The 164375-nt window shown below is 40.3% G+C and carries 149 protein-coding genes, 1 riboswitch and 1 other annotated feature; of the genes, 63 read left to right on the top strand and 86 right to left on the bottom strand.

The annotated features are described in order from the left end of the window. Both PR808_RS04245 and lrp read right to left on the bottom strand, forming a co-directional pair. On the bottom strand, positions 1 to 1956 hold a 1956-nt coding region (locus tag PR808_RS04245), incomplete at its 3' end, for a DNA translocase FtsK 4TM domain-containing protein (RefSeq protein ID WP_272538771.1). Between the two features lie 413 nt (positions 1957 to 2369). Next, positions 2370 to 2864, bottom strand: a complete 495-nt coding sequence (lrp, locus tag PR808_RS04250; protein ID WP_004918089.1) for a leucine-responsive transcriptional regulator Lrp — start codon at positions 2862 to 2864, stop codon at positions 2370 to 2372. A 538-nt stretch (positions 2865 to 3402) separates the two neighbouring features. Between lrp and trxB the strand changes: the two genes are divergently transcribed. The 6 genes from trxB to infA all read left to right on the top strand — a co-directional run bounded on the left by trxB (position 3403) and on the right by infA (position 11190). Continuing rightward, the gene (gene trxB, locus PR808_RS04255) at positions 3403 to 4362 is read left to right on the top strand and encodes a thioredoxin-disulfide reductase (protein WP_206085445.1); all 960 of its coding nucleotides are present in this window, start codon (positions 3403 to 3405) and stop codon (positions 4360 to 4362) included. Between the two features lie 169 nt (positions 4363 to 4531). Continuing rightward, positions 4532 to 6211 carry a DUF7057 domain-containing protein gene (locus PR808_RS04260; protein ID WP_272538772.1) on the top strand — a complete coding sequence of 560 codons (1680 nt, stop codon included), beginning with the start codon at positions 4532 to 4534 and terminating at the stop codon, positions 6209 to 6211. 397 nt (positions 6212 to 6608) lie between these two features. After that, a complete protein-coding gene (gene cydD / locus PR808_RS04265; RefSeq protein ID WP_272538773.1) occupies positions 6609 to 8375 on the top strand; it encodes a heme ABC transporter permease/ATP-binding protein CydD in 1767 nt (588 codons plus the stop codon). A gap of 2 nt (positions 8376 to 8377) precedes the next feature. After that, the gene (gene cydC, locus PR808_RS04270) at positions 8378 to 10120 is read left to right on the top strand and encodes a heme ABC transporter ATP-binding protein/permease CydC (protein WP_272538774.1); all 1743 of its coding nucleotides are present in this window, start codon (positions 8378 to 8380) and stop codon (positions 10118 to 10120) included. An 8-nt stretch (positions 10121 to 10128) separates the two neighbouring features. Continuing rightward, positions 10129 to 10830, top strand: coding sequence for a leucyl/phenylalanyl-tRNA--protein transferase (gene aat, locus PR808_RS04275; RefSeq protein WP_272538775.1), 702 nt, complete (start codon positions 10129 to 10131; stop codon positions 10828 to 10830). A 141-nt stretch (positions 10831 to 10971) separates the two neighbouring features. Continuing rightward, positions 10972 to 11190: a translation initiation factor IF-1 gene (gene infA / locus PR808_RS04280; protein WP_004244560.1), complete on the top strand. Its 219-nt coding sequence runs from the start codon at positions 10972 to 10974 to the stop codon at positions 11188 to 11190. A 62-nt stretch (positions 11191 to 11252) separates the two neighbouring features. Here the strand turns inward: infA and clpA are convergent, their stop codons facing one another. Next, positions 11253 to 13538 (bottom strand): ATP-dependent Clp protease ATP-binding subunit ClpA, encoded by a 2286-nt coding sequence (gene clpA, locus PR808_RS04285; RefSeq protein WP_272538776.1) that lies wholly within the window; start codon positions 13536 to 13538, stop codon positions 11253 to 11255. A gap of 31 nt (positions 13539 to 13569) precedes the next feature. Beyond that, positions 13570 to 13890, bottom strand: a complete 321-nt coding sequence (gene clpS, locus PR808_RS04290; protein WP_206085439.1) for an ATP-dependent Clp protease adapter ClpS — start codon at positions 13888 to 13890, stop codon at positions 13570 to 13572. 391 nt (positions 13891 to 14281) lie between these two features. On the opposite strand from clpS, the gene cspD reads away from it, so the two are divergent. After that, positions 14282 to 14530, top strand: a complete 249-nt coding sequence (cspD, locus tag PR808_RS04295; protein ID WP_206085438.1) for a cold shock domain-containing protein CspD — start codon at positions 14282 to 14284, stop codon at positions 14528 to 14530. A 76-nt stretch (positions 14531 to 14606) separates the two neighbouring features. On the opposite strand, the gene PR808_RS04300 is transcribed toward cspD, so the two are convergent. The 4 genes from PR808_RS04300 to PR808_RS04315 all read right to left on the bottom strand — a co-directional run bounded on the left by PR808_RS04300 (position 14607) and on the right by PR808_RS04315 (position 18734). Next, positions 14607 to 15539 carry a DUF1177 domain-containing protein gene (locus PR808_RS04300; RefSeq protein ID WP_206085437.1) on the bottom strand — a complete coding sequence of 311 codons (933 nt, stop codon included), beginning with the start codon at positions 15537 to 15539 and terminating at the stop codon, positions 14607 to 14609. Between the two features lie 258 nt (positions 15540 to 15797). Continuing rightward, positions 15798 to 16547: an IclR family transcriptional regulator gene (locus tag PR808_RS04305; RefSeq protein ID WP_206085436.1), complete on the bottom strand. Its 750-nt coding sequence runs from the start codon at positions 16545 to 16547 to the stop codon at positions 15798 to 15800. Next, positions 16544 to 17377: a nitrilase-related carbon-nitrogen hydrolase gene (locus PR808_RS04310; protein ID WP_206085435.1), complete on the bottom strand. Its 834-nt coding sequence runs from the start codon at positions 17375 to 17377 to the stop codon at positions 16544 to 16546. The genes PR808_RS04305 and PR808_RS04310 overlap by 4 nt, the downstream gene beginning before the upstream one ends. Before the next feature lie 10 nt (positions 17378 to 17387). Beyond that, positions 17388 to 18734 (bottom strand): purine-cytosine permease family protein, encoded by a 1347-nt coding sequence (locus tag PR808_RS04315; RefSeq protein ID WP_272538777.1) that lies wholly within the window; start codon positions 18732 to 18734, stop codon positions 17388 to 17390. Between the two features lie 465 nt (positions 18735 to 19199). Between PR808_RS04315 and PR808_RS04320 the strand changes: the two genes are divergently transcribed. Both PR808_RS04320 and PR808_RS04325 read left to right on the top strand, forming a co-directional pair. Further along, positions 19200 to 20156: a hypothetical protein gene (locus PR808_RS04320; RefSeq protein WP_272538778.1), complete on the top strand. Its 957-nt coding sequence runs from the start codon at positions 19200 to 19202 to the stop codon at positions 20154 to 20156. Positions 20157 to 20327: 171 nt separating this feature from the next. Further along, positions 20328 to 20633, top strand: a complete 306-nt coding sequence (locus PR808_RS04325) for a hypothetical protein (protein ID WP_272538779.1) — start codon at positions 20328 to 20330, stop codon at positions 20631 to 20633. Between the two features lie 58 nt (positions 20634 to 20691). Here the strand turns inward: PR808_RS04325 and macB are convergent, their stop codons facing one another. The 3 genes from macB to PR808_RS04340 form a co-directional block, all read right to left on the bottom strand. Next, a complete protein-coding gene (gene macB, locus PR808_RS04330) occupies positions 20692 to 22635 on the bottom strand; it encodes a macrolide ABC transporter ATP-binding protein/permease MacB (protein WP_272538780.1) in 1944 nt (647 codons plus the stop codon). Between the two features lies 1 nt (position 22636). Further along, positions 22637 to 23743 (bottom strand): macrolide transporter subunit MacA, encoded by a 1107-nt coding sequence (gene macA, locus PR808_RS04335; RefSeq protein ID WP_206085480.1) that lies wholly within the window; start codon positions 23741 to 23743, stop codon positions 22637 to 22639. 148 nt (positions 23744 to 23891) lie between these two features. Further along, the gene (locus PR808_RS04340) at positions 23892 to 25556 is read right to left on the bottom strand and encodes an ATP-dependent nuclease (RefSeq protein ID WP_206085430.1); all 1665 of its coding nucleotides are present in this window, start codon (positions 25554 to 25556) and stop codon (positions 23892 to 23894) included. 375 nt (positions 25557 to 25931) lie between these two features. On the opposite strand from PR808_RS04340, the gene PR808_RS04345 reads away from it, so the two are divergent. The 6 genes from PR808_RS04345 (at position 25932) to artM (ending at position 31371) form a co-directional block, all read left to right on the top strand. Then, a complete protein-coding gene (locus PR808_RS04345; protein ID WP_206085429.1) occupies positions 25932 to 26831 on the top strand; it encodes a lysine exporter LysO family protein in 900 nt (299 codons plus the stop codon). 51 nt (positions 26832 to 26882) lie between these two features. Beyond that, a complete protein-coding gene (locus PR808_RS04350; protein WP_272538781.1) occupies positions 26883 to 28364 on the top strand; it encodes a DUF2867 domain-containing protein in 1482 nt (493 codons plus the stop codon). A gap of 98 nt (positions 28365 to 28462) precedes the next feature. Beyond that, positions 28463 to 29191: an arginine ABC transporter ATP-binding protein ArtP gene (artP, locus tag PR808_RS04355; protein ID WP_206085427.1), complete on the top strand. Its 729-nt coding sequence runs from the start codon at positions 28463 to 28465 to the stop codon at positions 29189 to 29191. Positions 29192 to 29209: 18 nt separating this feature from the next. Continuing rightward, positions 29210 to 29953 carry an arginine ABC transporter substrate-binding protein gene (artJ, locus tag PR808_RS04360; RefSeq protein WP_206085426.1) on the top strand — a complete coding sequence of 248 codons (744 nt, stop codon included), beginning with the start codon at positions 29210 to 29212 and terminating at the stop codon, positions 29951 to 29953. Positions 29954 to 29965: 12 nt separating this feature from the next. Further along, the gene (gene artQ / locus PR808_RS04365; protein WP_047756239.1) at positions 29966 to 30706 is read left to right on the top strand and encodes an arginine ABC transporter permease ArtQ; all 741 of its coding nucleotides are present in this window, start codon (positions 29966 to 29968) and stop codon (positions 30704 to 30706) included. Further along, positions 30703 to 31371 carry an arginine ABC transporter permease ArtM gene (gene artM, locus PR808_RS04370; RefSeq protein ID WP_206085425.1) on the top strand — a complete coding sequence of 223 codons (669 nt, stop codon included), beginning with the start codon at positions 30703 to 30705 and terminating at the stop codon, positions 31369 to 31371. Before artQ ends, artM begins: the two co-directional genes overlap by 4 nt. 67 nt (positions 31372 to 31438) lie before the next feature. Here artM and rlmC read toward each other — a convergent pair whose 3' ends face one another. The 3 genes from rlmC to PR808_RS04385 form a co-directional block, all read right to left on the bottom strand. Next, on the bottom strand, positions 31439 to 32572 hold the full coding sequence (gene rlmC, locus PR808_RS04375) for a 23S rRNA (uracil(747)-C(5))-methyltransferase RlmC (RefSeq protein WP_272538782.1): 1134 nt from the start codon (positions 32570 to 32572) through the stop codon (positions 31439 to 31441). 9 nt (positions 32573 to 32581) lie between these two features. Beyond that, positions 32582 to 33097 (bottom strand): YbjN domain-containing protein, encoded by a 516-nt coding sequence (locus tag PR808_RS04380; RefSeq protein ID WP_206085423.1) that lies wholly within the window; start codon positions 33095 to 33097, stop codon positions 32582 to 32584. Positions 33098 to 33219: 122 nt separating this feature from the next. Then, a complete protein-coding gene (locus tag PR808_RS04385; protein ID WP_206085422.1) occupies positions 33220 to 33555 on the bottom strand; it encodes a YbjC family protein in 336 nt (111 codons plus the stop codon). Positions 33556 to 33713: 158 nt separating this feature from the next. Between PR808_RS04385 and PR808_RS04390 the strand changes: the two genes are divergently transcribed. Further along, a complete protein-coding gene (locus PR808_RS04390) occupies positions 33714 to 33977 on the top strand; it encodes a GrxA family glutaredoxin (protein ID WP_047756603.1) in 264 nt (87 codons plus the stop codon). Positions 33978 to 34230: 253 nt separating this feature from the next. Here PR808_RS04390 and PR808_RS04395 read toward each other — a convergent pair whose 3' ends face one another. Next, complete coding sequence (locus PR808_RS04395; protein ID WP_206085421.1) at positions 34231 to 34659, bottom strand: secondary thiamine-phosphate synthase enzyme YjbQ; 429 nt, start codon at positions 34657 to 34659, stop codon at positions 34231 to 34233. A gap of 193 nt (positions 34660 to 34852) precedes the next feature. Between PR808_RS04395 and ybjG the strand changes: the two genes are divergently transcribed. The 3 genes from ybjG (at position 34853) to PR808_RS04410 (ending at position 39072) form a co-directional block, all read left to right on the top strand. After that, a complete protein-coding gene (ybjG, locus tag PR808_RS04400) occupies positions 34853 to 35461 on the top strand; it encodes an undecaprenyl-diphosphate phosphatase (RefSeq protein WP_206085420.1) in 609 nt (202 codons plus the stop codon). A gap of 852 nt (positions 35462 to 36313) precedes the next feature. Then, complete coding sequence (locus tag PR808_RS04405) at positions 36314 to 37630, top strand: serine/threonine transporter (protein ID WP_272538783.1); 1317 nt, start codon at positions 36314 to 36316, stop codon at positions 37628 to 37630. 74 nt (positions 37631 to 37704) lie between these two features. Beyond that, positions 37705 to 39072, top strand: coding sequence for an L-serine ammonia-lyase (locus PR808_RS04410; protein ID WP_206085418.1), 1368 nt, complete (start codon positions 37705 to 37707; stop codon positions 39070 to 39072). A gap of 90 nt (positions 39073 to 39162) precedes the next feature. Here the strand turns inward: PR808_RS04410 and PR808_RS04415 are convergent, their stop codons facing one another. Then, entirely contained in the window at positions 39163 to 39966 is an 804-nt protein-coding gene (locus PR808_RS04415) for a hypothetical protein (protein ID WP_272538784.1), read from the bottom strand. A 223-nt stretch (positions 39967 to 40189) separates the two neighbouring features. Continuing rightward, the gene (locus tag PR808_RS04420) at positions 40190 to 41395 is read right to left on the bottom strand and encodes a serine hydrolase (RefSeq protein WP_272538785.1); all 1206 of its coding nucleotides are present in this window, start codon (positions 41393 to 41395) and stop codon (positions 40190 to 40192) included. 230 nt (positions 41396 to 41625) lie between these two features. Here PR808_RS04420 and PR808_RS04425 point away from each other — a divergent pair, with 230 nt between their 5' ends. After that, the gene (locus PR808_RS04425) at positions 41626 to 42249 is read left to right on the top strand and encodes a glutathione S-transferase family protein (protein WP_272538786.1); all 624 of its coding nucleotides are present in this window, start codon (positions 41626 to 41628) and stop codon (positions 42247 to 42249) included. Here the strand turns inward: PR808_RS04425 and PR808_RS04430 are convergent. Further along, positions 42242 to 43069, bottom strand: coding sequence for an SDR family oxidoreductase (locus PR808_RS04430; RefSeq protein ID WP_272538787.1), 828 nt, complete (start codon positions 43067 to 43069; stop codon positions 42242 to 42244). The two genes, PR808_RS04425 and PR808_RS04430, sit on opposite strands and share 8 nt — an antisense overlap. A gap of 267 nt (positions 43070 to 43336) precedes the next feature. Then, positions 43337 to 43463, top strand: a sequence feature (His leader region). Between the two features lie 39 nt (positions 43464 to 43502). Here PR808_RS04430 and hisG point away from each other — a divergent pair. From hisG to hisIE, 8 genes are read left to right on the top strand one after another with little or no spacing between them, the layout of a single operon-like run. Continuing rightward, positions 43503 to 44402 carry an ATP phosphoribosyltransferase gene (hisG, locus tag PR808_RS04435; RefSeq protein ID WP_272538788.1) on the top strand — a complete coding sequence of 300 codons (900 nt, stop codon included), beginning with the start codon at positions 43503 to 43505 and terminating at the stop codon, positions 44400 to 44402. A 6-nt stretch (positions 44403 to 44408) separates the two neighbouring features. Further along, on the top strand, positions 44409 to 45725 hold the full coding sequence (gene hisD, locus PR808_RS04440; RefSeq protein ID WP_272538789.1) for a histidinol dehydrogenase: 1317 nt from the start codon (positions 44409 to 44411) through the stop codon (positions 45723 to 45725). 3 nt (positions 45726 to 45728) lie between these two features. Next, positions 45729 to 46799, top strand: coding sequence for a histidinol-phosphate transaminase (gene hisC, locus PR808_RS04445; protein WP_272538790.1), 1071 nt, complete (start codon positions 45729 to 45731; stop codon positions 46797 to 46799). 13 nt (positions 46800 to 46812) lie between these two features. Continuing rightward, the gene (gene hisB, locus PR808_RS04450) at positions 46813 to 47880 is read left to right on the top strand and encodes a bifunctional histidinol-phosphatase/imidazoleglycerol-phosphate dehydratase HisB (RefSeq protein WP_206085411.1); all 1068 of its coding nucleotides are present in this window, start codon (positions 46813 to 46815) and stop codon (positions 47878 to 47880) included. Beyond that, entirely contained in the window at positions 47880 to 48473 is a 594-nt protein-coding gene (gene hisH, locus PR808_RS04455; protein ID WP_272538791.1) for an imidazole glycerol phosphate synthase subunit HisH, read from the top strand. Before hisB ends, hisH begins: the two co-directional genes overlap by 1 nt. A 5-nt stretch (positions 48474 to 48478) precedes the next feature. Further along, positions 48479 to 49216 (top strand): 1-(5-phosphoribosyl)-5-[(5-phosphoribosylamino)methylideneamino]imidazole-4-carboxamide isomerase, encoded by a 738-nt coding sequence (gene hisA / locus PR808_RS04460; RefSeq protein WP_206085409.1) that lies wholly within the window; start codon positions 48479 to 48481, stop codon positions 49214 to 49216. After that, positions 49198 to 49974, top strand: coding sequence for an imidazole glycerol phosphate synthase subunit HisF (gene hisF / locus PR808_RS04465; protein ID WP_206085408.1), 777 nt, complete (start codon positions 49198 to 49200; stop codon positions 49972 to 49974). The genes hisA and hisF overlap by 19 nt, the downstream gene beginning before the upstream one ends. Beyond that, a complete protein-coding gene (hisIE, locus tag PR808_RS04470; RefSeq protein ID WP_206085407.1) occupies positions 49968 to 50579 on the top strand; it encodes a bifunctional phosphoribosyl-AMP cyclohydrolase/phosphoribosyl-ATP diphosphatase HisIE in 612 nt (203 codons plus the stop codon). The genes hisF and hisIE overlap by 7 nt, the downstream gene beginning before the upstream one ends. A gap of 34 nt (positions 50580 to 50613) precedes the next feature. Here the strand turns inward: hisIE and PR808_RS04475 are convergent, their stop codons facing one another. Together PR808_RS04475 and PR808_RS04480 are read right to left on the bottom strand one after the other, a co-directional pair. Then, the gene (locus PR808_RS04475; RefSeq protein ID WP_272538792.1) at positions 50614 to 51600 is read right to left on the bottom strand and encodes an ABC transporter substrate-binding protein; all 987 of its coding nucleotides are present in this window, start codon (positions 51598 to 51600) and stop codon (positions 50614 to 50616) included. 55 nt (positions 51601 to 51655) lie between these two features. Beyond that, positions 51656 to 53833: a TonB-dependent receptor gene (locus PR808_RS04480; protein ID WP_442960047.1), complete on the bottom strand. Its 2178-nt coding sequence runs from the start codon at positions 53831 to 53833 to the stop codon at positions 51656 to 51658. Between the two features lie 333 nt (positions 53834 to 54166). Here PR808_RS04480 and PR808_RS04485 point away from each other — a divergent pair, with 333 nt between their 5' ends. After that, positions 54167 to 54664 carry a YbaK/prolyl-tRNA synthetase associated domain-containing protein gene (locus PR808_RS04485; RefSeq protein WP_206085404.1) on the top strand — a complete coding sequence of 166 codons (498 nt, stop codon included), beginning with the start codon at positions 54167 to 54169 and terminating at the stop codon, positions 54662 to 54664. Positions 54665 to 54710: 46 nt separating this feature from the next. Here PR808_RS04485 and PR808_RS04490 read toward each other — a convergent pair whose 3' ends face one another. After that, the gene (locus PR808_RS04490; protein ID WP_272538793.1) at positions 54711 to 55352 is read right to left on the bottom strand and encodes a CatB-related O-acetyltransferase; all 642 of its coding nucleotides are present in this window, start codon (positions 55350 to 55352) and stop codon (positions 54711 to 54713) included. Positions 55353 to 55692: 340 nt separating this feature from the next. Here PR808_RS04490 and PR808_RS04495 point away from each other — a divergent pair, with 340 nt between their 5' ends. Both PR808_RS04495 and PR808_RS04500 read left to right on the top strand, forming a co-directional pair. Continuing rightward, positions 55693 to 57831 carry a M66 family metalloprotease gene (locus PR808_RS04495; RefSeq protein ID WP_272538794.1) on the top strand — a complete coding sequence of 713 codons (2139 nt, stop codon included), beginning with the start codon at positions 55693 to 55695 and terminating at the stop codon, positions 57829 to 57831. 30 nt (positions 57832 to 57861) lie between these two features. Beyond that, the gene (locus PR808_RS04500; protein ID WP_272538795.1) at positions 57862 to 58563 is read left to right on the top strand and encodes a TagA domain-containing protein; all 702 of its coding nucleotides are present in this window, start codon (positions 57862 to 57864) and stop codon (positions 58561 to 58563) included. 56 nt (positions 58564 to 58619) lie between these two features. Here PR808_RS04500 and PR808_RS04505 read toward each other — a convergent pair whose 3' ends face one another. Together PR808_RS04505 and gndA are read right to left on the bottom strand one after the other, a co-directional pair. After that, entirely contained in the window at positions 58620 to 59813 is a 1194-nt protein-coding gene (locus PR808_RS04505) for a multidrug effflux MFS transporter (protein WP_272538796.1), read from the bottom strand. A gap of 367 nt (positions 59814 to 60180) precedes the next feature. Continuing rightward, positions 60181 to 61587 (bottom strand): NADP-dependent phosphogluconate dehydrogenase, encoded by a 1407-nt coding sequence (gndA, locus tag PR808_RS04510; RefSeq protein ID WP_206085400.1) that lies wholly within the window; start codon positions 61585 to 61587, stop codon positions 60181 to 60183. Between the two features lie 366 nt (positions 61588 to 61953). On the opposite strand from gndA, the gene PR808_RS04515 reads away from it, so the two are divergent. Then, on the top strand, positions 61954 to 63537 hold the full coding sequence (locus PR808_RS04515) for a TerC family protein (protein WP_206085399.1): 1584 nt from the start codon (positions 61954 to 61956) through the stop codon (positions 63535 to 63537). Between the two features lie 183 nt (positions 63538 to 63720). Then, positions 63721 to 64272 (top strand): hypothetical protein, encoded by a 552-nt coding sequence (locus tag PR808_RS04520; protein WP_272538797.1) that lies wholly within the window; start codon positions 63721 to 63723, stop codon positions 64270 to 64272. Between the two features lie 47 nt (positions 64273 to 64319). Here the strand turns inward: PR808_RS04520 and asmA are convergent, their stop codons facing one another. From asmA to apbC, 6 genes are all read right to left on the bottom strand, one after another. Then, complete coding sequence (asmA, locus tag PR808_RS04525) at positions 64320 to 66158, bottom strand: outer membrane assembly protein AsmA (RefSeq protein ID WP_272538798.1); 1839 nt, start codon at positions 66156 to 66158, stop codon at positions 64320 to 64322. A 131-nt stretch (positions 66159 to 66289) separates the two neighbouring features. Then, positions 66290 to 66871, bottom strand: coding sequence for a dCTP deaminase (dcd, locus tag PR808_RS04530; protein WP_206085396.1), 582 nt, complete (start codon positions 66869 to 66871; stop codon positions 66290 to 66292). Positions 66872 to 66909: 38 nt separating this feature from the next. Then, entirely contained in the window at positions 66910 to 67554 is a 645-nt protein-coding gene (gene udk / locus PR808_RS04535) for a uridine kinase (protein ID WP_206085395.1), read from the bottom strand. 181 nt (positions 67555 to 67735) lie between these two features. Beyond that, positions 67736 to 68692 (bottom strand): zinc metalloprotease HtpX, encoded by a 957-nt coding sequence (gene htpX / locus PR808_RS04540; protein ID WP_272538799.1) that lies wholly within the window; start codon positions 68690 to 68692, stop codon positions 67736 to 67738. 85 nt (positions 68693 to 68777) lie between these two features. Then, positions 68778 to 69338 carry a LemA family protein gene (locus tag PR808_RS04545; RefSeq protein ID WP_206085393.1) on the bottom strand — a complete coding sequence of 187 codons (561 nt, stop codon included), beginning with the start codon at positions 69336 to 69338 and terminating at the stop codon, positions 68778 to 68780. 197 nt (positions 69339 to 69535) lie between these two features. Further along, entirely contained in the window at positions 69536 to 70648 is a 1113-nt protein-coding gene (apbC, locus tag PR808_RS04550; protein WP_206085392.1) for an iron-sulfur cluster carrier protein ApbC, read from the bottom strand. 268 nt (positions 70649 to 70916) lie between these two features. Between apbC and metG the strand changes: the two genes are divergently transcribed. Then, on the top strand, positions 70917 to 72944 hold the full coding sequence (gene metG / locus PR808_RS04555) for a methionine--tRNA ligase (RefSeq protein WP_272538800.1): 2028 nt from the start codon (positions 70917 to 70919) through the stop codon (positions 72942 to 72944). 88 nt (positions 72945 to 73032) lie between these two features. On the opposite strand, the gene PR808_RS04560 is transcribed toward metG, so the two are convergent. Genes PR808_RS04560 through PR808_RS04575 form a run of 4 tightly spaced genes read right to left on the bottom strand, consistent with a single transcriptional unit; the run spans position 73033 to position 76472 of the window. Next, positions 73033 to 74244 carry an ATP-grasp domain-containing protein gene (locus PR808_RS04560; protein ID WP_272538801.1) on the bottom strand — a complete coding sequence of 404 codons (1212 nt, stop codon included), beginning with the start codon at positions 74242 to 74244 and terminating at the stop codon, positions 73033 to 73035. Next, positions 74222 to 74878, bottom strand: a complete 657-nt coding sequence (locus tag PR808_RS04565; RefSeq protein ID WP_272538802.1) for an MFS transporter — start codon at positions 74876 to 74878, stop codon at positions 74222 to 74224. The genes PR808_RS04560 and PR808_RS04565 overlap by 23 nt, the downstream gene beginning before the upstream one ends. After that, positions 74869 to 75390 carry an MFS transporter gene (locus PR808_RS04570; protein WP_272538803.1) on the bottom strand — a complete coding sequence of 174 codons (522 nt, stop codon included), beginning with the start codon at positions 75388 to 75390 and terminating at the stop codon, positions 74869 to 74871. The genes PR808_RS04565 and PR808_RS04570 overlap by 10 nt, the downstream gene beginning before the upstream one ends. Positions 75391 to 75443: 53 nt before the next feature. Beyond that, positions 75444 to 76472, bottom strand: a complete 1029-nt coding sequence (locus PR808_RS04575) for a threonine aldolase family protein (RefSeq protein ID WP_272538804.1) — start codon at positions 76470 to 76472, stop codon at positions 75444 to 75446. A 305-nt stretch (positions 76473 to 76777) separates the two neighbouring features. On the opposite strand from PR808_RS04575, the gene PR808_RS04580 reads away from it, so the two are divergent. From PR808_RS04580 to cdd, 3 genes are all read left to right on the top strand, one after another. After that, the gene (locus PR808_RS04580; protein WP_272538805.1) at positions 76778 to 77245 is read left to right on the top strand and encodes a CidA/LrgA family protein; all 468 of its coding nucleotides are present in this window, start codon (positions 76778 to 76780) and stop codon (positions 77243 to 77245) included. After that, positions 77245 to 77940 carry a CidB/LrgB family autolysis modulator gene (locus PR808_RS04585; protein WP_206085389.1) on the top strand — a complete coding sequence of 232 codons (696 nt, stop codon included), beginning with the start codon at positions 77245 to 77247 and terminating at the stop codon, positions 77938 to 77940. Before PR808_RS04580 ends, PR808_RS04585 begins: the two co-directional genes overlap by 1 nt. Positions 77941 to 78144: 204 nt before the next feature. Next, entirely contained in the window at positions 78145 to 79032 is an 888-nt protein-coding gene (cdd, locus tag PR808_RS04590) for a cytidine deaminase (RefSeq protein ID WP_272538806.1), read from the top strand. A 157-nt stretch (positions 79033 to 79189) separates the two neighbouring features. Here the strand turns inward: cdd and PR808_RS04595 are convergent, their stop codons facing one another. The 7 genes from PR808_RS04595 to PR808_RS04625 all read right to left on the bottom strand — a co-directional run bounded on the left by PR808_RS04595 (position 79190) and on the right by PR808_RS04625 (position 85643). Beyond that, positions 79190 to 79579 carry a hypothetical protein gene (locus tag PR808_RS04595; RefSeq protein WP_206085387.1) on the bottom strand — a complete coding sequence of 130 codons (390 nt, stop codon included), beginning with the start codon at positions 79577 to 79579 and terminating at the stop codon, positions 79190 to 79192. A 254-nt stretch (positions 79580 to 79833) separates the two neighbouring features. Further along, positions 79834 to 80358, bottom strand: coding sequence for a hypothetical protein (locus PR808_RS04600; protein ID WP_206085386.1), 525 nt, complete (start codon positions 80356 to 80358; stop codon positions 79834 to 79836). 297 nt (positions 80359 to 80655) lie between these two features. After that, on the bottom strand, positions 80656 to 82776 hold the full coding sequence (locus PR808_RS04605) for a spore coat protein (RefSeq protein WP_272538807.1): 2121 nt from the start codon (positions 82774 to 82776) through the stop codon (positions 80656 to 80658). Between the two features lie 13 nt (positions 82777 to 82789). Continuing rightward, the gene (locus PR808_RS04610; protein ID WP_206085384.1) at positions 82790 to 83506 is read right to left on the bottom strand and encodes a hypothetical protein; all 717 of its coding nucleotides are present in this window, start codon (positions 83504 to 83506) and stop codon (positions 82790 to 82792) included. Between the two features lie 295 nt (positions 83507 to 83801). Continuing rightward, positions 83802 to 84347, bottom strand: coding sequence for a hypothetical protein (locus tag PR808_RS04615; RefSeq protein ID WP_272538808.1), 546 nt, complete (start codon positions 84345 to 84347; stop codon positions 83802 to 83804). Positions 84348 to 84379: 32 nt separating this feature from the next. Then, a complete protein-coding gene (locus PR808_RS04620) occupies positions 84380 to 85015 on the bottom strand; it encodes a hypothetical protein (protein WP_272538809.1) in 636 nt (211 codons plus the stop codon). Beyond that, positions 85008 to 85643, bottom strand: a complete 636-nt coding sequence (locus PR808_RS04625; protein WP_272538810.1) for a hypothetical protein — start codon at positions 85641 to 85643, stop codon at positions 85008 to 85010. Before PR808_RS04625 ends, PR808_RS04620 begins: the two co-directional genes overlap by 8 nt. A gap of 403 nt (positions 85644 to 86046) precedes the next feature. Here PR808_RS04625 and PR808_RS04630 point away from each other — a divergent pair, with 403 nt between their 5' ends. Beyond that, complete coding sequence (locus PR808_RS04630) at positions 86047 to 87744, top strand: NAD-dependent malic enzyme (RefSeq protein WP_206085380.1); 1698 nt, start codon at positions 86047 to 86049, stop codon at positions 87742 to 87744. A gap of 161 nt (positions 87745 to 87905) precedes the next feature. Further along, positions 87906 to 88805 carry a rhomboid family intramembrane serine protease gene (locus tag PR808_RS04635; protein ID WP_272538811.1) on the top strand — a complete coding sequence of 300 codons (900 nt, stop codon included), beginning with the start codon at positions 87906 to 87908 and terminating at the stop codon, positions 88803 to 88805. Positions 88806 to 88850: 45 nt separating this feature from the next. Here the strand turns inward: PR808_RS04635 and PR808_RS04640 are convergent, their stop codons facing one another. From PR808_RS04640 to PR808_RS04660, 5 genes are all read right to left on the bottom strand, one after another. Continuing rightward, entirely contained in the window at positions 88851 to 89633 is a 783-nt protein-coding gene (locus PR808_RS04640; RefSeq protein WP_206085378.1) for a sulfite exporter TauE/SafE family protein, read from the bottom strand. Further along, positions 89633 to 90478, bottom strand: a complete 846-nt coding sequence (locus PR808_RS04645) for a MurR/RpiR family transcriptional regulator (protein ID WP_272538812.1) — start codon at positions 90476 to 90478, stop codon at positions 89633 to 89635. The genes PR808_RS04640 and PR808_RS04645 overlap by 1 nt, the downstream gene beginning before the upstream one ends. 17 nt (positions 90479 to 90495) lie before the next feature. After that, positions 90496 to 91857 carry a PTS transporter subunit EIIC gene (locus tag PR808_RS04650; RefSeq protein ID WP_206085376.1) on the bottom strand — a complete coding sequence of 454 codons (1362 nt, stop codon included), beginning with the start codon at positions 91855 to 91857 and terminating at the stop codon, positions 90496 to 90498. A gap of 58 nt (positions 91858 to 91915) precedes the next feature. Next, entirely contained in the window at positions 91916 to 92833 is a 918-nt protein-coding gene (gene murQ / locus PR808_RS04655; protein WP_206085375.1) for an N-acetylmuramic acid 6-phosphate etherase, read from the bottom strand. 170 nt (positions 92834 to 93003) lie between these two features. Further along, positions 93004 to 93696: a carbohydrate-binding family 9-like protein gene (locus PR808_RS04660; RefSeq protein ID WP_206085374.1), complete on the bottom strand. Its 693-nt coding sequence runs from the start codon at positions 93694 to 93696 to the stop codon at positions 93004 to 93006. A 375-nt stretch (positions 93697 to 94071) separates the two neighbouring features. Here PR808_RS04660 and sanA point away from each other — a divergent pair, with 375 nt between their 5' ends. Beyond that, positions 94072 to 94776, top strand: a complete 705-nt coding sequence (gene sanA, locus PR808_RS04665) for an outer membrane permeability protein SanA (RefSeq protein ID WP_206085373.1) — start codon at positions 94072 to 94074, stop codon at positions 94774 to 94776. A gap of 1 nt (position 94777) precedes the next feature. Here sanA and yeiB read toward each other — a convergent pair whose 3' ends face one another. From yeiB to PR808_RS04680, 3 genes are all read right to left on the bottom strand, one after another. After that, positions 94778 to 95929 (bottom strand): DUF418 domain-containing protein YeiB, encoded by a 1152-nt coding sequence (yeiB, locus tag PR808_RS04670; RefSeq protein ID WP_206085372.1) that lies wholly within the window; start codon positions 95927 to 95929, stop codon positions 94778 to 94780. Between the two features lie 3 nt (positions 95930 to 95932). Then, positions 95933 to 96592, bottom strand: a complete 660-nt coding sequence (folE, locus tag PR808_RS04675; protein ID WP_206085371.1) for a GTP cyclohydrolase I FolE — start codon at positions 96590 to 96592, stop codon at positions 95933 to 95935. A gap of 201 nt (positions 96593 to 96793) precedes the next feature. After that, positions 96794 to 97975 carry a YbfB/YjiJ family MFS transporter gene (locus tag PR808_RS04680; RefSeq protein ID WP_272516337.1) on the bottom strand — a complete coding sequence of 394 codons (1182 nt, stop codon included), beginning with the start codon at positions 97973 to 97975 and terminating at the stop codon, positions 96794 to 96796. A 250-nt stretch (positions 97976 to 98225) separates the two neighbouring features. On the opposite strand from PR808_RS04680, the gene moeA reads away from it, so the two are divergent. The 3 genes from moeA (at position 98226) to PR808_RS04695 (ending at position 100744) form a co-directional block, all read left to right on the top strand. Next, a complete protein-coding gene (moeA, locus tag PR808_RS04685; RefSeq protein WP_272538813.1) occupies positions 98226 to 99467 on the top strand; it encodes a molybdopterin molybdotransferase MoeA in 1242 nt (413 codons plus the stop codon). A gap of 5 nt (positions 99468 to 99472) precedes the next feature. Next, positions 99473 to 100225 (top strand): molybdopterin-synthase adenylyltransferase MoeB, encoded by a 753-nt coding sequence (gene moeB / locus PR808_RS04690; RefSeq protein ID WP_272538814.1) that lies wholly within the window; start codon positions 99473 to 99475, stop codon positions 100223 to 100225. Between the two features lie 183 nt (positions 100226 to 100408). Then, positions 100409 to 100744: a zinc ribbon domain-containing protein YjdM gene (locus PR808_RS04695; protein ID WP_206085368.1), complete on the top strand. Its 336-nt coding sequence runs from the start codon at positions 100409 to 100411 to the stop codon at positions 100742 to 100744. 80 nt (positions 100745 to 100824) lie between these two features. Here PR808_RS04695 and PR808_RS04700 read toward each other — a convergent pair whose 3' ends face one another. The 4 genes from PR808_RS04700 to PR808_RS04715 all read right to left on the bottom strand — a co-directional run bounded on the left by PR808_RS04700 (position 100825) and on the right by PR808_RS04715 (position 104714). Then, entirely contained in the window at positions 100825 to 102423 is a 1599-nt protein-coding gene (locus PR808_RS04700) for an ABC-F family ATPase (protein ID WP_272538815.1), read from the bottom strand. Between the two features lie 205 nt (positions 102424 to 102628). After that, a complete protein-coding gene (gene tauD / locus PR808_RS04705; RefSeq protein ID WP_206085366.1) occupies positions 102629 to 103468 on the bottom strand; it encodes a taurine dioxygenase in 840 nt (279 codons plus the stop codon). Positions 103469 to 103654: 186 nt separating this feature from the next. Next, the gene (locus PR808_RS04710; RefSeq protein WP_206085365.1) at positions 103655 to 104113 is read right to left on the bottom strand and encodes a GNAT family N-acetyltransferase; all 459 of its coding nucleotides are present in this window, start codon (positions 104111 to 104113) and stop codon (positions 103655 to 103657) included. 25 nt (positions 104114 to 104138) lie between these two features. Continuing rightward, positions 104139 to 104714 carry a TIGR00730 family Rossman fold protein gene (locus PR808_RS04715; protein WP_206085364.1) on the bottom strand — a complete coding sequence of 192 codons (576 nt, stop codon included), beginning with the start codon at positions 104712 to 104714 and terminating at the stop codon, positions 104139 to 104141. Positions 104715 to 105053: 339 nt separating this feature from the next. On the opposite strand from PR808_RS04715, the gene rhtA reads away from it, so the two are divergent. Then, positions 105054 to 105941, top strand: coding sequence for a threonine/homoserine exporter RhtA (rhtA, locus tag PR808_RS04720; RefSeq protein WP_206085363.1), 888 nt, complete (start codon positions 105054 to 105056; stop codon positions 105939 to 105941). A 334-nt stretch (positions 105942 to 106275) separates the two neighbouring features. Next, entirely contained in the window at positions 106276 to 106779 is a 504-nt protein-coding gene (gene dps, locus PR808_RS04725; RefSeq protein WP_206085362.1) for a DNA starvation/stationary phase protection protein Dps, read from the top strand. 90 nt (positions 106780 to 106869) lie between these two features. Here the strand turns inward: dps and dinG are convergent, their stop codons facing one another. Next, positions 106870 to 108987 (bottom strand): ATP-dependent DNA helicase DinG, encoded by a 2118-nt coding sequence (dinG, locus tag PR808_RS04730; protein WP_272538816.1) that lies wholly within the window; start codon positions 108985 to 108987, stop codon positions 106870 to 106872. Between the two features lie 240 nt (positions 108988 to 109227). On the opposite strand from dinG, the gene PR808_RS04735 reads away from it, so the two are divergent. Together PR808_RS04735 and sseA are read left to right on the top strand one after the other, a co-directional pair. Further along, on the top strand, positions 109228 to 109389 hold the full coding sequence (locus PR808_RS04735; protein WP_206085360.1) for a hypothetical protein: 162 nt from the start codon (positions 109228 to 109230) through the stop codon (positions 109387 to 109389). A 37-nt stretch (positions 109390 to 109426) separates the two neighbouring features. After that, on the top strand, positions 109427 to 110266 hold the full coding sequence (gene sseA, locus PR808_RS04740) for a 3-mercaptopyruvate sulfurtransferase (protein WP_206085359.1): 840 nt from the start codon (positions 109427 to 109429) through the stop codon (positions 110264 to 110266). Positions 110267 to 110341: 75 nt separating this feature from the next. Here the strand turns inward: sseA and PR808_RS04745 are convergent, their stop codons facing one another. The 10 genes from PR808_RS04745 to rhlE all read right to left on the bottom strand — a co-directional run bounded on the left by PR808_RS04745 (position 110342) and on the right by rhlE (position 120854). Beyond that, complete coding sequence (locus PR808_RS04745) at positions 110342 to 110590, bottom strand: GlsB/YeaQ/YmgE family stress response membrane protein (protein ID WP_004256598.1); 249 nt, start codon at positions 110588 to 110590, stop codon at positions 110342 to 110344. 149 nt (positions 110591 to 110739) lie between these two features. Beyond that, entirely contained in the window at positions 110740 to 111681 is a 942-nt protein-coding gene (dusC, locus tag PR808_RS04750; RefSeq protein ID WP_206085358.1) for a tRNA dihydrouridine(16) synthase DusC, read from the bottom strand. Positions 111682 to 111905: 224 nt separating this feature from the next. Continuing rightward, positions 111906 to 112670 carry an SDR family oxidoreductase gene (locus PR808_RS04755; protein ID WP_272538817.1) on the bottom strand — a complete coding sequence of 255 codons (765 nt, stop codon included), beginning with the start codon at positions 112668 to 112670 and terminating at the stop codon, positions 111906 to 111908. Positions 112671 to 112754: 84 nt separating this feature from the next. Then, positions 112755 to 113633: an ABC transporter permease gene (locus tag PR808_RS04760; protein ID WP_375084316.1), complete on the bottom strand. Its 879-nt coding sequence runs from the start codon at positions 113631 to 113633 to the stop codon at positions 112755 to 112757. A gap of 179 nt (positions 113634 to 113812) precedes the next feature. Continuing rightward, complete coding sequence (locus tag PR808_RS04765; RefSeq protein WP_206085355.1) at positions 113813 to 115327, bottom strand: sugar ABC transporter ATP-binding protein; 1515 nt, start codon at positions 115325 to 115327, stop codon at positions 113813 to 113815. A 78-nt stretch (positions 115328 to 115405) separates the two neighbouring features. Then, a complete protein-coding gene (locus PR808_RS04770; RefSeq protein WP_206085354.1) occupies positions 115406 to 116374 on the bottom strand; it encodes a substrate-binding domain-containing protein in 969 nt (322 codons plus the stop codon). 94 nt (positions 116375 to 116468) lie between these two features. Then, a complete protein-coding gene (locus tag PR808_RS04775) occupies positions 116469 to 117401 on the bottom strand; it encodes a ribokinase (RefSeq protein WP_206085353.1) in 933 nt (310 codons plus the stop codon). 15 nt (positions 117402 to 117416) lie between these two features. Beyond that, a complete protein-coding gene (alsE, locus tag PR808_RS04780; protein ID WP_272538819.1) occupies positions 117417 to 118097 on the bottom strand; it encodes a D-allulose 6-phosphate 3-epimerase in 681 nt (226 codons plus the stop codon). An 84-nt stretch (positions 118098 to 118181) separates the two neighbouring features. Beyond that, entirely contained in the window at positions 118182 to 118991 is an 810-nt protein-coding gene (locus PR808_RS04785; RefSeq protein ID WP_206085351.1) for a DeoR/GlpR family DNA-binding transcription regulator, read from the bottom strand. Between the two features lie 522 nt (positions 118992 to 119513). After that, complete coding sequence (rhlE, locus tag PR808_RS04790; protein WP_272538820.1) at positions 119514 to 120854, bottom strand: ATP-dependent RNA helicase RhlE; 1341 nt, start codon at positions 120852 to 120854, stop codon at positions 119514 to 119516. A gap of 281 nt (positions 120855 to 121135) precedes the next feature. On the opposite strand from rhlE, the gene cecR reads away from it, so the two are divergent. The 5 genes from cecR to PR808_RS04815 are packed head-to-tail and all read left to right on the top strand — an operon-like array spanning position 121136 to position 126884. Then, positions 121136 to 121834: a transcriptional regulator CecR gene (gene cecR / locus PR808_RS04795; RefSeq protein WP_206085349.1), complete on the top strand. Its 699-nt coding sequence runs from the start codon at positions 121136 to 121138 to the stop codon at positions 121832 to 121834. A 54-nt stretch (positions 121835 to 121888) separates the two neighbouring features. Then, positions 121889 to 122884, top strand: a complete 996-nt coding sequence (gene hlyD / locus PR808_RS04800; protein ID WP_272538821.1) for a secretion protein HlyD — start codon at positions 121889 to 121891, stop codon at positions 122882 to 122884. Between the two features lie 9 nt (positions 122885 to 122893). Continuing rightward, positions 122894 to 124633 (top strand): ATP-binding cassette domain-containing protein, encoded by a 1740-nt coding sequence (locus PR808_RS04805; RefSeq protein ID WP_272538822.1) that lies wholly within the window; start codon positions 122894 to 122896, stop codon positions 124631 to 124633. Further along, entirely contained in the window at positions 124630 to 125769 is a 1140-nt protein-coding gene (locus tag PR808_RS04810; RefSeq protein ID WP_272538823.1) for an ABC transporter permease, read from the top strand. Before PR808_RS04805 ends, PR808_RS04810 begins: the two co-directional genes overlap by 4 nt. An 8-nt stretch (positions 125770 to 125777) precedes the next feature. Beyond that, positions 125778 to 126884 (top strand): ABC transporter permease, encoded by a 1107-nt coding sequence (locus PR808_RS04815; RefSeq protein WP_272538824.1) that lies wholly within the window; start codon positions 125778 to 125780, stop codon positions 126882 to 126884. 177 nt (positions 126885 to 127061) lie between these two features. On the opposite strand, the gene PR808_RS04820 is transcribed toward PR808_RS04815, so the two are convergent. The 8 genes from PR808_RS04820 to PR808_RS04855 form a co-directional block, all read right to left on the bottom strand. Further along, positions 127062 to 127769, bottom strand: a complete 708-nt coding sequence (locus tag PR808_RS04820; protein ID WP_206085344.1) for a Bax inhibitor-1/YccA family protein — start codon at positions 127767 to 127769, stop codon at positions 127062 to 127064. Positions 127770 to 127903: 134 nt separating this feature from the next. Further along, positions 127904 to 128356: a molybdopterin synthase catalytic subunit MoaE gene (moaE, locus tag PR808_RS04825; protein ID WP_206085343.1), complete on the bottom strand. Its 453-nt coding sequence runs from the start codon at positions 128354 to 128356 to the stop codon at positions 127904 to 127906. A gap of 2 nt (positions 128357 to 128358) precedes the next feature. Beyond that, positions 128359 to 128604, bottom strand: a complete 246-nt coding sequence (gene moaD / locus PR808_RS04830; RefSeq protein WP_206085342.1) for a molybdopterin synthase sulfur carrier subunit — start codon at positions 128602 to 128604, stop codon at positions 128359 to 128361. Beyond that, entirely contained in the window at positions 128604 to 129080 is a 477-nt protein-coding gene (moaC, locus tag PR808_RS04835; RefSeq protein ID WP_206085341.1) for a cyclic pyranopterin monophosphate synthase MoaC, read from the bottom strand. The genes moaD and moaC overlap by 1 nt, the downstream gene beginning before the upstream one ends. Before the next feature lie 26 nt (positions 129081 to 129106). Then, on the bottom strand, positions 129107 to 130087 hold the full coding sequence (gene moaA / locus PR808_RS04840; RefSeq protein ID WP_206085340.1) for a GTP 3',8-cyclase MoaA: 981 nt from the start codon (positions 130085 to 130087) through the stop codon (positions 129107 to 129109). Next, a riboswitch (molybdenum cofactor riboswitch) is annotated at positions 130077 to 130217 on the bottom strand. Its footprint overlaps the gene before it by 11 nt. Before the next feature lie 401 nt (positions 130218 to 130618). Continuing rightward, on the bottom strand, positions 130619 to 133288 hold the full coding sequence (locus tag PR808_RS04845; RefSeq protein WP_272538825.1) for a TonB-dependent hemoglobin/transferrin/lactoferrin family receptor: 2670 nt from the start codon (positions 133286 to 133288) through the stop codon (positions 130619 to 130621). 121 nt (positions 133289 to 133409) lie between these two features. Then, positions 133410 to 134339: a FecR family protein gene (locus PR808_RS04850; RefSeq protein ID WP_272538826.1), complete on the bottom strand. Its 930-nt coding sequence runs from the start codon at positions 134337 to 134339 to the stop codon at positions 133410 to 133412. Between the two features lie 2 nt (positions 134340 to 134341). Beyond that, positions 134342 to 134839, bottom strand: a complete 498-nt coding sequence (locus PR808_RS04855; RefSeq protein ID WP_206085336.1) for an RNA polymerase sigma factor — start codon at positions 134837 to 134839, stop codon at positions 134342 to 134344. Positions 134840 to 135142: 303 nt separating this feature from the next. Between PR808_RS04855 and PR808_RS04860 the strand changes: the two genes are divergently transcribed. Then, positions 135143 to 136051, top strand: coding sequence for a gluconeogenesis factor YvcK family protein (locus tag PR808_RS04860; RefSeq protein WP_206085335.1), 909 nt, complete (start codon positions 135143 to 135145; stop codon positions 136049 to 136051). Positions 136052 to 136598: 547 nt separating this feature from the next. Here PR808_RS04860 and uvrB read toward each other — a convergent pair. From uvrB to bioB, 5 genes are all read right to left on the bottom strand, one after another. Beyond that, positions 136599 to 138617, bottom strand: a complete 2019-nt coding sequence (gene uvrB / locus PR808_RS04865) for an excinuclease ABC subunit UvrB (protein ID WP_206085334.1) — start codon at positions 138615 to 138617, stop codon at positions 136599 to 136601. A gap of 630 nt (positions 138618 to 139247) precedes the next feature. Then, complete coding sequence (bioD, locus tag PR808_RS04870; RefSeq protein ID WP_272538827.1) at positions 139248 to 139922, bottom strand: dethiobiotin synthase; 675 nt, start codon at positions 139920 to 139922, stop codon at positions 139248 to 139250. After that, positions 139915 to 140700: a malonyl-ACP O-methyltransferase BioC gene (bioC, locus tag PR808_RS04875; RefSeq protein ID WP_206085332.1), complete on the bottom strand. Its 786-nt coding sequence runs from the start codon at positions 140698 to 140700 to the stop codon at positions 139915 to 139917. The genes bioD and bioC overlap by 8 nt, the downstream gene beginning before the upstream one ends. Then, positions 140678 to 141835: an 8-amino-7-oxononanoate synthase gene (gene bioF, locus PR808_RS04880; RefSeq protein WP_272538841.1), complete on the bottom strand. Its 1158-nt coding sequence runs from the start codon at positions 141833 to 141835 to the stop codon at positions 140678 to 140680. Before bioF ends, bioC begins: the two co-directional genes overlap by 23 nt. Further along, positions 141835 to 142872: a biotin synthase BioB gene (bioB, locus tag PR808_RS04885; RefSeq protein ID WP_206085330.1), complete on the bottom strand. Its 1038-nt coding sequence runs from the start codon at positions 142870 to 142872 to the stop codon at positions 141835 to 141837. The genes bioF and bioB overlap by 1 nt, the downstream gene beginning before the upstream one ends. Before the next feature lie 93 nt (positions 142873 to 142965). On the opposite strand from bioB, the gene bioA reads away from it, so the two are divergent. Continuing rightward, positions 142966 to 144234, top strand: a complete 1269-nt coding sequence (gene bioA / locus PR808_RS04890) for an adenosylmethionine--8-amino-7-oxononanoate transaminase (RefSeq protein WP_272538828.1) — start codon at positions 142966 to 142968, stop codon at positions 144232 to 144234. Positions 144235 to 144445: 211 nt separating this feature from the next. Here bioA and pgl read toward each other — a convergent pair whose 3' ends face one another. Beyond that, on the bottom strand, positions 144446 to 145432 hold the full coding sequence (gene pgl / locus PR808_RS04895; RefSeq protein ID WP_206085328.1) for a 6-phosphogluconolactonase: 987 nt from the start codon (positions 145430 to 145432) through the stop codon (positions 144446 to 144448). A gap of 241 nt (positions 145433 to 145673) precedes the next feature. Between pgl and PR808_RS04900 the strand changes: the two genes are divergently transcribed. The 3 genes from PR808_RS04900 (at position 145674) to PR808_RS04910 (ending at position 148395) form a co-directional block, all read left to right on the top strand. Further along, the gene (locus PR808_RS04900) at positions 145674 to 146492 is read left to right on the top strand and encodes a pyridoxal phosphatase (protein WP_206085327.1); all 819 of its coding nucleotides are present in this window, start codon (positions 145674 to 145676) and stop codon (positions 146490 to 146492) included. Between the two features lie 606 nt (positions 146493 to 147098). Continuing rightward, a complete protein-coding gene (locus PR808_RS04905; RefSeq protein ID WP_272538829.1) occupies positions 147099 to 147803 on the top strand; it encodes a hypothetical protein in 705 nt (234 codons plus the stop codon). Between the two features lie 16 nt (positions 147804 to 147819). Next, the gene (locus PR808_RS04910; RefSeq protein ID WP_272538830.1) at positions 147820 to 148395 is read left to right on the top strand and encodes a LemA family protein; all 576 of its coding nucleotides are present in this window, start codon (positions 147820 to 147822) and stop codon (positions 148393 to 148395) included. 102 nt (positions 148396 to 148497) lie between these two features. Here PR808_RS04910 and modC read toward each other — a convergent pair whose 3' ends face one another. The 3 genes from modC to modA are packed head-to-tail and all read right to left on the bottom strand — an operon-like array spanning position 148498 to position 151064. Further along, positions 148498 to 149565, bottom strand: coding sequence for a molybdenum ABC transporter ATP-binding protein ModC (gene modC, locus PR808_RS04915; protein ID WP_206085324.1), 1068 nt, complete (start codon positions 149563 to 149565; stop codon positions 148498 to 148500). 1 nt (position 149566) lies between these two features. Beyond that, a complete protein-coding gene (gene modB / locus PR808_RS04920; RefSeq protein WP_272538831.1) occupies positions 149567 to 150256 on the bottom strand; it encodes a molybdate ABC transporter permease subunit in 690 nt (229 codons plus the stop codon). Positions 150257 to 150281: 25 nt separating this feature from the next. Further along, complete coding sequence (gene modA / locus PR808_RS04925; RefSeq protein WP_272538842.1) at positions 150282 to 151064, bottom strand: molybdate ABC transporter substrate-binding protein; 783 nt, start codon at positions 151062 to 151064, stop codon at positions 150282 to 150284. Positions 151065 to 151337: 273 nt separating this feature from the next. Here modA and PR808_RS04930 point away from each other — a divergent pair, with 273 nt between their 5' ends. Then, the gene (locus tag PR808_RS04930; RefSeq protein WP_206085322.1) at positions 151338 to 152408 is read left to right on the top strand and encodes an ElaD/SseL family deubiquitinase; all 1071 of its coding nucleotides are present in this window, start codon (positions 151338 to 151340) and stop codon (positions 152406 to 152408) included. Positions 152409 to 152473: 65 nt separating this feature from the next. Here PR808_RS04930 and PR808_RS04935 read toward each other — a convergent pair whose 3' ends face one another. After that, positions 152474 to 152623, bottom strand: a complete 150-nt coding sequence (locus PR808_RS04935; protein WP_206085321.1) for an AcrZ family multidrug efflux pump-associated protein — start codon at positions 152621 to 152623, stop codon at positions 152474 to 152476. Between the two features lie 231 nt (positions 152624 to 152854). On the opposite strand from PR808_RS04935, the gene modE reads away from it, so the two are divergent. The 4 genes from modE (at position 152855) to PR808_RS04955 (ending at position 157242) form a co-directional block, all read left to right on the top strand. After that, a complete protein-coding gene (gene modE, locus PR808_RS04940; protein ID WP_206085320.1) occupies positions 152855 to 153643 on the top strand; it encodes a molybdenum-dependent transcriptional regulator in 789 nt (262 codons plus the stop codon). 140 nt (positions 153644 to 153783) lie between these two features. After that, positions 153784 to 155262 (top strand): molybdate ABC transporter ATP-binding protein ModF, encoded by a 1479-nt coding sequence (gene modF / locus PR808_RS04945; protein WP_272538832.1) that lies wholly within the window; start codon positions 153784 to 153786, stop codon positions 155260 to 155262. A gap of 319 nt (positions 155263 to 155581) precedes the next feature. Continuing rightward, a complete protein-coding gene (gene gpmA, locus PR808_RS04950; RefSeq protein WP_206085318.1) occupies positions 155582 to 156334 on the top strand; it encodes a 2,3-diphosphoglycerate-dependent phosphoglycerate mutase in 753 nt (250 codons plus the stop codon). Positions 156335 to 156495: 161 nt separating this feature from the next. Further along, a complete protein-coding gene (locus tag PR808_RS04955) occupies positions 156496 to 157242 on the top strand; it encodes a hypothetical protein (protein ID WP_272538833.1) in 747 nt (248 codons plus the stop codon). Between the two features lie 44 nt (positions 157243 to 157286). Here the strand turns inward: PR808_RS04955 and PR808_RS04960 are convergent, their stop codons facing one another. From PR808_RS04960 to PR808_RS04980, 5 genes are all read right to left on the bottom strand, one after another. After that, positions 157287 to 158249: a hypothetical protein gene (locus PR808_RS04960; RefSeq protein WP_272538834.1), complete on the bottom strand. Its 963-nt coding sequence runs from the start codon at positions 158247 to 158249 to the stop codon at positions 157287 to 157289. A 216-nt stretch (positions 158250 to 158465) separates the two neighbouring features. Next, on the bottom strand, positions 158466 to 159521 hold the full coding sequence (gene aroG / locus PR808_RS04965) for a 3-deoxy-7-phosphoheptulonate synthase AroG (RefSeq protein ID WP_272538835.1): 1056 nt from the start codon (positions 159519 to 159521) through the stop codon (positions 158466 to 158468). Between the two features lie 352 nt (positions 159522 to 159873). After that, positions 159874 to 160596 carry a nicotinamide riboside transporter PnuC gene (pnuC, locus tag PR808_RS04970; RefSeq protein ID WP_272538836.1) on the bottom strand — a complete coding sequence of 241 codons (723 nt, stop codon included), beginning with the start codon at positions 160594 to 160596 and terminating at the stop codon, positions 159874 to 159876. A 64-nt stretch (positions 160597 to 160660) separates the two neighbouring features. Continuing rightward, the gene (nadA, locus tag PR808_RS04975; RefSeq protein ID WP_272538837.1) at positions 160661 to 161701 is read right to left on the bottom strand and encodes a quinolinate synthase NadA; all 1041 of its coding nucleotides are present in this window, start codon (positions 161699 to 161701) and stop codon (positions 160661 to 160663) included. A gap of 332 nt (positions 161702 to 162033) precedes the next feature. Further along, the gene (locus PR808_RS04980) at positions 162034 to 162879 is read right to left on the bottom strand and encodes a hypothetical protein (protein WP_272538838.1); all 846 of its coding nucleotides are present in this window, start codon (positions 162877 to 162879) and stop codon (positions 162034 to 162036) included. 276 nt (positions 162880 to 163155) lie between these two features. Between PR808_RS04980 and PR808_RS04985 the strand changes: the two genes are divergently transcribed. Next, positions 163156 to 164103, top strand: a complete 948-nt coding sequence (locus PR808_RS04985) for an aminoglycoside 6-adenylyltransferase (RefSeq protein WP_272538839.1) — start codon at positions 163156 to 163158, stop codon at positions 164101 to 164103. The last annotated feature ends 272 nt before the right edge of the window (positions 164104 to 164375 follow it).

Genomic DNA, 164375 nt, shown 5'->3' on the forward strand with positions numbered 1-164375 from the left:
TGCAAAAGTGTGTGTTGCAGATTGGCTATTGCCAAGCCCTGAATGCGAATTATTTGGTGGAACTATTGGCGATTCAACAGCGGTAAATGTTGGCATAAAGAGTGGATCAGCAGGCTCGTCATCCACTAAATCATCTACAGGAGAAAAGCTATCCAATACCGAGAATTCTCTTCGTAAATCAATCTTCGGTTCGACGTCTTTTTGCTCATCATCAAATTGGCTTTCAAAAGCATCACTAGGAATAATAGATGCCACTTCAGGTTCAGCAAATTTATGCGTATTGGCGGATAAATCAGATGAAGATGGCCAACGATGCTCAATGGTTGGCTGCGTCCATGTGTTGGCTGGCGATTGTTCTGCTTGCTCCACATGCTGCACGTCGGGGAACTCTGTTGGCGCGGTTTGCGTAACAGGCGGCTCATAGTCCGTGCTATCCACTTCACCATAGCGCTCACGTTGCTGCTCTAAGAATTGAGCGCGTAGTAATTCATCTTGTTGCGAATCGTCACTATTTTGTGCATCTTCAACGTCATTTGTTGACCACTGCTGATAAATTTCTTCGCGTTTAGAGGCTTCTTCTTGGCGACGTTGTAACTCTGCATCACGCTGGGATGGGATCCGAATTCCATATAACTCGCGGCGTGTCGGTAAACGAACAGGATTAGGCCTTGGCAGTTCAGGCTCCATATTTTGCTTAACTTGTGCGTGGCGCTCAAGCGCAGCAATAGAAATACCCGCTGCAGCTAAAGCACTCGCATCAGCAACCCGCTCAGTAACGGAAGAACTAACAGGGACATCGGTAACAACTGGCGCAGGTGTAAATAATTCTGAGGGGACTTGAGCTGCGAATGTATTTTGTGATGCGGGTTCTACAGGCATCGCTGACGTGTTGAATTCATTATCAATTATTTGTTTTTCTTGATATTTTAACTCATGATCATTGACAGAACTAAATGCAGATGGCGCTGCAGGAACATGATCTGATTGAGAAACAACAGGCTCCGCTAAGTTATCAAAACGCCCACTGGCTTGTGGCTGGTAATCATCAGGAACCTCAAAGTGGTATGTATTTGGTTCATCTACCGCTGAGAAAGAGGGTAAAGCATCTGACTCAACTACCGTAGAGGTTTCTGGCTGAGCCTCAATATGACTTTGCACCTCAATGGACTCTGGCTGCGGCGTATTTTCAGTAACTAACTCAGCAACAGTTGGCGCTGAAAACAGCACATCATCGGAATCGAGTAATTGTTCATTATCATTCGCTAAGTGCTCAGCCTCTTGCGCTCGTTGTAGCGCATCTTCAGTTTCCTCTACTTCATAATCATCCAGGTCATCGCCTCTCGCACGGTTGGTTAATAACGTAATTGGAAGCAGGACAGCCGCTCCAATTTTTTCTGCAATTGTCAACCATGACCAACCTGTAAACAACGTGAAGCTAATCGCCCATAAGAACAACAGTGCCAATGTGGCACCTAATGAATTAAACCAAGGCATAATGGCACTGCTAAATACACTACCAATCACGCCACCAGAAGCAAAGTTGGGTAAATCATCAAAATTCAAGGCGGCTAATCCACAGGAAGAAAGGATCAATGCAAGGCCACCGATAAGGCGTAAAGAAAGCGAGAAAAAATCTATGTAGCGACGCTGGCTTTCATAATGATAGATAGCCCAACAACCCAATAACAACAGTGGTGGAATAGCAAAAGCCAAAATGCCAAAGGCAGAAAACAAAATATCAGCGCTCCACGACCCCACACTTCCCCCCAAGTTTTTCACAGGGGCGTTCCACGTTGTTTGTGACCAACTCGGGTCTGAAGGACTAAAACTTAATAACGCGACCATAAGAAAAACGGCACTTAAGCAAATCGCGAGCAAAATCACCTCTAATAGCCGTCTTCCGCTACTGAGTTTTTTAAATTTGATGTATTTATCTTCTGTGTATTCTTGGCTCATTATTGTTTCTTTACTGACTGATGTTCTTCACTGACTCTGATTATTCTAACATTAATCGCCCTAAAATGCCTGTTTTGCTGGCTCTAAGACAAATAAATGCCCGATTAATATATAGTAACTCAGTATTTCATCTAATGTATTTGGATTCAATTTCTATTTATCGTCAAAACTCCTAATTATTTATAGCTTTAAAATCAATAAATTGATAATAAAACTTATCGATAAACAAGGGAATTTCGTAAAAGAACGTAAGAAAGGCACTAGTAGCTGTTAACTTACCGATTTAAAAAGAAAAATTGAAGAAATTATTAGGGTGCTAAAACGGAACAACGCTGAGTAAACTCAGCGTTGAAACTGCAGTGCGACAACAAAGCCAATAATGCTGTGCTGAAGTGAGGTCAAAAAAGCCTTGATTAGCGAGTTTTAATCACTAAACGGTTGCTTTGTTTAACTTCTTCCATCACTACGTAGGTACGTGTGTCGTTTACACCTGGTAAACGTAACAGCGTTTCCCCTAGTAGCTTACGATATGCGGACATATCAGGCACACGCGTTTTCAACAAGTAGTCAAAGTCACCTGAAACTAAGTGACATTCTTGAATTTCTTCAAGCTTTTGAACTGCAGTATTAAACTGTTCGAACACGTCTGGCGCACCACGGTTTAATGTAATTTCAACAAACACTAATAGGGATGCATCTAAGTAATGCGGGTTCAACAAGGCTGTATAGCCTGAAATAAAACCTTGTCTTTCAAGACGGCGTACACGCTCTAAACAAGGTGTTGGGGATAAACCAACACGCTTGGATAATTCTACGTTAGAAATACGCCCGTCTTTTTGTAGTTCGTTTAATATATTCCTGTCGATACGGTCAAGGTCTTTGCCAGGACGCTTTTTATTGTCAATCATCTCTTTATCTCTCTTTCTCTAATTGTTATTTTCTACATCTATAAAATGAGCCCCTTGCCAACTACCTTTTTTATTAGGAATTCGTGTTCAGGGCAAATTCTATTTATAGTGCTGAAGTTCGTGTGAATGTAATGATCATTCACAATCGTGACTCATTTTTTAAGTTTGTAAGTAGTGTAAAGCTAATTTTCCAGCAAGAACAAAAATGCGCCATTTCCATTGACCTGCTAGATAATTAACTCTTACATAGATGTTTTCGCAAATGCGCAGCCGATTGTCAAAGCAAATGAATAAAAATCAGTACAAGATTTCGCTTTTTTTTCCAGTAAAACGTTTCGCAGCGCTAATTCAAGATAATTCCTAAAAATCATGAAGCGTGACTCCCCTACCTTTTTGTCACATTTTTTTACATTTGGCGAGTCTTGCCTATCAGAGAAATAAGTGGCATAAAACTAAGTCGCACTTAAATCACTTTTGTTACCTTCCTATTTCTCCTACAATCCTAAGCATGCTTTTTTTGAGATTAAAAGAGGAATTCATGAGCACAACCACACATCGCAAGTTAATCATTTTAGGTTCAGGCCCCGCAGGTTATACAGCAGCTGTATATGCAGCTCGCGCAAATTTAAGTCCTGCACTGATTACTGGGGTGGAAAAAGGCGGTCAATTGACGACCACAACGGAAGTCGAAAACTGGCCTGGTGACCCTGAAGGCCTAACGGGTCCAGGCCTCATGGACCGTATGCATGAACACGCTGCTAAATTTGAAACCGAAATTATCTCTGATCACATCAATAAAGTGGATTTAAAACAACGTCCATTCCGCTTATTTGGTGATGAAAACGAATATACCTGTGATGCGCTAATCATCGCAACGGGGGCATCTGCACGTTATATTGGTTTACCTTCTGAAGAAGCGTTTAAAGGTCGCGGTGTTTCTGCATGTGCAACATGTGATGGTTTTTTCTATCGCAATCAAAAAGTTGCTGTCGTTGGGGGTGGTAATACAGCGGTTGAAGAAGCCCTGTATTTATCCAATATCGCCTCCGAGGTACATTTAATTCACCGCCGTGATAGCTTTCGCGCAGAAAAAATTCTGATCAACCGTTTAATGGATAAAGTCGAAAACGGCAATATCGTACTGCATACGGATCGCACCTTAAATGAAGTGTTAGGTGATGATATGGGTGTGACAGGTGTGCGCCTTGAATGTACGAAAACGCATACCACTGAAGATATCCCAGTAATGGGCGCCTTTATCGCGATTGGCCATAGCCCAAATACCGCTATTTTTGATGGTCAGCTCGATTTAGATAATGGCTATATCAAAGTACAATCAGGTACCCAAGGTAATGCCACACAAACCTCTGTAGAAGGCGTATTCGCCGCAGGTGATGTGATGGATCATATATACCGCCAAGCGATTACCTCTGCTGGTACTGGCTGTATGGCGGCACTAGATGCCGAGCGCTATCTTGACGGTTTAGCGTCTAAATAATCGCCATATGCTTTTGGTTTAGGCAGTGACCGTAATCGGTGACTGCCTTTTTTATTGTTTACCGTTCAATACTTCACATCGCGACATATTTTTAAGAGCAAGTTTATATTGCCCTTCTCCTGCACTGCCTATACTGTTTTTACATGATCTTAACTTTATAGGTATTGATATGGAGCAACCATCAGGGCGTGATATCGTTCGTGGCTATTCGTATTTTATTGTTATCATACTCGCCATCATTCAGGGCATCGTCATTGCCGCAACAACGGATTACTCTATTCGCTCTGACAGCCAGTTAGATGCAACTACGGTATTCCTACCCATGTTACTGGCGATATTCGTGCCATCAGTGGTTAGCTACTTAATCACTAACGCCAAATCTGTGGTTTTCTATCTTAGTATCGCTTTAACTATTGCTTTAACTTGTTGGGTTAACTATTGGCATGCCCAAGACTTTAAACAACCCGCGGATGCAGACCCATTCTTTGCCTTTGCCACGCTAACTATTCTGCTGTTTTTTATGCTTCCATGGATGCAACTATGGCAAACCACAAAAACCTGGAAAATTAATTACGGTTGCTTAATGGGGCTATATATTAAAAATACCTTCTTAGGTGTATTAGCCTCGGCAATTGGTGGGCTCTTGACCTTAATTGTGAAATTAGCCAGCTTTTTGTTTGGCATTGTTAATTTGCACTTTTTAAGTGACATTCTTGATAATGAAGTCATTTATTGGGTCTGTTTTACCCTTGGTTTTAATATTGGCTTAACATTTTTACGTGCAACTGTTGATATTCAACTCAGTAACTTCGTGAGCTTTATTGCCCGTTTCTTCCTGCCATTATTAAACGTCGTTGCGGTCATTTTCTTAGGTGGCTTTGTTATTTCCTATTTTTCTGGGTTGGACTCCGCAGGCTTAGGCTCTGCCGTAATGCTGTGGTTTGTGATCCTTAATCTCATTTTTATTAATTTTGTCTATGGGGATGGCAGTACACAATACCAATTCCGTAAAGGGCTGAATGCCTTTGTTTTAATAAATATTATCTTGCTCAACGCTTTTTCTGGGCTTTCACTGTACGGCATTCTTGTGCGGGTGAATCAATACAGTTGGAGCATCGAGCGGTTATATGCTTTTACCGTCGCGCTATTTTTAGCTTTGGTTGTTTTAGCCTATAGCCTTGCAATCATTCGCAAAAAAACATTGTGGATGACCTCACTCGGCACGATTAATAAAGTCAGTATTCTCTCCCTTATCGCCATTATTTTCGTGATCAATAGCCCTATCGCCAATTTCAAAACCATAACCATCAATAGCATTGTAGCGGGCGTGAATAACGGCAAAATCAAAGTGAATAGCTCGCTCGCTTATGACTTAAAGCAATTAGGTGCTGAAGGTAAGCTCGCGTTTGAACAACTAAATAGCAATCCTGAGTACCAGAAACAATTCCAAACCAGCCCTTATGCTGAAGAGCAACAAAAACCACTCAAAGAGGTACTCATACAAGCGAAAAACAGCCCTACGTTGCCAGATAACTGGTTTGATTTGGGTGATAACCTCAGCAGTGCGTGGTATTGCACATCAAAACATGAACCTTATTCATGCTTAGGTTTTATGGCAGATGTGAATCAAGATGGGAAAGATGATGTGGTTATGTGTTATTCCTACCCGACTAGCTCAACTATTGATTGCAATATTTGGCAGGAAATAGAACAAAGCTGGGAAGTTGTCGATACACAAAGCCATTCATTCAATACCGTGCAGAAAAAAGATAAAGCTTGGGATAATTTGCTTAACGGACAATTTACCTTAAAACCGAAAGAGTGGCTAAATATAACTCCCACACCTTAAATTTCCATAAAAATGCCAACGGCTTAACAATTTTGTGTTAAGCCGTCTTCTCATTACGTAAAAATACAGTAGCATTCCATCACTTTTATGCTTTTTTAAGTTGAAATATTCAGTTTACCTTTACAGAACAATTTGATAACAAAGCACTTTCCACATTAAATAACCGACTTTTATTATGCAACATCTGCCACTTAAGCTGTTATGATGTAGCGTAAATAATCGAATTACAGGTCGAGATCAAAAACACCGCTCTCACTATTTTTATTAAATGCGTTGTTTGATCATTATTTTCCGCCCTGATGTTATTTGACTCACAGTGAACGACAAAACGCTGTTAGGTTTTCATAACCTAACTATACTCAATGACATTAAAACGACACCTGCTAACTAAATCATTATGGATAAATCAAGACAGACTGAATTGGTACGTTGGTTAAAACAACACAGTGCACCTGCTAAGCGCTGGTTGCGGATCTCCATGCTGTTAGGCATGGTCAGTGGATTGTTGATCATAGCTCAAGCTTGGTTCTTAGCCGTCATCCTACAAGCACTGATTATGGATGGCACCCCGCGAGAACAGCTATTGACCCCATTTTGCCTTCTGATTGGCGTATTTGTTTTACGTGCCATTGTGACTTACATTCGAGAACGGGTTGGTTTTCGTTGTGGCCAAGTTGTGCGCCAAGAAATTCGCACTCGCGTATTAGATAAACTCCAAGAACTCGGCCCTGTTTGGGTTAAAGGTAAACCCGCAGGAAGCTGGGCAACCATTATCCTTGAGCAAATTGAAGATATGCAAGATTACTATTCACGCTATCTTCCTCAAATGTATTTAGCAGGGATTGTGCCCATCATGATCCTTATCGCCATTTTCCCATTCAATTGGGCAGCCGCGATGATCCTGTTTGTCACTGCCCCCTTAATCCCTATTTTTATGGCGTTAGTTGGCTTAGGCGCCGCTGATGCGAACCGCCGCAATTTTATCGCACTTGGCCGTTTAAGTGGCAGCTTTTTAGACAGACTCCGAGGGCTCGATACCCTTCGCCTGTTCTTCCGTGAAAAAGCAGAAGTTCAGCAAATTCGTGAATCCACTGAAGATTTCCGTTCCAGAACGATGGAAGTGTTGCGTATGGCATTTTTATCTTCTGGCGTATTAGAGTTTTTCGCCTCAATTTCTATTGCTGTGGTTGCCGTGTACTTCGGTTTTTCGTATTTGGGTGAAATGAACTTTGGTAGCTATGGCTTACCTGTCACGTTGTTTGCAGGCTTCCTTGCTCTGATCCTTTCCCCCGAATTTTTCCAACCACTGCGTGACTTAGGCACTTATTACCATGCTAAAGCTCAAGCAGTAGGTGCTGCTGAAACCTTAGAGACACTGCTAAATAGTGAAGGGGAAGAAAAGCCGCAACAAGGTATAAAAACGTTATCTGATGGCCCTATTCGCATTCAAGCCAGCCAGCTCGAAATTTTATCCCACGACGGTGTACGCCTTGCTGGCCCGTTAAATTTCACCATCGAGCCACAACAGCGTATCGCACTGGTTGGGCAAAGTGGTGCAGGTAAAAGCTCATTACTCAACTTATTACTTGGCTTTTTGCCTTACCACGGTTCAGTGACAGTTAATGATATTGAACTGCGTGAGTTGTGCCCTGAAAAATGGCGTGAATTGCTCGGCTGGGTTGGGCAAAACCCACATTTACCCGAACAAACACTCATTGAAAATATTTGTTTAGGTAAACCAAATGCATCTGAGGCAGAAATTCAACACGCTATTGATAAAGCATATGTTTCCGAGTTTTTACCTCACTTACCCAATGGCTTAAATACTCGCCTTGGTGATTACGCCGCGCGGCTTTCAGTGGGCCAAGCACAACGTGTTGCTGTCGCTCGGATTTTATTAAAACCCTCACGATTACTACTGCTTGATGAACCTGCAGCAAGCCTTGATTCGCACAGTGAGCAACGTGTCATGCACACACTGAACCAGCTATCTGAGCAGCAAACCACTTTGCTTGTCACTCATTTACTGGAAGAAACCTTGGATTACGACCAAATTTGGGTGATGGCAAACGGCCAAATCATTCAGCAAGGGAATTACTCTCAACTTAGTCAGTCTGAAGGCGCTTTTGCCCAGTTATTAGCCCATCGCAGTGAGGAGCTCTGATAATGAAAATTTTATATCCTTTCTTAGCCCTCTACCGCCGCCATTGGTTTTTAATAACGCTTGGGATCATACTCGCCATCGTGACATTGCTTGCCAGTATTGGGCTATTAACCCTCTCAGGTTGGTTCTTAGCTGGCACCGCGATTGCGGGCTTCCCTGGCTTATATTATTTCAACTATATGCTGCCCGCAGCTGGCGTACGTGGTGCGGCAATATTCCGTACTGCAGGACGCTATGGCGAGCGCTTAGTCAGCCATGATGCAACATTCAAAGTCCTTGCTCACTTACGTGTTTTTGCCTTTAGTAAAGTGTTACCCCTTTCTCCGGGGGGCATTAGCCGTTTTCGCCAAGGGGAGCTATTAAACCGCTTAGTGGCTGATGTCGAAACCCTTGATCACCTCTATTTACGTGTATTATCGCCGATTATCACGGCATTTTTTGTCACATTTGTCTTGATTTTCGGTTTAAGCTACCTTGACCCACGCCTTGCTTGGACACTAGGTGGCGTCATGTTGTTCTTATTGTTCACAATGCCATTTGTTTTTTACCGTGCAGGTAAGCCTATTGGTCGCGAACTCACAGAGCTACGCGGTGACTATCGCACTATCTTAACTTCAGCCCTGCAAGGGCAAGCGGAGTTAACCTTATTTGGTGCAACCACACGTTTTCGCCAAAACCTTTGGGCAATTGAAAACTGCTGGCAAGCTCGCCAGCAGCAGCAAGCTGCACTAACAGGGTTATCCCAAGCTATTATTTTATTCGCATCGGGGATCACTGCTACCTTACTGCTGTGGATGGCCGCTGAGCACGTCGGTGGAGATACTAAACCTGGTGCATTGATTGCGCTATTTGTGTTCTGTGCGTTAGCCGCCTTCGAAGCCTTAGGGCCTGTCGCCGTCGCCTTTCAGCATATGGGGCAAGTAATTGCTTCTGCAACACGGGTTTCCCAATTAATGACAGCAAAACCTGAAGTGACGTTCCCAAGCGAAAGCCCTTCAATCACAACACTAGAAAGCCTGACTGTCGATAATATCTCGTTCACCTACCCTGAACAGCCATTTGCCGTCCTCGATAACGTGTCATTGCGCTTAGCTAAAGGCCAACACCTCGCCCTACTTGGGAAAACAGGCTGTGGTAAATCAACACTCTTACAATTATTAACCCGTGCATGGGATGTCGATAGCGGTACAATTACATTAAATGGTCAGCCAATTAATGCATTTAGTGAAAAATCACTCCGTAGCATCATGTCGGTTGTACCGCAACGTGTGCATGTGTTTAGTGATACTCTGCGTAATAATTTATTATTAGCGAATGAGCAAGCTACCGATGCTGAATTGAATGCAGTTTTACAACAAGTCGGCTTAGGCAATTTGCTCGAAAATGAGTTGAAACTCAATGCGTGGATGGGGGAAGGTGGTCGCCAATTATCTGGTGGTGAACAGCGCCGCTTAGGCATTGCCCGTGCATTGTTGCACAACACACCGCTAGTGTTGATGGATGAACCAACAGAAGGCTTAGACGCACAAACTGAACAGCAAATCTTAGCGTTACTAAAAGAAAAATGTGCTGACAAAACCTTGATTGTGATCACCCACCGCATGCAAGGCTTAGAAGAAATGGATAACATCTGCGTAATGGATAGTGGTAAAATTGTCGAGCAAGGCACCCATCAAGCGTTGTTAGATAGGCAAGGTCAATACTACCAATTCCGCCAGCGCCATTGGGCTCAGAAAACACACTGAGGCGCAATATGTACCAACTCGATGATGACTCATATTTGTTCCCTCCCGTCTCGGAAGCGATGCGGGAACCCAATGGTTTATTAGCTATTGGAGGCGATCTTTCATCAAAAAGGCTGCAAGCAGCGTATTATGATGGTATCTTCCCATGGTTCAATCCAAGTGAGATGCCTTTATGGTGGTCACCAGACCCAAGAGCGGTATTATTGATGGGCGATTTACACATCAGCCGCTCAATGAAAAAAGTGTTAAAAAAGCAGATTTATCGTATTACGGTTAACCACGCTTTCAAGGATGTTATTGAAGCGTGTTCTGTGCGTGAAGAAGGAACGTGGATCTTACCTGAAGTGCAAGCAGGTTACCTTGAGTTACACCACGAAGGGATGGCTCATTCTATTGAAGCTTGGTATGACGACAAACTGGTTGGCGGCCTATACGGTGTGAATATGGGCAATCTATTTTGTGGGGAATCCATGTTCAGTAGAATGAATGATGCATCCAAATTTGCTTTTATTACATTCTATTTTCATTTTTTGCGCTATAATGGGCAGCTTTTTGATTGTCAGGTACTTAACCACCACACCGCCTCACTTGGCGCAAAAGAAATATCCCGTAGGGATTTTTTACATATTCTTTATCGGTGGCGTGACAAAGGGATAGACCCCGCCTGCTGGATACCGCAATCGATTGAATTACCGCCAATTTTCAATTAGTGAACGTTGGTTTATTATTAATTTTATTCCTTCACATAAGCATAAAGATCGCGTTAAAATGCGACACTTCTTTACTTAGTGCGGGTTTTTGGGCATTATCTTGCCCGTTAAAAATCACGGTTATTAAACTTAGAGGATTAGATGGCCAAAGAAGACAATATTGAAATGCAGGGCACAGTTTTAGATACCCTGCCAAATACAATGTTCCGTGTTGAACTGGAAAACGGTCACGTGGTGACTGCTCATATTTCTGGTAAAATGCGTAAAAACTATATCCGCATCCTGACAGGCGACAAGGTAACTGTAGAGTTAACCCCTTATGACCTGAGCAAAGGCCGAATCATTTTCCGTAGCCGTTGATTACCTCTTCAGGCAAGGCCTGACATTACCACAGGTGCATGAGACACCTGTGGTTAATTATGTCAGAATACCGCATCCTCCGGAGAGGCCTTGTGCACGCTACTGAAGCTGTATGTCAGTGTGTTACTTTTTTCATCAAGCCCGATACTCACAGAGCCGCCGTTGGTTAGTGAACCAAATAGCAATTCATTTGCTAATGGTTTCTTCAGGTTCTCCTGAATTGCGCGCGCCATAGGTCGGGCACCCATTGCTTTATCATAGCCTTTCTCACACAACCAGCGACGTGCTGCTGCACTCACTTCGATAGATACGCCCTTCTCATCCAACTGTGCTTGCAACTCAACAATAAATTTATCAACAACTTGAGTGATAATTTCTGGCGTCAGTGAATTGAACCAGATAATACCATCAAGACGGTTACGGAACTCAGGCGAGAAAGCACGCTTGATTTCCGACATCGCATCCGTGCTGTTATCCTGCTCTGCGAAACCAATCGAGCGGCGCTGCGTTTCTTGAACCCCTGCGTTTGTGGTCATGACGACAATCACGTTACGGAAATCCGCTTTACGGCCGTTGTTATCGGTAAGTGTGCCGTGGTCCATCACTTGCAATAAAATGTTGAATACATCTGGATGCGCTTTTTCAATCTCATCCAATAACACCACAGAGTGTGGATGCTTGATCACCGCATCAGTCAGTAAGCCACCTTGATCAAAGCCTACATAGCCTGGAGGCGCACCAATTAAACGGCTGACGGTATGACGTTCCATGTATTCAGACATATCAAAACGCAATAATTTAATATCCAGCGCTTTGGCTAATTGAACCGTGACTTCCGTTTTACCTACCCCTGTAGGCCCTGCAAACAAGAAGGAGCCGACAGGTTTATTTTCTAACCCTAACCCTGCGCGATTCATTTTGATCGCTTCAGACAACGCCTCAATCGCTTTATCTTGCCCAAATACTAACATCTTCAAGCGTGAATCAAGGGTTTTGAGTTTGTCTTTATCGCTCGATGAAACTGTTTTTTCTGGAATTCGCGCAATACGTGCAACGACAGTTTCGATCTCAGGAACACCAATCGTTTTTTTGCGTTTGCTTGGTGCAACTAAACGTGTACGCGCGCCAGCTTCATCAATCACGTCTATGGCTTTATCTGGTAAATGCCTGTCGGTGATATATTTAATCGATAAATCTACCGCTGCCTGGATGGCTTTCGCAGTGTAACGCACATCGTGATGTGCTTCGTATTTCGGTTTTAACCCATTAATAATACGAATGGTTTCTTCTGGTGTCGGTTCAACAATATCAATTTTTTGGAAACGACGAGCTAGCGCCCTGTCTTTTTCAAACACACTACCAAATTCTTGATAGGTGGTTGAACCAATCACGCGAATACGCCCACCCGAAAGTAGTGGCTTAATTAAGTTAGCAGCATCCACTTGCCCACCTGATGCAGCCCCAGCACCAATAATAGTGTGGATCTCATCGATAAACAGTATGCTTTTGGGGTCTTTTTCCAACATTTTGAGCAAGGCTTTGAAGCGTTTTTCAAAATCCCCACGGTATTTCGTTCCCGCTAACAATGAACCGATATCTAAGGAGTAAATCGTGCAACCTTTCATGACATCAGGCACATCGTCCTGTTCGATACGCCATGCAAGGCCTTCCGCTATCGCCGTTTTCCCAACACCAGACTCCCCCACTAACAACGGGTTGTTTTTGCGGCGGCGACACAACACTTGGATCGTTCGCTCTAATTCAGCCTGACGGCCCACCAGCGGGTCGATATTCCCTTTTTTGGCCTGTTGGTTCAGATTGGTCGTAAAGTTGTCCATGTGGTCTTCTGAGACCGGTGGCTCTTCATTCGGTGCACTATTATTGGACATATCGTTATCTGACGATGACGATTCTTCACCTTTTACCGTACCATGAGAAATATAGTTGACCACATCTAAGCGGCTAACATCGTGCTTACGCAATAAGTACGCAGCTTGAGATTCTTGCTCACTGAAAATCGCGACAAGCACATTTGCCCCGCTAACTTCGCTACGACCCGATGACTGCACATGAAATACCGCCCTTTGTAACACACGCTGAAAACTGAGCGTCGGTTGGGTGTCTCTGTTATCATTTTCGGGTAACAAGGGTGTAGTTTGCGCGATGAAGTGTTCCAGTTCTTGACGTAAAGCGACAAGATCAACCTTACAAGCTTCTAAAGCTTCGCGTGCCGAGATATTACTCAGTAACGCCAGCAATAGGTGCTCAACAGTCATAAATTCGTGGCGACTGTCTTTCGCTTTCGTAAAAGCTACGTTTAAACTAAGCTCCAGTTCTTGATTGAGCATAAGCACCTCCCAAAATTGATATTAAACCAGATCAGACTTTCTCTATAGTACAAAGCAAAGGATACTCATGTTCACGGGCAAATGTATTGACCTGCGCCGCTTTTGTTTCTGCAACCTCTGCGGTAAAAACCCCACAAATTCCCTTTCCCTGAATATGCACATCTAACATTATCTGTGTAGCGCGTTCTTCATCAAAAGAAAAGTATTTTTGTAACACTTCGACAACAAAATCCATCGGAGTGTAATCATCATTATTTAATAATACCTTATACATCGACGGTGGCTGTAAGGTTTGTTCCACTTCGTCTTTGAATATGACGTCTGTTTTAAATGTGCCCAGAAAATCGCTCATTACTTTCTTGCTCAGTGTTTAACTTCAAATTAAGCATAGTCTTTATTATCAACGATTTCTATCAATCCACATGATAGCGTTATAAAACTATACCATTACATTCTTTCATGGCTTTTCTTAAACAAGCCTTTCATTTGCAGTGTATCATGCCACTAACCTCATCGCTTATCTTTAGCAATCTGTGAGCTATATCAAATATCACAGAAAATAACATTTGGCGCTTATCGAATTTTTACCACTTTACCATAATTCCTGAAACTCCCCTCTTGACCTTAGAATGCAATCCACTACAGTATGTTTTACGAACAGTTTTTAGCGTATATTTACTTAGTTTCTGTGTGTATTTTATACATATCTGCAAAACACAACTAGCAAACCGAAAGGATAAAATATGGAGACGGGTATCGTTAAGTGGTTCAATAACGCAAAAGGCTTTGGTTTTATTTGCCCGGCTGATGGCGGAGAGGATATTTTTGCTCATTATTCCTGCATCAGAATGGACGGTTACAGGACACTAAAAGCAGGTCAAAAAGTGCAATTTAGCGTGACAATTGGACCAAAAGGTAATCATGCGGATGTTATCATCCCCATTGAAATAGAAGAAACCACAGAAGGCACATCAGAATCAATTTTGCCCTGACGCATATAGAGCACAGTTAATTATTTCAATTATATTATTGATGCTATTAATAATTAACTGTGACTATTTTATAAGCTCAACGGCCCGAAGTTTGTAAATGTGACATATCACCATACAGCGACATCAATAATGCATACTGTTCTGCATCATAAAAATCACACTGTTTTTGCGTAAAGGCTTTCGCCACCTCAATCATAAATTTCACCGCAGCAGCAATATCAATCTCATGACTTGCTCCCGTAGAGCAACCAGGTACCACGGTTTCAGAACAGATCGCCACACCAACAACAGGGGCTGAGGTAGATACCGCGGGTTGCATAATACTATTGATATGATGAAGGCCATTACCATACGGTGTAATATCCTGAATGGATAAAGGAAATGTCACCGCACGCTGCCCACTGCTCCACTCCATTAAGCGGAGTAAATCATTAGAAACAGGTAAAATGTACCCATTTTTAACCGTTGGTGATAATGCATAACCTTTATGATTCAACAGGTTATTACCTTTGGTGGTATCTACCGACAAAATAGCATCCGCTTCAGGGATCGCTTCATGTTGGTTCATCGTGACATCTTCTAAAGGAGAGTCCATAAAATCAACTGGGGTATGAGGGCGAGTCGGCGCATTAGGGCAAATATGAGTTGTAATCACCACATCACCTACCAATTTATCGCCTTTTTCATGCATTTTTGCTAATTTCAATGCTGTTGCAATGGCCGCAATCGCCCCATCGGCATCTGAAACTACCCCAATACGTGACGGCCTTGCACCAATCCCCCCTAAACGGCCAATAATGCCTAATGTAGGTGCTTGATGACCTTGAGATTTACCTTGGGTGCCTGGAATAAGAATACGGACAAAATCACTTTGACCTTTCAGGTCTTTGACCGTTTTAGAAGAAACTTCAATTGCTGGGAAAGTCTTGAACAATGCAACAACATCTTCCCCCTTAACGTTCGCGCAATCGATTAGCTCATACGCACAAAGGGTTTGCTTTAGACTCATTGTACTTCCTTGAATTTTAATAATTTTTATTTGATTGTAGGGCTACTTTGAAATTAACTCACACAAAATATGACTTAATTTCATTTCACCCAAGTTAAGGCTTAACTGTTAAAAAAGCCTTATTTTTCCTGATGAAGGCGTATTCACGCACTTAAAATAAAATACTAATAATATAAACTACTTATGGTGTGCTACTTACTTTTACTACTTACTTTTACTACTTACCTTTACTACTTACTTTTACTACATGACATAACGCTATTTGCTGGTACTTCTTTGTAACCAATAAGGATCTCCAACCATACAACCAAGGTAAGAGGCCTTACGGCATAGGTTAGTTGAAAGTTGCGCCATAACCTGTTCATTCATTTGGGTTTCTGGCAAACTTAGACATAATGCATATAACGTGTTCAGCGATGGATCAAACACGGTACTCGAAACCGAGGCAACACCTGCAACAGACTCGTTAATTGAAAATTCCCAACCACGTTCATTGATCAGATTCATCTGTTCTGTTAACTTCACTTGTAATTCTTTATCTTCTCGGCCGATAATGTTTGCTCTTTCCTGCAACGGTAAGCGCGCTAACAGAGCCCGTCCCGTTGAAGTTCCAAGAATTGGCAAACGTGTACCAGGCTGTGTAATCACCTGCAACATGCTATTACCGAAGCGTGCATGGACAACCCTTACCATTTCATCATCGAGCGCCGAAACATAGCTGGTAAACCCAGTATCTTTCGTCAACTCATCAAGGGCTTCTAACGTCATATCTATCAATGGGTTCATCCCACGCGCACGGTGAGCCAACTCCATGATTAATAACCCTGGCCGATAAATGGGAGCATTATTCTTCTTTTCTAACAGCCCCAGTTCTGACATTTGCTTTAGTAAGCGAGAAGCAGAACTTTTCGGCATGCCTAATTCATTGACTAACGTCGTAACGGTAAGCTCATTACCTGAGCGTAGAAATAATTGATAAACATCAACGACGCTATTTAAAATGCTCATGAATCAAAACCTTGAGTAAGAATGCCATAATCTTGAGGCTTTCTATCACGTAAATATGGAATGGTTAAACGTGTATGGGCTTGTAAAACAAAATCAATTTCGCCAATTAACAACGCTTCACCATCACATGTGGCTTCACAAAGCACTTGCCCACGAGGGCCTAACACTTTGCTACCACCAAATAAGTGTAAATCCCCTTCATGACCCCAACGGTTAACGGCCAGTAAATGTGCACCATTTTCCAAAGAACGGGATGCCGTATTAATGTCCCACATGTCTTTATCTTGTACACACCAAGCAGAAGGTGCGATTAGCAGCTCTGCGCCATGAAGGGTCAAAATACGCGCAACCTCAGGAAACCCCATGTCATAGCAAATCATGATGCCAATTTTGCCAATTGGCGTATCAAATACAGGGAAGCTATCACCACGACTAAACCATTGTTTCTCAATACCAAAAGCATGTACTTTACGAAACACACCGCTGATACCTTCACACCCTGGGTTCCACACGCCAACCGCGTTATAGATATCCCCAAGGTAGTCACCTCGTTCCACAAAACCACTCACGATAGTGATATTCAAGCGTGTCGCAAGCTCGCTAAATAAACGATATGTTTCGCTTCCAGTAGAATCGCTGAGATCCCACAGCTTCGTATTTAACAAATCACCGCGATAACCTGTTGTGGCAAGCTCTGGAAAACAAATCAGTTTCGCCCCAGACTCTGCCGCTTGTTCACATAACAGCGCCATACGCTGCAAGTTACCTTGTTTATTCCCCAGTTCAGAATCAAACTGAGCAAGGGCAACTTTGACCTTGCTACCTGACATCGCACTTTCCTTAATCTAAGTGAGCCACTTTGCGAAAATGCACCGTATCGACACCTTTTGTTTTCGCTTGCCAGCGCATGCCAATCCAATAAGCCAGCGCACCTGTAATTAAAGAGTTAAGTGCAGGAATGCCATAATCGGCATGGAATGGACCTAATTCTGACGTTCCCCACCCCACAATAACAGCTAACAACCACACAACGAGTGTCACAGGGTTATAAGCTTCACAGCTAGATGGCAGCACACCTTGTTCGCGGGTGATATCAAGCTCTTTGCGATCGCGTTTTAAGATGTAATAGTCAACAACCATGATCCCAGCGACTGGTGGGATAGCAATGCCTAAGTAAATCAAGAAACTAATAAAATTGTCTAAAATACCTAACATGGAGGCAATCGTACCGAAAACACCAATTACCCATGTTAAATAGCGACGGTCAAAACGCTTATTAAAGATAGCGTTAAGCAGCGTTGAAAACCCGAGTGATGATGAATACAGGTTGATGTCATTCATTTTTATAGTGGCAAAGATAACAATCGATGCACCTAATAAGCCCGTTAATGCCATCATCAAGTCAAATACTTGGCTGGTACGTAATGCCAGAGCCATCAGCACCGCTATCATATTAACTAAAAGTTCACCAAAAAATGTACCGATTAACGTCATCCAAAATACATCCTTCGGTTTTTTCATAAAGCGGCTAATATCTGGTGTGGTAACCGCTGAAATAATAAAACCACCTGCAACCATAGTAATTGCCGCAGGCATTGTCATTAAAGGCCCAGCAGGGGCAGTATCATTGATAAGCACACCAAGATCCTGACCTGATAATAAATTATACGTTGCCCAGCCTAACGCGAATAAAAAGAGCGGCGTTGAAATATTGGCGGTAATAGATAAAAATCGATACCCATATACCGTAATAATCGTCACCGCAATACCTGTAATAAGTGACCAAGTCCCTGGTGTTAGCACATTAGTCGCTTTATACATTCCATCCGCAAAGAAACCATTTTGGACGCCAAACCAGCCCATCAAGGAGATGGCAATCGCGCCACCAATAAGAGCTGAACCTAACTTTCCAAAACCAGACCACCTTGACAGTAGACTGATTGACATTCCTTCGCGGCATGCAGCTGCTCCAAGCCCCCAACTGACTACCTGTAAAATTACAGAGCCAAGGATGGTCGCCCAAAACGCCTGCCAAAAAGTTAACCCGTAACCGAGGGCTGCACCTAACATCACTTGTGAAACACAAGCGAGTGCGCCAATTCGTAGAATTAACACTTCATAGAACGGTCTACGAGCACTTTGGGGTACTCGAGCCAAAGAATAATCTTCACCTGCTTTATTCGCCATTTTGCACCTGCTGTGTGGTTGTCTTTGCTTAGTTTTTACTGGCTTTAATTGTTTGTTCCATTATATGGAACTAGGTTTCATTTATTCTACATGCAAATAATATCCATGATCGATATCGAATCGCAAGCAGAATTTATCTTTTCAGATAACTTTTTTATTATGGAATATTTCACGGAGCGAGGAAATACCACACTAATAAAAAATTTTATCGATAAATGAATAGGTTAAAAATTACGTGTTTAATTAGCAGAATTGGAGTGAGGAACTCAGTTCCATAAAATAGGACTATTCTTTAGCAGTAATTTCCCTCTAGCTAGCAGCAATCACTCCAATTTGGAGTGTCCTAGTCCGAAGTTATACGATTAGAAAAAAAATTTAGCTTTAGTAGGAATAAATGATTTATGAAAGAAATGGGGATAGTTGAGTTGGTAGGCTGCTATAAATAGTTAACATCGGAAACATAACATGCCAGCTGAAATAAACTACCCTATTAAATTTTGTCAGAATGACCTATTGAACTATGTATTTAAGAATGACCCCTTAATAAGCAAACTTGCCCAACAACTCAAAAGCATCTCCAATATTACATATGCATGTAAAAATGGTGCTTGCCAAGGTTTATCACACATATTCGCGGCTTATGAGATGGACGGACTGGGGGCTGAATCTCTACACCAGCTCAAAAATTGCTTAAATCCCTTTATACCATCAACATCCGCTTATAAAGAAGTCAACAAATGTGTAGAAAAAGCTTACTTAAAATGCATTTCAAATTTGTTAGCTGAACGTTGTACTGATATTTTTGATGTACAGATAAATCAATACCAATATAACGGCTATAATGACCTATATAATAATTATTATACCATTAACACAGTACCAAAACCTAAAGGAATAACAAACATTGAATATATCATTCAATGCTTAGAAGAAAATAACAAAAATATATATTCTAAGAATATAGAACCCTGTTTTAATCCTAATATTAAAATAGAAAAAGACATCACCTATGACCTATATAACAAAATAAGATTTGGTAATGAAACACCTACTCCAAGAAAATATAAAGCAGAACAAAGCCTATATGATAAGATTAAAAAAGATAAAGATATCACTCTAAATGAAATGCAGTCCTTTATTAAAGAGATATATGCATATTGCATGTTACATTATGCAAGTGAGACAGCACTATTTAACTTAAATTCAGGATTGACAATTGATAATCGTTGTTCTCCTTTGTCCTCTATTAATGTAGAACCTAGTTGGGAGAGTATCTCCTTTAAACAATTAGAGAAACTAATTACTGAAAAAAGCATTAAAAAACAAGATGTTGCTATAATTTACAGTTCAAATAATCACGCAATGGCAATTTGCGGGAAATATTACCCACAAAAACAAAAATACCTTTTTAGTTTTTTTTAACCAAATTATGGGTTAATACAATCATCTAATACAAATGAATTTATTGATTTTTTAAAACAAATTATAAGCCTAAAAAATACACTTCCTATTGCTTTTACACAAAAAAAAGAGACTGATGTAACTATTGGTTATATACGGAAACTACAAAAAACACGAACACACTCAAAAAAAATGAAATTACCGAAAATCAACAATGCAGAGCTACAATCTGAAATCAAAAAACAGCTTACTGAGAGTAAAGTAAGCATCGATTTAGATAAAAGTACCAAACTCACTTTTGATGAGTATTCTCAAGGTAATAATAAATTGACAATGAAACTAAAAAAGGAGGGGGATACTTTTACCATTTATTCGACCTTGTGTGACATTCATTCAACTATAGCGTTAATCACTAACTCGATAAATAAAGTTCCTTTATTAACATCAGCAAAAATTTGTATAAATTCTTTAGGGAAAATATTTTATCGGCTTCGTTAACCTTACTTTATTCTCCTTTGTAGTCACTGAGCTACACAGGAGAATATATATTAACAAATCACTCTCTTGCTAATGCATCAATTGGGTTTAAACGTGCGGCGCTGCGTGCGGGCAAGAAGCCGAAAATAACCCCAATCGCGGTTGAGCAGACAAACGCACTAATAAGCGCGACAGGATCAAACGCGAATGTCCAACCAGGTAGCGCCATTTGCGCCAGTAAGCTGATCCCATAAGAAAGTGCAATTCCCATCAAGCCCCCCATTAAACACACCAATACCGCCTCAATGAGGAACTGCTGCATTACATCACTGGTTCTCGCACCAACTGCCATACGAATACCAATTTCGCGAGTTCTTTCTGTCACCGACACCAACATGATATTCATCACACCAATCCCCCCGACCACCAGCGAAATCACCGCCACTAAGGTTAAAAACAGTTGCATGGTTTGGGTGGTTTTTTCCGCTGTTTTTACAAAAGTATCAAGGTTATAGGTGAAAACATCTTTTTTACCGTGGCGTAACGTTAATAAACGCGTCAGTTGCTGCTCGACGTTTTTGGCGTCATACCCATCCTTAACGCGCACCGTAATGCTGTCATAATAAGGTCGATTTAAAATCTTGCTGTTCATCGTGGTATCAGGGAGCCAAACAGACAACGATTTACTGGAGCCAAATACTGATTTCTGGTCTTCCAACACCCCAATTACTGTCGCTGGCATATTACCGATGAGCAAGGTTTCCCCTACTACATTAGCTTGTTTTGGGAAAAAACGCCGTTTCGTGTTCTCATCAATAATGACCACTTGAGCACGCCTATTCGCCATGTCTTGCGTAAAATTCATGCCCTCTGAAAATTTTGAAGCATACACATTAAAATAATCGCGGCCAATTCCTGTTAACTGTGCAGATGCATCTAAATTCCCTTTCCTTAAACGTGCGGAACCATTTAGCTGGCCTGAAATCGCGTGAACATAAGGCTGCTTAGCAAGAGCATCAATATCCGAGGCTTTTAAAGATTGTCGATTTTGTGCATCATCACTTCCAAAATCAGTGCCAGGGTAAATCGAAATCGTATTGGTACCAATCGACTTGATATCATTAAGTACCATACCTTGGGCAGCATCGCCGATGACCATAATAGAAACCACTGAAGCAATCCCGATAATAATCCCTAGCATGGTCAACAAGGTACGCATTTTATTGACCACCATGGCACGCCAAGCCATCAACAATGCTTCGCTAAATCGACCATAAATCTGCCCAAGGGATAGTTTCCTTGTAGGGGCTTTTGATAACGGTTTGGCTAATTTACTGTTTTTTGAACCTGAATCTCGAATAATTTCGCCATCTTTGATTTCGACAATACGTTCAGCTTGTTGTGCAACGGATGGATCGTGAGTAACGATAATCACCGTATGGCCTTGAGCACAAAGGTCTTTGAGGATCTTCATCACCTCTTCACCTGAATGGCTATCTAAGGCCCCCGTAGGCTCATCGGCAAGAATAACTTGCCCTCCATTCATTAATGCACGCGCAATACTGACTCGTTGCTGTTGCCCACCAGACAATTGGCTCGGCCGGTAATTAACCCGCTCGCCAAGCCCTAAGCGCTGAAGTAATTGCGTCGCACGTTCGCGCCGCTCCGCTTTTCCAGAACCTGCATATACTGCGGGGATTTCAACGTTTTGCTCAGCACTAAGGTGGTTTAATAAGTGGTAGCGTTGGAAAATAAAACCAAAGTGTTCACGGCGAAGCTCTGCGAGTTGGTCGTTGTCTAGCAACGCCATATTTTGCCCATCAATATGGTACTCTCCAGATGATGGCTTATCGAGGCAACCAATGATATTCATCAGGGTGGATTTACCTGAACCTGAAGCACCGATAATCGCAACCATTTCACCTGCATTTATTTGCAAAGAAACGTTTTTTAAGACAGTAACCTCATTTTCACCTTCACCATAACGGCGAGTGATCCCCTGGAGCTCAATGAGTGTGGCCATCTTAACTCTCCGAACCACTGTGCCCAATAATCACTTTATCACCTTCATTCAGTCCTTTAACCACTTCGACTGACACATCATTGCGACTACCAATTTCAATCTGTTTTTTCTCTGCTTTTTGCCCTTCTAGCACTTCCACATCATAAACCTGCGGTGAAACTTCATCCCCTAACGCAGAAAGGGGTAATATCAGCACATCTTTACGTGAATCGAGATCGATTTTGACCTGTGCAGTCATCTGTAATTTTAGGAGATGCTGAGGATTAGGGACTTCAAAGCGCGCATAATAGAAAATAGCATCATTGATTTTCTCAGGGGTTGGCAAGATATCTTTCAATTGACCTGAGAATTTTTTGTCTGGCGCACCGAGTACCGTAAATGAAGCCTCTTGGCCTGGTTCTAAATAAATCACATCCGCTTCAGACACTTCCGCTTTAACCAACATAGTGTCTAAATCTGCTAATGTTAAAATCGTTGGTGCTTCTTGCGCTGCAATCACGGTTTGCCCTTGTAACGTTTTGATAAACGTGACAATGCCGTCCATCGGCGCGGTGATTTGCGTATATTTTAAGTTGGTTTTTGCCGTATCTAGTGTGGCCTGGTTGCGTTTAATTTGAGCTTGATAAGTCGCTACCTGTGCTTTTTTCACATCCACATCAGTTCTGGCTTTGTCCAGTTCTTGTTGCGCGACAGCCTGCAATTTGGCTAAGCTCAAGTGGCGTTGGTAAGTCAGTTGCGCCAGTTTCAATTCTGCTTGTGCTAACGATAAATTAGCCTCAAGTTCACGTGTGGTCGCTTCAGACTCAGTGACATCATTTTGTGCTTTTTTCGGGTCGATAACCGCCAGTAAATCGCCTTTTTTAACGTAGTCACCCTCTTTAACATATAAGGTTTGTAACTGCCCGCTAACCTGAGCACCCACATCAACTTTACGTACAGCATCTAACTTGCCCGTCGCGAGAACTTGTTTATCTAAGTCACCACGCGTCACGTCAACGGTTTGGAAAACCTCTTCTTTCTCACCTTTAAAGAGAAAGGCAGCAGCGCCAACGACAACAATCAGGATCACCAAATAAATCGGCCACTTTTTTTTCGGTTTTACCTTCATCACTCTTCACTTCCTATCATTAAAAAGAGGGCGACGCCCCCTTCTAAATACTATGCTATATCACTTAAGTTATCGTTTAATTAAACGTACTATAGATAAACACCCGCTATCTATAAATATTCAATCAACAATATATTCACTTTCGTTATCAATACGCTTTCCCCCTCGCTAACCATGCTACCCGAGAAAACATACTTTTTAGCTGTAATGGAATGCTATCAGGGCCCAGTTCTGCAGAACGGTTCACCGTAGCCAACGCTAAGTCAGGCTTTGACGTTCGGGAAATCGCTTTAATAATCACACGGCGTGTCGACACCCGTGCATTTTCTGGTATGTCAGCAATTTCATGATAAAGGCTTTTAAACCCCTCACGATATAGGAAATGTTCCATATCTGGCGCAGTGAGCATGGTTAAGCGATCCCTATCGGGTGAATTGATCTTATTCGCATAGTGGGTCGCAGTTGCAGCATATTTACGCCCTGCCTCGTCGCCATCGGTTAAAACATGCCATTCAATTCCCATTTTATTGGCAAATTTTAATAGTGGTTTCAAGCCACTTTGTGCAAACGCAATAACTTTAATTCCTTCGGTTTCAAAATAGTAGTGACATTGGCGAGCAAATTCACTCATTAGCCAAATCTCTGTTTCGCCTTCAACTAATAACCAACAACGTGCAAATAATGATGATGGTCGATTAAAACGAATATGAAACGAAATTTTTCGCAATTCTTCTGTACTGAGATCATTTGGCGTTAAACGATAAGCAGAAACTTTATTAGTATCACGTACTAAACGACATAAGTCTTCAAGAGGAGCTTGAGAAAGTAACTCCCCTGAATTTGTCGTGGTAATCCGTTGCAGCGCAAACAAGCTTAGTAATCCCCATGCAATCGACAGCATAATCGGATGCAGGCGAGTTTCGGGGTCTTCAACAATAATGAGCGGGCGGGCGTGTTTATCTAAATGAATATTGCCTTTGGATTGTAATAAAGAAGAAAACATCCCCAAGATAATCAAACGAATATTTCGTTGATTAGGTTTTGCAATCAAACGGCTGATGTTATCCAACGCTTTCCAGCCTTGCTTGCGCGGCTCAATATTCACCATATTGTCATTAAGCTTGATCATATGGGCACTTTGCCCTGAAAAATAGTGACTTAATAACTGCTGCATGGCGTCTACACCGTCACTTAATTCATCATCACTTAAACGTTCTGGATTATTCACTAGAGCACTGGTTAATTCTTTGATACGTATATTAAATGCATCACGAAACTCTTTTTCACCAACGACGATGGTTTCAGGGTTGAGGGTTTGTAAAAAACGCGCATCACGCAGGCGAATAACAGGGTATAATCGAATAATCTCTTTGATATACTTACCCACATTGTCCAGAGAAAGCTTATTTCCCCCTGAATTTAAAAAGCTTTTATCCACCGCAATCGTATTGTCATCTCGCAGCTCAGCACTCACTCGATAAAAAATATGTTTTAGATCATCACCATTATCAACCCAAACTGAGCTAAGATTATGAAAACGATAAGATTGGTGGCGGCCTTTATGCCTTTCACAAAATTTTAAAACAATTTGCAATGACCGATAACGGGAAGCGTTGTCCCCTGTGGGGTGATGAAAATCGTGCAGATTAAATTGGTAATCTTGATGTTCTGGTGAGAGAAGCAAATCGAGCGCATCAAGAAGACTGGATTTACCCCATGAGTTTTCCCCGATCAAAACAGTACTGTTATTGAGTTCTAAGGAAAGGCGGTTGATCCCTCTAAATCCGTATATCTCAACACGTTCCAGATACATATCTCACTCCTTGTCATATTTTCTTTAATATACTCTGAACTCGTCAATTTGCATTCAGATCATCAATAATTGTGCTGACAAAACGCACATTTAGAGCTTATCGATTAACCCATGGTTTTACTATAAGTATGTCTGCAAAATAAAAAATCTTTGTGACAAAATTGCCAACTGAGTTGAGCTAGCAATAGCAGTGTTATAAAATAGTAAAACTTTCTTTTTTAGTATTTTTGACCTATTTTTCACTCAGTCACCAATAATAAAATTTTATCGAAAAAAAATGCATTAGCACGGCGAGTTAAATTTCACATAACGAAAATAAAAAAACAAATATAACTCATTGATTATATTGATGGGATAACCACTAAGGATGCGGCGATGTATTCAGGACTCTTAATTATTCTTCTACCGTTAACTCTCGGTTATCTTATTCCTATTAAAAACAAACAAATTCTTCACCGTGTGCATCAATCATTAAATTCAATGGTGTATGTGATTTTATTTTTAATGGGGATCACCCTCGCACTGCTTGAAAACTTAAGTGAACACCTCTTTTCTATTCTCATTTACGCCATTACCTTCTTTGCTTGTATTTTTTCACTTAATATTATCTCACTGTTATTACTCGATAAGTTAGATCCGTGGAAAATTCCACAACATAAGCAAGAAAAACCGCCGTCACGCATTAAAATGGTGCTTGAATCTCTACAATTGTGTGGCGTCCTGCTTTTAGGCTTTATAGTGGGCTTAACAGGTTTTGATTTTCTGCATTATGCGGATAAGGGTAGCCAAATTGCTCTAATGCTCCTGCTATTATTAGTCGGCATTCAATTACGCAACAGCGGAATGAGCATTAAACAAATTTTAATTAATCGCCGCGGGACAACCATTGCCTTTGTGATGGGAATCAGTGCATTAGCGGGAGGAGCGCTGGCGGCATTATTACTGGGCTTACCCGTTAAAATGGGGCTAGCTCTCGCATCGGGCTTTGGTTGGTATTCACTCACAGGGATCGTGTTAACTGATGCCTATGGCCCTGTGATGGGGAGCGCCGCCTTTTTTAATGACCTAGCCCGCGAGCTAGCCGCGATCATGTTGATCCCTATCATTATCAATCGCTACCGTTCAACGGCATTGGGCATTTGTGGCTCAACATCCATGGACTTCACCCTTCCTGTTTTGCAACGCAGTGGCGGTGTTTCGATTGTGCCTGCCGCGATTGTTCATGGCTTCGTACTGAGTCTTATTACGCCAATTCTTATGGCCTTCTTTACATAGGTAAAATTTCAGTCACAATAGCCGTTAATTTGCGTGAAACAGGAAATTAACATGACAGAAAAACAACGTGTTTTAGTGTTGGGCGCTAGCGGCTATATTGGGCAGAATCTTATCCCCCAACTGATTGAACAAGGTTATGACGTTACTGCGGCTGCACGTCGTGTTGATTGGATGCTTTCTCAAGGCTGGGAAGATACTCGCTGTATCTTTGTTGACTTACATGATCCTGAGACTTTAAAAGATGTCATGAAGGAAATCGATATTGTCTATTTCCTTGTGCACAGCATGGCTGACCAAGCTAATCTTATTGAGCGTGAGCGTAGCGCTGCGCGTAATGTTCAACAAGCTCTCGAAGGTTCAGATGTTAAACACGTTATTTATCTCAGCGCATTACAACATGGCCACACCTATTCCCCGCACCTGATAGCCAGGCGCTTAACGGGGGACATCCTGCGTGAAAGCAATATTCCTGTTACTGAGATTCGCTCTTCAATTATTGTTGGGTCTGGTTCTGCAGCCTTCGAAATTATGCGGGATATGGTGTACAACTTAGCGATTCTAACGCCTCCGCGCTGGGTACGCTCTAAATCATCACCTATTGCATTGTCGAATATCCTATATTACTTAACTCAGCTCGCCAAAACACCAACAAATGAAAACCGCATATTTGATGCAGGCGGTCCTGAGTTTATTAGCTATCAAGAACTATTCAAACGATTTATCAAAGTTAGTGGTAAACGCCGCTTGCTGATCCCTATTCCTATTCCTATTAGCATGATTTCGGTGCATTTTATTAGCTTGATTACCTCGGTGCCACCGACTATTGCAAAAGAGCTGATTCAAGGACTACAACACGACCTTCCCGCTAACGATAAAGCACTACGAGAGCTTATTCCACAAACGCTAATTTCCTTTGATGATGCAGTAAGAACCACATTAGCTGAGGAAGCAGATGCGATAGACAATGCTGATTGGGGTTATGACCCTGAAGTAAGAAAACGCTGGCGCCCAGGCTATGGCTATTATCCCAAACAAGCGGGGTCAACCCTTGGCACAACAGCGAGCTCAGAATCGCTATGGCATACCATACAACAAATTGGGGGCAAAGATGGTTATTTCTACGCCAATGGCCTATGGAAAACCCGTGCCATCATGGATGACATGATGTTGAATAAAGTCAAATATGGTCGCCCCGACAGAGAATACTTGCAACTTGGCGATGAAGTTGATGGCTGGCGAGTGATTAACCTTGAGCCGAACAAACAACTCAGTTTACTGTTTGGTATGAAAGCCCCTGGGCTGGGGCGTTTAACCTTTACTATCCACGATAGCGGCAGTCGACGCTCTATAGATGTGCGCGCTTGGTGGCACCCTGCGGGTTTTTGCGGTCTACTCTATTGGTTTGCTATGATGCCAGCCCATCTTTTTATCTTTAAAGGAATGGCAAAACGCATTAGCGACCTCGCGTTTGAACGAGATAAACAACTCGCCAAACAACAGCAAACAGATCATCCAACCGAAAAATCTGACTAATTTCAGTGTAAAAACCAATTTTTTATGCAGAAATTATTGCATAAATATGCTTACAGGATTAATATCGCTGGTAGTTAAAAAGGATATTATTGGTAAGCATGAGCATTCAATTAAAAAACATCAACTGTTTCTATGGTTCCCATCAGGCACTCTTTGATATCAATCTAGAGTGCTCTGCTGGTGAGACTATGGTATTACTCGGGCCAAGTGGTGCAGGTAAAAGTTCGCTATTACGTGTTCTCAATTTATTAGAGATGCCACGTTCAGGTCATTTGAATATTGCTGGGCAGCAATTTGATTTTTCATCGACACCAGATGCAAAGTCTATTCGTGACTTACGCCAAAATGTTGGCATGGTATTCCAACAATATAATTTATGGCCGCATCTTAGTGTGATGGACAACTTAATTGAAGCCCCATGCCGTGTATTAAAATTATCGAAGCAAGAAGCACATGCAAAAGCCGCTAAGCTTTTAGACCGTTTACGTTTATCTCAATTTGCAGACCGTTATCCACTGCATTTATCAGGTGGTCAACAACAACGTGTGGCGATTGCACGGGCACTCATGATGGAACCTAAGGTTCTATTATTTGATGAACCAACCGCAGCGCTTGACCCAGAAATTACGGCTCAAGTTGTCGATATTATTCGTGAATTGTCTGCGACAGGTATTACGCAAGTGATCGTCACTCACGAAGTGGAGATTGCTCGCAAAACCGCTAGCCGTGTGGTGTATATGGAAAACGGCCATATCGTAGAACAGGGAGATGCTAGTCGTTTCTCAGCACCTCAAACTGACGCCTTTGCAAATTATCTGTCACATTAATAGATATAGGATTAAGCAATGAAAAAAATTATATTAGCTGCGCTGCTGGGCGCTGTAGCCCTATCGGCAACTGCTGCGGAAAAAGAAACCATTCGTTTTGCAACTGAAGCAACTTACGCGCCGTTTGAAATGTTTGATAAAAACAATCAAATCGTCGGTTTTGACGTTGATTTAGCTAATGCGATGTGTGAAAAAATGAATGCGACCTGTACATTTACTCACCAATCTTTCGATAGCTTAATTCCCAGCCTGAAATTTCGTCGTTTTGAAGCATTAATGGCAGGTATCGACATTACCCCTGAGCGTCAACAACAAGTAGACTTCACCGAAACTTATTACCCTAACTCTGCAGAATTTATTGCAGTGAAAGAAAAAATTAGCTCCGTTGACCAGCTGAAAGACAAAAGAATCGGCGTCCAAAACGGAACCACACACCAAAAATATATCATGGAACAACATAAAGGCATGACCACTGTGCCTTATGATAACTACCAATCTGCGGTTTTAGACCTGCAAAATGGCCGTATTGATGCTGTATTCGGTGACACTGCCGTTGCTGACGAATGGTTAAAAACCAAAGGCAACGAAAACTTAGCCGCTGTGGGTGAGAAAGTTACCGATCCACAATACTTCGGTATCGGTTTAGGTATCGCAGTGCGTAAAGGAAATAAAGAGTTGTTGGATAAAATGAATAAAGCCTTAGCAGAAGTTAAAGCTGACGGCACTTATGATGCTATCCACAAAAAATGGTTTCAACAGTAATCGATATAATTAATGAACAACCTTCTATTTTTAACAAGTGCCGCCGGTATCACCGTCGGCCTTGCTGTTTCTGCCCTAATCTTGGGTTTAATTCTTGCCATGCTATTTACCGCATGGGAGTCTGTCCGCTTTAAGCCAATTGCCTTTTTAGGCACGTGCTGGGTGACGCTAATCCGTGGGTTACCTGAACTGCTGGTCGTCCTATTCGTCTATTTTGGGACATTACAGCTTATCAACCTACTCGGGGATGGGTTTGATATTAACCTCGGTTTTTGGCAAACCACAGTGCAAATTGATCCTAGCATCTTCTTTGCCGATAGCGGCGAATTTGACTACACGCCGTTCGTTTGTGGTGTCATTGCCCTCGCCCTATTGTATGCCTCTTATGCTTCACAAACGTTAAGAGGCGCACTCAAAGCAGTGCCTTATGGCCAGTGGGAAGCAGGTTTTGCACTCGGCCTCAAAAAACGCACGATTTTCTTTCGTTTTATTATGCCGCAAATGTGGCGCCATGCCCTGCCAGGGTTAGGGAACCAATGGTTAGTTCTGCTAAAAGATACCGCGTTAGTGTCTTTAATCAGCGTGAACGATTTGATGTTACAGACAAAAACTATTGTTAACCGTACTGGCGAACCTTTTACTTGGTACGTTATCGTCGGTCTGATTTACCTTGTCATTACATTGATTAGCCAACAGGTATTAAAGCGTATTGAATTGCGAACTACGCGCTTTGAACGAGGTGAATCCAAATGATTGACATGATCCTAAAAATTCTACCAGGGCTACCAACCAGTTTATCACTGACGTTCAGTGCGTTACTTGTGGCTTTTCTGTTAGCGGGATTATTTACGTTAATTTTATCCCTGAAAACCAAAGTCATTTCGCAAATTGTGAAGGTGTATATCACCATCTTTACAGGAACGCCATTATTAGTGCAGTTTTTCCTAATCTATAATGGCCCGAGCCAGTTTAAATCGTTGCAAAACTATCCTCTATTTTGGGAGCTAATTTCAACACCTTGGTTCTGTGCAATGATTGCATTAGCGTTAAACAGTGCCGCTTATTCAACTTTACTGTTCCACGGTGCCGTAAAAGCGATTCCATCAGGGCAATGGCAGTCATGCCAAGCATTGGGGATGAGTAAAGTGCAAACTATGCGCATTATCCTGCCTTACGCCTTTAAACGCTCTTTATCCTCTTATTCCAATGAAGTGGTGTTAGTGTTTAAAAGTACCTCTCTGGCCAGTACGATCACCATGTTAGACATCATGGGTTACAGTAGCCAAGTATTTGGTCAGACATGGGATGTGATGGCATTTGTTGCAGCTGGGATTATTTATTTAGTGGTTAATGCCATCTTAACCATTCTAATGCGTTTAATCGAACGCAAAGCACTTGCTTTCGAACACCGAAATTAATACTTAATTCAATACGTTAAAGAAAAAGCTTGGCTAAACACCAAGCTTTTTTTTCATAAATTCGTTTTTAATTATTCTTTCGCTTTAGCAATGTCAGTACTTCAAAATGAGCCGTGTGTGGAAATAAATCAAACAGCTGCACCCTACACACTTGATAACCCGACAGCAATTGTAAATCTTGCGCCATAGTCTGTGCATTGCAGCTTGAATAAAGGATATATTTGGGCTGCATATGAGAAAGGTAATCACATAATGCCTTACCAATTCCTCTTCGTGGCGGATTAACTAAAATAAGCTGAGGGATATCTTGATGTGCGGTGGCAAAATGCGTTGAATCAAGGGCTTTAAACTCAACATTTTTTAATCCAATTTCATCTGCTGATTGTTGTGCGCTAGCAATGGCAGGGGCGCTGATTTCAATGCCTGTTAAACGCGTATCTTTTTCAGCGCAGTGCAATCCAAAGCCACCTACACCACAAAACAGATCCCACATACTATGAATATCTAATGCGTTAACCCACGCCCTTGCTGTTTGGTATAATTTAGCTGCGACAACAGGATTCGTTTGGAAAAAACTTTGTGGGCGAATAAATAAAGGCACTTGGTTAAACTCTTCACGCAGCGTATGTTGCTCCGTTAAGAAAATCTCCTCATCGCCTTCAAGTATTGCCATATGCACTGGCTGAATATTTGCTGTGATCACCCCAAGTTGTGGTAATTGCGCTTGCAACCAAGGTAAAGCATTCTTGAGCTGTTCCAGTTTTTTCTCTGAGCGTAGCACAAAACGCAGCATAAACTGCCCTGTGTGCCAACTTTGTGTTAGCAACACGTGCTTAAGCTCACCACGCCTGCGTTCAATGTTATAAGGTGTGAGCCCTGCCTTTGCAATAAACGGTGTGAGTACGCTGAAAACTTCAGAAAATGCAGTGGGATATAATGGGCAGCCAGTTAAGTCGACACCTGCGCCATCTTTCCCAATAATACCAAAAATCGGCCTTTCTACACTTCCACTCACCACCATTTTGGCTTTATTACGAAAACCTATTTGAGGCCCTGTCACGGGTGGGGCAAAAATAGCAGGGTCGATTGTCGGCAATAGCGCGGAAAGTTGCTGCTGCTTTTGGGTGATTTGTTGCTCAGGTGAGAATTCTAACCATTGGCAAGAACGGCATTCACCCGCAATATATTTTTCACAATGCATAATTAAAACTTAATGAATAATAATAGCGGGTTTATCATCTGGGGTAAGTTCGGATTCATCCTCGCCATTATCCTCTTCTTCACTAAACTCATCTTGAGCTGCATACAGTAAATTATTACTAAAGATCTCAAAGACAATCGCTGAAATTTGGTCTTCTGCTTGCTGAAGGAAATGGCAGAATTGGCGATAGGTCATCCCAGCCTCTAATGAAAATGACTGGCTAACCACTAACTTTGGCAGGTTTTCATCATTTATTTCGAGAAAAACTTTTGCCGTCAATGAACTCGCGTTAATTTGGCTAATATTAGCAACTAATGTAATTATCGCGGTGGGTTTTAGCTCCGCTAATGCGGACAATACCAACACATTATTGACGATATCGAGTTTTGCATCAAAAATTCCCTCAATATTTTGCATATGAGGTAAATGCAGCGCAGCACAAGAGTCGCACTCGAAATAAGACGTTTTGAGTTGTTCTAACCATTCACGTAATTGTGCAATGTCAGGGTAACGAATAGAATCCATGGGCAGTAACCTTCTTCAACTCAAAAATAATAATGCAAAAACAGTTTGCTAGAGAATGACATCCCCAGCGCAAAGCGGGTAATTTTCACACATCACCAAGAAAAATGCCAGCAAAACCACGGCTATTCGGGCTTTTCATCCTGTTTATCATTTTGAATATTATTTTTTTTATTCCTCGGGTTTTCTGACTGCTTATTATCTATACCTAAAAAAGTTAACCCATGAATAGCTCGCCACACAATATTAATCATTGCAGGGACCAAACACCCAATCGCAACCATAATAATGGTCACTATCGCCCCTTGGTGCATAAGTGGCTCAGGCAAAACAATATAATCATTCAGCGTGAGTAAGATTAAAATCAAGAGGATTATCCCAACACCTTCTAAGACTAAGATAGGTTTTGGCATGTCTGCCAATGAACGCATGGTTCTCTTTGATTGTGGTTTATTGTTCATTCAACCCCCATTTCACTGTGATTTGGCATTTTACTTCACGAATTATATGACATACCTATAGCTATAAAAGGAAAATTCGACTTTTATTTCATAATTTATATAGGCATAGTATTGAGCATTGTGACTCGAATCTGAGTTTGAGATAAAAAGGAGATACTATGTATACTGTTATTTTTGGTCGCCCTGGCTGCCCATACTGTGTTCGTGCGAAAGAACTGGCAGAAAAACTGAAAAACGAACGTGAAGATTTTGACTACCGCTATGTCGATATCCAAGCAGAAGGTATTTCAAAAGAAGATTTGTCTAAAACTGTTGGTAAACCTGTGGAAACTGTCCCACAAATTTTCATTGATGAGAAGCACATCGGTGGTTGCACTGATTTTGAAGCTTACGCAAAAGAAAATTTAAATCTTTACAAATAGTTACCCCCTCTAATTTTCGATTATTAACAAGCAAAACATCTCAATACTTAGGCTGAAATATGTTTTGCTTGTTCTTTTTGTGCTATTTAAGTCAAATCCCACCCTAAATTGCATTTTTTTTCATCAACAAGAGAACTTTCCTTTTTAGATGGAGTCTTAATTTATGCCACTGCTTTTCTTTGATGTCCCCATATTGAGGAGCCCGATAGCCAACTCTCTGTTTTAATGCTATCGGGTTTTTTATTGCCTATTTCTAGCCATCGACCTCACCTTGCAATGTAATGATTACTTTGCGCTTTGTGCCAAAATTTCGATGTTCACATAAATAAATCCCTTGCCACGTCCCCATATTTAAACGACCGTTTGTCACTGGGATTGTTAAACTCGCACCCAGTAAGCTACTTTTCAGGTGCGCTGGCATATCATCACTGCCCTCATAGTCATGCTTATAATAAGGTTCATTTTCAGGAACTGCCTTATTGAAGAAGCTCTCAAAGTCTTCTCGCACGGTATAATCCGCATTTTCATTAATCGTTAATGAGGCAGAGGTATGTTGAATGAATATATTCATCATCCCAATACGAAGCGAACTGAGCTCAGGAACTTGCCTTAAAATCTCCTCAGTGACTAAATGAAATCCTCTTTCCCGCGCATTCAGCTGTATCTGTTTTTGCCACCACATTTTTTTTCCCTTCTTTCGCCAAATCGAACTTTAGATGAGTGAAATAATTATTGAGTAATTCTTAAACCACACGTAAATTTGTCGCGTAATAGTATCAATAATAAGACAAAGGGACTTTACCTGTGAAGCTTGAGACTTTAAGCTCTGTTTTTCTTTGTCTTACTGACCCACTCTCTGTCTGAGGTACGAAACTGTGCTGGAACAACTCAATCTTGATCTGTTTAACTTGATCAATGCCGCACCTGAAACTGCAAGCGGAACGATTGCGATGGCGAATGTAATTGCTAAGCGCTTAGTTCTTATTTTCCCAATATTTACAGTTGCTTGTTGGTTTTGGGGTGCCCAGCCAAACATGACTCGCCAACGCGCTTTTGCCTGTAAAGCGGCGATTGCCATTGTGTTAGGGCTTACTATTTCATGGCTAATTGGCTATTTTGCCCCCCATGACCGCCCATTTGTGATGGGGATCGGCACTAATTTTTCTGATCACGACGCAACACCATCATTCCCAAGTAACCACGGCACTATCGTATTTACCTTTGCATTTGCTTTCTTATTCTGGCTACGGACTTGGGTTGGCCTTGTGATGATGATCCCTGCCATTGTGATTGCTTGGTCACGAATTTACCTTGGTGTTCACTGGCCTTTAGATATGGCAGGCGCATTTATCCTTGCTATCGTTGCCTGTGGTTTAGCTCAAATTTTGTGGTCACTTGGCATTAGTAAAATCCAAGCACCAATCACCCAACTCTATCATCTCATCTTTGGTTCATTCATTCGCAAAGGTTGGTTCCAACCTTAATCATTTCTTTTTAAGTACTGGTGACAATAAACACCAGTACTTTTCCACTTTTAAAAAGTTGCGCCAAATCAAACTTTCTCTTTATTTTTTTATCGTTATATAAAATTAATTTTAAATTATCAAATTAATTAATAAACAACTCTGTAACAAATATTTTGTTACCTTTTTTAATTATTTTTTTCGACGCAAAAAAAGTGCACTAAATACTATCTAAAAAAACAAAAATTAATTAATATGTGCCCCTAAAATCAGGGCGAAATGGTCTAATTAATCACTCACTAAATCATTATTGAAATTTAAAATTAACAGTTAATTATCAACAAGTTAAACAAAATCATTCATACATCCTATGTAGCAGTATCACAGTACAGCTCAATAATTAGATTAATATAGATTACAAATCAAACAACACAAAAATATTCATTAATATAATAATATTTTTCTCACAGAATATTATTCTACCCTTGTTTATTTTAATGAATTGAATTTTCCAAACAGGAAAAACATGACAATAAATAATCTTAAGTTAAATTTCATTAACAATTTTATAAAATCTGATGTTTCTACGCAATCTCAGGGGATATTTCTCTTTTGAGATAATGATCACGGCATTTTGTTCTGGTAAAATATAAATTCACACCCTCAAAAACCAGATTTAAAAATAACTGATAAAATTACAAAACTGATTGAAAATGAATTTAGTCCAAATTTTAGTTTTATTTCCAATCAGATTGTTACGTAAAAGAAAGCCCTTTTTATTAAGAGATTATTCGTACCAAAAGATTAAAACCCAGTAACGCCTTTGGCTGTTACTTAAAATGAATTTTTTGACTTTTATTTTTGGAGACTATTATGGATGCAACTAAAGTTGGTTCCATCGACAAAACAGCCTCGCAAACAGGGAGCAGTAAAGCTTGGCGTAAAACTGACACAGTATGGATGCTGGGTTTATATGGTACAGCTATCGGTGCTGGTGTTCTGTTTTTGCCTATTAATGCGGGTATGAGCGGATTACTTCCTGTTCTATTGATGCTTGTTCTAGCCTACCCAATGACATTTTTTGCTCATCGTGGCTTAACACGTTTCGTTCTTTCTGGTTCTAAAAAAGATGGCGATATCACTGAAGTTGTTGAAGAACACTTTGGGCGTACCGCGGGTAACTGGATCACTCTACTGTATTTCTTTGCTATTTATCCTATTCTGCTCGTTTATGGTGTTTCTATCACCAATAACGTCAATAAATTCTTAACCGAATTATTAGGTGTTGGTGCACCACCACGTTGGTTACTGGCCTTAATTCTGGTCGGGGGCGTTATGGCTATCGTTGCTTTCGGTGAAAAATACATCGTTAAAGTCATGAGTATGCTGGTGTTCCCATTCATTGCAGTGCTGGTTGCATTCTCTTTATATATGATCCCGCACTGGTCTGGTGATGTACTGAATACCTTAACCTTCGAAGGCATCGCAGAAGCTACCAAAAATACTGGAGGTCAAAGCATTTGGATCACCATTTGGTTAACCATCCCCGTCATGGTATTCGCCTTTAACCACTCACCAATTATCTCGGCATTCTCTGTCGCAAAACGTGAAGAATACGGTGATGAAGCAGAACAAAAATGTTCACGTATTTTAGCATCAGCACACATCCTGATGGTTCTGACAGTCATGTTCTTTGTGATTAGCTGTGTGTTTACGTTATCTTCAGCTGACCTTGCGCAAGCAAAAGCACAAAACATCAGTATCCTTGACTATCTGTCTGGCTATTTTGATCAGCCATTCATCAAATATGCAGCAGCAATCATCGCATTTATTGCTATTATCAAATCATTCTTAGGCCACTATTTAGGTGCTCGTGAAGGTTTCAATGGTTTAGTTGAACGTGCATACCGTGCAAAAGGCAAAACTGTCGATATTCGCAAATTAAACCGCGGCACCGCTATCTTTATGTTAGTGACCACTTGGATTGTTGCGACATTAAACCCAGGTGTTCTGGATATCATCGAAAGTCTTGGTGGCCCTGTTATTGCTATCTTACTGTTCTTGATGCCAATGTATGCCATCAGTAAAGTCCCTGCAATGCGTAAATACTCAGGCAAAATCAGCAATGTATTTATCGTAATTATGGGCCTGGTCGCTATCTCTGCGGCGACATATAAGTTATTCTTCTAATTGAAGCCCCAGGTAGCTATTAATAATGATAGCTACCTGATTTCAATGACTTTCTACAAAAGGAAGCACTGAATATGATTAGTGTATTTGATATCTTCAAAATCGGTATCGGCCCTTCAAGTTCTCACACCGTCGGCCCAATGAAAGCGGGCAAACAATTCGTTGATGACCTTATCGCGCAAAATTTACTGGCTAACACAACGCGCATAGCCGTTGACGTTTACGGCTCGCTGTCCCTGACAGGTAAAGGCCATGCTACCGATATGGCTATCATCATGGGTCTTGCGGGTAACTTACCCGATACCATTGATATTGACGCTATTCCTGCATTTATGCGCAACGTCGAACAAACAGGTAAACTTTTACTTGCTCAAGGGCAACATGAAGTCGATTTCCCTGTCGATGGCGGCATGAATTTTCACAGCACAAATTTACCACTCCATGAAAATGGCATGACAATCACCGCATTTGCGGGTGATAACGTTCTGTATACCAAAAATTATTACTCGATTGGCGGCGGATTTATTGTTGATGAAGAACATTTCGGTAAAATCGACGAAAATGCCGTTCAAGTCCCTTATCCTTTTAAATATGCAGCTGATTTACAAAAGCATTGCAAAGAAACGGGGTTATCACTTTCTGCGCTCGTCATGCAAAATGAATTAGCATTACGCAGCAAAGATGAAATCCAACAATATCTTTCCTCCGTTTGGGATGTGATGAAAGCAGGCATTGAACGTGGGGTCACTACGGAAGGCCTATTACCTGGTCCACTACGTGTTCCGCGTCGTGCAGCCGCGTTACGCCGCCAACTTGTCACCACGGATAGCACCAACATGGATCCAATGGCAGTTATTGATTGGATCAATATGTACGCCCTTGCGGTCAATGAAGAGAACGCTGCGGGTGGACGTGTAGTGACAGCGCCAACAAATGGGGCTTGTGGTATCGTTCCTGCGGTACTCGCCTATTACGATAAATTCATTCGCCCTGTGAATGAGAACTCCTATACCCGCTATTTCCTAGTTTCTGGTGTGATTGGTGCATTATACAAAATGAATGCCTCCATTTCAGGGGCGGAAGTCGGTTGTCAAGGTGAAGTGGGCGTTGCCTGTTCAATGGCGGCCGCTGGGCTTGCTGAATTAATGGGTGGTAGCCCTGAGCAAGTGTGCATCGCCGCGGAGATTGCGATGGAGCATAACCTCGGCCTTACTTGCGACCCTGTTGGCGGCCAAGTTCAAGTGCCTTGTATTGAACGTAACGCAATTGCCTCTGTTAAAGCCGTTAACGCCGCACGTATGGCATTACGCCGCGTCAGTGATCCACGTGTTTGTCTCGATAAAGTCATTGAGACGATGTATGAAACGGGTAAAGACATTAACGCTAAATATCGCGAAACCTCCCAAGGCGGTTTAGCAATTAAATTGGCACATTGTGAATAGTTGAATAGCTTATCTAAACATAAAAAATGCCTGCTATATGCAGGCATTTTTTATACTAAACTTAAAATCTAACTCTTAATTATAAGGTTGTCATAGCGTTATTGAAAAAGGGATTTCCTGTTTAACCATTGCCAATGATTTTGAAACATCATCGACTACAGCGTCTGATGATTGTGTTATCCCACCAGCATACTCAGATATTTTACTGACCATATTTTCAGGGTACATCTCATTTTTATTTTCTATATTAACATACGGGTTTTCATCGTGCATATTACCCATGTTAATTTCTTTATTCATTACCTGGTCAGAGCCAGCCTCTACGTTTCTATCTATTTTTAAATGTTTTTTCTTTCGCGTTTCTTTTAAATTTAATTTACTCTCTTTATTATCTGCGTATTTAGCACGTAGTTTCCCAATTTGTCCAACTGCACCTAGTAACTCTTTTTTATCTTCATCGGATATCTGATATACAGTTTGATAATCAATAAACTCACTTTTTATTTTTTCAAATTTCAACTCGGTTTCTTCTAATTTTTTTTTAACCAAATCATTCTCTGAAGATAAACTAACTATAATCTTATCTGCTTCAGCTGATAAATGCTCTAGAGCCCCAATGTATTGCTCCGAATTTCTCAATTTTACCTCTAGAACATTTACTTTTTTAGTTAAAATTTCCATCCCTTTTTCTAACGCTTCTTTTTCTTTTTTTATCGTTTCATATTTCTTTTCAACGAATTCAGTTTTATTTTTTTCCTCACCTAATTGTTGCTTTAAGTTAGTTATCTCTAATTCTAATTTAGAAATAGGGTAATTTAACTCTTGATTATTTACATCATCTTTATTTAATAATGCATCCATTCTATTTTTTAACCTTTTGTTTTCTAGACTCACAGATATATCTCCATATATATTCATTATTTGAATTTAAGTAACTTTTAAATCATTAAAAGGAAAATGTTCACCTTGATTATTAAATTTAAATAAAAATATTGCAATTGAAGTTTATCTGTAAAAAAATTAAAAACAGATAATTCAGAATAAAATAATTGCCATAAGCAATAAAAAAGATCTCAATTAGAGATCTTTTTTATTTGTTAAAATTATCAGTTATTCATTAACCAAAAATTGCACTCCACCAGCCACTAATGGTTTTCATAATATAATCCCAAATACGCCCAAAGAATCCCGCTTCTTCAACCGCTGATTTTGCCACAAGTGGGTGCTGCTCAATCACTTCATCATTAAGAATAAAGTTAATCGTCCCAACGACTTGATTTTTCGCTAATGGTGCTTCTAACGAATCATTGGTCATCTGAATATCGACTTTCAGATTTTTCAACTGACCTTTAGGGATAGTCACAGACACATCATCCGCCACGCCTAATGCCACTTCAGAGCTATCTCCAAACCAGACACGCTGCTTTTTCAATGTCGCATCTGCTTTAATTGGTGTGACTGTTTCGAAAAAACGGAAACCCCAAGTCAGTAACTTTTCACTTTCGGTAAAACGTACACGGTCACTTGGCGCGCCAAGCACAACCGAAATCAAACGCATATCCCCTTCAGTTGCTGACGCCACTAAATTATGGCCAGCACCGCTCGTGTGCCCCGTTTTCACGCCATCCACTTTTAAATTTTGATTCCATAACAAACGGTTACGGTTAGGCTGGCGAATTTTGTTGAAGGTAAATTCTTTTTCTTTATGCAGCGCATATTCATCAGGTACATCGCGGATCATCGCTTGTGTTAATAACGCCATGTCGCGAGCCGTACTAAATTGCCCTTCAGAATCGAGCCCATGGACGGTTTTAAAATGTGTGTTCTTCAAACCAATTTGTTGAACATATTGGTTCATCAAACTCACAAACGAATCTTGGCTCCCTGCAACGTAGTCCGCAAGAGCAATACTGGCATCATTACCTGATTGAATAACAATCCCTTTGTTCAAATCCAATACCGAAACACGGTCTTTTGGCTTCAAAAACATCAACGAAGAGCCTTTCAGGACAGGATTCCCTGTCGCCCATGCATCCTCCCCGACTGTTACCATATCTTGCGTGGTTATTTTCCCCGCCTTCACTGCCTGCCCCACCACATAACTTGTCATGATCTTGGTTAAACTGGCTGGGTCTAAACGCTCATCAGGGTTTCCTGATGCTAAAATCTTCCCGCTGTTGTAGTCCATCAGGACATATGCTTTGGCATCGATTTGAGGAGCAACCGGTGTCTCGGCCGCATAACCACTGGTGCTAACGGCCATCAAAAGACTCAACCCAATACCAGCGCGGCGGGTTTTTAGGGACAACATTTTTTTACTCATCGGTTATTCCTTCACTTAATGCTAAATATTTAAAATGACTATCTTCTTACTCACCATCACTAAACGATGAACCCTTCGCCGTGATAAAAATTGCTAACTCATCATAATATAAGGCTTTATTTCCACTAAGACCACCTATAGGAAATAAAGATTTGCCTGAAAGCGAATTTAATCTATCTTAACTATGGTTAATGATATGGCTAATGACAAAAATCAATTAGGAGACTGCAATGTTAACTGTCTGGGGACGTGCCAATTCTTCCAATGTCAAAAAAGTACTTTGGTGCTTAGAAGAATTAAATGTGGCTTATAATCAAAAAGATGTGGGTGGCCCATTTGGTGGGCTTGATACACCTGAATACAAAAAAATGAATCCAAACAGCACAATCCCAACTCTACAGGATGATGACTTTGCTCTGTGGGAATCAAATGCAATTTTACGTTACCTTACGGAAAAGTTTGATCACTCTCACTTATTACTGGCTAAGGATGTACAAGAAAGAGCAGCAGCCGATAAATGGATGGATTGGAGCAACGCGAATTTGTTTGATCACATTAAACAGATGATGAACAAAATCGTCCGTGTCCCAGAAGCCGATAGAGACCCAGAGCAAGCAAAAATCATTTATGCCAATATCAACAAATTACTGCAAATTGCTGATGATGCCTTAGCCCATCAGGCGTATTTTAGCGGTGATAAATTCGGTATTGCCGATATTGCCATTGCGCCATTATTTTACCCATGGCACGAAATTGTCACCGAACGCCCTGAGTTTAAAAACTTAGAGCGCTGGTACCAACAGCTCACCACACGCCCTGCGTTCAAAAAAATTGTGATGATCCCAATTAAATAGTCATCAACATGCTATTCGGGTTTGGATATTGGTATTCGAACCCGATTTCTTGGCAAATTCGATTGCCGTTAATCCACTTTCCTTCCGCTTCATTCACTGAGTCAATAAATTCAGGAGGAACGAGCCCCAATGATTTCGCCGCTTGGGTATAAAACGCTCGTCGCGTTGGGTGAATAGGTGCGCACAAATTATAAAGATGTCCGCCCTCTAATTGGTTAAGTAATGCAAGAATCGCTTCAATAACATCATCTTGATGCACCATATTCACAGGCTGCATGGCACCTTTAACCCCTGTTTTGCCGGCTAAAAAACGCCCTGCATGACGTTTTTCCCCCACTAACCCCGCTAAACGCAGTATATCCACCGAGATATTTGGCAATTGATGTAACCAGTTTTCGGTATCAATCAACGCCTGTGCGGAAGCCGTTACACCTTCTAACGGAGAATCTTCCGTCATTTCACCATTTTGCTCACCATACACCGCCGTCGAAGAGGTAAAAATCACTTTGGGCACCTTAAAGGTAATCGCACTATTTACCAGCGTTTCAATCGCTGACACATAATGTTCCACATTCACTTTAGAGGGTGGCAACAAAATGGCTAGCGCATCACTACCTTCCATCAATTGCGTTAAATCATCAGCGTCACATTCTAGCCCAGGCGTCAGTTTTAATGAGTAACACTCAATCCCCACACTTCGAGCGGCCTCAATACCATCTGGCGTTGTTTTGGTTCCCACCACTTGGATACCTTTGGAAAGTAAAGCCTGTGCTAATGGTAACCCCAGCCAACCCAATCCAATAATTGTGACTTTTTTCATGCTTCGACTCCAAATCTGCTAAGGCACTAAGTTTTTTCTTAGATTAGCTGAAAACCATAAAACTTCCGAATGGATTTTCGGGGGGATTAATCACTATAAAACCTGCCCAACGAATTATTATTGGTTATTTTTTAAAAAAAGGTTGCATTCATAGGGGGAAATCGGATAGGTTGGATACCAATGAGTATTTAGTTAGCACAGTGAATGTTTAGTCATTCAGTTAAATAAGAGAACGGAAGACATTATGAATCGTATTTCACGCAACCATCATCATCACCATCATCCTGATTAGTCTTTCGGGCGATGTGTGCTGGAAGACGATCAACGAATCTTCCGGTGGCTGAAATGCAAATGAGAGAACCCTCGGAAGATAATCTTCCGAGGGTTTTTTATATTAAAACAAAAAGTTACTAAAGGAATATGGGGTAAGGTTATGTTGGATAAATCACGTTTACGTATTGCTATTCAAAAGTCAGGTCGTTTAAGCGAAGAATCAAGAGAGTTATTGGCTCGCTGCGGGATCAAAATCAATTTACAACAACAACGTTTGATTGCTTATGCAGAAAATATGCCTATTGATTTACTTCGTGTGCGTGATGACGATATTCCAGGGCTGGTTATGGACGGTGTAGTGGACTTAGGCATTATCGGTGAAAACGTCCTTGAAGAAGAGTTATTAAATCGCCGCGCACAAGGGGAAGACCCTCAGTACAAAACATTGCGCCGCTTGGATTTCGGTGGGTGCCGCCTCTCTTTAGCTGCACCAATAGATTTTAACTATACAGGGGCAGAATGCTTAAATGGCTCACGCGTTGCCACCTCTTACCCACACTTGCTAAAACGCTATTTCGACCAAAAAGGCATTCAGTTTAAATCTTGCTTACTGAATGGTTCTGTCGAAGTCGCCCCTCGTGCTGGCTTAGCCGATGCCATCTGTGACCTCGTTTCTACGGGTGCAACCTTAGAAGCCAATGGCCTGAAAGAAGTGGAAGTGATTTATCGCTCTAAAGCGTGTTTAATTCAACGTGATGGCGAAATGTCTGCGGACAAACAACAACTTATTGACCGTATGATGACCCGTATTCAAGGCGTTATCCAAGCTCGCGAATCTAAATACATCATGCTGCACGCACCAAGTGAAACGTTGGATGACATCATCGCGCTACTGCCAGGGGCTGAGCGTCCAACTATTCTGCCGCTAGCAGGTGACCACAGCCGCGTTGCTATGCACATGGTCAGCTCAGAAACCTTATTCTGGGAAACCATGGAAAAACTAAAAGCATTAGGTGCAAGTTCAATTCTTGTTCTGCCAATCGAAAAAATGATGGAGTAAGTCATCATGGAAATGGGATTCAACCAGCCAATTCGCTGGGCAGATTGCAACGAACAACAACAAAGTGCATTACTGATGCGCCCTGCTATTGCTGCCTCTGGTAGCATTAGCACCGCAGTCAGTGAGATTATCAATCAAGTTCGTCGAGAGGGCGATAGCGCCCTCCAAGCCTTAAGCCGCCGTTTTGATAAAACCGAAATTGATACCGTACGTGTTGCACCAAATGCAGTTGATGAAGCTGAAGCACGCCTCGGTGATGAGATTAAAACAGCAATGAAAACGGCCATTAGTAATATTCGCCGTTTTCACGAAGCGCAGATCCCCCCCCCCATAACGGTAGAAACCCAAGCGGGTGTTGTTTGCCAGCAAGTCACACGCCCGATTGATGCAGTTGGTTTGTATATTCCAGGTGGCTCAGCGCCGTTATTATCAACGGTCATGATGTTAGGCACACCCGCTAATATCGCGGGTTGCCGCAAAATTATTTTATGTTCCCCACCCCCTATTGCCGATGAAATTCTGTATGCGGCAAAACTGTGTGGCATTACAGAGATTTTCCAAGTCGGTGGTGCGCAAGCGATTGCTGCGATGGCCTTTGGGACACAGAGCATCCCTGCAGTCGATAAAATTTTTGGCCCAGGCAATGCTTATGTGACTGAAGCAAAACGCCAAGTCAGCCAAAGCCACGAAGGTGCAGCGATTGATATGCCAGCGGGCCCATCTGAAGTGTTAGTGATTGCTGATAGCCAAGCGAACCCAGCGTTTACCGCCTCTGATTTGTTATCCCAAGCGGAGCATGGCCCAGATTCTCAAGTCATTTTATTAACCGATGATGAAAACTTCGCCCAGCGCGTGATAGCAGAAACAGAAAAACAGCTCGCCCAGCTTTCACGTGCTGCGATTGCGCGAGAAGCCCTGAACGCCAGCCGCGTCATTATTGCTGACTCTATCAAACAATGTGTGGAAATCAGTAACCGTTACGGGCCAGAACACTTGATTTTACAAACTCGTGATGCCGATGATTTAGTGGCGAACATCACCAGTGCAGGGTCTGTTTTTGTTGGTGATTGGTCACCAGAGTCTGCTGGGGATTACGCTTCAGGCACCAACCACGTTTTACCGACCTATGGTTACACAACAACCTATTCAAGCCTCGGCCTTGCAGATTTTATGAAGCGCATGACCGTGCAAAAACTGTCTAAACAGGGTTTATTAGGCTTAGCCAACACCATTGAAACGTTAGCGCAGGCGGAACAACTGACTGCCCACAAAAATGCGGTGACTTTACGTGTCACAGAACTAAAAAAACAAAATCAGGAGTAAGTCATGAGCCAAAAATTTAATGCTGCCAGCCTTGCGCGTGAAAATGTCAAAACCATGACCCCGTATATGTCTGCGCGCCGTTTAGGGGGAAATGGGGACGTTTGGCTCAACGCTAACGAATATCCTATCGCACCAGATTACCAATTTAGTGAGCGCAACCTAAACCGTTACCCTGAATGCCAACCTGTGGCTGTAATCAATAACTATGCGGCCTACGCAGGCATTACCCCTGAGCAAGTTTTAGTGTGCCGTGGTGCGGATGAATCCATTGAATTGCTGATCCGCGCATTTTGCGAACCCGGCAAAGATGCTGTGATGTTCTGTCCTCCGACATACGGCATGTACAGCGTCAGTGCAGAAACCTTTGGCGTCGAGCAGAAAAGAATTATGGCTCTGCCAGATTGGTCATTAAATGTGGCTTCTATTCGCGAAAACCTCACAAATACTAAACTTATTTATATTTGTAGCCCAAATAACCCAACCGGCAATATCATCGATAATAAAGATTTGCAGGAAGTGTTAGAGATGGCGGCAGGCCGTGCGCTGGTAGTGGTTGATGAAGCCTATATTGAGTTTTGTCCGCAGTACAGCGTCGCAAGCTGGTTAGCAAAATACCCTAATTTGGTTATTTTAAGAACGTTATCAAAAGCCTTTGCATTAGCAGGATTGCGCTGTGGTTTCACGTTAGCATCAGCTGAAGTGATTGAGATATTATTAAAAGTTATCGCCCCTTACCCATTATCGACCCCAGTTGCGATGATTGCAGCGCAAGCCCTTGATGCACAAGGCATCGCCACCATGAAAAGCCGTGTAGCAACCGTAACTGAAAACCGTATTGCCCTGTCTGAAGCTCTGCGTGATTTATCAGTTGTCGAAAAAGTTTACCCAAGCGAAACCAATTATATTTTGGTGCGCTTTACTGACGGCAATAAAGTGTTTAAAGCCCTGTGGGATCAAGGCATTATCTTACGTGACCAAAGCAAGCAGCCAGGACTGGAAAATTGCCTGCGCATTACTATCGGGACAGAAATTGAAAATGTCCGTGTTATTGAAGCTATTGAAGCACTTTGCTAATTAGGAATGACTCATGAGCCAGAAAATTTTATTTATCGACCGTGATGGAACATTAATTACCGAGCCACCGACTGATTTCCAAGTGGATAGCTTAAGTAAACTTGCCTTTGAAAAGGCCGTCATTCCAAGTTTACTTGCTCTGCAAAAAGCCAATTACCGTTTAGTGATGATAACCAACCAAGATGGCTTAGGTACCGATAGCTTCCCAACCGCAGACTTTGAGCCACCACACAACTTGATGATGCAAGTTTTTGAATCGCAAGGTGTAAAATTTGATGAAGTCCTGATTTGCCCGCACAAACCCGAAGATAACTGCGCTTGTCGCAAACCTAAACTTCAATTAGTTGAGCGTTATTTAGACAGCAATGTGCTCGACAGCGACAATAGCTATGTCATCGGCGACCGTGAAACTGATCTTCAACTAGCTAAAAACATGGGGATCAAAGGGTTACGCTATAGTGCGACCGACCTCGATTGGGAAACCATCACTGCCCAATTAACCAAACGCGACCGCCATGCACGTGTTGAGCGCGTCACCAAAGAAACTAATATTCTGGTGGAGGTTTGGTTAGACCAAGAAGGTGGCAGCAAAATTAACACTGGTGTTGGCTTCTTTGACCACATGCTAGACCAAATCGCAACCCACGGTGGTTTCCGCTTAAATGTTGAAGTCAAAGGGGATTTATTTATCGATGACCACCACACCGTCGAAGACACGGGCCTTGCTTTAGGCGAGGCATTGAAAGTGGCGCTGGGTGACAAACGCGGCATCGCACGCTTTGGCTTTGTGCTACCGATGGATGAGTGCCAAGCACGCTGTGCGCTAGATATTTCAGGGCGCCCTCACCTTGAATATAAAGCCGAATTTAAATACCAGCGCGTGGGGGATTTAAGCACCGAAATGATTGAGCACTTCTTTAGTTCGTTATCTTACGCTATGGGTTGTACGTTGCACTTGAAAACTAAAGGGAAAAACGATCACCACAAAGCTGAAAGCTTATTTAAAGTGTTTGGTCGTACATTGCGCCAAGCTATCCGTGTTGAAGGGGATACTTTACCAAGCTCAAAAGGGGTTCTTTGATGAACGTTGTCATCCTAGATACTGGCTGTGCAAATTTAGCGTCGGTAACCTATGCGGTGCAACGCCTAGGTTACTGCCCTGTGGTTAGCCGTGATACCAACACTATCTTACAAGCCGATAAGGTGTTTTTACCCGGTGTAGGTACTGCAAGCGCAGCGATGGAAAAACTCGTAGAGCGTGAATTAGTGCCCTTAATCAGAGCATTAACTCAACCTGTTTTAGGGATTTGTTTGGGCATGCAATTACTCGGCAGCATCAGCGAAGAAGGTCAAACGGAAATTCCGTTACTTGGTCTGATTGATAGTCCTGTGCGCAAAATGGATGCCAATGGCTTACCCGTTCCCCACAGCGGCTGGAACCAAGTGAAAGCCCTCGCGGGGAACCCGTTATTCAAAGGGATTGCTGATGATGCTTATTTCTATTTTGTGCACAGCTATTCGATGCCAATTTCAGAAAATACCATCGCGCAAACCCAATATGGCAACCCATTTAGCAGTGCAGTAAATCGCGACAACTTTTTCGGTGTGCAATTTCACCCTGAACGTTCAGGTGCCGCTGGCGCTCGCTTGATTCAAAACTTTTTGGAGATGTAAGAACCATGATCATTCCTGCATTAGATTTAATTGATGGCACCGTGGTGCGGTTACATCAGGGGGATTACGCCAAGCAAACGGATTACGGCACTGACCCACTCCCGCGTTTACAACAATATGAAAAAGAAGGCGCGAAACTCCTACATCTTGTGGATTTAACGGGGGCAAAAGACCCACAAAAACGCCAAATTCCGCTACTGAAAAAACTGTTAGCGGGTGTGAGTGTCCCAGTACAAGTAGGCGGTGGTATTCGTACCGAAGACGATGTCAAAGCGTTATTAGATGCGGGTGCAACTCGCGTGGTGATTGGTTCAACGGCTGTCACCAAGCCTGAACTGGTGAAAACCTGGTTTGAAACCTACGGCGGTGAAGCAATTGTGTTGGCGTTAGATGTGCGGATCAATGCCGAAGGTGTGAAAGAAATCGCCATTAGCGGCTGGCAAGAAAACTCTAATTTAACCTTAGAGCAAGCTATTGAAATTTATCGCCCTTATGGCTTAAAACACGTTCTTTGTACCGATATTTCAAAAGATGGCACGCTGGCTGGCTCAAACGTCAATCTGTACCAAGAAATCAGCCAGAAATTCCCTGATATTGCCTTTCAAGCCTCTGGTGGCATTGGCAATTTAGCGGATATCGCGGCTATTCCAGCGTCTGGTGCTGCTGGGGTTATTGTGGGCAGAGCATTACTCGAAGGTAAATTTACCGTTGCGGAGGCAATCGAATGTTGGCAAAACGCATAATTCCGTGTTTGGATGTTCGCGACGGACAAGTCGTTAAAGGTGTGCAATTTCGTAACCACGAAATTATCGGCGACATCGTGCCATTAGCGCAGCGCTATGCACAAGAAGGTGCCGATGAGCTGGTTTTTTATGATATTACTGCATCATCTGATGGCCGCGTTGTCGATAAAAGCTGGGTTGCTAAAGTTGCAGAAGTGATTGATATTCCGTTCTGTGTGGCAGGCGGTATTAAGAGTGTGGAAGATGCAGCGCAGATTTTATCTTTTGGCGCAGACAAAATTTCGATTAACTCCCCCGCACTGTCTGACCCAACGTTAATCACCCGTTTAGCCGACCGCTTTGGTGTTCAGTGTATCGTGGTGGGCATTGATACTTGGTTTGATGACAGTACCAATGAATATCAAGTTTACCAATTTACAGGGGATGAAAAACGTACCACACAAACCCGCTGGAAAACCTTGGATTGGGTCAAAGAAGCCCAGCAACGCGGCGCGGGCGAAATCGTCTTAAATATGATGAACCAAGATGGTGTACGCCAAGGGTATGATTTGGTACAACTGAAAAAAGTGCGTGAGGTTTGCCAAGTGCCGTTAATTGCTTCAGGGGGCGCAGGTGAAAAAGCTCACTTCCTTGATGCCTTTGCTGATGCTGGTGTTGATGGTGCCTTAGCCGCTTCCGTCTTTCACAAACAAATTATTAATATCGGTGAATTAAAACAATACCTAGCCGAAAATGGAGTTCAAATTAGAGTATGTTAACCACAGAACAATGTAGCCAACTAGCATGGCAAAAAGTCGATAATCTGATGCCAGTTATCGTACAACACGCGGTTTCAGGGGATGTGCTGATGCTGGGGTACATGAACCCTGAAGCACTGCAAGTCACCTTAGAGAGCCGCAAAGTGACCTTTTATTCAAGAACCAAACAGCGTTTGTGGACAAAAGGGGAAACCTCCAATAATTTTTTGAATTTATTAGATATTTACCCTGATTGCGATAGCGACACCTTATTAGCCCTCGCCCTGCCAGATGGCCCAACATGTCATAACGGCACACAAAGCTGTTTTGCACCTGCACAAAGTGACTGGGGCTTTTTGTTTGAGCTGGAAACGCTATTAAAAGAGCGTAAAACGGCATCGCCAGAGAGCTCTTATACCGCCCGCCTGTATGCCAGCGGCACAAAACGTATCGCACAAAAAGTGGGTGAGGAAGGCGTTGAAACCGCACTGGCCGCAACTGTTAATGACCGTGCTGAATTGACAAACGAAGCTGCGGATTTGATGTACCATTTAATGGTGTTACTGCAAGACCAAGACCTCGATTTAAGCACGATTATCAAACGCTTAAAAGAGCGTCATCAGTAGTTGATAAACTGCCTGTTTAGCAGGCAGAGTTATTTTATGGGTGCAAAATATTATCGATTTGCACCTCACTCAGTGAAATGCCAAAGAATTTCAGGTAAAAATCCGCCGTTTCTTGCTGCATATTGATATCCGCAAAACGCTCTGGGTACAGTGTTTGAGCTAACCATAAAAACTGCAACGCTTCTTCAGACGTTTCACGACACCACCAAAACATGCCTTTTGGATTCACATACACTTGCTGGTTTTTAACTGCGTCCATCTCTTGCCATTGGGAAGATGATTTGATGATCTTGGCATCTTCCTTATTCATCGCCACAATCACATCTGGATTCGCTGCGATGATGGTTTCCAGTAATACCTCACCTGAGTTATTTTTTTTATCTGCAAACCATGTTTCTGCCACATTTTTTGCCCCAGCTAAATCCATCCAATCTTGATTTAACGATGGTCGCCCCGAGGTAAACAATGTGCTCCCCATACTGTGGTAAACCGTGCGTTTTTCCGCTTCCGTTAAGTCCGCCAGCCGTGCATTAACCAATGCCACATTACGGTCGAAATAACGTTGGTATTCAATCGCTTTACTTTGTGCATCTGGGCCCAGCTCTTTTGCGGTTGCCTGTACCCTTTCTTGTAACGATTTTAAAGAATTAGCGGGGTATTCAACCACTTTTACCCCTGCATTTTCTAATAAATCACGCTGTGGAACCTCCATTCCTTTGGCGACAAACAGTAATTCCGTACGTAATGAAATGATCTGTTCTGGGCTCAGTTGGTTGCTAATACTGATCACTGGGACATCATCAATATTTGGCAGCATTTGGCGAAACAACGGAATTTTTTTCGCAATCACCGAAGTGCCGACAATTTGCTCGCCATAACCGAGCATCATAATAATGGTATTTTGTGCAGGCCAAGGTGTTGCGATGCGTAATTGCGGGTTATCTGTCTTCGCCTGTATTGCACTGCCCATTAGCAGACCAAACAGTAAAATGACCGATTGCAGAAAAATAGTTTTTCTCATATTTATCACGCCGCTTTACCTTGATATAAAACGGCGAGCTCCTAAACTTTTATCATTAGAAATCAAACGTAACCGTTGCACGAACTTCACGGCCTGCACCTAAGAAGGCACTCCCACCACGGCCTTCACCATTGATCCCTGATGGGAAAATGGATGCCCAGTAACGCTCGTCAGTGACGTTATTCACCGATAAACGAACCGTTGTTGGGGTTTGATTGATTTTTGTGCTGTAGCGAGTGCCAAGATCCAACGTCGTGTAACTTCCCGCCCAACTGGTATTGGTGTCATTAGCGGCACGTTTACCGGTGTAATGCACATTGGCGCTATACACCAATTCAGGCATAGATGGCAGAGCATATTCCACTAACATATTCGCTTGAACTTTAGGCACCCCCACAACACGTTTATCACGCGCTTCGATTTTTTTCGTGTCTTTCAATTTCGGGTCTAAGAAAGTAATACCACTATAAACATTCAACCCTTGCCAAACATGGCCTGTAGCTGTGAGTTCAAGCCCCCTGTTGACTTGTTCCCCTTGTTTGCGAAATACATCATTATTATCGACATAAGCAAATGGGCGCTCTAACTGAAACAGTGCCGCACCGAGGTTTAAATCAGCCACATCCGCTTTAATCCCAATTTCATATTGCTTACTGCGATAGGCATCAAGCGCTTGCCCTTCATTTTTAATGTTTTGATTCAATGGCGCGGTATCCCCCTCTTCCAGAGAATCCGCATAGCTCACGTAAGTCATCACTTGTGGGCTAATTTTATACATCACCGCCGCCTGTGGACTTAGCCCGTTATCATTAGTTTGGCTAGTTTTATGATGTTGTTTGTCAAAGCTTTGGCTTTCAATCCAACTTTGGCTCAAATAAAACATCACTGCCCACTGCGAGTCAAAGGTCATGGTGTCACCTACCGTGATACTTTGTTGGCGGTTTTCGCTAGCTTTATAACGAGAGCCCCCCGTATGAATTCGTCCATCAGATGGCTCTTCCATCGGTGAAGGGTTGAACATATTGGTTGAGCCTAAATCTCGTTTAATGCTGCCATCTTTTGCACTGTAAATTGACCAAACATAGCCGTTAGTGGCGAATGATAAATCATGGCCAATTGAGCCCGTGTCCACATGGCCATTAAGTACCGCTGAGTTACTCAGGACGCGAAAACGCCCTGATGCGGGGGAGTCTGACAATGAGCGTTTTATCCCACCTTGGTTATCAACAATTTGACTTGAAACTGTGCGCATCGCCCTGTCCGCTTGTTGGAAGCCAACACCCGCTGTCAATTTCCAGTCTTCATTGAAATCATGAATTAAACGTGTACTAACGGTATCGGTGGTTAAATCATTTCCCGCAGTATGCAGAGCTAAGTTTTTATCTTGTGGGTTTGGTGCTTTGGGTAATTTAATGTCAGGACCATAACTAAAGCTGCCAACATAGCCTTTTTGCACAAAATTGTAGTGACTGGCGTTCAGTTGCAATTGTGTGCCTGGTTGAATATTCCAATCAAAAGCAACCGATGCCAGCTTGCGGCGTAAGGTGCTATCTTTTAAGTTACCCGTCCCTTCTTCATCCATTAAATTCAAACGGTAACCAAAGCGTTTATCGGTATCGAAATACCCTCCAAGGTCAACGTGCCCGCTGTAAGCATTACGGCTTTGGTAACCTAATGATAAACGTTGAATATCTTCAGGGCGTTTGGCGGTGAAGTTAAACTGCCCTGCTGGGCTCGCTGGGCCATACAGTGCTCCTGTTAAACTGTTAATGACATCTAAGCGGTCGAGCATTTCCACAGGGAATGCTGTTGTCGACACCATATAGAGTCCATCCAAACGGCTATTGGCAACAACACTACCTTGCATACCACGGCTTTGAGGACGGCCGACATCCATCCCACCGCGTGCTTGCATCTGTGCGCTTGGGGCGTATTTCAGCAGCTCGCTGACACTTTTCGCTTGCTGGTTATCTATCATTTCACGACTGATTGTGGTGGTGGAATAAGGGGTATCAATCCATTCCACATCGCCTAATGGCCCAAGGTCAATTTGAGAAGTAAAGAAACCTGCGCCAGCTTGGGCTTCAGCGGTGACATCTGTCGGTGCTGCCGTGACGAGCATTTTATCTTGTTTCGGTTTGCTGATTTGTTCGGAAACTTGAGCAGCAACGATGGATGGCGCGATCCCTGCGATCAATGACGTGATGACATATAAGTGGGTTTTACGTTTCATGTTATCTATTTTCGTTATATAAAAAATTATATTACCGAGAATAAAACAGAGCGTAAATGATCAAGCTCAACTCTTAACAATAAACATTCTCATTACTAACATGTAATCGTGATTTATAATTAATTGAATTTATTAGATAATAAAAATACTTCAGAACATACCATAATAAAATCCGTGAACGGATGGACAAAACAGGTAAAAACCGCATCTGATATGCAATTTATACTATTTCCCAAATTTACCCCGTTATTGGCTCTTACGTTTTGCGGTTGTATCTCCCAATGAACTTGTTATCATTCCCTGATATTGATCGGGTTTTAAAGGGAAAAAACGGTGTCAGAGAACGTAATTTTTAGGCAATTAACTCAGCTATTAGATGACAATCATGCCAAATACCGTGTAATGGAACACTCCACCGCGGGGAAATCCGAGGAAGTGGCAAAAATTCGTGGAACGCAATTAGGGCAAGGTGCTAAGGGTTTAGTCTGTCATGTAAAAGGAAATGGGGTGAAGCAACATGTTCTAGCCATTTTACCTGCGGACAAGCAAGCCGATTTAAGCAAAATAGCCATCGCCATTGGTGGAACTCGTGCATCACTGGCAAGCCCAAAAGAAGTGGATGAGCTGACTCAGTGTGTATTTGGTGCGATCCCCCCGTTTAGCTTTCACCCCAATTTACGGCTTATTGCCGATCCGTTATTGTTTGCACGTTTTGATGAACTGGCATTCAATGCAGGGACGTTAGAGCGATCAATTATTTTAAATACACAAGATTACCAACGCATTGCACAGCCTACATTGGTTGAATTTATTCGCACGGAAGAAAGCTAACTGTCTAATAGTAAAAAGGGGATTCCGCAGAACCCCCTTATAACAATTACGAATAACGTTGTTGGTCGTATTCGATACTGGCTTGTTTTAGCGCCTGAAAATCAGAACCACAAATCACACGCTTTAATGCGGTGAATTTTGCTTCTGGCCAATCATAGATTTTCAGCGCCAATAGCTCGGCAATCACTTCAGGTGAAAACCGGTATTTAACAGGCTTCGCAGGATTTCCCCCCACAATACAATAAGGTTCAACATCCTTAACCACCACACTGTTAGTTGCAATGACGGCACCCTCACCGATTTTGACGCCAGGCATAATAAACGCCCGCATGCCAATCCACACACCGTCACCAATGATGGTATCCCCTTTCCCGATATAAGCTTCCTCAATATATTCAAGAAAAGGATACAAGCAAAACCAGTCCATTCGATGAGTATGATTTCCCCCCATCAAAATCACCGCTTCACTGCCAATGCAGACATAATCGCCGATATACAGTTGGTCCACATCCCATGCCAGTTGCCAATCTCGACTTTGCGCATCCCCTTGTAAATAACGCACAACGGAGTCTTCAAAGCCATTATCGTAGCAATCACTGTAATAACTGTGTTTTCCTTTGATATGAATATTGGGATTTTGCACAACTTCGTGAAGTAATTGGTATTTTGACCAATGTTTCTTATTCATGGTAATAAACCTATTTTATTTGTTTATGATTACCATAGAACGCTTTCTATGGTGATGTATTCGCGCTCAAAATACATCACCTTTAGCCACTCTAGGCTGATTTAATAATGGGTTTCTCATATCAATCACTATAGTACTGTCTTAGCCAATAACTTTAATAATATCACTTTAATCAAAAATAGAATAATTTAATTTTCATTTAATTGAAAATTAATAATTTAATTATAAACATAATCACATTGATTTTTAAGAAAAACTTCTAATTTCAAATCTTATAATTTAAAAGAAAATGAATTAAATTAAAATAATGAAACTAGTAAAGAGAACAAAAAGGAAAATTATGTTAATGGATTATTCCCCCTTATCGTTGATTAAAAACCTCACTAACTTACCTAACATAATAGAAAATTATTCCATTGAATATTTTAATGATTTTAAAACTCAACATCACCAACTTAATGAGATCAGGTATTCCTCTATCATAATGAATGAGACATTATCTAATGAGTCCTCATCTCCTCAGGCCATCTATGAAGATATTCCTGATATGAATATTTATAATAAAAATAAATATTTTGATGCCACAACTAACCAAGAGTTAAGTGATACAACAGGAGACTTAAAAGGCACTGTTTATTTAGCTCAAAGCTCACTGTTCCCCGCAATTAACCGAATTGAAGGTGATACTCAACCAAGGCTAGTTTCGGGACGAAAAACACTACTCATGTTCAAACCCCAAATGTACTTGGACTATGATTCAAAAATGACATTCAGTATTTATGATAAGGACAAAAATCTGTTAGTCACTCAGGAAATGCACCCACCTTCCGAGCTTCCCCAACTCGCCAATGATGCTATTCAAAAGACCAATATACGACCTAAAGACTTTTCTGGCCCATGGAATTTAAATTTAAAGATTAAAAATGAAACAGCTCAATTTGTGAATATGTTTAACCCGCTAGAAAAAAAATTTAATAATAAAAATTATATACAGTTAGAATTTAATAATGAATCAAATATAACTCCCTTGATATTAGCCAGTAATAAAAAATTGGCAAATATGCACATTAAAGTCAAAAACAGAATGAATAGAGACATAAAAATATACTATAGCAAAAATTCTATAACATTAAATAAGGGTAGTAGTATTAAACTAATTTGTGATGAAAATGGCCATTGGGTAACTAAAAGTGATGCTTTAATTTCCAAGTATTATTCCTTAAAACCTAAAAAGTCAGAATTATTTATAAAACAAAAAAACTCTGTGCTTACACCCGCTCTTAGTGTTCCTATGCGGTACGACCTGACCATCAATAAAAATGATGAAATATCTAAAATAGCAAAAGAAAATGGATACTTAAGCAAGTTAATTAAAGAAAATAACTCAATAAAAATTGAAACAAGTGATGGAAACTGGGCAAGATTTTTCACTTTGAGAGCCAACAACCATTTTTATAAAAAAAAAATGACGTTTAACTCGAAAGCAACTCTTGATAGCTATATTCGCTATGGTAATAAACAGTACAAATTAACCAAAGGGGAAAGTATTACCTTTGTCTATGATCCGAACAAAAAATGGCTCCCGATTACGGAACAAGCTTCACCTGAGCCCGTTGCAAACTTAAGTTATACGAAGAACACATGGTCCGCGAGTATTTCACAAGAGCACATAAAACCAGGTATTCAGTTTATTTTTAATACCTCAGATACTAAAGGGGCCTTATCCAATATTCCCATTGGTGCTCCCAATAAAATTTTAATTAATACAATTGATATCGGTATGCTAACACCACCAAGAAATGAGTTTGATTTCCAATCTCACCCAGAGTTACATCGCCAATATTTTCAAACTATCCCTGCAGAAAAGCTGATTGTTGCTCAGTATGAGCCTGTTCACTTAACTGAGGTCGTCATGCCTAATGGCGATGTTTTCACCGAAAAAGCGACAGGAAATGGTGGTGGGCACAGTGGAAATATGCGCCATCAAATAGGAAAAGACCTTATCTCTGACGGTATTAATTTAGCCAACTATGGTATTAATAGCACTGCCGCAGAATTTTCGTTTATTCCATCTTTCCAAGTCACTGTACATAATTCTATAGGGGTATATGAAAATGGTGAGCAAGTGCATGGCTGGTCAGGAGGTGCAGGGAAAGTTACACTGTATAATTCAAGAGGTAACGAACTCAGTCATGAGCTAGGACATAATTTTGGGTTAGGCGACTATTATGGGGGAACTGAGGGGGGAACACATGCCCCAGCAGACAAAAAAAACTCTTCATGGTTATGGGATGCTGATTATAACTTTTTCATTCCCAATCTGACAAAAGAAGGCAAATTCAACACCGATGCGATGTCAGGAGGAAGCCCTTATGATGATAGATATAACGCATACACCATGTACACACCAAATTCACTGGCAGCTATCCAAAAACGGCTTGAAAATAGTTATGTTTTCTCTGCTAAATCCAAAACATGATATCAAAAATGGGACCCTATTACTCAAAAAATGGAGGATGTTCCCTTAGACCTTTCCGCCTTTTATTTCTTTAATTACCAAGTACATAATGGTGAAACATTCACTATCGAAAAATTTAATAAATTGATAAACAAACATAAATATATTCATATCAATAGCGGAAATGGCTATCATAGCCCTAACCTTTATATTCCAGCTGCCAGTCAAGAAAATAATGGTGCTGTTATAAAAATCAGTTCATTGGCACTTTGGCAAAGCAAAATACATGTCAATGATGATATAGAATTGATAAGCAATAATGAAACAAACACCTATATTTCAGATGGCTATAAGTGGGTAAAATCAGCTTCCCATATAATAACTAAAAAACCATATAAACAAGGTGTTCCCATCGTGAGCTTAACTGGTTTTTATGACCCTGAAGGTAAAATTGAGAAACAAAGCTGCATTCCTATTTATGGGTCATACGGGATGGTTTATCAACCTGATACGCAAATTGGGGCTTATGCTCCCTACATAGAAGTCATTTTACAAAATGGTAAAATACACAAATACCAATTAAGCGACGTTAGAAAATCAAAAGACGTTATGAACAAATTTCATATAAATATAGAAAAAGCGCTTAATCCAATAAAAGCCAATATTTATGTGCATAACAAACTTGTTCATACACAGCATATTGATATTAAACCAAATAAGCTTGCTACCACAGTTAATGGCTATGTCATTTAATCATTAAGTCGATTTAAGACTCTATGAAAATATAATCAATAGAGTCTTAAATCTTATTAATCACTCGTGGGGGGACTCAAATTTAATTTTAAACTGGCCTTTCTTGCCACTAAACCAAAAATACAGCCGACTAGCATAACAATCGCTAACGATAACTTTGGCGCGATCGGTAATGCTATAGCCAAAAGACCCAGTGCTGCACCGCCAGCCATTTGCACAAACCCTACCAACGCAGATGCCGTCCCCGCTTCATTACCAAAAGGCTCAAGAGCATAACTGGTTGCAGTTCCCATCATAAAGGCAAGGCCTGTACACGCACAAGCCACAGGCAACATATAAACAACCCAATGACTTTGAATAGCTTCTGGCAACACAACAAAACCTAATATCAACCCTAAACAACCGATCGCCATCATTGAGCTACCAACCAACAAGCAGGCAGGACGCCCGATTTTATGAATAAAATGGTTAGCAATATAACTGGCAAACATAATCCAAAAACCGTTAATCCCAAACACAATGGAAAACGCTAACGGGCTCAGCTGAGCCTCCCCCATCAACACCGTTGGTGCAAGGGAAACATAGGTTAATGCCATCCCCATCGTACCTGCATTGACGAGAGCAAAAATGATAAATTGGCGATGACCTAAAATACGGCAATAGGTTCCCAAAGGAATAATTTTCACTTTAGGCAAATTTGTCGGTCGTGTCTCAGGTAAAAATACCGCAATTAATACCAATATGATGACGGCATATAATGCAAGGAACCAAAACGGTGCACGCCAACCCCATGCTTCTGCCAGCAAACCGCCTAATAGCGGCGCGAGTGCAGGCACAATATTCAATGTGCCATTAAGAAAACCAAATGCACGAGCCGCTTCAGTGCCATTCATGCGGTCACGAACACAGCTAAATGCCACCACAGAAGTGCAACAGACTGCAACCCCTTGCAGTAAACGCGAGGCAATAAATACCGTTGGCGTCGTGGCTGAAATGGCAACACCAGCCCCAATAATGTAGAGCACCATACCAACTATCGCGATGGGCTTTCGCCCGTATCGGTCGACCAGTGGCCCAGAAATCAATTGCCCTAAGCCTAGGACTAAAATAAATAGTGCAATGGTCGATTGAATCACGGATTCACTGCTACCTAAATCCTTCGCAATATCAGGGATAGTCGGCAGGTATAAATCAATACCCAATGGGCCAAGCAATACTAATAAAAGTAATAAAATAAGAAAGTTACGCATAAAACTATGCTCAGATACCGTAATAAAAGTTATGTCATTCAACAATTGATGAATAATGTAGCGGAACCTATTCATCTAGCTATCAAAAAAGAAACGTAAAAATAAATAACCTTATCATTTCTTTAGGCAATTTGACGATTTGTGAAAGGCAAAAAAGGCGCTAAAGTTAGCGCCTTAGGTTGTTAACAAAGCAGGATAAAAGCGTGGTTTTTCCTGCTTTGTGTTATCAGCCGAAAATCAATTCTTTGATTTTCCTCGTCTATTTTCAAAATCTATCCAACCTGCAGCCAAACCTAATCGGTTTGTCAGCAGTCTGAGGCGCCAAAGTTAGCGCCTTTTGTATCATCGGTAAAGGATGATATTGGAATTATTCCATCCACTCAGTATGGAAAACACCGTCTTTATCCGTACGTTTATAGGTGTGAGCACCAAAGTAGTCACGCTGCGCTTGGATTAAGTTTGCAGGCAATACCGCTGAGCGGTAGCTATCGTAATAGGAAATCGCCGCAGAGAAGGTTGGTGTTGGGATACCATTTTGCACGCCGTAGCACACAACGTCACGCAGAGCTTGTTGGTATTCGTCCGCGATTTGTTTGAAATATGGCGCTAACAGTAAGTTGGCAATTTTCGCATCTTGGTTGTAGGCATCCGTGATTTTTTGCAGGAATTGTGCACGAATGATACAGCCTGCACGGAAGATTTTTGCAATCTCACCGTAGTTCAGATCCCAATTGTACTCGTCTGATGCCGCTTTTAGCTGTTGGAAACCTTGCGCATAAGAGACGATTTTACCTAAGTACAGCGCGCGACGTACTTTCTCAACAAATGCGCTCTTATCCCCTTCAACCGGTTTTAAGACTGGGCCAGTTAAGACTTTAGACGCTGCAACACGTTGGTCTTTTAAGAAAGAAATATAACGAGCGAAAACAGACTCCGTGATTAATGTCAGCGGAATGCCTAAATCCAGCGCACTTTGGCTCGTCCATTTACCGGTGCCTTTGTTTGCCGCTTCATCTAAAATCACGTCAACAAGGTACTTACCTTCTTCATCTTTTTTCTTGAAGATATCTGCTGTAATTTCAATCAGGTAGCTGCTCAATTCACCTTTGTTCCACTCTGCAAAGGTGCCTGCCAGCTCTTCATTGCTCAGGTTTAATGAACCTTTTAACAATGAATAAGCTTCAGCGATTAATTGCATATCACCGTATTCGATACCGTTATGTACCATTTTAACGTAGTGACCTGCCCCGTCTGGCCCCATGTAAGCCACGCAAGGCTCGCCTTCCGCTTTCGCTGCGATTTCTTTTAAGATTGGCGCAACCAATTCGTAAGCTTCTTTTTGACCACCAGGCATAATTGAAGGGCCTTTTAATGCACCTTCTTCACCACCAGAAACACCCGTTCCGATGAAGTTAAAACCTTGTGCAGATAATTCACGGTTACGACGGATTGTGTCCGTAAATAACGTGTTACCACCGTCGATAAGGATATCACCCTTATCCAGATGAGGAGTCAGCGAGGCAATTGTTTTGTCCGTTGCTTCACCCGCTTTAACCATCAATAAGATGCGGCGTGGTTTTTCCAGAGAGTCAACAAACTCTTCAATTGTATAGTTGGGAACGAGGTTTTTCCCTGGATTTTCGGCAATTACTTCGTCTGTTTTATCTTTAGAACGGTTAAAGATAGACACTGAGTAACCGCGGCTTTCAATATTGAGCGCAAGGTTACGCCCCATGACAGCCATTCCGACAACACCAATCTGCTGCTTTGACATGAACAACTCCTGTCTGATTAGGACCAAGTCAGCCTCAATGTGCTGACATTCTGTTAACGGGATCACATATTAACCTAGGATCGTGCAGCATGGTAGTTATTGATGCAATCGATGACGTACACAACGCCATTTTTGCCAAGAATTGTCCAACTATACCCCAAATAATCCGAGTTGCAGGTAGGCGACAAGCGAAGATAGACGGGGCGCATAGATAAACGATGTGACCTGGCGAGCGTAGCGTAGTCAACACCGCTGCAACTTGAAGGATTTCGAGGATAAAGTGAATTTTTATTGATATTTCTTTCAACAAACCGCATTATTCTCCAGTCGGTATAAGCCGTCATATCAGAAGGTAAAACAAACTGTATGGAATGGATCGCAGATCCTTCGATTTGGGCGGGCCTCGCTACCCTAATCGTTCTAGAAATCGTTCTTGGTATTGATAACCTCGTCTTCATCGCCATTCTGGCAGATAAGCTCCCGCCAAAGCTGCGCGATAGAGCCCGTGTAACTGGGCTTTTATTAGCCTTAGTTATGCGTGTTGTGCTTCTATTCAGCCTGTCATGGCTCATTACCCTCACGAAACCGATAATCACGCTGTTCGAGCACCCATTTAGTGCTCGGGACTTAATTATGTTAATCGGGGGGCTATTCCTGTTGTTTAAAGCAACAATGGAACTAAACGAGCGATTAGAAGGTAAAGACGAACACGCAAATACCCAAAGAAAAACATCGAATTTCTGGGCCGTTGTTGCACAAATTATTGTTCTTGATGCTGTGTTCTCTCTTGACTCTGTGATCACTGCAGTGGGTATGGTTGACCATATCGGCGTAATGATTGCGGCGGTCACGATTGCTATGCTGCTGATGATCTGGGCAAGTAAACCACTGACCAGCTTTGTGAACAACCACCCTACCATTGTCATACTGTGTTTAAGCTTCTTGTTGATGATTGGTTTCAGTCTTGTGGCTGAAGGTTTTGGCTACGCCATTCCAAAAGGCTATCTGTACGCCGCTATCGGCTTCTCCATTATGATTGAAGTGCTAAACCAGTTCGCGCAATTTAACCGCCGTAAGTTCCTAACGGGGACGCGCCCACTGCGTGAACGTACAGCAGAGGCCGTGTTACGTATTTTAAGTGGTAATTCAGAACGCGGTGAATTAGACCCTCATACCTCAGATCTTATCGCAGATAATAAATCAGTCTTCGACCCACAAGAGCGTTTAATGATTGCTCGAGTGTTAGGGATGGCGCAGCGTAACGTTGAAAGTATCATGACCTCACGCCACGATGTGGACTATCTTGATATCAATAAGTCTTCTAGCGACTTGTTGCAATTAATGGAGAAAAACCCACACTCGCGCCTTGTAGTGATTGATGAGACGATTAGTGATGAGCCTGTCGGTGTTGTACATGTGATGGATTTAGTGAAACAACAACTAAATGGTAAGCCATTGGATTTACGTGCGTTAATCACTCAACCGCTGATTTTCCCAGAAGGTCTATCACTGCTCAAAGCCCTCGAACAGTTCCGTAAAGCGCATACCCACTTTGCTTTTGTTGTCGATGAGTTTGGTTCAATTGAAGGTATCGTGACATTGACCGACGTGATGGAAACCATCGCAGGTAACCTGCCTGTTGGCGATGAAGAGAATGATTCACGTCATGATATTCAGAAGCTTGATGATGGTACATGGATTGCCAATGGCTTTATGCCACTGGAAGACCTGATCATGTTTGTACCAATGGAGTTAGACGACAAACGTGAATACGAAACCATTGCGGGTCTTTTAATGGAGCATTTACAACGTGTTCCAGAAGTGGGGGAACAAGTCACCATTAATGGCTGCATTTTCCAACCATTGGAAGTGAATAGTCACCGCGTCAATAAAGTCTTAATCACTCCCCCCGCCCGTGAAGGGGATGGTTATGAATATGAAGATGACTAATTAGTTTTATTTCTTTACTAAAATACCGGCCTATAGAGCCGGTGTTTTTTTGTCTAAAAACCGAAGATATTATCCCTTTACCTGTTAACAATAAAAACAGTAGCGTTTTATTAAAGAAATCAGCATTGAAACCCTGAATAATTCAACCAATAAAATACAATTAACTTTAATAACGGTAATATCATGCTAAAACCAATTCATAATTCGAACATATCACAGACAACGATTCAACATGTTAGTGGAAATACAAATAAGTCATTGAAAGGTATAAGTGGAAACACTAATAACGTTAGTAACAATAATCAAAAATGCCCTGTGATGACTTCCGAAAAAACGGTTCATAAAAAAGATATTAGTCAATTAACGAAAAAAATCACTAAATCTATTGAAAACATAATGCAAGACATAAAAAAAGCTAGCAGCGGGGCTATTGGTGCAAATAATCTTTTCAGTAACAGTCCAGCAACGATGAAATTAACACTAAAGACATTAGAAAAAGATATTAACAAGTACCAGGACCTATTAAAATCCTCTTCCTATAATCACCACAAATCAAAACCAGAAAAGCTCGAAAAATTAAAAAATCAATTATCCGAAGCGAACAAAAAGGTTGATTTAACTGAAAATAAAGCAATTCATAAAGAAAAAATGAATAACATAAAATATAACGATAACCTTGAAAGACAGAACAATTTCATTAATGGTGTAAAAACCCCATCTAAGTTCAACGAATAAATAGCCACCTAGAATGAAGCAACCTATTTTTAGGTTGCTTCATTTATTTATAAAGCATTCAATAATTCATTCAGCCCTTTGTTTTCTTCTTTTTTCAAGAAGTTACCAATGGCTTGTTTCGCTTGCGTACGTAGCTCATTACGCAACAGTTTTTCCACATCCAACTGATATTGCAAGCTATGCCAATTACCATAAATACGCAGCGGAATAGTCATTCCTTGCAATTGCTGAACAAGACGAGAATCCCCCGCCCATCCCCCAAAAATATTCACGCCCAAATTCACATCAATCGTTTCATTTGGAATATTTACATGGCCTTGCCCATTAATATTCACTAAAGAAGACTTCGCATTCATTGATGAAATGCTCATATTGCCTTTATTTAAATAGCCATTAACTGTAAATAATTCAACTTCTGTATAATTCCCTGTATTCACAGGTGCATTAATTTTATTCGTCACACGGGAAACTGATTGCTGAATTAATTGTGGAATATTCAACCCATGTAATTTCGCATTTCTCAGTTCAAAGCTAACAGGCCCTTGCCATTGGTTCTTCACTGCATAATCATCATAGCCGACACCTGATAACGCACCATTAAGGGAAATAATACCACTCAGTTTTTGCGGCATATTGAAGGCTTTTAATAACGGTGCTGAATCGATGTTTTTAAAGTCAGGTTTTGCTGAAACAGTAACGGGGGTTGCGCTATAATTTAGAGTAACAGGTAATGAAAATTCACCACCAAATGCTTTCCCTTGTAATTTAGAAACCGTTAAACGGGGGGTTTGATTTTGGGCACTAATCACCACATCAGTTACAGTCATTCCGCGGTAAATTAAATTCCCTACCGATAAGTCAACGTTAGCCGTGAATGATTTTAAACCTGATAAATCATATCGCTGTGTATTTGCCCCTGAAATAACAGGCTTGACCCCAACACGGTTATTATTGGTTTCCAGCTCAGAAGCCGAAGCTGTCACTACCGTCCCCAATAAACTATCTAAATCTAATTTTTCAGACGTTAATTCAACAGCCAGCTGTGGGATATCACCTAATTTTACACTAACATTCCCTGTTAGCAGGCTTTCATTGGCTTTAATCGATAGATTAGTTAAATTCGCGTTAGGTTGTTGCCCCTTGGTATACAAAAAATCGGTAGTAATTTGCCCAGAAATGCCATTTTCAGGTAAATCTACACCACTAAGTGAATAATCAAACTGTGTTAATTGACCACTGATTTTTTGATTTATCGCTGATAAATCAATATCTGCCCGAGTATCGAACACAAATTCTTGTTGGTTTTTATTTAGGTTACTGCTGAATTTTACCGCCACCTGTTTATTATTATTTTTTTTCAGTGACAGATTAATATTGCGGAGGTTAAATTCATCTTTTGGTGTTTGCCAAATCACTAAACTGTTAGAAATATCAACTTTTTCAATATCTAACAACCAGTTATTCTTATCAATAGTGGGAGTCTGAGAGGTTGAGCCACCAGGTGCAATCGGGTCGCTACTATGTGCTTGAGGCTCACTTTCTGGTGTTTTACGGATCACTGCACCATCAATCACAATTTGTTCAACAGATAAACGGTGGGAAATCAAAGGCCACAGTTCAACATCTAAACGCATATTTTCAGCGCTCAAGGCAGGCTTGGATGCATTTGGTGCAGTTAAAGATACGGGACCGGTGATAATGCTCAACGTTGGCCAAACATGCCAGCGCATATCCCCATTAAATTCAAGCTGATAACCACTTTTTTTCTCTACTTGCTCGACAATATAATGACGAAAATCATTCGGATTTACCAACATCACTAATGTTGTCAGACCCGCAACAATGACGACAAGTAAAATAATCAGTGTCGTTAAAAAACGTTTCATGCTTCCCTCTCTTAAACTTTACCTGCGACCATCACCAACGTGAACTCACACCATCACTTTCCCTGAAAATGGGCGAAAATTACACCATTAAAATCCATTAATGACACAATTTCCGCGAAGTTTAGCGAATATCAGTCTTCACTGATACGGCTACCAACAGCCCCTTGTTGGTTTTTATATTTTGCATCTTGGCGGCTATTATAAGGGCGATCTGCACTACCTGATAATGGCTCAAAGCTTAGCGCCCCAATGACCATGCCAGGGCGTAATGCTAATGGTAGCTTACCTGAATTATAAAATTCTAGTACGATTTGCCCCTTCCAGCCAGGGTCAATACGATGCGCGGTAACATGCACCATCAAGCCTAATCGAGCCAGTGATGAGCGACCATCAAGCCAACCCACAAGGTTATCTGGGAGCGTAACAGACTCAAGCGTCACTGCAAGTGCTAATTCCCCTGGATGTAAGAAAAATGGCTCGTCTTCGCTCAGCACGATCTCATCACTCATCACACGATCCAGTGCAGCATTCACTTCATCTTTTGGGCCACTTAAATCGATAAATGCCGCGGTATGTCCACGAAAAACACGAAACTGATTTCCTAAACGGACATCTGCGGTCGCACCATTGATCCGTTCAACAGGTGGGCGCGGACTAATGACTAATTTGCCATCATCCATCCATTGAATAATATCGCGGTCACAAAGACGCATGGCTGTTTCCCCCTTCATAATGTTAGTTTTTACCTTGATTACTCTTGGCAAAATTCCCCGATCTTCGCTTTTAAGATATCAATTGCCACACGGTTCTTCCCGCCACGAGGCACAATAATATCGGCATACTGCTTCGATGGCTCAATAAACTGTAAAAACATTGGGCGAACCGTTTTATTGTATTGGTCAATCACGGAATCTAATGTTCTGCCTCGTTCATTTACATCACGTTTAATACGACGCATCAAGCAAATATCGAGTGGTGTATCAACAAAAATCGAAAAATCCATCTCACCACGTAAGCGTTTATCGGTTAACAATAAAATGCCTTCAATGATAATGACTTTTTTAGGTTTGAATGTAATGGTTTTTTCTTTGCGAGTGTGAGCGACATAGTCGTATTGCGGAATTTCTACTGCTTGACCACTTTTTAGTGATCTGAGGTGTTCATAAAGCAAACTGTGATCCATTGAATTAGGATGGTCATAGTTCACTTTAAGTCGTTCTTCCATCGGTACATCTGCTTGATCTTTATAATAACAGTCCTCTGGAATAACACCGATATTATGATCACCGACCTTTTCTCGTAATTCACGATATAGAGTGCTTGCAATTAAGCTTTTGCCAGATGCAGAGGCTCCCGATATACCTACAATGGTACAGTGATGCGCTATGTCAGTCATAAAATGATAACCTGGTTAAATATTTTAGAAATGAAAATACATAACATCAAAATGTTACGTTGGCGGAATTATAGGAGGTAATGGCGTGTTGTTCCAGCGTCCTTCGGCAAAGTTCGCTAAAAAAAACGCCAATATTTAATGAAAAAGGGGGGATTTCCAATTAGCCCTTTAATTTATGTGGCTAAAACTGCTTTTTCCCTTCTAAAACGGCAATGCGGTTTTCAATAGACGGGTGAGTGGAAAAAACAGAATCCCCCTTATTAAAAATATAAGCCGCTTTTCGATAAGCTTGCCCTGTGCTGCTCTGATCATATTCATGGGTTGCATGCTTGCCTGATATTTTTTTCAGCGCGCTGATCATGGCTTGGTTATCAGAGGTAAGATCAACTGCCGCCGCATCCGCCATATACTCACGGGTGCGGGACAAATAAAAATACAGAATTTGTGTGATCCACGGCAACACAAAATTCAACACCAATAAAATCATTTGGGCTTTATTGGCAGCATTATTACGGCTTCGCCCTGCGGTACGAATAAAAATCTGACTAAATACGTTGGTTATCGTTAAAATCACGTTCGCTAAAATCCCCACATACAAAGTCAGCTTCGAGTCACCATGTATAATATGGCCGACTTCATGTGCCAGAACGGCTTGTACTTCTTGGCGGTTCAGCGTTTGAAGCAGACCGCGCGTCACCCCAACCAATGCATTACGGCCATTCCAACCTGCGGCAAATGCATTTGGCTCATCACTTTCTAAAATATATAAACGAGGAATATAGCCTAAACTTGCACTTAAACTCAGCTCTTCAATAATATTAAACAGCTGTTTTTCTTCTGAACTGGTGGCATTTTCTGGGTTGATTTCTTTCGCATTCATCCCTGCCAACATCATTTTATGACCACGAAAATGAATATAAACCAACCCAAGGAATGTCAAACCTAAAACGATAAATGTCGCAATTGGCATTTCTTTTAACGTCACAAATTCCATTGCATTATCAAACAAATCTAATTGCTCATTTGGATGCGTGGCAATATCCGCTAATAACCCAATGATAAGCATAATAAAAATATAGCTCATCACCACAAAACGAGTCCGAATATTATTTTTACGTATGACGTTACGAAAATCCATAAAATACCCTGCTTTCTATCACAGATAATTATCGGAACGTCCTAAGCTGTCCCGATAATTTGTCCAAATGACAATAAACCGATAATTAGTCAAAATTAATGCGACGTGATTCTTCAGACTTAATCGTCTCTTCGTCAAGACGCCAGTATTCTTTTGATATTTTTAAGCTCGGAATAATACCAACAATAAGCGCAGCTGGCATGGATGCAATATACGCATTATAGGTTTCTAATGAACGGTTATAACCGCGTTTTGCAAAAGACAGCTTATTTTCTGAAGAAACGATTTCCTCTTGCAAGTTAGCCATGATTGCATCAGATTTCAGCTCTGGGTAGGCTTCAACTGCGACATTAATCGCCCCACTACTCACCATTTTGGATAGCGCATCTTCCGCTTCGCGTGCTTTATCGCCCGTTGAATTTTGTGCCTGAGTGCGTAGCTCTGTAATTTTACTGAACACTTCCGTTTCATGGCTTAAGTATTTTTTCACCGTCGCAAGTAAGCTATCAAACACTTTTCCGCGTCTGTCTAATTGAACTGAAATTTCAGTTTCGCTGGAAACTACGGCTTCGCGTAATGCCACGATACGGTTATAAAAATAAATAACGATCAGCACCACGACGACAATAAAAATTAAAAATTTCATAATCACCTTTTAGGCCTTGCCCATAGGAAAAGAATTCATCAACAATATCACTTTATTCTACGCTATCCTTTCCCAATATAGAAACAATCCACAGATAAATCAGAAAAAGGGAAAGTGGGTTGGATAGGAAAGCAATACAAATAAAAAAAGGCTATTTAATGTTAAACACTAAATAGCCCCTAATAGATTATGGTGAACTACACCGCGCGGAATGAAATTTCCGTTGGGATTTTATCCCCTTCCCAATACATTAATGCTGAAATGCCTGATGCAATTTCACGGTAGATATCCGCAAACTCACCTTCAGGATCACGCATAACAGTTGGTTGACCACGATCGAGATCTTCACGCAAAGAAATATGCAGCGGAACTTGGCCTAACAGTTTCGTGTTGTATTTTTCAGCCAGTTTTTCTGCACCACCAGTACCAAAAATTGGCTCAACATGGCCACAGTTACTGCAAATATGTGCGCTCATATTTTCTACTACGCCTAACACTGGCACATTCACTTTCTTAAACATCACGATACCTTTCATGGCATCAACCAGTGCGATATCTTGTGGCGTTGTCACCACAACCGCGCCTGTTACAGGGATGTTTTGTGACAGAGTTAATTGGATATCCCCTGTTCCTGGTGGCATATCGATCACTAAATAGTCTAAATCAGGCCATAAGGTGTCTTGCAGCATTTGCATTAACGCCTTACTTGCCATTGGGCCACGCCATACCATTGCGTTATCGTCAGTGACTAAATAACCGATGGAGTTAGTCGCTAAGCCATACGCCATAATCGGCGCCATGTGCTGGCCATCAGGAGACGTTGGGCGCTCTAGTGTTGTGCCTAGCATATTTGGAATTGACGGACCATAAATGTCCGCATCAAGGATACCAACTTTCGCCCCTTCTTGCGCCAGTGCTAGCGCGAGGTTGACAGAAGTACTGGATTTACCCACACCGCCTTTACCTGAGCTCACCGCCAGAATATTGCGCACACCCTTGATACCAGGCAAATCGTTAGCGCGTTTTAGCGTCGTCACATCGTGACGCAGTTTCCACTCAACCGCATGAGCGCCAGTTAACTGCTTCAGTTCTGCCGTTTTTTCGCTAATCAGCGTTTGGAAAGGCCCTTTCCAAACAAATGGCATGACTAATTCGACGTGCAGCACATTGTCCAACATTGCACAATGATGTAACGCTTTGATGGAAATCAGATTACGTTGCAGCGTTGGGTGTGTAAATGAAGCCAAAACTTTGGAGACTTGTTCAGTCAGCAGTTCTGGTTTGTTCTGCTCGGGGGATTTATCGTTCATCCCGGCTCCTTTATTTATATTTTTGAACTTATAGATATCCTATATAACTCGATAAGCTACCTGAGATTAGACGGATATACTTTGACTGAGGTTAATCATAACAGAGAACATAAAAAATAGTGATTGCCAAGCGCAGGAAAAGCCAAGAAGAGGCGAAAATTTCTTTTTCCAACAAATTTCCAATTAATCTTTTATATCCCTAGCAGCGATGGTTTTGATCGGTTAACATCAAAGACCCTTTTCAAATAATGGAAGTAAGAAAGTTACTATGTCTCAAGTCGCGAATAAATTACTGGTAACCTGTGCGTTACCCTATGCTAACGGTTCAATCCATCTTGGTCATATCCTGGAGCACATTCAGGCTGATATTTGGGTCCGTTATCAGCGAATGCGCGGCAAAGAGGTTCATTTTATCTGTGCTGACGATGCGCACGGAACCCCAATCATGCTTAAAGCACAACAGCTAGGTGTCACGCCTGAAGCCATGATTGCTGAAGTGAGCCAAGAACATCAGAACGATTTTGCAGGTTTTTCCATTAGCTATGATAACTATCACTCGACACACAGTGAAGAAAATAAAGCATTATCAGAACTGATTTATGGGAAACTGAAAAATAACGGTTTTATTAAAAACCGCACTATTTCTCAGCTTTTCGACCCAGAAAAAGGCATGTTCTTACCAGACCGCTTCGTTAAAGGTACTTGCCCGAAATGTAAAGCAGAAGACCAATACGGTGATAACTGTGAAGTGTGTAGCGCAACCTACAGCCCAACAGAATTAATCAACCCGCGTTCTGTTATCTCTGGTGCAACACCTGTAATGCGTGATTCAGAACACTTTTTCTTTGATTTACCTGCATTTAGCGACATGCTGCAAGCATGGACTCGCTCGGGTGCGCTGCAAGAACAAGTCGCGAACAAAATGCAAGAATGGTTCGAATCAGGTCTGCAACAGTGGGATATTACCCGCGATGCACCGTATTTCGGCTTTGAAATCCCAGATGCGCCAGGTAAATATTTCTATGTCTGGTTAGATGCACCAATTGGTTACATGGGTTCATTTAAAAACCTGTGCGACAAACGCGGTGACCTGAGTTTCGATGAATTCTGGAATAAAGACTCGAAAACAGATCTTTACCACTTTATCGGTAAAGATATCGTCTATTTTCACAGCCTGTTCTGGCCTGCGATGTTAGAAGGCAGCCAATTCCGTAAACCAACTAACCTATTTGTTCATGGTTATGTCACGGTTAATGGCGCGAAAATGTCAAAATCGCGTGGTACTTTTATCACTGCGCGTTCATATTTAGACCATTTAGACGCGGACTGCTTACGTTATTACTACGCGGCAAAACTGTCTTCTCGTATCGATGATATTGATTTAAACCTTGAAGATTTCGTTCAGCGCGTCAATAGCGATATTGTAAACAAAGTGGTTAACTTAGCTTCGCGTAACGCAGGCTTTATTGCTAAACGCTTCGATGGCAAGTTATCTGCAAACTTAGCAGAGCCTGAGTTATATCAACAGTTTGTTGATGCGGCAAAAGTCATTGGTGAAGATTATAGCAATCGCGAATACAACAAAGCGATCCGCGAAATCATGGCACTAGCGGATATTGCTAACCGCTATGTTGATGAAAAAGCCCCTTGGGTAGTTGCTAAACAAGAAGGCAAAGACCAAGAGCTGCAAGATATCTGCTCAATGGGGATTAACCTGTTCCGTATATTGATGACTTACCTGAAACCCGTTTTACCAGGTCTGACCAAACGTGCAGAAGCGTTCTTAAATACTGAGTTATCTTGGGATGCGATTAACACTCCATTACTTGGTCACAGTGTTGCACCTTTCAAAGCGCTATTTAACCGCATTGAAATGACAAAAGTGGATGCAATGGTTGAAGCATCAAAAGAGAGCATCAAGCCAATCCAGCAAGTCACTGGCCCACTGGCGGATGACCCAATTCAAGATACGATCACCTTTGATGATTTTGCAAAAATCGACCTGCGAATTGCACTAATCAAACAGGCTGACTTTGTTGAGGGTTCAGACAAATTACTGAAATTACAGTTAGATATTGGTGGTGAAACGCGCCAAGTGTTCTCTGGCATTCGCTCTGCATACCCAGACCCGAAAGCATTAGAAGGCCGTTTAACGGTGATGGTCGCAAACCTTGCTCCACGTAAAATGCGCTTTGGTATTTCCGAAGGTATGGTCATGGCAGCAGGCCCTGGTGGAAAAGACATTTATCTGCTCAGCCCTGATAGCGGCGCACAGCCAGGTATGCAAGTTAAGTAACATCTGTATTAGTATCTATTAATTAAACGCTATAACAACCCTAATACTTATACACTAAGTCATTAGGGTTGTTTTCTACCCCCAAATATTACTCAATATACTCAATTTTTATTTGCTGTAATTTGCTCTCCACCGAAGTAATAACCTCTTCAGCGCAAGTTCCATAAACTACAATGTAACCAAGACGGCTATAACTATCTTTAAGAGCTTTAGCATCAATAGGGGTCGAAACAAATTTGTATAGTAATGATGGTGATAACACAAGTGCTGTAGAAATCGTTTTAATCGTTCCTAATTTTGTAGGTGTTATAAAACGAATTGATGCAAATCGATTTTCAACAACAGATTGCGGTATATATGACATCCCCTTCACATGCAACGATAAGTAACATTCAACTAAACTAAAACCTGTTACGTTTTCACAAAGATTATCAATCATCCCTCCCGCGACTCTTGGATTTACTTCAATTAACCTGATTTTATTATTATCGAGTTTAAACTCAACATGAGCAACTGTATGTGACAATCCAAGCCGGTTTAACCAGCCAATAATTGTCTCCTCTATTTTATTTTTTAATTCCAATTTACAAGGAAAATTATGCCCTATTTCTACAGCGTATTTCCCTTGCGTAGTTATTTTTTCGGTTATACCTAATACTTCCCATTGATTTAATTCAATATTCCAATATACTTCAGCGCTGTATTCACTACCTTGAATAAACTCTTCAATTAAATAATACGATGATAATTTATAACCTCGATTATTAATTCGAAAATTAATTAGCTCTGTAACAGCAATATTAGCCTCTTCAATATTAGAACAAATCGTGACTTGACTACTACCGCTATCATCACAAGGTTTGACAACTAAAGGAAACGTAAACTCTGAAAAATCTATATTTTCTCCAATCTGGCAGACTTTAAATTTAATGTTTTCTTCTTTATTAGAAAGTATTTCCCGCGATATATTTTTATATCGGCATGAAACTAAAGCTTTAATACTTGGGGATGGCAAGCCTAAGGCATGAGATACTGCTGCCGCCGTCACTAAACGATAGTCATCAAATGCCACAACTCCAACTGTGTTATATTGCATTGCTTTATGTAAAACAGACACCATGCAGTCTGTGTTTAACTCAATAATATCATCAACATACAATGTTGGGTTATCGGGTATCTTTCGATAAAATGCACATTCCTTAGTAAACAATACTGTATGATAACCTAAACGCTTGGCAATTTTTAACGCACTGACTCCTGTGCCTGATATATTACATTCAACAAAAACTATCGTTTTCATATTTATTCCTTTTAGTTAAAAAATGCTCAACCCCAAATAAAAAAATAAGTAATATTATAATAAAAAAAGGCAATACATAATTTAATTGATATAGTCCTGCTATAAGGCCAAAATACGCGCCACATGATTCTGCAACACCCCAGAAAAAAACACATAAGGATAATGACATTTTTTTATTCTCAAACGGACATTTGATAATAGAAAGGCTATTATTATACGGACTCCAAACTAACTCACACAAAGAAAATAGACCAATTAATAAATACAAACTGGTTGCCGAATTAAAATCCAAAAAAAACAAAATACTTACTGTTAATAATAAACTTATTTTATAGATAATATTTTGAATAAGTAGATTTTTATTCGCTAAAAAGTTTGTCACTTTCATTTGTAGAGTAATAATAATCCCTGCATTTAAAGCGAAAAGTAATGAAACTGAAATATATTTTATTTCCATCTTTGAGTATAATTCATAGTGATATGCAAGATTCCTTAGTATCACACCTATCATGAAAAAAGAAACAGCGCTATACAAAACAAAAACACACCACTCACTAAAGCTTGCAGATACTCTTATTGTATTATTATTATTATTATTATTCTCATTAGATATTGCACTGTCTTTTATTCCCATTGAATATATAGCTGAAAAAGCATAATCAAAGCAGGAAATAAAATAACACCAGGATATGACTTATTGTAAAAAAACTCGCCTAAAACACCACCTAACGCTGAAGATATATTAACGATGACATTTAAAATAGAAAAATTTCTCATTCTATTTGAATGCAAAGAGTTTTCAGCCAAAAAAAGACTAGTACATACATTCGCAATTGAGAACCCTGCACCTATAATTGCAGAAAAAATAATAAATGAGCTAACATCACTTAAAAGGTAGGTCATAGCTATCGCTAATGATGTTAGCAGATAACTCATAATGAATGTAATCTTATAGCCTAACAAAAAAATAATATAGTGTGAAAGTAAAGAAAAACCTCTACTTACAAATAAGAACACAAATAATATAATTGCAATATCTTCTTTTGTAAGTTCTTTATAGTTTAATAAGTAAAGAGAGTAGAAGGGTAAAAAGCTATAAAATGAAACACCAGACAAAAACCTTGACGCTAATATTTTATTTTTCATTTTTCTATTTTCTATTTTCTATTTTCTATTTTCTATTTTCTATTTTCTATTTTCTATTTTCTAAAAATCCCCATTGAATTAAGTATTCCATTCAATTTATTTAATTTATATTTATTTATATTTGAACTAGTAACAAACCTAATAATTTCATCCGTCCATGCTGTTGCTAAAATACCAGACTCTTTAAGCAATAAAGAAAACTCATGTGCATTTTTTTTATTTACCATAATAATATTAGTTTCAACTGGGTATTTTATTTCAAAAAAACCCTCCAATATTTTACATAAGTATTGAGCATTATCATGGTCTTTCCTTATATTTACTTTGTACTCTTTTAATTTTTTTAATGCTATAAACGCCATTAAACCTGATTGATGCAATGTACCGCCATACCACTTCCTAAGCTTTCTTGCAATTTGGATATCCCGCTCTTTCCAAATAAGCACTGAACCAAAAGGCGCACCAATCCCCTTTGAAAGACAAACATTGAGCAGATCTATGTCTTTCACATAGCATTCTGGTGAAATACTCAGTGCCTCACATGAATTTAAAACCCTTGCGCCATCAAGATATAATGAAATGTTTCTATCATCACATAATTTTCTTAATGCCTTAATTTCTTCAATAGGAAATATACATCCTCCATAGGTTCCAATACTACTTTCTATCGAGATGACCTTAGGAATTGCATATAAATTTGACCACCTTGATTTATTATTTATGGCTTCAATGACATCTTTAACCGTTAATATCCCACTACTTGTTTTAATATTATTAATAACAATCCCGCTAAGTGCAGATGTTGGAGAAGATTCAAAATAACAAATATGATAACCTGTTTCAGTAATTACCTCATCGCCAGGATTTGCTAGTACCCTAAGACCTATTTGATTGCTCATTGTTCCAGATGGCATAAATAATGCTGATTCTTTTCCAAATAACGTTGCGGCAAAACATTCTAACTCTTTAACATATTCATCCTCATTGTAGCAATCGTCTCCTATCTTACTAAAATCCATATTAATTAAATCATTGGGTGAAATTTTAGTTAATGTATCACTTCTGAGATCTATATAATCCATTTATTTCCTTATTTATTATTCAATTATTCAATCATTTTAAATACTCTTTAATTATTTAATTTATCGGCTAAACGCTATAGTTCAACTACTTTTAAAATAAAAAATAATAACTGTGATATACGTAATAAATATTTAATAAAGTATACCTCAAAGATATTAGCTTAAACCTTGTTTTCGTGAGTACATTAGCAGTCTGTGTGTTTCAGTTTCCCATCGCAGAATGTTAAGATATTTTCTTGTGATCTATAGCACAACTCTCTAGTTAATTGTATGATGAATAGATATCAAGCTACAGGACGGATCTCATGTCATTTAAACAGGTACTGATAACGGGATGGCAGTATTTGCGCGCTTTCGCAATACTTTACCTCTGCCTGATTATCGGAAACCTTATCTCTACCCTACTTCCTTTTGCTATCCCTGGCAGTATTGTCGGTATGCTCATTTTATTTGCACTGCTGGCGCTGCAAGTTATCCCTGCACATTGGGCACAACCTGGATGCAGTATTTTATTGAAAAATATGACCATTCTATTTGTGCCTATCGGTGTGGGGATCATGAATTACTATGACTTACTGAGTCAACAGCTGCTCCCGATTGTGGTTTCTTGTGTGGTCAGTACCTTAATTGTAATGATAGTCGTCGCTATCAGTTCCAACTATATCCACAAAGAACGCCCTGTCGTGGGTGCTAAACCTGATGAAGTTCCCCTTCCTCCTGAAGAGCCAATTTCTTCGGTGATTAATAATGATAAAACTAAGGGGAATGAATAATGTTAACGCACATTTGGTGGTCGTTACCGCTGACAATTGTGGTGTTTTACCTTGCCCGCAAATTATCAGTGAAATTTAAATTACCGATATTAAACCCATTATTAATTACCATTGCGGTGCTTATTGCCATACTGGTTATCACCAATACATCCTATGAGCATTATTTTGCGGGCAGTAAAATCCTGAATGATTTACTGCAACCCGCCGTTGTGGCATTGGCTTTCCCCCTGTATGAGCAAATGCACCAAATTCGTGCCCAATGGAAATCTTTGTTTAGTATCTGCTTTGCGGGTAGCATCGTCGCGATGTTCAGTGGCGCAGCAATTGCATTTTGGCTTGGGGCAACGCCAGATATCGCCGCCTCAATATTACCGAAATCTGTTACGACGCCAATTGCGATGGCGGTTGCCGATTCAATTGGTGGGATCCCTGCAATTAGTGCCGCTTGTGTGTTGTTTGTGGGGATTTTAGGCGCCATGTTTGGCCACAGTTTATTTGATGCTTTACGTGTACGCACCCATGCGTCTCGTGGGCTTGCGATGGGAACGGCTTCCCACGCATTAGGCACCGCACGTTGCGCTGAGGTTAATTACATTGAGGGAGCTTATAGTTCGCTCGCATTGATGACCTGTGGGGTGATCACCTCGTTAAGTGCGCCATTTATATTTCCTGTCATTTTGCATCTTTTTAGCTAATCTTATTAGTTAAACACTCCGTTAAGTATGATGAGTAAGAGAAAACGATGTTCTCTTACTTATCATTGAACACTAAAAACATGAGATATATCTCTCAATTAAAGAATTTGTTTCATATGTTTCATTTAAATTAGTGATTTAAATCACATATCAATATGTACTTTATTGAATAGAATGAAAACAATTAAATAGGGAGGGTAACTCATGCATTCAAGATTTAAGGCCGCTTGGGCCGAGCTTCCAGAGAAGCTACAGTCTGTACTTAGACCTATCATTGATAAATCCGATTTTCCTGGAATGCTAACGGCTGAGCAAGTGCAGCACATTAAAGCGCAAAGCGGTGTTAGCGACTCAGAATTAGCATTCTCACTACTCCCTTTTGCAGCGGCCTATGCCGTTACGCCAATCTCCCATTTCCATGTTGGTGCAATCGCTTGCGGCGCTAGCGGTAATTTATATTTCGGCGCCAATATGGAATTTAGCCATGTTTCGATGGGGCAAGTGATCCACGCGGAGCAATGTGCGATCACCCATTCATGGATGAAAGGCGAAAAGCAAATTACGTCGATCACTGTGAATTACACCCCATGTGGCCACTGCCGCCAGTTTATGAATGAATTACGCGAAGGTGGTAAAATTATGGTGAATTTACCTGGCCGCACACCTGCGGTACTGCACCACTATTTACCCGACTCTTTTGGGCCTTCTGACCTCAATATTACCACTTTACTGCTAGACCCTGTCGACCATGGTTATAAAAACCAAAGCCGTGACAGGTTATTAACTGCTGCAATCGAGGCAGCAAACCAATCTCATGCGCCTTATAGCCAATCCCATTCAGGTATTGCGTTACAGTTAAAAGATGGTTCATTATTTACAGGCCGCTACGCAGAAAATGCCGCATTCAACCCAAGTTTGCCACCACTGCAAGCGGCGTTAATTATGATTAACCTCTCAGGTAAAGATATTCACGCCATCGACCAAGCTAAATTTGTTGAAAAGCAAGATGCGATTATCAAACATTGGTGTGTTACCGAAAATACATTACAAGCACTGGGTTGCCAAAATATTGAATTAGCTTATTTGGATTAATTTTATATTTATTTAAATATAACGGTTATTGCTGGGAGCTTGAATAAACAGCAATAACCGTATAGTTGTTATTAGAGCTTTAGTCTTGTTCACAAAACCATTTACCTGCAAAGTGGCCATCCATAATAGGACTCACTAGTTTTGATTAATATATGCCCTAGTAAGTGAATTCATTAAACAATTTCTCTGTTTCATTTATCGTGTCTTCTAATGTAATAACTAAAGGGATCTTTCGCATTTTTTCTAGCCAAGCTTGGCTTTGTTGCTGTTTTATCGATGCAGATTGCGCGGCTTCTTCTTTCATATCTAGCCAAATGCTAACGAATAACGCTGATTCACCATTATGTGATTTATTAGAAAAGCTATTTAATAGTTTCCCTATAATTTTATTCTTTTTATCTATAGATAATACTTCAAATACATCTTTAAACAACCAACCTTCATAAGGAATTCCTGAATTTAACATCGCTTCTTTTTGTATTTTAATAAATTCTTGATGTGTAATATCACCAATTCGGATGTTATCAATTTCTTTGCGATTTTTCATAACTCTGTCATATGCTAACATTAATTCACGTTAATATTTTCTCAGTTTTTCACTGGTAAATGAATCACCTCGCTCCTTCATGTGATTAATTAAAAATTCTTTTTCTAGATAAATAAAAATACTGAAATATTTATTATCCGAATTATTAACCTTTTGAATACTGTCTATATCAGTAAAAGCATGACCTTTATTTAAAAGACTTAAACATGATAAAATTATAAAAATAAAAAATTAATGTAATAATAGATTTAGATTTAAAAGATATCATTAGAACCCCTTCGGCTTTTATTATCAAACTTTGAATCATTAATCATTTCTTCAAACATAAAATCTAACTTTTTCTCTAGCTTATTAACTAAAGTAATCCGCCTCATTTTCTCCAGCCACCTTTTGCTTTTAATTTGCTTGTCTGATGGTGGTTTGGAAGCTTCCCTTACCATTGTATACCAAAGCATCATGAATAATTTAGCTTCCTTCGCAGGGTCGTTGTTATTCACCACAAAAATGAACTGTTGCCATAGTGCCTCTCGGTTTCTCTCATTAACAACATCTAAAACATCTGCTAAAATCCAAGCATGATAAGACATTCCCATTTCATTTAAATTCTCACGATAAAAACCCATTGCCTGTTCATGGCTTAATTTTTTAATAAATGCGTCCTTTGGATACTTTAAAAATTCTGACATTGGGTTATTATCTTTTTCACCCTTAAAAAGGACTAATTTTTTTCTATCAAATATTAAATCCTTAGATTCAGAAAAGTATAACATCTGTAGCATAAAGAAAAGACGTAGTGTTTTAACACCTTTTTTTCAAAAAAAATAATTATATTTTTTTATTATATTTTACATTATTTTCTTGAGGATTTTGGCAAGCACCAAGAAGAAAAACTGAAAGCACAACTATTAATTTATAATTCATATACATCCTTGTAATTCATAAAGTTAGAAACCAACAATCTTAAAAAGCAATTATGTAAAAAACACATTGCCCACATAAAAACAAACATCAGTAATTACCATTCCATTACTAATAATTAAAATAATTTATTTTATTATAAGTAGACTTTTTAAATATTAATTAAAACTAAAAGATCCTCCAGAAGAATAACCACTATAACTAAATTCAGGTATACTTGGCATTGAGGGTATTGAGTATTTATCATCAAATGAGTCTATTGAATTGTTCATTGATGACATATTGTCTCTTAAATTATCAATCATATTTTCAAAATGATGGTTATTTCTTATGGTATCTGTAGGGAAGTCTTTAAATCCTGACGTTCCCGGAAGAACAACACTTGGACGTTCTAGATAATAACTTGTTGGTGCTTCATTATTTTCAAACTTTGAACTATCTAGCAAATTTGTTGTAAGCGGTGCTAATTGCCTATTTGGTTCGGATTTTGGATAAGTGCTTTCCAATATCGATTTATCTACCATATTGTGAGAGTGTTTGATTGGTGGAGTGGGTAACACTTCCCTATTTATAGGCTGTGTTATACTTGGTGATGTTGTGCTATCAACACCATAAATATCTAAATCACCTTTAGGAATAACCTTTTTTAATTCATTCACGTAAGCTACTATATCTTCCTTGAGTGTTATTCCTCTTTCTACAAAATAATCACCAAAAACAGACTCTGTTTCTTTCATATTATCAACTGTGAATACAGTATTAGTCCACTCAATAAATAAATCAATTTTTTCTTTAGATGGGTTTCTTATTATCTCAGTCAACATCTCATCGGTTAAATAAATCCCAAACTCAACCTGTTGTTTATTACTTCCTGAACTTGATATCATTTCATTATAAATTTCATTATGTTTTTCAATAGGGATAATCTGTAGTGGAATTGATAATGTCCAGGCTTCTTTAGGTAAATTAAAATCAGAAAGTGAATCATCATGTATTTTTTTAGCTTCAAAAATATTCATTCTTTCATTCAAAACTTTAGTATTATTATACTCGAACTTATCAAGTAATAGATCACAAGTCTTAATTGCTATTTTAAGCTGTATATTTTTCAAATCAGTGTAATTTAATATAACTCCATGTTCTCTTGCTCTTTCAACTAAAAAATTTGTTGCCATTTTCCCTGCATATGAGTCACCTCTAACAAGCCCATTAGGGATCTCACCATACCGTTCATTATTTGCTTCTAAATAGTCATATAAAATTTTAGGATCTTTTTTCTCTTCTAATTTTTTACACACATCCTGTGTATCTTTTAAATGCAATTCAAATTTATCCTGTTCATTCACATCAAATAAGGCAGCGCGTTTCTTCCTGCGATTATACCTATTTACACTGATTTCATTCATTAAAAATTTTAATTTTTCCTCTTTGGTTTCCCAAAATAAGATATCTACTTCACTTTTTATTGATGAAAAAGCATCTTGAGTTAATACCTCATCAGCATCAACTTCATGAAATACCCACGGAACGACATCACCTAGCACTTTTTCGTTTGTTTTTATGTGACCAATCACATCCGTCATTAAATTAGATAATTCTGACTCAGAGCTTCTTATCTTATCAAGCTCATAATTTTGTGAATTACTTAATTCCTTATACATTGAAATATAGAAATTATTCGTTAACCATGACTTTAACATCTCTTTTTCAGAACCATTACTTGAAATATATTTTTTAATCATCATATCAAATGTCTTATAATGATGATTGATTTGCTCTTTGAATTCTGTGCTAGAATTTAGTCTATGAATCCAAAAGCCTTGCCTTTCATTTGGTGAGAGTGATTCAAATACTGCATGTAAATACCAGTTATCAATGCTTAACCTACTTTTAGAGCAAGCTTTAGTATTAATTAAAATCAACTCCTCATGATTAATGTCCAATATTTCAACAATTTCACTGCCTGATTCATTGAGTTTACTTTCCAGTAAATTTAAATATTCCTCAGCTAGTCTAAAATCTATATTCCTAAATTCCTCTGATTTTATTTTCTCATTATTTAACAATGCTTCTTCACTCGGAGTGTATAACGTATATTTCCCCCAAAAACCTGATTCACTTCCACTCACCCCTGCGAATAGAGCATACCGATCACCTTTACTCGCTAGATACTGATACATTTCCTTAGGACTTTTATCTTTCCTTAATAATTTTTTTATTATAGTAAGATCATTTTTTGTAAACACCCTACTCGCACTGTATTTTGTATTATTTGACATTGAAACTCCTTTTCTATTTAAGTTGAGTTATTACAAACCCTTTTGATTTTAACAAAATATTTTCCCACTGATGAATCTTATTCCAATTGATATCTATTTGAAAATAAGCATTAATTTCTGGGATACGCCCATTTATATCACATCGATTATAACCTCCTTTTAAAGTCAGCCAATGACATTTAATTACACTTATTACTTCATTTTTATTTTCAGACCAATACACTCGAGTTTTATCTTGATAATTTTTCCCTTTATACGTTATTGCATTTTCCCTTAAGTACTCAACAAAGTAGAGATCAAGTTCATCATCATAATAAACATTACTTCTTTTACCAAAAAAATCGTTATTAATTGAATTATCTCTAAGTTTGTTCATTGTTGCCGTATTATTTGTCATTGGTTTTACTGCTATTTTTATTTCCTCTATATTTTTGTCTAACCCCATTCTATCGACGGGTTTCATTTCCGGCCATGTCATTCTTAAAGGTAATACAGTGAAGTTAGCATTGCACCCTGTTTTATTGTTAACTGCTCTACGGTCAAAATAACTATACCCCTCGTACTCCGCAATAAAATCAACATAATTTCGAGGTACTTCAACAATATTTCCATTAAATTTCCCACAGACAAAACCGGGGCGATTATTAGCGTAACTATTTATTGCGCTTAATAGCATAAGACAATTAACTGTAAATTTAATTAGATAACTAATTATTAGTTTAAATCTCATACTTACACCTATTAAAATAAACTAATCATACATAAGCTCTGGCCTTTTGCTAACCATTAAAATTCGGGTAACATTAGATAAATCGGTTGATATTAATTCTAAGTTTCCCTGCCTACGACCACTAATATTCATATTTTAGTCCCTAATTTTTAATACGTTCTGATAAAAATAGCCTTACCTTGTCTTGAATAGTTTCCCAATTAACAAGATTTGAAAATTCAAATGAAACACTATATTTAAGACCAAACTCAGGCATTAATGATAATAATTTACAACGCCGATAACTATCATCTAACTATCTCCATGAACACTCCATTAAAACATTGACTTCACCATTATCTTCATCCCAATAGTAACCATACTTTATTATATTGACATCCACTTTATTACCATTAATATGTTTAAACTCAATAGAAACCTCATTAAAATAAAGTTCTAATTCCTCATCATAATATAACTCCCCCTTTCTTTTGAGGTACCCCATATCTAAATACACGTGTTTTCTATAACTCAAATATTTTTCAGGGTCTCCCTTTAATGGTTCAACATAAACCTCTATAATTTTAACATCATTACTAACCTCATTAGATGGTTTCAAATCAGTCCAAGACATCCTCATTGGCAGAATTCTAAAATTAGCTTCACATCCTTTTTTATTTTCAATAAATCTTGGGTCAAAATAACTATACCCTTCATATTCTGCAAAGGTATACACATAGTCACTCGGCACCTCAACTATTGTATTATTAAACTTCCCACATACAAACCCAGGTCTGTTGTTTGCATTAATTACACACGAGAATAGTATTAATGGAAATATTAAATAAATATTCAATCGCATATTCTATTTAAACCTTAATATTACTTTAAAAATTATTGAATAAGCTCCGGATGAGAATAAATGAATAAATCTTCAACAGCTTCCATGGTTTTTACCATTTCAATAACTAAGGGGATCTTTTTCATTCTATTTAACCACCGCTGGCTTGGCTTCTTTTTATCAACAGATTGGCTATCTGTCTCGAACCTCATTTTTGACCAAAGCTTAATAAATACGTTTACCTCAGCATTTGTTTCTGGGTGGGAAATAGCATTAAGAATGTCTTGCCAAAATTTATCTCGTTCAGCATCATCAAGAACATCGTAAATATCAGCAAAGAACCATGCATCATAAGGTAAATCTGATGCCTTAAACCCTTTTTTATTTATCATGACAGCTTCATGGAAATTAATATCCCCTTTTCTAGTTTTTTTATCCTTATTTACATCAAACCAATTTTTTAAAAACTCTATATGTGCCAATGCTGATTCATAGTGGAACTTCTTCATATTTTCCTTTGATAAAGGTCTTTTATATTCATCCATAGTGACATACATATATTCATGGATAATTTCTATAAATATACTTTGTTTTTTATTTTTTGGTTCCAAACCTAAAGTTTGAAATGAAAAAAGCAGTAAAGTAATAAATAAAATAATAATGTTATAATTATTTTTTGCTCTATTCATTTCTAAATCCTATAGATTTAGTTTTAAGATTATTAGTCCACATACTATTAATGTGTTTCTCCATCTTATTTATTGTCGAAATTTGTCTTGCAATAGAAAGCCATTCAATACTTCTTTGTTGTTTTTCAGATGGTGGCTTAGCCGCTTCTATTAACATCGCGTACCATATTTTCATAATTAATGCTAATTCATCCTTTCTACCACCTTTATTTATTGTATAAAGATAGGCTTTCCATACTATATCTCTTTCGTTTTCATCTATTACATTTAAAATATTTTCAAAAAACCAAATAGTACGAGACACATTCCTTTTATCTAATGATTCATGATATAAAACAATTGCTTTTTTATAATCAATTCCTTCATCAAAACACTTTTTATCTAGCTTTATAAAATCCGCTATAACCCTAACATGAGCTAACTTGTTATGCTTATATTTAGTTATATTTTCAGGCATTCTCATTGCGATATACATATAACTGAAATTCAACCCGGCGAGTAATTTTACCTTTTTATATTCAGATTCCCCATATGTTATATTCTTTTCATCCTCATTATTTACCTTTAGCGTTTGACCGCCATTACATGCTGTTAGTAATAAAATTAAAGTAAAAAATAAAAACCTCATATTTACCGCCTTTTATGTTGATAAAAATTAACATAAAAATAAATCAATAAAAAACATGCAGCAATATATGATATTTTTAAATATAGTTTTACCGCTATTTAGTTAAAAAATAATTCATTAGACAAAAGATAAACATCAATTAAAAAATTCAAGAAATAATAAAGAAAACTGTATTTACACCTTTAAATTTAAAAAATGGATTAAAACCATTATGTTGCTAACCGTGATCTACCCGTCGTAATCACAACCTAAAAGTACGCTTTAGTTTCATTCCTTAACTAAATTCTTTATTATGTCTATAAAATTTTTAACGATTTTGCATCATTATTTACTGTACATATTTCCTGTTTAGCTTAGGATCTACCCTGACTTTGTTGATTAATCGTCCGAAGAGTGATATTTCATGGAACATGAATACGAAACAAAACGCCCTCTCTATATCCCCTATGCTGGCCCAATTTTACTTGAATTCCCTTTATTGAATAAAGGCAGTGCGTTCACTGAAGAAGAGCGCGCGAACTTCAACCTGCATGGCTTACTGCCTGAACAAGTTGAAACTATCGAAGAGCAAGTTGAGCGTGCTTATCGTCAATTAATTGATTTTAAAACAGATATCGATAAACACATCTACTTAAGAAACATTCAAGATACCAACGAAACCTTATTTTATCGCTTGATTGATGCCCACTTAACGGAAGTGATGCCAATCATCTACACTCCAACTGTGGGTGAAGCGTGCGAACATTTCTCTGATATCTATCGTCGTGCCCGTGGGTTATTTATTTCTTATCCAAACCGCGCACATATTGACGACATGCTGCAAAATGCCACAAAACAAAATGTAAAAGTCATCGTTGTCACAGATGGTGAGCGTATTTTAGGCCTTGGTGACCAAGGTATCGGCGGCATGGGCATTCCAATTGGTAAGCTGTCACTGTATACCGCATGTGGCGGTATCAGCCCTGCTTATACCTTACCAATTGTTATTGATGTAGGAACGAATAACCCACAACGCTTGAATGACCCGCTGTATATGGGATGGCGTCATCCACGTATTACCGGTGACGAATATAACGAATTCCTCGATGAGTTTGTGCAAGCAGTTAAGCGCCGTTGGCCAAATGTTTTATTGCAATTTGAAGACTTCGCACAGAAAAATGCGATGCCGTTATTAACCCGTTACCGTGATGAGCTTTGCTGCTTTAACGATGATATTCAAGGGACTGCGTCCGTAGCATTAGGTAGCCTCATCGCCGCCAGCAATGCCGCAGGCAGTAAATTAAGTGACCAACGTGTGACGTTCTTGGGTGCAGGCTCAGCTGGTTGTGGTATCGCCGAGCAAATCATTGCCCAAATGAAATCCGAAGGGTTAAGCGACGAAGAAGCTCGCTCACGCATTTACATGGTTGACCGCTTTGGTTTATTGACGGATAAACTCCCTAACCTGCTCGATTTCCAAGCTAAATTAACGCAAGATAGCGCTAATTTAGCCAGTTGGGATGTGGACAGTGATTCAATTTCGCTGCTGGATGTGGTTCGCAATGCCAAACCAACTATTTTGATTGGCGTTTCTGGCCAAGCTGGCTTGTTCACTGAAGAAATCATCAAAGAGATGCATAAACACTGTGAACGCCCAATTGTGATGCCATTGTCTAACCCAACCTCACGCGTTGAAGCTCGCCCAGAAGACATCATCAATTGGACAGACGGAAAAGCATTAGTTGCAACAGGCAGCCCGTTTAGCCCAGTGTCTTACAAAGACCAAGTTTTCCCAATTGCCCAGTGCAATAACTCCTATATTTTCCCAGGAATAGGCCTAGGGGTTATCGCGTCAGGCGCAAAACGAGTGACTGATGGTATGTTGATGGCAGCGAGCCGCGCATTAGCAAGCTGTTCACCACTGGCAAAAAATGGCGAAGGTGCTTTATTACCATTGCTATCGGATATCCAAGATGTTTCGCGCGTTATAGCCAAACAAGTTGCCAAAGAAGCGCAGATTCAAGGTGTAGCAACCGTCACCTCTGACAGCGCTTTAGATGAAGCCATTGAACGTAATTTCTGGAAACCAGAATACCGTACTTATAAACGTACCTCGTTCTAATTTGTTGTTTATTAAATTGAAAGGCGCATATTTTATGTGCCTTTTTTTATTTTCTTATTTGTCTGAAAAAAGAGAAAATACCCGAGTTCAGATAATGGTAAATTGCGCTAATGGCTTAGCTTATTTAATATATCAATACAAAGCGAAGATAGGATATTGAAATGGCTGACCCTTTAGAGACACACACTCCCCATAAACCGAAGTTTTCCATTTGGGCCATGGCACTCACCTTATTGATAGTCGCCATAAATATCACCGTTTATTTTTATCAGCTTACCTATGCAGCGCCCCTTGATTCCCAAGAAAATAACTTATTAATATTTGGTGCAAATGTTTACCAACTCTCCTTAACGGGGGATTGGTGGCGCTACCCGGTGAGTATGGTGTTGCATTCAGGGGGCTTTCACCTCGCCTTAAATACCTTGGCTCTGTTTGTAATAGGGATTGAATGTGAGCGGACATACGGCAAATTCAGATACCTCGCTATCTACCTATTTTCAGGTATTGGTGCAGCCTTTTTTAGTGCTTATTGGCAATATAGCGAGAGTATTCGTGAAGCCACCAGCCGTGCATCAATGAATTCATGGAACAGCTTATATTTACCTGATAATACGGTTTATATCACTGTGAGTATTGGTGCGTCAGGTGCCATTATGGGGCTTGCTGCCGCTTCGGTTATTTATCTTTTAAAAGCCCTGAATAACCCCAACTTGTCCATCGAAGAAAAAAACCAATTAAAACGCCCGCTGTATAATATCATTGGGATGATTGCTTTAACTTTAGTGAATGGTTTGCAGTCTGGCATTGATAACGCAGCCCATATCGGCGGGGCTATTTTAGGGGCAGTCATTAGTGGAGCCTTTGTTCTCGCACCGCAATCTACACCGTTGTCGAAACACCTTTCCAGTCTATTGATTTCAGTGATTGCAGCGGGATTACTTATTTTCGCGTTGCAGCACTATTCGTCCTCGCAAGATGAAGACCTAAATGATGAGCGCGTTTTTATTTACCAAGAAATGGAAAAAGAACTGAATCACTTAAAGAAATGGGATTTAGATTAGCTCACTTGCCCTATTATTCACAATATCAATAATAGGGCTATCTGTTTAAAAAGAGAATAAATTCAGTGTCATCATGACTGCACTGCAGGTGATCAGTAACAGGGTAATGTATTGAAATGTGCGCTCTGACAGGTGAACCAGCAAATATTTCGCCACTGGCATGACAATCAATGCGCCCACACATAAAATAAGCGCCAGTTTTAAGTCAGTATACCCTTCCTGCGCATAAGCCAGTGCCGATGACCCCGACAATACCGTTGTGACAAAAATCGAGGTGCCTATCGCCTGCTTAATATTCAATTGCATGTAACGTAACAACATGGGCAAGACGACCACGCCACCGCCAACCCCTGTCGCCCCGAGAACAATCCCCGCTAATACTGCAGGAAGTGCCATGGACTTCAATTGGGAGGCCTGCACTACAGTTATCTTTGCTGGCGCGGCGAAAAACATTCTCTGTACAAATAAATAAAGGGAAAAAATAATTGCAGCTGCAACGAGAAGATTAATCCCCCACTCAACTTGTTTTTCATATCCCTCAAGACTACCCAGCCATGTCACCAACAAACTGGCTAAAAACGTACTTGGCAACATAATTGCTAAAACAATCATTGCGCCTTTGAATGGGATATTGCCGAGGCGAAAGTGCATATATGAGGAGGATATTTTCATCAACATCGATAAAAAGTTCGCTGTTGCCACCGCAGCTAATGCATTTAAGCCGAAAAAGTAGGTGAGTATTGGCAAAACAATCACCCCACCGCCAACTCCTGTAGTGCTAATAATCAATCCGATCACTGCACCGATGGCTAACTCCGTTAAAATCATTAATTCTTGCCTTGTATCAGGGCTCGCCGCCCTTTTTGCAGTGCTGTGTCAGCATCACTGTCTGCGAGAGTAAGGTATTTAAAAAACAGCGTATCGAACGTCACCATCTGCAAAACTTGTGGGGTAATGACCCCAAGCTGCGTGTGCTGTTCATCATAAAAGTACGGTAAAGTGAAATCGGCCAGCTTTGTTGCTTCATCTTGCCCAAAACGGCATAAGGCAACAGTAGAACAGCCAGCCTCTTTAGCGGAACGCAACATGTTATTGATTTCTTGCGTATTACCACGTGCAGTAACCGCAATCGCAAAATCATTGGCACTCAAATTCGCAGAATAACTCAGTTGAACATGTAGGTCATAACTAAATAACGTGTGCTTATTTACTCGAATCAGTTTATGGAAAATATCACTCGCTACAATCGCTGAAGACCCAATCCCAAACAACACAATACGTTTGGCATTAACCATACGCTTAGCGACCTCATCAACCGTTGACGGTTCTAATAGCTCAAGGGATTTTTCAATCGCTGAAATAAACATCTGCCCCGTCTTTGCGATAATTTGAGACGTATCATCGCTGCGGCTCAAATTACCATACAGGCTTTCCGCTTTATGTTGTTTCTCATCAGAGAGGTAATCCACCTTAAATTCAGGATAGCCACGGTAACCCATTTGGCGTGAAAAGCGAATAACAGACGCGCTACTAACCCCTGCCGCTTGAGCTAACTCAGCAGCATTCATGGCAATTAAGCTTTCGCGATTATCAAGTAAAAATTTCGCGATCCGCTGTTCAGTGCCCTTACCTCTCGTCTGCAAGCTTTCCAGTTTTACCGTCAGTGTCGACATGGCTATTCCTTATTTAATTATTTTTCAGGATCGGTGAAGCCTATTATCATACTGGCAATGAATCCGACAATCCATGCACCTGCAACAGCAATGAGGAAATCAAGGATTTGGCCATCACCCACTAATGGGATTAACGATAACCCTGCGGTACCAAATGGAATGATAATACCCACATGGAAAAACGCCATTAACGCCCCGCCCGCTGCACCACCAATACAACCCGCAATGAAAGGTTTGCCTAGTGGCAATGACACACCGAATAATAGCGGCTCACCCACACCAAAGATCCCCACAGGTAACGCACCGACTAAGGTTTTTTTCAGGCGTTGGTTTTTGGTTTTTAAGAATACCCAGAAACAAGAACCCACTTGCCCCATACCGCCCATGGCTAAGATAGGGAATAAGTAATTTAAACCAAAAGTTTGTAAGATTTCTGCGTGGATTGGGATTAAGCCTTGGTGTAAACCTGTTAACAATAAGAACAGGAAGCTGCCGCCTAAGATCCCCCCCGTTGCGACCGCACCGCCACCACTATTTAATAACGCAACGGAGACCCCTTGCGCCAAAATTTGGTTTAAATAATGACCCGCAGGTTGGAATACCGCAATTGCCACCATCGCTGAGACTAAAATGGTCACAAATGGCGTCACTATCAGATCTAAACTCTCTTTGATAATGCTTCTAAACCACACTTCAAATTTGGAAGAGAACACCACCACCATCAAGACCGCAAAAATACCGCCGCTATTTGGCACTAATTTTGAGCCAAATAAAGTGATATCCGCTAACCCTGGCATTGACAACAAGCCTGCCATCACAGCACCAATCGATGTTGATGCCCCTAACTCTTTTGCGGTATTAACCCCAATCATAATCGATAGGTAAGCAAACACCGCACTACCAATTAACTTCAATAACTTGAACAGCTCAGGGAACTGATCGACCACTTCAGGTGCGACTAAACGGACGATATTAATCAGCCCCATAATCAGACCACAACCAATTAGTGCAGGAATTGTTGGTACGAAAATCGCGGCTAATGTATTGAGGGTACGGCGAATTGAGAAACCTTTTTTCTTTTCAGGTTCTGTATTTTCTATGCTTGCTGCGCCGCTGCCTTGCATACGTTTATTCATCACAGAAAACACTTTTGCCGCAGTTCCCATACCAACGATCACTTGCTGTTGTTCACCGTTAAAAATAACGCCTTTTACCCCTTCAATTTGCTTTAAAGCTTCGGCATCAAATTTTTCATTATCTTTTAAGACTAAACGGATGCGAGTCATACAGTGAGTCAATGTTGCCACGTTCTCAAAGCCGCCCGCATATTTTTCTATTTCTCTGGCGAGTACTTCCAGATGTTCTATTTTATTAGCCATATCGTTCCCCTAATGTTGGCAAAGCTATTTCCATAACTTACCCGCATTTTCCCATTTATTAACGGCGAGTTTCTAACAAGCTATCCAATGTAGTATTTGGATGTTGTTGAACGAGTTCCGTTGCTTGCTGTGCATTAATTTGTAATTCAAACATCAAAATTGCGCGTCGCGGATGGTAGTCCACTTGCTCTAATAACTGTGCTGCGGCTTCGGTATCAATACCGCAAACTTCACTGACAATGCGTTCTGCACGGCGCAATAACTTATAATTACTTGCGACAACATCAACCATTAAATTGGTGTGAATGCGTCCTAAACGCCCCATCACGCATGTGCTTAACATGCCTAAAATCATTTTTTGTGCAGTGCCACTTTTCATCCGTGTTGAGCCCGATAACACTTCAGGCCCAACGTCAGGAGCGATAGCTAATTTCGCCACATCACTGATTAGCCCATGACCCCGCGTAGTGATCGCGACAGTTAGCGCCCCAACTTCATTGGCATACTCAATACCTGCAAGGGTAAAAGGAGTTCGCCCGCTCGCCGCGATACCGACAACCACATCCTTTGCAGTGAGGTGGCGTTTTTTTAACTCATCAATAGCCGCATCCGTTGAATCTTCAATATTTTCAACTGCTTTTAGCATGGCATTATGGCCACCTGCAATAATGGATTGGACTAATTCAGGGGAGGTACCAAAGGTTGGGGGGCACTCCGCACTGTCTAATACAGCCAGACGACCAGAGGTACCTGCGCCAATATAAAATAGCCGTCCACCTTGTTTCATGCACTGTGCGATAGCATCAACCGCTTGCGCAATATTCGGTAGAACTTGTTGGATAGCCCCAGCAACTGTCGCATCCGCTTGGTTAATCGCAGTAGCCATCGCTAACGTTTCCAACCGTGAAAACTGTAATGTCTCATGGTTGAATTCATTTTTTAGGCAGTCGCTCAGTGTATTTTCCGCTAGAGACATTAAAACGCCCTCACATTGAAATTATATTTCATAAAAAATTACTATATATGAACTTTAATTTCAAATAAAATCACAACAAATGAATATTTTCGTCAGCGAATATGATCGCTCTCACAGTTCATTCAAGGAAAAATGATGTGTTTGCCGGCCATGAAAGACCGGCTATCAGGTTACTTCACAAATTTGCAGGTACCAAAGGCTGATGGGATATGGAAATCTGGTTTCACGGAATCTGGTTTAATCCAGCTAATCCATTTGCGAACTTGTTTTTCTTCACCCGCGCTGAATTCACCACGCAAAATAGCACACATTAACGTTTGCTTGTCTTTGTCTTGCCACAGGTTTAGACGCGTGAATTCATCCAAATCGATTTTCCCTGTTAATACATAACCATTCGGTGTCATTTCCCCCACTGTTTGCAACGTTTCCCAGTTCCAACTTGGGTCAACCTCACGATAGTAGTTGGCTTTTGCATCGAACGTGCGGCCTTTTGGGTCCATTTCCGCAGTATAATAAGGTTTAAGCTCAGGGCTGGTAGCAAAAAACAGTTCAACACGGTCAGAATCTAGCACCGCTTGGTCTTTATCGGCGTTATCACCTAGCTGAATGTCTTTATCATCTGCGATAAAGCGAAAATAAAGGGCATCATCACTCCAAAGCGCACGGAAGTCGGTTTTTGGTGGTGTTTCTTTTTCCCATGGATAAATAAAGTCGGTTAACACTTCAGCTTGCTGCCATACGGCTTCGTTTTGTGCATCATTTAGTGATTTTAATTGATCAGTATGGTTGATTTGGTACTCTTTCGCCGCAACACTGGCTGTCACTAACATCGCACCAGCGGCAAGTAATGTGGTCAGTTTCATATTTCCCTCACGTATCAGATTTTCATATTTGTTTTATGGACTGATGATTTCCACCCCAAAAGAAATGAAATTTCATCATCTAGATTAAATATAGAATTAAAATTTCAAAACAAACAGACAATCTGTGGTAAAAAATTTCGCTCTGTGAAGCAACTCACTGTTTGAATAATCTTCACTCACCCATTTTTCATCCAATATCTGATTAATTTTAAATCGATTTTTAGGTTTAATAGCGGTCAACTTTGAATCTGTCCTCAACATTGACATGACTTTACGTTGGGCGACTTGCGTCACTAATTTAAGTCAAGTAGCCTAGAAGCGAGTCTACTGAGGCTAACACCTTCTTATTATGATTTTTATTTTCAAGGCTAGGACATGAGGAAACGTCTGCTTATTGGTCTTCTTATTCTTGCAGGGATAGCAGTTACGACCATTATTCTACTTGATCGCTGGATTAGCTGGGATACTGCACCCTATATCTATGAAGATGTAGCGCAATTACCTGCCCGTGATGTTGGCATGGTACTTGGCACATCCAAATACTACACCTCTGGCGCCACTAACCTCTATTACACCAACCGAATCAATGGCGCGGCACAAGCCTATCACAGTGGAAAAGTAAAATATTTGCTACTCAGTGGTGATAATGGCGCTCATAATTACAATGAACCCATCAATATGCGTAAGGATTTAATTAAAGCGGGTGTTCCAGCCTCTAAGATTGTGATGGATTTTGCGGGGTTCCGTACTTTAGACTCGGTTGTCCGTACCAAAAAAGTGTTTGATACCGATAACTTCACGATCATCACGCAACGCTTCCACTGTGAGCGTGCCGTTTTTATCGCTAAACATAAAGGGATTGATGCACAGTGCTATGCGGTTCCAGCACCTGCTGGGATGTTCAAAGTTCGTGTCCGTGAAGTGTTCGCTCGTTTAGGCGCTCTCGCTGATGTGTATATTTTAAAACGTGAACCGAAGTTTTTAGGTGAGCAAGAGTCCATTCCTGCTCCGATAAAAATGCCAGATGGCATCAAAGGCTACCCAGCCGTATCACCAGATGAAGTCAGCAAATTAAATTAACTTATCCATTCACTTGGTTTAATTTCTCAGTTAACTTCCGCCATACCCATTCAAGCGGGCCTTGATTGAAAAATCGTAACCAATAATACGAAAACAAAATATTTGCCAACCAAACAGGCGGGATAAAAGCCAATAACTCAAAACGGGTAAATTGCGCAAAATACCCCAGATGGTAAAAAATAGTGGTGCAAATCAGCGTTTGTAAAATGTAGTTACTCAACGCCATTCGACCAATATTTTGTAACCATGAAATAACCACAGCATGCTGAATCTGCCCCCAAAAACCATATACCAAGGCAATATAACCCAGCGCCTGAAAAGGAATGACTAGCTCATTAATGATGTAGCCAATAATTGAGGTAGAAAAATAACTCCATCCAAACTGGCTCTGCCCATATAACGCAACCACTTGAATAAGCAGCGAAGGGACAATAAAAAACAGCGCCATACGGCGATAATGCATGGCACTAAATTGCCCTCGTAGCCAACCATTTCGGATTAATAATGCTCCAATAATCATCAATGCAATAAGCTGCCAACCATACTGAATAAATAGCATTTGAAGCATCGCTTGGATTTCTTTCATGCGATAAATAATGCCCTCAATACCACCCACTGTTTTTGCACTGTATTCGAAATATATTTGCTCATCTGAGGTCTGCCAAAAACCTTGAGGGTCAACTCCCCAACCTAAAATAAGCAGAATAAGTAAACCAATGAAATAAATGGATGCCGCTATTTTCAATAACGCCCTATCATCGTATTGATTCAATAAATACGTAGCCACCAGCCCCGTTAATGCATAAGCCAGTAGAATGTCACCATCCCAAAGACCAATGCCGTGAATCACCCCAAATAAGGCTAAAATAGACAAACGTTGATGGTTCCACCTTAAAGTTCGAGGCTGCAATAGCGCTAATGTGGCACCGAATAAAATCGAAAAAATAGCGAGGACTTTCCCTTGAAAAAACAGATTAAATACAATCCAAACAAAGGCTTCAGAAGGTGGTGTGCTGGCAGTGTAATAAGGGTTTAGATAGGCCGCTAATGGCAAAGCAAAACCAAAGATATTTAATAAAAAAATACCAAGAATTGCCATGCCACGAACGGTATCAAGCTGCTTGATACGGCTTGATGATGTAATGATTGCCATAGATTATAGATGGCGAACCGCACGTAAAAACTCTTGCCGTGTATTTTGGCTCGACTTAAACAACCCACCTAACGATGTTGTGGTGGTAGCACTGGTTGCATCACGGATGCCACGCGCTTTTACGCAGTAATGTACCGCATCAATGGAAACCGCCACATTCGTGGTTCCAAGTAATGTTTGCAATGCCACTAAAATTTGCTGTGTCAAACGCTCTTGAACTTGCGGACGTTGGGAGAAAAACTGCACTATACGGTTGATTTTCGATAACCCAATCACTTTATCTTTTGGGATATAAGCCACTATCGCTTTACCGTCAATAGTCACAAAGTGATGTTCACAGGTACTGGTTAGCGTGATATCACGAACCGTCACCATTTCATCCACTTTCATTTTATTTTCAATTAATGTGATTTTAGGAAAATTGGCGTAATCCAATCCTGAAAAGATCTCATCAACATACATTTTTGCAATACGACGAGGCGTGTCAGCGAGGCTATCGTCAGTTAGATCAAGGTTGAGCAGCTTCATGATCTCTGTCATGTGCCCTTCAATCAGTTGCTTACGCTCATCGCCTGATTTTGGCTGAATACGCAAAGGGGTCTCTAACCCTCTGGCTTCCAACGCAGCGTGAACTAATTCGGCCTCTTTACTGAGAGATGACATGTGATCCTCCACAAATGGTGTGACTATTTTTATAAAAATGCAGGTGTGCGCCGTACTCTAAAACAGCAGGTGCAGATAATCCAGTACAACCGTTACAACATGTGTGAAATATTTGCATTCGCATCAACAACATTATTCACTATGGTAAACCCATTACGGCAAATCACTATCATTTATAAAATATGATTAGCTAAATATTTATTAATAAATCGGTTTGCTTCCGCGACAGTAAACCAATAATCCCCCCACCACCAATGCGATAAATGCGATATACAGCGCAGGCTCTAATTTTCCTGTTAAAGCGGTGGAAATAAATGACAGTGTTGGCCCAACTAACTGCCCAATAGCGTAAAAGGTAGTCAGCAGCCCCGCCATAAAACGATTGTGATCAGGCGCCAACTCGCGGCCAAGTTGTAATGCTAATTGCACTGTACACATAAACCCTGTTCCGACCAATATTGCAGAGATAACCAGCCCTGAAATACTCGGGATCACTTCTGCAAGCAATATCCCCATCCCTTGTAGCCATAAGCTAATCGCTAACCGATTACGGGTTGTTGATAAATTTCGCAGCAACATCGCAAATAATATACCGACTACCGCAGATGCCCCAAAAACAGGCCAAACAAACTGAGCAAATAAGCTATCAGGAAAACGTTGTGCGGCCATTTGTGATAAAAAAGTAGCTGGCAAAATATAACCAAACCCAGCGAGCCCATAACACCAAACCAAGCGTTTGATTTCAGGGGTTAGGGTTAATTTTTTAATTTCCCCCGCAGGCCGTTGCCATTGCCCCGAGCGAGGTAAATAACGGCTGATGTACAAGCTCAAAATCAGCGCCAATACACCATAAATTACCCACGCTTCACTCGCCGTTAAATGCCATCGTTGGATCGCTACCGCTAACATACCGCTAACGAAAATTCCCGTTCCCGTTCCCGCAAATACCGCCACACTAAGAGCTGGTCGGTTAAGTCTCGCCAAGGTTTCATTGGCCCAAGCTGCGACCAACACTAACGCAATGCCACTTGCCCAGCCAATCACAAAACGGGCAATACTGTGTAATATCGGACCATTAAGCAATGCACTCAGTAACGTGATCACTACCGCCCCCCACACGCCCAACCACATACGCCTTTCTACATATGAACGTGCTCGCATCGCGTCAAAAGAGCCTAGCAAGTAACCAAGGTAGTTACATGCAGCCACAATACTGGCACTCGATAACGTTAATTGGTGTTCCTCAATCATTAGGGGGACTTGAGGCGTTAACGTAAATCGCCCTATTCCCATTACCACAATTAACGACAGAAAACCTGTAAAAGCAATATGAAAAGCAGCAGCACTGCGGCTTGGTGAGGTTACAATCGGCTTTATTGACACAATTCTCACTCGTTACGTTCTAGAAACATTGCACCTAGAATAGTTTACTTTTTTACTATTTAACATTAATACAACAAAAACCGTTTTATCATTTAGTGCATTTATTTGTTCTTTATATCCGTAATATCTGCTCAAAAGCTATCTGTAATCAATTTCTATTCATTCACCCAACTCATGATTTCTGCCATAATGTGCATTACGAACACATTTTAAGCCTCAAGGCATTTCACAATAATGAGGGCCATTATTTATGGATCAGTGTCATACTAACGATTTGATTTCTTTAGATCTTGCATTGGAAAAATTACTTTCTGAAACCCAAACTGTGGCAGGTACAGAAATCATTCCACTGACTTCATCAGCGCAACGGATTATTGCCACTGATCTTATTTCCCCTATCAATGTCCCTCCCTTTGATAATTCAGCAATGGATGGATATGGTTTGCGTTTTGCAGATTGGGATGGAAAAACGCCAATGCCTGTTGCGGGTAAATCATTTGCAGGCAACCCGATGGAAGGCGAACTAAAAGTTGGCTGTTGCGTGCGTATTATGACTGGTGCGCCTATTCCACAAGGTGTAGATACGGTTGTTATGCAAGAATCAACTGAACAAACAGATGGTGGCATCCTATTTACTCAACCAATTAAAAAAGGCAGTAACGTCCGTAAAGCCGGCGAAGATATAGCCCAAGGCAGTTCAGTGTTCCCTGCAGGAACCCTACTTACAACCGCCCAATTACCGTTGATTGCCTCACTTGGTATTGCGGATGTGACAGTTTATCGTCGCTTAAAAGTGGCTGTGTTCTCAACGGGGGATGAGCTACAAGCTGTGGGTCAACCACTTCATGATGGGCAAATCTATGATACCAACCGCTTTACTGTTCGCTTGATGTTAGAAAAGCTCAATTGTGAAGTCTTAGATTTAGGCGTGATCCCTGACTCCCCTGAAAAACTAAAACAAACCTTTATTGAAGCAGATCAACAAGCGGATTTAGTGATCAGCAGTGGCGGCGTTTCTGTTGGTGAAGCCGATTATACTAAACAAATCCTTGATGAATTGGGCACGATTGGTTTTTGGAAATTAGCCATCAAACCAGGAAAACCTTTTGCCTTTGGTAAACTGAGTCATTCTTGGTTCTGTGGCTTACCAGGAAACCCCGTTTCTGCTGCACTCACGTTCTATCAACTTGTTCAGCCATTGATTGCACGCTTAGCAGGAAATAGCCAATGGCAAGCCCCACTACGTTTCAAAGTACCCGTCACCACACCTTTGAAAAAAACGCCTGGTCGTCTGGATTTCCAACGCGGTATTTTAAGTACCAATGAGCAAGGGCAACTTCAAGTTGCCACAACAGGCCATCAAGGCTCACACGTATTTAGTTCCTTTAGCTTAGCCAACTGCTTTATCGTGCTAGAAAGAGAACGTGGTCGAGTAGAAGCAGGTGAAACCGTTGATGTTGAAATGTTTAACTACTTATTGAAAAGCGAATAATTACCGTGCAAGAACTTAGCGATAACGAAATGCTGCGTTATAACCGTCAGATAATTCTTCGCGGTTTTGATTTTGACGGGCAAGAAAAGCTCAAAGCAGGCAAAGTACTGGTCATTGGCTTAGGTGGGCTAGGTTGCGCGGCAACGCAATACCTTGCTGCGGCGGGTGTTGGTTATTTAACATTAGTTGATTTTGATACCGTATCGCTTTCTAACTTACAGCGACAAATTTTGCACCGTGATACCACAATTGGCGAACCCAAAGTCGATTCTGCAAAGTGGCAACTTTGTGCAATTAATCCACATATCCATATTGATACGGTTAATGCCAAACTTGAGGATGCGCAGCTTAGTGAATTAATCACTCGCCATGATGTGATTTTAGATTGCACCGATAACGTCGCTATTCGTGAACAACTTAACCGTTTATGTTTAGCGCAGAAAACACCGTTAGTCTCTGGCGCAGCCATTCGTATGGAAGGCCAACTGTCTGTTTTTACTTATGAAGATAATACCCCCTGTTACCGCTGTTTAAGCCGTTTGTTTGGGGAAAATAGCTTAACCTGTGTCGAGGCAGGGGTGATGTCTCCGCTAGTTGGGACTATAGGCACATTAGAGGCAATGGAAACCATTAAACTCCTCGCCAACTATGGCAAAGTGAATTCAGGCAAAGTCTTATTGTTTGATGCGATGGCGATGGATTTTCGCCAATTTAAACTGAGCAAAGACCCGCACTGTGAAGTCTGCAACTCAAACTAGCTAGTTATTTAATTAGGCGAAAATATTTTCGCCTAATTAATCTCTTTCCAAGTACAAAATTAAGATTATTCCGAAAAAACAAATTAATGGCCCTTTGAGCTTATACTATTCCTCTTTTGTGGTACCTGTACGTATAAATATCACCACGTTTTATTATTTTATAATGCTACTGAGAGTATGAATATGCAATTCCCTCCTTGCCCGAAATGTCAGTCTGAATACACCTATACTGATAATGATATGTATGTTTGCCCTGAATGTGCGCACGAATGGAATGACGCAGAACCCGTGGCAGAGATTGATGAACTGATTGTTAAAGATGCCAACGGCAATCTGTTAGCGGATGGCGACACAGTCACCGTAATCAAAGACCTGAAAGTTAAAGGCAGTTCTAACATGCTCAAAATCGGTACCCGTGTGAAGGGCATTCGCTTAGTCGAAGGTGACCACAATATCGATTGTAAAATTGATGGTTTTGGCCAAATGAAGCTGAAATCTGAGTTTGTGAAAAAGAACTAAGTTAAAGCTAATTCTGTTTTAAATACAAAAGCCCCAGTAACATACACGTTACTGGGGCTTTATGTTAGAGAAAAGCTTATTTAAAGAACAACGCCTTGACTTGTCAGGTACTCATCATAAGTACCTTTGAAATCAATCACTTTATCTTCTTTGATTTCTAAAATACGACTTGCTAATGAGCTGACAAACTCGCGGTCATGGGAAACAAACACCAACGTTCCTTGGTACATCTCCAGTGCTAAGTTCAATGACTCGATAGATTCCATATCTAAATGGTTGGTTGGTTCATCCATAATCAAAATGTTTGGTTGTTGCATCATCAACTTACCAAATAGCATACGGCCTTGCTCACCACCCGATAACACTTTCACTTTTTTCTTAATATCATCTTGTGAAAATAATAAACGGCCTAAGATACTACGCACCGCTTGCTCATCATCACCTTCGTTTTTCCACTGGCTCATCCAGTCAAAAACATTTAGATCAGTTTCGAAATCTTCTGCGTGGTCTTGTGCATAATAACCAATACGACTATTTTCTGACCATTTAACCATCCCACTTGTTGCTGGGTGCTCACCCATTAAGGTTTTTAAGAAAGTGGTTTTACCAATACCATTGGCTCCGATAACCGCCATTTTCTCACCCACTTCAAGCAGTAAATTAACGTTTTTGAAGAGTGGGCCTTGATCGTGACCATTCGCTACTGCCTCTAATTCAAGGGCATTACGGAACAGTTTTTTCTCTTGTTCAAAACGAATAAATGGGTTTTGACGACTAGACGCTTTAACCTCATCCAATTGAATTTTATCAATTTGACGTGCACGTGATGTCGCTTGCTTTGATTTAGATGCGTTAGCGCTAAAGCGGCTAACGAAAGATTGCAGTTCAGCAATTTGCGCTTTTTTCTTCGCATTATCAGACAGTAAGCGCTCACGCGCTTGTGTCGCTGCAATCATATATTCATCATAGTTACCCGTGAATAAACGCAACTCACCATAGTCTAAATCTGCCATGTGCGTACAAACTGTGTTGAGGAAGTGCCTATCATGGGAAATAATGATCATAGTACAGTTACGATCATTCAGGATTTGCTCTAACCAACGGATAGTATCAATATCCAAGTTGTTCGTAGGCTCATCGAGTAACAAAATATCTGGGTTAGAAAACAAGGCTTGTGCCAGCAATACACGTAGTTTCCAGCCTGGTGCAACTTCACTCATTGGGCCATAATGTTGCTCAACAGGAATGCCTACACCTAATAATAATTCACCCGCACGAGCTTCCGCACTGTAGCCATCCATTTCACCATATGCGACTTCCAAGTCAGCAACACGGTAGCCATCTTCTTCGCTCATTTCAGGTAGTGCGTAAATACGATCACGCTCTTGTTTCACATTCCACAGTTCAGTATGGCCCATAATGACCGTATCCAGAACCGTATATTCTTCGAATGCAAACTGGTCTTGGCGAAGCTTACCAATACGTTCATTCGGATCTGTTGTACTGACGTTACCCGCTGTTGGGGTTAAATCGCCACCTAAGATCTTCATAAACGTCGATTTACCCGCACCATTTGCGCCGATCAAACCGTAACGGTTGCCTGTACCAAATTTAACTGAAATGTTTTCAAACAGTGGCTTGCTGCCAAACTGCATAGTGATATTGTTGGTTGTTAACACTGCTATGCCTTAAATTAAACGGTGTAGAGTTACCTGTCTTAAAGAATGCGCATCATAGAAAAAGCCAACAACACTGCTTTAAACAGTAAAGAAAACAGCGATTTCTATGATATGTAATACGACGGATATAAATAGCGGCGCATTATGCCATAATCGAGCGCTTAGATCTTGTTCTGTTTTTGATAATTGTCATTCTGCAATCATTCTAATAAGGTACGCCGCCAATGATTGTTGCCCTGTGCATAATACGCCTTTCGGGCAAATAATCTGCTGTCGCATAATGCTGAGTGATTTGATTATCCCAAATCACCATATCATCTTTTTGCCATTGCCAACGCACCTGAAACTCTGGTTTATTAATATGTTGGAACAAAAAACCTAATGTTATTTCGCTCTCTTTGGGCGTTAACCCAATGATACGGGTAGTAAAGCCTTCATTAACAAACAACGCTTTTCGGCCTGAAATTGGGTGAGTTCTAACGACAGGGTGTGATACGGGTGGGCTATTTTCTTTGGCTTTCAACCATCTCGAATGAATTTCTTCTGAATGGCTAAAACGATACTCTGGGAATGACTTTGTAAAATCATGTACTGCCTGAAGACCCGCTAGCATATGTTTCCACCGAGCAGATAATGCACTATAAGCCACCACACCACTGGCCCATAATGTGTCACCTCCTAATTCTGGAATATGCTTTGCCGCTAATACCGCCCCCATTGGCGGTGTTTCAATAAATGTAACATCAGTGTGCCAATTGTCGTTATCGGGTGGGTTCTGTTCATCCGTATCAAGTACCATTATTTCTTTGCATTCAGGCGTATGAGGGTAAATGGGATGTGTGTGTAATAAACCAAACCGCTCAGCTAATTGTTTTTGCTGTTCAGGTTGTATAGGTTGGTTTCTAAAAAAAAGGACATGATATGCCTGCAACGCATAGTTCAGCGCTGTAAACTGTTTATCATCAATATGTTGAGATAAATCGATACCACTGATGAGAGCGCCTAATGCGGGTGAAACTCGCTTTATTTTAAAAGGATATTCCATATAATTCCTAATCACTTCAGTTTTAATGTAAAAATAAAAGTAATCTAAATTAGGCTTTTTAAAAATATCAAAAAAAATAAAGTTAATATAAAACAATATATTAGAAATATAATTATCTTAGTAATAGATTGCTAATTTATATGTAAAATAGGATATATCGGCCGTCTTCGGCCGACATGAGGTAAATTATAACTTAATGCCCATGGTGCGAGTAATTTCAGATAGACCTTCACGCTCATAAAAACGAATCGCATTATGGTTTTGTGCTAACACCGATAGCTCCAAGTGGCTAAACTGCTTGTTTTTCGCCCAATTTTTCATACCATCAAGTAATTGATGCCCTGTTTTCTCACCACGAGAATCTGGGGAAACAATCAAATCAAAAACGTAGGCAAAATCCCGTGGAACCATACAATTATAGGGAGCCGCAGATTGGTGCTCGGCAATACAAAACCCTTTAACTTCGCCTTCAAATTCCGCGACTAATAGATGAAACTTATCATCAACAATGGCATTTTCAATAAATTCTTGTGATTGTTCTGCAGGCTTCATACGCTCAGAGTCAAGTAAGGCCATTTCCGTAAACAAGGTTTGATAGAGGGATAAAACAGCATTTAAATCATCACGTGTAGCTTCTCTTATCATCATTTTCCCATTATTTTTACGCAGTTTAATCGTATGTTTTTACTGGTGGTGCAATATAAGATTCAAAACTATCAATTAACGCTGCTGGTGAATCGTTGACAATCGCCATATGACGATACTTTTCGTGTAAAAAACCTTCATCCGCCATTTTATTTGTCATATCAATTAATGGCTGCCAATAATTATTGATATTAAACAACGCACAAGGCTTGGTATGCAGGCCAATTTGACTCCATGTAAACACTTCCGCATATTCTTCTAACGTGCCATATCCACCTGGTAAAGCAACAAAAGCATCCGCCAGCTCAATCATTTTATTTTTTCGCTGATGCATTGTTTCAACTTTATACAGTTCTGTCAGGTTCTTATGTGAAATTTCACGCTCTTCGAGCAATGACGGTATAACACCTATTGCCTTTCCACCTAACGATAAAACAGTATCTGCGATTGTCCCCATGATACCGACACTGGCACCACCATATACTAATGCAATATCACGCTTGACCATCTCTTTAGCAAACTCAATGGCTTTTTGCTGGTAGATTTCATGTTTACCCATGCTAGAACCACAATATACTGCAATACTTTTAATTGTTCCCATTACGTCCTCGTTTTTCATTTTATTATGACTTTTTGGTAAAAAAAGGATTATACGGGAGCGTTAAAGAAGCTCAACCCAGATTATTTGCCATAATAAAACCCTATTAATCTCTTTTTATACCATTGCTATTTCACTAAACCAATATCGATTTCCCTATATCACATTTTATCCCCCATCAGCGAGTGCTATAAGGTAATAAACAAATATAAAGCAGTCTTATTTTATGCGATAATCCTGTGAAATTATTTTTCATTGTAATATTTTAATTTTTATTTAACACGAATCACTGTTATCGCGTGTTTACTGACTTAGTGACGTTTTTCTGAGGTTTTATTATTTATGTCTGCCGATACCAAAAAGAGCGCATTTCCACTATTACCAATAGGGTTATTATTGCTAGCAATGACCTCAATTCAAAGTGGCGCTTCTTTAGCTAAAACACTATTTCCTCTTATCGGCGCTCCAGGTGTAACAGGCTTACGCTTATTGCTGGCCACCATCATCTTGTTTGTTATTTTTAAACCTTGGCGCTTGAAGTTTAGAAGAAGCTCATTGGTTCCATTGTTAACGTATGGGCTATCTCTCGGAACAATGAATTACCTATTTTATCTATCACTTGAGCGCATCCCTCTTGGGATTGCTGTCGCACTGGAATTTACAGGCCCATTAGCGGTTGCGATGTTTTCTTCTCGCAGACCTATCGATTTTTTGTGGATTGGGCTGGTTATTGCTGGGTTACTCTTTTTGCTACCTATCGGTGATAACATTAATTCCATCGACCCACTCGGCGCTATTTATGCGCTAGGGGCTGGCGTATGTTGGGGAATTTACATTATATTTGGCCAACGTGCAGGTGCTGGTTACGGCGCAGCAACCGTGGCAGTTGGTTCCTTTATATCTGCTCTGATTTTCTTCCCTATCGGACTTATGCAGACAGGCTTTGAGGTGATGTTTGACCCAGCAATTTTACCCCTCGCTTTAGCCGTTGCCATCTTATCGACAGCATTTCCTTATACCCTTGAAATGATTGCCTTAACACGCCTACCAGCAAAAACGTTTGGCACATTAATGAGCCTAGAGCCATGCATGGGCGCATTCCTCGGTATTGTTTTCTTGCAAGAGCACCTGACATTAACCCAATGGCTGGCTCTGCTGTGTATTGTTTGTGCCTCTATCGGGTCAACATCCACAGCCTCACCGAAATCAAAAATTGAAGAAGTCTCATAAAAAACAAATAATATCTTGTTTTTTGAAGCATTAATTAGGTTAATAAACTTATTCATTCGGTTTATTAACCTGTTATCTTGCCATTAACATTTCATTTTCTTGTCATATTTATTTATTAAAATTGTTTTAAATTAATATAACCTTGACCTATCGCACTTATTGCAAAAAATAATAAATCCCTAGCAGCCACAATAAAATCAAGTAGAATAAAACATATCGAATCGGCCTATTAAATTAATCGTTTATTACACTATGACAAATTAAACTGATTACTTTATATTTATTAACAGATGAGGTTATCAACCAGTTTCAATATTTAAAAAGAGGATGAACCATGAGCACAGCTAAATTATTTAAAACATCTTCAACTGAACTTTTATATACACGTAACGACTTGGAAGATAGCGTAAAATTAGAAACCATTGGCATTTTAAATGTTATGGTTGTTCACTTTACGGATCTCTCTTTAATGACAAAACAAGCTCACTGGAATATGCGTGGTCGCAATTTCATTGCTGTCCATGAAATGTTAGATGGTTTTAGAACCACTTTAGTTGAACATTTAGACGAGTTTGCAGAGCGTGCTGTCCAATTAGGAGGGGTCGCGATTGGGACAACACAAGAAGTTAACCGCTTTACTTCATTAGAAGCTTACCCAATTAATATCCACAGCGTACAAGACCATTTAAAAGCGCTCGCAGACCGTTATGCTGTTGTCGCAAATGATATTCGTAAAGCTATTGATGAAGTCGAGGATGAAGATACTGCAGATATGTTTACCGCTGCATCTCGTGATATGGATAAATTCCTTTGGTTTTTAGAAGCAAATATTGAGTAATGTCATACCATAGAGTCAATTATAATTGACCTGAAGGCCACTTAATTGTGGCCTTTTACTGTTTATAACCTAATACATATTTAATGCTTTCTACTTTTTATTTATTACCTTAGGCATTTCAGGTTGTTCTATTGGGAAAACAGGTAAAGCATTTAATAAACGTTTACCATAATTTTTTGTCAGTAAGCGTTTATCATAGATAATAATTTCACCGTAACATTCATGACTACGGATTAAACGCCCTGCTTGCTGAATTAAATTAAATGAAGCACTTGGCAAGCTTTGCACCTCAAACGGATAGCGTTTTAACGATTTTAACCAATCCCCTTCAGTCACGATAACTGGATTGGTCACAGGTGGAAATGCAATTTTATGAATATGCACCTGTGTTAAATACTCACCTTTTAAATCAAGCCCTTCTGCGAAGGACTGTAAACCAACCAACGCACTTGCTTGCCCCTTGCTAATTCTTTCACAGTGAGTTTCAACCAAACGATAACGTGGCTGATCTCCTTGAACTAACAATTGCAAGCGCAAGTCTTTTACATGTTCAAGAAACCCTTCCATTGCCCTTTGGCTACTAAATAACACCAAAACACCACGGTGCTTACCTTGGGTGAATTGCTCACGAAAAAATGCTGCCATTTCAGAAAGATGTTGCGATTCAGTGGTTATTGTGGGCTCATATTCCATTTGAGGAATAATAATTTTCCCTTGCTCAACATGATTAAAAGGCGAAGACAACGTCACAAAGTGGTCATCATTTTTTTCCGATAACCCCGTTAATTCCATAAACCTTGAATAACTATTTAAGGAGCGAAGTGTTGCTGATGTAATGACAATATGAGGCACATTACGCCATAATAGATGTTGTAGTTGTTCACTCACTCGAATGCCCGCGCAATGCATAAAAATACGCGACTGATTCTTTTCATAGCGGCGACTTAACCATTTCGAAACTGGCGCGCCTGAACTTTGTTCAAGCGCGGCTAATCGCCAAAGTTTTGCCATATTCTCAAAATAGCCCATCGCTCTACTCGTTGTTAATATAGAACGGTGTAAACGTACAATGTCTTGTTTTGCAGTTTGCTCCGTCAAATCATTCAATATTGATTCCGCTAAACCTTTTAATGCATCTGTTTGTTTAAAAAGGTCTTGGCAACACTGTTGCATTGCCTCAGGCAATACACCTAGCGGGAAAAGATACTCACTTTCTTTTGAGGTTTCAGGCAATACTGCATTTGCTAATAAAGAAAAATCACGAAATGCCTCACGCAGCTTTTCAGCATGCTGTTGTAACTTGTCTGGGTTGGCCAATTTAGGGGGCTTCACTGGCCGAAACTGCGCTAAATATTGCCCCACATGACTCATAAAATTATCCACTTGCGCATTCAATTGCACTAATGTGATTTCACCTTCAACCTCTAAAGCATCCCGTGCTACATCGGGTACATGGTGCCCCTCATCCAAAACTAATAGTAATTTTTTAGGATCAGGTAACACCGATTCGCTTTCCATCGCCGCCATCACTAGAGCATGATTAGCCACGACGACATCAGCATCTTCAATTTCACGCCTTGCAATAAAAAATGGGCATCGTTGATAGAACTGGCAATTACGACCTAAGCAATTCATTTTGTCCGTGCTAACTTTACGCCACAAGCTGTCTGGAAAAGCCCGTTTGTGGTGATCCCGTAAACCGTCCCATATAAAGGAATTGAAGTCATTACGTAATTGCTGACAAATTGCCCGCTCTTCGCTATTGGCTATCTCCGTTTTATCTTCCACCAGTAACATTAAATCAATTTGTTCGCCTTCTGCGGCACAAATAGCCTCTAAATTTCTCGGGCAAACATAACGTGCACGCCCAAATGCACCCGTAAATTTTAAATCTGGGATAATTTTGCTCAGTAACGGCAAATCTTTACTAAAAATTTGATCCTGCAATGCCACATTCGCTGTACTAACAACGAGCGTTTTCCCTTCTTCCCTACCCACTGCAATACCTGGAATTAAATAAGAAAGCGTTTTTCCTACCCCAGTGGGCGCTTCGATAACTAAATGACGTCCACCGTCATCCGCTAAGTTTTTAGCGACTTCCGCTATCATTTGGCGCTGCGGCGCTCGGGAAACAAACCCATCAATTTGTGATGACAACCCTTTATACCACTGGGTTATTTGCTCTTTAATTTTGTTTGATAGGGACATAAATTACGTTGATGACCAAATGTGAGATGTAAGGTAACGAAAACCACAACGGCAGGGAAACACGAAAAATAACTTTTGCCAACCGCTTCGCAAAACTACTGTATTAAAACCCATTATACATAAAAATTGGGAAGCCTTTTGCAAAACACCAACTCAGAGGCAGAAAAAATCGCTTTTAACTTGTTTGCAACACTCATCCAGTTATACTTTGGGTTCTTATTTCTACGCAGGCTATAAAAAATGAAAAAGGTTGTTATCGCACTTTGCGCATTATGCGCTTTTGGTTCCGTAGGCGGCATCGTCCTTGCAGGGATGAATATCTACACTCGCTCCACAACCCCGATAGAACAGGGGCAACCACAATCACCATCATTACTGCCTGCACCAAACCAAGTTCAATAGTATAAAGTGGTTTATCAACCCAGGACGGAGATAACTTATGTACAACGATTATTTTGTAACCCCTCAATGGCTTAATACACACCTATCTGATGGCAATATCATTGTACTTGATGCTTCATCTCCACCACCAACTGCCCCTTATGATTGCCGACAGCACTATTTAGAAGAGCATATTCCAAACGCGCAATTTTTCCACCAAGATGAAATCGCCGATAAAACTTGCGACCTACCGCATATGCTGCCAAGTTCAGAAGTCTTTAGCCAAGCAGTTGGTTCAATGGGAATTGATAATGACACTCAAGTTATTATTTATTCACAGAATAATTTATTTTCATCACCACGCGCTTGGTGGACATTTACAACAATGGGATGCAAAAACGTAAAAATCCTTGCTGGAGGCATCGAAGCTTGGAAAGCTGAAGGCTTTGCAACACAATCGGGTGAAGTGACACCTCCTACACGCAAGCAATTTAAAGCATCCCGTAAAGATACAAACGCGTTAAACCAACAGCAAGTTCTTGATGTTGTTAACGAAGGTCAAATACAAATTATTGATGCTCGAGCAGCCCCCCGCTTCTTAGCACAGGCACCAGAACCTCGCCCAGGTTTACGCATGGGGCACATTCCAGGAAGTAAAAATGTTCCATGGGACTTGTTAGTTGCGAATGGCGAGTTTAAATCCCCTGAAGACCTAAAAGCTATCTTTGCAGAGCAAGGCGTAGACATTCAAGCTCCATCAATAACTACTTGTGGCTCAGGAATGACAGCCGCTGTCGTTCTTATGGCGTTAACACTATTAGGTAACGATAATATACGTCTATATGACGGCTCATGGGCAGAATGGGGCCAAGATAATGGCTTACCAATAGAACCTTGATTTTTTAGCTTATATAATAAATAAGCCACTCATACTTAAGTGGCTTATTTAAGAAAGTTTTTTGGTCTATAAGGACTATTTTGCAAATATCCCTGCTAAAAATAGCACAACAATGGCACCAATCACCGCAACGACAAAGCTACCAAAGTTAAAACCATCAACCTTACCTTTGCCAAAAAACGTGCTGATATAACCACCAACGACTGCCCCAACAATCCCTAGCACCGTCGTCATAATGAACCCCATATGATAAGTGCCAGGCATCAACCACTTAGCTAAAACACCAGCTATCAAACCAAAAATAATCCACGCAATCACGCCCATTTAAAGCCTCCCAAGACTAGGTTTTATTTAACAGTAGCTAAAAAAGCATGCAATCATAGGCATTAGATATACCTACCATATAGTTTAAGTAAAGACCTTATAAGCGAAATTCGCAAATAAAAATAGTAACTAAACAGGATTGTTTACAATTAATGGTTAACAACTCGCATAATTACCGCTGCAATTTGTTCTGCATTTTTCAACGCCCTAACCTGTGAAAATAATTCATCGGCTTCTTGGTATTCTTTGCGTAAGTAACCCAACCATTGTTTAATCCGAGCAGCATGGTAATGACCTGTATCACCTAACTTTTCGAGTTCCGTGTATTTCAGTAGTAGAGATTCAACCTGCTCCCAAGGCATCTTAATTTCATTATATTTAATGACACGGCTAAGGTTTGGGGTATTAAGTGCACCTCGGCCAATCATAACAGCATCGCAGCCTGTTACTTCAAGACAACGCTGAGCACTGTCATAATCCCAGATTTCACCATTCGCTATTACTGGAATTGATAATCGATGGCGAATTTCACCAATAGCTTGCCAGTTAATACGCTCGGCTTTATACCCATCTTCTTTTGTACGTCCATGAATCGTTAGTTCTGTTGCCCCAGCTTGTTGAACAGCATCCGCAATTTCATGAGCGAATGAAATACTATCCCAACCTAAACGCACTTTAACTGACACTGGGAGTTCTTTTGGTACAGCTTCACGCATCGCTTTTGCTGCCTGGTAAATTAAATCTGGCTGCTTTAATAACGTTGCACCACCACCGTGACCATTAACTGTTTTTGAAGGACAACCACAATTTAAATCAACCCCCCATGACCCTAATTCAATGGCTCGATAAGCATTTTCAGCTAACCATTGTGGGTGCTGGCCAAGTATTTGAACGCGCACAAGGGTTCCCGATAATGTTCGACTTTGATATTTGAGTTCAGGGCATAAACGATAAAATGTTTTTGCTGGTAATAACGTATCAACAACTCGCACAAATTCACTGATGCAAAGGTCATAATCATTGACCGCAGTTAATAAAGAGCGAACAAGGGGGTCTAAAACTCCTTCCATAGGAGCTAATAAAACACGCATAAATGGCTCACAAAAACAACAAAGGTAAAAATCAATTTTTACAGGCCATATTGGCCATGGGATAGCTCAATATGTTCACATGGAAAATAAAGGCACGAATTTGAGCTGACTATAATACATTTTCTTGGCTAAATAAGTATAAAAATGAGCATGCTTTGCAATGACAAAAAAACACCTCAATAAGTATAACTTACTGAGGTGTTTTTCATTCAAAATATGAACAATTAAACGATAGTAAAACAACCATCGATTATTAAATCAGCACCAGAGGTATAACTTGCAGCGTCAGATAATAAATAAATGACAGCACCAGCAAGCTCTTCAGGTGTCCCCATTCGTTTAAATGGGATCATTTTAACCCATTCATCCTGCCAATCTTGTCTTACCGTCGCCGTCATTTCAGTTCGAATATAGCCAGGGCTAATTGAATTAACGCGAATACCAAGCTGGCTCCATTCAACTGCTAAAGATTTGGTTAAATGCACGACAGCCGCTTTTGATGCATTATAGGACGCTTGCTCTTGTGGAATATTCACGATAGTCCCAGACATCGATGCTGTGTTCACAATACTACCTGGTTTATCATTTTTAATCAGATAACGAGCAAATGCTTGAGCAACAAAGAAAACACCATTTAAATTAACATCAACAATTTTACGCCACTCGTCAGGGGCGCAATCAACTGCCGGTTTATGCAAGCAAATCCCTGCATTATTAAATAATAAATCTAAGGTACCAAAATCAATTCCAACGGACTCAATGCACGCCTTCACATTTTCAGGGTCTACCACATTGCAGCGGTAGGCTTTTGCTTTGATATGATAATTTTTTTCTAATTGCTCAGCGATATCACTGGCATCAACAAGATCAAAAATAGCAATATCTGCACCTGCATTCGCTAAATATTGTGCAACAACTTTTCCAATACCTTGCTTACCACCAGTGACAATGGCAACTTTCCCCTTTAAAGAAAAAATATCACTACTCATAATCGCACTCTCCACAATGGATAATTATTTGCTTGTTTTTTTACAGGAAATAAGCTCTATTTATTAGCTCACTATCTATTGTTCTTACAATTTTACTTTTGATTTAATACTTTCCAGCATCACAGCAATAATAATAATGATGCCCTTAACCACTTGTTGGTTATAACCAGAGATATTCATCAGGTTCATCAAATTAGAAATAATACTTAAAATTAAAACGCCAATAATCGTGTTAATAACAGTGCCTCGACCACCCGCTAAACTTGCACCACCCACAACTACCGCTGCAATAACATCTAATTCAAAACCAACCGCTAATACTGGAGAACCAACACCTGTTCTTGTTGTGGCTAAAATTCCTGCAATCCCACAGGCTAACCCACTTAGTGCATAAACAGCTAACTTGTAATAATTAACTCGAATACCTGCAAAGCGTGTTGCCGTTTCATTTGAACCAATTGAAACCACTAAACGACCAAATACCGTATGCTTATATAAAAATTGAGCTAGTAAAATAAAGATACCAAATACGTAAACAGGTAAAGGAATCCCAAATAAATAACCAGTACCAAATTCGATTAATGCAGGGTCATCAATAAATACAGGCTGTCCTTTTGATATTATCAACCCTAAGCCCCGAGCAATTGTCATCATTGCTAATGTGGCAATAAATGGTGCGATATTAAACCAGGTCACTAAAATACCTGCAAAAGCACCAATAATGGTTGCCATAATAATACCAACGGCTAATGCGGGCCATAGACCAATATCAGGGATCATTAATGCAACAACCACAGAAACTAAGGCCATAATTGCACCAACGGATAGATCAATTCCCCCTGTTAAAATAACAAATAGCATACCTAGTGTAGCTAGCCCGAGAGGAACGCTTTGCCTTAATACGTTAGTAATATTATCGGCACTATAAAACCGATCTGATAAAAAACCCGCAACAACGAGCATGATAATAAAAACAAGTAGTGTTGAATTCTCGCCGATCAACTTTGCTATTTTTCTTAATAAAGATGGTTGATTGTTCGATTTATTTTCCACACTCAAATTTGAGTTTTCTAGTGTTTCCATGGTGTATCCTTTTTATTTTTATCTGTAACTTAGATTACAGCGCTACATTTAAAAATGAGTTAATTTGCCATTGCAGCTGTTTTTTCATGTTTGACAATAGCGTGACGCATGATATTTTCTTCTGATAGTTCATTTTCTTGTAACTCAGCGGTAATTCGCCCTTCACTCATAACGTAAACACGATGAGAAAGCGAAATGACTTCAATCATTTCCGATGAAATAACAATTACTGAAAAATCTTTTTGCGCTAATTCATTAATTAAGTGATAAATTTCAACTTTAGCGCCAACATCAACACCTCGAGTGGGTTCATCTAAGATTAATACATCACAGTTTGTATTTAGCCATTTGGCAATAACGACTTTTTGTTGGTTCCCACCACTTAAACTCGAAATTGGGTCATCCATATTGTTAAATTTAATTTTTAACTTATCTTTAAAGATGCTCGCTAATGCCCGTTCTTTACTAACCCGAATAACACCTTTTAATTGGCAAATAGAGCGTAACTTTGTCAAACTAATGTTTTCACGAATAGGTCTAGATAAAATTGCGCCTTGAATTTTTCTATCTTCTGGAACTAATCCAATACCTTTGCTCATTGCATCACTTGGGTGGTGAATAATAATTTCTTTATTATCTTTAATGATTCTACCCGACATTATTTTATCGATGCCAAATAAGCATCTTGCAATTTCCGTGCGTCCTGAGCCGACGAGCCCAGCTAGGCCTACAATTTCACCTTTTTTAACATAAAGATTAATATTATTAAGTAAGCTTTTAGTGGATAAATTTTCAACCTGCAAAGCAATCTCATTACTTGGCGTATTTTTAACTGGGTATAGATTTTCAAAACTTCGCCCCACCATACCTGTAATAATATCGTCCTCTGTACACGTTTTAGGATCCAGTTCTTTCGTCGTTTCCCCATCTTTAATAACCGTAATTGCATCCCCAATTCTAAATATTTCTTCTAACCGATGGGAAATATATAAAATAGTGACACCTTGTGCCTTTAAAAATTTCAATTGGCTAAATAAAATATTAATTTCACGCTCAGATAATACAGCTGAAGGCTCATCTAAGATTAAAATATTAACATCTCGAGCCAATGACTTCGCTATTTCAACCATTTGTTGATATGCAACACTCAGTGTTTTAGCCTTAACGGTGGGATCAATATCAAAACCTAAATTTTTTAAAACATGACTAGCACGTTTATTTAATAATTTTCGGTTTATAGTCGCTTTCCCAAAACCAAGGTCCCCCAGAAAAATATTTTCGGCGACAGTTAGCTCAGGTGAAATAGCAAGTTCTTGGTAAATAATACCAATTTTATGTTGTCTGCTTTGCTTTGGTGTCGTGAAGTTCACTTCTTCACCATTAATAAAAACTTGCCCACTATCTTTTGTATATATGCCAGATAGAATTTTCATTAATGTTGATTTTCCGGCTCCATTCTCACCTACAATTGCATGTATATCACCCCGCTTAACTTTAAGGTTAATATCTTTTAAGGCATGAACCCCACCAAAACTTTTTTTCACACCCTTTGTCACAATTGCATATTCTTCCATCATAAATACCTTTTGCTTTATTAACTATGATAGATTTTTAGAGGTGCGGTATTCTATTACCGCACCTCACGCACTTAATTAATACAGTGCTTTTTCATCATAATATTTCTTAACATTATCTTTATTAATGACAACTGGCGTGATGTAAGAATAATCAGGGAATTCTGTTTGGCCTGCTTTATGCTTAGCAATAACATCGATAACAGCAGATGTTAGTGTATCTGGGTTATTTGAAGATGTTGCTTGCAATTCACCACGTGAAATCGCTTCAAGTGCTTTTTTATATCCATCATTCGAGAAAATTTTCACGTTATCTAATTTGTTTGCGGCTTTCAAAGATAAAACTGCACCTAAGACCATTTCATCAGATTCGGTATAAACGCAGTTAATTTTATCTCCCTGTGCAACGAGCAAATCTTCCATCGCTTTAAGACCACCTTGCTGGTCCCAATTTCCCCAACCTTGGCTTAACACTGTTAGATTTGTTTGGTTATATTTTCTAAGTTGCGCTTCCATCACACCACGAACAAAGTTTGCTCGACGAGCTTCACCGACTAAATTACCTTGATTCCCACTGATAAAGACACAGTTCATTGGATTTTTACCAAATAAATCAACTGCATACTCTCCCATTAAGACATTATTTTTTCCGTTATCAGCCTGAACACGTGTTATGACAGGAGCACTTAGTGGAATATCACTGTCTAAAATAATGGTTGGAATACCTTTATTTTTTGCCATATTCGTAATGCGAATACCTGCTTCTGGATCTTGTGGATTTAAAACTAAATAATTAATTCCTTGAGATAACATATCCTCTACATCTGAGATTTGCTTATTTAAATCCCCGCGTGCATCTGTCGTGATTATTTCATAACCTTTTTCTTTAGCATGCTTTTGCATGTATTGATCAAGCCCATTAAAAAATGCGCCATTTAATGTTCTATTCGCAAAACCAATTTTTATTTTATCTTCAGCATTAGCTAAACCTGTTGAAAATGCAGAGACAACAATAGTACAAAGCAATAATTTATTAATAGCTTTCATTATATTTACCTTATATGTAGGGATGGTGCTTTCTATTATTTTGATAACTATGTAACTAAATTTTCCTAATGCCTTTATTATTAAATTTAATTGATTAAATAGACTGAGCGAGTAACCTTTCTTCTACTTCAGATAAATCAGGTAACGTGCCAGCCCCTAGCTTTTCAACACTCACAGCCGCATAGGCAGATGCAAAACGGGTCGCAAAACGGATTGAATCTCCCATTGCTAACCTCGCCGCTAACGCACCATTAAATGCATCTCCAGCACCAGTCGTATCAATAGGTTGTGAAGGGAAACACGGAATAATCATTTTCCCTTCATCATCAGATAACAATGCGCCAAGCGAACCCATTGTGATAATGACGTTTTTACATCCTTTAGCGTGGATTAAGTCAGCAGCTTGGCTCGCACTTTCATAGTCTTCCACTTTGCACCCTGTAATTAGCCATGCCTCTGTTGAATTAGGTGTAATTAAATCAACCTGTTGTAACATCTCACTCGTCACTGGCTGCCAAGGCGCTGGGTTTAAAATGACAAAAGCATTATTCGCCTTGCCAATAGCAATCACGCGCTCAATAGCTTGTAAATTATTTTCTAATTGCACTAATACAACATCAGCACAAGAAATTGTTGGCTCACATTGTGTGATTTCATCGTCTGTCACTGTCATATTTGCGCCGGGGTCAACGGCTATCATATTTTCAGCATCACCATCACGTTCAGCGACATAAACGAGTGAATTTCCAGTTGAAATTTCATTCGTTACCAATAAGGTAACGGCATTAAAACCAACTGACTTTAGATGCCTACGTGCATATTGCCCAAAAGCGTCCTCACCTATTTTTCCGATATAATGGACATTTGCACCTGATTTTAAAGCCGCCGTTGCTTGGTTTGCTCCTTTTCCACCTGCACTTGTCATACTGCTGTTTGCGACAAGTGATTCACCTGGAAATGGGAAACGAGATACTCTGGCAACCATATCAAAGTTAAACGAGCCAAATACACATACTTTTCCTGCCATAATTAATCCTTAAAACTAAGCATAATTCAGTGAGGTGAGAATATCTTCTTGCATCGTTTGCCACGTTTCAGATAGCGGAATACCTTTTTTAAATAACCCACTACTTCCCATAATTAAAACTTGCCCACCTGCTTTTAATAAGGCTTTATACGTATTTTTATTACAAGAACCATCAACCTCAATTAAGAATGAATAATTCCCTTTTGCTTTTTTCTGATTCAAAGCATAGATTTTTTCTACCATTTCGGGAATAAACGCTTGCCCTGCATAACCTGGATCAACCGTCATCACAGTTACTTTATCAATTAAATGAATATAAGGATTTAACACCTCAATACTTGTCGCAGGATTTAAAACAATCCCAACTTTTTTGCCCTTATTACGAATATGACTAATCACTCTAAATGCATATGAACTTATAATTTCCGCATGCAAAGAAATACTGTCAGTTCCAACAGAAATTAAATCATCAATAAAATCCATTGGGTGTTCTACCATGAGGTGAACATCAATGGGTAGCTGTGTGTAGGGTTTGATTTGTCGAATAAAATCAACTGACAATGCCAAGTTTTTGACATAATGCCCATCCATTATATCCACATGCAGCATATCCGCATTATCATTTAAAAATGATAATTGCTCAGATACTTTCATCATATCGATACACATTAAAGACGGTGAAATTAAGTATTTCATCTTTTCATCCTAATAAATATTTTATTTAATACAATGCTGCCTCTGACATATATAAATTCAGAGTTTTATTATTTAATTATAAGTTTAATTAATCGTAATAACTTTAACGTTATGCCACGTCATTTCTTTTTGGAATAATGGGTCATCAAATTTTTCAGTAATTAATAGATCAATATCACCAAATCCACAAACTCGAGCTGTTCCTATCTTTCCAAACTTACTTTGGTCAACTAATAAAATAATTCGACGCGATATTAAAAACATTTGCCTAAGGAGTGCTGCATGAGCTTCACTATCCGCATAAATGCCTCTGTCTCTATCAATTCCTTGACAGGAAAAAAATAGTGTATCGACATTCTGTTCATTAATTTGTTTGATTGTCGTTTCACCAAAAAAAGCTTCTTCTGCAACAGAAAATTCCCCACCTAACCCGACGACACGCGTCGATGTCCGCGGCATCAGCGTTTGAATAATCGCAACAGAAGGCGTTACAACTGTTAATTCAAACTCAGGAAGTTGCCTAGCTAAGAACCAACTGCTGCTGCTACCATCTAATAAAATAATTTGCTGTGGTTGAATAAAATCCAACGCAACTTTCGCCATGCGTGTTTTATTTTCTATATTTAACGCCGTTCGAACTCGAAATGCGCCTTGTTTTACTGAAGGTGGCATTTCTTGAGGTGCATAATAGGGTATCAACGACGTTTTTAGCTTATTTGATAACAACGCCCCACCATGGCTTCGATTCACCATTCCTTGATGTTCAAGGTCTGTTAAATCTCGCCGCACCGTCTCCCGAGATACCTGTAGACGCTCGGCCAAATCATTAACACGCATTGCACCATGTTCTTGAATGAGGGCAACAATAGCATTATGTCTTTCGAGTTGTAGCATATTTGTCCCCTTTCAATATGGTGATGAGTATAGCCGTATCAATTCATGATTACTGAGCCGTTTTTCTCATAACGTTAGGATCAGGGGAAAAAGCCATTTTCTGTGATTTTTCTCTCAGAAAACACAAATTCCCCCTAACTTAGCGATGCTGTATCGCTTAATAGTTTGCATATCGGTCAAATACGGGCAAATACAAAGAAAAATACAAAAGCCCGTATTTACCCGCATAAACCCGTTTATGCCCGTTTTGATAATTCACTGATGAAATTAATTTGTTTTATTAAAATTTGAAAGGGATTTTGTGAAAATATTGTTATCTTATGCTGTACATCTCAATTTGATGATCACTGAGATAGTATCGTGCTGAAATTAATATTAAGCTGGGAAGATTGGCATCAATCAAATGATTGGTTTAAACAATAGAATAAAAGGTGAATTTTAAGGGAATAAAGCCAAGCCTTACTCCCTTAAAATTTAGTGCACTCATTATGTTACTAATAGCCACATCATTTTTTGATGTAACTAGCTATCCTTACGCCCTTGACTCACTTTTTTCTGGGCACTTTTCCACGGTGATGTAGATGCTGAACCTCTGTTACCACCGGCTTTCGCAGCTGGTGAATGACTACGACGTGGAGACTTAGTATTGTTGCCATGGTTTCTATCACCAGAGCGGCGTTCATTGCGCTGTGGTGTTTTTTGAATCGGCTCTGCTTTAATAGATGGATCGGGTTCATAACCGTCAATCGCCATCAATGGGATCGATTTTTTCAGCAGTTTTTCAATATCTTTAAGCAGTTTAGCCTCATCAATACACACTAATGATACCGCCATACCAGTTGCATCTGCGCGGCCAGTGCGGCCGATACGGTGCACATAGTCTTCGGCAACATTTGGTAATTCAAAGTTCACCACATAAGGCAGCTGCTCAATATCGAGGCCGCGAGCAGCAATATCAGTTGCCACTAAAACACGGATATCCCCTGATTTAAAGTCCGCTAAAGCGCGTGTTCGTGCACCTTGGCTCTTATTACCATGGATAGCCGCCGCTTTAATACCATCTTTATTCAAATGTTCAGCTAAACGGTTTGCTCCGTGTTTTGTTCTTGTAAAAACAAGAACTTGCTGCCAGTCATCACGACCAATCATAAATGACAGTAACTCAGCTTTACGCTTTTTATCCACTAAATGAACGTATTGCGTTATTTGCTCAGATGCTGAATTTCGAGGGGCAACTTCAATAGTTACGGGATTATTCAGTAACTTGTTTGCTAGCTGTTTAATGTCATCCGAAAATGTTGCTGAAAACAATAAATTTTGGCGTTTTTTCGGTAATTTATTGATAACACGGCGAATATCGTGAATAAAGCCCATATCCAACATGCGGTCAGCTTCATCCAATACAAACACTTCGACCTGAGAAAGATCAACCGCATTTTGGTGCTCTAAATCCAATAAACGGCCTGGCGTAGCAATTAAAATATCTACCCCACCACGCAATTTCATCATCTGCGGATTGATACTCACACCACCAAAAACAACAAATGAACGAATACGCAAGTGACGGCTATATTCTTTTACATTTTCAGCAACTTGAGCCGCAAGCTCCCTCGTTGGCGTCAAAATGAGTGCACGGATTGGTCGACGATTATTACCGCGAGGGTTAGAAACCAGCTTTTGTAAAATAGGCAGTGTAAAGCCTGCTGTTTTACCTGTTCCAGTTTGTGCACTCGCAAGAAGGTCGTTTCCTGCAAGCACTGCGGGGATAGCTTGTTGTTGAATAGGCGTTGGACTTTCATAGCCTAACTCATTAATGGCAAGCAAAATTTCCTCGTTTAACGCGAGGTCTGAAAAAGTTGTCAAATTAAATTACTCCGAGCTTCACCGCTTCAAATTGATTGTGGCAGTTCTGGGGGAAGTGAGTCAGAAGAAAAAAGCGCAAACTGCCGTGCGACATTGCAAAATTCTAACATTATTTGATGGTGATAAATATATTAATTTAGTTTGGGTAATAAATTAATATAAAATTCCCTCTATATAGTATATATACTTATACAACACTATGAGTTGTCGTTTATGACCCCTTTTAAACATAAAGAGCCACTTAGAGCTTATAAAGTATGATTTAATTCTGATTTAAAGGAATGTTTATGAATATAAATTCGTCACCAACCTTGCGGGGAGAAAACGCAAAGTTACAACTACTACTTACAGCTGCGGATGTTTATGGAGAACAAGGGCTTGATGGGGCAACCACCCGCAAGATTGCGCAAGCATCAGGGCAAAATATCGCCGCAATTTCCTACTATTTTGGCTCTAAAGAAGGGCTTTATTTAGCTGTCGCGAAGATGATTGCAAAAAATATTAAAGACAGTTTCCATGATGTATTTCTTGCCATTGATCGCTTTTTAAATCAATCCGCTAATGAAAAAACGCCCCAAGAAGCACTCGATTTGTTACAAAAAACAGTGGTAACGTATAATTACTTTCAGCTTGAAAAGAAAAACTTAAGTTTTTCTCGTATTTTAGCGCGAGAACAACTTAACCCCACCGAAGCTTATACCATTATTCATGAGCAAGCTTTAGGCCCTATCCATTCTCGTTTAAACCGCTTAATTGCTGTTTATATCGGGGCTGACCCCAATCACCTCACAACACTTATTCATACCCACGCCATTTTAGGTGAAACGTTGTCATTTCGTATCGCTCGTGAAACCTTATTACGCCAAACGGGGTGGAAACATATCAATGAAAATGAATTTAAAATTATTAATCAAGTTCTTATTGAACACACAAATATATTATTAGCGGGATTACGTCATCGCAAACAAATTGAAAAGTGATATGATTAATTGATTAAAGTGGAATCATTTCTTGTCGATTAACTAGGGTGAACGATGAACAATAAAAGCCGTTCTATTTTTGTTTTTATTATTGTTATATTAATCGGTGCTGCAGTTTCTGGTTATTATTACTATCAATCTCAACAAGATAAAACATTAACGTTATATGGCAATGTTGATGTACGAACGGTTAACTTAAGTTTCAGAGTACCTGGCAAGCTCGTGTCCTTAACTGTTGATGAGGGCGCGCGCATTGCGATCGGTGATAAACTTGGTCAATTAGATGATGCGCCTTACATTAATGCTTTAAATAAAGCTAAAGGTGTGCGAGAAAGCGCCAAAGCCCAATTAATGCTAAAAGAAAGTGGCTACCGCACCCAAGAAATTGCCCAAGTTGAAGCGGAAGTTGCGCAAAAACAAGCAGCTTGGCAATATGCAGATAATTTCTATAAGCGCCAACAAGGGCTCGCTGCGTCTCGCGTTATTTCAGCCAATGATTTAGATAATGCCAAAAATAATCGTAATCAAGCCTTTGCCGCACTTAAAGCTGCGCAAGACAAACTGAATCAATACCAAAGTGGGTTTCGCCAAGAAGAAATTGCGGCGGCTAGAGGGGAATGGTTACAAGCAGAAGCTGCTGTTGCTCAGGCTGAGCTAGATTTACAAGACACCGTGCTAATTGCCCCATCCAATGGCACTATTTTAACCCGCGCCATTGAACCTGGCACTAATGTTGGTGCAGGAAACAGTATTTTTAGTGTTACCCTCACTCACCCAGTTTGGGTACGCGCTTATATCAGTGAACCACACCTTGGCAACGCTGTTCCTGGATCGCAAGTTACCCTCTATACAGATAGCCGCCCTAATCAACCATACCATGGCACAATTGGCTTTGTTTCTCCAACGGCTGAATTTACGCCTAAAAGTGTACAAACACCTGATTTAAGAACCGATTTGGTTTATCGTTTACGTATTATTGTTGATGATGCAGATGATGCTTTACGCCAAGGCATGCCTGTCACCATTTACTTTGCAAATAACAAGAAGTAAAAAATAGTCATGAGTGATGATTACAGCATCAGTCTTAAAGGCGTCGAAAAAAGCTTTAACGGCTTAGATTCTCCTGCAGTTGAAAGTCTCACAATGGATATCAACGGTGGGTCTGTCACAGGGTTAGTTGGCCCTGATGGCGCAGGAAAAACGACATTAATGCGTATGCTCGCAGGACTACTCAAACCTGATGCTGGGCATATTCGTGTGATGGGGTTAGACCCTATTCAAGACAGTATTGCAGTGCGTGCAAACCTCGGCTATATGCCTCAAAAGTTTGGTTTGTATGAGGATTTAACGGTTCAAGAGAATTTGGACTTATACGCAGATTTGCGCAGTGTTATTGGCGAAGAGCGCGAAAAAACCTATCAACAGTTGCTGTCATTCACTAACCTTGCTCCTTTTACGCAACGCCTTGCAGGCAAACTTTCAGGTGGAATGAAACAAAAGCTAGGTTTAGCCTGTACACTGCTTGGTAAGCCAAAAGTGTTATTATTGGATGAGCCAGGCGTTGGCGTTGACCCTATTGCGAGGCGTGAACTTTGGCAGATGGTTCACACCCTTGCCGATGATGGAATGTTAATATTATGGAGCACTTCATATCTTGATGAAGCCCAACAATGTAAAGAGGTACTGCTTCTTAATAAAGGGCAATTACTCTATTCTGGCAAACCTGAATTATTAACACAAAAAATGGCGGGGCGCTCCTATTTACTTGAGGTTCCAGCTGCACAAAAGCGCACTGTATTACAAAATGCATTAGTGCTTCCTGAAACGACAGATGGCGTTATCCAAGGCCGCTATGTTCGCTTGATTCTAAAGCCTGGCGCATCTCAAGAAAGTCTGTTAAGTGCGCTCAATATGCAAGAAAACAAGCTAATTGCCGCACAACCTCGATTTGAAGATGCGTTCATTGACCTTCTTGGCGGCGGCCCTTCTCACCGTTCAGAGTTAGCCGCCATTGTGCCACAAATTTCACCAAACCCTCAGGAAACGGTGATTGAAGCGCGTAATCTCACCAAAAAATTTGGGGATTTTGCAGCGACAGATCACGTCAATTTTCAAGTCAAACGCGGTGAAATTTTTGGGCTGTTAGGCCCCAATGGCGCAGGAAAATCGACAACCTTTAAAATGATGTGCGCCCTGATGAAGCCCACTGAGGGACATGCTTTAGTGCTGGGTATGGATTTAAAAACCAGCTCAAATAAAGCCAGGCAGCACCTTGGTTATATGGCGCAGAAATTTTCCCTCTATGGGAATCTAAAAGTGGGGCAAAACCTAAAGTTTTTTTCGGGAGTTTATGGATTACATCATAAAAAACAGTCGGCTAAGATCCAAGAAATGGTGGATGCCTTTAGCTTCAAGCCAATTATCAATCAAATTACAGACTCCCTTCCTTTGGGTTATAAACAGCGCCTTGCCCTTGCCTGCTCACTCATGCATGAGCCCGATATTTTATTTTTGGATGAACCCACTTCAGGCGTCGACCCATTAACTCGTCGTGAATTTTGGCTACATATCAATGGGATGGTGGATAAAGGCGTGACCGTGATGGTCACCACACATTTTATGGATGAAGCAGAATATTGCGACCGAATAGGGCTTGTTTACCATGGTAAAATTATCGCAGCTGGCACACCTGACGAGCTAAAACAACAAGTTGCTACTCGTGATAACCCAGACCCCTCCATGGAAGATGCATTTATCGAACTTATAATGAATTACGACAAACAACAGGAGGCTAAATGAATCATGCCGCCTCTTCTTTTTCATGGCGTCGGCTAAAAGCCTTGTGCTGGAAAGAAACCAAGCAAATAGTACGCGACCCCAGTAGTGCTCTAATTGCAGTACTTATCCCATTGATGCTGCTATTTATTTTTGGTTACGGCATTAACTTAGACTCAAGTAAATTGCGTCTTGGCATTTTAATGGAGCAACAAAGCCAGCCTGCACGAGAGCTCGTTGATACCTTTACGGGCTCTCCTTTTGTTGGCGCCACTATCAGTGATAACCGAAAAGCGTTAATCGACAAAATGCAAGCAGGTGAAATTCGTGGAATTATCGTGATCCCAGTGAATTTTTCAGCACAATTGCTGCAACCTGAAGGACATGCAGCGATACAAATTATTACCGATGGGAGCGAACCAAACACCGCAAACTTTGTTCAAGCCTACACCAAAGGTGTCTGGCAAATATGGCAGCAGCAACAAAGTGAAAACCGGGCAAACACAGTTTCGCCATTAATCGAGCTCAATATGCGTTACTGGTTTAATGAGGCAGCAATAAGCCAACATTTTATTATTCCAGGAGCAATTAGCATTATTATCACTGTGGTTGGCGCAATTTTAACATCACTGGTTATTGCCAGGGAGTGGGAACGCGGCACAATGGAAGCCTTACTTTCAACCCAAATCACTCGCACTGAATTATTACTCTCAAAATTATTACCTTACCAAGTTCTTGGCTCTTTTGTAATGGTACTTTGCATGCTCGTTACAACCTTTGTTCTGGGCGTACCATACCGCGGGTCATTATTGGTGCTGTTTGTTATCACGAGCCTATATCTTGCTACGGCCCTTGGCATGGGGCTATTAATATCCACCATTACCCGCAACCAATTTAATGCAGCAATGGTAGCATTAAATGCCGCATTTTTACCTGCAATTATGCTGTCTGGATTTATTTTTGAAATTGATAGCATGCCAGCCATCATTCAGTGGGTAACTTATTTTATCCCCGCACGTTACTTTGTCAGCAGCTTGCAAACGTTGTTCCTTGCAGGGGATATTTACTGGGTGTTACTGATCGATTTCTTATTATTGGTTGCATCAGCAATCTTATTTATTGGCCTAACGGCGCTGAAAACTCGCCGTCGACTGGATTGAGGTGCACTATGCTTTATCGCTTATACACCTTAGTTATGAAAGAGTTACAATCATTATTACAAGAGCCACAAACTCGAATTATTTTGATTTTACCTGTGATTTTCCAAATGATTTTGTTCCCACTTGCGGCAACGCTAGAAGTCACAAATACCACCATTGCAATTTTTGACCAAGATGGCGGCAAACATTCTGTTGAACTTACCCAGCGGTTAGCCAAAGCCAGTGCATTTTCCCATGTGTTGCTCGTCAAAAGTGAACATGAAGTTCGCGACACACTCGATAACCGTAAAGCACTGTTAGCCGTGCGTTTTAGCCAAAACTTTAGCGCAGATATCGCCTCACATACTCCTGCTAATATGCTGCTGTTACTTGATGGTCGCAACTCAAACAGTTCACAAATTGCGGCAAATTATGTCGAACAGATTGTGATGCAATATCAACAAGAGTTAACACAAAACCAAATCAAACCCAATAATAGTGAGTTGGTTATTCGTAATTGGTACAACCCAAACTTAGATTATAAGTGGTTTATTGTGCCCTCTTTGGTGGCGCTGATTACCACGATTGGCGTGCTGATTGTGACCTCCCTTTCCATTGCGCGAGAACGGGAGCAAGGGACGCTAGATCAACTCCTGGTTTCCCCATTAACAACATGGCAGATTTTTATTGGTAAGGCTGTGCCTGCATTAATTGTGGCGACAGCCCAAGCAAGCCTTGTGTTAGTTATCGGGATTTTTTGTTATCAGATTCCATTTGCAGGTTCACTGCTGCTGTTCTACGCCACTATGATATTTTATGGTCTATCGCTAGTGGGTTTTGGCTTGTTAATTTCAGCGCTGTGCTCAACGCAGCAACAAGCCTTCATTGGGGTGTTTGTCTTTATGATGCCTGCCGTACTGCTTTCTGGTTATATATCCCCAGTCGAGAACATGCCCGTTTGGCTACAAGATATCACTTGGGTTAACCCAATTCGTCATTTCACTGAAATCACTAAACAAATCTACCTTAAAGACGCAGATTTTTCAGTGGTTTTCCAAAGTTTATGGCCATTGCTGATTATTGCTATTATCACCAGTTCTGCGGCGTATTATCTCTTTAGAAAGAAAATTGCCTAATGCCATGATGAATATCTGTCGATTTGGCTGCCTAATTAAACTCAGGCTTGGCATTCAAATAATAAGAAAATTATATTTTTTAGTACGATTACTATGAAAAAACCCTTGCTACCGAAGTAACAAGGGTTTTGAATTTTATTCACTAAAACATTCTAGTGATGAATGTTTCACTCGCTGTTAGCGACGGTCACCGAAGATACGCAGTAACATTAGGAACAAGTTGATGAAGTCTAAGTACAGAGACAGCGCCCCCATAATGGAGTATTTACGCATTGTTTCTCTGTCATCTTCATTAATTTGAGCACCCATTTCTTTCAGCTTTTGAGTGTCATAAGCCGTTAACGCAGCAAACAGTAACACACCACCGTAAGTGATCACCCAGTACATCATTGAGCTTTGTAGCCAGATGTTAACTAAGGAAGCCACAACGATACCAATCAGCGCCATAAACAGGAAGTTACCCATTCCTGTTAAGCTACGCTTAGTGGTGTAGCCATAGAAGCTTAATGCACCAAACATGACCGCAGTGATAACAAAGGTACCTGCGACAGATTCACCAGTATACGCGGCAAGAATGACAGAAATAGTTAAGCCCGTTAACAATGAATAGAGCATAAACATGCCCGTCGCCATCATTCCGCTAATTCTTTGCAGTAAGAAGGAAATACCCATCACTAAACCCAGTTCAGCAATGATCATTCCGAAGAATAAAATTTTGTTAGTCGCAATGGTGTAATACAAGCCACTGCTGACTGAATACCAAGCTACAAATGCTGTCAACAGCAAACCGACGGTCATCCAACCATAGACTTGCGACATAAATGCCTGAACGCCAGTTTCGGCCCTCTGGACAAGAGAATCATTACGTTGATCAAACTGACCCATGATGGTTACCCTTTTGCTAAAATAAAAATCGACACAGTAAAAATACTGCAATCGGAGAAAATTAACCAAAGTCTAACACATTATTATGACATTACCATTCGGCAAATTCGTATTTTTCGGAGGAAAAAGTGCGATTACCAGCGGCTTGCGGACGTTTCGTCACTTTCTTTCGCTTCAACCCAGCGTTCGTTATCTGGCAACGTCTCTTTTTTCCAAAATGGTGCTTTGGTTTTTAAGTAATCCATAATAAACTCAGCGGCTTGAAATGCTGCGTTGCGATGCGCACTTGTCACCCCAACAAACACAATTTCCTCACCTAGCTGCAAAGTACCAATGCGATGAATCACACTCACACGCTGCAAAGGCCAACGTTCTCTTGCTTCTACTACAATGTTTGCTAAGGCTTTTTCTGTCATACCTGGATAATGCTCAAGCGTTAAGGCCGCAACAGTATCACCAAGGTTATGATTACGAACTTTACCTGTAAAAGTCACGACGGCTCCATCGCTATCACACTCTGCAAGCCATTGATATTGTTCACCAACACTGAAGTTGTGTGTTTGGACGGCAATATGGGTATTTTCCATCATTATCCCCCTGTTACTGGTGGGAAAAAGGCGACTTCATCCCCTTCCACCAGTGAATGTTCGAGGGAAACAAATGATTGATTAACTGCTGCCAGTAATTTTCCGCTTTCTAACGCCAAAGCCCAGCGATCACCTTTTTGCGACAAAGCAAGACGTAGAGACTCAACTGTTTGATATTTTTCCGTTATTTCAAGTCTATCTGTTCCCACTAATTCGCGAACTTGTGCAAAAAATAATACTGTAATCATCATTCCACCTTAAAATGTCCAGATTTACCGCCTGTTTTTTCTAACAAACGAACAGGGCCGATGACCATGTCTTTTTGTACCGCTTTGCACATATCGTAAATGGTCAATGCCGCCACCGAGGCTGCAGTCAGTGCTTCCATCTCCACACCAGTTTTACCCGTTAGACGGCAGCATGTTTCGATGCGAACACGGCTATGTGCTTGTTCTGCTTCAAGAACAACCTCCACTTTAGTTAACAACAGAGGGTGACATAATGGAATTAACTGCCATGTATTTTTAGCGGCTTGGATGCCCGCAATACGTGCCGTTGCAAACACATCCCCTTTATGGTGACTGCCATCAACAATCATGGCTAAGGTTTCGGGGTTCATGGTGACATAAGCTTCTGCACGAGCTTCACGGACAGTTTCAGCTTTAGCTGAAACATCAACCATATGCGCCTCGCCCGACGCATTGAGGTGAGTCAGTTGGGACATAGTTTCTCCTGAAAATTTTAAAAGAATTAACCGCCAATAACGGACAAATTAGGGGTAATACCGCTATCACCCATATGTAGAAAATGCGTTTCGCGTTTGTGATGCAAACCACGCTGTATCCGCGCTTTTAGCGCTTCATTTTGGTTATCATCCCCTAACAAATCACGTAGAGGAATGCCATTTTCACCAAACAGGCACAAATGGAGATTACCTAAAGAAGATACACGAAGGCGATTGCAGCTTTGACAAAAGTCTTTTTCATACGGCATGATAAGGCCTATTTCACCCTGGTAATCTGGGTGACTAAAGACCTGAGCAGGGCCGTCATTGCGAGAACGAGGAAGGCGATACCAACCTTCTTCAATTAAACGGTCGCGAATCGTTTCGCCAGAAACATGAAAACGTTGGAAAATATCACTGCCATCCCCTGTTTCCATTAACTCAATAAAACGCAGTTGAATTGGGCGGTGCTTAATCCAATTTAAGAATGACTTCAGACCAATGTCGTTGATATTTTTCATCAACACAGCGTTGACTTTCACTTTTTCAAAGCCAGCCTCAAAGGCAGCATCAATCCCTTTCATCACTTGGAAGAATTTGTCTTGCCCAGTGATTGCCGCAAACTGTCGTGGGTCTAAGCTATCCACACTGACATTAATTGCATTCAGGCCTGCATCTTTCCACGATTGAACGTCTCTCGCCATGCGATAACCATTGGTGGTAACTGCGATTTTTTTAATCGCTGCATTTTCATGAATGGTGGCAATAATTTCACTGAAATCTTTGCGCATGGTAGGTTCACCGCCTGTGATACGCACTTTTTCTGTGCCTAATTCAGCGAATGCGCTGCTGACACGGCGAATTTCATCCAGAGTGAGGAATTCATGGCGGCCACTTGGTTGATAACCATTAGGCAGGCAGTATGTGCAACGAAAGTTGCAAACATCTGTTATAGAAAGCCGAAGATAGTAAAATTTTCGGTCAAATTGATCGACGAGTTGCTGCATAATCACACCTTTCCAAATACGGGAGATGCAGACATTTCTATCTTGCACCCTGGTGACTCTATGGCCACGGCCAGAGCATCATATTTGTGAAAACAAACTTAGACGCAAAGGCTAGGAGTTTTATTTGGAACAAAGCCGCTAATTTAATAACGAAAACAAACCACTCTGTTCACTTAATTTCTGTAAGGATTCTAGCGTATAGAATATGAAAAAGCGAACCTGAATTCGATATATAATATAATATACAACGACTTACAGAACATTAGCGATAATCTCCGAAGTTCTTATTATCATAGACAATTTTCTTAAAAAGAGCCTAGCCAAAGATACAATTTCACTTTAAATGATTAACATCTCTTATTATTTAATTAAACATTTCTTGATGTAGATCTAAAATGGGGAGCAAGCTCCCCATCTCATTGTTTCCGTTATAAATATCGTTACCAATCGCTTCGTGTTTTTCACTCAATACTTTGCTAAGCATTATCCCAATCAAAAACGAAAACATATGCCCCAAGTAATTGAACGTATTTAGAAACGGAACTCAACCCCGCCAGATATCGTCCTTCCACGACCTAATGTATTCGCTAAGCTTTCCCCGTAGCTCACCACATAGGCCCGATTGGTTAAGTTCTCCACGTTACCGCGAATAATTAAATTATCCGTAATTGAATAACTTGCGTATAAATCGACGAGGGTATATTTCGGCCAGTCCGCTAAATAAGGGTAATTGGTTTGTGCAGAATAGTCTTGGAAACCTGGTGTGAAACGGATAACCATTCCGCCATCCAGTTTTCTATCAAAAGCACGTCCACCGAGTGTGAATGAACCTCTATCACCTGGCAGATTTGCTGCACTACCAAAGATGGAGCCGCTATCGCAGTTAACATAATTGTCTGCTTGCTCATCGGGCTCTGCATACCAATTACCAGGGCCAATACCTTCTGGGAATTTCAAGACGCCACCTAACCACGCACGGTTAGCACAGAATGTGTTTTTACCAATCATATGAGTGAAGGTTAAATCTGCATAAACAAACCCTGCATCATAGTTGAGTTGGTATTCAAACCCTCTAAAACGTGTCGTATTTAAGTTATTGCTGTACGCAGCATTCCCCATACTTGGGTTAACCAATCCCGGCTTAGTTCGGTTAATCGCAAGGTTGATATAGTTATCAACCCGCGTGTCAAAATAAGCCACTTTAGCCAATAATCGATCCTCTTCAAGCATCAGTTGGGGGTAATTCAGATTCACCCCGATTTCCCACGCATTTGAGCGTTCTGCTTTTAAAAACGGGTTAGGAAACTGTGTTGAAGAACTGTGAGCGCTGCCAGTGGTGAGTGTTTCGGTAATCGCAGGTGGACGCCAAGAACGACCATAACTGGTAAAGAACTCCATCCACTCGACACCTGGGCGAATAGCCAGACGAGCATTAGGTGAAAACGCACCTTCCGATTTATCAACATTCCAATGTTCTGTATACAGCGTGCTTGGACAATCACGTAACCGTCTACCTGTGCATGGATTTTCCTTTGTATAAGGGAAGATGGCATAACGCATGCTGGTTTGCCCTTTGAGGGTATAGTAGTCGTAACGCATTCCCCCTTCCAATGTTAACCAATCGTCATATTCGTAAGTTAAATTAGTAAACAATGAGCTCAACGTACGTTTTCCATCTGGTGTTACGCCTGATGCGGCTTCTCGTGTTGAGGTGCTGCTAGCTTTATCTTGGAAAGTTTCAAAACCATAATGCGCTTTTAATAAATTATTATGATTAAATTCAATCTCTGAATGATTTTCGAGTTGCACCCCGAATGTTTTAACCCGAGTATCCATCTGATAGCCATTATTAAAAATTTGGCTCGTTGAATAAGTTTCAGTGTCATCTTTCGTATCAACAAAATACACTTTCCCTTTAAATTCTGTACTCCATGGACTGCCACTAAACTGCGTATAATCAAGGGAATAGTTCTGGGTTGTCACATCACTAAACCCACTGCTTTTCCATCCAAGTTTATATGGCCACGTTTGCGCCAAATTAGTTAATGTACCTGCATTAGGTGTCGCCACTTTGGTTTCTAAATAATTGAATTGTAAGCGTTGTGACTCACTGAGATTCCAACCTGCTTTCGCCAAATATGAGGTCATCTGGTAATTGCTATCGTTAATTCGGGTATGTTTTAAACCACGCACTAATTCGTCATAATGCCCTGCATCATTGTTGATGCGAATGTCGCCAATACTCCCGTGCGTCCCTGGTTTATAGTCACCTAAGCGGCGTTCACTGGCAGCAAACAGTAAATCCCCCTTTTCATTTCCCAAGGCAAATGCGCTACTACCGATAAAATGAGTATTATTCGTCCCTGTACTGGCATGTAATTTTCCACCAAATGTCTTATCTTTCGATAAAAAATCAGATGCATTTACCGTATTAAATGTGGCAACTCCGCCAAGCGTTCCCCCACTCCCCATACCACTATTGTTTCCTTTTTGAATTTCAACGCCAGATAGCAACTCAGAATCAATATACATTGAGCCGTTACGCTGCCCATGGCCGCTTTTTTGGAAGTTTTGCCGCATTCCATCAATATTCATGTTCACACGCCCATAATCTTGGATCCCACGAATATTCACTGATAGCGACGGGTCTTGCTGGCTGACACTGGAATACACGCCGGTGGTAAGCTCTAGTACGTCAGCAATATGCTTCGGTGGCCTGTCTTCAATTTGTTTTTTACTAATCACACTCACCGATGAGGGACTACTGTAGACCCAATCTCCTTGCTGTATTTGGCTTGCTGTCACCGTAATATTATCTAACTTAATGACGTTTTCACTTGTGGAGGAATTAATTACCCGATGAATAGAAATACGATTATTGTGTATTTGGACCTGAACTGGATTTTCGCCAACAAGTTGCTGCAATCCTTCTTGCAAGGTTAACTGCCCTTTGATGCCTTGGCTTTTTAAGCCGCTCATTTCTTGGCTATTAATAATGATTTCAACTTTTGCCTGTTGGGCAAATTGCAACAATACGTTCTCAAGCGATCCTGCTCCAATCGAAAATGAAATTTTCTGTTGGGTTGCAGTTATTGATTGACTGGCATGAGCAATGTTAAATAATGAATATGCAGGTAGTGCTCCTAATACAAGGTAAACACAGAGTGTGGCTGTTTTATATTGGTGCTTTTTTTGAGTCATTTCCCATCCCTAAAATGATAATGGTAATAAAAATCATAATCACTTAGATTAAGACGTAGAAATGAAAGAAACCCGTAAAAATAATTTAAATACTTGTGAAAAATAATAATTTCTTTATCTATCAGTAGATTAATGTGAAAAATGGTACTTCATAAATCGTGAGTCCTTTTGATGACACAAGGTACTTAAGTCCACTTTCTAGTGTGTTAATTTGCAATACGCCGCTTAGTTTTTCCTTACTGTCGCTAGCTAAAATAATAATTCGCTTTTTATGGTAACGATTAATTTCAGCGGTAATCTCAGAAAGCGTTTGCTGTTGAAAAATAATCTGGCCTTCACGCCATCCTTCTGACGCTTGTTTGGCAAGTGGTATTGTGGGTAAAATTTGCTGCTGGTATTGCGTAAAGCTGCCTGCTTTTACCGTCAATTCTTGTCCTGATAATAGCGATATTTTAACGCTGTGCTGATAGACACTTACACCAACATTATCCCCTTCATTATCAATGGCAAACTCTGTTCCCAGCGCTTGAGTTACACCATTTCTCGCCTTAACTTGGAAAGGACGCAGTTCACTACCAGTGATAGGTGCAACAGAGAAATAGGCGCGTCCTTGGAGCAAATTGACTTGTCGATATTGCCCGTCAAAAGCTAGCTGTAATTGTGCACCACTATCGAGGTCGACTTGGCTGCCATCGGGCAATATGATATGTTGAACTTCACCAATTCTGGCTTGGTAATCAATCTGTTCTTGATTTTCACCCCACCAAATCAAAGTCACCAAACAACACACTAAAATACTGGCTGCGACGGAAACTTTCACAAAACTTTTTGTGGCTTTAATTGGTTTCTCTGTTTTTCTAGGCTGTTGATTATAGGAAGTTAACGCCCAAATTTGCCTTGCACGATAATAGGCATTGGCATGCTCTTTCGATGCATTCACCCAATGCTGAAACTCGCTATTTTCTTGTGCATCCAGCTCTCTTTGAGTGGTCTTGACGACCCACATCGCCGCTGTGTTTTCGATTTCAGATGGAGATGTTGTTGATTTCATGATTAATCCTTCCATTGATGAATCAGAACAGCCAATGCATTGGCTAAATGCTTTTCAACAGTACTGAGCGAAATATTCAACAATTGAGCCACTTCGGTTTGAGTCAATCCCTCTTCTCGGTGCAAACGAAAAATAGCCTGTGTTCTCTTGGGCAATGTTTGAATAATGGCTTGTATCTGGCTAAGTTGCTGCTCTCTTATTGCTGTTGCTTCAAGGCTTTTTACTTGTGCAGGTATTTCTTGCCATTGCTCATCACTGATAACCATTGAAGGGCGTGCTTTTTGTTCCCTAAAGTGATCAATCATCAGGTTTTTCGCAATCCGATAAAGATAAGCGTCAAAATCTTGAATCGTTGAGTGCTTCATCAGTTCAGCCATCCGTACAAAACTTTCCTGCACAATATCCATACTCAAACTATGGTCTTTAAGGTACATGTTGAGGTAGCGACATAATGAGGAAGAATGGCGTGCAAACAAGCGTTGCAACTCAGAATCAGACATATTGAGCCATAACACAAACAATGAAAATGAGAATTATTTACACTATATAGGTAAATATTCAAAATGGAAACATTCAGGTGTTTTTTTGCTAAGAGGTTAAGGTAAATCTGGAATATTGCCTTTTATTGTTTTTTATCACAGTAACTCAGCGAACAATGATGTTTTATGGTAGATTAACGCCCAATTTATTTTAGATTTCATTTTTGATACGTTCGGCTCTGTAAACACTGCAAACCACAGATAAAAAGCACTAAGTAGTGACTGTTTATTTGCCGAATATTGACTGATTGATATAGGAACACTATGCCAAATAGTAGTCTGGCGAGCCTGAAACATGTTGTTGCCCTTGGCGGCGGGCATGGGCTAGGTCGCGTAATGTCTTCCCTTTCCTCTTTAGGCCCTCGCCTAACTGGAATTGTGACCACCACAGATAATGGCGGGTCTACAGGTCGAATTCGTCGTTCCGAAGGCGGGATTGCTTGGGGCGATATGCGGAACTGTTTGAATCAGTTAATCACTGAACCATCAATTGCTTCAGCAATGTTTGAATACCGTTTCGGCGGTAATGGAGAACTCTCTGGCCACAACTTAGGTAACCTAATGCTAAAATCATTAGATCACCTGAGTGTTAGGCCACTCGAGGCCATTAATTTAATTCGCAATATGCTCAAAGTGGATGCGCAACTCATTCCAATGTCAGAATCCCCTGTTGATTTGATGGCGATTGATGAGATGGGTAATGAGGTCTATGGCGAGGTCAATGTGGATGCCCTGCGCGAAATTCCGAAAGAGTTACGCCTATACCCTCGCGTTAAGGCCACACGTGAAGCGTTAGAAGCTATTCACCAAGCGGATTTGATTATCATTGGTCCTGGTAGTTTCTTCACCAGTTTAATGCCATTATTACTACTGGACGAGATTGCCACTGCCTTGCGTGAATGCAAATCCCCAATGATTTATATTGGTAATTTAGGTAAGGAAGTGGGCTCTTCAGCCGCTAATCTGACTTTACCTGAGAAATTGCAGATGATGGAAAACTATATTGGCTGCAAAAAGATTGATGCGTTGATCCTTGGCCCACGCACACAAACCAGTGATATTAGCAGTGACCGTAAGATTATCCAGCGCGTCCTCGAAGCGGATGATATCCCTTATCGCCACGATAGAAAGCTGCTCCTACAAGCCATCGAAGAAACCGTCCCGCTATTGTAATTTCCTAATTTATCCCACCTTTGGCTCCCAGAGGTGGAATGCTACTCAAGCCAATTTTTGCAAGTGAAAGCATCTCGGGGAGCATACATAAGTATGTGACCCGAGTGATTGCCCCTACTCCCCAACATAATGAAATAAAATGACAATTTATCTTCAAAATAATTTGCGTTGTGGGTAGGCGGCAAGTGAGAGCATCTCGGGGAGCATACATAAGTATGTGACCCGAGTGATTGAGCGCAGCCAACACCCCCACAACGTGAAGTATGTAGAAAATTCGCGTTGTGGCTAGGTGGCAAATGAAAGTATCCCAAGGAGCATACATAAGTATGTGACCCGAGTGATTGCCCCTACTCCCCTACTCCCCTACTCCCCTACTCCCCTACTCCCCAACATAATGAAATAAAATGACAATTTATCTTCAAAATAATTTGCGTTGTGGGTAGGCGGCAAGTGAAAGCATCTCGGGGAGCATACATAAGTATGTGACCCGAGTGATTGAGCGCAGCCAACACCCCCACAACGCGAAGTATGAAGAAGATAAAGAAGATTAGGAATTGGCGATAAACTGAGACCGTATCTCTTGCAACTCATCACGCACTCGCGCTGCCGCTTCAAACTCCAAGTCCTGTGCGTGCTTATACATTTGTGCCTCAAGTTGCGAAATACGTCGTTCCAACTCTTTCGTCGACATACCTTGTATATCAATTGATGTCTCACTCTTGGCATTATCTTTTGAGCGCCCTTTGCCTTTCCCGCCAACTTTATGACCTATCTGCAGGATATCGCCAATTTTCTTGTTTAACCCTTGCGGTACGATGCCATGTTCTTCATTGAATGCCATTTGTTTTGCACGGCGGCGTTCGGTTTCTGCTATCGCTTTTTCCATCGAATTGGTGATTCGGTCGCCGTAAAGGATCGCTTTACCGTTTAAGTTACGTGCTGCACGGCCTATTGTCTGGATCAAAGAACGTTCTGAACGCAGAAAACCTTCTTTGTCTGCATCTAAAATAGCCACTAAAGACACCTCTGGCATGTCGAGACCTTCCCTTAATAAGTTGATACCAACAAGCACATCAAACTCACCCAATCGTAAGTCACGAATAATTTCTACCCGTTCAACCGTATCAATGTCTGAGTGAAGGTAACGAACACGTTCCCCATGTTCTTCCAGATATTCTGTTAAATCTTCCGCCATTCGTTTGGTCAACGTGGTGACTAATACACGCTCATTTTTCTGCACACGAATACGGATTTCAGATAACAAATCATCTACTTGCGTGCTCACAGGGCGCACTTCAATAATCGGATCCAGTAAGCCTGTCGGCCTAACCACTTGCTCAATAACTTCATTGCCTGATTTTTCTAGCTCATATTTGCCAGGAGTTGCAGATACGTAGATAGATTGCGGTGCTAAAGCTTCAAACTCTTCAAAACGCATTGGTCGGTTATCCAATGCCGAAGGCAAACGGAAACCATATTCAACTAAGGTCTCTTTACGGGAACGGTCACCTTTGTACATCGCCCCAATTTGAGGAATGGTCACGTGAGATTCATCCACCACCAGTAGGCCATCCGCAGGTAAATAATCAAACAATGTTGGAGGTGGTTCACCTGGAGCACGACCCGATAAATAGCGTGAATAGTTTTCTATCCCTGAGCAGTAACCCAGTTCATTCATCATTTCTAAATCAAACTGAGTACGCTGAGTAATACGCTGTTCTTCCACCAGTTTGTGGTTTTCTAACAACACTTTTCGCCTATCCACCAGCTCTTCTTTGATATGCTCCATCGCTTCCAAAATACGTTCTCTTGGTGTGACGTAATGTGTTTTTGGGTAAACCGTAAAGCGAGGCACACGGTGTTGAATTTGCCCCGTCAGTGGATCAAAGAGAGATAGACGTTCAACTTCATCATCAAACAGCTCGACACGTAACGCGTATTCGTCAGATTCTGCAGGAAAAATATCAATCACTTCCCCGCGAACGCGAAAAGTACCACGGGTAAAAGCTTGGTCGTTGCGACTGTATTGCAGGTCAGCTAAACGCCTTAAAATAGAGCGTTGGTCAATGATCATGCCATCGGTGAGGTGCAGCATCATTTTTAAGTAGCTATCAGGGTCGCCTAACCCATATATAGCTGAGACAGAAGCCACCACAATGACATCACGACGTTCAAGTAAGGCCTTAGTCGCAGATAAGCGCATTTGCTCAATGTGTTCGTTTACAGAGGCATCTTTTTCAATAAATGTATCAGAGCTAGGCACATAGGCTTCAGGCTGGTAATAATCATAGTAAGAAACAAAGTACTCTACTGCGTTATCTGGGAAGAAAGCTTTCATTTCGCTGTAAAGTTGTGCCGCCAGGGTCTTGTTATGAGCCATCAACATGGTTGGGCGATTTTCTTTTGCGATAACATTAGCTATCGTAAAGGTTTTCCCTGACCCTGTTACTCCCAATAACGTTTGATGCGCTAAGCCATCTTGCAGCCCTTCGCGTAATTGACGAATTGCTTCAGGTTGGTCCCCCGCTGGCTGAAAATCAGAATACAGCTTAAAATCCTTACTCATATTACCGCCTCATAACGTGTCTCTTTTTCTATAATACTGGATAAAAAAACAGCTTCAAGTCCTGAATTTAATATTTTCTCTATCCGACGTTCCAATGAGTTTATAAAAATGTTATCCCCAAAATAATGCTTGACCTTTGGAAAACGTTATATTTTATGCTATTGGTTTTTATCGCCCTATCGCAAATATAGATTGAAGTCTTGATTTTATTTAACCTATTGTATTTAAATAAAATTATCTCAAAGTCCAGAATCACATCAAATAAAGGCAAAGCCGCTTGCCGCCTAGCATAGAAGTTGTTTTATAATGTTAATACACAAGGTTATCCACAGAAATGGTGGATAACTCTTGAAGCCCTTAGGGCTCATGCTTTCTCGTCATGAGTAAAATTTGTTAAACATTGAATAAATGACAAAACGATGGCAGTTATATGAAAAAATTTTTACGTAGTATCCGTTTAAAAAAAGAGATTTTATCTGTTTTAGTTCGATCATCAGACTATTTCTACGGTAAAACTTGACAAAAAATAGGTTAAGAACGTTAAACAAGATCAACAAAGCATTTAACAATTGATCATTTATTAGAGGGGGAAATGGGCCTAAAACAATAATGTTAAGCCCTTTATTTATTTCACAATAACGTAAGATCCAAATATTGACCTAACGTGGATTCATTAAGTTGGGGCTGATAAGGTAAGATCCCTAAACAAGGTGAGTTAGTCATGCGTTTGAGTGTTGCAAGATATTCAGCTTGATAAATACCTGCGGGTTCAATTTCATTGGCAATCCAGCCGACCACAGATAAACCAGCGGTATTAATCGCCTCTAACGTTAATAATGCGTGATTAATGCAACCCAATTTCACGCCCACCACTAAAATAACAGGAAGTTGCTGTTCAATAACCCAATCTGCGTAGGTTTTTTCAGTGGATAATGGGGTATACCACCCGCCAGCCCCTTCAACCAACACCCAATCCCCTTTTTTCTGAACCTCTAACAACCCTTGATTAATAACCGAAAAATCAATAGGCTCTCCCACTTTTTCACTGATGATATGCGGTGAAGTAGGGGCTTCAAAAACAATGGGGTTGACTGATGAATACGGCAATTTCACTCGGCTATTCGCTTGTAATAATAAAGCATCGTTATTGCGCAGCCCTTCTGGTGTTTGTTCACTCCCTGAAGCAACAGGTTTATAACCGACAGTGTTAAACTTTTGAGCATTAGCGGCTTGCAATAAAGCGCAACTTGCCACGGTTTTTCCAACTTCAGTGTCCGTTCCTGTTACAAAATAAGTTTTAGTCACGATAGATGACTCCAAATACGGTTTGATAAGTTAACGGTAGCCCTTGATGAGCCATCGGATAAGCTAAAGCTAACTGCTGAAGGCGCTTACGAGTCATTAGCCCTGTTTGGCGTCCCTCGGTCAAATAGGTCGCTCCAATCCCTTTAAGTGAATTCAATAAACTAATTAAATCAGGGAAATACAGCGTATCTTTTTGAAAAGACAGCTCATGGCGCCATGTTTGGCAGCTCGAGGTGATAGCTTGTGGGCTCAAAAAGGTGTTCACATGAGAATATTCATCAAGCAGCTGCCAAGCTTTGGATAATTCATTAAGCGAATGCTCTGCGAGCGTCGTAAAAACAATCACACCACCACGCTTTGTCACTCTGTATAGCTCACTCAATGCACCATGTAAGTTTTCACACCATTGAATGGATAAATTGGAAAAAACCACATCAAACTGCGCTGAATGAGTCGGGATCGACTCTATATCAGCACACAAATATTCATCTGCTGCATTCTTACTTTTGGCGACATCTAACATGCCAGAAGATAAGTCCAGTGCAGTGACTGTATGACCTTGATGTTTCAGCTTTTGACTAAAAAAACCCGTACCACAACCCGCATCTAATACCCGTAAAGGCATGTTAACCTGCGCTGCAACGAGGGTCGATTTCAATTTATTGAGCAGTTGCTCTCCTGCTGTCTGCTGATAGTTAGCGATAGCATCGTATCTTGTCGCTGCTCGGCCAAATGCCGCCGCAATTTTTTGTTTGTCATGACAAATGATCGAAGTCATCTAAAGCCTCCAATAATTTATCAAGATCGTTTTGTTGATGTACTGCACTCAACGTGATCCTCAACCTTGCACTGCCTGGCGGAACTGTTGGTGGGCGGATCCCTTGAACCCAAATCCCTTTTTGGCGTAAAAATGCTGCAGCACGTTGGCATGTCTCATTATCACCAATTATTAAAGGTTGGATGGCTGTGGTTGAGTCAGCAAATTTCATTTGTTTAAAGTTGGCATTTTTCCTTAAGTATTCAATATTCTGCTGAAGAGTTTCACGCAGTTTATCTGCCAACTTAATCTGTTTAACCGCTTCTAATAATGCAACCGCCTGCGCGGGTGGCATAGACGTGCTGTAAATTAAATGGCGTGCTGATTGAACCAAGAAATCCGCGGTTTGGTCATCACAAAGCACGGCAGCTCCGCTTAAACCAAACGCTTTACCAAATGTCACCACCAAAATTTCAGGTTTAATGCCATAAGCCGAACAACTCCCTCTCCCTTGAAAGCCGCAAACACCAATACCATGAGCATCATCAACCATTAGCCACGCACTGTGTTTTTTTGCAATATCCTGCAAGGTATTCAGTGGGGCGCTATCCCCATCCATACTAAAAACCCCCTCGCTAATCACAAGGGTTTTCCCTGAAGCTCGCTTATTAATTAAATTTTCAAGAGAGGATGTATTGTTATGGTAAAAGCGTCTTAATTGAGCCCCTGAATGTATTGAGGCTTCTATAATAGATGCATGGCTGAGTTTATCGGCTAATATGCGGTCATTTGCTGTCATTAACGCCGTAATCACCGCATGGTTTGCTGCAAAACCGGAAATAAACAACAGTGCTTTTGAGTAACCCAACCACTGTGCCAGTTCACTTTCAAGTGCAACATGCGCTTGGGTATACCCAGTAATATGCCCTGAACCGCCACTCCCAATTCCATAGATATCTGCACCACGTTGCCATGCAGCAATAATCTCAGGATGGTGAGATAACCCTAAATAGTCATTAGACGAAAAATTTAGGTATTTTTCGCCATTTTGATATAGCTCTCTACCATCAGATCTTTCAATACATTGACGTTGACGCCAGATCGAGGCACGTTTGCGCTGTTCGATCTGATCTTGTAGGAAAGTTTGCCAGCTCATCATACTGCTGCATTATAAAACTTTGCGTTATCAGCGGTTAACAATGTTTCTGCCAATTTCGCAGCTTGCTGGTTATCCCCTTCATCCGTATCAATACGCTCTGGGTTAATATCCAGTTTCCTAAACAGTGCTAAATCTTTGTTTTCATCTGGATTAGGTGTGGTGAGTAACTTACAGCCATAGAAAACTGAGTTTGCCCCAGCCATAAAACAGAGCGCTTGAGTTTGCTCATTCATATACTCGCGACCTGCCGATAAACGTACATATGACGTCGGCATCATGATACGAGCCACTGCAATAGTACGAATAAAATCAAAGGCATCGACATCTTCATTGTCTGCCATTGGCGTGCCTTCCACTTTCATTAGCATATTAATTGGTACGCTTTCTGGTGGTTTTGGTAAATTGGCTAATTGCACCAGCAAAGCGGCACGGTCGCTAACTTTTTCACCTAAGCCTAAAATACCGCCTGAGCACACTTTTATCCCTGCATTTCGAACATTGCCCAAAGTATCCAAACGGTCTTGGTATGTTCTCGTCGTGATAATATTGCCGTAATATTCAGGGGATGTATCAAGGTTATGATTGTAATAGTCTAAACCCGCCTCAGCGAGGCGCTGGGCTTGGGAGTTATCAATCATCCCTAAAGTCATGCAGGTTTCCATCCCTAGGGATTTCACCTCTTTCACCATCATTTCAAGATAAGGCATATCACGCTCTTTTGGATTGCGCCACGCGGCCCCCATACAAAAACGCGTAGACCCGGCCTGCTTAGCTTTTTTTGCTGATTCAAGCACTTGCTGAACTTCCATCAAACGTTCGGTTTCTAAACCTGTTTTATAGCGAGCGCTCTGCGCACAATATTTGCAATCTTCGGGACATGCGCCTGTTTTAATAGACAACAAGGTACTGACTTGTACTTGCTGTGGGTCAAAATGTTGGCGATGTGTTTGTTGCGCCTGAAATAACAACTCAAAAAAAGGCATTGAAAACAGTTCATTAGCTTGTTTTATTGTCCACTGTTTTAATGTATTCATGGAGACACTCCAGTTGAAAAAATTGTTGCCAGTTTAAATATTGTGGTTATCATGTCAACTAAAATGATCTAAAAAAGTTTACAATGGGTAATGATGAATAGTCACGATATTGCTTTTGATAGCCAACACATTTGGCACCCTTATACCTCAATGAGTCACCCTATCCCAGCCTATCCAATCGTTGCAGCACACGGGGTTGAGCTCGAAATGGCAGATGGAAAAAAATTGATTGACGGGATGGCCTCGTGGTGGTCAGCGATTCATGGCTATAACCATCCTGAACTCAACCAAGCAGTCATAAGCCAATTAAATCAGATGTCTCATGTGATGTTCGGCGGAATAACCCACCCACCCGCAGTGAATTTATGCAGGCAGTTAGTCGCCATGACTCCTGATCCACTGGAGTGTGTATTTTTGGCCGATTCAGGATCTGTTGCCGTCGAAGTCGCGCTGAAAATGGCGCTGCAATATTGGCAAGCTAGAGGTGAAAAACGTCAACGAATTTTAACATTATGCCATGGATATCATGGAGATACCTTTGGTGCGATGGCGGTCTGTGACCCAGATAACTCCATGCATGGTCTGTATAAAGGCTATTTGCCACCGCATATCTTTGTGGATGCCCCACAATGTGGTTTTTATGATGAATGGAAGCCAAGTGATCTTGAGCCTTTAATTCGTGAATTAACTAAAAATCATCGTGAAATTGCAGCGATCATCTTAGAGCCGATCGTACAAGGCGCTGGTGGAATGCGTATCTATCACCCTGAGTATTTGAAAGGTGTGCGCCAGTTATGTAATGAATATGGGATCTTGCTCATTGCAGATGAAATCGCTACAGGTTTTGGGCGTACAGGAAAACTGTTTGCCTGCCATCACGCCAATATATCACCAGATATTATGTGCTTAGGTAAAGCATTAACAGGCGGTTATATGACGCTTTCAGCGACGCTCACAACACGCCACGTCGCAGAAACGATTAGCAACGGTGAAGCGGGTTGTTTTATGCATGGCCCGACCTTTATGGGTAACCCCCTAGCCTGTGCTGTCGCCGATGCAAGTCTAACTCTGTTGCTTAATAGCCCTTGGCAACAAACGATTGCCAATATTGAACAACAACTCAAAACCGAACTGCTGCCCTTAGCCTCACACTCTGCTGTTGCAGATGTGCGTGTACTTGGTGCTATTGGCGTGATTGAAATGAAGCAGCCTGTAAATACCGCCGCTTTACAAAAGGTGTTTGTGGAAAATGGCGTATGGGTACGCCCATTTGGCAAATTAATTTATATTATGCCACCGTATATCATCACCCCTGAGCAACTCACTAAGGTCACCGATACCATGGCCAAAGTCTTAGGGTAATCAATAAAATAAACTTAATGCTTTGTTTTTAAACAGATTTTTAAACAGATTTTTAAACAGATTTTTAAACAGATTTTTAAACAGATAATCTCCTAAATAATTTGAGTTATAGCAAGGCGGCAAACAAGGGTATCCCTAGGAGTATACATAAGTATGTGACTAGGGTACCCGCGTGAAGCCAACACAGCTATAACTCGAAGTATGACGGAGATTAAAGGATGAAAGACAGTACCCACATAGGGCCTTTACCTACAGAATAACGCCCCACCTCTGTTAACTTTCCAGTAATCCCGTCAATCTCTGACACTGAAATATGGTCGGATTTTTGCCCGCTGGAGATTAAAAAACGCCCAGTTGCATCGATATTAAAGCCCCTTGGGTGTACCTCGGTTGGGTAACGCGCCTCTAACGTGAGTTCGCAGCCATCATCAGAAATAATATAGTGGCTAATGTAGCTTTCTGAACGCTCACTGACATATAAATGGCGACCATTTGGCGTCACATGAATATCGGCAGCCCAACGTTGGCTTTCATTGCCTGCAGGGTAGTTTGCCAATGTTTGCATTGTACGATAACGGGTGAACTTACGGTAAACACCAATGGTTGAATCCAGTTCATTTACACAGTAAATGACTTTCTCCGTTGGATGGAATGCCAAATGGCGAGGGCCTGAATTTGGCGCGGTTGTTATTTGGTCAGCTGTTGCTTCCGTTAAATACCCTTTCTCATTCAGATCAAACAAGCGGATATGATCTTCCCCTAAACAAGGCACCCAAAGTTGCTGATTATCTGCATCGACATGAGATGAATGAGGGTTACGCAAGCCTTCAATCACTTGGATCACTTGACTCGGTACACCATCTTGATTCATCGATAACACAGATAAATTGTGTTGATGATAGGAAGGCACAAACAAGTATTTACCTGTATTATCAAGGGATAAGTGTACAGGTGTACCTGGTACTGATGTTTCTGCTTTTAAGCGTAACGTGCCTTTCGTTTCAATCTCATAGGTTACGACGCGAAAATTTGGGCGCACACCAATATACAGGTGCTTTTTATCATGGCTTAGCACCATTGGTTGCACCTGTCCTGGTGTTTTCACAGTTTGCAGAAGCGTCAACTCCCCCACTTCATTCATTGACCACACATGAATTTGCTGACTTTCGGGACTTGCAATATAAACAACCTGTTCCATCTGAACTCCTTAATTCATGACAAAAATGCTAAGCCGCATCGATAACCTAAATGTATTAGGTCACTATACCTTATATTTTTTAAATTACTGTGAGTAATTAACGCCAATGCCGCTATTACCTTAAACCAACATCGTTAAACTAAAACGGTTCAGTTCGTTACTATTATCAGCTATGATGATAAAATGACCTCATTCCTATAGCTCGCCTATAGGTCACTTCTAAAATCACGTGGAGCCGTTTATGTCATACCGCGTTATTGCGCTCGATCTCGATGGAACACTGCTTGATCATCAAAAGAAGATCCTGCCTGAATCGTTAGCTGTCCTACAAGAAGCCCGCCGCCAAGGCGTCAAAGTGATCATCGTGACAGGCCGTCACCATGTCGCCATTCACCCTTTTTACCAAGCGCTTGATCTGGATACTCCTGCTATTTGCTGTAACGGTACTTACCTTTATGACTATCTCGGGAAAAAAGTTCTCAAATCAAATCCAATGACCCTCGATTCAGTCACTCAAATGATTGATAAGTTACGCGGAACCGATATCCAACATTTAATGTATGTGGATAACGCGATGTTATATAACGCAAAAACTGAAGGTATTACGCGCACATTAAATTGGGCTGATTCATTACCCGCCGCACAACGTCCAACCATTGAGTTTGTTGAAGACTATGCGGATGTGATGCATAACTATGATTCTATTTGGAAATTTGCGGTTAGCTCACAAAATAAAGAGCAGTTACACCAAGTCGTCAACGAAATCGAAAATGATTTTGGCTTAGATTGTGAATGGTCTTGGATGGATCAGGTGGATGTGGGTCGTAAAGGAAATAGTAAAGGCCAACGTTTAAAAGAGTGGGTTGAATCCCAAGGTATGACAATGGAAAATGTTGTCGCTTTTGGTGATAATTTCAATGACTTAAGCATGCTTACCACCGCAGGCCTCGGCGTCGCAATGGGCAACGCTGTCGATGAAATCAAGCAGCAAGCCAAACTGGTCACTCGCGAAAATACCGAACCTGGTATCGCTGAAGTGATCCGCAAATACGTTTTATAATATTTAAACGTTTTTGTATAAAAAGAGAGAGCAATGCTCTCTTTTTATTTTTTAGGTCATTTCTGAAAATTAATCATCAAGAAGAAAACAACAAAAGCTTAAAAATAATAAATAATACTATTTTATTCTGCATCTTTATCGCCTCTGGGAAAAGAGAAGTATTTTAACCCATATCTTTATTATTTTTACTTATATTCCTCAATCTCCATTATTTTCAATCTTTTTATATTTGTATATTAATGCCTCTTTTTTTTAGATAATGCTTTTAGGACTCATAAATATAATAATTTAAAAATGCTAAAACATAATTCTTCTGTCAGAAAAATCATTAAAGAAATTGAATACATCGCCAACAATGCAATAAATCACGATGATTTCAATAAGGCACTAAAGTTAGTACAGAACTTTGGCCAACCACTCAAGTATAAAAATGGTATTTTGTATACCCTTGCTTCTTTGAGCTTTAGTGTTTTTCTCTGGGTGCTATATATCACCTATTATTCCGACTATGATAAAGCGTGGGGGGAATACCATTCCTATATCCTAGTTGCCAGTGCTGCCATAACTCTGATGTCCTTGTCTGTATGCTTATTTAGAAGATCCAGAATGAAGAAAATCAGTCACAAAATCTACACTGGTATTGCGTTGTTAGATTATGGGATTCATCCTCAGCCACTTAATTCAGGTATAGCGCATAATAACCTTGAAAATTTTGTCGAATTTAACCGAGGCAACTATTCACGGCAAATAATGTATGAATACCCCACACTTTCAGACACAGTACCAGCATTCAGTTTTTATAAATTTGAATTTGTTGATGAAGTTGAGACCGAAGAAACGACAACCGACAGCAAAGGTAACACGACAACAACGAAGAAAACCCGTTATGACCATTATTACCGTTATGGGATCATGACCGACTACTCATATTTTAAAAATATAGCAGTTATCTCAAGCGGTATCGTACCCCATGCAACAAAATATAAAGCTTCATCAATCGAATTCTCTAAATATTTCAAACTTGGTGCGATGAATGAGTTAGAATTATCTAAATGGTTAAAACCAACTATCGTTGAATTATTACTGAATGCACGAAATACATTTAAAAAGCTCAATATTGAAATAAACCAACAGGGTGTAATGTGTATTAGTTTCTCTGATGACGATGTTATTAGTGGAAAATATCATTATAATCTGGAAAGTATTTCTGAATTTTCTGATGAAATTAGTGAAAAAAATAAGTTACCGAAACTAGAGAAACTAATGACGCTACACCAAAATATCATAAAATATACTAATAATAATTTTTAAAATAAGGAAATCATCCATGAGTGGATTTTTAATTTTTATAGTCATCATCGCTATTGCTATACTCGCAACGATCCTCATCCACAACAGTATTATTCAAAAACACAATCGGCTTCGCCAATCTTGGGCTGATGTGATCACTCAAGAGCGTCAAAAAACACAAATTATTCCTAAAATTGAAGGTTTGGTAAAAGACCATAAAGAATATGAATCATCATTGCTCAATAGTTTAACTCAAATGCGTACCGCAGCCGCGAAATTAAACCGTTCAGCTAATGATGTAACACCTGACACATTAAAGGATTTTCAGTACGATTTTAAAAATGCGGTAAGTCATTTTAATGTCGCCGTAGAAAATTACCCTGATTTAAAGTCAATTCAACTTTATCGTGATTTGGCGAATGAAATCTCAGAACAAGAAGACAACGTAGGGGCTGCAATTCGTATATACAACAGTAATGTGGCAACCTTCAATACAGCCATAGAGGTTTTCCCTAACAGTTTGATTAACAATATAATGACAAAGAAAAACCCAGCCATGCCGTTTGATCATGAAGAGTCTGCGAATGCGATTGGATTTAAGCCCTCCTTTTGATTATGAATGTATCACTTTCAGTCAGCACGGATAACGAATAAATACCACCATCTTGGCCACATACTGTTGTATGTGGCTTTCTGTTAACCACATGATTTAAGATTATAAATGACGTGACAGCGACACAGCCTTAACTTGCGCATACACCTTGCGGCCTTTACGAATTGACAGCTCATCACGAGCCCAGCGCGTAATACGAGCCCACAAATAGTGCTCATCGCCTAAATCCAGTTTCACATCAATTTGCTCGCCATCTTCAATCCATTCAACCACTTCTGCAGAAAGAATATTACGAATACTGCTAATTGACGGTTTTTCTAGCACCAATGAAACATCAGAAGCATCGACACGAATACGTAATTCTGCACCTTGATGGCTATCAACCCGCGGGATCCATAACTTTTGACCACCGACAACCACTGCTGTCATATCGTAATCTGGATGCTGGCTATGCACTGTCGCACTGATGACACTACTTAATGTTTCTTTTTGTAGCCAAGGACGCAACGCACTGCTCGCCCATACTTCTTCAAGTGGCCCAAACGCTTTAACTTTCCCGTCTGCCATCACAATCACTTTATCCGCCAAGCGCAGGATTTCATCTAAACTATGGCTTACATACAGAATGGGAATTTTAACGTCTTGAGACAGTTTTTCTAAATAAGGCAATAACTCACGTTTACGCGGTAAGTCTAAAGAAGCCAGCGGCTCGTCCATCAATAAAATTTCAGGGGCCGTTAACAATGCACGACCAATAGCAACACGCTGTTTTTCCCCACCCGACAACGTTATCGGATAGCGATTAAGGAGTTGTTCAATACCCAATAACTCAACAATGTCATCAAAACGTGATTTCATTGTTGAGGCCATGCCATAACGCAAATTATTTTTGACACGATAATGCGGAAATAACCGAGCATCTTGGAACACATAGCCAATATGGCGTTGTTCAGGCGGCAAACAAATTTTCTTTTCGATATCCACTAAGGTGCGGCCATTTAACACTATGCGCCCTTTGTTGGGCTTCGTTAGCCCACCAATCACGTTAATTAAAGAGGTCTTGCCTGCCCCCGATAATCCAAAAACGGCAGTAATACTTTCAGTGGGTAGCTGGGTATTCACTTCTAATTGCAAATCCCCTAACTTTTGGAAAAAGTCGAGTTCTAACATCTTACGCTACCCCCAAACGTTTTTTACCCCAACGGGTTAGCCATTCTGAAATTAATAATGAAATCAAAGCTAAAACGATGGCAATAATACACAAACGGGCAGCATCAACTTCCGCACCAGGTGTTTCAATCAGGGTATACATAGCAAGGGGAATCGTTTGGGTTTCACCTGGTATATTAGACACGAAAGTAATAGTGGCACCAAATTCACCCAGAGAACGAGCGAAAGCCAGCACAGTACCCACGATAATACCCAGTAAAGAAAGAGGGATCGTGATCGTAAAAAAGACACGTAAAGGCGTTGCCCCTAGTGTTCTCGCGGCCTGTTCGAGTTTACGGTCTACCGCTTCGAGAGCCAAGCGAATAGCCCGCACCATTAAGGGGAAAGCCACCACCGCAGATGCAAGTGCTGCACCTCGCCAACTAAACGTGAAGCTAAAACCAAACCAGTTATACAGCCATTCACCAATAAAACCGCGTTTTCCCATGCTGATCAATAATAAATAGCCCACTACCACGGGTGGCAGCACCAGTGGTAGATGGATAATACTATCGAGCAGTGTTTTACCCGGGAAATTACAGCGAACCAATACCCAAGCCGTTAAAATACCGAGGGGTAAGCTGAGGATCACAGCGACACTGGATACTTTGAGGCTCAGGTAAATTGCTTCCCATTCATAAGGACTTAACATCTGCAACGAAACACTCTCTTAGTTTTTATTTAGTACGTGGATCAAAACCGTAACGTTTGAACACTTCAGAAGCCGCTGGGGTTTTCAGGTATTCGTAGTAGTCACGAGTCGCTTTATTGTCTTGATCTTTAACGATAGCCATTGGGTATTCAACAGGTTTATGTGAATCTGCAGGGAAAATACCCACCACTTTTACTTTTTGGCTTGCAACCGCATCAGAGCCGTACACAATACCTAAAGGTGCTTCTTGGCGTTCAACCAGTGCCATACCACTACGCACGTTATTGGTACGTGCTAATAATGGATCAACGGTTTCCCATGCCCCTAAGTTACCTAATGCTTCTTTCGCATAGATACCGACTGGCACGTGGTCAGGGTCACCAACTGCTAATCGGCCACCATCTAACAGTTTTTTCCAATCTGTTTGTTTGTTAATTTCGACTTTATCTATTTTTGAATCTTTTGGTGCGATTAATACTAGCTCATTACCTAATAAGGTGTAGCGTGTATTTTCGACCATTAATTTTTTATCGATAGCGTAATCCATCCACTGTTGGTCAGCAGAAATAAACAGATTAGCAGGTGCGCCTTGTTCAATTTGACGGGCTAATGTGGAAGACGATGCATAAGATGCCACCACTTCTACATTGGATTCTTTTTTGTATTGTTCTGAAATTTCATTCAGCGCGTTAGTTAAAGAAGCAGCAGCGAAAACGGTAATTTTATCAGCGGCAAAGCTGTTGCTTGCCATTGTTAACGTTAATGTTGCACTAGCAAGAAGAGATACCAAACCTTTTTTCATTTTAATCCACCATAGTATTAGTTAACACGCTATATATATCAGGACACAGCGATAACTTAAAGTTAAACTACGTATAAAAGTGTGCTGGCTCAAGAAATGATGCAACTTTACTGCATGTTATCCATAAATAATAAATCAGTCCCCACCATTTTTAGTTTTTGAAAAAATCGTTTTTGTATAGTTTACAACTTATTTCCCTTGTAACTTTATCGGCACAAATCGTACACATGTGAATTTTTCGTCAAATATTTGCAAGTAGATAAAAACAACGGAGAGACCATGGCCATTCAACCGACAACCCTTTCTCCATCTCAAACTCACTATATGGGTGGATTAACTATTGAGCAATTCCATGGGCTATTTGCAAAAGAAATTGTCCCTGAAACCTTAGAGTTTTTGGCTAGTTCTGCGAGTGATGGAAACTTGAATAGCATTGATTTACTACACAATATCGCTCTTCGACAAGATATAGAGGGAAGAAAAGCAGAGAATATCCTGTTTGATTTATTTAGCGGGAAACGATCTGGAAAGCAAGGTATCGATAAAGAAATACAAGAAACGAGTAAAGTCTTATATCAATCAACACATCATAAAGACGCTTTCATTAAACCATCTAAGTTACTGTATATCATTGGTTCAACAATAGAAAATCAGGCATCTAAGCGAGACACTGTGAATTTGCTTAAAGCGTGTTTACCTGAAGAAACCTTCTCTAAACCGTTAGAGGAATTAAACCCATGGAGTCATAACCGGATGACACAATCGGATGAAATCGACTCCGCAATTAAGGGGATTAATGTCTTATCAGAAGACATCACTATCAACCATGCTCTAGGCCTTTATGCTCCCGATCCACAACAAAGCAATACAAATCAATTGAACGACATCATCGCAGAAAAAATAATAAATGAGACATTTAATCAATATGAATTAATCCCCGTAAACACACATGAGCATTGGATTTTGTTGATGATTTATAAAGATTCATCAACCGATGAAATGAAAGCTTTGGTCTTTAACTCCTTCCATCCCCTCAGCTTGGATGTTCGTAATCAACTCATCAATTCTGCTGAATTAATGGGAGTAAACAATCCTGACGTCGTATTTATTGAAGGAAATCTTCAAAAGCATGTCCCAAACGGTTGTGGGCTTTTTGTTATCGAAGCTATTAAACAATTTGTAGATAATAATCAAAACGACCCTGTCGCTACACTACAAAAGTTTCACAATAATTTTTTGATGAGAACAGAAGAAGAACAAGAACAATTTAACCTTCACCGCCGTCGACAGTTATTTTCAAATTACTACGATAATAAATACCTATCATTAAGAGATTTCTCTTCAACATGAAAAACCCCCTGATTGCATTCGCAATCAGGGGGTCTATGATCAGTACGAGCGGTAATCGCTAAGGGTTACTTATTCTCAGTGTTATGATGCGGAACATGAGCTTTAGACAGTAAGTTAAAGAATGCGCCTAAGCCATAAATCAAGCCCATGATTAAAAACATCACAACTGGAACCATCATCAGAGCAAAACCTAAACTTTTAATGAGTTCTAACATAAAAAAGCCTCTTCAGTGATACTGTACCCACCAGCCTACAAGATACGCTGACGAGGGAAAATTCGACTCTCAATACATCTATTATAAATACAATGATTATAAATCAAATCAAAATAATAACGCATAATCACGTTATAATGCAGACTATTTTAGACAAAATATTATACTAACGACATACTAAACGTGCTTTTTAACTCTGTCACCACCAACCTAGCTGGAAGGGAGAAAAATATGCAGGCAGAAATCTTACTCACACTTAAGTTGCAGGGCAGCTTATTTGCTGATCCACGCCGTATCGCACTACTCAAACAAATTAAAGCGACCGGTTCTATCAGCCAAGGCGCTAAACTTGCAGGTATTAGTTATAAAAGTGCTTGGGATGCCATCAATGAGATGAACCAACTCACCGATGATATTCTGGTTGATCGCGCAACTGGCGGAAAAGGCGGTGGTGGCACCACATTAACACATTACGGCGAAAGACTGCTCCAGCTATATGATTTATTAGCACAAATTCAACAGAAAGCCTTTGATGTTCTCAAGGAAGATAATTTACCCCTTGATAGCCTACTTGCGGCAATTTCGCGCTTTTCACTGCAAACGAGTGCACGTAACCAGTTTTTCGGTACATTGATTGCTCGCGACCATACACATGTCCAACAACACGTTCAAATCCGTTTAGCGGATAACAGTACAGTGATCAATGCCGCACTGACTGAGCAAAGTGCTAACCGTTTAGGGTTAGTCGAAGGCAAAGAAGTGCTCGCATTAATTAAAGCGCCTTGGGTTAAGCTCAGCAAACAACCAAACCAAACCGAGTTCGATAACCGTCTTGAAGGCAAAATCACTACACTAGAACGTGGTAAAGATAATAGCGAAGTGATCGTCACACTAACAGGCGGTGAAACACTCTGTTCAACCCTGCCAAATAGTGATGTTGATGCTCTATCTTTGCAAGTTAACGATACGATCACTGCACTTTTCAATGCAGACCAAGTGATTGTCGCTACCCTTTGCTAAATAAATCAGCTTACTTGCTTGAAAAAGTAAGTAAGCATTCACCTTTTTCTCTCGCCCTCCTCGCTCAATTGTTGACTTTATCCTCAATCCTGATTATTCCTGTTAGATAACAAGGTAAATATTCATGATAAGGAAGCTTGATGAGCGCAATAACAATACAACATAGCAGCTTTAAGCTCAGTGAAACACAAACGCTTGATATTCCACAACTCAATATTAACAAAGGTGAAAGCTGGGCATTTATTGGTTCTAACGGCAGTGGTAAATCATCACTGGCTCGCGTTCTTTCCAACGAGCTCAAACCACTTTCTGGTGTTGTCAAAAATACCTTTAACGCCCCTGTCCGCCTTTCGTTTGAACAGCTACAAAAAATCATTAGTGAAGAGTGGCAACGTAATAATACCGACCTGCTCAGTGATGATGAGGAAGATACTGGTTATACCGCTGCTGAAATCATTCAATTTAACCATAAAGACAATGAATATTGCTTAGAACTCGCCGCACGATTCGGCATCCGTGACTTACTTTCTCGTCGTTTTAAATATCTTTCTACAGGGGAAACACGTAAAGTTCTGTTATGCCAGGCATTAATGGGTAATCCTGACCTACTGATTTTAGATGAGCCCTTTGATGGCTTAGACGTCTATTCGCGTAGCAACTTGAGCGAACTACTCTACAGTTTGTCTGAAAAAGGCCTAACGTTAGTTTTAGTATTAAACCGCTTTGATGAACTTCCAGATTATATTGAAAATATGGGCGTAGTAGCGGGTTGTAAATTAACGATGTCTGGTGATAGAGAGTCAGTACTTGCTAACACCCTAATCAGCCAGTTACAGCACAGTGAAAAAATTAAGCAGCTGTCCATTCCAGATACAGAAGACCCAACCAACGACGAAAGGCTGGATGATACAACCCCTCGTATCATTTTAAATAATGGTGTCATCAGTTATAACGACAAGCCCATTTTGCATGGATTAACTTGGCATGTTAACCCTGGTGAACACTGGCAAATTATTGGTGAAAATGGCGCGGGGAAATCCACCTTATTAAGCTTAATCACAGGTGATCATCCACAAGGCTATAGCAATGATTTAACTTTATTTGGCCGCCGCCGCGGCAGCGGAGAAACCATTTGGGACATTAAGCGCCACATCGGTTATGTGAGTAACAGTATTCACCAAGAGTATCGCGTCGCGACTAGTGTGCTCAATGTGATTATTTCTGGTTTCCATGATTCCATCGGTTTATACCAAACACCATCGGATCGCCAGATACAATTAGCGTATGAATGGTTAGCGTTGTTAGGGTTTCCGTCTCAAACCGCGCAACAACCTTTCCATAGCCTTTCATGGGGCCAACAACGGTTAGTTTTAATCGCGCGAGCACTTGTCAAACATCCAGCGATGCTCATTCTAGACGAACCATTGCAAGGGCTTGATGGACTGAATAGATTACTCGTTTTGCGCTTTATTGATGTGATGCTCAAGCAAGGTAATACCCAATTGCTATTTGTTACCCACCATCAGGAAGATGCGCCAGACTGTATAACTCATCGGTTAACCTTCGTTCCTGAGAGTGGGAAATATCGCTACGATATTGAAGAGGTTATCCGCAGCTAAAAAGTGTCAGTAATTTGGCAAATAAACCAAGTTGCTGATAGCTTTTCATAAAGTCGCAAGATGCTTTGCTTGATATCCATCATAAGAATATGTAAACAGTGATTTTATCGCTTGCTGTATCGATTCAATTAGAGTTAAATTTACTGTATCGACAAATTAATTAACCAAGAAAACAAATATCACTATTGGTGTCGTATTTGTTTTTCACATTGATAGGGATAAAAAACAAGTTGCTACTGGCGTTCAAGTTGACTATCCCTATAATGTAGGTCAGCAACAATTCATTTCTAATTAGAATGTACTGATAGGAGTTTTAGCTATGGCTGTAACTAAACTGGTTTTAGTAAGACACGGTGAAAGTGAGTGGAACAAAGAAAACCGCTTCACAGGTTGGACGGATGTTGAGTTATCTGATAAAGGCCGCGAAGAAGCAAAAGTTGCAGGCCAATTATTGAAAGATGAAGGCTTTGTCTTTGATTTTGCTTACACTTCTGTGCTGAAACGCGCTATCCATACTCTGTGGAACATTCTTGATCAAGTTGAGCAACAATGGCTGCCAGTTGAAAAAAGCTGGAAACTGAATGAGCGCCACTACGGTGCCCTGCAAGGTTTAGACAAATCAGAAACAGCGGCAAAATACGGTGACGAGCAAGTTAAACTGTGGCGCCGTGGCTTCGCCATCACTCCACCAGATCTGACTAAAGATGATGAGCGTTACCCAGGTCACGACCCACGTTATGCAAAACTATCAGAAAGCGAATTACCTGTGACTGAAAGCTTAGCAACCACTATCGACCGTGTTGTTCCTTATTGGGAAGAAGTAATTAAGCCACGCGTTGCAAGCGGTGAGAAAGTCATTATTGCTGCACACGGTAACTCACTGCGTGCACTGGTGAAATACTTGGATAACATGGGTGAAGATGAAATTCTGAACCTTAACATCCCAACTGCGGTACCTATGGTTTATGAGTTCGATGAAAACATGAAACCAATCAAACGTTACTACTTAGGTAACCAAGACGAAATCGCAGCAAAACAAGCTGCGGTAGCGAACCAAGGTAAAGCGAAGTAAGTATTCACTTTATATTACCGAGAAAGGGTTAAGCGCAAGCTTAGCCCTTTTTTATTATCCTTTGTTCTCCTTCCTACAAAAATTACCAACTCAAGGTGTCAGAAATTCAAATAACCGACTATCATAGGGAAAATTTTTTGAAAGGTTGATAAAACAACGAAATGAATAAATTTAATATCTATGTTTGGGTTGGCCTGGTGCTCAGCGCCAGTATTTTAGGTTCACTTCTGTATATGATCAATGCAGGCGAACTGGTTATTGATGGTTCAAATGGTGCCGCCAATCATGAACTGATGAAAACCTTAATGATCATTGCTTGTGTCAGCTTTCCAATCCAAATTGTTAGCATGATGGTGATGGCTTATAAGCCCAAATTATCAATCGTTCTCGCTATCATTAGTAGTGTAGCCTTAATGCCAATCACCATTGTTTTTGCCATGGGAATGATTTTTTCTGCCACACGCTGGCGTTATCGTCAATTAGAGCCATTTGATACCAGCCTTAATGTCGGCTTTACTGAGAAGGTTGAATTTAATAAACGTAATAACCGCATTGTTGTGATTTCCCTTGGGATCATCAGCATTGCCTTTATTTTATTGAGCCAAAGTTTGGGGATGTTTTTATTTGTTCTGACCATTTTTCTTGGTTACTTTGGTAAAAAAGCAAGTGATAACCTCTATTTAGCTGTTAAAGACGCGCAGTTTTATATTCGCCCAAATATTTTTGCGCATTGTTATCGCATTCCACTAAAAAACGTTACTTATGTGAAAGGTGAGAAAGGGAAAGTGTTCTTTGATATTCAAACCTCAGAGGGGCCATTGCAATTAACTGCGACACCAGCAAATGCTACACCTGAAGAACAAGCTAATTTAAAAGCATTTCTCGAAAAGATCCCAAAAAATCAATAAAAAACAACAAGTCATGGTCAGCAAACAAGCCGACCATGATTCACTTAATTTACTTGAGGCACCATTGGCATAAATGGTTTAATGGGCTCTACTTTTATTGCAGCATCATTAATAGCATGAGCATCTAGAACCTTAAACCCTGCAAGAGACAGCGTTAATTGTTCTGTAACATCATTTGTTGTAAGTTCAAATACATTTAAAATATTTACATTTTTATCTTGTAAGCTAATGCCTGCTTGTTCAAAATAAACTTTAAGTTCGCTATTTTTTTCTAATAATATCTTACTGTATTCTTTATAGTCTTCAATCTCAGCCTTTATATCACTAGTTTTATCTTTATCTAATTCATTATTTCCCAAATTATTATTAAGATTAACAACTTCATCCTCAAAATATTTTATATACTCTTCATTTCCTTTAAACTCTCGAATATAATTATAACCATCATAGCTTTTATTGTTTTCATAAAAGCAATTTTTATAATATAAGCTATCAATGGAGTTTTTCGTTTGATTTATTTTATTATTTAATTCATAGCTACTCTCATTGAAATCTTGAAATATTGACTGAAACTCATTTTTTCCTCCATTAAGATTAGCAATATCATCCAGACTAATTTGCGGTGCTAATTTTAGCGTGTTTTTTAATATATCTTTTTTATCTGAGATAAATTTTTCAAATACTTTAATATCGTTAGGTGATTTCTGATATGCTTCAATTTTAACTAATAACATATCTAACTCTTCAATTTGTTCTTGCAACGTTGGTACAAAAGAATTCAATTCATATTGAAACCTTAACATAAGGATAATATCTTCATACTTAATATCATCATAATCATCAGATTTTTCATTCAAAAAATTTTGAAGCTTCTTACTATTTAAAGCTATTTCTTTTTTATATTTATTATACTCATCAATTAGCCCAACCACTTCTGCATGCAAATCGTTCGCTATTCTCATTGTATTTATTTTATAATTAGCATTACTATATTCATTATATCTCATTTTAAATTCCTTTTAAATTTACATTTTAAAAGCCATCTAGCGGAAAATTAAAAATACGCCATAAAACTAAGAATGACAAATTTAGTTTTAGTATAATATAAAAACAAAAAAATGATGATAATGATAATTAAGTAAACTAAGAGGTTTTATGAATAAATAATAAAAAGACCTATTACAATAATATGAATAGGTCTTTATTGAATCTTATTGAATAACTTATTTATTTCGACGCGCTATCACAGCTTCTGATAACTGGCGTAATACTTTTTCTGTATCATCCCAACCAATACACGCATCTGTCACACTTTGTCCGTAAACTAAAGGCTGGCCAGATTCTAAATCTTGATTACCTTCAACTAAATTACTTTCAATCATGACACCGCTGATTGTGTACGTGCCGCCACGAATCTGTTCACAAACATCAAGAGCAACTTCCATCTGCTTTTCAAATTTCTTGCAGCTATTGGCGTGACTAAAGTCAATCATAATGTTTGGAGCAAGTTCAGCCTTAACTAAACTTTCTTTAACCGCTTTGACATGCTCCGCACTATAGTTTGGTTCTTTTCCACCACGTAAAATGATATGGCAATCTGGATTCCCGCTGGTATTAACAATAGCCGAATGTCCCCATTTAGTGACGGACAAAAAACTATGTGCTGAACGTGCTGAGTTGATGGCGTCAATCGCAATTTTAATCGTGCCATCAGTTCCATTTTTGAAGCCCACAGGACAGGATAATCCAGAAGCAAGCTCACGATGAACCTGTGATTCTGTTGTTCTTGCTCCGATTGCCCCCCAACTCATCAAATCTGCCACGTACTGCGGAGTTATCATATCTAAAAATTCTCCTGCCGTCGGCAAGCCTTGACTATTAATTGTTAATAATAACTCACGTGCGATGCGCAAGCCTTCATTAATATCAAAACTACGATCCATATGTGGATCATTGATTAGCCCTTTCCAACCAACTGTGGTACGCGGTTTTTCAAAATAAACACGCATAACGATTTCTAAGGAGTCTTTTAACTCATCACGTAGTTTTTTTAAGCGCTCAGCATATTCTAGTGCAGCTTTTGTGTCATGAATTGAGCAAGGGCCAATAATAACAACTAAGCGGTCATCATCCCCTTCTAGGATATTATGAATAGCAAGGCGTGCTTCATGAACGGTAAACGCAGCTTTATCGGTTGCTGGAAATTTTTCAAGCAGAGCAATAGGGGGTAATAATTCTTTTATTTGTTTAATTCTGACGTCATCGTTCTGATAGTTCATACCTGTATATCCAATGTTTATTATTTTTTACTGTTGTTGATTTGCATACCTAATTTATCCCAAGCTAGAGCACAAAATAGACCTATGAGCTCGCTCACTGCACTTAAAAGATGAATTGATAACTTAAAAGATAATCGGCATCGAATTTTTAATCTAACCGTTCAGCGAACATCTGTAAACAGCTTAGCGCATACAGAAACAAGGGATTTATCTACGGCTGATTATAAAATGAGGAGAAATATGAATATTTAGCACAATAAGTAGGATCAATTCGCATTTTACAGCGTTAAAAATAAGTAAAACGGCTAAATAACGAGGATATTACTTTAGCCGTTTTCTGTTTTTTTTCAGGTTATGGACGAGATAAAGGCGATGAACCATTATCTTTTGCTGATTTTATCCAAAGTCGGGCGCCATTTAAGGCTATACCCAGCAAAATAAGGTATTCCAACGACATCGCGTATACCCCTTGGATAAAGAAAATCACAATGCTTATCACATTAATGATCACCCATAATAACCAGTTTTCAACGTACTTACGCGTCATTAAGATCATCGCCACCACAGAAAGAATGGTCATTGTCGAATCCCAGAACGGAAATGCATCAGGCTCTATGGTTGGCATCGCCAAATTGGCACCAAGCATATTCAAGATCTCAACCGCCCAAGTCGCAAGCACACCAAATACCACATCAATATTAAAAGTCAGATAGAGAATTGCTAATACCGAAAGCACTAGGGTGACAGAAGCTTTTGGTAGGCTTAACCAGCGGATCTTTAATTCCGCTTGTTGAGAGCTATTCACACGGCTCCATGCATACCAACCATAAATATTAGCGACAAAGAAAAATATCTGTAAAAGTAAATTCGCATACAATTGAATCTGAAAGAAAATGACAGCAAATAGAGAAACGTTAATTAAACCAAACAGGTAATTAATCGTTTTCTCTAAACTTGCCAATAAGATGCAAAGCAAGCCTGCTATTGTCCCGACGGCTTCAATATACGATAAATCATACACGGAACCCCATAGAGGAATTTGTACTAACGTATTGGCTGTACTAAAAAAATCCATCCCGAAATCCTTTTAAAGGTTAGTCAATATTATATTGCTCAGTATTGCATTTAAATTATGCGGGTTATTTTAGACTCTGTGCAAAATTTAACATTTTATTCAGCGGTAATAACGCTTTTTTACGTAAATCATCACTAACATGTATTTGATGACTCTGTGAATTCCCTTCTAATGCCTCTGCAATCGCTTTTAAGCCATTCATCGCCATCCAAGGACAATGAGCACATGTTCGACATGTTGCCCCCTCTCCTGCGGTTGGCGCAATATATAGGGCTTTTTCAGGGCAAGCCTGCTGCATTTTATAAAAAATCCCTTTATCCGTTGCCACAATCATGGATGGATTAGGTAAATCTTGTGCTGCTTTAATTAATTGACTTGTGGAGCCTACTGCATCGGCAAGATCAACAATGGCTTGAGGTGATTCAGGATGAACCAACACGGCAGCTTCAGGATAAAGCGCCTTCATTTTTTCCAAGGACTGTGTTTTAAATTCATCATGTACAATACATGCGCCTTCCCAGCACAGAATATCTGCGCCAGTTTGCTGCTGTACATAACGCCCAAGATGGCGATCGGGTGCCCAAATAATTTTTTCACCTAAGCTATCAAGGTGTTCTATTAACTCAACGGCAATACTGGAGGTCACAACCCAATCTGCACGGGCTTTTACCGCAGCTGACGTATTGGCGTACACCACCACTGTTCTATCTGGATGAGCATCACAAAAGCGAATAAATTCGTCTTCTGGACAACCAATATCAAGGGAGCATTGAGCGTCCAATGTTGGCATCAAAACGTTTTTTTCTGGGCTGAGTATTTTGGCGGTTTCACCCATAAATTTTACGCCAGCAACCACCAATGTTGATGCAGAATGTTTAGCGCCGAAACGTGCCATTTCTAACGAGTCTGCGACGCACCCACCAGTCTCTTCTGCTAGTGCTTGAATTTCAGGATCGGTATAGTAGTGTGCAACGATAACGGCATTTTTTTCAATCAGTAATGATTTAATCTGCTCACGATAAAACGCTTTTTCATCCGAGCTTAATATCGCAGGTTTCGGTGGGAATGGGTAAACTGACTGTTCAAAATCGATAAACACGCTCATTTCTTGCCCCTGTTTAGCATAAATCGATTTTATGACTTTAATTAAGTTTAAAACCGAAAAATAAAGCAATTTTGTTTTATATACTAAACAAGATACTCCACTTCGTTCAAGATGTCTCCACTCATTTTACTTATTGAGCATCATTTTTCACCGTTATCCATTTTTCTTAACGGATTTTTATACATAAAAACGAAAGATGACCACTCTTTGATTGATAGCTAGCTGTTTAATGAACGGAGCATCTGTACATACAAAATAGAACAAGTTAACGTTGTAGGTGCATCGAATAAACAATGGCTATCTGCCTACTTCTAGTATAGGCAGATAGAATATTAATATATTGGCATCGGCGGTAAAATTGATGTTATAACATCAAAATAGCTTACTGCCTGAAAGGACAAGGGCTGCCCACGTAAAAAACCTACCATACTCTCTGCTAAATGACCATCATCACTACGCCGTTCCAGTTTTATATTATCTTGATTACTGACTCCTTCTTTTTTATTCATATCATTTTGCATTAACTTATCACTCAATATATCATCTTTTTGTTTATTATCTGTAACAGTGTCAACGTTATCATTTTCAGGATTATTAATATCATCACCCACGTCTAATGCATCATCATGTTGTAAATAATCTATTGCATAAGATACATCATGTGCTGCATACCTTAAATCAGCGACAGAAGAGTGAAAAGTTAGTGTATATTCTTTAGCATCTATAACTAACTGGCTAATATTATAATCAAATTTGAATAACAGCCTATTAAATTGAGAACCAATGAATGGATAATTACGTATACTATTTGCTAAATTAGTATAATCCTCTGCAATATTGGGTGTAATATTTTTTATCTCTGATGGGTTTTCAATGTAAAACCTCAGTTCATCTTGTAGTTTCTGGTATTTATCTAGCGCCCCCTTAACGATATGAATATAATCTTTAATTCTATTTATATAGTTTTTAGACTGAATATATTCCACATAGGTTAGTTGTATTTTGTTTTGATAACTATTTTCATCAAATATATTCTGATGCTTAGATTCAATTATTAATATTTCTTCAGTTAATGAATCCACCCCTAAATAAAGCCTTCTAATTTTTTCATTTATGTACTGGTAATTCTTCTTTAAATCTAAAAAATATTTTTTCCCTTCCAATTTATTCACTTCCATTTTAATTTCCTTTAAAAAAATGAATAATAATTTCATAAGAAATAAAATACAAATTTTATTTTAATATAAAAAAGAAAAAATAATAATTTCAAAATATAAGCATAATAACTCAAGATACATTCATAAAAATGGAAATTACATTAAATTTTCCATCACTGTTCTATTTTTCCTTGGTTACCGATTTTTAACATAATGTACTATTAGTTGCTAACATCACTAAGTTCCGACGCTTTTCACTCACTTGTAAAGAAATTTTGTCATTTAGGTGCACTTTTCATGCTTTTTACATTTGATCCTTCGCTTTTCTGTCCCTTTATCGGTATCTTAGCGCATCCTGTTATATTGAATAGGCCAGTTATGGAATCACCTGCATCGTTAATAAATAAAATAATTTCTATTTCACTACTCGACCCGAGAATTGAATCCGTGGTATTAACAGGTTCGCGAGGTCGGGAGCAAGATATCGACAGTTATTCCGATATTGATATCGAATTAATCGGCCATGGCGTGACAGAACTCTTTCAACAAAAGCATTGGATTGATAACTTTGGCAAACCACTCGCTGCACTTCATTTACTTAACTTGGAAGATGATGCCCCTGATTGGCCAACCTGCTTAGTCATCTATGAAGAAGGCCGAAAAGTGGATTTTACTTTCGCAGAGCCTGAACGCCTAGAGAAAATGAAGCGTGAGGGGTTAGATGCCACATTTTCACGGGGCTTTGCTGTTTTATTAGATAAAACGGGGATCACTAATAGTCTACCTGAAAATGCCAATCCAACCTCTTTAATACCCATCCCCTTGAGCGCCTGTGAATTTGCTGAGATTGTTACCGATTTTTGGCATGAAGCCCACCAAGTGGCGATTGCATTAACACGTGATGAGTTATGGGTGGCGTGGTCACGAAGCGCAGATATGAAGCAGTATTTTCTGACGCTGATTGAGCATCTGGTTTCTATCCAAGGTGAGCATGTTTGGTATAAGGGCCGTAAGTACCATGAATGGATGCCATTAAAATATATTCAAGCGCTAGAAATCATTTTTAATTGCGGTACAGCAGAGAAAGCGGCGTTATCATTACAGTGTTTAATGCGCTGTTTTGCTGAAGTTAGTGTAAGTCTCGCGAAATTACAGAGTTATGACGATATGCGTGATATGGCTGAAAAAATGCAAGAGTTAGTGATTGGTTTTTTATTGGACAACGGATTGTTACCAGAAAAGTAGTCATTTTTAAATAAGGCACTGCAAGGGAATGCGGCGTTTTTGATTAGGTCAGTATTTTCTGAACCTGCAACCAGCTTGTCGAAGTATGGAAACCGATTGAATATTGACTTGAATGTGTGATGGATACTGTGATGTGTGACTTGAGATGGTGGGTCGTGCAGGATTTAAATCCTTCGGATTTAGCCTTCGGCCTGAACCTGCAACCAGCTTGTCGAGGTATGGAAACTGATTGAATATCGACTTGAATGCGTGTTGGATACTGCGATGTGTGG

The sequence above is a fragment of the Providencia sp. PROV197 genome (genome assembly GCF_028479625.1).
GTDB lineage: Bacteria > Pseudomonadota > Gammaproteobacteria > Enterobacterales > Enterobacteriaceae > Providencia > Providencia vermicola.

What these genes read in the sequence shown, in the direction of transcription:
- PR808_RS04560 (WP_272538801.1), bottom strand. Translation starts at nt 74,244, where the DNA reads ATGAAAACGATAGTTTTTGTTGAATGTAATATATCAGGCACAGGAGTC.
- PR808_RS04845 (WP_272538825.1), bottom strand. Translation starts at nt 133,288, where the DNA reads ATGACTCAAAAAAAGCACCAATATAAAACAGCCACACTCTGTGTTTAC.
- folE (WP_206085371.1), bottom strand. Translation starts at nt 96,592, where the DNA reads ATGTCATCTCTCAGTAAAGAGGCCGAATTAGTTCACGCTGCGTTGGAA.
- apbC (WP_206085392.1), bottom strand. Translation starts at nt 70,648, where the DNA reads ATGAACGATAAATCCCCCGAGCAGAACAAACCAGAACTGCTGACTGAA.
- gpmA (WP_206085318.1), top strand. Translation starts at nt 155,582, where the DNA reads ATGGCTGTAACTAAACTGGTTTTAGTAAGACACGGTGAAAGTGAGTGG.
- modE (WP_206085320.1), top strand. Translation starts at nt 152,855, where the DNA reads ATGCAGGCAGAAATCTTACTCACACTTAAGTTGCAGGGCAGCTTATTT.
- asmA (WP_272538798.1), bottom strand. Translation starts at nt 66,158, where the DNA reads ATGAAACGTTTTTTAACGACACTGATTATTTTACTTGTCGTCATTGTT.
- bioF (WP_272538841.1), bottom strand. Translation starts at nt 141,835, where the DNA reads ATGAGCTGGCAAACTTTCCTACAAGATCAGATCGAACAGCGCAAACGT.
- tauD (WP_206085366.1), bottom strand. Translation starts at nt 103,468, where the DNA reads ATGGAATATCCTTTTAAAATAAAGCGAGTTTCACCCGCATTAGGCGCT.
- PR808_RS04475 (WP_272538792.1), bottom strand. Translation starts at nt 51,600, where the DNA reads ATGAGAAAAACTATTTTTCTGCAATCGGTCATTTTACTGTTTGGTCTG.
- cdd (WP_272538806.1), top strand. Translation starts at nt 78,145, where the DNA reads ATGCATTCAAGATTTAAGGCCGCTTGGGCCGAGCTTCCAGAGAAGCTA.
- PR808_RS04320 (WP_272538778.1), top strand. Translation starts at nt 19,200, where the DNA reads ATGCCAGCTGAAATAAACTACCCTATTAAATTTTGTCAGAATGACCTA.
- PR808_RS04390 (WP_047756603.1), top strand. Translation starts at nt 33,714, where the DNA reads ATGTATACTGTTATTTTTGGTCGCCCTGGCTGCCCATACTGTGTTCGT.
- PR808_RS04310 (WP_206085435.1), bottom strand. Translation starts at nt 17,377, where the DNA reads ATGTCAGGTAGCAAGGTCAAAGTTGCCCTTGCTCAGTTTGATTCTGAA.
- yeiB (WP_206085372.1), bottom strand. Translation starts at nt 95,929, where the DNA reads ATGGCAATCATTACATCATCAAGCCGTATCAAGCAGCTTGATACCGTT.
- moaD (WP_206085342.1), bottom strand. Translation starts at nt 128,604, where the DNA reads ATGATTACAGTATTATTTTTTGCACAAGTTCGCGAATTAGTGGGAACA.
- PR808_RS04520 (WP_272538797.1), top strand. Translation starts at nt 63,721, where the DNA reads ATGCTAAAACCAATTCATAATTCGAACATATCACAGACAACGATTCAA.
- modF (WP_272538832.1), top strand. Translation starts at nt 153,784, where the DNA reads ATGAGCGCAATAACAATACAACATAGCAGCTTTAAGCTCAGTGAAACA.
- PR808_RS04410 (WP_206085418.1), top strand. Translation starts at nt 37,705, where the DNA reads ATGATTAGTGTATTTGATATCTTCAAAATCGGTATCGGCCCTTCAAGT.
- PR808_RS04490 (WP_272538793.1), bottom strand. Translation starts at nt 55,352, where the DNA reads ATGAATAAGAAACATTGGTCAAAATACCAATTACTTCACGAAGTTGTG.
- PR808_RS04385 (WP_206085422.1), bottom strand. Translation starts at nt 33,555, where the DNA reads ATGAACAATAAACCACAATCAAAGAGAACCATGCGTTCATTGGCAGAC.
- cydC (WP_272538774.1), top strand. Translation starts at nt 8,378, where the DNA reads ATGAAAATTTTATATCCTTTCTTAGCCCTCTACCGCCGCCATTGGTTT.
- hisA (WP_206085409.1), top strand. Translation starts at nt 48,479, where the DNA reads ATGATCATTCCTGCATTAGATTTAATTGATGGCACCGTGGTGCGGTTA.
- PR808_RS04860 (WP_206085335.1), top strand. Translation starts at nt 135,143, where the DNA reads ATGCCAAATAGTAGTCTGGCGAGCCTGAAACATGTTGTTGCCCTTGGC.
- PR808_RS04430 (WP_272538787.1), bottom strand. Translation starts at nt 43,069, where the DNA reads ATGAAAAAAGTCACAATTATTGGATTGGGTTGGCTGGGGTTACCATTA.
- lrp (WP_004918089.1), bottom strand. Translation starts at nt 2,864, where the DNA reads ATGATTGACAATAAAAAGCGTCCTGGCAAAGACCTTGACCGTATCGAC.
- bioB (WP_206085330.1), bottom strand. Translation starts at nt 142,872, where the DNA reads ATGAATACATTAAAACAGTGGACAATAAAACAAGCTAATGAACTGTTT.
- PR808_RS04600 (WP_206085386.1), bottom strand. Translation starts at nt 80,358, where the DNA reads ATGCTACAGATGTTATACTTTTCTGAATCTAAGGATTTAATATTTGAT.
- PR808_RS04770 (WP_206085354.1), bottom strand. Translation starts at nt 116,374, where the DNA reads ATGAAAGCTATTAATAAATTATTGCTTTGTACTATTGTTGTCTCTGCA.
- macB (WP_272538780.1), bottom strand. Translation starts at nt 22,635, where the DNA reads ATGGCCACACTCATTGAGCTCCAGGGGATCACTCGCCGTTATGGTGAA.
- PR808_RS04910 (WP_272538830.1), top strand. Translation starts at nt 147,820, where the DNA reads ATGAGTGGATTTTTAATTTTTATAGTCATCATCGCTATTGCTATACTC.
- artJ (WP_206085426.1), top strand. Translation starts at nt 29,210, where the DNA reads ATGAAAAAAATTATATTAGCTGCGCTGCTGGGCGCTGTAGCCCTATCG.
- PR808_RS04300 (WP_206085437.1), bottom strand. Translation starts at nt 15,539, where the DNA reads ATGAGTCTAAAGCAAACCCTTTGTGCGTATGAGCTAATCGATTGCGCG.
- hlyD (WP_272538821.1), top strand. Translation starts at nt 121,889, where the DNA reads ATGAACAATAAAAGCCGTTCTATTTTTGTTTTTATTATTGTTATATTA.
- PR808_RS04760 (WP_375084316.1), bottom strand. Translation starts at nt 113,633, where the DNA reads ATGCTCGTTGTTGCGGGTTTTTTATCAGATCGGTTTTATAGTGCCGAT.
- PR808_RS04395 (WP_206085421.1), bottom strand. Translation starts at nt 34,659, where the DNA reads ATGTGGTGGCAAAAACAGATACAGCTGAATGCGCGGGAAAGAGGATTT.
- htpX (WP_272538799.1), bottom strand. Translation starts at nt 68,692, where the DNA reads ATGGATTTTCGTAACGTCATACGTAAAAATAATATTCGGACTCGTTTT.
- PR808_RS04515 (WP_206085399.1), top strand. Translation starts at nt 61,954, where the DNA reads ATGGAATGGATCGCAGATCCTTCGATTTGGGCGGGCCTCGCTACCCTA.
- cecR (WP_206085349.1), top strand. Translation starts at nt 121,136, where the DNA reads ATGTTTATGAATATAAATTCGTCACCAACCTTGCGGGGAGAAAACGCA.
- artM (WP_206085425.1), top strand. Translation starts at nt 30,703, where the DNA reads ATGATTGACATGATCCTAAAAATTCTACCAGGGCTACCAACCAGTTTA.
- PR808_RS04305 (WP_206085436.1), bottom strand. Translation starts at nt 16,547, where the DNA reads ATGAGCATTTTAAATAGCGTCGTTGATGTTTATCAATTATTTCTACGC.
- dinG (WP_272538816.1), bottom strand. Translation starts at nt 108,987, where the DNA reads ATGTCCCTATCAAACAAAATTAAAGAGCAAATAACCCAGTGGTATAAA.
- clpS (WP_206085439.1), bottom strand. Translation starts at nt 13,890, where the DNA reads ATGAGCGATTTTCTGGGCACATTTAAAACAGACGTCATATTCAAAGAC.
- PR808_RS04695 (WP_206085368.1), top strand. Translation starts at nt 100,409, where the DNA reads ATGCAATTCCCTCCTTGCCCGAAATGTCAGTCTGAATACACCTATACT.
- PR808_RS04755 (WP_272538817.1), bottom strand. Translation starts at nt 112,670, where the DNA reads ATGAGTAGTGATATTTTTTCTTTAAAGGGGAAAGTTGCCATTGTCACT.
- PR808_RS04850 (WP_272538826.1), bottom strand. Translation starts at nt 134,339, where the DNA reads ATGAAATCAACAACATCTCCATCTGAAATCGAAAACACAGCGGCGATG.
- artP (WP_206085427.1), top strand. Translation starts at nt 28,463, where the DNA reads ATGAGCATTCAATTAAAAAACATCAACTGTTTCTATGGTTCCCATCAG.
- moaC (WP_206085341.1), bottom strand. Translation starts at nt 129,080, where the DNA reads ATGTCCCAACTGACTCACCTCAATGCGTCGGGCGAGGCGCATATGGTT.
- PR808_RS04650 (WP_206085376.1), bottom strand. Translation starts at nt 91,857, where the DNA reads ATGGCTAATAAAATAGAACATCTGGAAGTACTCGCCAGAGAAATAGAA.
- PR808_RS04480 (WP_442960047.1), bottom strand. Translation starts at nt 53,833, where the DNA reads ATGAAACGTAAAACCCACTTATATGTCATCACGTCATTGATCGCAGGG.
- PR808_RS04505 (WP_272538796.1), bottom strand. Translation starts at nt 59,813, where the DNA reads ATGCGTAACTTTCTTATTTTATTACTTTTATTAGTATTGCTTGGCCCA.
- udk (WP_206085395.1), bottom strand. Translation starts at nt 67,554, where the DNA reads ATGACTGACATAGCGCATCACTGTACCATTGTAGGTATATCGGGAGCC.
- PR808_RS04715 (WP_206085364.1), bottom strand. Translation starts at nt 104,714, where the DNA reads ATGGGAACAATTAAAAGTATTGCAGTATATTGTGGTTCTAGCATGGGT.
- hisC (WP_272538790.1), top strand. Translation starts at nt 45,729, where the DNA reads ATGAGCCAAAAATTTAATGCTGCCAGCCTTGCGCGTGAAAATGTCAAA.
- murQ (WP_206085375.1), bottom strand. Translation starts at nt 92,833, where the DNA reads ATGTCTCTAGCGGAAAATACACTGAGCGACTGCCTAAAAAATGAATTC.
- PR808_RS04575 (WP_272538804.1), bottom strand. Translation starts at nt 76,472, where the DNA reads ATGGATTATATAGATCTCAGAAGTGATACATTAACTAAAATTTCACCC.
- PR808_RS04570 (WP_272538803.1), bottom strand. Translation starts at nt 75,390, where the DNA reads ATGAAAAATAAAATATTAGCGTCAAGGTTTTTGTCTGGTGTTTCATTT.
- PR808_RS04615 (WP_272538808.1), bottom strand. Translation starts at nt 84,347, where the DNA reads ATGCGATTGAATATTTATTTAATATTTCCATTAATACTATTCTCGTGT.
- bioC (WP_206085332.1), bottom strand. Translation starts at nt 140,700, where the DNA reads ATGACTTCGATCATTTGTCATGACAAACAAAAAATTGCGGCGGCATTT.
- PR808_RS04735 (WP_206085360.1), top strand. Translation starts at nt 109,228, where the DNA reads ATGAAAAAGGTTGTTATCGCACTTTGCGCATTATGCGCTTTTGGTTCC.
- hisIE (WP_206085407.1), top strand. Translation starts at nt 49,968, where the DNA reads ATGTTAACCACAGAACAATGTAGCCAACTAGCATGGCAAAAAGTCGAT.
- PR808_RS04820 (WP_206085344.1), bottom strand. Translation starts at nt 127,769, where the DNA reads ATGGGTCAGTTTGATCAACGTAATGATTCTCTTGTCCAGAGGGCCGAA.
- PR808_RS04345 (WP_206085429.1), top strand. Translation starts at nt 25,932, where the DNA reads ATGTATTCAGGACTCTTAATTATTCTTCTACCGTTAACTCTCGGTTAT.
- cydD (WP_272538773.1), top strand. Translation starts at nt 6,609, where the DNA reads ATGGATAAATCAAGACAGACTGAATTGGTACGTTGGTTAAAACAACAC.
- sseA (WP_206085359.1), top strand. Translation starts at nt 109,427, where the DNA reads ATGTACAACGATTATTTTGTAACCCCTCAATGGCTTAATACACACCTA.
- PR808_RS04340 (WP_206085430.1), bottom strand. Translation starts at nt 25,556, where the DNA reads ATGTATCTGGAACGTGTTGAGATATACGGATTTAGAGGGATCAACCGC.
- gndA (WP_206085400.1), bottom strand. Translation starts at nt 61,587, where the DNA reads ATGTCAAAGCAGCAGATTGGTGTTGTCGGAATGGCTGTCATGGGGCGT.
- PR808_RS04580 (WP_272538805.1), top strand. Translation starts at nt 76,778, where the DNA reads ATGTCATTTAAACAGGTACTGATAACGGGATGGCAGTATTTGCGCGCT.
- PR808_RS04625 (WP_272538810.1), bottom strand. Translation starts at nt 85,643, where the DNA reads ATGAGGTTTTTATTTTTTACTTTAATTTTATTACTAACAGCATGTAAT.
- rlmC (WP_272538782.1), bottom strand. Translation starts at nt 32,572, where the DNA reads ATGCATTGTGAAAAATATATTGCGGGTGAATGCCGTTCTTGCCAATGG.
- trxB (WP_206085445.1), top strand. Translation starts at nt 3,403, where the DNA reads ATGAGCACAACCACACATCGCAAGTTAATCATTTTAGGTTCAGGCCCC.
- uvrB (WP_206085334.1), bottom strand. Translation starts at nt 138,617, where the DNA reads ATGAGTAAGGATTTTAAGCTGTATTCTGATTTTCAGCCAGCGGGGGAC.
- PR808_RS04350 (WP_272538781.1), top strand. Translation starts at nt 26,883, where the DNA reads ATGACAGAAAAACAACGTGTTTTAGTGTTGGGCGCTAGCGGCTATATT.
- modB (WP_272538831.1), bottom strand. Translation starts at nt 150,256, where the DNA reads ATGTTAAGTCCTTATGAATGGGAAGCAATTTACCTGAGCCTCAAAGTA.
- PR808_RS04605 (WP_272538807.1), bottom strand. Translation starts at nt 82,776, where the DNA reads ATGTCAAATAATACAAAATACAGTGCGAGTAGGGTGTTTACAAAAAAT.
- PR808_RS04565 (WP_272538802.1), bottom strand. Translation starts at nt 74,878, where the DNA reads ATGGGAATAAAAGACAGTGCAATATCTAATGAGAATAATAATAATAAT.
- nadA (WP_272538837.1), bottom strand. Translation starts at nt 161,701, where the DNA reads ATGAGCGTGTTTATCGATTTTGAACAGTCAGTTTACCCATTCCCACCG.
- PR808_RS04810 (WP_272538823.1), top strand. Translation starts at nt 124,630, where the DNA reads ATGAATCATGCCGCCTCTTCTTTTTCATGGCGTCGGCTAAAAGCCTTG.
- PR808_RS04405 (WP_272538783.1), top strand. Translation starts at nt 36,314, where the DNA reads ATGGATGCAACTAAAGTTGGTTCCATCGACAAAACAGCCTCGCAAACA.
- aroG (WP_272538835.1), bottom strand. Translation starts at nt 159,521, where the DNA reads ATGAACTATCAGAACGATGACGTCAGAATTAAACAAATAAAAGAATTA.
- sanA (WP_206085373.1), top strand. Translation starts at nt 94,072, where the DNA reads ATGAGGAAACGTCTGCTTATTGGTCTTCTTATTCTTGCAGGGATAGCA.
- PR808_RS04315 (WP_272538777.1), bottom strand. Translation starts at nt 18,734, where the DNA reads ATGGCGAATAAAGCAGGTGAAGATTATTCTTTGGCTCGAGTACCCCAA.
- PR808_RS04710 (WP_206085365.1), bottom strand. Translation starts at nt 104,113, where the DNA reads ATGATAAGAGAAGCTACACGTGATGATTTAAATGCTGTTTTATCCCTC.
- hisB (WP_206085411.1), top strand. Translation starts at nt 46,813, where the DNA reads ATGAGCCAGAAAATTTTATTTATCGACCGTGATGGAACATTAATTACC.
- aat (WP_272538775.1), top strand. Translation starts at nt 10,129, where the DNA reads ATGTACCAACTCGATGATGACTCATATTTGTTCCCTCCCGTCTCGGAA.
- PR808_RS04630 (WP_206085380.1), top strand. Translation starts at nt 86,047, where the DNA reads ATGGAACATGAATACGAAACAAAACGCCCTCTCTATATCCCCTATGCT.
- PR808_RS04260 (WP_272538772.1), top strand. Translation starts at nt 4,532, where the DNA reads ATGGAGCAACCATCAGGGCGTGATATCGTTCGTGGCTATTCGTATTTT.
- PR808_RS04985 (WP_272538839.1), top strand. Translation starts at nt 163,156, where the DNA reads ATGCTTTTTACATTTGATCCTTCGCTTTTCTGTCCCTTTATCGGTATC.
- PR808_RS04500 (WP_272538795.1), top strand. Translation starts at nt 57,862, where the DNA reads ATGGAGGATGTTCCCTTAGACCTTTCCGCCTTTTATTTCTTTAATTAC.
- PR808_RS04955 (WP_272538833.1), top strand. Translation starts at nt 156,496, where the DNA reads ATGAATAAATTTAATATCTATGTTTGGGTTGGCCTGGTGCTCAGCGCC.
- PR808_RS04930 (WP_206085322.1), top strand. Translation starts at nt 151,338, where the DNA reads ATGGCCATTCAACCGACAACCCTTTCTCCATCTCAAACTCACTATATG.
- PR808_RS04980 (WP_272538838.1), bottom strand. Translation starts at nt 162,879, where the DNA reads ATGGAAGTGAATAAATTGGAAGGGAAAAAATATTTTTTAGATTTAAAG.
- artQ (WP_047756239.1), top strand. Translation starts at nt 29,966, where the DNA reads ATGAACAACCTTCTATTTTTAACAAGTGCCGCCGGTATCACCGTCGGC.
- PR808_RS04425 (WP_272538786.1), top strand. Translation starts at nt 41,626, where the DNA reads ATGTTAACTGTCTGGGGACGTGCCAATTCTTCCAATGTCAAAAAAGTA.
- PR808_RS04745 (WP_004256598.1), bottom strand. Translation starts at nt 110,590, where the DNA reads ATGGGCGTGATTGCGTGGATTATTTTTGGTTTGATAGCTGGTGTTTTA.
- PR808_RS04660 (WP_206085374.1), bottom strand. Translation starts at nt 93,696, where the DNA reads ATGAAACTGACCACATTACTTGCCGCTGGTGCGATGTTAGTGACAGCC.
- moaE (WP_206085343.1), bottom strand. Translation starts at nt 128,356, where the DNA reads ATGGAAAATACCCATATTGCCGTCCAAACACACAACTTCAGTGTTGGT.
- PR808_RS04495 (WP_272538794.1), top strand. Translation starts at nt 55,693, where the DNA reads ATGTTAATGGATTATTCCCCCTTATCGTTGATTAAAAACCTCACTAAC.
- bioA (WP_272538828.1), top strand. Translation starts at nt 142,966, where the DNA reads ATGAATAGTCACGATATTGCTTTTGATAGCCAACACATTTGGCACCCT.
- PR808_RS04815 (WP_272538824.1), top strand. Translation starts at nt 125,778, where the DNA reads ATGCTTTATCGCTTATACACCTTAGTTATGAAAGAGTTACAATCATTA.
- moeA (WP_272538813.1), top strand. Translation starts at nt 98,226, where the DNA reads ATGGATCAGTGTCATACTAACGATTTGATTTCTTTAGATCTTGCATTG.
- rhtA (WP_206085363.1), top strand. Translation starts at nt 105,054, where the DNA reads ATGTCTGCCGATACCAAAAAGAGCGCATTTCCACTATTACCAATAGGG.
- PR808_RS04635 (WP_272538811.1), top strand. Translation starts at nt 87,906, where the DNA reads ATGGCTGACCCTTTAGAGACACACACTCCCCATAAACCGAAGTTTTCC.
- hisF (WP_206085408.1), top strand. Translation starts at nt 49,198, where the DNA reads ATGTTGGCAAAACGCATAATTCCGTGTTTGGATGTTCGCGACGGACAA.
- PR808_RS04960 (WP_272538834.1), bottom strand. Translation starts at nt 158,249, where the DNA reads ATGAGATATAATGAATATAGTAATGCTAATTATAAAATAAATACAATG.
- pnuC (WP_272538836.1), bottom strand. Translation starts at nt 160,596, where the DNA reads ATGGATTTTTTTAGTACAGCCAATACGTTAGTACAAATTCCTCTATGG.
- modC (WP_206085324.1), bottom strand. Translation starts at nt 149,565, where the DNA reads ATGTTAGAACTCGACTTTTTCCAAAAGTTAGGGGATTTGCAATTAGAA.
- PR808_RS04545 (WP_206085393.1), bottom strand. Translation starts at nt 69,338, where the DNA reads ATGAAATTTTTAATTTTTATTGTCGTCGTGGTGCTGATCGTTATTTAT.
- PR808_RS04645 (WP_272538812.1), bottom strand. Translation starts at nt 90,478, where the DNA reads ATGTCGACACTGACGGTAAAACTGGAAAGCTTGCAGACGAGAGGTAAG.
- hisD (WP_272538789.1), top strand. Translation starts at nt 44,409, where the DNA reads ATGGAAATGGGATTCAACCAGCCAATTCGCTGGGCAGATTGCAACGAA.
- PR808_RS04855 (WP_206085336.1), bottom strand. Translation starts at nt 134,839, where the DNA reads ATGTCTGATTCTGAGTTGCAACGCTTGTTTGCACGCCATTCTTCCTCA.
- PR808_RS04765 (WP_206085355.1), bottom strand. Translation starts at nt 115,327, where the DNA reads ATGGAAGAATATGCAATTGTGACAAAGGGTGTGAAAAAAAGTTTTGGT.
- PR808_RS04785 (WP_206085351.1), bottom strand. Translation starts at nt 118,991, where the DNA reads ATGCTACAACTCGAAAGACATAATGCTATTGTTGCCCTCATTCAAGAA.
- dcd (WP_206085396.1), bottom strand. Translation starts at nt 66,871, where the DNA reads ATGCGTCTTTGTGACCGCGATATTATTCAATGGATGGATGATGGCAAA.
- metG (WP_272538800.1), top strand. Translation starts at nt 70,917, where the DNA reads ATGTCTCAAGTCGCGAATAAATTACTGGTAACCTGTGCGTTACCCTAT.
- alsE (WP_272538819.1), bottom strand. Translation starts at nt 118,097, where the DNA reads ATGAAATACTTAATTTCACCGTCTTTAATGTGTATCGATATGATGAAA.
- PR808_RS04935 (WP_206085321.1), bottom strand. Translation starts at nt 152,623, where the DNA reads ATGTTAGAACTCATTAAAAGTTTAGGTTTTGCTCTGATGATGGTTCCA.
- PR808_RS04325 (WP_272538779.1), top strand. Translation starts at nt 20,328, where the DNA reads ATGAAATTACCGAAAATCAACAATGCAGAGCTACAATCTGAAATCAAA.
- PR808_RS04420 (WP_272538785.1), bottom strand. Translation starts at nt 41,395, where the DNA reads ATGAGTAAAAAAATGTTGTCCCTAAAAACCCGCCGCGCTGGTATTGGG.
- PR808_RS04805 (WP_272538822.1), top strand. Translation starts at nt 122,894, where the DNA reads ATGAGTGATGATTACAGCATCAGTCTTAAAGGCGTCGAAAAAAGCTTT.
- clpA (WP_272538776.1), bottom strand. Translation starts at nt 13,538, where the DNA reads ATGCTCAATCAAGAACTGGAGCTTAGTTTAAACGTAGCTTTTACGAAA.
- hisG (WP_272538788.1), top strand. Translation starts at nt 43,503, where the DNA reads ATGTTGGATAAATCACGTTTACGTATTGCTATTCAAAAGTCAGGTCGT.
- PR808_RS04585 (WP_206085389.1), top strand. Translation starts at nt 77,245, where the DNA reads ATGTTAACGCACATTTGGTGGTCGTTACCGCTGACAATTGTGGTGTTT.
- PR808_RS04595 (WP_206085387.1), bottom strand. Translation starts at nt 79,579, where the DNA reads ATGAAAAATCGCAAAGAAATTGATAACATCCGAATTGGTGATATTACA.
- PR808_RS04900 (WP_206085327.1), top strand. Translation starts at nt 145,674, where the DNA reads ATGTCATACCGCGTTATTGCGCTCGATCTCGATGGAACACTGCTTGAT.
- cspD (WP_206085438.1), top strand. Translation starts at nt 14,282, where the DNA reads ATGGAGACGGGTATCGTTAAGTGGTTCAATAACGCAAAAGGCTTTGGT.
- hisH (WP_272538791.1), top strand. Translation starts at nt 47,880, where the DNA reads ATGAACGTTGTCATCCTAGATACTGGCTGTGCAAATTTAGCGTCGGTA.
- PR808_RS04380 (WP_206085423.1), bottom strand. Translation starts at nt 33,097, where the DNA reads ATGGATTCTATTCGTTACCCTGACATTGCACAATTACGTGAATGGTTA.
- PR808_RS04905 (WP_272538829.1), top strand. Translation starts at nt 147,099, where the DNA reads ATGAAGAAAATCAGTCACAAAATCTACACTGGTATTGCGTTGTTAGAT.
- PR808_RS04610 (WP_206085384.1), bottom strand. Translation starts at nt 83,506, where the DNA reads ATGAGATTTAAACTAATAATTAGTTATCTAATTAAATTTACAGTTAAT.
- PR808_RS04620 (WP_272538809.1), bottom strand. Translation starts at nt 85,015, where the DNA reads ATGAATAGAGCAAAAAATAATTATAACATTATTATTTTATTTATTACT.
- infA (WP_004244560.1), top strand. Translation starts at nt 10,972, where the DNA reads ATGGCCAAAGAAGACAATATTGAAATGCAGGGCACAGTTTTAGATACC.
- dusC (WP_206085358.1), bottom strand. Translation starts at nt 111,681, where the DNA reads ATGCGTGTTTTATTAGCTCCTATGGAAGGAGTTTTAGACCCCCTTGTT.
- macA (WP_206085480.1), bottom strand. Translation starts at nt 23,743, where the DNA reads ATGAAGGTAAAACCGAAAAAAAAGTGGCCGATTTATTTGGTGATCCTG.
- dps (WP_206085362.1), top strand. Translation starts at nt 106,276, where the DNA reads ATGAGCACAGCTAAATTATTTAAAACATCTTCAACTGAACTTTTATAT.
- PR808_RS04775 (WP_206085353.1), bottom strand. Translation starts at nt 117,401, where the DNA reads ATGGCAGGAAAAGTATGTGTATTTGGCTCGTTTAACTTTGATATGGTT.
- pgl (WP_206085328.1), bottom strand. Translation starts at nt 145,432, where the DNA reads ATGGAACAGGTTGTTTATATTGCAAGTCCCGAAAGTCAGCAAATTCAT.
- moaA (WP_206085340.1), bottom strand. Translation starts at nt 130,087, where the DNA reads ATGCAGCAACTCGTCGATCAATTTGACCGAAAATTTTACTATCTTCGG.
- PR808_RS04640 (WP_206085378.1), bottom strand. Translation starts at nt 89,633, where the DNA reads ATGATTTTAACGGAGTTAGCCATCGGTGCAGTGATCGGATTGATTATT.